At 38.4% G+C, this 230,686-nt stretch carries 217 protein-coding genes, 14 tRNA genes, 3 rRNA genes, 15 pseudogenes and 1 riboswitch (2 of these 250 cut by a window edge); of the genes and pseudogenes, 53 read left to right on the plus strand and 196 right to left on the minus strand.

Translation table 11 applies throughout. From position 1 onward, the window contains the following. From SCSC_RS07875 to SCSC_RS07890, 4 genes are all read left to right on the plus strand, one after another. On the plus strand, positions 1 to 141 hold the 3' portion of the coding sequence (locus tag SCSC_RS07875) for a metal ABC transporter ATP-binding protein (protein ID WP_003070701.1). It extends 579 nt beyond the left edge of the window; only the last 141 of its 720 coding nucleotides appear in the window; its start codon lies off the left edge, out of view; its stop codon occupies positions 139 to 141. A gap of 1 nt (position 142) precedes the next feature. Then, complete coding sequence (locus SCSC_RS07880) at positions 143 to 991, plus strand: metal ABC transporter permease (RefSeq protein WP_003037625.1); 849 nt, start codon at positions 143 to 145, stop codon at positions 989 to 991. A gap of 34 nt (positions 992 to 1,025) precedes the next feature. After that, entirely contained in the window at positions 1,026 to 1,958 is a 933-nt protein-coding gene (locus tag SCSC_RS07885) for a metal ABC transporter substrate-binding protein (RefSeq protein ID WP_006270044.1), read from the plus strand. A gap of 150 nt (positions 1,959 to 2,108) precedes the next feature. Beyond that, entirely contained in the window at positions 2,109 to 2,759 is a 651-nt protein-coding gene (locus SCSC_RS07890) for a metal-dependent transcriptional regulator (RefSeq protein ID WP_003070703.1), read from the plus strand. 135 nt (positions 2,760 to 2,894) lie between these two features. Here SCSC_RS07890 and dtd read toward each other — a convergent pair whose 3' ends face one another. The 8 genes from dtd to SCSC_RS07930 all read right to left on the minus strand — a co-directional run bounded on the left by dtd (position 2,895) and on the right by SCSC_RS07930 (position 9,359). Beyond that, complete coding sequence (dtd, locus tag SCSC_RS07895; RefSeq protein WP_006270035.1) at positions 2,895 to 3,338, minus strand: D-aminoacyl-tRNA deacylase; 444 nt, start codon at positions 3,336 to 3,338, stop codon at positions 2,895 to 2,897. A gap of 79 nt (positions 3,339 to 3,417) precedes the next feature. Next, positions 3,418 to 5,634 carry a RelA/SpoT family protein gene (locus tag SCSC_RS07900; protein ID WP_006270041.1) on the minus strand — a complete coding sequence of 739 codons (2,217 nt, stop codon included), beginning with the start codon at positions 5,632 to 5,634 and terminating at the stop codon, positions 3,418 to 3,420. A 173-nt stretch (positions 5,635 to 5,807) separates the two neighbouring features. Further along, positions 5,808 to 5,954: a hypothetical protein gene (locus tag SCSC_RS07905; RefSeq protein ID WP_003070706.1), complete on the minus strand. Its 147-nt coding sequence runs from the start codon at positions 5,952 to 5,954 to the stop codon at positions 5,808 to 5,810. 164 nt (positions 5,955 to 6,118) lie between these two features. Continuing rightward, positions 6,119 to 6,862, minus strand: coding sequence for a 16S rRNA (uracil(1498)-N(3))-methyltransferase (locus SCSC_RS07910; protein ID WP_006270023.1), 744 nt, complete (start codon positions 6,860 to 6,862; stop codon positions 6,119 to 6,121). Further along, the gene (gene prmA / locus SCSC_RS07915; RefSeq protein WP_022524663.1) at positions 6,863 to 7,816 is read right to left on the minus strand and encodes a 50S ribosomal protein L11 methyltransferase; all 954 of its coding nucleotides are present in this window, start codon (positions 7,814 to 7,816) and stop codon (positions 6,863 to 6,865) included. Between the two features lie 143 nt (positions 7,817 to 7,959). Continuing rightward, positions 7,960 to 8,430: a GNAT family N-acetyltransferase gene (locus tag SCSC_RS07920; protein ID WP_006270018.1), complete on the minus strand. Its 471-nt coding sequence runs from the start codon at positions 8,428 to 8,430 to the stop codon at positions 7,960 to 7,962. Next, positions 8,427 to 8,879 carry an NUDIX hydrolase gene (locus SCSC_RS07925; protein WP_006270022.1) on the minus strand — a complete coding sequence of 151 codons (453 nt, stop codon included), beginning with the start codon at positions 8,877 to 8,879 and terminating at the stop codon, positions 8,427 to 8,429. Before SCSC_RS07925 ends, SCSC_RS07920 begins: the two co-directional genes overlap by 4 nt. Before the next feature lie 9 nt (positions 8,880 to 8,888). Beyond that, positions 8,889 to 9,359, minus strand: a complete 471-nt coding sequence (locus SCSC_RS07930) for a DUF3013 family protein (protein ID WP_006270040.1) — start codon at positions 9,357 to 9,359, stop codon at positions 8,889 to 8,891. A gap of 101 nt (positions 9,360 to 9,460) precedes the next feature. Between SCSC_RS07930 and SCSC_RS07935 the strand changes: the two genes are divergently transcribed. Both SCSC_RS07935 and SCSC_RS07940 read left to right on the plus strand, forming a co-directional pair. Then, positions 9,461 to 10,732 carry a replication-associated recombination protein A gene (locus SCSC_RS07935; protein WP_006270043.1) on the plus strand — a complete coding sequence of 424 codons (1,272 nt, stop codon included), beginning with the start codon at positions 9,461 to 9,463 and terminating at the stop codon, positions 10,730 to 10,732. 272 nt (positions 10,733 to 11,004) lie between these two features. After that, a tRNA-Lys gene (locus SCSC_RS07940) sits at positions 11,005 to 11,077 on the plus strand. Between the two features lie 86 nt (positions 11,078 to 11,163). On the opposite strand, the gene SCSC_RS07945 is transcribed toward SCSC_RS07940, so the two are convergent. From SCSC_RS07945 to SCSC_RS07960, 3 genes and pseudogenes are all read right to left on the minus strand, one after another. Next, positions 11,164 to 12,303 (minus strand): site-specific integrase, encoded by a 1,140-nt coding sequence (locus tag SCSC_RS07945; protein WP_006270031.1) that lies wholly within the window; start codon positions 12,301 to 12,303, stop codon positions 11,164 to 11,166. 1 nt (position 12,304) lies between these two features. Next, on the minus strand, positions 12,305 to 12,679 hold the full coding sequence (locus SCSC_RS07955) for a DUF3173 family protein (RefSeq protein WP_006270034.1): 375 nt from the start codon (positions 12,677 to 12,679) through the stop codon (positions 12,305 to 12,307). 29 nt (positions 12,680 to 12,708) lie between these two features. Then, a pseudogene (locus SCSC_RS07960) lies at positions 12,709 to 12,890 on the minus strand (hypothetical protein). A gap of 209 nt (positions 12,891 to 13,099) precedes the next feature. Here SCSC_RS07960 and SCSC_RS07965 point away from each other — a divergent pair. Both SCSC_RS07965 and SCSC_RS07970 read left to right on the plus strand, forming a co-directional pair. Then, complete coding sequence (locus SCSC_RS07965; RefSeq protein ID WP_006270039.1) at positions 13,100 to 13,609, plus strand: helix-turn-helix domain-containing protein; 510 nt, start codon at positions 13,100 to 13,102, stop codon at positions 13,607 to 13,609. 115 nt (positions 13,610 to 13,724) lie between these two features. Next, the gene (locus SCSC_RS07970; protein ID WP_006270025.1) at positions 13,725 to 14,870 is read left to right on the plus strand and encodes a low temperature requirement protein A; all 1,146 of its coding nucleotides are present in this window, start codon (positions 13,725 to 13,727) and stop codon (positions 14,868 to 14,870) included. A gap of 79 nt (positions 14,871 to 14,949) precedes the next feature. Here the strand turns inward: SCSC_RS07970 and SCSC_RS07975 are convergent. After that, positions 14,950 to 16,205, minus strand: a pseudogene (locus tag SCSC_RS07975) (ISL3 family transposase). Positions 16,206 to 16,542: 337 nt separating this feature from the next. Between SCSC_RS07975 and licT the strand changes: the two are divergent. Genes licT through SCSC_RS07990 form a run of 3 tightly spaced genes read left to right on the plus strand, consistent with a single transcriptional unit; the run spans position 16,543 to position 20,665 of the window. Further along, positions 16,543 to 17,382: a BglG family transcription antiterminator LicT gene (gene licT / locus SCSC_RS07980; protein ID WP_006270038.1), complete on the plus strand. Its 840-nt coding sequence runs from the start codon at positions 16,543 to 16,545 to the stop codon at positions 17,380 to 17,382. A gap of 17 nt (positions 17,383 to 17,399) precedes the next feature. Continuing rightward, positions 17,400 to 19,238: a beta-glucoside-specific PTS transporter subunit IIABC gene (locus SCSC_RS07985; protein ID WP_006270020.1), complete on the plus strand. Its 1,839-nt coding sequence runs from the start codon at positions 17,400 to 17,402 to the stop codon at positions 19,236 to 19,238. Between the two features lie 11 nt (positions 19,239 to 19,249). Continuing rightward, a complete protein-coding gene (locus tag SCSC_RS07990; protein ID WP_006270042.1) occupies positions 19,250 to 20,665 on the plus strand; it encodes a glycoside hydrolase family 1 protein in 1,416 nt (471 codons plus the stop codon). A 122-nt stretch (positions 20,666 to 20,787) separates the two neighbouring features. Here the strand turns inward: SCSC_RS07990 and SCSC_RS07995 are convergent. After that, a pseudogene (locus SCSC_RS07995) lies at positions 20,788 to 20,982 on the minus strand (transposase); the annotation flags it as partial. 193 nt (positions 20,983 to 21,175) lie between these two features. Here SCSC_RS07995 and SCSC_RS08000 point away from each other — a divergent pair. Then, positions 21,176 to 21,878: pseudogene (locus SCSC_RS08000) on the plus strand (carboxymuconolactone decarboxylase family protein). Between the two features lie 51 nt (positions 21,879 to 21,929). Here the strand turns inward: SCSC_RS08000 and SCSC_RS09445 are convergent. The 3 genes and pseudogenes from SCSC_RS09445 to SCSC_RS09485 all read right to left on the minus strand — a co-directional run bounded on the left by SCSC_RS09445 (position 21,930) and on the right by SCSC_RS09485 (position 22,763). Further along, on the minus strand, positions 21,930 to 22,175 hold the full coding sequence (locus SCSC_RS09445; RefSeq protein ID WP_006270036.1) for a transposase: 246 nt from the start codon (positions 22,173 to 22,175) through the stop codon (positions 21,930 to 21,932). Between the two features lie 126 nt (positions 22,176 to 22,301). Then, positions 22,302 to 22,469: pseudogene (locus SCSC_RS08010) on the minus strand (immunity protein YezG family protein); the annotation flags it as partial. Between the two features lie 91 nt (positions 22,470 to 22,560). Further along, positions 22,561 to 22,763, minus strand: a pseudogene (locus SCSC_RS09485) (hypothetical protein). On the opposite strand from SCSC_RS09485, the gene SCSC_RS08015 reads away from it, so the two are divergent. Together SCSC_RS08015 and SCSC_RS08020 are read left to right on the plus strand one after the other, a co-directional pair. Then, complete coding sequence (locus SCSC_RS08015; RefSeq protein WP_115342922.1) at positions 22,724 to 24,250, plus strand: IS1182 family transposase; 1,527 nt, start codon at positions 22,724 to 22,726, stop codon at positions 24,248 to 24,250. The pseudogene SCSC_RS09485 and the gene SCSC_RS08015 overlap by 40 nt on opposite strands. 254 nt (positions 24,251 to 24,504) lie before the next feature. Continuing rightward, positions 24,505 to 25,018 (plus strand): annotated as a pseudogene (locus SCSC_RS08020) (DUF308 domain-containing protein). Between the two features lie 70 nt (positions 25,019 to 25,088). Here SCSC_RS08020 and SCSC_RS08025 read toward each other — a convergent pair. The 3 genes from SCSC_RS08025 to SCSC_RS08035 form a co-directional block, all read right to left on the minus strand. Beyond that, positions 25,089 to 25,748 carry an HD domain-containing protein gene (locus SCSC_RS08025; protein WP_006269773.1) on the minus strand — a complete coding sequence of 220 codons (660 nt, stop codon included), beginning with the start codon at positions 25,746 to 25,748 and terminating at the stop codon, positions 25,089 to 25,091. 65 nt (positions 25,749 to 25,813) lie between these two features. Next, the gene (locus SCSC_RS08030; RefSeq protein WP_006269772.1) at positions 25,814 to 26,452 is read right to left on the minus strand and encodes a deoxynucleoside kinase; all 639 of its coding nucleotides are present in this window, start codon (positions 26,450 to 26,452) and stop codon (positions 25,814 to 25,816) included. A gap of 184 nt (positions 26,453 to 26,636) precedes the next feature. Beyond that, a complete protein-coding gene (locus SCSC_RS08035) occupies positions 26,637 to 27,404 on the minus strand; it encodes an epoxyqueuosine reductase QueH (RefSeq protein WP_006269771.1) in 768 nt (255 codons plus the stop codon). Between the two features lie 303 nt (positions 27,405 to 27,707). On the opposite strand from SCSC_RS08035, the gene SCSC_RS08040 reads away from it, so the two are divergent. Beyond that, positions 27,708 to 29,234, plus strand: a complete 1,527-nt coding sequence (locus SCSC_RS08040) for an IS1182 family transposase (RefSeq protein ID WP_115342900.1) — start codon at positions 27,708 to 27,710, stop codon at positions 29,232 to 29,234. A gap of 240 nt (positions 29,235 to 29,474) precedes the next feature. Here the strand turns inward: SCSC_RS08040 and groL are convergent, their stop codons facing one another. The 15 genes from groL to SCSC_RS08115 all read right to left on the minus strand — a co-directional run bounded on the left by groL (position 29,475) and on the right by SCSC_RS08115 (position 41,047). Continuing rightward, on the minus strand, positions 29,475 to 31,097 hold the full coding sequence (gene groL / locus SCSC_RS08045) for a chaperonin GroEL (protein ID WP_006269990.1): 1,623 nt from the start codon (positions 31,095 to 31,097) through the stop codon (positions 29,475 to 29,477). 32 nt (positions 31,098 to 31,129) lie between these two features. Next, entirely contained in the window at positions 31,130 to 31,411 is a 282-nt protein-coding gene (groES, locus tag SCSC_RS08050) for a co-chaperone GroES (RefSeq protein ID WP_003070727.1), read from the minus strand. 143 nt (positions 31,412 to 31,554) lie between these two features. Continuing rightward, positions 31,555 to 31,845 (minus strand): hypothetical protein, encoded by a 291-nt coding sequence (locus SCSC_RS08055; RefSeq protein ID WP_006269983.1) that lies wholly within the window; start codon positions 31,843 to 31,845, stop codon positions 31,555 to 31,557. 13 nt (positions 31,846 to 31,858) lie between these two features. Next, a complete protein-coding gene (locus SCSC_RS08060; RefSeq protein ID WP_003070729.1) occupies positions 31,859 to 32,689 on the minus strand; it encodes a PTS system mannose/fructose/sorbose family transporter subunit IID in 831 nt (276 codons plus the stop codon). 1 nt (position 32,690) lies between these two features. Beyond that, a complete protein-coding gene (locus SCSC_RS08065) occupies positions 32,691 to 33,539 on the minus strand; it encodes a PTS mannose/fructose/sorbose/N-acetylgalactosamine transporter subunit IIC (protein WP_003028530.1) in 849 nt (282 codons plus the stop codon). A 32-nt stretch (positions 33,540 to 33,571) separates the two neighbouring features. Further along, the gene (locus SCSC_RS08070) at positions 33,572 to 34,066 is read right to left on the minus strand and encodes a PTS sugar transporter subunit IIB (protein WP_003028529.1); all 495 of its coding nucleotides are present in this window, start codon (positions 34,064 to 34,066) and stop codon (positions 33,572 to 33,574) included. A gap of 23 nt (positions 34,067 to 34,089) precedes the next feature. After that, complete coding sequence (locus SCSC_RS08075; RefSeq protein ID WP_003070731.1) at positions 34,090 to 34,524, minus strand: PTS sugar transporter subunit IIA; 435 nt, start codon at positions 34,522 to 34,524, stop codon at positions 34,090 to 34,092. A gap of 247 nt (positions 34,525 to 34,771) precedes the next feature. Beyond that, positions 34,772 to 36,058, minus strand: a complete 1,287-nt coding sequence (locus SCSC_RS08080) for an ABC transporter substrate-binding protein (RefSeq protein WP_037565851.1) — start codon at positions 36,056 to 36,058, stop codon at positions 34,772 to 34,774. Next, the gene (locus SCSC_RS08085) at positions 36,055 to 36,738 is read right to left on the minus strand and encodes a response regulator transcription factor (RefSeq protein ID WP_003070735.1); all 684 of its coding nucleotides are present in this window, start codon (positions 36,736 to 36,738) and stop codon (positions 36,055 to 36,057) included. The genes SCSC_RS08080 and SCSC_RS08085 overlap by 4 nt, the downstream gene beginning before the upstream one ends. After that, on the minus strand, positions 36,731 to 38,044 hold the full coding sequence (locus SCSC_RS08090) for a sensor histidine kinase (protein WP_003070736.1): 1,314 nt from the start codon (positions 38,042 to 38,044) through the stop codon (positions 36,731 to 36,733). The genes SCSC_RS08085 and SCSC_RS08090 overlap by 8 nt, the downstream gene beginning before the upstream one ends. After that, the gene (locus SCSC_RS08095; RefSeq protein ID WP_006269997.1) at positions 38,044 to 39,030 is read right to left on the minus strand and encodes a sugar ABC transporter substrate-binding protein; all 987 of its coding nucleotides are present in this window, start codon (positions 39,028 to 39,030) and stop codon (positions 38,044 to 38,046) included. Before SCSC_RS08095 ends, SCSC_RS08090 begins: the two co-directional genes overlap by 1 nt. A gap of 300 nt (positions 39,031 to 39,330) precedes the next feature. Beyond that, positions 39,331 to 39,726 (minus strand): single-stranded DNA-binding protein, encoded by a 396-nt coding sequence (locus SCSC_RS08100; RefSeq protein WP_003070740.1) that lies wholly within the window; start codon positions 39,724 to 39,726, stop codon positions 39,331 to 39,333. A gap of 71 nt (positions 39,727 to 39,797) precedes the next feature. Further along, positions 39,798 to 40,424 (minus strand): YtpR family tRNA-binding protein, encoded by a 627-nt coding sequence (ytpR, locus tag SCSC_RS08105; protein ID WP_003070743.1) that lies wholly within the window; start codon positions 40,422 to 40,424, stop codon positions 39,798 to 39,800. Positions 40,425 to 40,445: 21 nt separating this feature from the next. Further along, positions 40,446 to 40,763: a thioredoxin family protein gene (locus SCSC_RS08110; RefSeq protein ID WP_006270004.1), complete on the minus strand. Its 318-nt coding sequence runs from the start codon at positions 40,761 to 40,763 to the stop codon at positions 40,446 to 40,448. Beyond that, positions 40,760 to 41,047, minus strand: coding sequence for a DUF4651 domain-containing protein (locus SCSC_RS08115; RefSeq protein WP_006269980.1), 288 nt, complete (start codon positions 41,045 to 41,047; stop codon positions 40,760 to 40,762). The genes SCSC_RS08110 and SCSC_RS08115 overlap by 4 nt, the downstream gene beginning before the upstream one ends. A 119-nt stretch (positions 41,048 to 41,166) precedes the next feature. Between SCSC_RS08115 and pepA the strand changes: the two genes are divergently transcribed. After that, positions 41,167 to 42,231: a glutamyl aminopeptidase gene (gene pepA, locus SCSC_RS08120; protein ID WP_022524629.1), complete on the plus strand. Its 1,065-nt coding sequence runs from the start codon at positions 41,167 to 41,169 to the stop codon at positions 42,229 to 42,231. Positions 42,232 to 42,354: 123 nt separating this feature from the next. Continuing rightward, positions 42,355 to 42,993 (plus strand): hypothetical protein, encoded by a 639-nt coding sequence (locus SCSC_RS08125; RefSeq protein ID WP_006270005.1) that lies wholly within the window; start codon positions 42,355 to 42,357, stop codon positions 42,991 to 42,993. A 378-nt stretch (positions 42,994 to 43,371) separates the two neighbouring features. Here SCSC_RS08125 and SCSC_RS08130 read toward each other — a convergent pair whose 3' ends face one another. From SCSC_RS08130 to SCSC_RS08305, 36 genes are all read right to left on the minus strand, one after another. Beyond that, positions 43,372 to 43,932 carry a folate family ECF transporter S component gene (locus SCSC_RS08130; protein ID WP_006269984.1) on the minus strand — a complete coding sequence of 187 codons (561 nt, stop codon included), beginning with the start codon at positions 43,930 to 43,932 and terminating at the stop codon, positions 43,372 to 43,374. A gap of 35 nt (positions 43,933 to 43,967) precedes the next feature. Next, a riboswitch (THF riboswitch) is annotated at positions 43,968 to 44,057 on the minus strand. A gap of 54 nt (positions 44,058 to 44,111) precedes the next feature. After that, positions 44,112 to 45,422: a bifunctional folylpolyglutamate synthase/dihydrofolate synthase gene (locus SCSC_RS08135; RefSeq protein WP_006269974.1), complete on the minus strand. Its 1,311-nt coding sequence runs from the start codon at positions 45,420 to 45,422 to the stop codon at positions 44,112 to 44,114. A 62-nt stretch (positions 45,423 to 45,484) separates the two neighbouring features. Then, on the minus strand, positions 45,485 to 46,123 hold the full coding sequence (locus SCSC_RS08140; protein ID WP_006270006.1) for a CPBP family intramembrane glutamic endopeptidase: 639 nt from the start codon (positions 46,121 to 46,123) through the stop codon (positions 45,485 to 45,487). A 282-nt stretch (positions 46,124 to 46,405) separates the two neighbouring features. Further along, the gene (locus SCSC_RS08145; protein WP_006269987.1) at positions 46,406 to 48,265 is read right to left on the minus strand and encodes a proline--tRNA ligase; all 1,860 of its coding nucleotides are present in this window, start codon (positions 48,263 to 48,265) and stop codon (positions 46,406 to 46,408) included. A 37-nt stretch (positions 48,266 to 48,302) separates the two neighbouring features. Further along, positions 48,303 to 49,574 carry a M50 family metallopeptidase gene (locus SCSC_RS08150; RefSeq protein WP_006269996.1) on the minus strand — a complete coding sequence of 424 codons (1,272 nt, stop codon included), beginning with the start codon at positions 49,572 to 49,574 and terminating at the stop codon, positions 48,303 to 48,305. A 152-nt stretch (positions 49,575 to 49,726) separates the two neighbouring features. Then, positions 49,727 to 50,530, minus strand: coding sequence for a phosphatidate cytidylyltransferase (locus SCSC_RS08155; protein ID WP_003070759.1), 804 nt, complete (start codon positions 50,528 to 50,530; stop codon positions 49,727 to 49,729). Positions 50,531 to 50,538: 8 nt separating this feature from the next. After that, on the minus strand, positions 50,539 to 51,288 hold the full coding sequence (gene uppS / locus SCSC_RS08160; protein ID WP_006269972.1) for an undecaprenyl pyrophosphate synthase: 750 nt from the start codon (positions 51,286 to 51,288) through the stop codon (positions 50,539 to 50,541). Between the two features lie 138 nt (positions 51,289 to 51,426). Continuing rightward, positions 51,427 to 51,762 (minus strand): preprotein translocase subunit YajC, encoded by a 336-nt coding sequence (gene yajC / locus SCSC_RS08165; RefSeq protein ID WP_006269993.1) that lies wholly within the window; start codon positions 51,760 to 51,762, stop codon positions 51,427 to 51,429. A 103-nt stretch (positions 51,763 to 51,865) separates the two neighbouring features. Beyond that, a complete protein-coding gene (locus SCSC_RS08170) occupies positions 51,866 to 52,354 on the minus strand; it encodes a prolyl-tRNA synthetase associated domain-containing protein (RefSeq protein WP_003070763.1) in 489 nt (162 codons plus the stop codon). Between the two features lie 92 nt (positions 52,355 to 52,446). Then, on the minus strand, positions 52,447 to 54,423 hold the full coding sequence (gene tkt, locus SCSC_RS08175) for a transketolase (protein ID WP_006269971.1): 1,977 nt from the start codon (positions 54,421 to 54,423) through the stop codon (positions 52,447 to 52,449). A gap of 141 nt (positions 54,424 to 54,564) precedes the next feature. After that, entirely contained in the window at positions 54,565 to 55,656 is a 1,092-nt protein-coding gene (gene ulaG, locus SCSC_RS08180; RefSeq protein WP_003070767.1) for an L-ascorbate 6-phosphate lactonase, read from the minus strand. 161 nt (positions 55,657 to 55,817) lie between these two features. Continuing rightward, on the minus strand, positions 55,818 to 57,488 hold the full coding sequence (locus tag SCSC_RS08185; RefSeq protein ID WP_006269999.1) for a BglG family transcription antiterminator: 1,671 nt from the start codon (positions 57,486 to 57,488) through the stop codon (positions 55,818 to 55,820). Positions 57,489 to 57,695: 207 nt separating this feature from the next. Further along, positions 57,696 to 58,397: an L-ribulose-5-phosphate 4-epimerase gene (locus tag SCSC_RS08190; protein WP_006269976.1), complete on the minus strand. Its 702-nt coding sequence runs from the start codon at positions 58,395 to 58,397 to the stop codon at positions 57,696 to 57,698. Between the two features lie 2 nt (positions 58,398 to 58,399). Beyond that, complete coding sequence (locus SCSC_RS08195) at positions 58,400 to 59,260, minus strand: L-ribulose-5-phosphate 3-epimerase (RefSeq protein ID WP_006270002.1); 861 nt, start codon at positions 59,258 to 59,260, stop codon at positions 58,400 to 58,402. Between the two features lie 3 nt (positions 59,261 to 59,263). Then, positions 59,264 to 59,929 carry a 3-keto-L-gulonate-6-phosphate decarboxylase UlaD gene (locus tag SCSC_RS08200; protein WP_003032302.1) on the minus strand — a complete coding sequence of 222 codons (666 nt, stop codon included), beginning with the start codon at positions 59,927 to 59,929 and terminating at the stop codon, positions 59,264 to 59,266. 47 nt (positions 59,930 to 59,976) lie between these two features. Then, on the minus strand, positions 59,977 to 60,462 hold the full coding sequence (locus SCSC_RS08205) for a PTS sugar transporter subunit IIA (RefSeq protein WP_006269994.1): 486 nt from the start codon (positions 60,460 to 60,462) through the stop codon (positions 59,977 to 59,979). 186 nt (positions 60,463 to 60,648) lie between these two features. Beyond that, complete coding sequence (locus SCSC_RS08210) at positions 60,649 to 60,930, minus strand: PTS sugar transporter subunit IIB (protein WP_003032305.1); 282 nt, start codon at positions 60,928 to 60,930, stop codon at positions 60,649 to 60,651. Positions 60,931 to 60,960: 30 nt separating this feature from the next. Next, a complete protein-coding gene (ulaA, locus tag SCSC_RS08215; protein WP_003070775.1) occupies positions 60,961 to 62,418 on the minus strand; it encodes a PTS ascorbate transporter subunit IIC in 1,458 nt (485 codons plus the stop codon). Positions 62,419 to 62,585: 167 nt separating this feature from the next. After that, entirely contained in the window at positions 62,586 to 64,715 is a 2,130-nt protein-coding gene (locus tag SCSC_RS08220; protein ID WP_006269986.1) for an ATP-dependent Clp protease ATP-binding subunit, read from the minus strand. Between the two features lie 418 nt (positions 64,716 to 65,133). Next, a complete protein-coding gene (glmS, locus tag SCSC_RS08225) occupies positions 65,134 to 66,948 on the minus strand; it encodes a glutamine--fructose-6-phosphate transaminase (isomerizing) (protein WP_006269970.1) in 1,815 nt (604 codons plus the stop codon). Positions 66,949 to 67,336: 388 nt separating this feature from the next. Beyond that, on the minus strand, positions 67,337 to 68,536 hold the full coding sequence (locus SCSC_RS08230) for an acetate kinase (RefSeq protein WP_006269979.1): 1,200 nt from the start codon (positions 68,534 to 68,536) through the stop codon (positions 67,337 to 67,339). A 46-nt stretch (positions 68,537 to 68,582) separates the two neighbouring features. After that, positions 68,583 to 69,536 (minus strand): class I SAM-dependent methyltransferase, encoded by a 954-nt coding sequence (locus SCSC_RS08235; protein ID WP_006269998.1) that lies wholly within the window; start codon positions 69,534 to 69,536, stop codon positions 68,583 to 68,585. 84 nt (positions 69,537 to 69,620) lie between these two features. Continuing rightward, entirely contained in the window at positions 69,621 to 69,947 is a 327-nt protein-coding gene (comGG, locus tag SCSC_RS08240) for a competence type IV pilus minor pilin ComGG (RefSeq protein ID WP_003070783.1), read from the minus strand. Continuing rightward, complete coding sequence (comGF, locus tag SCSC_RS08245; RefSeq protein WP_006270001.1) at positions 69,928 to 70,365, minus strand: competence type IV pilus minor pilin ComGF; 438 nt, start codon at positions 70,363 to 70,365, stop codon at positions 69,928 to 69,930. Before comGF ends, comGG begins: the two co-directional genes overlap by 20 nt. Further along, a complete protein-coding gene (comGE, locus tag SCSC_RS08250; RefSeq protein WP_006269989.1) occupies positions 70,349 to 70,642 on the minus strand; it encodes a competence type IV pilus minor pilin ComGE in 294 nt (97 codons plus the stop codon). The genes comGF and comGE overlap by 17 nt, the downstream gene beginning before the upstream one ends. After that, complete coding sequence (gene comGD, locus SCSC_RS08255; RefSeq protein ID WP_006269995.1) at positions 70,614 to 71,012, minus strand: competence type IV pilus minor pilin ComGD; 399 nt, start codon at positions 71,010 to 71,012, stop codon at positions 70,614 to 70,616. The genes comGE and comGD overlap by 29 nt, the downstream gene beginning before the upstream one ends. Continuing rightward, positions 71,002 to 71,319: a competence type IV pilus major pilin ComGC gene (gene comGC, locus SCSC_RS08260; protein ID WP_006269985.1), complete on the minus strand. Its 318-nt coding sequence runs from the start codon at positions 71,317 to 71,319 to the stop codon at positions 71,002 to 71,004. The genes comGD and comGC overlap by 11 nt, the downstream gene beginning before the upstream one ends. After that, positions 71,316 to 72,338, minus strand: a complete 1,023-nt coding sequence (comGB, locus tag SCSC_RS08265) for a competence type IV pilus assembly protein ComGB (RefSeq protein WP_037565861.1) — start codon at positions 72,336 to 72,338, stop codon at positions 71,316 to 71,318. The genes comGC and comGB overlap by 4 nt, the downstream gene beginning before the upstream one ends. Further along, positions 72,280 to 73,221 carry a competence type IV pilus ATPase ComGA gene (gene comGA / locus SCSC_RS08270; RefSeq protein ID WP_006269992.1) on the minus strand — a complete coding sequence of 314 codons (942 nt, stop codon included), beginning with the start codon at positions 73,219 to 73,221 and terminating at the stop codon, positions 72,280 to 72,282. The genes comGB and comGA overlap by 59 nt, the downstream gene beginning before the upstream one ends. 69 nt (positions 73,222 to 73,290) lie before the next feature. After that, positions 73,291 to 73,656 (minus strand): DUF1033 family protein, encoded by a 366-nt coding sequence (locus SCSC_RS08275; protein ID WP_006269973.1) that lies wholly within the window; start codon positions 73,654 to 73,656, stop codon positions 73,291 to 73,293. A gap of 187 nt (positions 73,657 to 73,843) precedes the next feature. Continuing rightward, on the minus strand, positions 73,844 to 75,190 hold the full coding sequence (gene glnA / locus SCSC_RS08280; RefSeq protein WP_006269977.1) for a type I glutamate--ammonia ligase: 1,347 nt from the start codon (positions 75,188 to 75,190) through the stop codon (positions 73,844 to 73,846). Positions 75,191 to 75,228: 38 nt separating this feature from the next. Further along, positions 75,229 to 75,588, minus strand: coding sequence for a MerR family transcriptional regulator (locus SCSC_RS08285; RefSeq protein WP_003070793.1), 360 nt, complete (start codon positions 75,586 to 75,588; stop codon positions 75,229 to 75,231). Positions 75,589 to 75,664: 76 nt separating this feature from the next. Further along, entirely contained in the window at positions 75,665 to 76,195 is a 531-nt protein-coding gene (locus SCSC_RS08290) for an FUSC family protein (RefSeq protein WP_006269975.1), read from the minus strand. Between the two features lie 139 nt (positions 76,196 to 76,334). Further along, entirely contained in the window at positions 76,335 to 76,619 is a 285-nt protein-coding gene (locus SCSC_RS08295; protein ID WP_006269982.1) for a 2'-5' RNA ligase family protein, read from the minus strand. Positions 76,620 to 76,621: 2 nt separating this feature from the next. Next, entirely contained in the window at positions 76,622 to 76,828 is a 207-nt protein-coding gene (locus SCSC_RS08300; protein ID WP_006269988.1) for a hypothetical protein, read from the minus strand. Positions 76,829 to 77,082: 254 nt separating this feature from the next. Next, positions 77,083 to 78,279: a phosphoglycerate kinase gene (locus SCSC_RS08305; protein WP_003070796.1), complete on the minus strand. Its 1,197-nt coding sequence runs from the start codon at positions 78,277 to 78,279 to the stop codon at positions 77,083 to 77,085. Between the two features lie 142 nt (positions 78,280 to 78,421). Here SCSC_RS08305 and SCSC_RS08310 point away from each other — a divergent pair, with 142 nt between their 5' ends. Beyond that, complete coding sequence (locus SCSC_RS08310) at positions 78,422 to 79,126, plus strand: hypothetical protein (RefSeq protein ID WP_003070797.1); 705 nt, start codon at positions 78,422 to 78,424, stop codon at positions 79,124 to 79,126. 164 nt (positions 79,127 to 79,290) lie between these two features. Here the strand turns inward: SCSC_RS08310 and rpoC are convergent, their stop codons facing one another. The 3 genes from rpoC to pbp1b form a co-directional block, all read right to left on the minus strand. Next, positions 79,291 to 82,929: a DNA-directed RNA polymerase subunit beta' gene (rpoC, locus tag SCSC_RS08315; RefSeq protein ID WP_006270000.1), complete on the minus strand. Its 3,639-nt coding sequence runs from the start codon at positions 82,927 to 82,929 to the stop codon at positions 79,291 to 79,293. 38 nt (positions 82,930 to 82,967) lie between these two features. Then, positions 82,968 to 86,534, minus strand: coding sequence for a DNA-directed RNA polymerase subunit beta (rpoB, locus tag SCSC_RS08320; RefSeq protein ID WP_006268060.1), 3,567 nt, complete (start codon positions 86,532 to 86,534; stop codon positions 82,968 to 82,970). A gap of 288 nt (positions 86,535 to 86,822) precedes the next feature. Next, positions 86,823 to 89,162 (minus strand): penicillin-binding protein PBP1B, encoded by a 2,340-nt coding sequence (gene pbp1b, locus SCSC_RS08325; protein ID WP_006270008.1) that lies wholly within the window; start codon positions 89,160 to 89,162, stop codon positions 86,823 to 86,825. Positions 89,163 to 89,343: 181 nt separating this feature from the next. Between pbp1b and tyrS the strand changes: the two genes are divergently transcribed. From tyrS to SCSC_RS08340, 3 genes are all read left to right on the plus strand, one after another. Then, on the plus strand, positions 89,344 to 90,600 hold the full coding sequence (tyrS, locus tag SCSC_RS08330) for a tyrosine--tRNA ligase (protein WP_006270007.1): 1,257 nt from the start codon (positions 89,344 to 89,346) through the stop codon (positions 90,598 to 90,600). Positions 90,601 to 90,733: 133 nt separating this feature from the next. Continuing rightward, positions 90,734 to 92,260: an IS1182 family transposase gene (locus SCSC_RS08335; RefSeq protein ID WP_115342923.1), complete on the plus strand. Its 1,527-nt coding sequence runs from the start codon at positions 90,734 to 90,736 to the stop codon at positions 92,258 to 92,260. A gap of 243 nt (positions 92,261 to 92,503) precedes the next feature. Continuing rightward, on the plus strand, positions 92,504 to 93,355 hold the full coding sequence (locus SCSC_RS08340; RefSeq protein WP_006270601.1) for a putative RNA methyltransferase: 852 nt from the start codon (positions 92,504 to 92,506) through the stop codon (positions 93,353 to 93,355). A gap of 42 nt (positions 93,356 to 93,397) precedes the next feature. On the opposite strand, the gene SCSC_RS08345 is transcribed toward SCSC_RS08340, so the two are convergent. From SCSC_RS08345 to SCSC_RS08375, 7 genes and pseudogenes are all read right to left on the minus strand, one after another. Continuing rightward, a complete protein-coding gene (locus SCSC_RS08345) occupies positions 93,398 to 94,078 on the minus strand; it encodes a rhomboid family intramembrane serine protease (RefSeq protein ID WP_006268016.1) in 681 nt (226 codons plus the stop codon). Next, positions 94,071 to 94,598, minus strand: a complete 528-nt coding sequence (locus tag SCSC_RS08350) for a 5-formyltetrahydrofolate cyclo-ligase (protein ID WP_006270600.1) — start codon at positions 94,596 to 94,598, stop codon at positions 94,071 to 94,073. The genes SCSC_RS08345 and SCSC_RS08350 overlap by 8 nt, the downstream gene beginning before the upstream one ends. Before the next feature lie 455 nt (positions 94,599 to 95,053). Beyond that, positions 95,054 to 96,511: a glutamate--tRNA ligase gene (gene gltX, locus SCSC_RS08355; RefSeq protein ID WP_006270599.1), complete on the minus strand. Its 1,458-nt coding sequence runs from the start codon at positions 96,509 to 96,511 to the stop codon at positions 95,054 to 95,056. 237 nt (positions 96,512 to 96,748) lie between these two features. Further along, positions 96,749 to 98,167, minus strand: a complete 1,419-nt coding sequence (gene radA / locus SCSC_RS08360) for a DNA repair protein RadA (protein WP_100207697.1) — start codon at positions 98,165 to 98,167, stop codon at positions 96,749 to 96,751. Continuing rightward, entirely contained in the window at positions 98,127 to 98,570 is a 444-nt protein-coding gene (locus SCSC_RS08365; protein ID WP_006270612.1) for a dUTP diphosphatase, read from the minus strand. Before SCSC_RS08365 ends, radA begins: the two co-directional genes overlap by 41 nt. 93 nt (positions 98,571 to 98,663) lie before the next feature. After that, complete coding sequence (locus SCSC_RS08370) at positions 98,664 to 99,698, minus strand: S66 family peptidase (protein ID WP_006270610.1); 1,035 nt, start codon at positions 99,696 to 99,698, stop codon at positions 98,664 to 98,666. A gap of 218 nt (positions 99,699 to 99,916) precedes the next feature. Then, positions 99,917 to 100,096 (minus strand): annotated as a pseudogene (locus SCSC_RS08375) (gamma-glutamyl-gamma-aminobutyrate hydrolase family protein); the annotation flags it as partial. A gap of 84 nt (positions 100,097 to 100,180) precedes the next feature. Between SCSC_RS08375 and SCSC_RS08380 the strand changes: the two are divergent. Further along, positions 100,181 to 101,197 carry an NAD(P)H-dependent glycerol-3-phosphate dehydrogenase gene (locus SCSC_RS08380; RefSeq protein ID WP_006270605.1) on the plus strand — a complete coding sequence of 339 codons (1,017 nt, stop codon included), beginning with the start codon at positions 100,181 to 100,183 and terminating at the stop codon, positions 101,195 to 101,197. A 27-nt stretch (positions 101,198 to 101,224) separates the two neighbouring features. Continuing rightward, on the plus strand, positions 101,225 to 102,124 hold the full coding sequence (gene galU, locus SCSC_RS08385; protein ID WP_006270607.1) for a UTP--glucose-1-phosphate uridylyltransferase GalU: 900 nt from the start codon (positions 101,225 to 101,227) through the stop codon (positions 102,122 to 102,124). 379 nt (positions 102,125 to 102,503) lie between these two features. Here the strand turns inward: galU and SCSC_RS08390 are convergent. Continuing rightward, positions 102,504 to 103,455, minus strand: a pseudogene (locus tag SCSC_RS08390) (DDE-type integrase/transposase/recombinase). A gap of 161 nt (positions 103,456 to 103,616) precedes the next feature. Between SCSC_RS08390 and SCSC_RS08395 the strand changes: the two are divergent. Both SCSC_RS08395 and SCSC_RS08400 read left to right on the plus strand, forming a co-directional pair. Beyond that, a pseudogene (locus tag SCSC_RS08395) lies at positions 103,617 to 103,985 on the plus strand (type II toxin-antitoxin system RelE/ParE family toxin). Beyond that, positions 103,972 to 104,247 (plus strand): helix-turn-helix domain-containing protein, encoded by a 276-nt coding sequence (locus tag SCSC_RS08400; protein ID WP_006270606.1) that lies wholly within the window; start codon positions 103,972 to 103,974, stop codon positions 104,245 to 104,247. The pseudogene SCSC_RS08395 and the gene SCSC_RS08400 overlap by 14 nt, the downstream one beginning before the upstream one ends. 153 nt (positions 104,248 to 104,400) lie before the next feature. Here the strand turns inward: SCSC_RS08400 and SCSC_RS08405 are convergent. The 49 genes and pseudogenes from SCSC_RS08405 to tgt form a co-directional block, all read right to left on the minus strand. Beyond that, positions 104,401 to 104,484, minus strand: a tRNA-Leu gene (locus SCSC_RS08405). 8 nt (positions 104,485 to 104,492) lie between these two features. Beyond that, a tRNA-Gln gene (locus SCSC_RS08410) sits at positions 104,493 to 104,564 on the minus strand. A gap of 13 nt (positions 104,565 to 104,577) precedes the next feature. Then, a tRNA-His gene (locus SCSC_RS08415) sits at positions 104,578 to 104,650 on the minus strand. 12 nt (positions 104,651 to 104,662) lie between these two features. Further along, positions 104,663 to 104,733: transfer RNA gene (locus tag SCSC_RS08420), tRNA-Trp, on the minus strand. 6 nt (positions 104,734 to 104,739) lie between these two features. Further along, positions 104,740 to 104,820, minus strand: a tRNA-Tyr gene (locus tag SCSC_RS08425). A gap of 14 nt (positions 104,821 to 104,834) precedes the next feature. After that, positions 104,835 to 104,907, minus strand: a tRNA-Phe gene (locus SCSC_RS08430). Between the two features lie 6 nt (positions 104,908 to 104,913). After that, positions 104,914 to 104,987: transfer RNA gene (locus SCSC_RS08435), tRNA-Met, on the minus strand. Between the two features lie 12 nt (positions 104,988 to 104,999). Further along, positions 105,000 to 105,089: transfer RNA gene (locus SCSC_RS08440), tRNA-Ser, on the minus strand. Positions 105,090 to 105,097: 8 nt separating this feature from the next. Then, a tRNA-Glu gene (locus SCSC_RS08445) sits at positions 105,098 to 105,169 on the minus strand. A gap of 15 nt (positions 105,170 to 105,184) precedes the next feature. Then, positions 105,185 to 105,258 (minus strand) — tRNA-Ile (locus tag SCSC_RS08450). A gap of 35 nt (positions 105,259 to 105,293) precedes the next feature. Beyond that, positions 105,294 to 105,364 (minus strand) — tRNA-Gly (locus SCSC_RS08455). A gap of 8 nt (positions 105,365 to 105,372) precedes the next feature. Continuing rightward, positions 105,373 to 105,445 (minus strand) — tRNA-Val (locus SCSC_RS08460). Between the two features lie 105 nt (positions 105,446 to 105,550). Next, positions 105,551 to 105,666 (minus strand): 5S ribosomal RNA (gene rrf, locus SCSC_RS08465). Between the two features lie 251 nt (positions 105,667 to 105,917). Next, positions 105,918 to 108,820: ribosomal RNA gene (locus tag SCSC_RS08470) — 23S ribosomal RNA — on the minus strand. Positions 108,821 to 109,010: 190 nt separating this feature from the next. After that, a tRNA-Ala gene (locus SCSC_RS08475) sits at positions 109,011 to 109,083 on the minus strand. A 56-nt stretch (positions 109,084 to 109,139) separates the two neighbouring features. Then, positions 109,140 to 110,695: ribosomal RNA gene (locus SCSC_RS08480) — 16S ribosomal RNA — on the minus strand. The 16S, 23S and 5S rRNA genes sit together here with 13 tRNA genes alongside, the layout of an rRNA operon. 200 nt (positions 110,696 to 110,895) lie before the next feature. Beyond that, positions 110,896 to 111,378, minus strand: coding sequence for a sigma-70 RNA polymerase sigma factor region 4 domain-containing protein (locus SCSC_RS08485; protein ID WP_037598771.1), 483 nt, complete (start codon positions 111,376 to 111,378; stop codon positions 110,896 to 110,898). A 431-nt stretch (positions 111,379 to 111,809) separates the two neighbouring features. After that, positions 111,810 to 112,196 (minus strand): 50S ribosomal protein L17, encoded by a 387-nt coding sequence (rplQ, locus tag SCSC_RS08490; protein WP_003071313.1) that lies wholly within the window; start codon positions 112,194 to 112,196, stop codon positions 111,810 to 111,812. Between the two features lie 11 nt (positions 112,197 to 112,207). Beyond that, positions 112,208 to 113,146 (minus strand): DNA-directed RNA polymerase subunit alpha, encoded by a 939-nt coding sequence (locus tag SCSC_RS08495; RefSeq protein ID WP_003071316.1) that lies wholly within the window; start codon positions 113,144 to 113,146, stop codon positions 112,208 to 112,210. Positions 113,147 to 113,190: 44 nt separating this feature from the next. Then, positions 113,191 to 113,574: a 30S ribosomal protein S11 gene (gene rpsK, locus SCSC_RS08500; RefSeq protein WP_001118385.1), complete on the minus strand. Its 384-nt coding sequence runs from the start codon at positions 113,572 to 113,574 to the stop codon at positions 113,191 to 113,193. 19 nt (positions 113,575 to 113,593) lie between these two features. Continuing rightward, positions 113,594 to 113,959, minus strand: a complete 366-nt coding sequence (gene rpsM / locus SCSC_RS08505; RefSeq protein WP_002262317.1) for a 30S ribosomal protein S13 — start codon at positions 113,957 to 113,959, stop codon at positions 113,594 to 113,596. A gap of 15 nt (positions 113,960 to 113,974) precedes the next feature. Further along, positions 113,975 to 114,091 carry a 50S ribosomal protein L36 gene (rpmJ, locus tag SCSC_RS08510; protein ID WP_001808836.1) on the minus strand — a complete coding sequence of 39 codons (117 nt, stop codon included), beginning with the start codon at positions 114,089 to 114,091 and terminating at the stop codon, positions 113,975 to 113,977. A 24-nt stretch (positions 114,092 to 114,115) separates the two neighbouring features. Beyond that, positions 114,116 to 114,334, minus strand: coding sequence for a translation initiation factor IF-1 (gene infA / locus SCSC_RS08515; RefSeq protein WP_001029883.1), 219 nt, complete (start codon positions 114,332 to 114,334; stop codon positions 114,116 to 114,118). 116 nt (positions 114,335 to 114,450) lie between these two features. Continuing rightward, positions 114,451 to 115,089 carry an adenylate kinase gene (locus tag SCSC_RS08520; protein WP_006270468.1) on the minus strand — a complete coding sequence of 213 codons (639 nt, stop codon included), beginning with the start codon at positions 115,087 to 115,089 and terminating at the stop codon, positions 114,451 to 114,453. A 243-nt stretch (positions 115,090 to 115,332) separates the two neighbouring features. Continuing rightward, the gene (secY, locus tag SCSC_RS08525) at positions 115,333 to 116,640 is read right to left on the minus strand and encodes a preprotein translocase subunit SecY (protein ID WP_006270498.1); all 1,308 of its coding nucleotides are present in this window, start codon (positions 116,638 to 116,640) and stop codon (positions 115,333 to 115,335) included. Between the two features lie 12 nt (positions 116,641 to 116,652). Then, complete coding sequence (gene rplO / locus SCSC_RS08530; RefSeq protein WP_006270493.1) at positions 116,653 to 117,093, minus strand: 50S ribosomal protein L15; 441 nt, start codon at positions 117,091 to 117,093, stop codon at positions 116,653 to 116,655. Positions 117,094 to 117,253: 160 nt separating this feature from the next. Further along, a complete protein-coding gene (gene rpmD, locus SCSC_RS08535) occupies positions 117,254 to 117,436 on the minus strand; it encodes a 50S ribosomal protein L30 (RefSeq protein ID WP_006270516.1) in 183 nt (60 codons plus the stop codon). A gap of 13 nt (positions 117,437 to 117,449) precedes the next feature. Continuing rightward, positions 117,450 to 117,944 (minus strand): 30S ribosomal protein S5, encoded by a 495-nt coding sequence (rpsE, locus tag SCSC_RS08540; protein ID WP_006269137.1) that lies wholly within the window; start codon positions 117,942 to 117,944, stop codon positions 117,450 to 117,452. A gap of 18 nt (positions 117,945 to 117,962) precedes the next feature. Beyond that, positions 117,963 to 118,319 (minus strand): 50S ribosomal protein L18, encoded by a 357-nt coding sequence (gene rplR / locus SCSC_RS08545; RefSeq protein ID WP_003040651.1) that lies wholly within the window; start codon positions 118,317 to 118,319, stop codon positions 117,963 to 117,965. Between the two features lie 81 nt (positions 118,320 to 118,400). Then, positions 118,401 to 118,937, minus strand: coding sequence for a 50S ribosomal protein L6 (gene rplF, locus SCSC_RS08550; protein WP_003071322.1), 537 nt, complete (start codon positions 118,935 to 118,937; stop codon positions 118,401 to 118,403). A gap of 194 nt (positions 118,938 to 119,131) precedes the next feature. Next, positions 119,132 to 119,530: a 30S ribosomal protein S8 gene (rpsH, locus tag SCSC_RS08555; RefSeq protein ID WP_003071323.1), complete on the minus strand. Its 399-nt coding sequence runs from the start codon at positions 119,528 to 119,530 to the stop codon at positions 119,132 to 119,134. Positions 119,531 to 119,698: 168 nt separating this feature from the next. Then, a complete protein-coding gene (locus SCSC_RS08560; protein WP_006270514.1) occupies positions 119,699 to 119,884 on the minus strand; it encodes a type Z 30S ribosomal protein S14 in 186 nt (61 codons plus the stop codon). 17 nt (positions 119,885 to 119,901) lie between these two features. After that, on the minus strand, positions 119,902 to 120,444 hold the full coding sequence (rplE, locus tag SCSC_RS08565) for a 50S ribosomal protein L5 (RefSeq protein ID WP_003071324.1): 543 nt from the start codon (positions 120,442 to 120,444) through the stop codon (positions 119,902 to 119,904). Positions 120,445 to 120,467: 23 nt separating this feature from the next. After that, a complete protein-coding gene (gene rplX / locus SCSC_RS08570; RefSeq protein WP_003071325.1) occupies positions 120,468 to 120,773 on the minus strand; it encodes a 50S ribosomal protein L24 in 306 nt (101 codons plus the stop codon). Positions 120,774 to 120,849: 76 nt separating this feature from the next. Then, a complete protein-coding gene (gene rplN, locus SCSC_RS08575; protein WP_003071326.1) occupies positions 120,850 to 121,218 on the minus strand; it encodes a 50S ribosomal protein L14 in 369 nt (122 codons plus the stop codon). A 25-nt stretch (positions 121,219 to 121,243) separates the two neighbouring features. Further along, a complete protein-coding gene (rpsQ, locus tag SCSC_RS08580; protein ID WP_003026542.1) occupies positions 121,244 to 121,504 on the minus strand; it encodes a 30S ribosomal protein S17 in 261 nt (86 codons plus the stop codon). A gap of 27 nt (positions 121,505 to 121,531) precedes the next feature. Then, positions 121,532 to 121,738 carry a 50S ribosomal protein L29 gene (rpmC, locus tag SCSC_RS08585; RefSeq protein WP_003071328.1) on the minus strand — a complete coding sequence of 69 codons (207 nt, stop codon included), beginning with the start codon at positions 121,736 to 121,738 and terminating at the stop codon, positions 121,532 to 121,534. Between the two features lie 9 nt (positions 121,739 to 121,747). Beyond that, positions 121,748 to 122,161, minus strand: a complete 414-nt coding sequence (gene rplP / locus SCSC_RS08590; protein WP_003062852.1) for a 50S ribosomal protein L16 — start codon at positions 122,159 to 122,161, stop codon at positions 121,748 to 121,750. Positions 122,162 to 122,164: 3 nt separating this feature from the next. Further along, positions 122,165 to 122,818, minus strand: coding sequence for a 30S ribosomal protein S3 (rpsC, locus tag SCSC_RS08595; protein WP_003071330.1), 654 nt, complete (start codon positions 122,816 to 122,818; stop codon positions 122,165 to 122,167). Between the two features lie 12 nt (positions 122,819 to 122,830). Further along, positions 122,831 to 123,175, minus strand: a complete 345-nt coding sequence (rplV, locus tag SCSC_RS08600) for a 50S ribosomal protein L22 (protein ID WP_006270470.1) — start codon at positions 123,173 to 123,175, stop codon at positions 122,831 to 122,833. Positions 123,176 to 123,189: 14 nt separating this feature from the next. Next, positions 123,190 to 123,468 (minus strand): 30S ribosomal protein S19, encoded by a 279-nt coding sequence (gene rpsS, locus SCSC_RS08605; RefSeq protein WP_000533765.1) that lies wholly within the window; start codon positions 123,466 to 123,468, stop codon positions 123,190 to 123,192. 86 nt (positions 123,469 to 123,554) lie between these two features. Beyond that, positions 123,555 to 124,388, minus strand: coding sequence for a 50S ribosomal protein L2 (gene rplB / locus SCSC_RS08610; RefSeq protein ID WP_003071334.1), 834 nt, complete (start codon positions 124,386 to 124,388; stop codon positions 123,555 to 123,557). Between the two features lie 17 nt (positions 124,389 to 124,405). Then, a complete protein-coding gene (locus SCSC_RS08615) occupies positions 124,406 to 124,702 on the minus strand; it encodes a 50S ribosomal protein L23 (protein WP_006270464.1) in 297 nt (98 codons plus the stop codon). Continuing rightward, entirely contained in the window at positions 124,702 to 125,325 is a 624-nt protein-coding gene (gene rplD, locus SCSC_RS08620) for a 50S ribosomal protein L4 (protein WP_003029483.1), read from the minus strand. The genes SCSC_RS08615 and rplD overlap by 1 nt, the downstream gene beginning before the upstream one ends. A 24-nt stretch (positions 125,326 to 125,349) precedes the next feature. Beyond that, complete coding sequence (gene rplC / locus SCSC_RS08625; RefSeq protein WP_003029484.1) at positions 125,350 to 125,976, minus strand: 50S ribosomal protein L3; 627 nt, start codon at positions 125,974 to 125,976, stop codon at positions 125,350 to 125,352. A 203-nt stretch (positions 125,977 to 126,179) separates the two neighbouring features. Next, positions 126,180 to 126,488, minus strand: a complete 309-nt coding sequence (gene rpsJ / locus SCSC_RS08630; RefSeq protein WP_002894478.1) for a 30S ribosomal protein S10 — start codon at positions 126,486 to 126,488, stop codon at positions 126,180 to 126,182. A gap of 515 nt (positions 126,489 to 127,003) precedes the next feature. Next, a complete protein-coding gene (locus tag SCSC_RS08635) occupies positions 127,004 to 128,821 on the minus strand; it encodes an acyltransferase family protein (protein ID WP_006270509.1) in 1,818 nt (605 codons plus the stop codon). Positions 128,822 to 129,000: 179 nt separating this feature from the next. Next, a pseudogene (locus tag SCSC_RS08640) lies at positions 129,001 to 129,646 on the minus strand (uridine kinase family protein). Positions 129,647 to 129,671: 25 nt separating this feature from the next. Beyond that, positions 129,672 to 130,814: a tRNA guanosine(34) transglycosylase Tgt gene (gene tgt / locus SCSC_RS08645; protein WP_006270505.1), complete on the minus strand. Its 1,143-nt coding sequence runs from the start codon at positions 130,812 to 130,814 to the stop codon at positions 129,672 to 129,674. 200 nt (positions 130,815 to 131,014) lie between these two features. On the opposite strand from tgt, the gene SCSC_RS08650 reads away from it, so the two are divergent. After that, on the plus strand, positions 131,015 to 131,860 hold the full coding sequence (locus SCSC_RS08650) for a DUF975 family protein (protein WP_006270502.1): 846 nt from the start codon (positions 131,015 to 131,017) through the stop codon (positions 131,858 to 131,860). 257 nt (positions 131,861 to 132,117) lie between these two features. On the opposite strand, the gene SCSC_RS08655 is transcribed toward SCSC_RS08650, so the two are convergent. From SCSC_RS08655 to SCSC_RS08680, 6 genes are all read right to left on the minus strand, one after another. Further along, positions 132,118 to 132,612 carry a kinase gene (locus SCSC_RS08655; RefSeq protein ID WP_006270492.1) on the minus strand — a complete coding sequence of 165 codons (495 nt, stop codon included), beginning with the start codon at positions 132,610 to 132,612 and terminating at the stop codon, positions 132,118 to 132,120. Beyond that, on the minus strand, positions 132,613 to 133,050 hold the full coding sequence (locus SCSC_RS08660; protein WP_006270495.1) for a CoA-binding protein: 438 nt from the start codon (positions 133,048 to 133,050) through the stop codon (positions 132,613 to 132,615). Between the two features lie 166 nt (positions 133,051 to 133,216). Continuing rightward, positions 133,217 to 135,862, minus strand: a complete 2,646-nt coding sequence (gene polA, locus SCSC_RS08665; RefSeq protein ID WP_022524582.1) for a DNA polymerase I — start codon at positions 135,860 to 135,862, stop codon at positions 133,217 to 133,219. A 61-nt stretch (positions 135,863 to 135,923) separates the two neighbouring features. Further along, positions 135,924 to 139,505, minus strand: coding sequence for an nSTAND3 domain-containing NTPase (locus SCSC_RS08670; RefSeq protein ID WP_006270490.1), 3,582 nt, complete (start codon positions 139,503 to 139,505; stop codon positions 135,924 to 135,926). 234 nt (positions 139,506 to 139,739) lie between these two features. After that, the gene (locus SCSC_RS08675; protein WP_006270479.1) at positions 139,740 to 140,507 is read right to left on the minus strand and encodes a Cof-type HAD-IIB family hydrolase; all 768 of its coding nucleotides are present in this window, start codon (positions 140,505 to 140,507) and stop codon (positions 139,740 to 139,742) included. Between the two features lie 2 nt (positions 140,508 to 140,509). After that, positions 140,510 to 142,204, minus strand: a complete 1,695-nt coding sequence (locus SCSC_RS08680; RefSeq protein ID WP_006270482.1) for a PTS transporter subunit EIIC — start codon at positions 142,202 to 142,204, stop codon at positions 140,510 to 140,512. A gap of 163 nt (positions 142,205 to 142,367) precedes the next feature. Between SCSC_RS08680 and SCSC_RS08685 the strand changes: the two genes are divergently transcribed. Then, on the plus strand, positions 142,368 to 143,123 hold the full coding sequence (locus SCSC_RS08685; RefSeq protein WP_003034801.1) for a MurR/RpiR family transcriptional regulator: 756 nt from the start codon (positions 142,368 to 142,370) through the stop codon (positions 143,121 to 143,123). Positions 143,124 to 143,184: 61 nt separating this feature from the next. Here SCSC_RS08685 and SCSC_RS08690 read toward each other — a convergent pair whose 3' ends face one another. The 3 genes from SCSC_RS08690 to SCSC_RS08700 form a co-directional block, all read right to left on the minus strand. Then, positions 143,185 to 144,216 (minus strand): sensor histidine kinase, encoded by a 1,032-nt coding sequence (locus SCSC_RS08690; protein ID WP_006270476.1) that lies wholly within the window; start codon positions 144,214 to 144,216, stop codon positions 143,185 to 143,187. Position 144,217: 1 nt separating this feature from the next. Beyond that, positions 144,218 to 144,904: a response regulator transcription factor gene (locus SCSC_RS08695; RefSeq protein ID WP_006270478.1), complete on the minus strand. Its 687-nt coding sequence runs from the start codon at positions 144,902 to 144,904 to the stop codon at positions 144,218 to 144,220. A gap of 98 nt (positions 144,905 to 145,002) precedes the next feature. Further along, on the minus strand, positions 145,003 to 147,546 hold the full coding sequence (locus SCSC_RS08700) for an SSURE domain-containing protein (protein ID WP_006270487.1): 2,544 nt from the start codon (positions 147,544 to 147,546) through the stop codon (positions 145,003 to 145,005). A gap of 168 nt (positions 147,547 to 147,714) precedes the next feature. On the opposite strand from SCSC_RS08700, the gene SCSC_RS08705 reads away from it, so the two are divergent. From SCSC_RS08705 to SCSC_RS08720, 4 genes are all read left to right on the plus strand, one after another. Then, positions 147,715 to 148,251 carry a histidine phosphatase family protein gene (locus SCSC_RS08705; RefSeq protein ID WP_037566115.1) on the plus strand — a complete coding sequence of 179 codons (537 nt, stop codon included), beginning with the start codon at positions 147,715 to 147,717 and terminating at the stop codon, positions 148,249 to 148,251. A gap of 214 nt (positions 148,252 to 148,465) precedes the next feature. Then, on the plus strand, positions 148,466 to 150,340 hold the full coding sequence (locus SCSC_RS08710) for an NTP transferase domain-containing protein (protein WP_006270515.1): 1,875 nt from the start codon (positions 148,466 to 148,468) through the stop codon (positions 150,338 to 150,340). Then, the gene (locus tag SCSC_RS08715; RefSeq protein ID WP_006270512.1) at positions 150,324 to 151,247 is read left to right on the plus strand and encodes a DMT family transporter; all 924 of its coding nucleotides are present in this window, start codon (positions 150,324 to 150,326) and stop codon (positions 151,245 to 151,247) included. Before SCSC_RS08710 ends, SCSC_RS08715 begins: the two co-directional genes overlap by 17 nt. Positions 151,248 to 151,282: 35 nt before the next feature. After that, positions 151,283 to 151,987, plus strand: coding sequence for a sugar phosphate nucleotidyltransferase (locus SCSC_RS08720; RefSeq protein ID WP_006270486.1), 705 nt, complete (start codon positions 151,283 to 151,285; stop codon positions 151,985 to 151,987). A gap of 57 nt (positions 151,988 to 152,044) precedes the next feature. Here the strand turns inward: SCSC_RS08720 and SCSC_RS08725 are convergent. Continuing rightward, positions 152,045 to 152,119, minus strand: a pseudogene (locus SCSC_RS08725) (IS3 family transposase); the annotation flags it as partial. 179 nt (positions 152,120 to 152,298) lie between these two features. Here SCSC_RS08725 and SCSC_RS08730 point away from each other — a divergent pair. Continuing rightward, positions 152,299 to 153,579: a hypothetical protein gene (locus SCSC_RS08730; protein ID WP_006270465.1), complete on the plus strand. Its 1,281-nt coding sequence runs from the start codon at positions 152,299 to 152,301 to the stop codon at positions 153,577 to 153,579. 81 nt (positions 153,580 to 153,660) lie between these two features. On the opposite strand, the pseudogene SCSC_RS08735 reads toward SCSC_RS08730, so the two are convergent. Further along, a pseudogene (locus SCSC_RS08735) lies at positions 153,661 to 154,245 on the minus strand (transposase); the annotation flags it as partial. A gap of 457 nt (positions 154,246 to 154,702) precedes the next feature. Between SCSC_RS08735 and SCSC_RS08740 the strand changes: the two are divergent. Beyond that, the gene (locus SCSC_RS08740; RefSeq protein ID WP_006270466.1) at positions 154,703 to 155,905 is read left to right on the plus strand and encodes an IS110 family RNA-guided transposase; all 1,203 of its coding nucleotides are present in this window, start codon (positions 154,703 to 154,705) and stop codon (positions 155,903 to 155,905) included. A gap of 233 nt (positions 155,906 to 156,138) precedes the next feature. Here the strand turns inward: SCSC_RS08740 and SCSC_RS08745 are convergent, their stop codons facing one another. The 36 genes from SCSC_RS08745 to SCSC_RS08915 all read right to left on the minus strand — a co-directional run bounded on the left by SCSC_RS08745 (position 156,139) and on the right by SCSC_RS08915 (position 190,365). Next, on the minus strand, positions 156,139 to 156,537 hold the full coding sequence (locus SCSC_RS08745) for a serine O-acetyltransferase (protein ID WP_006270471.1): 399 nt from the start codon (positions 156,535 to 156,537) through the stop codon (positions 156,139 to 156,141). A gap of 55 nt (positions 156,538 to 156,592) precedes the next feature. Further along, complete coding sequence (locus tag SCSC_RS08750; RefSeq protein WP_006270497.1) at positions 156,593 to 157,414, minus strand: LicD family protein; 822 nt, start codon at positions 157,412 to 157,414, stop codon at positions 156,593 to 156,595. Positions 157,415 to 157,489: 75 nt separating this feature from the next. Next, positions 157,490 to 158,446, minus strand: coding sequence for a capsular polysaccharide synthesis protein (locus SCSC_RS08755; protein WP_236587525.1), 957 nt, complete (start codon positions 158,444 to 158,446; stop codon positions 157,490 to 157,492). Positions 158,447 to 158,708: 262 nt separating this feature from the next. After that, on the minus strand, positions 158,709 to 160,199 hold the full coding sequence (gene murJ / locus SCSC_RS08760) for a murein biosynthesis integral membrane protein MurJ (RefSeq protein ID WP_006270481.1): 1,491 nt from the start codon (positions 160,197 to 160,199) through the stop codon (positions 158,709 to 158,711). Positions 160,200 to 160,203: 4 nt separating this feature from the next. Beyond that, the gene (locus SCSC_RS08765) at positions 160,204 to 161,286 is read right to left on the minus strand and encodes a polysaccharide pyruvyl transferase family protein (RefSeq protein WP_006270484.1); all 1,083 of its coding nucleotides are present in this window, start codon (positions 161,284 to 161,286) and stop codon (positions 160,204 to 160,206) included. 16 nt (positions 161,287 to 161,302) lie between these two features. After that, positions 161,303 to 162,427, minus strand: a complete 1,125-nt coding sequence (locus tag SCSC_RS08770; RefSeq protein ID WP_006270501.1) for an EpsG family protein — start codon at positions 162,425 to 162,427, stop codon at positions 161,303 to 161,305. Positions 162,428 to 162,436: 9 nt separating this feature from the next. Beyond that, on the minus strand, positions 162,437 to 163,465 hold the full coding sequence (locus tag SCSC_RS08775; protein WP_006270507.1) for a glycosyltransferase family 2 protein: 1,029 nt from the start codon (positions 163,463 to 163,465) through the stop codon (positions 162,437 to 162,439). Between the two features lie 210 nt (positions 163,466 to 163,675). Next, entirely contained in the window at positions 163,676 to 164,845 is a 1,170-nt protein-coding gene (cps2T, locus tag SCSC_RS08780; RefSeq protein WP_006270504.1) for a beta 1-4 rhamnosyltransferase Cps2T, read from the minus strand. 36 nt (positions 164,846 to 164,881) lie between these two features. Then, positions 164,882 to 166,255 (minus strand): sugar transferase, encoded by a 1,374-nt coding sequence (locus SCSC_RS08785; protein WP_006270500.1) that lies wholly within the window; start codon positions 166,253 to 166,255, stop codon positions 164,882 to 164,884. Further along, positions 166,248 to 166,961, minus strand: a complete 714-nt coding sequence (locus tag SCSC_RS08790) for a tyrosine-protein kinase (RefSeq protein WP_006270473.1) — start codon at positions 166,959 to 166,961, stop codon at positions 166,248 to 166,250. The genes SCSC_RS08785 and SCSC_RS08790 overlap by 8 nt, the downstream gene beginning before the upstream one ends. A gap of 9 nt (positions 166,962 to 166,970) precedes the next feature. Beyond that, the gene (locus SCSC_RS08795; RefSeq protein WP_006270511.1) at positions 166,971 to 167,669 is read right to left on the minus strand and encodes a Wzz/FepE/Etk N-terminal domain-containing protein; all 699 of its coding nucleotides are present in this window, start codon (positions 167,667 to 167,669) and stop codon (positions 166,971 to 166,973) included. Positions 167,670 to 167,677: 8 nt separating this feature from the next. Further along, positions 167,678 to 168,412, minus strand: coding sequence for a capsular polysaccharide biosynthesis protein Cps4B (gene cps4B, locus SCSC_RS08800; protein ID WP_006270494.1), 735 nt, complete (start codon positions 168,410 to 168,412; stop codon positions 167,678 to 167,680). A gap of 2 nt (positions 168,413 to 168,414) precedes the next feature. Next, positions 168,415 to 169,866 carry an LCP family glycopolymer transferase CpsA gene (cpsA, locus tag SCSC_RS08805; RefSeq protein ID WP_006270510.1) on the minus strand — a complete coding sequence of 484 codons (1,452 nt, stop codon included), beginning with the start codon at positions 169,864 to 169,866 and terminating at the stop codon, positions 168,415 to 168,417. 184 nt (positions 169,867 to 170,050) lie between these two features. Further along, a complete protein-coding gene (gene nrdG, locus SCSC_RS08810) occupies positions 170,051 to 170,656 on the minus strand; it encodes an anaerobic ribonucleoside-triphosphate reductase activating protein (RefSeq protein ID WP_003038320.1) in 606 nt (201 codons plus the stop codon). 4 nt (positions 170,657 to 170,660) lie between these two features. Then, positions 170,661 to 171,158: a GNAT family N-acetyltransferase gene (locus SCSC_RS08815; protein ID WP_006270469.1), complete on the minus strand. Its 498-nt coding sequence runs from the start codon at positions 171,156 to 171,158 to the stop codon at positions 170,661 to 170,663. Between the two features lie 59 nt (positions 171,159 to 171,217). Then, the gene (locus SCSC_RS08820; protein WP_006270489.1) at positions 171,218 to 171,358 is read right to left on the minus strand and encodes a hypothetical protein; all 141 of its coding nucleotides are present in this window, start codon (positions 171,356 to 171,358) and stop codon (positions 171,218 to 171,220) included. An 8-nt stretch (positions 171,359 to 171,366) separates the two neighbouring features. Further along, positions 171,367 to 173,577 carry an anaerobic ribonucleoside-triphosphate reductase gene (nrdD, locus tag SCSC_RS08825; RefSeq protein WP_006270475.1) on the minus strand — a complete coding sequence of 737 codons (2,211 nt, stop codon included), beginning with the start codon at positions 173,575 to 173,577 and terminating at the stop codon, positions 171,367 to 171,369. Positions 173,578 to 173,684: 107 nt separating this feature from the next. Next, positions 173,685 to 175,217: a hypothetical protein gene (locus tag SCSC_RS08830; protein ID WP_003071446.1), complete on the minus strand. Its 1,533-nt coding sequence runs from the start codon at positions 175,215 to 175,217 to the stop codon at positions 173,685 to 173,687. 54 nt (positions 175,218 to 175,271) lie between these two features. After that, positions 175,272 to 175,403, minus strand: coding sequence for a hypothetical protein (locus SCSC_RS09450; RefSeq protein WP_003071451.1), 132 nt, complete (start codon positions 175,401 to 175,403; stop codon positions 175,272 to 175,274). A gap of 67 nt (positions 175,404 to 175,470) precedes the next feature. Further along, positions 175,471 to 177,003, minus strand: coding sequence for a cardiolipin synthase (gene cls / locus SCSC_RS08835; protein ID WP_003071454.1), 1,533 nt, complete (start codon positions 177,001 to 177,003; stop codon positions 175,471 to 175,473). A 141-nt stretch (positions 177,004 to 177,144) separates the two neighbouring features. Next, positions 177,145 to 177,603 (minus strand): Spy0128 family protein, encoded by a 459-nt coding sequence (locus SCSC_RS08840; protein WP_006270508.1) that lies wholly within the window; start codon positions 177,601 to 177,603, stop codon positions 177,145 to 177,147. Positions 177,604 to 177,701: 98 nt separating this feature from the next. Then, on the minus strand, positions 177,702 to 178,448 hold the full coding sequence (locus SCSC_RS08845; protein ID WP_006270480.1) for an MSCRAMM family protein: 747 nt from the start codon (positions 178,446 to 178,448) through the stop codon (positions 177,702 to 177,704). Positions 178,449 to 178,745: 297 nt separating this feature from the next. Beyond that, entirely contained in the window at positions 178,746 to 179,183 is a 438-nt protein-coding gene (locus tag SCSC_RS08850; RefSeq protein WP_006270513.1) for an SP_0198 family lipoprotein, read from the minus strand. 48 nt (positions 179,184 to 179,231) lie between these two features. Beyond that, complete coding sequence (locus tag SCSC_RS08855) at positions 179,232 to 180,476, minus strand: bifunctional folylpolyglutamate synthase/dihydrofolate synthase (RefSeq protein ID WP_006270503.1); 1,245 nt, start codon at positions 180,474 to 180,476, stop codon at positions 179,232 to 179,234. A gap of 200 nt (positions 180,477 to 180,676) precedes the next feature. Then, entirely contained in the window at positions 180,677 to 180,988 is a 312-nt protein-coding gene (locus tag SCSC_RS08860; protein WP_003027765.1) for a DUF1292 domain-containing protein, read from the minus strand. Between the two features lie 16 nt (positions 180,989 to 181,004). Continuing rightward, positions 181,005 to 181,424, minus strand: a complete 420-nt coding sequence (gene ruvX / locus SCSC_RS08865; RefSeq protein ID WP_006270506.1) for a Holliday junction resolvase RuvX — start codon at positions 181,422 to 181,424, stop codon at positions 181,005 to 181,007. After that, positions 181,424 to 181,690 carry an IreB family regulatory phosphoprotein gene (locus SCSC_RS08870; RefSeq protein ID WP_009569646.1) on the minus strand — a complete coding sequence of 89 codons (267 nt, stop codon included), beginning with the start codon at positions 181,688 to 181,690 and terminating at the stop codon, positions 181,424 to 181,426. The genes ruvX and SCSC_RS08870 overlap by 1 nt, the downstream gene beginning before the upstream one ends. A 123-nt stretch (positions 181,691 to 181,813) precedes the next feature. Next, entirely contained in the window at positions 181,814 to 182,371 is a 558-nt protein-coding gene (locus SCSC_RS08875) for an SP0191 family lipoprotein (protein WP_003071476.1), read from the minus strand. 104 nt (positions 182,372 to 182,475) lie between these two features. Then, complete coding sequence (locus tag SCSC_RS08880) at positions 182,476 to 183,018, minus strand: SP0191 family lipoprotein (protein WP_037566125.1); 543 nt, start codon at positions 183,016 to 183,018, stop codon at positions 182,476 to 182,478. A 31-nt stretch (positions 183,019 to 183,049) separates the two neighbouring features. Next, positions 183,050 to 183,985, minus strand: a complete 936-nt coding sequence (locus SCSC_RS08885) for an IS30 family transposase (RefSeq protein ID WP_006269888.1) — start codon at positions 183,983 to 183,985, stop codon at positions 183,050 to 183,052. Positions 183,986 to 184,190: 205 nt separating this feature from the next. Further along, positions 184,191 to 184,589 (minus strand): transcriptional regulator Spx, encoded by a 399-nt coding sequence (gene spx / locus SCSC_RS08890; RefSeq protein ID WP_003026638.1) that lies wholly within the window; start codon positions 184,587 to 184,589, stop codon positions 184,191 to 184,193. Positions 184,590 to 184,675: 86 nt separating this feature from the next. Then, a complete protein-coding gene (recA, locus tag SCSC_RS08895; protein WP_006269775.1) occupies positions 184,676 to 185,821 on the minus strand; it encodes a recombinase RecA in 1,146 nt (381 codons plus the stop codon). A 48-nt stretch (positions 185,822 to 185,869) separates the two neighbouring features. Next, positions 185,870 to 187,138 (minus strand): competence/damage-inducible protein A, encoded by a 1,269-nt coding sequence (locus SCSC_RS08900; protein WP_006269781.1) that lies wholly within the window; start codon positions 187,136 to 187,138, stop codon positions 185,870 to 185,872. Between the two features lie 155 nt (positions 187,139 to 187,293). Continuing rightward, complete coding sequence (locus tag SCSC_RS08905; RefSeq protein ID WP_006269784.1) at positions 187,294 to 187,923, minus strand: ABC transporter ATP-binding protein; 630 nt, start codon at positions 187,921 to 187,923, stop codon at positions 187,294 to 187,296. Further along, on the minus strand, positions 187,920 to 189,929 hold the full coding sequence (locus SCSC_RS08910; RefSeq protein WP_006269786.1) for a hypothetical protein: 2,010 nt from the start codon (positions 189,927 to 189,929) through the stop codon (positions 187,920 to 187,922). Before SCSC_RS08910 ends, SCSC_RS08905 begins: the two co-directional genes overlap by 4 nt. 97 nt (positions 189,930 to 190,026) lie before the next feature. Further along, positions 190,027 to 190,365 carry a hypothetical protein gene (locus SCSC_RS08915; RefSeq protein ID WP_006269785.1) on the minus strand — a complete coding sequence of 113 codons (339 nt, stop codon included), beginning with the start codon at positions 190,363 to 190,365 and terminating at the stop codon, positions 190,027 to 190,029. Positions 190,366 to 190,678: 313 nt separating this feature from the next. Here SCSC_RS08915 and SCSC_RS08920 point away from each other — a divergent pair, with 313 nt between their 5' ends. Together SCSC_RS08920 and SCSC_RS08925 are read left to right on the plus strand one after the other, a co-directional pair. Then, positions 190,679 to 191,533 carry an Rgg/GadR/MutR family transcriptional regulator gene (locus SCSC_RS08920; RefSeq protein WP_006269782.1) on the plus strand — a complete coding sequence of 285 codons (855 nt, stop codon included), beginning with the start codon at positions 190,679 to 190,681 and terminating at the stop codon, positions 191,531 to 191,533. 160 nt (positions 191,534 to 191,693) lie between these two features. Continuing rightward, the gene (locus SCSC_RS08925) at positions 191,694 to 192,107 is read left to right on the plus strand and encodes an EamA family transporter (protein ID WP_006269778.1); all 414 of its coding nucleotides are present in this window, start codon (positions 191,694 to 191,696) and stop codon (positions 192,105 to 192,107) included. Positions 192,108 to 192,246: 139 nt separating this feature from the next. Here the strand turns inward: SCSC_RS08925 and SCSC_RS08930 are convergent, their stop codons facing one another. From SCSC_RS08930 to mutL, 3 genes are all read right to left on the minus strand, one after another. Further along, the gene (locus SCSC_RS08930) at positions 192,247 to 192,810 is read right to left on the minus strand and encodes a DNA-3-methyladenine glycosylase I (RefSeq protein WP_006269774.1); all 564 of its coding nucleotides are present in this window, start codon (positions 192,808 to 192,810) and stop codon (positions 192,247 to 192,249) included. 11 nt (positions 192,811 to 192,821) lie between these two features. Continuing rightward, positions 192,822 to 193,412, minus strand: coding sequence for a Holliday junction branch migration protein RuvA (gene ruvA / locus SCSC_RS08935; RefSeq protein ID WP_006269776.1), 591 nt, complete (start codon positions 193,410 to 193,412; stop codon positions 192,822 to 192,824). A gap of 385 nt (positions 193,413 to 193,797) precedes the next feature. Beyond that, positions 193,798 to 195,744 carry a DNA mismatch repair endonuclease MutL gene (mutL, locus tag SCSC_RS08940; protein ID WP_006269779.1) on the minus strand — a complete coding sequence of 649 codons (1,947 nt, stop codon included), beginning with the start codon at positions 195,742 to 195,744 and terminating at the stop codon, positions 193,798 to 193,800. Positions 195,745 to 195,990: 246 nt separating this feature from the next. Here mutL and SCSC_RS08945 point away from each other — a divergent pair, with 246 nt between their 5' ends. Together SCSC_RS08945 and SCSC_RS08950 are read left to right on the plus strand one after the other, a co-directional pair. Further along, positions 195,991 to 196,431 (plus strand): LytTR family DNA-binding domain-containing protein, encoded by a 441-nt coding sequence (locus SCSC_RS08945; RefSeq protein WP_006269783.1) that lies wholly within the window; start codon positions 195,991 to 195,993, stop codon positions 196,429 to 196,431. Further along, positions 196,428 to 196,886 (plus strand): DUF3021 domain-containing protein, encoded by a 459-nt coding sequence (locus SCSC_RS08950; protein WP_003071509.1) that lies wholly within the window; start codon positions 196,428 to 196,430, stop codon positions 196,884 to 196,886. The genes SCSC_RS08945 and SCSC_RS08950 overlap by 4 nt, the downstream gene beginning before the upstream one ends. A gap of 140 nt (positions 196,887 to 197,026) precedes the next feature. Here SCSC_RS08950 and mutS read toward each other — a convergent pair whose 3' ends face one another. Next, positions 197,027 to 199,585, minus strand: a complete 2,559-nt coding sequence (mutS, locus tag SCSC_RS08955; RefSeq protein WP_006269780.1) for a DNA mismatch repair protein MutS — start codon at positions 199,583 to 199,585, stop codon at positions 197,027 to 197,029. Between the two features lie 162 nt (positions 199,586 to 199,747). Beyond that, positions 199,748 to 200,188, minus strand: coding sequence for an arginine repressor (argR, locus tag SCSC_RS08960; protein ID WP_003071513.1), 441 nt, complete (start codon positions 200,186 to 200,188; stop codon positions 199,748 to 199,750). Between the two features lie 103 nt (positions 200,189 to 200,291). On the opposite strand from argR, the gene argS reads away from it, so the two are divergent. Next, positions 200,292 to 201,980, plus strand: a complete 1,689-nt coding sequence (gene argS, locus SCSC_RS08965; protein ID WP_006269777.1) for an arginine--tRNA ligase — start codon at positions 200,292 to 200,294, stop codon at positions 201,978 to 201,980. Positions 201,981 to 202,124: 144 nt separating this feature from the next. Then, on the plus strand, positions 202,125 to 203,651 hold the full coding sequence (locus SCSC_RS08970; protein WP_115342911.1) for an IS1182 family transposase: 1,527 nt from the start codon (positions 202,125 to 202,127) through the stop codon (positions 203,649 to 203,651). Between the two features lie 75 nt (positions 203,652 to 203,726). Here the strand turns inward: SCSC_RS08970 and nrdI are convergent, their stop codons facing one another. From nrdI to malQ, 4 genes are all read right to left on the minus strand, one after another. Further along, positions 203,727 to 204,182, minus strand: coding sequence for a class Ib ribonucleoside-diphosphate reductase assembly flavoprotein NrdI (gene nrdI / locus SCSC_RS08975; protein WP_006269343.1), 456 nt, complete (start codon positions 204,180 to 204,182; stop codon positions 203,727 to 203,729). A gap of 75 nt (positions 204,183 to 204,257) precedes the next feature. Then, positions 204,258 to 204,767 (minus strand): ABC transporter permease, encoded by a 510-nt coding sequence (locus tag SCSC_RS08980; RefSeq protein ID WP_006269338.1) that lies wholly within the window; start codon positions 204,765 to 204,767, stop codon positions 204,258 to 204,260. A gap of 147 nt (positions 204,768 to 204,914) precedes the next feature. Then, on the minus strand, positions 204,915 to 207,173 hold the full coding sequence (gene glgP, locus SCSC_RS08985; protein WP_006269339.1) for a glycogen/starch/alpha-glucan family phosphorylase: 2,259 nt from the start codon (positions 207,171 to 207,173) through the stop codon (positions 204,915 to 204,917). A 27-nt stretch (positions 207,174 to 207,200) separates the two neighbouring features. Continuing rightward, positions 207,201 to 208,724: a 4-alpha-glucanotransferase gene (gene malQ, locus SCSC_RS08990; RefSeq protein ID WP_003071522.1), complete on the minus strand. Its 1,524-nt coding sequence runs from the start codon at positions 208,722 to 208,724 to the stop codon at positions 207,201 to 207,203. Positions 208,725 to 209,051: 327 nt separating this feature from the next. Between malQ and SCSC_RS08995 the strand changes: the two genes are divergently transcribed. From SCSC_RS08995 to pulA, 6 genes are all read left to right on the plus strand, one after another. Next, the gene (locus SCSC_RS08995; RefSeq protein ID WP_006269337.1) at positions 209,052 to 210,314 is read left to right on the plus strand and encodes an extracellular solute-binding protein; all 1,263 of its coding nucleotides are present in this window, start codon (positions 209,052 to 209,054) and stop codon (positions 210,312 to 210,314) included. Between the two features lie 73 nt (positions 210,315 to 210,387). Next, positions 210,388 to 211,683 carry a sugar ABC transporter permease gene (locus tag SCSC_RS09000; protein ID WP_003026675.1) on the plus strand — a complete coding sequence of 432 codons (1,296 nt, stop codon included), beginning with the start codon at positions 210,388 to 210,390 and terminating at the stop codon, positions 211,681 to 211,683. 1 nt (position 211,684) lies between these two features. Next, positions 211,685 to 212,527 (plus strand): sugar ABC transporter permease, encoded by an 843-nt coding sequence (locus SCSC_RS09005; RefSeq protein WP_003026676.1) that lies wholly within the window; start codon positions 211,685 to 211,687, stop codon positions 212,525 to 212,527. A 97-nt stretch (positions 212,528 to 212,624) separates the two neighbouring features. Beyond that, entirely contained in the window at positions 212,625 to 213,437 is an 813-nt protein-coding gene (locus tag SCSC_RS09010) for a maltodextrose utilization protein MalA (protein WP_006269342.1), read from the plus strand. A gap of 10 nt (positions 213,438 to 213,447) precedes the next feature. Continuing rightward, a complete protein-coding gene (locus tag SCSC_RS09015; protein WP_003071525.1) occupies positions 213,448 to 214,434 on the plus strand; it encodes a LacI family DNA-binding transcriptional regulator in 987 nt (328 codons plus the stop codon). 13 nt (positions 214,435 to 214,447) lie between these two features. Continuing rightward, positions 214,448 to 216,523 (plus strand): type I pullulanase, encoded by a 2,076-nt coding sequence (pulA, locus tag SCSC_RS09020; protein WP_006269340.1) that lies wholly within the window; start codon positions 214,448 to 214,450, stop codon positions 216,521 to 216,523. Between the two features lie 249 nt (positions 216,524 to 216,772). Here pulA and SCSC_RS09025 read toward each other — a convergent pair whose 3' ends face one another. Further along, positions 216,773 to 218,299 carry an IS1182 family transposase gene (locus tag SCSC_RS09025; protein ID WP_115342911.1) on the minus strand — a complete coding sequence of 509 codons (1,527 nt, stop codon included), beginning with the start codon at positions 218,297 to 218,299 and terminating at the stop codon, positions 216,773 to 216,775. Here SCSC_RS09025 and SCSC_RS09030 point away from each other — a divergent pair. Beyond that, positions 218,260 to 218,453: pseudogene (locus tag SCSC_RS09030) on the plus strand (hypothetical protein). The gene SCSC_RS09025 and the pseudogene SCSC_RS09030 sit on opposite strands and share 40 nt — an antisense overlap. Here SCSC_RS09030 and SCSC_RS09035 read toward each other — a convergent pair. From SCSC_RS09035 to hisS, 4 genes are all read right to left on the minus strand, one after another. Then, positions 218,423 to 219,358 (minus strand): YitT family protein, encoded by a 936-nt coding sequence (locus SCSC_RS09035; RefSeq protein WP_003071527.1) that lies wholly within the window; start codon positions 219,356 to 219,358, stop codon positions 218,423 to 218,425. The pseudogene SCSC_RS09030 and the gene SCSC_RS09035 sit on opposite strands and share 31 nt — an antisense overlap. Further along, positions 219,345 to 221,099, minus strand: a complete 1,755-nt coding sequence (gene aspS / locus SCSC_RS09040; RefSeq protein WP_037565463.1) for an aspartate--tRNA ligase — start codon at positions 221,097 to 221,099, stop codon at positions 219,345 to 219,347. The genes SCSC_RS09035 and aspS overlap by 14 nt, the downstream gene beginning before the upstream one ends. A gap of 118 nt (positions 221,100 to 221,217) precedes the next feature. Next, complete coding sequence (locus SCSC_RS09045) at positions 221,218 to 221,424, minus strand: hypothetical protein (protein ID WP_003075368.1); 207 nt, start codon at positions 221,422 to 221,424, stop codon at positions 221,218 to 221,220. Positions 221,425 to 221,496: 72 nt separating this feature from the next. Continuing rightward, positions 221,497 to 222,777: a histidine--tRNA ligase gene (hisS, locus tag SCSC_RS09050; RefSeq protein WP_006269335.1), complete on the minus strand. Its 1,281-nt coding sequence runs from the start codon at positions 222,775 to 222,777 to the stop codon at positions 221,497 to 221,499. 227 nt (positions 222,778 to 223,004) lie between these two features. On the opposite strand from hisS, the gene rpmF reads away from it, so the two are divergent. The 3 genes from rpmF to SCSC_RS09065 all read left to right on the plus strand — a co-directional run bounded on the left by rpmF (position 223,005) and on the right by SCSC_RS09065 (position 223,989). Beyond that, positions 223,005 to 223,187 carry a 50S ribosomal protein L32 gene (gene rpmF, locus SCSC_RS09055; protein WP_003071531.1) on the plus strand — a complete coding sequence of 61 codons (183 nt, stop codon included), beginning with the start codon at positions 223,005 to 223,007 and terminating at the stop codon, positions 223,185 to 223,187. Positions 223,188 to 223,202: 15 nt separating this feature from the next. Then, positions 223,203 to 223,352 (plus strand): 50S ribosomal protein L33, encoded by a 150-nt coding sequence (gene rpmG, locus SCSC_RS09060; RefSeq protein ID WP_003026692.1) that lies wholly within the window; start codon positions 223,203 to 223,205, stop codon positions 223,350 to 223,352. A gap of 169 nt (positions 223,353 to 223,521) precedes the next feature. Further along, the gene (locus SCSC_RS09065; protein ID WP_006269327.1) at positions 223,522 to 223,989 is read left to right on the plus strand and encodes a DUF1643 domain-containing protein; all 468 of its coding nucleotides are present in this window, start codon (positions 223,522 to 223,524) and stop codon (positions 223,987 to 223,989) included. Between the two features lie 429 nt (positions 223,990 to 224,418). Here SCSC_RS09065 and SCSC_RS09070 read toward each other — a convergent pair. The 3 genes and pseudogenes from SCSC_RS09070 to SCSC_RS09080 form a co-directional block, all read right to left on the minus strand. Next, positions 224,419 to 224,532 (minus strand): annotated as a pseudogene (locus tag SCSC_RS09070) (GNAT family N-acetyltransferase); the annotation flags it as partial. 7 nt (positions 224,533 to 224,539) lie between these two features. Then, on the minus strand, positions 224,540 to 224,680 hold the full coding sequence (locus SCSC_RS09075) for a hypothetical protein (RefSeq protein ID WP_006269025.1): 141 nt from the start codon (positions 224,678 to 224,680) through the stop codon (positions 224,540 to 224,542). A 10-nt stretch (positions 224,681 to 224,690) separates the two neighbouring features. Beyond that, entirely contained in the window at positions 224,691 to 225,560 is an 870-nt protein-coding gene (locus SCSC_RS09080) for a cation diffusion facilitator family transporter (protein ID WP_006269331.1), read from the minus strand. 170 nt (positions 225,561 to 225,730) lie between these two features. On the opposite strand from SCSC_RS09080, the gene SCSC_RS09085 reads away from it, so the two are divergent. Both SCSC_RS09085 and SCSC_RS09090 read left to right on the plus strand, forming a co-directional pair. Further along, positions 225,731 to 226,252 carry a TetR/AcrR family transcriptional regulator gene (locus SCSC_RS09085; protein ID WP_006269333.1) on the plus strand — a complete coding sequence of 174 codons (522 nt, stop codon included), beginning with the start codon at positions 225,731 to 225,733 and terminating at the stop codon, positions 226,250 to 226,252. A 63-nt stretch (positions 226,253 to 226,315) separates the two neighbouring features. Further along, positions 226,316 to 227,485 carry a CynX/NimT family MFS transporter gene (locus tag SCSC_RS09090; RefSeq protein ID WP_006269334.1) on the plus strand — a complete coding sequence of 390 codons (1,170 nt, stop codon included), beginning with the start codon at positions 226,316 to 226,318 and terminating at the stop codon, positions 227,483 to 227,485. A gap of 70 nt (positions 227,486 to 227,555) precedes the next feature. Here SCSC_RS09090 and SCSC_RS09095 read toward each other — a convergent pair whose 3' ends face one another. Beyond that, positions 227,556 to 228,800, minus strand: a complete 1,245-nt coding sequence (locus SCSC_RS09095) for a S41 family peptidase (protein ID WP_006269329.1) — start codon at positions 228,798 to 228,800, stop codon at positions 227,556 to 227,558. Next, positions 228,787 to 229,383, minus strand: a complete 597-nt coding sequence (locus SCSC_RS09100; protein ID WP_003071561.1) for a DNA-3-methyladenine glycosylase — start codon at positions 229,381 to 229,383, stop codon at positions 228,787 to 228,789. The genes SCSC_RS09095 and SCSC_RS09100 overlap by 14 nt, the downstream gene beginning before the upstream one ends. A gap of 259 nt (positions 229,384 to 229,642) precedes the next feature. Here SCSC_RS09100 and SCSC_RS09105 point away from each other — a divergent pair, with 259 nt between their 5' ends. Beyond that, entirely contained in the window at positions 229,643 to 230,389 is a 747-nt protein-coding gene (locus SCSC_RS09105; RefSeq protein WP_006269336.1) for a DeoR/GlpR family DNA-binding transcription regulator, read from the plus strand. 19 nt (positions 230,390 to 230,408) lie between these two features. After that, on the plus strand, positions 230,409 to 230,686 hold the 5' portion of the coding sequence (locus SCSC_RS09110) for a Cof-type HAD-IIB family hydrolase (protein WP_006269330.1). Its footprint extends 559 nt past the window's final position; only the first 278 of its 837 coding nucleotides appear in the window; it begins with the start codon at positions 230,409 to 230,411; the stop codon falls past the right edge of the window.

Consider the following 230,686-nt stretch of genomic DNA (forward strand, 5'->3'; position numbering starts at 1 on the left):
GGAAAAGTCCCACATTACTTTGATCAAGTTTTAATTTTGAATAAAGAACTCATTGCCATTGGAGAAACTTCATCAACTTTCACAGAAGAAAACTTGAAAAAAGCCTATGGCTCTCAGCTTTTTGTGAATGGAGGTCTCTAATATGTTTTCAGAATTTATTGATGGACTACAAAATTTCCATTTTCTACAAAATGCACTGATTACGGCCATTGTCATCGGGATTGTTGCTGGAGCAGTTGGTTGCTTCATTATCCTAAGAGGCATGTCCTTGATGGGCGATGCCATTTCACACGCAGTCTTGCCAGGAGTTGCACTCTCCTTTATTTTAGGAATCAACTTCTTTATCGGAGCCATTGTTTTTGGACTTTTAGCTTCGGTCATTATTACTTATATTAAAGGAAATTCAATTATCAAAAGTGATACTGCCATTGGAATAACTTTTAGTTCCTTTTTAGCTCTTGGAGTCATTTTGATTGGAGTTGCTAATAGTTCAACCGACCTTTTCCATATTCTTTTTGGAAATATCTTAGCTGTGCAAGACATTGATATGTGGATTACAATTGGTGTAGGAATCGCTGTTCTAATTATTATTGGACTATTCTTCAAAGAATTATTGATTACATCTTTCGATCCACTTCTGGCAAAAGCGATGGGGATGCCAGTCAACTTTTATCATTATCTCTTAATGATTCTCTTGACGCTGGTTGCAGTTACAGCTATGCAAAGCGTGGGAACAATTTTGATTGTTGCTATGCTGATTACACCTGCTGCTACTGCTTATCTTTACGCTAACAGTCTTAAAACGATGATTATCTTGTCTTCTAGCTTGGGGGCAATTGCATCTGTCTTAGGACTTTTCATTGGCTATACCTTTAATGTTGCGGCTGGCTCAAGCATTGTACTGACATCCGCCATTATCTTTGCCATTAGTTTCTTTATCGCTCCAAAACAACGATTTAACAAACTAAAAAATAAACCCAAGCTAAAATAAAATTAGTATTTCATTTATTAAAGGAGAACCTTATATGAAAAAATTAGGTTTTATCGCCGTTCTGTTTTTAGCCATCGTCGGGCTTGCTGCCTGCGCTGGTCAAAAAGGAACTTCTACCAACAAATCTTCAAAATTGAATGTTGTTGCTACCAACTCGATCATCGCTGATATTACCAAAAATATCGCTGGTGATAAAATCAATCTGCACAGTATCGTTCCTGTCGGAAAAGATCCACATGAATACGAACCATTACCAGAAGATGTGAAAAAAACATCAAAAGCTGATTTGATTTTCTACAATGGTATCAATTTGGAAACCGGCGGAAATGCTTGGTTTACAAAATTGGTCAAAAATGCGAAAAAGACTGAGAACAAAGATTACTATGCTGTAAGTAACGGAGTGGATGTTATCTATCTGGAAGGTCAAAATGAAAAAGGAAAAGAAGATCCTCATGCTTGGCTCAATCTTGAAAACGGAATTATTTATGCTAAAAACATTGCAAAACGTTTGATTGAAAAAGATCCTAAAAATAAAGAAACTTATGAAAAGAATCTGAAAGCTTATACTGCAAAACTTGAAACATTGGACAAGGAAGCCAAAGCAAAATTCAATAATATTCCTGCTGAAAAGAAAATGATTGTTACCAGCGAAGGTTGCTTCAAGTACTTCTCTAAAGCTTATGGTGTCCCATCTGCTTATATTTGGGAAATCAACACTGAAGAAGAAGGAACTCCAGATCAAATCAAAACATTGGTTGAAAAACTCCGTAAAACAAAAGTGCCATCACTCTTTGTTGAAAGTAGTGTTGATGACCGTCCAATGAAGACTGTTTCAAAAGATACAAACATTCCAATTTATGCCAAGATTTTCACTGATTCAATCGCTGAAAAAGGTGAAAAAGGTGATAGTTACTACGACATGATGAAATGGAATTTGGATAAAATTGCTGAAGGTCTTAGCAAATAAGAAATGGAAAAAGGAGCCGGAATTGATTGCCAGTTCCTTTTTACTTGAATTTTCCCTAAATAGCCAATACTTCATTCTACTAAGCAAATGGCTAACGGCTGTATTCTTCAGGTATTTTTGGTATACTTAATACGATAAGGAGTAAACAACATGACCCCAAACAAAGAAGATTACCTCAAATGTATTTACGAGATTGGTACGCATAGTCAAAAAATTACAAATAAAGAAATTGCTGCTCAAATGCAAGTATCCCCTCCAGCTGTCACAGAAATGATTAAAAAGATGATTGCTGAAAAATTAATTATCAAAGACAAGATTAAGGGCTATTTATTAACCAATCTTGGTCTTCACCTTGTCTCTGAACTATATCGCAAACATCGTTTAATTGAATACTTTCTAGTGCATAATTTACAATACACTACAACAGATCAAATCCATGAAGAAGCAGAAGTCTTAGAACACACTGTTTCAGAATTATTTGTCGAGCGATTGGAAAAAATGTTGGATTACCCAGAAACTTGTCCTCATGGCGGAACCATTCCCCAAAAAGGTGAATTACTGGTTGAAAAATACCAGTTAACGTTAAACCAAGTCCAAAATGCTGGAGTCTATCGCTTAGCAAGAGTTCATGATGAGTTTGAATTATTAAAATATTTGGAAAAACACGATTTACATCTGGGAGATACGCTGATTCTGGAGCAATACGATCCTTATGCTCAACTATATTTGCTCAAAGTAAATGAAAAAGAGCTGCAAATCAATTCAACGATTGCCCAACAACTTTATGTGGAAACGCTCTAAAAGGAAGAGGGACTGTCAAAGCTTCTAACATCAGTGCATTAGAGGTCACTCAACTACTTCGTATTGAGTTTTATTCTAGAAAGTAACCGAGTCTGGAACAAAAGTGTTCTAGACTCGGTTTTATTTATCATTTTCTCAACGATTCTTCGTATCTAACACAATCGTCACCGGTCCGTCATTGATTAACTCAACCTGCATATCAGCCGCGAAAACACCTGTTTTGACAGGTATTTCTCGACCTAGCAATTCGTTAAAATCATCATACAATTGACTAGCCAAGTCTGGTTGAGCAGCGCCTGTAAAAGCTGGACGATTCCCTTTTTTTGTATCTGCGTAAAGGGTAAATTGAGAAATAGAGAGAATTTCTCCTTTCACATCTTCGACAGATAAATTCATTTTATCTTCTTTATCTGAAAAAATCCGCATATTGGCAATTTTTCTTGCTGCATATTCTACATCTTCTTGAGCATCATCTGGTGCTACACCGACTAGTAACAGCAGTCCTTGCTGAATCTGATTGTAAAGTTCGCTATCAATTGATACCGAAGCTCGCTTCACACGCTGAATCACTATTTTCATTTTGAACTTCCTATTTTTATATTGAGAAAAAATCACAAGAGATTGCTTGAGTAGAATCTTTCTGCTCTGCTGTTCTCACTTAGCCATTTGTCCGTTTAACCGAATAGACTTCCGGCACACTCTTAATCTTATCAACTACTGTTGTCAGCATAGATAGATTAGCAATTCCGAAAGAAACATGGATATTGGCAAATTTCATATCTTTGGTTGGCTGTGCATTGACGGTGGAAATATTTTTGGTTGTGTTGGACAAGACTTGCAAGACATCATTTAAAAGGCCAGTGCGATTGAGACCATATATATCAATGTGAGCAGTGTATTCCTTAACAGAACTATTGTCTTCCCATTCGACATCAATCAAGCGCTGCTCATAATTTTCCTGCGCTCGCAGATTCATACAGTCCTTACGATGAATGGCAACCCCGCGCCCCTTTGTAATGTACCCGACAATCTCATCACCAGGAACTGGATTACAACATTTGGCAATCCGTATCAAAAGCCCTGACGCACCTTGGATAATGACGCCGCCCTCATGTTTGACCTTGAGGGTGTCCTTGTTTTCAACCTTGACTTCACCGCCCTTAACAAGCTCTTCTGCTTCAGCTCTTGCTTTAGCACGCTCTTCTTCACGGCGTTCTCTTTCTGTCAAACGATTAAAAATCGAAACAGCACTAACTTCACCAAAACCAATCGCCGCAAAAAGAGTTTCCTCTGTTTTGTAGCTCGTTTTTTGCAGGACTTCTTCCATGTGTCTTTTGTCCATGTATTTGTTAGGCACATAGCCATTTTCTTGAAATTGTGCTTGCAGAAGTTCTCGACCTTTAGAAATGGATAATTCCTTGTCTTGATTTTTGAAAAATTGACGAATTTTATTGCGTGCCTTGCTAGTCTTAACAAGGTTAATCCAGTCACGACTCGGTCCAAAGGAATTGGAACTGGTAATAATCTCAACTTGGTCCCCAGTTTTTAACTTCGTAGTCAAGGGCACCATGCGACCATTTACCTTTGCACCAACCGCTTTTTCACCCACTTTTGTATGGATTTCATAGGCAAAATCAATCGGTCCTGAGTCTTTTGGCAGCGAACGAACAGCACCATCCGGCGTGAAGACATAGATTTCTTCAGCAAGGTAATTTTCCTTGACGGAATCCACAAAATCCTGTGCATCATTGGACTGGTCTTGGAGTTCCATCATCTCCTTAATCCAATTCATCCCAATCGCCGATTCTTTGCTATCAACCTGCCCTTTAATACCTTTTTTATAGGCCCAGTGTGCAGCAACCCCGTATTCTGCCACTTCGTGCATTTCTTTGGTCCGAATTTGAAACTCAATCGGTCCCTTAGGCCCATAGACGGTCGTATGGATTGACTGGTAACCATTTGCCTTGCGATTAGCAATATAATCTTTAAAACGTCCGGGCATTGGTCGCCAAAGTTCATGAATGTAGCCCAACATAGCATACACATCACTTTGCGTATCTAAAATGCAACGAATAGCGATCAAGTCATAAATCTCATCAAAACGCTTTTTCTTGTCCTGCATTTTCCGATAAATGGAGTAAATATGTTTAGGACGACCATAGATTTGCCCATGAAGATTGCGCTCAGAAGCATAGGTTTCAATCTTATGAACCACTTCGTCAACTAAATCCTCACGTTCCCGACGTTTTTCCTTCATCAGGTGGGAAATCTTATAAAACTCTGTCGGATTCAAATATCGAAAAGCCAAATCTTCTAGTTCCCATTTGACGCTCGAAATCCCCAAACGATGAGCTAATGGAGCATAAATTTCCATGGTTTCGCGTGAGATGCGTTCCTGTTTGTCTTTGCGCAGGTGCTTAAGTGTTCTCATATTGTGCAAACGGTCTGCTAGTTTTACCAAAATGACACGGATATCCTTGGACATCGCCATTAGCATTTTGCGGTGGTTTTCAGCCAACTGTTCCTCGTGAGACATATACTTGACTTTACCAAGTTTGGTCACACCATCGACAATCACGCGCACATCATGTCCAAATTCGCCTTCCAAATCGTCCAAAGTTGCAGCTGTGTCTTCTACAACATCATGTAAAAAACCGCAAGCGACACTGACCGCATCCAACTTTAGCTTAGCTAAAATCCCTGCCACTTGAATCGGATGGATGATATATGGCTCACCTGATTGGCGAAATTGCCCCCGATGCCGATCTACCGCATAAAAAAGAGCTTTTTGAATCAAGGTGACGTCTTCTGATGATAAATATTTTCTAGTAAAAGCGACCACTTGATCGCCCGTCAAATTCACTTCTTTTGGCATTTTCTCTCTCCAGTTCTTCCTACCATTTTATCATTTTTAGACCGATATGAAAACAAGGAAATACAGAAGAAAGCAATAGAATCATAAGAAATACCTAAAAGCTGCAGATTCAATACCATTTCCCCAATACTAGGAAAAAGAACATGGCACCATTTCAGGTAAAAAGCCCGCCTTTAAATAGGCGGGTTGTGATGGAAGAAGTGATGTTTTTCAGTATGCAACATATCTCCGATAAATTCAACATAAGCATAAATGAGATAGCAAGCTGATACAACGCCTAGCATAGCAATCAACAACTCAAATAAGGTAGATAAAGACATGATTGAACCTCCTCTCCTTATCAAGCAAAAGCATTTTTCGTCATCTAGCTAGCAAATTTGTTCCTGTGCTTCCATCCTTTCTAGCTAAGCTAGATATTTCACTTATATTATACCAAAGTCAGGAATTAAGGACAATAGAAATTAGCTTTCCCAATGATTTTTCCCTATTGCAGTAGCTCTGTCAGTACACTGACTGCACTGAGTGCGTAAAGCGGAGCTGTTTCTGTCCGCAGGATACGTGGGCCTAGCCCTATAAGTATAGCTCCTACCTCTTCCAATGTAGCAATTTCTGCTGGAGACAGGCCACCTTCTGGACCAAAAATAAATAAAATCCGACTTCCTTTTTTGAGTTCTGTCACAGCCTTGACCAAAGCAGCAGACTCTCCCTCTTTAGCAGATTCCTCATAAGCTACAATAACACGGTCAAACTGGCTCAAACAATCTAAAAAATCAATTTTCTTCTCGAAAAGTCGAACTTCTGGTACCCAATTGCGTTTGCTCTGCTCTGCCGCTCCCAAAACAATCGTCTCTAGTTTGTCTGCTTTTTTAGCAAGTTTCTTACCGTCCCACTTGGCAACAGACCAGTCGGCCGGAAAGGCCCAGATAGCAGCTGCCCCCAGTTCCGTCGTTTTCTGAGCTACCCATTCCAGCTTGTCTCCTTTGGGAAAGCCAGAAGCAATCGTCACATGAATCGGCAGCTCCGCGTTGTCTGGTAAATCTTCTACCAGATTCAGCACATGGCGCTCTCTATCTGCAACTCTTGCTAGGCGTTTAATACCATCCTCAAAAACCAGTACTACCTCATCATCTTCTACCAAACGCATAACAGAAAACATATGCTTCACTGTATCCTTGTCCCTCACAGTCAGTGGGGATTGGACGACTCCCTTGATAAAATACTGCTGCATTTAGCCTCCTATCACGCCGGAAATATCCTGTGTTTTCTTAAATACACAAGCATTCCATTCGCCCTGAATCATATGTGTTTCCATGAAAAATCCTGCCGCTTCCGCTGACTCGCGCACCATTTCCCACTTCTCAGAAATAATCCCACTCATAATCAGATAGCCTTCATTCTTGAGCAAGCGGTATGCATCATCAGTTAGATTTACCAGAATATCCGCTAAAATATTGGCTACAATGACATTCGCTTTAATATCCACACCCCGCAAGAGATCGCCAGTAGCTACCTGAATATTCTCCATATTTGCATTCAGTTCAATATTCTCCTGCGCCACACGTACAGCTATTTCGTCTAAATCATACGCATAAATCTTTTTTGCACCCAAGAGTGAGCTTGCTATAGAAAGGACTCCACTACCTGTCCCTACATCCAGCACCGTCTCACCACCTCGTAGTACTTGTTCTAAGGCAAAGAGACTCATCTTGGTCGTCGGGTGAGTGCCTGTACCGAAGGCCATGCCGGGGTCCAGCTTGATGATCTTCTCACCAGCTGTCGCCTCATAATCCGTCCAAGACGGCACAATGGTCAAGTCATGGGTAATTCGAGCTGGTTCAAAATATTTTTTCCAATTGTCCGCCCAGTCTTCCTCAGCCAGTTCCTGCCGAGTCAGCTGAATATCTCCCGTCTCTAATCCGAAGTCATCTAGCTCAGCCAGTCGCTCATTGGCCTTGGCTGCAACAGCCTCTATATCCACCGAATCTGGGTAGTAGCCAGTAATCTTGACCCGCTCGCTCTGCTCAACTTCTGGAAAAAGCTCACCATACTGGTCGACCTGCCCCAGATAATCTGCGCTGTCATCAATAGCCACGCCCTGACTGCCCAGCTCAATCAGAATATTAGAGGCTGCTTCTTCCGCCTCCCGCTTCACTTCAATCGTTAATTCCTGCCAAGTGTCCATCATTAAGATACCATGCCCGTAAAACACAAATCCAAAACAGGAAATTCTCTGACGACGTTTGCGTCTAAGAGAACTTTATCTTTTTGCCACAGTGTTTAGGGCGGGTTCAGTTTAGAAATTTAACTGAACAATCCTTTCTTTGTTTATTTCATTGTCTTCGTCATATAGACCATATCCATGCCCTCTTTTTCGGGCTCCGTATGGGTCTGATGATAGCCGTTTTTCTCATAAAAAGCCACCATGCCTTTATCCTGGAAAACCGTACACAAATCCCATTTCATAATGGTAGAGAACGTCTCCTCTATCAGACCAAGCCCCTCAGAGCCATATCCTTTATTCTGGTGCTCTGGCAAAATCGCCACTGTCCCAATCCAGCCTGCTGTCTGTTCATCATTTGTATTCAAGCGAATAAAGCCCAGAATCTTCTCATCGTCTTTGACAAAATAATAAAAACTATTGGGCCGCTCGACCAGCTTCCAGCGAATCCGCTCTCGCTCCTCCAGATAGGGGTCGTATTGATCCTGATATTTCTCATAAACCGCCTTAAAACTAGCTCGCTGAATGGCAATAATAGTCTCTAAATCCTCAGCTCCTGCCCGCTCAATATGAATCATGCTCGTACCTCCAAATAATCTCTCAACCTGTCCTGCAGCTGCGGAATAACCTTTTTATCTGATAAGAACCGGCTCACATCCATCATCTGATAAGCCTGTCCCTCATCGCCAAAGACGATGCTGGCACATTCTTCCTGAGTGATGGTTCCCACCATAAAAATAGAGGTTTTGTCAGGATCAAGCATTCCTTGATATTCCTTAACCCAGAGAATATCCGCTTCTTCAAGCTTCAAACCAAGCTCTTCTAAAACTTCTCTTTGGACACATTCAAAAGGAGTCTCCTCACCCTCGCGGCCACCGCCCGGCAACTCCCACATATTGGGCCAAGGAATGGTTGGAATATCGTCTCGCAAGATAGTCAGCAGCTTATCATCACATATCAAGGCAATCTTGCAGCCAGAAAATTCCATCTGTTTTTGCAGTAAATCTAGTCCTTCTGCATTTTCCATAAGCACCTCCTAGTACCTCGGATATGAATAAAATTCTGTCTCAGTCAAATCTGCTCTGGCTTTTTCAAAAGCTTTATTATTCCAGACAATTTCAAATTCCTCTGCCGCTGGATTTGCCAGAAAATCCATGAGAGCATCTAATCCCTCTTCGGCTGTCTGCTTCAAAAAATCCACAAAGTAGGTCAAGAATTCACGAGACAAACCTTTTTTTGGCTCGTAAGGAACAACTGTTAGATAATCCTCTGTTTCAAAGTGAGACTTAGCAGGATTATAAAAGAGAACGCTTTCTTCAAAGAAAATATCTTCTGTGCTACTTTCTCCATCCACATCTAACAGTTCGATGCCATTTGCATTTTGTACTTCTAAGAGAAAGGACACTTCTACGGCATGATTCTTCTTATCCCAGTTTATCTCATAGTCAAATGGAAAGCATTGCCTCATTTCTTCATTTAATATATCCAAAAATCCATATTTAACCATAGCCAGCCTCTCTCCAATCCTTTAAAATGTGTTAAAATAGATACAACTATAGTAACATAAATCAGAACAGTTGAAAAGAATACCAGTAAGGAGGAAAATGTATGCCAGAAAATTTAGCTATCCGCATGCGACCTAAAAATATTGATCAGGTCATCGGTCAGAAACATCTGGTCGGCGAAGGAAAAATTATTCGTCGCATGGTGGAAGCCAATCGTCTGTCTTCTATGATTCTCTACGGACCGCCCGGCATCGGTAAGACTTCCATTGCTTCTGCCATCGCTGGTACTACAAAATTTGCTTTTCGGACCTTTAATGCTACCGTTGATAGTAAGAAGCGTCTGCAAGAGATTGCAGAAGAAGCCAAGTTCTCTGGTGGTTTGGTGCTACTTTTAGATGAGATTCACCGCTTGGATAAGACAAAGCAGGACTTCCTCCTCCCTCTGTTAGAAAACGGTCTAATCATCATGATTGGTGCCACAACAGAAAATCCTTTTTTCTCCGTCACTCCCGCTATTCGCAGCCGGGTACAGATTTTCGAGCTGGAGCCTCTGACAAATGACGATATTAAACAAGCTATTCAAACAGCCTTGGCAGACACCGAACGAGGCTTTGCTTTTCCTGTCCAATTAGATGATGACGCACTGGACTTCATTGCCACTTCCACGAATGGAGATCTACGCTCAGCCTTTAATTCTCTAGATTTAGCAGTCCTCTCTACCTCAGCGGATAATTCAGGCGTTCGCCATATCACTCTGGATATTATGGAAAACAGCCTACAAAAGAGCTACATCACTATGGACAAGGACGGGGATGGTCACTATGACGTCCTGTCCGCCTTACAGAAGTCTATTCGGGGGTCTGATGTCAATGCCAGTCTCCATTATGCAGCTCGCTTGATTGAAGCTGGAGACCTTCCCAGCCTCGCACGACGCCTGACGGTCATTGCTTATGAAGACATTGGTTTGGCAAATCCCGATGCTCAGATTCATACAGTGACCGCACTTGAAGCCGCTCAAAAAATTGGGTTCCCAGAAGCTCGCATCCTCATTGCCAACATTGTCATTGACCTAGCACTTTCTCCTAAGTCCAACTCGGCCTACGTAGCCATAGACAAAGCACTCTCTGACTTGCGCCAGAACGGAAATCTCGCTATCCCTCGCCATCTACGAGATGGTCACTACGCTGGCAGTAAGGAGCTGGGAAATGCGCAGGATTACAAATATCCACATAACTATCCTGGTAATTGGGTACAGCAAAACTACCTTCCTGAAAAAATAAAAAATGCCGATTATTTCACTCCAAATGAAAATGGAAAGTACGAACGAGCCCTTGGCATGACTAAAAATAAGATTGATCAATTAAAAAATAACTAAAAAATCATGGTATCGTTTGCAAAAAATCAATTTTTTCTCTTGAATTTTTCAAAAATTGTGGTATTATAATTATAGAAACGCTGTGGTGTACGACTTCACACTTAAGTGTTGACCGACTATTTTTTGTATTATTAGGGAAACAAAAGACTTCTAACAGCTTGCAGGCCGTTTCACGCGGAAGCAGCTTCAGTTAGAGCGAGTTGCCCACCTGCTTAATTGCGCGGGTTCAATACAAATCGTGAAGGTCCGGCACCAATACAGCTTTTTCTGTTGCCTCCTTAGCTCAGTTGGTAGAGCAGTGGACTCTTAATCCATGGGTCACAGGTTCGAGCCCTGTAGGGGGCATCTAAATCAACAGGAAAAAGCCTTGAGTTACAAGGCTTTTTTGCTTGTCTATAACTGATTTGCCCCATCATTTGCCCCACATTTTTTTATGAGCAATCTTTCCAGACATCTCTAATTTGATTAAATTCCTCAAAAATTTTCTCTTCTAAGGTATGTCCATACACTTCTACTAACATTGAAATATCTCTATGCCCTAGAATTTTTGCAATAACTCCAAGGTCAAATCCTTTGTGCCAGAGGTAGCTTCCATAGGTATGACGTGCTCCTTTTGTCGTGATAATTGGATAAATATCTAATTCATTTAAAAGAACACTCAAAGCTTTATTGACACTTGCAATGTCTGGTACCAAGTGAATATATCCATAATGCTGAAAAATCATTTTATACCTATTCTTGATTCCTAGCTCTTTATTAGCCTTCTCCTGTTCAATTTTTAGGACTTGTAATATCTTAATACATTCTTCGTCTATCGGTACCATCCGAATAGACGTTTTGTTTTTTGGAGGGACAAATTTATGAGAAAGGGTATTAAACCTCCTATATGTTTTTAACAGTCCTCTGTCAAAGTCAACTTCATTCCAAGTTAACGCTATTAACTCTCCAAACCTCATGCCTGTTTTTAATAGAAAATAGATGATATACGGAACAATTGAACGTTGGTAATCAAATTTTCTCTTTACTGCTAAAAGTAAATCCAGATAGTCCTTTTCTGTATGTAAATATTTCTCTTCTGTCATCTGTTGTTCTTTGGATGAAAATAACTCGACATGTTGTGTAAAATCATCTATTAGAACTTTGTCAGCAATTGCCATTTGGATGCTCTGATGAATCCCAGTATTCAATCTACCAAGAAAATTTCTACCAACTGTTTGTCCATACTTATTCATAATTCTTTGGTATTCACTCGCACGAATTTGAGTGACTTTTTTATTTCCAAATAATCTTTCAATTGTGTTTTTACGGAGAAGATATTTTTTCTTTGTCTCTTCCGACCTACTACTCGGTAGAATTTTTAGTTCAAGCCATTCTTGATACAGATCTACAAGAGAAATATCTCTAGAAATTCTTTTCCCTAAACGAAGTTCTTGCAGAATCGGTTCAGCTTCTGACTCTGCAAGCTTTTTTGTTTTAAAACCGCTATTATGAGCAACAGTTTTTCCTTCGCTACGAATTTCATAGGTCCATAAATTACTATCTCCTCGCTTTCGATAACGAACACTTGCCATATTACGCCACCTCTGTTCCTAGAATCTCATTTACAATACTTTTTGGAACAACCATCAAACGTTTGCGATTATAAAATGTATAGCCTCGTGATACAAGTAATTCTCTTGCCTGATGAATGATATCATTGATCGAATCATACTCATTAAAATCTTTAGCTAAAGTAAAGACATCATCTCGTACGTTATCATGTATTTCAAATGAATCAACTCTTGTACTTATTGCCTGTTTCAGATTTTTGAAAATTCGTCTTAGGGAACCAGTGTCTGTATCCCAGATAACCGTTAATCTATCAATACTGACATCTAACCGCTGTACTAATTCTCCTACATCACATCGTTCTTGAATGCTTCTTAAATCTTGTATAGAAACCAACAAAATTGTCCCCCCTTCTTTTAGAAACACCGTCAAATCAACGTTTGCTCGTTCCGTCGTTCTTTGGGCGTTGCCCTAAGTGTACCTTTTTGCTGGCTGTTAGAATAGCCAGCTTTTGCTTGGCTAGAAATTGTCTGGACGGCAGTCTTCGGGACTTCGCCTGACTTCCCGTCAGGCTCGCCCTTGACCTTGTCCACACAATTTCTAGCACCAAGGCTTCGAATAGTCATAAGTCATAGTCTCGTCCTCAACTTCTTCCTCACTCATCAATCCTAAACTTACGAGCTATTTTTGTATTATTTATAACTTATTTGTAAGTTATAAATATATTTTATAAAAAATATTTTAAATAGTCAACTAAGAACTTGATTTGTAAGTTTATAGATGATAGAATAAGTTTAAAATACAACATAGGAGTTTCTCATGACCTTTATTATTCAAAATTTTGGACCCAATTTGGCACGACTACGCATAGAAAAAGGAGTAAGTCAAACTCAACTTGCGGAAGATTTAGGAATCGGTAAACAGTCCATCTCTGATTATGAAAAACAAAAAAGCTATCCTACCTTTGCAAATTTAGATAAGATAGCAGAATATTTTAATGCAACTCCAACCCAACTATTTGGAACTAGTAAAGAGATTGAGTTAGAAAAGAGTGTTCTTGAATCTAATGAATACTCTGATAAAGTAAGTGAGATCTTAAAAGCTGTCAAATACATCGAGCATTTCCTACATACTGATGGACAGCACTTAGAGGATTTACTTTACCTAACAAGAGGCAACCAACTATACACAGAAGATGGAGAAGAGTTGTATATTGATCCAACTTCTCAGAAAAGAACATTTCATAACCAATATGAACCTGGTTTTATTGTAGCAAGGGAAAAATCTCCACTAGAACTCTTAATTGAAAATAAGGAGCTATTAGATTAAATAAAAAAAGCGAGGATTACCTCGCTTTTCTATTGAAACACTATGAGTTTTTTTGTTGCACTATATTTTACAATTTATCTTATAAATTGTACTTCTAAAATAGAAAGGTCTTAAGATGACAACTCTTATTAAACATAAACGTGTAAATTTTTCAGAACTTTTTTATGACCTAGTTTTTGTTTTTGCAATTTCAAAAGAAACTGCTTTAATTCACCACCTTCATAACGGTATTTTGACTTGGAATTCTTTACTTGATTTTTTCATGTCTATCTTGGTTCTCATCGATTCCTGGATGATTCAAACCGGTTATACCAATCGCTATGGAAAGAACTCTTTATTTAACATGGTAATCATGTTTATCAATATGGGACTTTTACTCTTTATATCCAATATAATTGGATATGATTGGCAACAATATTTTCATTATTTCTGTTGGGCTGTTGGTACATTAATCCTTACCTTATTTTTTCAATATTTGGTTGAGTTTTTTAGAAAATCAACCGATAATGTTAATCGGGAAAGTATCAAAGGTTTTCTATGGATAACAGGTCTACGAAGTTTAGGAGTCTATCTAGCAGCTCTTCTTCCTATTTACGTTGGAGTCTATATCTTTATTGCTAGTATTCTGCTAACATTTATTATGCCAATTATCTTGTTTAGTAAAGATGAGCATTTCCAGGTAAATCTCCCCCATTTAATCGAGCGCATCTCCCTTCTTGTCATTATTACGTTTGGAGAGATGATTATGAAGCTAGCTAACTTCTTTACAATCGAGAATTTCTCGATTCATTCGGTTCTTTATTTCATTATTATGCTTTCTCTGTTCTTGCTTTATTTTGGTCAATTCGACCATGCTATTGATGAAGAATCTAATCAAAAGGGAATATTTCTAATTTACAGTCACTATCTTATTTTCATTGGACTTATTATGATGACTGTTTCGATGAGTTTTCTTCTGAATCCTGAAGCTAATCTTCTCTTTGTAACCAGCTTCTCTTATATCGGAATTGGCCTCTTCCAAGCTGCTGTCCTAGCAAATGGGCCCTATAACAAACACTATCTTCGCTATTCGAAAAGTTTCTACTGTGTCCAAGCGACACTCTATCTGGCTGCCTTGATTCTCGCTTTAATCTTTGCTTCTAATCCTATAATAGTATTGAGTATTGCAACCATTTTAGCTCTAGCTATAGATATTCATTTTAATTATTTTTATATTACACATACTAAAAAACATTCCACACCTGACTGGGAGTTGTTTTAATGGGTTTATAACATTAAAAAAGCTTTGGGAACCAAGGCTTTTTTGGGCTCTTTGTCAACTGTAGTGGGTTGAAAAAAAGTTAACATCTGGAGAGGACGATCGTCGTTCTCTCCATTTTTATATTCAGAGCGATGAAAATTCGTTTTTTAAAGTTGTCAAAGTTCCGAAAACCAAAGGCATTGCGCTTGATGAGTTTAATAAGATTATTCGTTGCTTCCAATTTGGCGTTGGAATAGTGTAACTGAAGGGCGTTGACGATTTTCTCTTTGTCCTTTAGAAAGGTTTTAAAGACAGTCTGGAAGAGAGGATGAACCTGTTTTAGATTGTCCTCAATGAGTCCGAAAAATTTGTCAGACTCCTTATTCTGAAAGTGAAAAATCAAGAGCTGATAGAGATTATAGTGGTGTTTCAAATCTTCTGAATAGCTCAAAAGCTTGTCTAGAATCTCTTTATTCGTCAAGTGCATACGAAAAGTAGGGCGATAAAATCGCTTATCACTGAGTTTACGACTATCCTGTTGAATGAGCCTCCAGTAGCGCTTGATAGCCTTGTATTCAGGAGATTTTCGATCAAACTGGTTCATGATTTGAACACGCACACGACTCATAGCACGGCTCAAGTGTTGGACAATATGGAAACGATCTAGAACAATTTTAGCACACGGAAAAAAGCTGTCTAGCCAAGTCATAGTAGGGACTAAACATATCCATAGTAATGATTTTCACCTGACAGCGAACAGCTCAATCGTAGCGCAGAAAGTGATTTCAGATGATAGCTTGTGTTCTTCCCTCAAGAACAGTGATGATATTGAGTTTGTCAAAATCTTGCGCAATGAAGCTCATCCTTCCCTTTGTAAAGGCGTACTCGTCCCAGGACATGATTTCAGGCAGATTGGTAAAATCATGCTTAAAGTGAAAATCATTGAGTTTTCGTATGACAGTTGAAGTTGAAATGGAAAGTTGATGGGCAATATCGGTCATAGAAGTCTTTTCAATCAACTTTTGCGCATTTTTTTGGTTGATAATACGAGGGATTTGGTGGTTCTTCTTGACGATAGAAGTCTCAGCGACTGCCATTTTCGAGCAATGATAGCACTTGAATCGACGCTTTTTCATAAGGATTCTAGTAGGCATACGTCGTTTCAAGGTAAGGAATCTTAGACGTTTTTTGAAAGTCATATTTCTTCATTAGACTTCCACAATCAGGACAAGATGGAGCCTCGCAATCCAGTTTAGCGATGATTTCCTTGTGCGAATCCCTATTAACAACATCCATAATTTGGATATTAGAGTCTTTAATATCGAGTAGTTTTGTGATAAAATGTAATTGTTCCATATGAATCTTTCTAATGATGGTTTGGTTGCTTTTCATTATAGATCTTATGGGACTTTTTTTCTACAACAAAATAGGCTCCATAATATCCATAGGGGATTTACCCACTACAAATATTATAGAGCCAAAAAATTCGACAAGTACTTGACAAATAGATTAAAATATCTTAAAATGAAAGTGGTTACAGAGTTATTAATTATTTAAGCTTCATGTCACCATTAAAAATTGAAATAAAAGGATGTTATCACTAATACAAGTGAGCAGGAACCTATTTAATCACATCGGAAGAAGTTTCTTGATGTTTTTAAGTAGGTTCCTTTTATTTTAAAAGGGAAATTTTATGATCATAAAACGAATACTAAACCATAATGCTGTAATTGCGCAAAGTAAAAAAGACATCGATGTTCTTCTTTTTGGAAGGGGAATAGCTTTTGGAAGAAAAATTGGAGATAAAGTAAATCCAATTGATATTGAGAAAAGTTTTTTTCTCAAAAATAGAGATAATATGACCCGTTTTACAGAGATGTTTATTAATGTTCCTTTGGAGTTGGTGTACATCACCGAAAAAATAATTAATCTAGGTAAAATAACATTGGGGAATAATTTTGATGAGATTATCTATATTAATTTAACGGATCATATTTCTTCGAGCATAGAACGTTATAAAGAAGGAGTTATTATTTCGAATCCCCTACGCTGGGAAATTTCGAAATATTATAAAGAAGAGTTTGAACTTGGGAAAAGGGCTTTACAAATAATAAAAAAAGAGTTAGGTATTGAACTTCCAATTGACGAAGCTGCATTCATAGCGCTACATTTTGTTAATGCAAATTTAGAAAATAATTTTCAAGAGTCGTATAAAATTACTGAAATAATTATGGGAATTGAGAAAATAATTCAAGATTTCTATTGTACTGAGTTTAACCAAGATTCTATTGATTATTATAGATTCATAACTCATATAAAATTATTTGCCCATCGTTTGGTTGAAAACGCAACCTATTGTGACGATGATGATGAAGATTTGTTGGAGTTAATGAAAAATAAATATCCTAAAGAATACAAATGTGGTGAAAAAGTGGCATTGTTTATTCAGGTTGAATACAATTATTTGCTGAGTTCTAGTGAATTAGTTTATTTGATAGCTCACATTCGTCGTTTGACAAAAAATTTAGATTAATAGAATAGGAGAATACGATGAGTTATAAAGATACCGCACAAAAAATCCTCAATGCAATTGGAGGTAAAGAAAATGTCAATAGAGTTACCCATTGTGTAACACGATTACGATTAGAATTAAAAGATGAAAATTTAGTAAATGATAATGACGTGAAGAAGATACCGGGTGTAATTGGTATTATGAAAAAGAATGGGCAATATCAAATTATACTTGGTAATGATGTAGCTAATTATTATAAAGAATTCATCAAACTTGGTAATTTTGAATTAGATGCAGTTGAACAAGTACCTAAAGGAAATATTTTAGAAAGAATCATTGAGTACATTGCAGGTTCTATGACCCCAATCATTCCAGCAATGCTGGGAGGAGGGATGCTGAAAGTCTTGGTAATCATTTTACCAATGCTTGGCATATTGAAATCAGATTCTCAAACTATTGCTTTTCTGACATTTTTTGGAGATGCTCCATATTATTTCTTACCTCTGTTATTAGCGTATTCTGCTTCACAAAAATTAAAAGTAACATCTACATTAGCTATGTCTGTAGCAGGTGTACTTCTCCATCCAAATTTTGTTCAAATGGTGCAGTCAAGGAATCCTCTTAGTTTATTTGGTGCACCTGTGACACCAGCTAGTTATGGTTCGTCAGTTATTCCAATTCTTATTATGGTTTGGTTGATGAAGTATATTGAGAAGTTTATTGGTAAATTAACACCAGCTGTTACTAAAAGTTTTTTACAGCCTACGCTGGTATTATTAGTATCAAGCTTTATTGCCTTAGTTGTAGTCGGGCCTATTGGAGTAATTGTTGGTGAAGGATTATCAAATCTAGTTGGGCAAATGTATGGTGTAGCTGGATGGCTTACATTAGCTATTCTTGGTGCTATTATGCCATTTATTGTTATGACTGGAATGCATTGGGCGTTTGCACCTATATTTTTGGCGGCATCTATTGCTACTCCAGACGTATTAATTCTTCCAGCAATGTTGGGGTCAAACTTAGCTCAAGGGGCTGCTTCGATGGCTGTTGCATTAAAGAGTAAAAATAATAATACAAAACAAATTGCTTTTGCAGCAGGTTTCTCAGCGTTACTTGCAGGAATTACAGAACCTGCATTATATGGTGTAACTTTAAAATATAAAAAACCACTTTATGCAGCTATGATTGGTGGTGGATTAGCGGGCTTATTTGCTGGTCTTACAAGTGTTAAAGCATATCTCTTTGCTGTCCCATCCCTGATAGCATTGCCTCAATTTATTTATTCTGGCGTACCATCAAATATTGTTAACGCTCTAATTGTAGCGATTATTTCTGTTGTTATTACCTTTGTCTTAGCTTATATATTTGGAATCGATGAAGAAGAGAGTTCTAGCTCTGTAGAAGTTGAGGCTGGAGTTTCAAATAAAAAAGTAGTATTTTCTCCTATATCAGGAGAAATCATTCCGTTAAGAGATGTCCAGGATAAAACATTTTCAGATAAACTAATTGGAGACGGAGTAGCGATTATCCCAAGTGAGGGTAAGGTTTATGCACCATTCGATGGGGAAATTACAAATATTTTTCCGACTAAGCACGCAATTGGGTTGAAGAGTGATGAGGGCGTTGAGTTATTAATTCATATTGGATTAGATACTGTTGAACTAAAAGGTCAAGGTTTTATTAGTTATGTAGAAGAAGGAGACAGAATTTTCAAAAATCAATTGATTTTTGAAATGGACTTAAATTTGATTAAGGACAAAGGCTATGAAACAGTGACACCAGTGATTGTAACGAATACCAATGATTTCTTAGATGTTTTAGTATTACCTAATAATCAGACAATCGAGCATTCCAAGGAATTATTGGTAATATTATAATGGAGGAAAGTATGACCATTTTTCCAGATGATTTTCTTTGGGGTGGAGCTGTTGCAGCTAATCAAGTAGAGGGAGCATATAATGAAGATGGTAAGGGCTTATCAGTTCAGGATGTGTTACCTAAAGGTGGATTAGGAGAAGCGACAGAAAATCCTACAGAAGATAACTTAAAATTGCTAGGCATTGATTTTTATCATAAATATAAGGAAGATATATCCTTATTTTCTGAAATGGGCTTTAATGTTTTTCGTACTTCTATTGCATGGAGTAGAATTTTTCCAAAAGGAGATGAAGAAGAACCTAATGAGGCTGGTTTGAAATATTATGATGAATTGTTTGATGAACTACATGCTCATGGGATAGAACCACTTGTAACTCTTTCACACTATGAGACTCCATTATATTTAGCAAGAAAATATCATGGATGGATTGATAGGAGAATGATTCATTTTTATGAAAAATTTGCTCGAACAGTTTTAGAAAGGTATAAAGATAAAGTTAAATATTGGCTTACGTTTAACGAAGTGAATTCTGTTTTGGAATTACCATTTACTAGTGGAGGAATAGATATACCTAAGGAGAATCTTTCGAAACAAGAATTATATCAAGCTATACATCATGAATTAGTCGCCTCGAGTTTGGTTACAAAAATTGCTCGTGAGATTAATTCAGAGTTTAAGGTGGGATGTATGGTATTAGCTATGCCAGCTTATCCAATGACTCCAGATCCAAAAGATGTATGGGCGACTCATGAGTATGAGAATCTAAATTATCTATTTTCAGATGTGCATGTTAGAGGTTATTATCCGAATTATGCAAAAAGATACTTTAAGGAACATAACATTAACATAGAGTTTGAAGATGGAGATGCAGAGTTATTAAAAAATTATACTGTAGATTTTTTATCGTTTAGCTATTACATGAGTGTGACTCAATCTGCTCTTCCAACACAGTATAATTCAGGAGAAGGGAATATTATTGGTGGTCTAGTAAATCCTTATTTAGAGTCTTCCGAGTGGGGATGGCAAATTGATCCAATTGGACTACGTATAATTTTAAATAGATATTATGACCGTTATCAAATTCCATTATTTATAGTGGAAAACGGATTAGGTGCTAAAGATCACCTAATAAAAGATGAATTTAATAACTTAACAGTCCAAGATGATTATAGAATTCAGTATATGAAACAACATTTATTGCAAGTAGCTGAAGCTCTACAAGATGGTGTTGAAATTATGGGCTATACGTCTTGGGGATGTATTGACTGCGTTTCTATGTCTACTGCACAACTTTCTAAGAGGTACGGTCTCATTTATGTTGATCGAAACGATGATGGAAGTGGCACATTCAATCGATATAAGAAAATGTCCTTTACTTGGTATAAAGGAGTGATTGAATCAAATGGAGAATCCTTATTCAAATAGTTTTTTTATTAATGATTAGATATTATCACGGTTAAGGCAACATTTCATTAAATATGAAATAAAGAGGTTTGGAAGACATCAAATTCTAGGCTCTTTGTCAACTGTAGTGGGTTGAAAAAAAGTTAACGTCTGGAGAGGACGATCGTCGTCCTCTCCATTCTTATATTCAGAGCGATAAAAATTCGTTTTTTAAAGTTGTCAAAGTTCCGAAAACCAAAGGCATTACGCTTGATAAGTTTAATAAGATTATTCGTTACTTCCAATTTGGCGTTGGAATAAGGTAATTGAAGTGCATTGACAATTTTTTCTTTGTCCTTAAATTGATTGAAATCCTGTTTCGTGTTACAATAAAATACGAATTAGGATTTTAAGAGGAGGATATATGAATTCAAAGCAATTTTTTTAGCATAGAAGCCAAAGTTTATGACACGCTTGATGCTAACGAAAAACAGGTTGCTTCTATGCTAAAAAAATAGCTGAATCTTTAAAGGAAAGTAAAGGAGGAAAAAAATGTCAGAAAAAATAGTACAAACAGCAGGAAGAGATCAACTTGGAGAATTTGCACCTGAATTTGCTCATTTTAATGATGATGTTTTGTTTGGAGAGAATTGGAATAATGAAGATATTAATTTAAAGACTAGAAGTATAATTACTATTGTAGCATTAATGTCGTCTGGTATTACAGATTCATCTTTAATTTATCACTTACAGAATGCAAAAAAAAATGGTGTTACAAAAAAAGAGATAGTGGCAATTATTACACATGTAGCATTTTATGTTGGCTGGCCAAAAGGATGGGCAGCGTTTAGTCTTGCTAAAGATGTATGGAAAGAAACTGCGGATAAAAATGATGCAAAGGCACAACATCAAGCGTCTATGATATTTCCAATGGGAAAGCCTAATGATGCATTTGCAAAATACTTTGTTGGTCAAAGCTATCTTGCACCTATTTCTACGAAGCAGGTTGGAGTTTTTAATGTAACATTTGAGCCTGGTTGCAGGAAGAGGATATTACCAAGAATGGGGTAAGGATATTATAGAAATGAATCCTGGAGACTGTATCAATATTCCTGCTGGTGTTAAGCACTGGCATGGTGCAGCGCCGGATAGCTGGTTTTCTCATCTTGCAATTGAAGTTCCGGGAGAAAATGCATCCAATGAATGGTTAGAACCAGTATCTGATGAACAATATGGTGTGCTGAACTTAAAATAAATGGAGGATTAAATATAGGTTCTTTGTCAACTGTAGTGGGTTGAATAAAAGCTAACACCTGGAGAGGGCTATCGTCGTCCTATCCATTCTTATATTCAGAGCGATGAAAATCCGTTTTTTGAAGTTTTCAAAGTTCCGAAAACCTAAGGCATTACGCTTGATAAGTTTAATAAGATTATTCGTTGCTTCCAATTTAGCGATGATTTCCTTGTGTGTATCCATATTGATGATATCTACAATCTTGATGTTTGGATCTTTGATATCAAGTAGTTTTGTGATAAAATGTAATTGTTCCATACGATTCTTTCTAATGAGTTGTTTTGTCGCTTTTCATTATAGGTCTTATGGGACTTTTTTTCTACAACAAAATAGGCTCCATAATATCCATAGGGGGTTTACCCACTACAAATATTATAGAGCCGAAATATATAAATTGTAATGGTACTCACCTTTGTATTTAAAATAAAAGTATGCACTTCCACTACATGTCTTATCCATTTCTATTACAATATACAAATCATCCCACTCTACTGGAATCATATCGTTGGCTTGATGCACGATTTCGTTATTTTTTCCCCACTTTTGCCCCATTTTGAAATATTTACATTGAAAATACCTAAAACCACCTTCCGAAATTCATTTAAATTTCAGCATTTTTGATTACTTTCGATATAAAAATTTCTTACAAATTCATGTAGGGGGCATAATAATTTCCATACAGAAGAGTCTGGGACAATAGTCCCTTTGCTACAAAAAAAGCAACGGATTTGCCGTTGCTTTTTGCATGGTTGCGATAGTCTTGGTAAAATAGAATTGCCCAATAAACCATTTAGAAAGGCTATCCCATGCATATTCACTATAACACAAATCAAACAACTTTACCACTAGAAATCAGTTCTTTCTTGCCACAAGACCATCTCGTCTTTACTATTGAAAAAGTGGTGAATGCCTTGGAGGATCGTCACTTCCACACGTTCTATCATAACTTTGGTCGCCCGTCTTATCACCCTAAAATGCTTTTAGCCGCTCTACTATTTGCCTACTCGCAAGGGATTTTCTCTGGACGAAAAATCGAAAAAATGATGATTGAAAATCTGGCTATGCAATACCTAACAGGACAGTTGGTTGTCAGCTATCGCACCATCAATCGTTTTCGAGTCGCTGAAGGAATGGAAGAGCTCATTCGTGATCTTTTCATCGACCTCAATCTTCGTTTAAAAATGGAAGAGTTAGTGACCTTAGATTGTCTGTTTATTGACGGGACTAAGATTGAAGCCAACGCTAACAAGTATAGTTTCGTGTGGAAAAAGGCCACAGACAAGTTTTCCGTCAAACTTCAAGAACAGATACAGGTCTATTTTCAAGAAGAAATCACTCCCCTTATCCATCAGGCCATTAGGCTGGACGAAGAAGAACCGATTGCTTCAGAGCAGTTGATTGAATTCGCTCAAGTCCTCGAAGAAGAATTGGAAAAACTGAACCAAGACATTGAGGAGACACCCGTTAAAGGAAAGGATAAACGTAAAACTCAACGTCGGAAACTCAAGAAAGTCCTGCGTAAAGTCAAGGATGATTTTTCAGTACGTGCTGAAAAATATGAAGGCTACCAAGAGACATTTGAAGGGCGTAACAGCTTTTCCAAAACAGATACAGATGCCACTTTTATGCGGATGAAAGAAGACCACATGAAGAATGGTCAGCTCAAAGCTGGTTATAATCTTCAAATCGCTACTGAAAATCAATTTGTTCTTCATTATGATGTCTTCTCAAATCCGACAGATACCAAGACTCTCCTGCCATTCCTTGAAACCTATCCGCATGACTTGAAGACCGTTGTCGCAGATGCTGGATATGAAAGTGAAGAGAACCTCCTTCGTTTAGATGAAAAGGAGGTGAACCACCTGATTAAATATGCCATGTTTGATCAGGAACAGAAGAAAGGGTATAAACAGTCGGCTAGAAACTTAGCGAATTGGTACTATGATGACAAGGAGGATAGCTACACTCATCCTGATGGCTGGTGCTATCGTTTTCATCATATCAAACATCAGAAAACACAGACGGACTTTCAACAGGAAATCAAGGTTTACTACGCTGATGAACCTAAATCAGCCCCTCAAAAGGGACTATATATCAACGAACGTTATCAACACTTAAAAGCTAAAGAATGCCAAGCGCTTTTCTCTCCCGAAGGTAGACAGATTTTCAATCAACGTAAGATTGATGTGGAACCTGTCTTTGGGCAGATAAAGGCTTATTTGGGTTACAAGAGATGTAACCTAAGAGGCAAGCGTCAGGTGAAAATTGACATGGGTTTAGTGCTCATGGCCAATAATCTCCTTAAATACAATAAGAGAACGACTCAAACTTAAAAAGCTAGAGTTCCATAATTGGGAATCTCTAGCTTTTTTGTGACTGAGAACTATTTTGTCTCAGACTCTTTTTGTTATTCTCACTTATAATCTTTTAACCTTGTTATAGTTACAAAAAATAATAAAACAGCCTTTTTTGTTTCACAAAAAGCCATACTAAAATTCTCAAACTATCTATTTCCTTTCTTGACATCTCCCATCATAAGAGTTAAAATGCTTTCATTCTCAAACTATACTATATAGGGGGTATTGAAATGAAATTTTCTAATCGTTTATTGCTATTTCTTGCAGGAACTGTTCTTGTTTTATTAGCACTTTTTCTATTTACAAACCCAGCAGCTAATCTTGTTGCTTACAGCTGGTGGATTGCATTTGGTTTACTGGTTACTTCTATAGCAGCTATTTTAAGCTATTTCTCTGTACCAAAAGAGCTTCGCTCACCTGTTTATCTTTTCCAAGGATTATCAACCTGCTCTTAGCTCTTTACCTCGTTGCCTATGGATTGTGACCTTACCTGTCATCATTCCAACCATTTTAGGAATTTGGTTAATTGTAGAAGCCATTATTCCTTTCTTTAAAGGTAATTGTCTAAGACTGATTTTCTCTGCTATTGGCAATCACATCATGTGGGTGGCGCTACTTGTATTTCTGCTTAGATTAGTCATTTTGTTCAATCCAATAGCTACAAGCGTCTTTGTCATTTATGCCGTTGCTTTTGCATTTTTAATTGCTGGTTTTACCTATATCGTTGATGCCTTTCGTAAATAATCTAGCTGCCATTTTGGGCATATTAAAATAGCTGGGAAGTTACATTCTCAGCTTTTTCATATCTTATTTGTCACTTTTTCGCATTCCATTCAGCATAGAATTGATCTAAGTATTCTTCCAAAAAGTGATGTCTACTTTCTGCCATTTTTTGAGCAGCAGCGGTATTCATCATGTCTTTTAATTTGAGTAATTTCTCATAGAAATGCATGATAGCTGAACTCTTCCCAGTACGATATTCTTCCAATGTCATGTTTTCTCTCGGCTGCAAATCTGGATCGTGAATCGGTCTCCCTATATGACCTGAATAAGCCATAGCTCGCGCTATTCCAATCGCTCCAATCGCATCCAATCGGTCGGCATCTTGAACAATTTTGCACTCCAAAGTGCTGATATTCTTCTGTTGATGATCACCTTTAAATGACATTGTTGAAACAATCTCTAACACATGAGCTATTTCCGCCTCTGAAGCCTGATGATTCTGTAGCCATTGCTCAACCTTTTGCAAGCCCACTTCTTCACTCTCATTTAACTTCCCGTCAGCTATATCATGTAGTAAGGCAACTAGCTCACAAATAAAAACATCTGCTCGTTCTTGTTTGGCAATTTCTACAGCAATATTTGTGACACGTACAATATGCCACCAATCATGTCCGCTTGTTTCGTCTTTCAGTTCAGCATAAGCAAAATCTCTGGCTTCTTGAAGAATTTTCGTTTGTCGATCAGTTATCATCTGTCTCTCTTTTTTATTGATGTATACAAAAATCTCGAAACGATTTCGAGATTTTTTGATTGAACTCACTTTTCAAGCCCAATCGTTTTCATTTTTTGTTGAATTTGTTGGTAGACGTGATTCCAATCACTTGGATTTGCAATATCTAAATCATCCGTTGCAATTCTCATTTTAGGACTGTAGTTGTAATCCTCATACCAATTTTGATAATGCTTGTAAAGCAGCTGATAGTAGTCAGCGAGCCCATTTTCTTCATTTGGTTGCTCATAATCGCGACCACGTTTTTTGATATTGTTCATAATATGATCGAAACTTCCGTCTAAATAAATCAACAAATCTGGCGCCTTCTTAGGCAAACCTTGGATTTCTTCCATCATATTGTCCAAAAGTTCCAAGTAGATATTGTACTCTTGCTCACTAATGCTGCCTTTGAGGGTATTGATGTAAGTAAACAGAGCATCTTCATAAATAGAACGATCTAGAATGTTATTGTCATCATGATAGGCCGCTTTAATCATTTTAAAGCGTTTGTTTAGAAAGTAAATCTGCAAAGCAAAACCATATTTATCAGGGTCTTCATAATACTTATCCAGAATAGGGTTTTCTTCTACAGGTTCAAAAAAAGGCTGCGTTCCTAATTCCTCGGCTAGTCGATAAGTGTAGGTCGTCTTGCCTACCCCAATCATGCCCGCTAAAATAATCACTATCTTCCTGCACCTCCCAAATCTATCCAATATCAGGTCATCAGTCTCAGTTGAACTACCATATATTGTGCCAAAGAAAATGATAACACAATATATTGATGACGTCAAGATATAAAACTTCTAAATGTACAAACAAAAATAACCTTATAAGAAGATGCGCGACAGACTCCTATACAAAGTTATTTTAAGACTCTCTGTTGGTAACGGTAAATTTAATATGCGAATAATCTTTTTCTAAATCTTTCCCTTTCAAAAAGGCTACTGCATCTTTTTTAGTCTGAACTAAATCAATTCCTTGTACCTGTGCCGCAAATACACAACCACAATAACATTGCCGATAAATATCGTACTCCTCGCACATTTCCACCGAGCGTTTATAACCTTGATTCTTCTTGAAATCACTCGGAAGATACTGCGTTGCGTAAACTTTCTGTACTTCAATTCCAACGCTATTGATTGTCTGCGAATTTTTATGAGGACTGATTGTCAAGGCGCTTCCAAAATAGTCAAATCCCAAATCAACAGCCACTTGCGCTGTCTTATCCAAGCGATAATCATAGCAAACTTTACAACGATCGCCACCTTCTGGCTCTTCTTCTAAGCCGTGTACTGTCCGGAAAAATTCCTGTGGCTCATAGGTAGCTTCTAAGTATTGAACATGATTACCAGTATTTTCATTGAAATCGTGAACAAATTTTTGTACAACATAGGCACGGCGCTGATATTCTGCCTTAGGGTGAATATTTGAATTAGCAAAATAAACGGTCACATCCGCATACTGGGTCAAATACTCCAGAGTATAGGTCGAACATGGTGCACAACAGGTATGCATCAAAATCGTAGGACGCTTCTGATTTGCTTCCCAAACTTTGACCATTTTTTGCATCACACGATCGTAATTGATCTTTTGATTGGGATTCATTTTACTCAGAATTTCTTCAACATCAATCATCGTTTTCTCCTTAGAAATGTATCACTATTTTACCACAGAAAAGAAGTGAAGACAAATAGACGAAAGAGAATAACTTTTTCAAACAGCACTAATTTATCAATCAAGAAAAATAAAGTTCTGATTCTTTTGGCTCTCTTTGTATCGATCGTACATGTACCCCAGCTAAAAACTTTAAAAAAGTGAGTCTGGGACAATAGTCCCTTTGCTACAAAAAAAGCAACGGATTTGCCGTTGCTTTTTGCATGGTTGCGATAGTCTTGGTAAAATAGAATTGCCCAATAAACCATTTAGAAAGGCTATCCCATGCATATTCACTATAACACAAATCAAACAACTTTACCACTAGAAATCAGTTCTTTCTTGCCACAAGACCATCTCGTCTTTACTATTGAAAAAGTGGTGAATGCCTTGGAGGATCGTCACTTCCACACGTTCTATCATAACTTTGGTCGCCCGTCTTATCACCCTAAAATGCTTTTAGCCGCTCTACTATTTGCCTACTCGCAAGGGATTTTCTCTGGACGAAAAATCGAAAAAATGATGATTGAAAATCTGGCTATGCAGTACCTAACAGGACAGTTGGTTGTCAGCTATCGCACCATCAATCGTTTTCGAGTCGCTGAAGGAATGGAAGAGCTCATTCGTGATCTTTTCATCGACCTCAATCTTCGTTTAAAAATGGAAGAGTTAGTGACCTTAGATTGTCTGTTTATTGACGGGACTAAGATTGAAGCCAACGCTAACAAGTATAGTTTCGTGTGGAAAAAGGCCACAGACAAGTTTTCCGTCAAACTTCAAGAACAGATACAGGTCTATTTTCAAGAAGAAATCACTCCCCTTATCCATCAGGCCATTAGGCTGGACGAAGAAGAACCGATTGCTTCAGAGCAGTTGATTGAATTCGCTCAAGTCCTCGAAGAAGAATTGGAAAAACTGAACCAAGACATTGAGGAGACACCCGTTAAAGGAAAGGATAAACGTAAAACTCAACGTCGGAAACTCAAGAAAGTCCTGCGTAAAGTCAAGGATGATTTTTCAGTACGTGCTGAAAAATATGAAGGCTACCAAGAGACATTTGAAGGGCGTAACAGCTTTTCCAAAACAGATACAGATGCCACTTTTATGCGGATGAAAAAAGACCACATGAAGAATGGTCAGCTCAAAGCTGGTTATAATCTTCAAATCGCTACTGAAAATCAATTTGTTCTTCATTATGATGTCTTCTCAAATCCGACAGATACCAAGACTCTCCTGCCATTCCTTGAAACCTATCCGCATGACTTGAAGACCGTTGTCGCAGATGCTGGATATGAAAGTGAAGAGAACCTCCTTCGTTTAGATGAAAAGGAGGTGAACCACCTGATTAAATATGCCATGTTTGATCAGGAACAGAAGAAAGGGTATAAACAGTCGGCTAGAAACTTAGCGAATTGGTACTATGATGACAAGGAGGATAGCTACACTCATCCTGATGGCTGGTGCTATCGTTTTCATCATATCAAACATCAGAAAACACAGACGGACTTTCAACAGGAAATCAAGGTTTACTACGCTGATGAACCTAAATCAGCCCCTCAAAAGGGACTATATATCAACGAACGTTATCAACACTTAAAAGCTAAAGAATGCCAAGCGCTTTTCTCTCCCGAAGGTAGACAGATTTTCAATCAACGTAAGATTGATGTGGAACCTGTCTTTGGGCAGATAAAGGCTTATTTGGGTTACAAGAGATGTAACCTAAGAGGCAAGCGTCAGGTGAAAATTGACATGGGTTTAGTGCTCATGGCCAATAATCTCCTTAAATACAATAAGAGAACGACTCAAACTTAAAAAGCTAGAGTTCCATAATTGGGAATCTCTAGCTTTTTTGTGACTGAGAACTATTTTGTCTCAGACTCACTTCGCTTTTTATATCCTTCAAAAGCACGTTTGCGCTTCAACATAAAAGCAATCTCGTGCAACATTAAACATCGTTAAGAGCTGTATGAGAAAAACAAATCTTCTCTTATTCATCAAATAATTCGTTGATTTTCTAGCTTGTTTTACTCTTTAAACTCTCTATATCTTAAATTACATCATGCCACCCATCATGCTTGGATCCATTGCTGGAGCTGGGCTAGCTGGTTCTGGTTGGCTAGCAACAACTGCTTCTGTTGTTAAAATGAGGCTAGCTACTGACGCAGCATTTTGAAGGGCAGAACGAGTAACCTTGACTGGGTCAATGATCCCTGCTTCAATCATGTCGACCCATTCACCAGTTGCAGCATTAAAGCCTGTACCAACTTCAGAGTTTTTCAAACGGTCAATGACGATCGAGCCTTCAAATCCTGCATTGATAGCGATTTGTCGAATAGGTTCTTCCAAAGCACGAAGCACAATATTGCGCCCTGTTGCTTCATCACCTGATAAGTCTAAGGCTTCAACAGTATTTAAAACATTCACAAAGGCTGTTCCACCACCTGAGACAATTCCTTCTTCAACAGCGGCGCGAGTTGCATTGAGGGCATCTTCAATGCGGAGTTTCATTTCTTTGAGTTCTGTTTCTGTTGCAGCACCCACTTTGATGACTGCCACACCACCTGACAATTTTGCTAAACGTTCTTGTAGTTTTTCTTTGTCAAATTCAGATGTAGCACTTTCAATTTGCGATTTAATGACAGCCACGCGGTTAGCAATCGCTTCAGCAGCTCCTGAACCTTCCACAATCACTGTGCTATCTTTGTCGACAGTCACTTTTGAGGCTTGTCCAAGTGCTTCAATGGTTGCATCTTTCAATTCTAGACCAAGATCTTCTGTAATCACTGTACCGCCAGTCAGAATCGCAATATCTTCTAACATAGCCTTACGACGGTCACCGAAGCCTGGCGCTTTCACAGCGACTACATTGAAAGTACCGCGGATTTTATTTAACACAAGAGTTGGAAGAGCTTCACCGTCTACATCATCTGCGATAATCAATAATGGACGACTTGTTTTTAAAATATTTTCCAACAAAGGAAGAATTTCTTGGATATTAGAAATCTTCTTATCTGTAATCAAGATATATGGATTATCTAAATCAGCAACCATTTTTTCATTATCTGTTACCATGTATTGAGAAAGATAGCCACGGTCAAACTGCATACCTTCCACAACATCAAGCTCTGTTTCCATTCCTTTTGATTCTTCAATAGTGATGACACCGTCGTTGCCAACTTTTTCCATAGCTTCAGAAATGTATTCTCCGACTTTTTCAGAACGTGATGAGACAGCTGCAACTTGCGCAATCGCTTCTTTATTAGAAACCGGAACAGAATTTGCTTTTAAGGCTTCAACAGCTGTTGCAACAGCTGTTTCAATACCACGACGAATGCCAATTGGGTTTGCACCAGCCGTTACATTTTTGATTCCTTCACGGACAATGGCTTGGGTCAAGACAGTCGCAGTAGTTGTTCCGTCACCAGCGATATCATTAGTTTTTGAAGCAACTTCTGACACCAACTTAGCGCCCATATTTTCAAAATGATCTTCGAGTTCAATTTCTTTTGCAATAGTCACACCGTCATTTGTGATGAGTGGTGAGCCAAATGATTTTTCAAGAACAACATTGCGTCCTTTAGGTCCTAAGGTTACTTTAACGGTATCTGCTAAAATATCGACACCACGTACCATAGCACTTCTTGCATCTGCTGAAAATTTAATATCTTTTGCCATTTTTACAATTCCTCTTTCTATAAATGTTTAATTTATTCAACAATCGCTAGAATATTTGTCTCATTGACAACGAGGTACTTTTCTTCGCCGTCTTTGACTTCAATTCCTGCATGGCTTTCAACGAGAACAGTATCATCGGCCTTCACGCTTGGAGCAACGAGTTCACCGTTGAGCGTACGAATTCCTTCCCCGACAGCTATAACTTTTGCCGTCTTCGTTGCATCTTGTCCTGCGCCTGCAATGACAAAGCCACCAACTTTTTGTTCTCTTTCTTCTACTTTTAGGACCACACGGTCGCCTAATGGTTTAAGCATTTGTTTACCTCCAATATCTTGTTTTAGCACTCTATGTACACGAGTGCTAATATTTACATTTTCTATTGTATCACTTGGTCAGAAATAGTCAAGAAAAAAACTCTGTCAAACGACAAAGTTTTTAGGGGAAAGCAAATAAATTTTTATCGAGCCAATCTTAATTTTTCTTCAAAATCATCAATAACTCTTTGAAGATTCAGTCGTCCTTTGTAAATACCATAACCAAAGACAAGCATGGCTAATATTCCCAACACTGCTAGGATTATTCCAAGAACAAAGGCAATAAAATTGGTCTGACGGAAGAAATAAACCAGAACAAGACCGATACTAGCAATAGTAAAGAAGAGACTAAACCAACGCCCTAGATTTTCAATCATGTGTTTTTGGTATTGAATTTCCGTTTCATATCCTTGAATCAATTCTTGTTCTGTCATATTTTTCTCCTATTTAGTATTTCAATCCTGGGTTGAAGAAGCCAACCAATACACCAAGGAAAGCAATTACTACAAGAAGCAACATTACTTTGATAGGTGAGAGATTTTTCTTAGCCATTAACCACCAGCAAAAGACGATAAACAAAGCTGTCAATAAACCTGGATAAACACCGTCTAATTGGCTTTGTAAAACCAAGAAGGCTTTCCCTGAAGAATCTTTCAATTTGAAAGCTGTCTTAACAGGTACCCATGTCGCTGCAACCGCACCGATGACCATACCACCAATGATAGACACCGACTTACGGATAGCTTGTCCTTGAGGGCCTACAAGAAATTCAACTGCTTTATCTCCTAGTTCGTACCCTTTAAAGTAGGCGAATTTCATACCAAAGTAGGCGAGCAAGTTCCAAACCACGATATAGAAAATCGCACCAAGTGGTGAGCCACCATTTGACAAACCGAGAGCAATACCTAGTATAATCGGAATCAAGGTACCAACAATCAGTGAATCACCAATTCCTGCAACAGGTCCCATGAGACCAGCACGAAGACCGTTGATTGTTTCATCATCTACTCCATCAGCCCCATTCGCACGCGCTTCTTCTAAACCTGCTGTAATCCCTACAATCAATGCACCTAATTGCGGCTCCGTGTTAAAGAATGCGGTGTAGGTGTGCATTGCTTTTGCTTGATCTTCTTTTTTAGAATATAATTCTTCCACAATTGGTAGCATTGAAGCCAGATATCCAAAGGTTTGCATGTGTTCTTGTGAGAAGCAAGTTAAGTTCCCATAATACCAATGATGAAAAGATTTTCCTAATGTTTTTTTCGTTAATTTAACCATTTTAAATATCCTCCTCATCGTCATCATCAAAACTTGCACTAGCAGCCGCTTGTGCTCTTACATTTTTCGCCATTTGAATTTCATAGAATAATACTGCAAAGATTAATGAAATGACTGCACAAGATACAAGGTTAAGTCCTAATGAAGCTGCTAAAGTAAATCCAACAAAGAATGGAATGAAATCAACAGCTTTTTCAACGATTTGTTTTAAGAGGATGGCAATTCCGACACATGGAAGGAGAGAGCCGACCGTAAAGAGGGTTTTCATTGGAATACCATCCAATGGAAGAGCTGTTTTTAAAGCAGTAACCGCATCGGCACCTAATTTACACATAATAAGCGTTGGCAAGAATGAGAATACTAAATGGGAAATCCATGGGAAGCCCCAGTCTACCACATATAAGCGTTTAAATTCACCTTTTTCAACAGCTTTCCAGCCAATATGTTGCCAAAGTAGATTCATAGTAGCTGTACCATAGAAAAGAACTGTACCGACTGTACCAACGAGTGTTCCCATTGATTTAGCCAAGTTAGCAGCATCTGCAGAGTCAAGTGACAGTCCTTGTGATTGAATAGCAACCATTGCCAGAGGGATCCCAATATAAGAAACCGCACGAACGTCAGCTGAAACAGTACCGCCAGGTGTTACCAAAGCGATGTAAACAAGTTGCATCGCAACCCCACAGATGATACCTAATTTCACATCTCCTAGGATCAGTCCTGAAACAAGACCACCTACAAGTGGGCGTCCAAGAGTATAGTTACCAATGGATGTACCACCTAGGCCAGGCATGGATGATAGACAGGCAAATAACCCTAATAAAGCGGCTTGAAACCACGAAATTGTCATAATAAAGCCTCCTTAATGCTTATTATATTTTATTAAAAACCGAATTTAGACTTGAAATCGTCCCAATAGCCAATAGACACATCTGGTAAGAGTTGGAATTTTACTTTATAGCCAGCTTTTTGAATTGCTTCAAGTGCTTCTGCTTCTTCCTGTGTAATGGATTGATTGTTTCCCAATTTAGTAGCACCCGGACGATCATTAGCTGGACCAACGATGATTTCTTTGATATCACCAGGCACAAAACCTTGATCAACTAGTATTTCTTTCATATCAATTGGATTTTTAGTAATCAAGAAATAGCGACTATCGGAATCCAATACCTTTTGTGATTTTTCTTTCCATGCTTCTTTTGTCCAAACAAATGTTTTTTTATCAGAAGCTGCTTTATAGGCTTGCTTTAAAACTGCATTTCCTGCTGCAGCATTATTGACCGCAACTAAACCGTCACAAGGATATTCCTTTGCCCAGCGAGTTACTGTTTGACCATGAATCATACGGTCATCAATACGCACAAATGAAATTGTCATGATACATCTCCTTTTTACACTCTTTAAATATCGTCTTCATCCTCTTCGTCACTAGAAGTCACATCAAATTCTTGTAATGCTGCGGAAGCTTCTGAGAGAATAGCTTGTGTCAATTCTTTTCCTTCTAGCATATCTTTCATCACTAAACCTGTGAGTCCCATTGTTAAATTGAGACCACCAAGTACGACTGCAGTATTTAACTTGTCAAGTTCCGCTAAAACGTTGCAAGCTGTTGTCAAAGGGCTTCCTCCGACAATATCTGCTAATACCAAAACCGTATCTTCTACACTAAGACCGGATAATGCTTGACGAAAATCAAGAGCAAAATCATCAACAGACTTGCCTTCTTTTAATCCTACTGCAATGACTTGATCTGTCTTATCACCAGCAAACATCTTAAGCGAGCTTTGTACTCCTTCTGCTAGTCCACCATGACTGACTAGTACCAGATATTTCATGTTCTTTCCTCCTTCATTTCCTGTCTTTATTTTACTAAATATGGAACCGGTTTCATATTGTCAAATGTCACTTTGTAAAGATGACAATTGTTAATTAAAATGTGACATTTGTCATCTAGATTTTCAAAAATAAAAAATAGCCAACTTTGAGCTGAACTGCGCCTCCAAAAGTTAGACTCAAAAATCTAACTTTTGGGGCGCAGCTCAATACTCACTTAGCTATTTTCTTTTTAATACTGTTAAACTTCTATTTGCCTGTTTCTTCCATTTCTCTTTGAATACTTGGCAAGCGACTGTCGATTTCATTGTTCTTAAGAGCATTTTCAAGTAAGTGATCAATGCGTTCCAGAGAGTGATAATCCACATCTCGACTAATATCTAAGACAGAATGTTTCATCATATGATCCAATCTTTGAGAAGTCAATGAATTCAGACCAAAATCATCTGCTTGTAAAATCTTTTTCGTCTGACTGCTTTTAACAACTGATAACAAGACTGATGTCCCCTGCGACTTTTCAAATAATTCCTGCTGATTTTTTTGATTTTGACCCAATAACTTCATAAATTCCCAAGCTAATTTATCCTGTTTCGTCTTTGAAGACATGGCCAAAAGAGACGTCTTCACTTGTGTTGCAGGAATACCTGCTTTAGCAGCTGGCATGGGAATACAAGTCCAAGAAAATCTAGAATACTTCGCTACATGATAAGGATAAGGTTTATAAGTCCGATATTGCGCCAAACTCATAGGATAAAAAGCCACCTTGCTTTCATCAAAATCATTTGATGTTACCTTATACCGTTGATTTAATGAAGTTAATTTGCTGATAAAGGACAACGCTTGATGCATTTCTGCGCTATCAACATTGACACCACTTTGATTTCTCAGATGACCATTATAAGCTACTAAGGCCTGCTTCCAGGTATAATCCGTAATACCATACTGGTCAATCAGACCGTCCCCGTTTGTGTCCTTTGTGACTTTTTGACAAATCGCATACAAGTCTTCTAAAGTCCAATTAGAATCGGGAATCGAAACTCCTTCCTTTTTCAGTAAATCCTTATTGACACACATCATGACAGGATTGCTTTCAATCGGCAAAGCATAGCTGTGCCCCTGATATTGTCCGGCTTGATAAGCAACTGGATAGTAAGCGGCAACTTCATCTTTGCTAAGTAAAGAGTCTAAGGATTTGAAAGCCCCGGAAGCCGCTAACATCGAAAAATCATTTTCAGGCACCATAAACACATCTGGCTGTTCCCCTTTTAAAATTTTTTCAGCTAGCCAGCCGTCGTAATCTTTCTTAGGAATACCACTCTCATAGACCACTCTAACTTGTGGATGTGACTTTTCAAATTGTCGAATAATATTGTCTAATATTCTATTTTCACGGCTATTTGGGACATCCCAGCTACTACCAGCATAAACTCCGATTCGCAAAATTTTCTTCTGAGTAGATGTCCATAAAACAAAGCCCAGAGCCACTAGAAGAAGGCTTGAGATTAAAATTACCATATATCGAAATTGCCACTTCATTTGTCATTGTCCTTATTAAAATCACGCTGGGTAACACCTGTCTGTACAGCCCATATAGCTAATTGCGTGCGGTCACGTAAGTTTAGCTTTGATAAGATGCCAGATAAATAATTCCGTATAGTCCCTTCAGACAAGAACAACTTCGCTGCAATTTCCTTGTTTGAAACTCCAAAACCAATTTGTTGGATAATCTTCCACTCAGTCTGACTCATATCTTCTACATTTTCTTCCGCAACAGAAATGGCAAAATTCGACTGCGCCATTTGTGAAAAGATTTTAAACACTTTGCTAGCAATGTTCGGATTAATCATAGCTCCGCCTTTGTAAACCGTTTGAATAGCTTGATACAATTCTTCAGTAGAGACTCCTTTTAAGATATAACCAGAAGCACCATATTTTAAAGCAGAAAAAATGAAATCATCGTCATCAAAAGTTGTTAGAATAATAATTTTGATATCTGGATAGTGTTCTTTAACTGCCTTTGTACAGAGAACACCGTCCATAACAGGCATTCGAATGTCCATCAAAATCACATCAGGGTGTACATGATGCAGTTTGTCAAGCACTTCTTTGCCATCTCCGACTATTCCCACTACTTCAATATCTGGATGTGCCGATAAAACAATCTGTAAAGACTCACGAATCAAGGCCTGATCATCTGCAATTAAAACTTTAATCATTCTTTCCTCCTATTTTCGGAATTTTAATATAGGTATAAAAGCCATTACGATTTTCAAAATGGACACTACCGCCAATAATCGCTAGGCGTTCCTGCATTTGCTTTAGACCATAACCATAGTGAAGCTCGTCAAAACCAACTCCATCATCTTGTATAGTCATGATATAATTCTCTTCTTCTAATAACTCAATCCAAACCGTTTTGGCATGCCCATGCCGTACCGAATTGGTAATGGACTCTTGAATCACCCGAAAGACAATATCTTCTTTTGCAATATCCAAATCAATTGTGGCCCATTCATAGCGAAAATGAATTTCCAAATTAGAAATGGCTTCATATTCTCGAATAATTTTGAACAACGCTTCCTTTAAGCTATTATTTTCTAAAGCACCAGGTCGCATTTTATTGAGTGAACCTCGCACATCACGGATACCATCCCGTACAACCACAGAAACATTTTCTAACTGTTCCTTAGCACGATTTTTGTCAATATCCACCAATACTTTAACTGCATCAATCCCCGCAGAAATCCCTGTCAAAGCATGCCCTAGCGTATCATGAATTTCTCTAGCGATTCGCTTTCTTTCACGGTCTTCTGCGATTTTTTCAGATAAGGCTAAATAACTATTCAACTCGCGATTGGCTTGTGCGGCCATGCGTAGCTCTTCTTCAATATGATGTTTTTCGGTCATCGCAGATAAAATATAGAATAGTAGAGAAATCATAAAGACAACTAGATTCAGTGAAAAGAGAAAATTCTTTCCAAAAAGGAGAGCCATGCGAATCGATTCTGGACAAAAGCGAATATAAGTATCTAACGAAGGCAATTTGACAAAAAGCGACATTAAATCATAGTTGGATAAGAGCAACATGGTAAAACTCAAAATGATAAAGGAAAACCAGTATTTCCGATCTTTTGAGGTGTTAAATTCTTTGGAACCATAAAAAATATCTGCAAAAACTAAGAGAATCAGACCATTATAAGAAGAATGCAAGACAGAAAAGATAACTAACATCAGCAAAATCTCAATAATAGTTACTTTATCATAAACGGATAGCTGATTTGGATGCTTCTCACGGTAATAAAAAACCAACAATAAGCAAGCATAAAAAGCAATAGACATCCAAAAGCTAAAACTCGGCGATCCTGGTATAGCATCTAAACGTCCTAACAGTGAATGAGCATATCCTTTTGCCACTACATAATTCGTTGCAAAAAGATAAATAGAGGCATTATAAACAATGGCAATAAAATTGATGACCATCAAAGCAATTTTGCTATAAAAGATACTTCTATTTTGTCTCATTATTGCCACCCTGTAATTGTATATTGAGCGATATTCTCTTTATTTACTAAATGAACAGGAATGAGATATTCCTCTTTGTAAGCTTGATGTTTCATCATGCGCTCAATCACTTCTGTCACCTTTCTGCCCATTTGAATTGGAGACTGAGCAACCGTCCCTTGAATATCATTGGTATTTGCCAAGAAATTCTTAATATCAGGTGAGCCATCTACGCCATAGATTGCAATCTTGTCTGTCACACCTTGATCTTTTATAGCCGCAAGAGCTCCGATAGCTGCACGATCATTTAAAGACATGACCACATTAAATTGCATCCCTTCATTCAGGGCTTTTTTTACTTGAGGCATACTTTCTTCTGTTTGCCCCAATGTCTCTCGCTCAGAGACCACCTGATAAGCAGGATGTCCTTTAATCGTGTCTAAAAATCCTTGAATTCGGTCCATCGCAGACACTGCATTACGATGTTCCAACAGTAAAATCTTCGCACTTGATAATCGTTTCATCATATCATTTGCGATTAACACGCCTGCTTGATAATTATCAGATACAATAGTTGTATCAACCTTGGCTTCCTTACTAATCGGTGCATCTACAACAATAATTTTAATACCTGCTTTTTTAGCTTTCCTCAAAGATGCAATAATTTTTGAACTATCGCTTTTAACGGGGTTAATGACAATGACATTCACTTTTTCTTGAACAAAATAATCAATCTGCTGGCTTTGCTTGTCTTCGTCTAGTTCTGGGTCTCGCACATAAAGCCGATTGCCCTGTTGATTCGTTTTTTTCTCAATCTCCGCATTTAAAGTTTTATAAAAATCATTATTCATCGTCATATAGGTTGCTCCTATCTTGACCTGTTTACTATCTGATGACATTCCCTTTACAGAGAGAAAAACTAAGCCCGTCAAAACAAAAACTAATAGAGAAAATAATAGATATTTACGACAATTGCGATATTGCTTTTTTCCTTTACCTGCTCTCATTTTTTCTCCTTATCAACAGCAATCTTAAACAGAAAACTCTGTTTTAGCTAGGTTTATTATATTATATTTATACAAAAAAACAAAACTTCGACAAGAAAAAGAAGTGTGAAAAACTTGAAAAATCCCTCTCACTTTCTTGTTTTTAGACTCAAGTTGAAACTAAATGCAACATCTTTTCAGATTGTTGGTTTCTATATTGTGCATATTTTTCGTACGTTGTTGAAAGCACAAAATGTTAACAGTTTTTACTCTAACTAGAAATAAGTAGACTGGATGTTGTCCAGCCTACCTTATTTTTATTTAAAACGGCAATTCCTCTTCTTCTAGAACCAAATCTGCCAAGTCTGCACCTGTATTATTCTCACGAAGAGCTCGTTGGGCACGACTTTCTAATAACTGGAAGCCGTTGCAAAGTACTTCTGTTACATAATGTGTCACACCGTCTTTCTCATAACGGCGAGTACGAAGTTCTCCATCAAGAGAAATTAAGCTTCCTTTTGTTGCATAACTTGCTAAGGTTTCGGCTAATTTGCCCCAAACAATGACGTTTACAAAATCCGCTTCTCGCTCGCCATTTTGTCCTTTATATCGGCGATTAACAGCAAGCGTTGCACGCGCCACAGATTTATCATTAGCTGTTTTATTTAACTCTGGTGTATTAACCAAGCGACCAATTAAAATTACTTTATTATACATTTTCTTTTCCTCCTAACTATTTATTCGTAAGAAAAAAGAAAAAATCGTGAAAATCCACGATTAATTTGTACTTATTCTTGCCAATGTTTGATTGGATCAAAAGCTGTTCCTACTACTTCTGAGCTTGCTAATTCAATAATTCCGCGCTTTTGTGGGGCATTTGGCAGTTGCAACTCACGAGGACTGCACATCATACCAAAACTCGCTACTCCACGCAGTTCACCAGGAAAAATCAAGTTTCCTTTTGGCATCATAGCACCAGGTAATGCCACAATCGTCTTCAGACCCACTTTAGCATTAGGCGCTCCTGCTACGATTTGAATTACTTTTTCTGCTGCGACTCTTACTTGACAAATATTGAGATGGTCACTATCCGGATGTGCTTCCATTTCAACAATTTCACCCACTACAAATTTTGGAGTAAGGTCATTGACTAATTCTGGCTCAAAACCTGCTTGACTCAATTCTTGGTTAAGAATTGAAATTTCTTCATCGGTCAGGAAAACTTGTCCGCGATCAGTGATATTAAAAAGATTGGAAACCCCAAAAATATTCCAAGCAACCGTTTCTCCAGTATCTTGGCGATAGACACGCGCCACATCACCTTTGCGTTCAGCAGATAACTTAGCATCTTGACTGTCTGCAACAATCACCATCAACACATCGCCAACATGCTCTTTATTATATGTAAAAATCATTGTTCCTCCACTATATACAATTCATACTAACTGTGCTAAAAATTCATTGATTTGCATCTTCGTTTTTCGCTCTCGATTAACAAAACGACCAATTTCTTGCCCATTTTCTAAGACTACCAGGCTAGGAATGCCATAGATATTCCATTTTTTGGCAACTTCCATATAGTCATCACGATTAACCTCAACAAAGGTAAAATCGGGATTTTCTGCTTCGATTTCAGGCAGCAATGGTTTTAGAAAACGACAATCTCCGCACCAGTCAGCTGTGAAAAGGAAAACAGTTTTTCCTTCACGATTTACTAATGTTACTAATTCTTCGATAGTTGCTGGAATCATCATTGTTCTTCCTCATAGCTCAATTCGCCATTTTCATACACAAATGTAAAGTGCCGATCATCTTCGTACACCACACCACCAACCAATTGGTGTTCATCTGACTTGTATAATTGCACATACAGTGTAGCAATTGGACCTAATTGAGATAACCTTTTCCGAATGTCAGCAACTAATTGCTCACGCTGCTCAGCTTCTTTTCGTTCATCCAACGTTTTTTTAGTCGCATAAGCTGCAATCCCTACTCCCGCAAGTGCAGCCGTTGTTAATAGAATCCTTTTAGCTTTCATGACAATATTTTAACACAAAAGATAAATTGGGACAAATCGAAACACTATTGTTTTTTATCTTTGAACGCTACCCAACTATGATAGAAAATGATAAAATAAGAGCAGAAAGAAGGTTAATGATGTCAGAATTATTTTCAAAAATTAAAGAAGTGACAGAAATCTCTGCTATTTCAGGGCACGAAGCGCCTGTTCGTGATTATTTGCGTGAAAAAATCACCCCTCATGTGGACGAAGTCGTAACAGACGGCCTAGGAGGCATCTTCGGAGTGAAACATTCAGAAGCTATTGATGCACCACATATACTCGTTGCTGCACACATGGACGAAGTTGGCTTCATGGTGAGTGAAATCAGAGCAGACGGAACTTTCCGAGTCGTTCAAATCGGAGGTTGGAATCCACTGGTGGTCAGCAGCCAACGCTTTAAATTATTTACTCATACAGGAAACGAAATTCCTGTTATTTCAGGCTCCATTCCACCGCATTTGACACGTGGAACAGGTGGACCAAGTCTACCAAGGATTGAAGACATCGTTTTTGACGGTGGGTTTGCTGATAAAGCGGAAGCTGAAAGCTACGGGATTCGTCCCGGTGACACGATTGTGCCAGACAGTTCCGCTATCCTCACAGTCAACGGCAAAAATGTCATTTCTAAAGCTTGGGATAATCGTTACGGCGTCCTCATGGTAAGTGAACTGGTTCAGGCACTTTCTGGACAAAAACTTGACAACGAACTCTATGTTGGGGCAAACGTCCAAGAAGAAGTTGGCTTACGTGGTGCTCATGTTTCAACGACTAAATTTGACCCAGAAGTTTTCCTTGCGGTGGACTGTTCTCCAGCTGGTGACATTTATGGCGATCAAGGTGCCATCGGAGAAGGAACCTTAATTCGTTTCTTCGATCCAGGACATCTCATGCTACCAAATATGAAAGACTTCCTTTTGACAACCGCAGAAGAGGCAGGTATCAAATATCAATACTACTGTGGCAAAGGCGGTACTGATGCAGGTGCAGCACATCTGAAAAATGGCGGCGTACCTTCAACTACTATCGGTGTCTGTGCACGCTATATTCATTCTCATCAAACGCTCTATGCAATGGACGACTTCCTCCAAGCTCAAGCTTTCTTACAAGCTCTGGTTAAGAAGTTGGATCGCTCAACTGTTGATTTGATCCAAGGTTATTAATACTTTGTGAAAACCGCTTCACACTTTATTTGTTTTTTAACTTTTATTAGCGATAAGCTAGATAAAGTTGCAGACAGGCTAGAGGAGATTATAAAATTTCTTGAAAAATGAAAGGGAGAACATATGTTATACTTAATTATTATCTTCAATATTATATGCTTCGGAGTTTCTTTAGTATTTTTTGTATTAAGCTTTTCTAAAAGGTTCAATAATTTTAGATGGCTGAGTGCTTTAGGTATGTTGATTGCCTCCGTTCTATTTTTTGTATTAATGGCAAATTATATCAATGAAGTTAGAACAAGTTCACAAACGAGCGAAACTTCATCAACTACTACGGAGTCTACAACTTTATCTTTAGATGAGTCTTCTTCTGATGAAGCGCCTACTTCCAAGGCTAGTTATAGTAGTTCGTCTAACACAAGAGCCTTTGACCCCAATGATTATGAAACTCCTGATTTTGGAGTATGGAATCATGATCAGTTAGAAAAAGATAAAAAAGTAAAGATAATTGGGAAAATACTACAGAACACAAAAGACGAGGATATGCGCTATCTTCGTGTAGCAATGGATGATGATTATGATAAAGTTGTAATGGTTGGAGTCCACGACTATGTTTACAATGCTGTTATCGCGGAAAATGATAATGTAACGTTTTATGGTATGGCAAAAGGTTTAACGTCATACAAAAGCACACTGGGAAAAGAAATCACTTTACCGTTTATGTACGGTCATCATTACACCGTAAATAGTTACGGTAAATAAAAAATCCCCACGCTCAACTTTGGCCGCTGCGAGCGTAGAGCGTACCTATAGAAGTCCTTAGCCAATCTTTAGGGCACACAAAGATATATATATATATAACATAAGCATTCAAATTCATAACGATCTTTCCCCCCAGTTTCAGACGCTTTTATTGCGCATATAGCCCCGAATTTCCCTCTACCAAACTTCATATTCTGTAATTGTTTGCCGATTTTAAGATATAAAAAAGAATGCCTCTAAACCTAATATATTTAGATTTCTAACAATACAATCATATCATATTATATTTTATTGAATATAAAACAAGCTAGGTTATAAATTTACATTTGAAAAGGCTGCGGACAGTGATGTCCCAGCCTTTTTCTGCTTTCATCATTTTTACTTATTGTTTAAGCCCATCAACTTACGAAACTCAGGAATCCGTTGCAGCTGCGGAACAATGAGCATCGTCACAAATACTCGTAAAGGAATTTCAAAAACTGACCAAGCCCGAGCTGCATATAGAGCAAAAAATGGTACCTTATATTGCAAATGTAGAACTAGTGGTATCAATGTAAATGTTCCCACTCCCATAATAGCTAATGTGGCTAATGTAACCCACAACCAGTCTTTCTTGCGCTCTACTTTCAATTCTTTTCCATAAAAGAAATAACCATAGAGCATACCTTGCAGCGCTTCAATCAATGTAAACCAGATAATAAATGGATGTCCTTGATTTACAAAAAAGAAAGAGGCTACATCGTAAATAGCAGAAACCAGACCAGACAATAATGGACCAGCAATCGTTCCCATAAGGGTATAGCTAATAAAGGCAGGGCTTAGCTTCCATAAATTAGGAATAACAAAGACTGAGAACTTCTCCAACACAAAGCAGAGAGCCACAATCATAGCAAGGGCAACCAAAAGTTGCACCGACAACTTAGGCGAATTCTTTTTCATAGTTCGCTCCTTTTCTATTCGGGAGCCGTCTGATCGACAGCGGATGCAATGGCCTACCGCACAAAAGTTTCGTTGTATGGCAACATCCCATCCATACACACTTAACGCAGACCACTTACTCTGTGCAAATGAATTGCTCTTTTATTCTATCATATTTTAATTAGTTAGAAAATTATTTTTTATCTATCATTCAGTAGATATTTTCTGACTTCTGCAAGGAAGTAAAGAGAGCCTGTGATAAGCAACAGCTCTTTCTCTTCGTGTTCATCTCTTTGATACTGTGTTAAATAATGCTCCCAATTAACAAAGGCAAGCTTTTCATTCTTTGCCAAACCTTGCATCTCTTCTTTTGAAAAACTTCGTGCATCAGCAAATGAAGTTAGTAATAATTGTACTTGTGGAACCTTTTTTAACAAAGCAATCATTTCTTGTACATCTTTTGTTTGAATACAAGAAAATAAAACCTTTTTTTGATAATCTGGAAAATGGCTTTCTATAGAAGCAATCAGTGCTTTCATTGCATGAGGATTGTGTGCACCATCTAGAAAAATCAAAGGTGCAGTTGAAATTTTTTCCAAACGAGCAGGCCAATACGTTTGTTTCAATGCCCGTCTTATCTCATCTTGCCTTAACAACGGCAAACCTTTCAAGTAGCAATAGTGATCGCACAATTCAAGTGCCAATCCCGCATTCTCAACTTGATGAACACCAAAAAGAGCACTTTGATAGCCTTCTTTCAGCCTACATGCGTTTGAAAACAAGAATTCTTCTACCTCTGCCGAACTTTGCACAAGCTCCACCTGATAGTCTTGCCCATAACAAACATGAGGAGACTGAAGTTGTTGAGCCTTATTGTGAATAACTGCTAGTGGTTCGGAAGCAATCTTTCCTGTCACCAACGGCACACCCTCTTTGATAATACCGGCTTTCTGCTCTGCAATGTCTGCTAAGCTTGTTCCTAAAATTGCCGTGTGATCAAGTCCAATTGTCGTAATAGCTGTTAAATCCGGTTGACATACATTGGTGCTGTCCAATAAACCACCTAGCCCTACTTCCATGATAACCACATCTACCTGTTGCTGAAGGAAATACTCATAAGCCAAAACTGTGATAATTTCAAACTCTGTTATTTCCTGTAAAATCGTATCATCTGCCTGTTTTTTTAATAAGCCCTGATAGGTTTGCAATAAAGAATGAAAATCTTGGTCAGAAATAGACACTCCATTGATGGCAATTTGTTCATTATAAGACATCAGATAAGGTGATGTAAACGTTCCAACACGTAGCTTCTTTGCTTGCAAAAGCTGACGTAAATGCGCAATTGTTGATCCTTTTCCATTGGTACCGGCAACATGAATGACCGATACTTGCAAATGCGGATTCCCCCGCAATGCTAAAAGCCGCCTCACTCTTTCTAAGCCCAAATGTGGTTCTGTTGTTTGATGCTGCTGCAACCATTCTAAGTGTTGTTCTTCTTTTTCTTTCATCATCTTTCTTATCCAATCTATAATGCTCTCATTTTATCATAGAAGTGAGATTTCTACAAAATGATTTACCAAAAAATCAGCAAGAAAAGAAGAGAAACACTATTACGCACTAAATGACTAAAAATAGAGAATTCTAAACGAAGACTTGACTTTGGAATAACAAAAGAAAGTAATAACCCCAAACCTGTATAAATGATAAAGCATACCAAATCAGCTGGATTTCGTAAAACGATAAATATCAAACTTCCTATAATAAAACTCGCTCGTGCTTGACCTTTTAAAAATAGAAAGCGAACAACATAGGATCGCACTTCAGGAACGAGCGCAACTACATCAACACCTAGTAAAAAAAGAGAGGAGTGAATGAAAAGGCTCATAAACAATTTCTGACTTTCTGAGACTTCTGCCAAACCTTCTACAATCATCAGATAAGCTCCTATCGCATTGATAAATACCATCATAAGATAGGAAAAACGTAGTAAGGGCCAGTAACGAGCAACCAATATCTCTGATTTAAAATCAGTTAATTCTCTGGAAAAATAACGAAAATAAAGTAGTCCACAAAAAAACAAAATGAACAAAAATACAAAACTGGACTGCTGAAAGGTTAACGATTTGGATAAAGGTGTCGTCAACAATACCAAGGTAATCTGTGTTAGAACGATCAGCAAGCTCATTTGAAGAATATTTTTTATGTTTTTCATTTTAACTCCTTTTTCTACCTTTTTAGTATAAAAAATTTCAACGATTTTACCAGGAAATGCCCTAAAAGGTTATCTTTTATACCTAAAATAGGAGAAAATGAAATAAAGTAAAATAAGAATTTTCTTAACAGTCCATCTTTATCCCACAACAGTTTTTTTAATAAATTGAAACAAAGTGTTCATTCAAAAAATAAAAATAGAAACAATCTCTTTAGGACTATAAGTCAAATTAAGATTGTGCCTATTTTTTGAATTATAATTTAGTTCTTGTTTCGGACCTATTTAATCATTTTTCTTCACTAAAATTTCAAGAGTTTCAAGAAGATTTTCTCCATTGACTTCAATCGTATCGCCAGTTGCTTTGATTTTAACTTCAACGATTCCATCTGCAGCTTTTTTCCCGATAGTCACACGGATTGGTAGCCCAATCAAGTCACTATCGCTGAATTTCACACCAGCACGCTCATTGCGGTCATCTGTTAAGACTTCATAACCAGCCTTGACTAGTTCTGCCTCTAGTTGTTCTGTCAAAGCAAGAGCTTCTTCATCTTTGACATTTACAGGGATTAGATGCACATCAAACGGTGCTAATTCTTTCGGGAAATTGATTCCCCAAGCATAGCGATAGTCTCCTTTTGGTGTTTTATTGACGAAGAGACGTGCGTGTTGCTCCATAACAGCTGATAAGAGACGGCTGACACCAATACCATAGCAGCCCATTACAACAGGAACTGCACGACCATTTTCATCTAAAACAGCCGCATTCATACTTTCTGAATAACGAGTTCCTAATTTAAAAATATGTCCAATTTCAATGCCACGTGCAAATTTCAAGATACCCTGTCCATCTGGTGAAATTTCTCCTTCACGCACCTCGCGAATATCCACATATTCTGCTGTGAAATCGCGGCCCGGATTGACACCGGTCAAATGATAACCATCTTCATTGGCACCAATTACTGCATTGCGCATATCTTGAACTTTGCGATCAGCGATAATTTGAACATCTTCTGGAAGATGAACAGGTCCAAGAGAACCAAAGTTGGCTCCAAATAATTCACGAACTTCTTCTTCACTTGCTGGTTCAAAAAAATCAGCACCTAGATAATTTTTCAGCTTGACTTCATTCAGTTGATCATTCCCAACAAGAAGCGCTACAATCGGTTTTTCATCAGCAATATAAACCAACGTTTTAATTGTTTGGCTTTCATCAACATGAAGAAAAGCAGCGACTTCATCAATTGACTTGCAATCTGGGGTCTCTATACGAGTCAATTCCTCTTCTGCCACGACACGATTGCTTGGTTTGTATTCATTTGTTGCCATTTCCAAATTTGCAGCATAGCTTGACTCGCTTGAATACACAACAGTATCTTCACCAGACACCAACCAACTTGTCAATTCAGCTTTAATGGCTTCTTGCACATCAGCTGGAATTTCATCAAAGCTAGCGACTGACTTGTCCAAGACAACCCAACGGCTGAGGTCTGTCCGTTCAGGTGTAATGGCCATAAATTCTTGACTATCCTTTCCACCCATGGCACCACCGTCACCGATAATACCTTTAAATTCAATCTCACTACGAGTAAAAATATTTTCATAAGCCGTCTTGTATTCATCATAAGTCACGTCTAGGCTATCGTAATTGGCATGGAAGCTATAACCATCTTTCATGATAAATTCACGTGTCCGCAAAAGACCATTCCTAGGACGTTTTTCATCACGATATTTAGCTTGGATTTGATATAGATTGAGCGGGAGCTGTTTATAAGACTTGACAGAATCCCGTACAATTGCGGTGAATGTTTCTTCGTGAGTTGGCCCCAAAATAAAATCTGAACCTTCACGATTTTTTAATTTATAGAGATCTTCACCGTAAGTTTCATAACGACCAGATTCACGCCAAAGATCGGCACTAAGAAGTGCTGGAGCCAGCATTTCGACTGCACCAATTTTCTCAAATTCTTCCCGCATGATTTTTTTTGCTTTTTCAATCACACGATTTGCTAAGGGCAAATAAGAATAAACACCTGCTGATATTTGACGGACATAACCAGCCCGCAACATCAAGGCATGACTAATGACTTGCGCATCACTAGGCATTTCCCGCAGTGTTGGGATTAACATTTTACTTTGTTTCATAAATTCTTCCTTTTATTTATTATTTAGAATTCACCTTTTAAAAGAAGGTTCTCATAATATCATTCCAGGTCACCGCAATCATTAGGAGTACCATAACAGCGACACCTGCCAACGTGACATAGGTTTCTGTTTCCTGCTTTAATGGTTTACGACGAATGGCTTCAAGCAGATTGAGCACAATTTTTCCACCGTCAAGCGCCGGGATAGGAATGAGATTAAAAATGCCGATATTCAGAGAGAGCATAGCTAATAAAGCGATAACACTTTCAATTCCACCTTTAGCTGCTTCACTGCTAGCTTTGTAAATCGCCACAGGACCGCCCAGTTTATTGATGTCTGGATGGAAAATTAAATTTTTTAAAGCATCAAAGATACGGAAACTAGCGTTCCAAGCCATGCTAAATCCGCCCGCAATCATAGACGGAAAATCCGATTTCAAGCCCGGCATCACCCCTAATAAATATCTACCTTGCTCTTTTTTAGGCTTAACTGTCAGCTCTTGAACTTTATTTCCGCTTTTAACAGTCACATTTAGTTCTGACTGCCCTTTACTGTTTTTCGTCTCAGACTGAACAGCTTGGGTCAAATCCGACCAATTCTTGATTTCTGCTTGACCAACTTTTAAAATTTGGTCATTGTTTTTTACACCAGCCTGAGCTAAGGCACCGCCCTGTAAGACACGAACATGATTTGTATGCTGGTCTGCAACGCCCCCCTGCATAAAAATCAACAGCAAAAAAGCTACAATCCCCAAAATGAAGTTGTTCATTGGTCCTGCAAAATTGGTAATGAGGCGACCGCCAAGGCTGGCATTTTGATATTGGACATCAAGTGGTGCAATCCTCACTTCTGTACCGTCTTCTTCTACGATTGTTGCGTCATGGTCAACCGCATACGTTTTTTGCTCATCTAGTACCAAACCAGTGATTTCAAGCTTATCTTCCAAATCAAAGCCGGTCACATTCATGGGCAAAGCCGTCTGGTCGATTTTCTTGCCCGAAATATTGATTCGGATAACCTTGCCTGCTTCATTCAAAGTCAAACTAGCAGGTGTTCCCGTCTTAATCTCTGTTGCGTCATCACCCCAGCCTGCCATACGAACATAGCCACCTAGCGGTAACATCCGAATAGTATATGCTGTTCCATCTTTGCCAATATGAGCAAAAATTTTTGGACCCATTCCAATGGAAAACTCGCGTACCAAAATGCCTGATTTTTTCGCAAAATAGAAATGTCCAAATTCATGAACGACAACAATAATTCCAAAAATAATGATAAAGGCGATAATTCCTATAATACCTGACTGCATTACACCAACCTTTCTACGTTCTCATAGTAATGATTTTCCTTAATTTTATTTTATAGCAAAACAAGGATACTCCATTTTGCTTAAGTTTTGCTTACATTATACATCTCGCAAAAGAAAATTTCCATTTCTGGAAATTCTTTTCGGCTTTCTCATTAGAATAATCCAAAGAAATGCATCAAGGGAAAGACAAACAACATACTGTCAAAACGATCCAAAACACCACCATGACCTGGGATAAATTTACCTGAATCTTTGACTCCAAAATGGCGTTTAATCGCACTTTCTACCAAATCTCCAAATTGACCAGCAATACTAAAGAATACAGCAAAAAGAAGCATGATGGGAAGGTGATGAGGTGCAGCAACATTTTTATCAAACAACATAAAAATGAATGTCACTAGGACTGCTGAAACAATCCCACCCAGACTACCTTCTACGGTTTTATTTGGAGAAACATGAGGAGCTAAACGACGCACACCATATCTTCGCCCAACCAAATAAGCTCCGCTATCAGTTGCCCAGACAATAAACAGAGCCAGTAGTACTTTATCAAAACCAGCTATACGCGCATCTAGCAAGGCGTTGAAACCAATCCCTACATAAAAACTAGCAGCAATCGGATAAGCGGCATCTTCAAAACTGTAATGTTTCCCTAAAACAGTTGAGCCCAACAATATAAAAACAACTAAACTATAAGCCACCACGTTTCCATCTACCGGCAAAAATTTCAAATAATTTTCGAGTGGAATAGTCAGCACAAAAGCAGCCAACATGGCTAAAATACCCTCTAAAGTGGTTGTCCTAAGTCCTTTCATTTGTAGCAATTCATGAACACCTAGCATAGCTAAAAGTCCCATACCAATTTGCAGAAGAGGCCCTCCCATCATCAAAATCGGAATGAAGATAGCAAGTGCTATGCCTCCAAAAATCACACGTCTTTGTAAATCTTTATCCATAAATTCTCCTACACACCGCCAAATCGACGATTTCGTTTACTATATTCCTCAATAGCTGCTTTCAATGCTTTTTCATTAAAATCTGGCCATAAAATATCTGTAAAATACAGCTCGCTATATGCACTTTGCCAAGGCAAAAAATTACTTAAACGCACTTCACCACTTGTCCGAATAATCAAATCCGGATCACGCAACAAGCGAGGTAGATTGCTGGTTTGTAGATAATTAGCAATCATCTCTTCATTAATCTCGCCCGGACTGAATTTAGCATCTAACACATCTTGAGCAATCATTTTAACAGCCTGAACAATTTCAGCACGACCACCATAATTCAAAGCAAAATTAAGGATTAAACCTGTATTGAGCCGCGTCAATTCTTCCGCCTTGCAAAGTGCCTCATAAGTTACCTTAGGCAAACGTTCTGTATCTCCAATCATTTGAATTTTGACATTATTTCGATGCAACTCAGGCACATAACGATCATAAAATTCAACAGGCAAATTCATGATAAAACTGACTTCTTTTTGAGGACGAGACCAATTTTCTGTAGAAAACGCATAAACTGTTAACACCTGAACACCCAATTCTTTGGCTGCAATCGTAACATTTTGCAATGTTTCCATACCGGACTTATGTCCAAAAACACGCGGCTGCATGCGCTTTTTAGCCCAACGACCATTCCCGTCCATAATGATACCGATATGTTTCGGTATTTGTAATGGAACTTCAATTTTTTCTTTTTTCTTAAAACTAAACATCTGCTTGTTTTCCTAATAAAGTTTTACATTTCATTATATCATAAATCCTATGGATATGCGCAATTGACCTCTATTTTTGTCCCTAAACGAACAAAACAGCCGAAAGGCTGTTCTGTCTGCATTATTGTAGTTGCTATTTTATTCTTCAATAGCTGAATCTTCTGACATCTCAACGCTTCCACCAGCTCCTGCAACTGCTGTGATTCCCTCTGTCAGCGGCAATACAGTTTTGATAGCAGTTAATTCAAACGTCAAGTAAACACCATCTACATCAAGGACAACTGTTTTCTTTTCAGTATCGACTTCATCAACCGTACCATACAAACCACCAATTGTAATAACTTCATATCCTTTTTGTAATTTATTCAAGCTTTCCATCCGTTTATCTGCTTGTTTCTTTTGAGAACGTTGCATGAAGAACATCAAGCCCATCATCACAACCAACATAATTAAAATTGAAAAACCGTTACCCATTTTAGTCTCCTTTAGATTTCATATATTATCTACTATAGCAGATTTTAAAGAGATTTACAAGACAGTTCCATTGATTGTACAAAACTCTATCTCAAGGCTGAGATTAGCAATTAACTCTCTTTACTTCATGACCTGTTTTTTCCAACAAACGAAGAAAATCGCTATAAGCAATGTTGAGCGTGGTACTATTTACAAATGGATGAAAACCAACGGTTAAACTAGGATCGACTTCCTCGTCCACAATAAGCTGAACTTTCTTTTCCTTATCAAAAAGCAGCCCAAAAGGTGTGACTGCACCTGGCTCTACTTGCAAAAGCTCCTCTAGTTCCTTGTCATTAGCAAAAGATAACCGTTTTTCATCTAAGACTTCTGCCAAATGTTTAATGTTGGCTCTTTTCTCGTCGCGCAAAATGACTAAATAAAATTGTCGTCCTTTTTTACTTTTCAACACGAGATTTTTCACCTGCTGTCCTGGCAAAACAATTCCTTTTTCAGCCGCTTCAATCACTGAAGAAATTGGTTCATGATCTAGACGCTCATAAGCAATATGCAAATCATCCAATACTTGATAAATCTTTTCTTCGTTTGTCATTTATCCACTCCTTATGTAAGAGGTTTCCTGCTTTTATTATACCACTTTCACAAACAAAAAATCGAGGCAATCTCACCTCGATTTTCGAGATTTTATTTCAAGTTTTTCACAACCTCAACGATATGTTCAACTGTGAAACCGTACTCTTTCATTACTTTAGCTGCTGGAGCAGAAGCACCGAATTTATCAATACCGATAACAGAACCGTCAAGTCCAACATATTTGTACCAAGATTGGGTTGCAGCCATTTCAATGGCAACACGGCGGCGGACTGCATTTGGTAGAATTTCTTCTTTGTAAGCAACGTCTTGTGCATCAAAGATGTCTGTTGATGGTACACTGACAACGCGAACTTTTTCCCCTTGTACTTCCAACTCTTTTGCAGCTGCAACAGCTAAGTTGACTTCAGAACCAGATGCAAGAAGAATTGTATCAAAACCACCTACTGTTTCATACACCACATAAGCGCCTTTTGCTACCTTGTTAAAGTCAGTTTCAGCTTCAACAGTCAAGTTTTGACGAGTAAGAACCAACGCCGTTGGAGTTGTTTTACTTTTCAGTGCCAAGTACCAAGCCGCCTGTGTTTCACGCGCATCCGCTGGACGGAAAACAGTGAGATTCGGAATAGCACGAAGTCCTGCTAAGTGCTCAATTGGTTCATGAGTTGGACCATCCTCACCAACTGCAATTGAATCATGGGTAAAGACATAGGTTACAGGCAAGCCTTGAAGAGCTGATAAACGAATAGCCGCTTTGACATAATCTGAGAACACAAAGAATGTACCACCGTAAACACGAAGCCCTCCGTGAAGTGCCATACCATTTAAAATAGTTCCCATAGCAAATTCACGTACACCGAATTGAATGTTGCGGTTAAGGCGATGGGCATCATCTTGCAAGCCATCTTCTTTGATATAAGTCATATTAGAATGAGCTAGGTCAGCAGAGCCGCCAAGGAAAGTTGGAAGAACTTTAGCTGCTGCATTCAAAGCATCTTGACTAGAATTACGAGTAGCTTGCGAGAAACCTGTTTCTACTACTGGGAAATCTTCTGGCTTGATCTCAACTGGATCTTGTCCCGCAATAACAGCAGCTACTTCATCAGCTAAGTCAGGATAGGCTTGTTTGTATGCTTCAACAAGTTTTACCCAAGCATCATAAGCAGCTTTCCCACGTTCGGCAACATTGACCCGATAATCTTCGTAGACTTCTTCAGGAATTTCAAACGGTTCGTAATCCCATGTAAGAGCTTTGCGAGTAGCGGCTACTTCTTCTGCACCAAGAGGAGCTCCATGAACGGCATTAGTCCCTTGTTTGTTTGGTGAACCATAACCAATCACTGTTTTCACTTCAATTAAGGAAGGTTTGCCAGAAACTTTTGCAGCTTCAATCGCTGCATTGATTGCTTCTAAGTCTGTCCCATCTTTAACCAAAGCAGTATGCCAACCATAAGCATCATAACGTGCCCGAACGCTTTCTGTAAAGGAATCCTTCGTTTCTCCATCCAGATTAATATCGTTGGAGTCATAGAGAACGATGAGTTTATCTAATTTTTGCAGACCAGCGTAAGAAGCTGCTTCGCTAGATACACCTTCCATCAAATCCCCATCACCACAGATAACATACGTATAGTGGTCAAAGATATTATAGCCTTCACGATTGTATTTTGCTGCTAAAAAACGTTCTGCTTGTGCAAAACCAGTTGCCATAGAAATTCCTTGACCAAGTGGACCAGTTGTCGCATCTACACCAGCAGTATGTCCAAATTCGGGATGCCCAGGCGTTTTAGAACCCCATTGACGGAAGTTCTTGATTTCTTCCATTGTGACATCTTTAAAACCTGATAAATGAAGCAAAGCATAGAGCAACATAGACCCATGCCCTGCTGACAAAACAAAACGATCGCGATTGATCCAATTTGGCACTTCTGGATTGATGCGCATTTGCTTGGTAAACAAGTCATAAGCCATCGGAGCTGCGCCCATGACAACACCTGGGTGACCAGATTTTGATTTTTCAATGGCATCAATTCCTAAAAAACGAATGGCATTGACAGATAAATTTGACATTGAACTCTCCTTTTTATATAAGCACTTATCTTTAACAAAGATACGCTATTAATCATTTGGAAAACGATAACATTCCATTCTCTATTATATGAAAATTATCCGCATATCGCAATGTATACGGATAATTCCCACTTAATTTTTTTATAGTAAAGCTTTAAATTGAATGTTTGAATCATGCTCAAAGCAATCATCAAAGCCACGTGGGTGATGATATTCAATCCTGTCTTTGTCTTGCGGATAGGTATATTTACCACCGACTTCCCAGATGAATGGATGGAATTGATATTGGAGGCGCTCTTTACGCATCTTCCACAAGGCTAAAATCTCGTCCGTTGAAGCCATGAAGTTAGACCAAATATCATAATGAACTGGAATAATAACTTTGGCACGAAGGTTTTCAGCCATACGAAGCAAATCAATCGAAGTCATCTTATCTTGAATACCGATTGGGTTATCACCATAGTTATTAATAGCCACATCAATCTTGAAATCTTTTCCGTGTTTGGCAAAATAATTTGAGAAGTGCGAATCTGCACCATGATAAATTGTACCACCTGGCGTTTCAAAAATATAATTGACTGCTTTACGCGCCATTTCTTCATCTGTTACAGGCAGACCTTTCAGTTCACCATCTTGGGCATCAGCACCATCAACTGGAAGTGTTACCAAGCAAGTCCGGTCGAAAGATTCCACAGCTGATACTTTAATATCTTTAAACTCAAAACTTTCGCCGGGTTTAATCACGATGATACGTTCTTCTGGGACACCCCATTTTTTCCAGATTTCGCCACATTCATAAGGTCCGACAAATTTAACATGATTCAATTTCGGATTGTTGACAATCGCTGCTGCAGTATTGATATCAATATGGTCACTGTGAAAATGCGATACCAGATAATAGTCCAACTCATTAATCATAAATGGATCAATCACCATTGGCTGCATGCGCAGATTTGGCTGCAATTTACGTACGCCTGCCATATTTGCCATTTGATGTCCCCGCACCATGTCTTTGACCTTTTTAGTTGATTTTCCGCGGTTAGACCAAAGATCCATGACCACATTAGCTCCGCCTGGTGTCTTAATCCAAACACCACAATTCCCTAACCACCACATAGCAAAGTTACCTTCAGGCACTACTTCTGCTTCAATTTCTTCGTTAAGCCAAGTGCCCCATTCTGGGAAAGTACTTAAAATCCAAGATTCCCGAGTAATTTCGTTTACGTTTGGCATGATCATTCCTCCTCAAGATAATATTATATTTCTATCTTTAGTATAAGCTGCTCTAAGAGAGAAAAAAAGACCAAATAAAGCACAAGGCTGTGTTCAAGATTGGACTATTTTTAGTACCTAAAAAAGCCGGGAATTCTATCCCTAGCTAGTCATCCATTCTTTCATTCTTCCGTTGAAGTTGATAATAATTCTTCGTTTACAAGTTTTTGAATTTTATTTTTCAGCTCTTGTGTGCGAGTTGAATCTTTGATGTAAGACGCTAAAAGGTGCTCTAACTCTTGACTAAATCGTACTCCTTTAGTCGAAAGAGCTTGATCTTTGACAAAAGAAGTAATATTCAATACGTCCTCGTAATCCAAAATGGGCTGAACCTGGATCGTTGGTAGAGTGGTTTCCAATCCGTCATTTGTCGTAATTAATAAATCCACATCTAAAATGTCTTCAACGCTTTTGAATTGTTCTGTCGTAAAAACAGCACTTAAATTTTCATTTGGTAAATGATACAAGCACTGTTTGAGTAGCAATTTCTGCACAGCTACTCCTTCATCACAGACTAAATAAATCCGTTTGGCATCTTGTTTTTCAGCACGATTATGTTTTAAGAATCCACCCATGTGCAAGGCAAGGTAAGCAACTTCATCATCGGTTAATGAAATAAGCCAAGCTTCCTCTAAAATCACAGAACAAGATTTAGTGACTGCAAACAAATCTGCATATTTTTCCTTGATCTGTCGTGTCAATGGATTTTTAGACAGAATGCCGTAGGTTTTACGAAATAGTAGAGCTTTGCAATGCGTCAATAAATTCCGCAACAAATCTTCTTTATTTTCAATTTCAAAGTGCGAACTAACTTCAAAACGCCAGATAAACTCATCAATCGCTTCTTTTAATTGGACAAAATCTTGACTGGTTGCATGAATATCCCGATCTTTCCGGTAAGAAAGCAAAAGAACAGTTAAGAGTGAAATCTCAATATCATTTAGTTTCAAGCCAAATGTCGCCCCTAAATTGTTATTCAAATGTTTAGCTGCTTGATATTCAATCCGCTTGCGAATCAAGGTAAACTCACGCTTCAAATCTTCCTGTTCTTCCTCACTTAAAGCCATATTTCGACAGCTCAACAGAAGATATGGTAAGACTTGCAACATAAATTTGATTTCATGGCGATTGATTTTCTTACCTAAGTCTTGCTCTACATCTTGTACCCTTTGGTTAAGAAAGTTTTGTAAATCATCCGACAGAAGAATCTCATCACCAACAAAATTCCTTATCTTCTTTGTTAAAATCGTAACAAAACTATGATTTCCCTCTGCAAAAATGTGATACAAGAGAGAATGTACATATTGGATTTTATTGAGTGGATGACATTTCAAAAGATATCCTTGCGCTTTTGTGGATGTAAGGTTGACTTGATACTGCTCTGAAGCTAACTGATTGCGGATTTCGTTCAAATCATTAAGAACGGTATTCCGAGACACCTCGGTCAATTCCATCAGTTTTTCAATGGTGACACGCTTGTTTGCAACACAAATATACAGAACAGTCAACTGCATGCGCTCGGTCATGCTCATGACATAACTATAAGAATCGACTCCTTCCAGCAAGGATTGGCATAACTCTTTTTGCTGTGCAGTTAAGACAATCCCTACCCTCGGACGACTGCTAATCATTTCACCAACCTCTGCCAAAGCGTCATTGATTTTTTCCAAATGATAATAAATCTTCCTCCGCGATTGATTGGTTGCCCGTGAAATCGTCATAATCGTTTCTGGCTCTTTCAGCTGAATGAGGTATCTTAGTAAGTCACAACTTGTCTGGTCCAATAGTATCATCATTTACTCCTTGAAAGGGACTGTAAATTATTATAACATCTTTTCACACATCTTCCTACGAGATTGAAACGAGTCCATCTGTTATTTTGGTTATCTTTGAGTTTGTTGCGGAAGCAGAATGAGAAAAGCAGGGTGTGGAACTGCCAACCATGACACTCTGAATCATAGTAATCGTTCCACCCCTTGATAGGTTTCTTATCGTCGTTCTTACTTTTTCTGTCCGTAGTAAGCATTCTTGCCATGTTTCCGCAGGTAATGCTTATCTTTGAGCTCTTGCGGTACTTCTGCAACAGTTGGATTGATAGCTTCCGTATAGCGTGCCATGCGAGCAGCTTCTTCAAGTACAACTGCATTATAAACAGCAGACTTTTCATCCTTCCCCCAAGCAAATGGTCCGTGGTTGCGGACGGTTACACCTGCTACTGCGAGTGGATCTAAGCTACGCTTGGCAAATTCTTCAACAATGACTTTACCAGTTTCTTTTTCATACTCGCCATTGATTTCTTCAGTTGTCAAAGCACGAGCGCAAGGAATAGCACCGTAGAAAGTGTCAGCATGCGTCGTGCCATAACAAGGAATATCACGTCCTGCTTGAGCCCAAGCCACACCTTCTGTCGAGTGCGTATGGACAATACCGCCAACCTCTAGGAATGCTTTATACAACTCAACATGCGTCGGCAAATCTGATGACGGATTGAGATTACCTTCGACAATATTGCCATCCAAATCTGTCACAACCATATTTTCTGGAGATAGATTTTCATACGCCACACCAGAAGGTTTGATGACAATCAAACCTTTCTCGCGGTCAATCGCCGAAACATTTCCCCAAGTAAACTTCACTAATCCGTGCTCTGGAAGCTCCATATTGGCTTTATAGACACGTTCTCGTAATTCTGGTACTAACATTCTCATAACCCTGCTTTCTCAATGAGTGGATAAAGGAAATCCTGCGCTTCTTTGATAGCTGCTTTGGTTTCTTCCACCGTTTCACAATTTTCAGACCACATTTCAATCAAAAACGGTCCTTGGTAGTTGGTTTTTTTCAAAACGGCAAACATTTCTTCCCAGTTGACACAACCTTTGCCAAAAGGTACATCTCGAAATTGCCCTTTAGAATGCTCCGTCACGGCATAGGTATCTTTTAAGTGCAGCGCAGCAATTGCCTGATGACCAAGGTAAAATTCACTCCAAAGGTCATTATGCCAAGCAGAAACATTACCTGTATCTGGATAGACAAAGAGATAAGGCGAATTGATTTCTTTCGCCACAGCCAGATATTTTTCAATGCTGTTGATAAATGGGTCATCCATAATTTCAATCGCCAGCATGACCTGCGCCTGCTCAGCCCAATCACATGCTCGTCGCAGATTTTTTAAGAAACGAACGCGTGTTTCAGACGATTTTTCTTCATAATAAACATCATAGCCGGCTAATTGAATGACCCGCACGCCTAAATCCTGTGCTAATTCGATACATTGTTTCATCGTTTCAAGCGATTTAGCTTCTAGTTCAGGATTGTTTGAGCCTAATGGATAACGCCGATGACCGCTAAAGCATATGCTGGGAATCCGCACACCGGTATCATAGATGGCTTTGACAAGCTCTAGACGTTCTTTTTTGGACCAAGTGAGACGTGCCAGCCGAGCATCTGACTCATCAACCGACATTTCCACAAAATCAAAGCCCATTTCTTTGGCAAATTCTAACCGTTCTTGCCAAGAAAAATGTTTCGGTGTCGCCTTTTCATAAATTCCAATTGGACGTGCCATGACTTACCCCCAGATTCGCTTGATTTCGTCTTTGAAAGCACGCGCTGCTGCTGCTGGATTTTCAGCTTCTGTTATACCGCGTCCAGCAATAAAGGTAAAAACATCCACTCCTTCAAAGAGTTTGAGTGTATCCACATTCAAACCACCTGTCACAGACACACGGAAGCCCATTTCAATCAATTTCTTAACTTTATTGAGATCTTTTTCACCCCAAGTTTCGCCAGCAAGAAGGGCATCGCGTGATTGGTGATAAATGGCTTGCGAGATACCAGCATCCAACCAAGTCTGAGCTTGCTCATAAGTCCAATCACCGTAGAGCTCAATCTGAATTTCACCGCGTTCACCGCGTTCTTCTTGTATAGCTTTCAGGGCTGCTTTCATGGTTGGAATCGTCGCACAACAAATGCAAGTCATCCAATCCGCACCGCGTACGGCATTATTTTTAGCAACTGTCCCACCAGCGTCAGCACATTTAGTATCAGCTACGATGATTTTATCAGGAAATAAACTACGCAGCACTTCTACCAACTCACTGCCGACTTGCAGGAGGCAAACTGTTCCTGCTTCAATAACATCTACTTCATGACCTACCGAGACAGCTGCTTTAATAGCTCCTTGCAAATCGGAATGATCCAGTGCAACTTGTAAATTTGGAATATGTTTTGACATCATTTTCTCACTTTCTATTTTCTAATATATTGAAACACAACCATTTACTAACTATCTAAATCCAATCCTTCTAAATAAGGACTATTTTTTGACTCATCAATCAAAGCTAGAACTTCTGCTTCTGTTTGACAAGCTAACAAACGATTAATAGAATTTTCCAATTCAAAAAGAGCAATGATTTGTGGAATTGCAACACTCGTATGAATTTTTGAACTCGTTGCTGCAAGAGCTAACAAAACACTCACGCCTTTTCCGTCCGAGAAAGTTACAGGCTCCTTCAACGTCACCAAAGAGAAAGCATCTCTTTGAACACCAGCTTCTGGTCGTGCATGCGGCATAGCCATACCGGGCATCAAAATATAGTAAGGACCATATCCTTCTGTGGATTCGATGATAGCATCATAATATTCAGGTTTAACAGCTCCACTTTCAATCAAAGGGTCAACAGCAAGTTTGACCGCTTCTTGCCAAGTTGAAGCAGAAAGACCTAAACGAATGGAGTTGTTTTCAATCAATGCTTGCTTTAGGTTCATCATGTTTCCTTTCATCAGTTATAAGAATAAGAAAAAGTCCTTTTCTAAAGAAACTACCGCTTCCTATCCGTTCTAACATTTTCGTCCAAGTTCTATTCTTGTTAAGTGAATGAGGCTAGAGCGTTTGCTCTAAGCCCCTCATCCTTTCCTATTGTATCAATCTTATGACAAGGTCAGTCGTCCTCATCACTCTAGTACCTGAGACAATTTTTCAGTAATTTCTTTGTCATCCATCAGATTATCCAGACCAATCAATTTACCATTTGTCCGTCCATCCAATTCATGAATCAAATGAAGAGAAGCAATGACAATATCATAACCAGAAGCAAGGCTTTTTGCTTCTCCAACACTGCAAGAATTGACGGTAAAATCTGTTTGTCCTAATTTTCGCAGAGCATTTTCTACTTTCATCTTAATCACCATAGATGAGCCCATGCCATTTCCGCACGCTGTTAATACCTTAACCATATTATTTTCCTCCAATATTTAAATCTATTTTTATTCTTCTGCTTGAACATCACCACGATAGTAGGCTTCCTTGTCTTTTGCTTTGGCAAATTGTAGTTGTGGAATAATCAGCAAGAATACACAAACAAGAATGTAACCTACAATGCCAAGATATTTGAAAAGATAACCAAAACCAAGCCAAGGGAATTCAAAGTCAATATTTCCATGGTAACCACCGTAAGAAGCCAGACCGAGAAGTGCCACACAGAGAGCACCAAGCGCTACTTGCAATACACCTGAAATAAAGGACAGGATAACCGCCGCTTTCCAGCCACCACGCTTATCCGCATAAACTGCAATCGCTGCATTATCAAAGAATACTGGAACGAAACCAGTGATAATAAGAATTGGATTCTTAAAGATAATTAAGAGCATAATGGTAATCAATTGACCAATTAAGCCAAAAGCAAATCCTGAAAGCACCGCATTTGGTGAACCAAAACCATAAGAAGCTGCAACGTCCACAGCTGGGAATGAACCAGGAAGCAATTTGTTAGAGATACCTTGGAAGGCATTCGTCAATTCTGCTACAAACATCCGCACCCCTTGCATCAAGACAAAGAGATAAACTGAGAAAGTAAAGGCTGTTTGAATGATATACATGTAAAAATCTTGCTTAGCAGGGTTGTAAACTGTACCTGATGTAATGACTTTTGCATTGGACATGATATCCGGACCCAAAATTAAGAGAATAGCTCCAAAGAAAACCAACATCAACGTCGCCGAAGCAACCACTGTATCATGGAAAATAGACAAGAATTTTGGCAACTTCAAATTGTCAAGATTTTCTTCTTTCTTGCCAAATTTGTCTGCAACTTTATCCACAAACCAAATCGCAAATTGTTGTTGGTGACCAATCGCAAAACCACCGCCACCAGTTAAACGTTGTGTTGCTTCTACTGTCATATTAGAGCTGACTGCCCAGTAAAGTCCACAGATGACACCGATTGCCAGCACGCCCCAGCTATTACGCAATTGAGGAACAAGGAGAAGAACCATCAATGAAACGGTCGCTGCTTGTTGAACCATGATATGACCTGTAATGAACAGCGTCCGTACTTTCGTAATTTTCCGAAGAGCAACGAGCAGGATGTTGACACCAAAACCAATCAAGAGTGCTGTTGTTGCTGCTCCGACAAAGTTTGGAAATTCTTCTGCAATCTTTGTATTTGCCGCTGTCAATCCAAAGTAAGGGTCAATTACCGCTGCACCAATCTTAAACTTAAAGTTCAGAGCCGCTAAAATCGGACGGAAAGTTGTTACCAAACCTCCAGCCCCAACGTTCAACAGCATATAACCAACTGTCGCTTTGATGAAACCAGCATAGACATCATGCGCTGGTTTTTTCAATAACGCATAGCCAATGAGAACCAAAAGACCTACAAAGAAGGCTGGATTCTGCAAAATATTTTGCGAGAACCAGTTCAGAATGTTTAAAATGATGTTCATTTTAACTCTCCTTTTTTCTATTTTATTTGTTCTTTCTAAGTCTATTATAAAAGATGTAAGCGGTAACAAAAAGACCAAGAATTACACAAGCAACTGTTCACTCTTGGACCTGAAAATTAAGCACACTTAAAAAACGCCGGAAATCCGCTCCGGCGTTACTCTTCTGTTTATTTTTTAGTTTGATGCTCTTTCGCTTCTTCGATAACTAATTCATCATCTTTCAAATCTGCAAGAAGATGTTTCGCATCTAAATGATCAAGATGATAGTCTGTTACCTTATCACGGATTTGTTGCTCAATCACACGACGAAGCGGACGAACACCCATAACTTCATCATATCCCTCTTCTGCTAGATAATGTTTGGCTGCATCTGTTACTGTTAACGTGATGTCTTTCTTGGCAAGTGTTTGGTTGACTTCATCCAACATCAAGTCGACGATTTCAGCTAAATCCTCTTTACCAAGATGAGAGAATTCAATGACTGCATTGAAGCGATTCAAGAATTCTGGGCGGAAGTATGGTTTTAAGCGATCCATAATCTTCCTATCCTTTTCCTCATCACCTGTAAAGCTTTCATAACCAAAGCCAGCGTTAGACGTAGCAATAATAACTGTATTCTTAAAGTTGACAGTATTTCCTTGCCCATCTGTCAAACGACCATCATCCAAAACTTGTAGTAACAATGTGATGACTTGCGGATCGGCCTTTTCAATTTCGTCTAGTAAAATGATTGAGTATGGATTCCGACGAACACGTTCTGTCAAGGTATTGCTGTTGTCATCATAGCCGACATAACCAGCTGTTGTACCAATCAACTTCGACACAGCCGTGCGGTCAGAGTATTCAGACATGTCCAAACGGATAATGGCTTCTTTAGTACCAAACATATCAAGCGCTAATTGCTTCGCTAGCTCTGTTTTTCCAACACCAGTTGGGCCGACAAAGAGGAAGCTACCAATCGGACGATTTCCTTCATCAAAACCTGCACGATTCCGACGAATAGCGCGCGCCACTGCTTCAACTGCTTCGTTTTGTCCAATGACTTTTGTCTTCAATCGCGCATTCATCTCTTTCAACCGTTCAATATCACTAGTCCCCATTTGGGAAACAGGAATACCCGTCATACGTTCTACAGATTCGGCTACATCATTGACAGTTGCAGTCACTTTCATGTCTTCCGTATGATTTTCAATCTTTTTTTCTAGCTCTTCAATACGCATCTTGGCATTCAAAGCAGTTTCAAAGTCTTCTTTTTCAACCGCAGCTTCTTGCTTTTTCTTTTGCTCTGCAATTTCACGTTCCACTGTATGCACATCTGTAACAGGATGTTGAGCTGCTAAATGAGCCGCTGTCACATCCACTAGGTCAATCGCTTTATCTGGCAAGCTGCGTTGTGGAATATATTGAATAGAGAAGTCCACGGCAGCTTTTAACACTTCATCTGGCAAGATGACATTGTGGTGTTTTTCGTATAAATCACGAATTCCTTGCAAAATCTTGTAAGTATCTTCTGCAGATGGAGCATTGACTTTTACTTCATTGAAGCGACGAGCTAGAGCTGCATTCTTCAAAATGGTATTTCGATATTCATCCTGAGTCGTCGCACCGATAACTGTCAGTTCACCACGAGATAAAGCCGGTTTCAAAATATCTGCTAGACCTTTTGATCCACTATCACCGCCTGTGCTTCCAGCGCCGAGAATTTGATGAATTTCATCAAAGAAGAGAATGATATTGCCAGCCTCTTTCACTTCAGATACTAAATTTTGAATATTTTCTTCAAAACTACCACGATACTGTGTACCTGCTTCTAAACCAGAAATATCAATAGAAACAATCTCTTTATTCTTAATGGCTGCAGGAACATCTCCATTAACAATCGCTTGCGCTAAACCTTCGACAACTGCAGTCTTACCAACTCCAGCATCTCCGACTAATACTGGATTGTTTTTCGTCCGCCGAGAAAGGATTTCAGCCGTTTCTTGAATTTCCTTATTGCGTCCAATAACAGGATCTAACATATCTTGACGCGCTTCTTCTGTCAAATTACGCCCTAACTTCGCTAAAATACCATCTTGTTTGAGTCCACCTGCTTGCCCCTGCATTTGTGATGTCTGACCTTCCGCTACTTGCTTCGGTAATTTACCTGTTGCACGATATTGTGCAAATTCTTCCGGTGTCACTTCACGTCCATTGATAAGATAACGCCGATTTTCACTGTTAAAACCGCCCATTCTTCCCATCAATTGATTGAAAAGATCATCCATGTTATCAAAGTTGTTATAGTTATTATTCATATCTGCACCTCGCTTGTGTTTTACATAATTTTTGAAACTGCTTAAAATATAAGACAAAGTGAGCAACTCTATCTTTTGGATTTATATTTATCAAAGGCAGTTTAATAGTTTACATAATTTTTATTATCTCCCAAAATAGAGATGAAATTCTTTTAGCAAAATACCTCTAGAAATTCATCTTGTTTTGGCGAGTGTAACGGATTTTGTCTCTTTCCGTTTACAATTGTAATTATACAGTGTTCCAAACAAAAAGTCAATAGATTTTTGTAAAAAATTACATAATTTTTGATATTTTGAACTATAATCTTAACAATAGTTTTTCTAATTTCATTTTCCTCAATTTCACCAAAATTAACTTTTTCACTTTATGTCAATGCTACAAAAAATCACCAAGTACTTTACTCGATGATTCTTCTTTTTATTCTACTGTAACAGATTTAGCAAGGTTTCGTGGTTTATCTACATCTAAACCGCGATGCAAAGTTGCAAAATAAGCAATCAACTGTGTCGGCACGACCATAGAAATTGGTGACAGATATGGATGAACAGACATTAAAACAATATCGTCCCCTTCTTTTGCTACATTTTCTTCTACAACGGTCAAAACATTTGCACCACGCGCCACAACTTCTGATACATTGCCGCGAGTATGACTGGCCAATTGTTCATCGGAAGAAATCAAGGTTATTACTGGCGTACCGTCTTCAATCAAAGAAATCGTTCCATGTTTTAACTCTCCAGCAGCAAATCCTTCACACTGGATATAGGAAATTTCTTTTAATTTTAGGCTGGCTTCCATAGCAACATAATAGTCTTGTCCTCGACCGATATAGAAAGCATTGCGTGTTGTTGCGAGTAACTCATGTACTTTTTCGTCAATACTGTCTTTTTCAGATAGCGTAGCCTCAATGGCTTGCGCCACAATGGATAATTCATGCACTAAATCAAACTGTTTTGCTTTTTCATTGGCATTGGCATCTCCAACTGCTTTTGCTAGAAAAGCCAAAGTCGCAATCTGTGCTGTATAAGCCTTGGTAGAAGCTACGGCAATCTCTGGTCCTGCATGAAGTAACATCGTGTGAGTCGCTTCACGAGACAAAGTGGAACCTGGAACATTGGTTACAGTCAAGCTCGGAATCCCCATTGCATTGGCTTTAACCAAAACCTGACGGCTATCGGCCGTCTCACCAGATTGGCTAATCAGGATAAACATTGGTTTCTTGCTCAGTAATGGCCATCTGTAGCCCCATTCTGAAGAAATCCCTAATTCCACAGGTGTATCTGTCAATTCTTCCAGCATCCGCTTGGTTGCAAATCCAGCATGATAAGAAGTTCCAGCCGCTAAAATATACAACCGATCAGCCTCTTGAACAGCGTTTATAATAGCTGGATCGACAACTACTTGATCATTATCGTCTGTATATGCTTGAATCAACTTACGCATCACTGTTGGCTGCTCATCAATTTCTTTGAGCATATAGTAAGGATAAGTGCCTTTGCCAATATCTGATAAATCAAGTTCCGCAGTATAACTATCGCGCTCAATTGGATTCCCGTCATAGTCCTGCACTTCTACGCTGTCAGCGGTCACAATTACCAGTTCTTTATCATGAATTTCCATGTATTCGCTGGTTTCACGAATCATCGCCATAGCATCCGAACAGACCATATTGTAGCCTTCTCCCAGACCAATTAAGAGCGGTGATTTATTTTTCGCCACATAGATCACGTCTGCATCCTCTGCATCCATTAAAGCAAAAGCATAGGAACCTTCAATGATGTGGAGCGCTTTTTTAAAAGCATCTAGTACTGAGAGTCCGTCCTCTTCAACAAATTTTCCAATCAAGTGAACCGCAATTTCTGTATCTGTCTGACCCTTCAAATCATGTTCAGCAAGATATGTATTCTTAATATCTAGGTAATTTTCGATAACACCATTATGCACTAAAACAAAGCGTCCAGTTTGAGACGTATGCGGATGCGCATTGCTTTCACTTGGTTTTCCGTGTGTTGCCCAACGTGTATGCCCAATACCAGCCGTTCCAGCTACATCAATCCCGATTTTTGAACGAAGGTCGGCAATACGACCAACCGATTTGACTAAGCTAGATGTTTTCCCATTTGTCACAAAAATTCCCGCTGAATCATATCCCCGGTATTCTAATTTTTCTAGACCCTGCATTAAAATATCTGTTGCATTCCGATTTCCAACAACTCCGACAATTCCACACATACTATTCTTTCTAGCAAACGACTTTCAGAAGTCTGCCATCTCCTTCTTTGATTTTTTAAATTGGTATAGTCTAATAATAGCTATACAAAACAAGCTAAGTCAGTATATAATTTTATTGTGAATTTGTCAACAATAAAATTGGTATAGTTCAAAAAAGAAGGGCGGTGCAACCAAGAGACTTCAAGCAAATTTAGTTGTCTTCTATAAACAAAAAAGTAATCTGCTCTAAACGTTTTCTTTACAACATCAAAGTATACTTTGGGCATAGTCTATTGAACATTCAATCTATGATCTAAATAATCCGCTACTTCATAACTAGAAACAAAAAGACTGGATAAAACCAGCCTTTTCTTCCATATGATTGCTCTAGGTTCAATCTTTTAACATTTCATTTTTGATTTTTAAATCGTTCAACATCACGAGCAATAACCAATTCTTCATCCGTTGGAATAACCAGCACTCGAACCTTGGAATCTGGCATTGAAATATCTCCATAATTACCAAAAACATTCTTTTCTGGGTCAAGTTCACAACCAAACCAAGAAATTCCCTCAATAACTAATCGACGAATCGTCACAGAATTCTCACCAATTCCAGCGGTAAAGATAATGGCGTCTGCTCCGTTTAAAACAGCCAGATACTGACCAATATATTTTTGAATACGATCAACAAAGATGTCATTCGCCAACTGTGCTTTGGCATCACCAGCGCGCATAGCGGCATGAATATCACGCATGTCGCTGGATTTCTCAGATACCCCTAAGAGACCTGACTCACGATTTAAAATACGATTAATATCTTCCGGCGTATTCAAATCTTCTGTATGCTCCATCAGATAAGGAATAATCGCTGGATCAATATCCCCTGTGCGAGTTCCCATCATCACGCCACCTAGCGGAGTAAAGCCCATTGAAGTGTCAACAGATTGACCACCTTTGACTGCTGTAATAGAAGCACCATTCCCAATATGGCAAGTAATTAGTTTCAGATCTTCAAGCGGTTTGCCAAGCACTTTAGCGGCTTCCTTGGCAACATACTGATGACTTGTTCCATGCGCACCATATTTACGCACTTTGTTTTCAGTATAATATTTAGTTGGCAATGGATAACGGTAAGCTTTTTCAGGCATTGTTGTATGAAATGACGTATCAAACACAACGACACTTGTAATGTCTGGCAACAATTCTTTAAATGCACGAATTCCTGCTGCATTTGCTTTGTTATGAAGTGGTGCAAGAAGCGCTAATTCTTCTACTTTTTGAATCACTTCTTCGCTATCCACAAGTGCAGATTCTTTAAAATATTCACCACCTGCAACGACACGATGACCGACACCTGTGATTTCATCATAGGCTTTAATAATACCAAAGCGCATTAGATCATCTAACAAAATTTTAACAGCTTGTGTGTGGTCATCAATATCTAAAATTTGTTTCTCCGCACGACCATCAAATTTGACCGTTGAAATGGAATCTTTGAGACCAATTCGCTCAATTAACCCCTTAGCGATGACCTTTTCAGCTGGCATTTCGTATAATTGCCATTTTAGACTAGAACTTCCGGCATTGATTGAAATTGTTTTTGACATAAATTACCTCTTTTAAGCGTTTTCATTTATTATATCAAAAACTTGTTTAAATTTCACTTTCTTGGCTCCAATTTTGAAACTTTTCGCTAAATGTCAATAAATCCGCTTGATTCTGCAAATCAGATAAAGCATAAACAAATGGTTGGACAGCTTGTTCATCTTGCTTTTTCAGTACAAAAATTGTTTTAGCGTATGCTGCATTTCCAAAAAGAGACTCTGGTAACGCAATCATTGCAACTATTTGTGCATGCTTCTGCAACCAATTTTTTAATAAATCACTTTGTGTGCTAGTCAGTAAATCATTTGGTGCAAGGAAAATAGCATAACCATCCGATTTGAGATACTTGAGCGATTGTTCCATTAACAAATGATGAGCATAAGTATGCTCCTGTCTACTAGCCACTTCATAGCGCGTCGCAATGTTATCATCAGGATAAAAGCCAACTGGTAAATCACTGATAATCACATCGCTTTCTTTCAATACTTGCGGGCGCACCGCATCACCTTGCACAAAACTAACTTTTGCATCCATCACATCTGCGATACTGGCTGATATATCAATTAGCAGATCGTCCAATTCCAGTCCTAGATAATCCACGTTTTTATTTGTATTATTAAGAATGGTTTCTGCCAAATTTCCCATTCCACTACCAATTTCCAACACATCAATATGTTCTTTATTACTCAATTGGTCAATGAGAAATGTTAGGATAAACCCGATAAAATCTGGAGTAAATTGGTGATTAGCTTGCAAAGGCTCTGTTTGAGCCGCTTTCATCAGCAAAAATTGGTATGCTCGTCGCCATTCTTCTTTATCTAATTTCAAAGATTTAAGTGTTTCATTATTTTTTTTGACAATAGCTAGCTCTGTATTTCCATCCAGATAAACCCCATTTTGCTCGACCAAAGCATCATAAAAATTCGTCAAAAGAGTATTTTGGAGCTCCTGGACATTCTCTAACAAAAGCGAATAAGCCTGTTCTATTTTTTCAAAATTCATAGTATCCTCCGCTCCCTATCATACCAAAATTTATCTCTTTTTGCGAGCGAGTCCTCAGTTGCTCACATCTAGTTCTATTCTCACTTATTCGTCTAAATTGTCATTGGTTTGATTGGAATGCATAAGTGGGAAGCGAAATTGATAACGGCGACCAGTGTTCATTGTTACTGTCAGGATGAACTCTTTCTCATCTTTCTGATCTTGCACATACCCCTGTTCAAAATTCCTTTGTTTAGGATTTTCATTTGCTACAGCTGCCATTGCATAAGCCTGTATTCGCTCTCGGTTTAGGGTGAAATTCCTGTGATTTGCAGTTTGCCGATGAAGGTAAAATTGCAAAAGTAAGCTAAAGACAGCTGTTATAAAAAGGGCATAGAGCATAATACCTGCTTTAACTCTTTGTTTCCACACGATAGACGAACTCCCTTTCCAATCCTCGCTTAAATGTCATTCTGATATGAATCAGCTCATTTTTCTGTGAGATTTCTGCTTTTTTCATATTATAAATCATAGGCTGATAGCCTTTCCCATTTGCATTGGTTTTTCTGAAATCTTGTCCACTTGACTTTCCAAATGCAATCGTCTTACCGTCCTGCTTCATGTATAAACGATTATTCTCCACTTTTTCAAATGAAGAACGAATCAATTCCGCTTCTAATTGATGGGCAAACAAAAGCCATTCTCGTTGTTCACTGTGTTGTCGAGCTCGGACCTCCGAAGCCAGAAGACGCGTCATCGATTGAAATAATAGCACACTCCCGCTGATTACAAAGAGGGCAACCAGAGCCTCTAAAAGTGTAAAAGCTTTCACTTTATTTGCCTTGAACACCGACAATCAGCTCCTTCCCATGATAAATCTGGATGCCTTGTTGACTTTTTTCAACACGAACTTCAATACCGTTTATTGTTAAATGGCTTTGCTTTGTTTGTAATGCCATATTAGCCACTCTTAGAACTTCTTCTTTTTTCAGTAAATCATTTTCTGTCTGTCGAGACTGATGGATCTGCCCCAATAACAAGGTCACAATAAACGCAAAAACAGCCAATGCCAATAAAGCTTCTAATAAAATCGTTCCTCTAACGCATTGTTTTCTTAAATTTTCCATTTCCTAGATATAATTGATACGTAATTGTTTGCTTATTTGTCTGAAAGATAACCTTTCCGAGCGATGAATTACCGCCTGCCTTGTCAAAATGAAGTGTCAGGTCTTCCGGAGCCTGAATCGAGCGAGGAACTGCCACATGGTTGTAACCATTGGAAATCCTCTCGCGAGAAAAATTCATGTCCAACTGACTTTGAGCTGCACTACTCAACTTCTGACTTTCCCGATAAAAATGCTCAAACTCTAGAAAGAAAATTTGCTGTTCTACTTGCTCAAACGATGAATGTACTGAACCTGACACAGCAAGCAATAAGAGACTCGTCATAAATAAGGTCAGCAAACTTTCCAAAAGCGTAAAACCTTTAATCTGCAACTGTGCGAGCTTCTTTTGTATGTTTTGCATAATAAGCCTTGTATGATGCTGCTTGCTTGTCTGTAATAGTTCCTTCACTGACTAATTTTGAAAGCGTCGCTTTTTCATTAGTGTGATTCACTTCAAAAAGCTCTGCCTGACTTTCGACAACCTTCACAACAGCTGCATTTCCTTTTTCCGTTACAGCTTCTTTTTGTTTGGTCAAATTCGGAACAAACAAAAGCATCAAAACACTGATGATTAGAAGCACCACTAACATTTCCACCAAAGTGAAAGCTTTTACCTTTATATTTTTAATTTTTTTCATAATTGAACCTCCATATTTTGATAAATTGGCAGCAACATGGCTGCATACAATAAAACAATAACCAGTGCCACAAAAACAAAGACAAGCGGCTGCACTAAGTTCATAGCTTGATTGATCCGACTAAAAAACTTCTCCCACGTTTTTTGAGCATAAACTTCTAATTCACACCCTAATTTGGATTTCACTTCACCGTATTCAATTATCAAACCCAATTCCTTTTTAAAAAACGGGTAGTGTTTAACCACTTGGGAAAATTCCTGACCATTTTGCAGTGCAACTTCTAAGTCTTTTCCAATTTCTTGAAACATAGCAGAGCGTTGCCCTTGCATCATCTGAAAAATCTGACTGAGTTCTAAACCTTGACCAATCATATTTCCCCATTCGCGCGCATAATAAGCTGTCAAATACGCTTGAATAAAAGTTCCACAAAAAGGAAGTCGAGCCAAGAAGCTAAACACTACTATTTTTGAGCTTTTTCTAAACCAATAAAAACCTATCGCTAACAAAACAAGGACTACTCCTAATGAACCCAGAAAAATTTGCGGCAACTGACTAATCAGCTGCGTTGCACTATTTTGGCGTTCTAACTGCGGAAGTAAATAATTTCGCAGCCCTAACATAATGAATACTAAAAAAATAAGTAAAATGAATGGATAAGTAGCTACTTCAATTAACTTTTTCTTGACTTTTGAGACATTTTCCAAGTATTCCTCAATCTTATTCAGGCTGAGTGAGAGATTCCCATGTAGCTCTGCCAGTGAAAGCTGGGTGACAACACTATCTGAAAATCCTAAACTAGCCATAATTTCTGAAAAAGGTTTTCCTGTTGCTAAACCCTCTTTCATCTTTTCCACATAGGTTTTTTCTAGCAGGGCACTCCGCTTCAAAAAATCAATCATTTCTGCTAAATGAAAGCCGCTAGAAAAAAGATTATTCAGCAACTCTACGACTTTTTTCTGCCTAACTATGGATAATTTTTTCCGTTTCTGCCTGCTCAAAAGTGATATGTCCTGCTGCATAAAGCTGATCAATCTGCTTATTCCAGTCACTTGGCTCATGCTCTTGATACCTTTCACTGACAAAATCCACTATTCCTCCTTTCGCAATTAACCGTTGGTAGCAAATTCCTTGCAAAACAATTTTCAGCTCTGCTTCTGTCACTCCCAACTCCAGCAACCGTTCATAGACACCTCGTACGCTTTTAGCATGAATAGTTGAAAAAACAGTCACTCCCGTTAAGCTAGCTCGAACAACTGCCCGTGCTGTCTCCGCATCACGAATCTCTCCGATAATCAATAAATCCGGTCGATGCCGAAGAGAAAGTTTTATCAAACTTTCATAAGTTAAACCAATCGCTTCGTTCAGCTGCAGCTGTAACATCCCTGCTTGTTTGATTTCAACCGGATCTTCAATTGACATGATTTGCTGATCGGCAAAACGCTCTTGAGCCAACTGGTGCATGAAAGTAGTTTTACCACTTCCTACCGGTCCTGAAAAAAGGTAAAGCCCTCGCTGTTTGAAACGTTCTTTCAACTCCGGAATTTGAGCAAACCAAAACTTCAGCTCTGCTTCTTCATCATGCAATAGACGAATCACTAGACTTTCATATCCGCGATAATCCCCCACTGTTGATAACCGTAGCGATGTTTTCTTGTCACTATATTGATAATCGCAAGAGCCCAGCTGACTGCGACGTTTTTCTCCCACATTCATCCCAGCAGTAAACTTGAAATGACTGATTACAGCAGCTAGCTCTTCAAATTCATAATTGCGTATAAAACGGCGTTCATCTCCAATTCGCATATACAACTCGTAAACATTTTCCTTCGGAACAAAATAAATGTCCTGTGCTCGTTCTTCCTTAGCCTGACAAATAATAGCCTGTGCAATGTTTTGAACCATATCTCCTCCTCACTTTATATTATTCGCAGAAGAAAATAAAAAAATGATGAAAAATCACCATTTTGTAAATTATTTAAACGTTAGAGAGCAAGCACGATGTTCCTCTTCACTATTTTGTTTATTATAGCCCGGTCTCCATTTCTCTTTAGGAATGACACCATCATTTTCCAATAAAGCGAGAGAATGGTATTGCTGGACAGAATCACTACATTCTTCACACCAGCGCAAATCTTCTGCATCCCAAAAAATGGACATTAAATCACTTCGACTTTTATAGAAAGGAAAAGCAACTACCAACTTCAGCCATTGGCGCTTATAATACTTTAAAGCAGTATAATAGTCATCAAAATGTTGTATAGATACGATATTAGCTTCCCAGTCATCAAAAAACCACCAAGGCTCATCTTTGCCATACATTTCAATCACACAATACACCTGCTTCACCTCCCTTTGTTCTGTTTATTATATCGGAAATGCTAAATTTTTTAAACAGATATGCTTCATTATACAAGTTTTTCGCCATTTGCTCAAAAATGTAGAAAAAGTGGCATTATTTTGATTAGTACTTTTTCATTCATCAAATAAGAAAACGAGACTCTTCTTAAGCCTCATTTCCAATTTATTAATACAAATCAAGGTAGTTATCTACTTCCCATTGGGAAACGAAAGTGGCATAGCTTGCCCATTCGATGCGTTTTGCTTCTACAAAACTTGTATAGATATGACTACCCAAGGCAGCTTTTACAACTTCATCTTCTGTTAGTGCTTTCACCGCATTGTGGAGAGTAGATGGAAGATCCGTAATCCCTGCCTCTTTACGCTCTTCTGCTGTCATAACATAGATATTTTCTTCAATTGGAGCAGGTGCTTCAATTTTATTTTCAATCCCATGAAGTCCAACTTCAAGAAGAACCGCCATAGCGATATAAGGGTTAGCCATTGGGTCAACAGAGCGCAATTCCAAACGAGTTCCCATACCGCGTGAAGCTGGCACACGAACAAGTGGAGAACGGTTACGTCCTGCCCAAGCAATATAAACCGGAGCTTCATAGCCTGGAACTAAGCGTTTGTAAGAATTTACAGTCGGGTTCATGATAGCTGTATAATTGTAAGCATGCTTAATTAAGCCACCAAGAAAATAGTACGCTGTTTCTGATAATTGCATACCATTTGGATCTTCTGGATCAAAAAATGCATTTTGACCATCCTGATTAAAGAGCGACATGTTACAGTGCATACCTGAACCGGCAATACCAAATTTTGGTTTCGCCATAAACGTTGCGTACAGACCATGCTTGCGAGCAATTGTTTTGACAACCAGTTTGAACAACTGAATCTTATCACAGGCACGAAGTACTTCATCATATTTAAAGTCAATTTCGTGCTGACCGATCGCTACTTCATGGTGACTGGCTTCTACTTCAAAGCCCATTGTCGTTAAAACATTGACAATTTCACGACGTGTGTTATCCGCAAGATCCGTCGGAGCAAGGTCAAAATAGCCCCCCTTATCATTTACCTCAAGAGTTGGATCGCCATTTTCATCCAATTTGAAAAGGAAAAATTCTGGCTCAGGACCAAGATTGAAAGATTTGAAACCAAGCTCTTCCATGTGTCTCAAAGCACGCTTCAAATTTCCACGCGGATCCCCTTTAAAGGGAGTTCCTTCTGTTGTATAAACATCGCAAATTAGTCCTGCGACACTGCCATTTTCATCTCCCCAAGGGAAAACAGTCCATGTATCCAAATCAGGATAAAGGTACATATCTGACTCATTGATACGCACGAAACCTTCGATAGAAGAACCATCGAACATCACTTTGTTGGACAAAACTTTATTCAGCTGTTCATCTGTCGCCGGAATTTCGACATTTTTCATCGTTCCCAAAACATCCGAAAACATCAAACGGATAAAGGTAACATTTTTTTCTTTCACTTCGCGACGAATGTCAGCTACTGTAATTGGCATGAGTATCTCCTTATGAAATTTTTAAAAATTGATGTTGGTCAATGCATACGACCAAATGGTGGAAGGGAAGAAGCAAAGCGCCCTTGTTGCAAAATATCGTTATGAAGGGCTCGACGAACGTCTTTCTCGCTCACTGGCTTTTTATATCTCGCTTCACGCTCAGCATATTTCCGTTTAATAGCAGCAATATTGTAACCTTCTGAAATGTAATCTTTAATCTCTAACAAGCGATCCATATCATTTAATGAATACATGCGGCGATTTCCTTCATTTCGATCAGGTTTAATCAATTCTTGATCTTCATAATAACGAATCTGACGTGCCGTCAAATCTGTTAATTTCATAACGCTACCAATGGGAAAAACAGCCATATTGCGACGAAATTCCTTTTCCTTCATTGCAAATTCCTTTCTCATGCTCTATTATAGTCCGAAAAATTTTTCCTGTCAAGAATGTATGTTAGGTTTCCTGACATCACTTCTTGTTTTTTAATATCAAAAATTTTCTCAATCGATTTATATCAGAATTGACTAACATGGCAATAAATACCCCCATAAAGGTTTCAAATACCCGTGCAAATACATACAAAATTGTCTCTCCTGTTGGAATTGATAGGGTAATAATCAGCATAGCAGAAACACCACCAATCACTCCTGCCTTATTGTTCATAGCAACATTTGTCATAATGGTTAACATGGTACAAATCGGAACGAGAAGCAAGGTTACCCAAAACTGATCATGAAAAAGCTGATTGATAAGAAAGAAGAACAAAGCATACAAACCGCCAATACTGTTTCCTAAGATACGAGATGTTCCAAAATGAACACTCTTATCAAAATCCTCTCGCAAACTAAAAACAGCTGTTAAAGCGCCAATCTGTAGCCCTTTCCAACCCAAAAATCCAAAAATTAAAAGGACAATAAAAACAGCGATTCCTGTTTTAAAAGTCCGCATTCCTAATTTAAATTTCGATTTATCAAATTTGTACTTTTTAAAATAACCCATTCATACATTTCCTTTTACCTTTATTCTAACATATTTTAGAGAAATTTTGAGGAAAAGAATGATGGTTTCCAAACAGGTCTGTCAAAGCTTTCCTATACATTTTTTTAGAGAAAGTTCACAGACATCTTCTACTTGACCATCACTTCCTATCTTTATCAGTTTTAATCCCGTCAGGATTCCTGAGACAGATGGATAATGAGCAAAACAGTGAAGGTAAAGCAGAGCCCATTTTTTCTTTTGGAACTCGGTTGGCTAATGTCACATGCGGAACCCAGTTTTCAAGAAGATAGGAGGAAGATTGGTCTACATAACTTGCAATCTTTTTATGTAACTCTGCATGAAATGCAGTTAATTCTGACGTTTTAACAGGATTGAGTGTAACAATGGAAGAACCTAGAAAGGACGAAATAGAGCTAAAATTCAAACTTACAGCTGACTAATCTTCGCCATCTCTTCCGAGATTAGCTGGATATCAGCCAAATCTACTTTTTCAAGAGACGAAAAAGTCAAATGTGGTTCCCGATCGACTACTTCATAAGTGTAGTTTGATAGACTATTGACACTCAAACTGCGCCAAATAGAGCGGACTCGTTCTTGGCTATACCTATCTAGAGCTCCTATAATAATGTACATATCGTTTCTCTGTAAAAGAAAAAGTGGTTGAACCACCTTTCCTCTATTATTTTTTTGTTCTAGCCTTATTTTTCAGTCAATGCTGCAAGACCTGGGAGTACCTTTCCTTCAAGAAGTTCCATAGATGCACCACCACCGCGTCACAAATACTTTCACTAACACAAAAAGGTGAACAAGCCACCTTTTTGTTATCATTTCAGTTTTGCTCCTTTTTCTCCAAAATCAGGATTTTGGAGAGACTAACGGGCTAAAACTTATTTTTCAGTAAGAGCTGCAAGTCCTGGAAGAACTTTACCTTCCAACAATTCCATAGACGCGCCTCCGCCCGTACTAATCCATGAGAATTTATCTGCACGACCAAGGTTGATAGCTGCAGCAGCTGAGTCACCACCACCGATAATTGATTTAACGCCTGGTTGTTTAACGATAGCGTCCATTACACCGATTGTACCAGCTTGGAAATCAGGATTTTCAAAGACGCCCATAGGTCCGTTCCAAACAACTGTTTTAGCACCAGTTAATTCTTGGTCAAATTTAGCGATTGATTTAGGACCGATATCCAAACCAAGGAAGCCAGGGTCTACTGCTTCACCTTCAGTATTTTTCACTTCAGTGTAGTCAGCAAATGCGTTTGCTTCTTTAGAGTCAACTGGCAAAATGAGTTTCCCATTTGATTTTTCAAGAAGAGCTCTAGCAATATCGAGTTTGTCTTCTTCAACAAGTGAATTACCGATTTCGATGCCTTGTGCTTTGTAGAATGTGTAAGTCATCCCACCACCGATAAGAACTTTATCAGCTTTTTCAAGAAGATTTTCGATAACACCGATCTTATCAGAGACCTTTGAACCACCAAGAATGGCTACGAATGGACGAACTGGATTTTCAACAGCTTCTTTGATATAAGCAATTTCGTTTTCAAGAAGGAAACCAGCAACAGCTTTTTCAACGTTTGCTGAGATACCAACGTTAGATGCATGTGCACGGTGAGCTGTACCGAATGCGTCGTTTACGAAGATACCATCTCCAAGTGATGCCCAGTATTTACCAAGTTCTGGATCATTTTTAGATTCTTTTTTACCGTCAACATCTTCAAAACGAGTGTTTTCAACAAGAAGAACTTCGCCGTCTTTAAGAGCATTAATAGCTGTTTCAAGTTTTTCACCACGGGTAACACCGGGGAAGATAACTTCTTGACCAAGTTTTGCAGACAAATCTGCTGCTACTGGAGCAAGTGATTTTCCTTCCTTATCAGCTTCTTCTTTCACACGCCCAAGGTGAGAGAAGAGAACAGCACGTCCACCATGTTCGATGATATATTTAATTGTTGGCAAAGCCGCAGTAATACGGTTGTCATTAGTGATAACGCCATCTTTCAAAGGTACGTTAAAGTCAACACGAACGAGAACTTTCTTTCCCTTCAAATCAACGTCTTTAACAGTCAATTTAGCCATTTAATCAGACTCCTTATTATTTTTTGTACATGATAATTATATCACAAAAGCGATTAAAAAGGTAGCAAAATCAGACACTTTTCCTGTCTTATTGACAAAGCTCTATCAGCACACTACAATAAAGATAAAAAGGGCAAATCATATGAAACAAACATTATCTATCGTCCAAAAGAAAGTTGACCAAGATTTAAACATCATTGCCATCTTGACTATGCTTCCGCTTATCGGATATTTATTTTTCCAACAAGAAATAACTGATTTCACCCATCAGTCATCGTTTCCCATTTGGCTTCGCCTTCTCTTTCTCGCAATGTGTCAGTTTGGTGCAGCTGGTCTAGGGACTAGCGTCGTTCTGATTCGTCGCAAAGAAAGCTGGAAAGAATATGGATTGGTTACTAAACATTTTCTCCCGTCCTGCGTCCAAACTGCAATCACCTGTCTTCCTTTGCTGCTTTTCCTCATCATTACAGGACAAGTTCACACCTACCTCCCATTTCAATCAATCTCCTTAACGAAAGAAATTCTTGCTAGTTCTTTTCCGACAAACATCTTAGGTTACTTGCTCATTTCTCTTATCTGGGGATTCTGGGAAGGTTTTAATTATGTTGTAATTTCTAGGAAAATCAATCTTCGCTATCCACGTCAAAATAAGAAAATTGACCTTGGTGCCCTCATTTGTGCTTTGATTTGCCTCCTTGTTCATGGAATGATTGGCTTGGATGCGACTTCTCTATTTGAAGCAATCGCCGTATTCATTCTCATTTATGGCATGCTGGTCATTCAGAAACGGACTGGGAATGCATGGAGTTGTATTCTCATCTTTTGCTTCTTTTGGAATGCATTTTAATACTAGCCAAAAATCTAATTTTGACGGCCCCTTTTTACACTTGAATCAAAATTAAAATGCGATATATTCGCTATGCAAAGTTAGCTAAATTTGAAAATTACCAGAGAATTTTTCATAAAATTCTAAACCTAACAAAAAGAGTCGAAGATTTCGACTCTTTTTTATTATTTTGCTGGTGTGGTTTCTTCCACAGTTTCTGTTGCCGTTGTATCTTCGATAATTTCAACTTCATTGACAGCTTGCGGCTCAAGATTACGGTAGCGTGCCATACCTGTACCAGCTGGAATGATTTTACCAATGATAACATTTTCCTTTAGACCAAGCAAGTGATCTTTCTTACCACGGATAGCCGCATCAGTCAGAACACGAGTGGTTTCTTGGAAAGAGGCAGCTGATAAGAAACTGTTGGTTTCCAGAGAAGCCTTGGTAATTCCCATAAGAACAGGACGAGCTGTTGCAGGAACACCGCCTGAGATAACTACATCTCGGTTAGCATCGGTAAAGTCTGTAATATCCATGAGTGTGCCCATAAGAAGATCAGTATCTCCCGGATCCATGATGCGCACCTTACGAATCATTTGGCGAACCATTACTTCAATATGCTTGTCACCGATTTCTACCCCTTGACTGCGGTAAACTTTTTGCACTTCAGCTAGCAGGTAAGTCTCAACAGACAAGACATCACGAACAGCCAATAAATGTTTCGGTTGGATAGAACCTTCTGTTAATGCTGCCCCGCGAGAAACTTGGTCACCTACAGCCACTTTCATACGAGCTGTAAATGGTACAACGTATTCTCCTTCACCGGTTGCACCCTTGACAAAGACTTTCTTAGTCCGAGTGGAAGCATCTTCTTCAATCGCAGTGACTTCACCTTTAACTTCTGTGATGACTGCTTCCCCTTTTGGATTACGGGCTTCAAAGATTTCTTGAACCCGAGGAAGCCCCTGAGTAATATCAGTATTAGAAGCAACACCACCCGTATGGAAAGTCCGCATAGTCAATTGTGTACCAGGTTCACCGATAGATTGGGCAGCAATGGTTCCAACTGCTTCCCCAACTTCAACAGCGTCGCCCGTTGCCAAGTTGATACCATAACAGCGACGGCAAACGCCATGACGCGTATTACATGTAAAGACAGAACGGATAGTAACTTCTTCGATACCAGCGTTGATAATTTCATGCGCTACATCTTCTGTAATCAATACATCTGGACCAACGATGACTTCACCTGTTTCAGGATGTTTAACCGATTTTTTCGTATAACGACCAATCAAGCGCTCTTCCAATGGTTCAATCATTTCTTTGCCGTCAGTAATAGAGCGAATCACAAGACCACGGTCAGTTCCACAATCGTCTTCACGAATGATAACATCTTGCGCCACATCAACCAAGCGACGAGTCAAATAACCTGAGTCGGCAGTCTTAAGGGCTGTATCAGTCATCCCTTTACGCGCTCCGTGAGTTGAGAAGAACATTTCCAGAACAGACAAACCTTCACGGAAGTTAGACAAGATTGGCAACTCCATGATACGGCCATTTGGCGCAGCCATCAGACCACGCATGCCGGCAAGTTGCGAGAAGTTGGAGATGTTACCACGGGCTCCAGAATCCATCATCATAACAATTGGGTTCTTAGGATCTTGATTGGCAACTAACCGTTTTTCCAATTTTTCACGAGCTGCACGCCATTCAGCTGTAACTGCATTATAACGTTCATCATCTGTAATCATCCCACGACGGAATTGTTTTGTAATTTGTTCCACACGCTTGTGAGATGCTTCGATGATTTCAGCCTTATCTTCAACGACTGGAATATCGGCAATCCCTACTGTCAAACCAGCAAGCGTTGAATGATGATAGCCGAGATCTTTCAGACGGTCTAGAAAAGCAGACGTTTCAGTTGTACGGAAACGTTTGAAGATCTCAGCAATGATATTCCCGAGATTTTTCTTCTTAAATGGTACGTTTAATTCAAGTTTACTGATGGCTTCTTTGACATCTTGACCAGGTTCTAAGAAGTATTTAGCTGGCACACCTTCTGCTATGTTTGAGGCAACTGGTTCTTGCAAATACGGCAATTCATCTGGCATGATGTCATTGAAAAGAATCTTACCAACTGTTGTCAAAAGAATCTTGTGTTTTTGATTTTCCGTCCATGGTTTGTTTAAACTATCCGTCGCAATCCCAACACGCGTATGCAAGTGCACATAACCATTCCGAAGAGCCATTACAGCTTCATCACGATCTTTAAAGACCATACCTTCACCTTCACGACCGGCTTCTTCCATCGTTAGGTAGTAGTTCCCTAAGACCATATCTTGTGAAGGTGTTACGACTGGCTTACCGTCTTTTGGATTGAGGATGTGCTCAGCAGCTAGCATAAGAATCCGTGCTTCTGCCTGAGCTTCTTCCGACAATGGTACGTGAATAGCCATTTGGTCTCCGTCAAAGTCAGCGTTGTAGGCTTCACAGACTAACGGGTGCAAACGAAGAGCTTTCCCGTCAATTAAGACTGGCTCAAATGCTTGAATTCCTAATCTGTGAAGTGTCGGTGCGCGGTTAAGGAGTACCGGGTGTTCTTTAATGACATCCTCTAAGATATCCCAAATACGTTCATCACTGCGTTCCACCAAGCGTTTAGCAGCTTTCACGTTTTGCACAATATCACGCGCTACAATTTCACGCATAACAAATGGTTTGAAAAGCTCAATTGCCATTTCGCGCGGCACACCACATTGGTACATTTTGAGGGTTGGACCTACCGCAATAACCGAACGTCCTGAGAAGTCAACCCGTTTTCCGAGCAAGTTTTGACGGAAACGACCTTGTTTTCCTTTAAGCATGTGGCTCAATGATTTGAGCGGGCGGCTACCTGGTCCAGTAATTGGACGACCACGACGACCGTTGTCAATCAACGCATCAACCGCTTCTTGCAACATCCGCTTTTCATTTTGCACGATGATTCCAGGAGCATTCAGCTCTAAAAGACGTGCCAAACGATTGTTCCGATTGATAACACGACGGTAAAGATCGTTCAAGTCAGAGGAAGCAAAGCGTCCACCGTCCAGCTGAAGCATTGGACGTAAGTCTGGCGGAATAACTGGCAAGATGTTTAAGACCATCCATTCTGGTTTGTTACCAGATTTTTGGAAAGCATCTAAAACATCTAAGCGGCGTATCGCTTTGACGCGCTTTTGCCCAGTTGCAGTTTTTAATTCTTCTTTGAGGGCTGCAATTTCTTTTTCCAAATCTACTTGTTTCAAGAGATCTTGGATAGCTTCAGCACCCATTTTTGCAACAAATGATCCTGAACCGTATTCCCGCAAGCGTTCACGATATTCCCGCTCCGTCATAATAGATTTGTGCTCAAGTGGCGTATCTTTTGGATCAATTACCACATAAGCTGCAAAATAAATGACTTCTTCAAGAGCACGAGGACTCATATCCAATGTCAAGCCCATGCGACTCGGAATCCCTTTAAAATACCAAATATGAGAAACAGGAGCCTTTAACTCAATATGTCCCATACGCTCACGACGCACTTTTGTACGAGTGACTTCAACACCACAACGGTCACAAATGATTCCTTTATAACGAATCCGTTTATACTTTCCACACGCACATTCCCAATCTTTCGTAGGACCAAAGATGACTTCATCAAAAAGTCCTTCACGTTCTGGCTTTAGTGTACGGTAGTTAATTGTTTCAGGTTTCTTCACTTCCCCATAAGACCAAGAGCGGACTTTACTAGGTGAAGCTAGGGTGATTTGCATACTTTGAAAACGATTTACATCAACCACTATTTCTTACCTTTCTTTATTATCTATTGAATCAGTTCTTATTCTTTTCCTTCAGCTTCAAAAGCTGCTCTCGCTTCTTGAGCTGCCTTTTCACGCGCTTTTTCAAGGTCATCTACGTGAATCACATCGTCATCCATGCCTTCATCCAAGTCACGAAGTTCTACTTCATTGTCATCTTCATCTAGGACGCGCATGTCAAGACCAAGTGACTGCAATTCTTTCACAAGAACACGGAAAGATTCTGGCACACCTGGTTTTGGAATTGGTTTACCTTTAGTAATAGCTTCATAAGCTCTCAAACGACCATTGATATCATCTGACTTGTAGGTCAAGATTTCTTGAAGGACGTTAGAAGCACCGTAAGCTTCCAAAGCCCAAACTTCCATTTCTCCAAAACGTTGTCCACCGAATTGAGCTTTACCACCAAGTGGTTGCTGTGTAACGGTTGAATAAGGACCAACTGAACGGGCATGAAGCTTATCATCGACCATGTGGTGCAATTTAATCATATACATGACACCGACAGATACACGGTTGTCAAACGGCTCGCCCGTACGACCATCATAAAGAATCGTCTTGGCATCGCTATCCATGCCTGCTTCACGAACAGTATCCCAAAGGTCATCTGAGCTTGCTCCGTCAAATACTGGCGTTGCTATGTGGATACCAAGGTTGCGAGCAGCCATACCAAGGTGAAGCTCCATAACCTGTCCGATATTCATACGTGATGGCACCCCAAGTGGGTTCAACATGATGTCTACTGGTGTTCCGTCTGGAAGATAAGGCATATCCTCAACTGGAACGATACGGGAAACAACCCCTTTATTTCCGTGGCGTCCGGCCATCTTATCCCCAACGCGGATCTTTCGTTTTTGAGCAATGTAAACACGCACCAACATGTTGACACCAGATTGCAATTCATCACCGTTCGCACGAGTAAAGATTTTCACATCACGGACAACCCCAGCACCACCATGTGGTACACGAAGAGATGTGTCACGTACTTCACGAGATTTATCACCGAAAATTGCATGAAGCAGGCGTTCTTCAGCGGATAAGTCTTTTTCACCTTTCGGCGTTACTTTACCGACAAGAATGTCGCCCTCTTTCACCTCAGCACCAATGCGGATAATTCCCATTTCGTCAAGGTCTCTTAGCGCATCTTCCCCAACGTTTGGAATTTCGCGCGTAATTTCTTCAGGACCAAGCTTTGTATCACGTGTTTCTGATTCAAATTCTTCCAAGTGAACAGAGGTATAAACGTCATCTTTTACTAGACGTTCACTCATGATAACGGCATCTTCAAAGTTGTAACCTTCCCATGTCATATAAGCAACGATTGGATTTTGTCCAAGCGCCATTTCACCTTTTTCCATAGAAGGTCCGTCTGCAATAAAGTCGCCTTTTTCAACCGTATCGCCAACTTTCACCAGCGTACGTTGGTTGTAAGAAGTACCAGAGTTTGAACGGCGGAATTTCGTAATATGATAGACATCAAGCGAACCGTCTTCACGACGAACTTCAACTTTGGCAGCATCAGAATATACAACTTTACCGTCGTGCTGTGCAATAATCGCTGCTCCAGAATCATGAGCTGCTTGGTACTCCATTCCTGTCCCAACATATGGTGCGTGTGGGTCAATCAACGGAACAGCTTGCCGCTGCATGTTAGCACCCATGAGGGCACGGTTTGAGTCATCATTTTCAAGGAAAGGAATACATGCTGTCGCAACGGCAACTACCTGTTTAGGCGACACATCCATGAAATCCACCTGATCTGAAGGAAATTCTTGGTTATTCCCTTGGTGACGTCCCATAACAATCGCTTCTGCAAAACGCCCGTCTTCTGTTAACTTAGAATTTGCTTGAGCAACGATGTATTCATCTTCTTCATCCGCTGTTAACCAGACGATTTCATTGGTGACCAGACCTGTTTCACGATCCACTTTACGGTAAGGCGTTTGGATAAAGCCATATTTATTCAAATGCCCATAAGAGGACAAGTTATTGATCAAACCAATATTTGGTCCTTCAGGTGTTTCAATCGGACACATACGACCATAGTGGGTATAGTGCACGTCACGCACTTCGTATCCTGCACGGTCACGTGTTAAACCACCAGGTCCTAAGGCAGATAAACGACGCTTGTGAGACAACTCAGACAGTGGATTGTGTTGATCCATAAATTGAGACAATTGAGAGGAACCAAAGAATTCTTTGATAGCTGCTGTAACTGGGCGTATGTTAATGATTTGTTGCGGAGTCAGTACTTCGTTATCTTGCACGCTCATGCGTTCACGCACATTGCGCTCCATGCGAGAAAGTCCAAGACGCACTTGGTTAGCAAGCAATTCACCTACCGCACGAATCCGACGATTTCCCAAGTGGTCAATATCATCCACACGGCCGATGCCTTCTGCTAAGTTGAGGAAGTAGCTCATCTCAGCCAAGATATCCGCTGGTGTAATCGTATGAACCCGATCACCTGGATTAGCGTTCCCAATAATAGTTACCACGCGATCTGGATCAGTTGGTGCCACGACTTTGAATTTTTGAAGAACGACTGGATCTGTCAATACAGCTGCATCATTTGGAATATAAGTGATTTTATTCAAATCTCCATCCAAATAGTCTGCAATACTATCAATGACACTACGCGTCATAACTGTTCCGGCTTCTACTAAGATTTCTCCTGTTTCTGGGTCAACCAAAGGTTCTGCAATCGTTTGATTTAACAAACGTGTTTTGATATTTAATTTTTTATTAATCTTGTAACGACCAACTGCCGCCAAGTCATAACGATGTGGATCAAAGAAACGAGCAACCAACAGACTACGTGAGCTATCCGCTGTCTTAGGCTCACCTGGACGAAGGCGTTCATAGATTTCTTTCAGCGCTTCATCTGTACGTGAATCCATCGGATTTTTGTGGATATCTTTTTCAATCGTATTGCGAACGAGATCGCTATCACCGAAAATATCAAAGATTTCATCATCACCAGAGAAACCAAGTGCACGAACAAGCGTTGTAAATGGAATTTTACGAGTGCGGTCAATCCGAGTGTAGGCAATATCTTTTGAGTCCGTTTCCAACTCTAACCAAGCTCCACGGTTTGGAATGACGGTTGAACCATACCCAACCTTCCCATTTTTGTCTACTTTATCATTGAAGTAAACACCTGGAGAACGAACGAGCTGTGATACGATAATCCGCTCACCACCGTTGATGATAAACGTTCCCATTTCTGTCATGATTGGAAAATCGCCAAAGAAGACTTCTTGCGTCTTGATTTCGCCGGTTTCTTTATTGATTAAACGGAACGTCACAAAAATAGGTGCAGAATAGCTAGCATCGTGAATCCGTGCTTCTTCTAAAGTGTATTTGGATTCTTTGATTTCATAACCAACAAACTCCAGATCCATAGTGTCTGTAAAGTTTGAAATAGGAAGTACATCTTCAAATACTTCTTTCAAACCATGGTCAAGAAAATCTTTGAACGAATCCGTCTGGATTTCAATCAAATTTGGTAAATCAAGAACTTCCTTGATTCTTGAAAAACTACGACGAGTACGGTGTTTCCCGTATTGAACTTCATGTCCTGCCAAGTTTTTTACTCCTTCTTCTTTCTACATTCTCTATTACATGATAGAGTAGCAATTTCATTTGTCCTTTCTGATAAATTTTCAGAATCTTTAAGTTTTGATAACAAACGATGAAAATCCCAAAAATAGGCACAAAAAGAGCAGCTAAATCTGACTCTAAAAGTATGATTTAACTGCTGTGAGCTTTATATGGACAATATTTCAAATAAAGCAGACGACAAATTATTAATAATATTATACCCTATTTTACTCTGCTTTTCAAGTTTCTTTACTTATGAAAGTGTTTTTATTTTAACGTCCACCTAAAAGTGCTGCCCAAGCTTTTTGATAATCACTATCTGTCCCACCGATTCCAAATTTATAGGTGGTCATCGGAGCGCCATTTTTCGCCCAGTAACTAGTAACCGTCTGACCAGTCAGGCTCATGCTACGACCGTTGACTGTGACTGTTCCAGCTCGTTCACCTGTTGCTTTGAGAACATTGGACTTAATCACGCTTGAATCCAAATTGAACTTATCACCAACTCCCCAAATATTTGGATCAGCTTGATGAATTGCATTCACCAAGTGAGCCATATACTGAGCATTGTTGTTGTAACCCGTCAAAGGTGCCATTGAAGCATTATTGTCATGACCGATCCAGCCACCCAACGTTAATTTTGGAGTGGATACCATAAGCCACATATCTCCATTGCTGTTGGTTGTACCCGTTTTTCCTATCCAATCAGCATTAGCCAAGCCACTATTAATCTGTGCTAAACGAGATTTGAAAGTCGTCGTAGCACCTGAACTCAACACTCCACGCATAAGGCTTTGCATAATCGTTGCTGTGGCCTTGGAATAAACTTGAACAGGTTTAGCTTTATGTTCATATACAACTTTCCCATTCTTTGCCGTAATCTTTTCAATCATATAGCGCTCTTGATAAGCCCCATTATTGGCTAAAGTTTGAAAACCATTGGTATGCTGAGCAACAGATACTTCAACCCCACCGCCCATTGGCAAACTTTCAATATCGTAATTTTCAATTTGATAGCCCATTTTTTCCATATAACCTCGAACATTGACCCCTTTGTCACGAAGCAATTTATAGGTCCAATAAGCTGGAATGTTCCAAGAAGTATTTAAAGCCTCCTGCAAATCCATCATAGCCGTACCACGGCTATCTACGTGCATAATGGGCTCGCCGCTAGAGAAATTTGCCGGATAATTAGACAGCATACTGGCACTGCCCATCAGGCCTTGGTCAATGGCTATGCCATAAGCTAAAATCGGTTTAATGGTTGAGCCTGGTGAGCGCTCCGTATCAAAAGCGTGGTTGTTTTGGTTGGAAGCATAATCACGTCCTCCTATAAAGCCCAAAACAGCACCCGTCCGATTGTCCATGAGAACATTTCCCGCTTCAACTGCACCTGTTCCATCATCTAACACACCACCAAAATTAGCAATCGCATTTTGCATAGCGTTGTGGATATTTTTGTTAATCGTTGTGGTAACAGTATAGCCACCCTCACTCAACTCTTTTGCAGCTAATCCTTTATAGGCTTTCACAGTTGCATCATTTTTCAATTCCTGTTGTGAAACATTGTCTCGCCTAATCAAGTATTCATACATTGCTTTTTGAGCTTCTTTCATCGCAACGTAATATAAATAATCATGCGAATTTTTTGAAGAGCGTTCGGCAGGCAGAAAATCCCGTTTCAAATCATAATCTTTATACAATTGGTACTCATCTTTATTAATCGCACCTGTTCGATACATATTGTAAATGACTTTTTTAGCACGGTTGAGTCCTAATGTCATGTCTTTAGCACTTTTCAGACTACCATCAGCTGCATAAGGAGAATAAACAATCGGGCTTTGTGGCAACCCCGCAATAAAAGCTGCTTGAGGTACTGTCAACTTGCTAGCAGGTACTCCAAAAATTCCTTGGGCTGCTTCTTCTACACCGGCAATATTTTGCCCTTTATTATTTCTTCCAAACGGGGCCACATTCAAATAAGTCGTTAAAATATCATCTTTGCTCATACAGCGTTCTAAAGCCAGTGCATCAATGATTTCTGTCGCTTTACGCTTGAAAGTTGGTGCATCACCAACAACTTGTTGTTTGATTAACTGCTGCGTTAAGGTAGAACCACCACTTGAGGAGCCAATCCCTGCAACAGAGCCTAGTGTTGCCCGCAAAACAGCTTTCGTAACAACCCCATGATGCTTGTGGAAATTTTCGTCTTCCGTAGCAATGACTGCTTTTTTTACATTAGCAGAAATAGATTTGCTAGCTACTGATATTCTTAGTAAATCACTATCAATTGCTGAAATTGAACTACCATCAGCATATTTTAATTCAGAAATAGCCGAGATGTCTTGGATTTTTTTGATGAGCTCTTCTTTTTTAGGAGTTTCAACCTTATCGAAGATTCTTGCACCATAACCCAATGCAATACCTCCACCAAACAAGCACCCTAAAAAAACAAGCACAAAAAAGACATTTGATAATAATTTCAGAGTACGAAGGATAGTTCCACCAATACTCAAAATTGTCCAGTTTTCCTTTTTATTTTTGCTAGGACGATCTGTTTGAAAAAGTTTCTCAAACAATTGTTGTATTTTTTCTAAAACTTGTTTAAACATTCTTTCTCCTTGGGCTTTCTGTGCCTATTATAGCAAATTTATGAAACTTCTGACAACAAGAAATGCAAGCCTTGGCTGAAATCATTGTTTTTTTCATTATTTTTGCGATTTTACTATATTCTAGTGCTTGTTTGTGATACAATGTTACAATAACTAGAAATTTTATAAAGGAGAGACAGATATGCACATTTTTGATGAGCTAAAAGAACGTGGTTTGGTTTTTCAAACAACTGACGAAGAAGCATTGCGCAAAGCCCTAGCAGAAGGAAATGTCAGCTTTTATTCTGGTTATGACCCAACTGCTGATAGCTTACATCTTGGTCACCTTGTACCAATCCTTGTCATGAAACATTTACAGTTGGCTGGTCACAAACCCTATGCTCTCGTTGGCGGTGCAACTGGCTTAATTGGCGATCCATCATTTAAAGATACAGAACGGAGCTTACAAACAAAAGACACAGTTGAAGGCTGGGTACAGAGCATTCAAGCGCAAGTATCGCGTTTTCTTGACTTTGAAAATGGCGACAACAAGGCTGAAATGGTCAACAACTATGACTGGTTCTCCGACATTAGCTTTATTGACTTTCTACGTGATGTTGGAAAATATTTCACTGTCAACTACATGATGAGTAAAGAATCCGTAAAAAAACGGATTGAAACAGGCATTTCGTATACCGAGTTTGCTTACCAGATTATGCAAGGCTATGACTTTTTTGAGTTAAATCGACAATACGATGTCACTTTGCAAATCGGTGGCTCAGATCAATGGGGCAATATGACAGCTGGTACAGAGTTACTTCGCCGCAAAGCAGATAAAACAGGTCATGTTATTACAGTGCCACTCATCACAGATGCCACTGGTAAGAAATTTGGTAAGTCAGAAGGTAATGCTGTATGGCTCAATGCCGATAAAACCAGCCCTTACGAAATGTATCAATTCTGGATGAATGTCATGGACGCTGATGCCGTGCGTTTCCTAAAAATCTTTACACTTCTTCCACTTGATGAAATCGAAGAAATCGGAAAACAATTTGAAGCAGCTCCCCACGAACGGTTGGCACAAAAAATCTTAGCACGAGAAGTGGTCACACTTGTACATGGCGAAGAAGCCTACAAAGAAGCGCTCAACATCACCGAACAACTTTTTGCTGGAAATATTAAAAATCTTTCTGTCAAAGAATTAAAACAAGGTCTTCGCGGAGTGCCAAATTATCAAGTGAAAACAGATGACAATCTCAATATTGTGGAAGTTTTGGTAGCAGCTGGCGTTGTCAATTCTAAACGCCAAGCTCGTGAAGATGTTCAAAATGGCGCTATTTATGTCAATGGCGAACGTATTCAAGACCTTAACTATACATTAACGGATGCTGACAAATTAGAAAACGAACTAACTGTCATTCGTCGCGGCAAGAAAAAATATTTTGTTTTGACTTACTAGTCAAAAATGAAGAGTCTGGGACAATAGTCCCTTTGCTACAAAAAAAGCAACGGATTTGCCGTTGCTTTTTGCATGGTTGCGATAGTCTTGGTAAAATAGAATTGCCCAATAAACCATTTAGAAAGGCTATCCCATGCATATTCACTATAACACAAATCAAACAACTTTACCACTAGAAATCAGTTCTTTCTTGCCACAAGACCATCTCGTCTTTACTATTGAAAAAGTGGTGAATGCCTTGGAGGATCGTCACTTCCACACGTTCTATCATAACTTTGGTCGCCCGTCTTATCACCCTAAAATGCTTTTAGCCGCTCTACTATTTGCCTACTCGCAAGGGATTTTCTCTGGACGAAAAATCGAAAAAATGATGATTGAAAATCTGGCTATGCAGTACCTAACAGGACAGTTGGTTGTCAGCTACCGCACTATCAATCGATTTCGAGTCGCTAAAGGGATGGAAGACCTCATTCGTGATCTTTTCATTGACCTCAATCTTCGTTTAAAAATGGAAGAGTTAGTGACCTTAGATTGTCTGTTTATTGACGGGACTAAGATTGAAGCCAACGCTAACAAGTATAGTTTCGTGTGGAAAAAGGCCACAGACAAGTTTTCCGTCAAACTTCAAGAACAGATACAGGTCTATTTTCAAGAAGAAATCACTCCCCTTATCCATCAGGCCATTAGGCTGGACGAAGAAGAACCGATTGCTTCAGAGCAGTTGATTGAATTCGCTCAAGTCCTCGAAGAAGAATTGGAAAAACTGAACCAAGACATTGAGGAGACACCCGTTAAAGGAAAGGATGAACGTAAAACTCAACGTCGGAAACTCAAGAAAGTCCTGCGTAAAGTCAAGGATGATTTTTCAGTACGTGCTGAAAAATATGAAGGCTACCAAGAGACATTTGAAGGGCGTAACAGCTTTTCCAAAACAGATACAGATGCCACTTTTATGCGGATGAAAGAAGACCACATGAAGAATGGTCAACTCAAGGCTGCTTACAATCTTCAAATCGCTACTGAAAATCAATTTGTTCTTCATTATGATGTCTTCTCAAATCCGACAGATACCAAGACTCTCCTGCCATTCCTTGAAACCTATCCGCATGACTTGAAGACCGTTGTCGCAGATGCTGGATATGAAAGTGAAGAGAACCTCCTTCGTTTAGATGAAAAGGAGGTGAACCACCTGATTAAATATGCCATGTTTGATCAGGAACAGAAGAAAGGGTATAAACAGTCGGCTAGAAACTTAGCGAATTGGTACTATGATGACAAGGAGGATAGCTACACTCATCCTGATGGCTGGTGCTATCGTTTTCATCATATCAAACATCAGAAAACACAGACGGACTTTCAACAGGAAATCAAGGTTTACTACGCTGATGAACCTAAATCAGCCCCTCAAAAGGGACTATATATCAACGAACGTTATCAACACTTAAAAGCTAAAGAATGCCAAGCGCTTTTATCTCCCGAAGGTAGACAGATTTTCAATCAACGTAAGATTGATGTGGAACCTGTCTTTGGGCAGATAAAGGCTTATTTGGGTTACAAGAGATGTAACCTAAGAGGCAAGCGTCAGGTGAAAATTGACATGGGTTTAGTGCTCATGGCCAATAATCTCCTTAAATACAATAAGAGAACGACTCAAACTTAAAAAGCTAGAGTTCCATAATTGGGAATCTCTAGCTTTTTTGTGACTGAGAACTATTTTGTCTCAGACTCTTCTTTATTTTAATTAGCATAATGCATTGACCTAGTTGTAGCTTGAAAAATAAAAAACACAAATCCCGTCTTAATAAAGAAGAACTCATTTTCAGTTTCCTTTCTTTATCATCGACTTGCCAAAGCATTTCTCACATGTTACACTAGTCAGAGAAATCTATGAAAGAGAAAACGCATGAAACCCAAACTCAAACGTTTTGAAACAGCTAATCTTTTTGCTTGCCCTTTTTGCCAGCAAGCCTTGTTTTTAGCAGAAAATAGTCTTAAATGTAACAATAAGCATTCCTTTGATCTAGCAAAATTCGGTTATGTCAATCTGGCACCACAGGTGAAGCAGTCAAAAGACTACGATAAAACCAACTTTCAAAATCGACAATTGATTCTCGAAGCAGGATTCTATCAGCCAATTTTAAACAAACTGTTAGATATTTTAACTTCTTTTCCACAGCATGCTAATCTGTTAGATATTGGCTGCGGAGAGGGGTACTATGCTCGAAACCTGCAAGCACAGATGACTGATCAACACATCTACGCGTTTGATTTATCAAAAGAATCGATTCAGCTAGCAGCCAAAAGCGACCACAGCATGGCAGTAAATTGGTTTGTTGGAGATCTGGCGCATCTTTCCATTCAAGATACCAGTATGGATGTGATTTTGGATATTTTCTCTCCTGCCAATTATCAAGAGTTTCAACGCGTATTGCGGAAAAACGGCTTGCTTATTAAGGTTATTCCTAATAACCAACATTTGCAAGAAATTCGTAGTATCGTTGCCGAGCAATTAACAAACACGAACTATTCCAATCAAAACATCCTTGATCACTTCAAGGAGTCCTTTACCATTATAGATTCCTATGACGTTGCTGGTACTTTTTCACTAAAGGAAAATGAAAAAATGGCTCTGCTGAAAATGACTCCGCTTCTTTTCAATATGGATATTGAAAAAATCGACTGGTCATCTTTACATGAAATCACCATTGCTGCAAAGATTTTGGTCGGTCAAGAAAAACAAACACAAAAGAGGTAGAAACAGACTGCCGCGAGATACAGCAGTCTATTCAACCCCTTTTTATATGCCTCGATTAAAAGCAAGAAAGACCATTCCCAAAACTAAAACTAAATAGATAACCAGCGCTAAAACACGTTGCCCCACTTGATAAGCTCTTTGCTCGCCATGGACTGGGAAAATAACAGCACACAGAGCGCCTCCGACTGCACCGCCTAAATGTCCTGCCAGACTGATTCCCGGTGTCAAGCTTAATACCAAGTTCATAACCAGTAGAATTAAGTAAGATTGACCAAGTTGCTGAATATAGGGATTGTGAACCGCATAGCGCAACGTAATAATAGCGCCAAAAATTCCAAACAAAGATGTAGAGGCACCTGCCGCCACAGCACTTGGAGTGAAAAAGAAGACAAAAGCATTTCCTAAAATCCCAGACATCAAATAAAGAAACAGAAAATTCCATGAACCAAAAATGTCCTCAGCTTGGCGTCCGATAAAATACAGCGTAATCATATTCATCACAAAATGCTCCAAGCCGATATGAACGAAAATCGCTGATACCAAGCGCCAAATCTGACTTGGAAAATATTGGATGCTTCGCCCATGCATGGCGCCAAACTCATAAATTGTTTGAGTACTGCTGTAAGCAAATCCACGCAATAAAAACATGGTTAGAAAAAGTCCTGTCGTTATAAGTAATAAAATACTTGTCACAGGATACTGTTTATTATAAATTTTATTCACAAATCAATACCTCCTGAATAGGAATATCGTAATTATCCGGTTGAAAATCCGCTAATTGACAAGGATAAATTGTACTTACTGTCATTCCCTTAAAATCAGCCAAGTAGCGGTCATAATAACCTCCACCATAGCCAATCCGGTAGTCACCTTTATTAAAAGCAACACCCGGTACGTGAATCAAATCAATATGAGTTTTCTCTACCACTTGTCCACTCCTTGGCTCCCAGATACCAAAAGCAGTCAATTCCAAGTCATTTGGATTATAATCCACAAAAATCATGCACCCATGAGGATAAGTCTTCGGAATCACAATTCGCTTGCCATCTGCTTGTGCTTGTCTGATGAAAAGCCCCGTGTCAAACTCGTGTGGCAAAGATAAATAAGTCGCAATTGTTTTAGCGTGTTGGTAAACAGAGGATTTCAGCAAGTACTGTGTGAGCAAAGCATCTCTCTGCTGTTTTGCTATCAATTCCTGTCCTTTCATTTCTCTTACTATCTTTTTACGTAAAGTCGTCTTCACTTATCTTCTCCTTGATAAGGTTGTCAGAATTTCCAATCCGTCATTTATTAAAGTAACAACAAAAACTTTCCAACTTTTTGATTAGCAAAATAGCAAAGATGCTTCAGTTGATATCAGTTTCAGATAATAAAAAACATGAAATGAATACTCTAATCTAAGCATAGCTCTTTTTTCTTTATTTAATGAATCAAATCCATCCCAGATGCCAAAATTTAATGACAGAATCTGGGTACTTCGTCTGCTAACTTTCCTTCAAATAGCACTTTTAAATTTGCGTTTTTATCCAGTTGTAACAAGTTGGATTAATTCCTGAGTAGTCATTTAAGTAGCTAATATAGGCCTTTTTTTACTTTAATTTAGTATTAAAAATTATTATATCATAAAATCAAGTATTTCATCATATAGAAAGCAAAAACACCACAAAGTTCAAATATTGTGATGTTTTTTTAGTTAACTTATTGAATATGTTTCAGCATCTTCTCAATATGCTCAATGGACTTTTCACGTCCAAGCAGATAAATGGTATCTGGTAATTCTGGTCCGTGCATTTCGCCCGAAACAGCGATTCGGATTGGCATAAAGAGATTTTTACCTTTGATACCCGTTTCTTTTTGCACTGCCTTGATTTGCGGGAAGATATTTTCTGATTTGAAGTCTTCATCACTCATAGCTTCCATTTTTTCTTTGAATGCTTTCAAAACAATCGGTACCGTTTCGCCTGACATAAACTCTTTTTCATTTTCTGTTAGCTCTGGGAAATCTTCAAAGAAGAGGTCTGTGAGCGGTACGATTTCATCAACAGATTTCATCTGTGGTTTGTAGAGTGCGACCAATTTCTCAGCCTTATCTGTTAAACGACCAGCTACATCCAAATAAGGTTTTGCCATCTCAAAAATGGTTTCAAAATCCGCATTTTTAATGTATTCATTGCTCATCCAATCTAATTTCTTTTGGTCAAAGGCAGCCGGAGACTTACTGAGACGATGTTCATCAAAGAGTTGGATCAATTCTTCGCGAGAGAAAATTTCATTTTCACCGCCAGGATTCCAACCAAGGAGAGCAATAAAGTTAAACACTGCTTCTGGTAGGTAGCCTTTTTTACGGTAATCTTCGATAAATTGAAGTGTATTCGTATCACGTTTTGACAATTTTTTGCCTGTCTCCGAATTGATAATCAAGGTCATGTGACCAAATTGCGGTGCTTCCCAACCAAGTGCTTCATAAACCATGAGCTGCTTAGGTGTGTTAGCAATATGGTCATCTCCACGGATAACGTGTGAAATTTCCATTAAGTGATCATCAATAACAACGGCAAAGTTGTATGTTGGATAACCATCTTTTTTCTGGATAACCCAATCACCACCGATGTTGCCACCTTCAAATTCAATCTCACCTTTAACAAGATCATTCCACTTGTAAATACCAGATTCATTGACTGCAAGACGGACTGTTGGAACGATTCCTTTAGCTTCACGCTCTGCGATATAAGCTACTTTTTCATCTTCAGACATTCCTAGATATTCATTGATGTAACGAGGCGTTTCTCCAGCAGCTTCCTGCCGTTCACGCTCTGTAGCTAATTCTTCTTCCGTTACGTATGATTTGTAAGCCAAGCCTTTTTCGAGCAACTCATTGATATAACCTTGATAAATATCCAAACGTTCAGATTGGCGGTATTTTTCATGCGTTTCTGGACTTTCATCCCATTCAATCCCTAACCAGCGAAGATTTTCCAGCTGCGAACGCTCCCCGTCTTTGACATGACGCTTGCGGTCTGTATCTTCGATCCGAATAATAAACGTACCACCGTAGTGACGAGCATAAAGATAATTAAAGAGCGCAGTCCGCGCATTTCCGATGTGTAACAGTCCCGTTGGACTTGGTGCGTAGCGCACACGAATTTTATTCGCCAATTTCATTTCTCCTAATGTTTATCTTAAATTTCTAACAGGAAAACCCTGTTTCTATTTTAAACGTTACTATTATACCACAAGTTGTCGAAAAGAAATAACAGAAGCGATGAAACTTTATTATTCTTCGAATCATTTACAGAAGATGAGCGAAAAACAAACTTTCTCTACAGAATTTCCTTAGCAATATAGAAACCGTCGCCTATCTCACCTATCAATTCAATGTTCAGTTACACTTACTTACCCAAACACCTTCTTCAATACTTCACCAATCGTTGTCACACCAATAACTTCAGTCTTTTCGGGAATATTCAATCCGTTCAAAGAGTTTTTAGGAACATAAATTTTTGTGAAGCCTAACTTAACAGCTTCGTTGATGCGCTGCTCAATGCGATTGACACGGCGGATTTCGCCTGTCAGACCAATTTCGCCAATATAACATTCTTGAGGGTTGGTTGGCTTTTCCTTATAACTGGAAGCAATGGCTACCGCTACTGCTAAATCAATAGCAGGCTCATCTAAGCGCACACCACCAGCTGATTTGAGATAAGCATCTTGATTTTGCAGAAGGAGCCCTGCTCGTTTTTCCAGAACAGCCATGATGAGGCTGGCTCGGTTAAAGTCTAGACCAGTCGTGGTTCGCTTGGCATTGCCGAACATGGTCGGTGTCACCAAAGCCTGTACCTCTGCTAAAATCGGCCGCGTTCCTTCCATGGTCACGACGATGGATGAGCCGGTCGCGCCGTCCAGCCGCTCTTCCAGAAAGACTTGGCTGGGGTTGATAACCTCAACTAGCCCGCCAGATTGCATTTCAAAAATGCCAATCTCATTGGTTGAGCCAAAGCGGTTCTTGACTGCTCTCAAGATACGGAAAGTGTGCTGACGTTCGCCCTCAAAATAAAGCACTGTGTCCACCATGTGCTCTAGCGTTCGGGGGCCAGCTAAGGTTCCTTCCTTGGTCATGTGACCAACGATAAAGGTCGCGATATTATTGGTCTTGGCCAGCTGCATGAGCTCAGCTGTCACCTCTCGCACTTGCGAAACCGACCCCTGCACACTGGAAATTTCTGGCGATAGAATCGTCTGAATGGAATCTACAATCAAAAAATCTGGTTTAATTTTTTCAATCTCAGCACGAATACTCTGCATATTGGTCTCAGCATAGAGATAAAACTCACTGTCAATATCCCCTAAACGTTCCGCGCGCAGCTTAATCTGCTCGGCAGACTCTTCCCCACTGACATACAATACCGTTCCCTTGTGAGAGAGTTGGGTCGAAACCTGCAATAAAAGGGTAGATTTCCCAATGCCTGGGTCTCCTCCGATTAGAACTAAACTTCCTGGCACCACGCCACCGCCCAAGACGCGGTTAAATTCATCCATATCTGTCTTGGTACGGTTGACATTGATAGAAGTCACCTCCGCTAACTTCATCGGTCGACTTTTTTCCCCTGTCAGAGAAACACGCGCATTCTTAATCTCTGTAACTTCAACCTCTTCGACAAAAGAAGACCAAGCCCCACAGTTAGGGCAGCGCCCTAGATACTTGGGGGAATGATATTCACAATTTTGACAAACAAATGTCGCTTTTTTCTTGGCTATGATAGATTCCTCTTTCTTAATGCCCAGTGCTTCCAAAACCACCTGTCCGCACACCATCTGCTTCATCATTATCAGCAAGCAAAAACGGCGCAAAGACAGCTTGAACGATACGGTCTTCCTCTTCTAAGACTACTTCTTGCTCTGTAATGTTCTGCATTTGCGCAAAGATGTGACCTTCATTTCCCGGATTGCCATAGTAATCCCCGTCAATAATGCCCACAGAGTTAATCAAAACTAATCCTTTTTTACGTGGATTAGATGAACGATCATAAAGATAAAGCACTTCACCAATCTGCATATAGGCTTTGACACCTGTTGGCACTAATTTAATCTCTTTTGGCGCAATAACTGTACGCTCTGCCACTTTTAAGTCATAACCTGCCGCATGAGCCGTCTCACGCTTTGGCAGTAAATTTTCATTTGTAAAGCTTGAAACAAGCTCAAAACCACGAATTCGCATCTTTTTCTCTTTTCTACTTTTACTTTCCCTATTATACTAAATTCGTAAAAAACACGCAAAATGCAGGTCATCTTTCAGCCTGCACTTTTTAATTTATTCTGGCTCATTCAAAAATCGAATCACTTGCTCGTTGGCATCCACCTCAGCTTTCACTCCAAAAGGAACAATTGCTCTTGGAGTAGCATGTCCAACATTTAAATTATATAAAATAGGAATATCTGTATCAATGACATCAAGCAGGATTTGTTTATATTCTCCATAATAAGTTTCATCCATTGGTTTTCCGACAAGAATCCCATTTAAAACCGTAAAAATTCCCGTTGCTTTTAAAGTCTCTAACATTTTTCGATATAAAGTTGGTTCTGGTTTTTCCTCACTGGTTTCCAACAAAAGAATTTTTCCTGCCCACTCTGAAAGACTAGGAAAGAGCTGATATTGCGCACACAATTCAATCGTATCCTCGTATCTTGTATTATCAAATATCTGATAGAGTGACTCCAAGCAACCACCTAAAATTTCTCCAGTAAAGATTGCTTTGCCTTTTAGCAATTCAAATCCTTGATTTTCATGACGAGTTCGTTTCGTTCCCAGGGCTTTTTCACTGAAATCCGTTCTCTCCTCGTACCAAACTTCGCTCGGGCGGATTTCTGAGATACTGCCTGTCGTAATCAATTCTTTGAAATAAGAAAATGTGTAAGGGAGCATATCTGTCTCTAGTTCACAAACATCAGCAAGAAAAGATTGCCCATAAAAAGTCTTGATTCCTAACTTGTGCAGCATAAGATGATTGATTGTAGTATCAGAAAAACCTAGGAATACTTTCTGATGTACAACTTTTTTTAGCTCATCATTCTCAAACAAATAAGGCAGCAACCGATAAGTATCATCTCCACCGATAGCACATAAAATCATATCAATTGAAGAATCCTTGAAAGCCTGAATCAAATCTTGCGCTCTGGACTCAGGATGATCTGCCAGATAGCCCATTCCTTTTTGTGCATGCTCTAAAAACTTCACTTCAAGCCCCAAGTCTCTCAAGCGCTTTACTCCCAAGTTCACTTCATGTTTAACAGCACTTTCTCCAATGATTCCACTTGATAAACTAACGATTCCAACGGTCTTTATCATCTTCTCTCTTCCTTAATCAATGATTTGAAATATTATAACATAAATCAGCCAAAAGCAACGACAAAAATATAAAACAAAAAGACCACCTTTTGGTGATCTTTATAGGGAGATTATTATGAAAAAGTTTAGGATTTCATCAAATAAAGTTAGGAGGTCTTCATTTGATAGTTTTATTATAGAATGATTTTCTTAAATGAAGCTTAAGACTCATTTTAAATTTATAATTCCCTCAAAAGGTACTGAAAAAATTCTAGATTTCCTTTTTCCTCATTGATTAAAAACTCTGGGTACCATTGAAGCCCAATGATACGACTACCATCTAGCGACTCAGTCGCTTCAATAATTTTAACTCCATGATAAAATACTGTTGCGTGAAAATTCGGTGCCAAATCCTTAACTTAACAATCTAAACTAATGTTAAACAAGAAATTTATCGCTTTCTATGGTAAAATAAGACTAGAAAACTCTACAAGGAGAAGAACATGGAAAAACAAACAGTTGCTGTTTTAGGCCCCGGTTCATGGGGTACTGCTTTGGCACAAGTATTAAACGACAATGGACATGAAGTCCGTATTTGGGGGAATCTTGCCGAGCAAATCACTGAAATCAACGAACACCATACCAATAAACGCTATTTCAAGGATATCGTTCTCGATGAAAAGATTACTGCCTATTATGACTTAAAAGAAACTCTTGACGGTGTTGATGCCATTCTTTTCGTTGTTCCAACAAAAGTCACACGTCTCGTAGCTAAACAAGTGGCTGAAGTATTAGACCATCCAGTCAAAATCATGCACGCTTCAAAAGGACTCGAACCCGATACTCACAAACGACTTTCCATAATTTTAGAAGAAGAATTATCTCCAAATTTACGAAGCGAAGTGGTTGTCGTCTCTGGACCAAGCCATGCTGAAGAAACTATCGTTCGTGATATTACTCTTATCACAGCAGCTTCAAAAGACTTAGAAGTAGCAAAATATGTTCAAGAACTTTTCAGCAATCACTACTTCCGTCTCTACACTAATACAGATGTCATCGGCGTAGAAACAGCCGGCGCACTAAAAAATATCATTGCTGTCGGAGCAGGTGCCCTTCATGGTCTCGGTTACGGTGACAATGCCAAAGCTGCCATTATCACACGCGGCTTAGCAGAAATTACTCGTCTTGGCGTCAAACTCGGTGCTAGTCCCTTAACATATAGTGGTTTATCCGGAGTAGGAGATTTAATTGTCACAGGAACCTCCGTTCACTCACGTAATTGGCGCGCTGGTGATGCTCTTGGTCGTGGCGAAAAGTTAGAAGATATTGAAGCCAATATGGGCATGGTTATCGAAGGCATTTCCACCACCAAAGCTGCTTACGAACTCGCACAAGAACTGGGTGTCTATATGCCAATTACTCAAGCGATCTATCACGTGATTTATGAAAGCCTTAACATAAAAGACGCCATTTATGATATAATGAATAATGAATTTAAAGCTGAAAACGAATGGTCGTAATTAGCTACTACAAAAAAGGAGGGTCATATGACTCAAGTAAGAAAAGCTGTTATCCCTGCTGCTGGACTTGGAACTCGTTTCTTGCCAGCAACCAAAGCGCTCGCCAAAGAAATGCTGCCTATCGTTGACAAACCGACTATTCAATTTATTGTCGAAGAAGCATTAAAGGCCGGTATCAAAGACATCTTGGTCGTAACCGGAAAATCTAAACGATCTATTGAAGACCACTTTGATTCAAACTTTGAATTGGAGTATAACCTCAAAGAAAAAGGGAAATCTGACCTTTTAAAACTCGTAGATGAAACAACTGGTATCGGTCTTCATTTCATTCGCCAAAGCCATCCACGCGGTCTTGGAGATGCCGTTTTACAAGCCAAAGCATTCGTTGGTAACGAACCCTTTGTCGTTATGCTAGGTGATGATCTGATGGACATTACAAACGACAAAGCAGTTCCGCTAACCAAACAGTTAATGAATGATTACGAAGAAACGCATGCGTCAACCATTGCTGTCATGAAAGTACCACACGATGACGTTTCGTCTTATGGTGTTATTGACCCACAAAGTGAAGGAGTAAATGGACTCTACAGCGTGGAGACCTTTGTTGAAAAACCAAAACCAGAAGACGCACCAAGTAACCTTGCGATTATTGGTCGCTACCTTTTGACACCAGAAATCTTCTCCATTTTGGAAACACAAGCTCCAGGTGCTGGAAATGAAATTCAACTGACAGACGCCATTGATACTCTCAATAAAACACAAAGAGTATTTGCCCGTGAATTCACAGGTGATCGTTATGACGTTGGTGACAAATTTGGCTTTATGAAAACATCTATTGATTACGCCCTCAAGCATCCCCAAATAAAAGATGACATGAAACAATACATCATTGAGTTGGGTAAGAAATTAGATAAAAAAGAGAACTAACAGATAGCAATTAGGATTGACAGTAACATCAAAAGTCTCTCCCATCATTACATTTTACTGTAAAAATAGAAATCATAACCATCCATCAATGCTCTGCGCCTCAAACATCTAATGATTTGGGTGTAGTTCACAAGCGGGTGGTTTCTTTATCTCGCATCTTTCAGAACGAGACGGACTAAAAGACATATCATGATATAAATTTAGAAAAATTATATTTCAACCTCTTTTTTATTTCTTTTCTCACTTTTTATAATTGTGATTCAAAACAAAAGAAAACATAGAAATAATGAGGATTTTCACTTGCAGAATATATGAATTGTACGTTTGTCAATGATGTGAGACCAAACGAAAGTTATCTAAAAACATGATATGGTATTCTCTACAAGGAGCTAGCTCCTTGTAGAGTTTTTCTTATTTCGATAGGTGACATCCAATTTAAAGTTTGCATAGGCAATCGATTGGATTTGTAGAGATAGCGCTCCATCTGTTTGATGAGATCGTCATAGGAATAGAACTGGAGATGTTTGTAGAATCGTTTATTGTCATTGCGATGGCTTCGTTCTACCTTGCCATTGTGTCGAGGTGTTCGAGGTTTGATACACTTATGCTCAATCCCCAACTCCTCACAAAGAAGGTCAAGCGGATGGACTTGCTTGGTCTCTCTAAAGTGTGTAAATTCAACACCATTATCTGTTTGCAGGATTTTGGGCTGATAACCAAAATGACGAATAGCCAATTTCAAAAATTGAACCGTAGAATGAGAGCTTTGCTCCTTAAAAGGATAGATAAATCGCTCTCTGGAAGCTTCGTCAATGACAGTATACTGATAGAATTTATCAGGGATAGAGCCGGTGTAACAGTGTTTTGGGACATATTTGACATCCATTTGCCATTTCACTCCGATTTCGTTCGGCGTATGGTAGGGCTTTGGTTTGTAGGCTTTTTTCTTTAGGAGCTTTGAAGAAGCCTAATTTTCTCAGGATACGAAAGAGGGAACAAGGATGTCTGTGGTAACCTTTGTTTGTTTTGAGTTTGTAGAAGATTTCAATCAGAGTAGCTTTAGGATTGCGGCGGATACACTGTTTGATCCAATTGATTTCTTCATTGGTGTGACTATTTGGATGAGGGGTCAGAGGGCGATGGGATTTGTCTCTTAGAGATTCTTTGCTTCCATCGAACCGTTTATTCCAACGCATAAGAGAGGCTTTTGAGACTTTGTATCTCCGGCAGATAAAGGCGACAGAGGTACCGTTGCGATAGGTTTTGACAGCGTGATAGCGTGTATCCAAAGTATGTGGCAGGTAGCGGATGTTTTGTGGTATACTATTCATGAGAAGATTCCTTTTTTTGATGGGTGTGTCAGAACTAATCATATCAAGGTTTCTTCTTTTTTGGTACTCAGGTCTCACATCTATTGTAACGCTACATTATTTTAATGGTTAAAGAAATATCATTTGTCTTTTTGAACAATATATGCTATCATGGAGGTGTGATGAAAAAGCTAATATTTGAGTTCTATACAAGGCCAAATGGTCATAATGAATTTGTAGAGTTTTATAAATCCTTACCACAAAAAGATAGAGAAAAACTACTGGCAACTATTACATGATACAAGAACATGGGCTATTAACTGCCCAGCGTATGGCATGGGTAAAGAAATTAAATAGTGATATTTTTGAAATTCGTTCCAAAGTATCATCTAATATTCAACGTACTCTCTACTTTCATGCTGTCGATAATAGATATATTATTACACATGGATTTACCAAAAAAATCTCAAAAAACACCCATTAATGAAATTAAAAAGGCACAAGTCATCAAAAAAGAATTTGAAGGGGAACAGAAAAATGAAAACAATTAAATTCAATGATTTCTTAAATGAACAACTTAATGATAATTCTTTTAATGAGGGCTACCAAGCTGAAAAAGCCATTTTAGAAAGTGCGCTAGCTGTTGCTAATGCTCGCTCAAAAGCAGGTCTAACACAACGCCAACTTTCAGAATTATCCCATGTTCCTCAATCAACTATCGCTCGTATTGAAAGAGGACATAACACTAGCATTGAAACTATGAGCAAATTAGCTGTAGCTCTTAAGCAAGAACTAAAAATTAGTATTGGGTAGTTAGTTTTAGAGAGAAGAAGGATAAAAACCTCTTCTCTTTTTCGTTACCTAAAATTACCATCCCCAAAAATAAACTAGAAATTTTTAGTAACTTTAAACTCAGATATTGAAAAAAAGAAAAGACAAGGTTTCTAAACCTTGTCTTTTCAACTATACCGGCGGCCGGGGTCGAACCGGCACGTCCTTGCGGACACTGGATTTTGAGTCCAGCGCGTCTGCCAATTCCGCCACGCCGGCAAGTTAAACTGGGGTAGCTGGATTCGAACCAACGCATGAGGGAGTCAAAGTCCCTTGCCTTACCGCTTGGCTATACCCCAATACTATAAAATAGGCGAGTGATGGGGATCGAACCCACGCATGCCAGAGCCACAATCTGGTGTGTTAACCACTTCACCACACCCGCCATAATTCTATACACGGGCAGTAGGAATTGAACCCACACTGAAGGTTTTGGAGACCTTAGTTCTACCTTTAAACTATGCCCGTACAAGATGGAAGGGGAGGGATTCGAACCCCCGAACCCGAAGGAGCGGATTTACAGTCCGCCGCGTTTAGCCTCTTCGCTACCCTTCCTAATATCAAACAAATGGCGCGAGACGGAATCGAACCGCCGACACATGGAGCTTCAATCCATTGCTCTACCAACTGAGCTACCGAGCCTACCTATTGCGGGAGCAGGATTTGAACCTACGACCTTCGGGTTATGAGCCCGACGAGCTACCTAGCTGCTCCATCCCGCGCTATTCCTACTAAGGAGGATGTGGGATTCGAACCCACGCACGCTTTTACACGCCTGACGGTTTTCAAGACCGTTCCCTTCAGCCAGACTTGGGTAATCCTCCGATAAATATAGTCCGTACGGGATTCGAACCCGTGTTACCGCCGTGAAAAGGCGGTGTCTTAACCCCTTGACCAACGGACCATGTTATTCTCAAAATGGGCACGAGTGGACTCGAACCACCGACCTCACGCTTATCAGGCGTGCGCTCTAACCACCTGAGCTACGCGCCCAAGTTCAAAAACTTGGTGTGAACATCTCCGTTCAAAGCGGGTGACGAGAATCGAACTCGCGACAACAGCTTGGAAGGCTGTAGTTTTACCACTAAACTACACCCGCTTAAGAAATGGGAGTTAACGGGATCGAACCGCTGACCCTCTGCTTGTAAGGCAGATGCTCTCCCAGCTGAGCTAAACTCCCTTGGAATGGAGTTTAGCTCAGCCAACGGTGAGAAACTTCGTTTCTCTTATCCACCGATTGAAATGTCGATTCCCTCTCCATTTCAACTAAGCTAAACTCCCCTTTGCTAAGCGACTACCTTATCTCACAGGGGGCAACCCCCAACTACTTCCGGCGTTCTAGGGCTTAACTGCTGTGTTCGGCATGGGTACAGGTGTATCTCCTAGGCTATCGTCACTTAACTATATGAATGGACTCGGTCAAAAGCTTCGCTTCCTCTATCTCCCAAGCCAAAACATCCACTGGATATTTCGTCCACTCAAAATTGAATAACGCTCTCAAATCGTTTCAAGCATAAACTAAACATTCTGTGTTCTCAATAAAATTGTACTCGGGTTAAATCCTTGGAAAAAAGATAAATGGTCTGGTGTTCATCGAACACTACTCCCATTCCCTATTTCTCAAGTGGATTTTACACCCTTAGTAACTAATCTAGGATAAGTCCTCGAGCTATTAGTATTAGTCCGCTCCATTGCTCACACAACTTCCACTCCTAACCTATCTACCTGATCTTCTCTCAGGGCTCTTACTGATATAAAATCATGGGAAATCTCATCTTGAGGTGGGTTTCACACTTAGATGCTTTCAGCGTTTATCCCTTCCCTACATAGCTACCCAGCGATGCTCTTGGCAGAACAACTGGTACACCAGCGGTAAGTCCACTCTGGTCCTCTCGTACTAGGAGCAGATCCTCTCAAATTTCCTTCGCCCGCGACGGATAGGGACCGAACTGTCTCACGACGTTCTGAACCCAGCTCGCGTGCCGCTTTAATGGGCGAACAGCCCAACCCTTGGGACCGACTACAGCCCCAGGATGCGACGAGCCGACATCGAGGTGCCAAACCTCCCCGTCGATGTGAACTCTTGGGGGAGATAAGCCTGTTATCCCCAGGGTAGCTTTTATCCGTTGAGCGATGGCCCTTCCATACGGTACCACCGGATCACTAAGCCCGACTTTCGTCCCTGCTCGAGTTGTAGCTCTCGCAGTCAAGCTCCCTTCTACCTTTACACTCTACGATTGATTTCCAACCAATCTGAGGGAACCTTTGGGCGCCTCCGTTACTCTTTAGGAGGCGACCGCCCCAGTCAAACTGCCCGTCAGACACTGTCTCCGTAGATGATCAACCTACCGGGTTAGAGTGGCCATAACACAAGGGTAGTATCCCAACATCGCCTCCATCGAAACTGGCGTCCCGATCTCATTGGCTCCTACCTATCCTGTACATGTGGTACAGACACTCAATATCAAACTGCAGTAAAGCTCCATGGGGTCTTTCCGTCCTGTCGCGGGTAACCTGCATCTTCACAGGTACTAAAATTTCACCGAGTCTCTCGTTGAGACAGTGCCCAAATCATTACGCCTTTCGTGCGGGTCGGAACTTACCCGACAAGGAATTTCGCTACCTTAGGACCGTTATAGTTACGGCCGCCGTTTACTGGGGCTTCAATTCATACCTTCGCGTTACCGCTAAGCACTCCTCTTAACCTTCCAGCACCGGGCAGGCGTCACCCCCTATACATCATCTTACGATTTAGCAGAGAGCTGTGTTTTTGATAAACAGTTGCTTGGGCCTATTCACTGCGGCTCAGTTAAACTGAGCACCCCTTCTCCCGAAGTTACGGGGTCATTTTGCCGAGTTCCTTAACGAGAGTTCTCTCGCTCACCTGAGGCTACTCGCCTCGACTACCTGTGTCGGTTTGCGGTACGGGTAGAATATAGATTAATGCTAGAAGCTTTTCTTGGCAGGGTGACATCACTCACTTCGCTACTAAACTTCGCTCCCCATCACAGCTCAACGTTACAGATATAAGCATTTGACTCATACCACGCCTCACTGCTTAGACGTGCTCTTCCATTCGCACGCTTGAGTTAGCCTTCTGCGTCCCTCCTTCACTCTATACTCTAGTACAGGAATCTCTACCTGTTGGCCATCGGATACACCTTTCGGTCTCTCCTTAGGTCCCGACTAACCCAGGGCGGACGAGCCTTCCCCTGGAAACCTTAGTCTTACGGTGGATGGGATTCTCACCCATCTTGCGCTACTCATACCGGCATTCTCACTTCTATGCGTTCCAGTGCTCCTCACGGTACACCTTCGCCACACATAGAACGCTCTCCTACCATACCTATAAAGGTATCCACAGCTTCGGTAAATTGTTTTAGCCCCGGTACATTTTCGGCGCAGGGTCACTCGACTAGTGAGCTATTACGCACTCTTTGAATGAATAGCTGCTTCTAAGCTAACATCCTAGTTGTCTGTGCAACCCCACATCCTTTTCCACTTAACAATTATTTGGGGACCTTAGCTGGTGGTCTGGGCTGTTTCCCTTTCGACTACGGATCTTAGCACTCGCAGTCTGACTGCCGACCATAATTCTTTGGCATTCGGAGTTTATCTGAGATTGGTAATCCGGGATGGACCCCTCACCCAAACAGTGCTCTACCTCCAAGAATCTTCATGTCGACGCTAGCCCTAAAGCTATTTCGGAGAGAACCAGCTATCTCCAAGTTCGTTTGGAATTTCTCCGCTACCCACAAGTCATCCAAGCACTTTTCAACGTGCCCTGGTTCGGTCCTCCAGTGCGTTTTACCGCACCTTCAACCTGCTCATGGGTAGGTCACATGGTTTCGGGTCTACATCATGATACTAAGTCGCCCTTTTCAGACTCGGTTTCCCTACGGCTCCGTCTCTTCAACTTAACCTCGCATCATAACGTAACTCGCCGGTTCATTCTACAAAAGGCACGCTCTCACCCATTAACGGGCTCGAACTTGTTGTAGGCACACGGTTTCAGGTTCTCTTTCACTCCCCTCCCGGGGTGCTTTTCACCTTTCCCTCACGGTACTGGTTCACTATCGGTCACTAGGGAGTATTTAGGGTTGGGAGATGGTCCTCCCAGATTCCGACGAGATTCCACGTGTCTCGCCGTACTCAGGATCCTGCTAGGTATAAAGACTATTTTAAATACGAGGCTCTTACTCTCTCTGGCAACCTTTCCCAAGGTCTTCTTCTATAATCTTTACGTCCACTTCGCAGTCCTACAACCCCGAAGAGTAAACTCTTCGGTTTGCCCTCCTGCCCTTTCGCTCGCCGCTACTTAGGCAATCGCTTTTGCTTTCTCTTCCTGCAGCTACTTAGATGTTTCAGTTCACTGCGTCTTCCTCCTCATATCCTTAACAGATATGGGTAACAGGTAGTACCTGTTGGGTTCCCCCATTCGGACATCCCTGGATCTACGCTTACTTACAGCTCCCCAAGGCATTTCGTCGTTTGTCACGTCCTTCTTCGGCTCCTAGTGCCAAGGCATCCACCGTGCGCCCTTACTAACTTAACCTTATTTTGACCTTTCAGTCATAAACTCATTAATATTCACAGCGTTTCGGTTTATTTTCTTGTTACTATTTGATATCGTTATTCAATTTTCAATGGGCTAATTAGGTTCGTGTTCAACTTCTTTACCCGTTGAACACCTATCCTATCTTATCTAGTTGAACAAGAATCTCATTTCTTTGCATCCTAGATAATGGAGCCTAGCGGGATCGAACCGCTGACCTCCTGCGTGCAAAGCAGGCGCTCTCCCAGCTGAGCTAAGGCCCCACAAGACCTCTCAAAACTAAACAAAACGAACTCAATGGCTTCCGATTTTTCCTTAGAAAGGAGGTGATCCAGCCGCACCTTCCGATACGGCTACCTTGTTACGACTTCACCCCAATCATCTATCCCACCTTAGGCGGCTGGCTCCTTACGGTTACCTCACCGACTTCGGGTGTTACAAACTCTCGTGGTGTGACGGGCGGTGTGTACAAGGCCCGGGAACGTATTCACCGCGGCGTGCTGATCCGCGATTACTAGCGATTCCGACTTCATGTAGGCGAGTTGCAGCCTACAATCCGAACTGAGACTGGCTTTCAGAGATTAGCTTGCCGTCACCGGCTTGCGACTCGTTGTACCAGCCATTGTAGCACGTGTGTAGCCCAGGTCATAAGGGGCATGATGATTTGACGTCATCCCCACCTTCCTCCGGTTTATTACCGGCAGTCTCGCTAGAGTGCCCAACTGAATGATGGCAACTAACAATAAGGGTTGCGCTCGTTGCGGGACTTAACCCAACATCTCACGACACGAGCTGACGACAACCATGCACCACCTGTCACCTCTGCCCCGAAGGGAAACTCTATCTCTAGAGTGGTCAGAGGGATGTCAAGACCTGGTAAGGTTCTTCGCGTTGCTTCGAATTAAACCACATGCTCCACCGCTTGTGCGGGCCCCCGTCAATTCCTTTGAGTTTCAACCTTGCGGTCGTACTCCCCAGGCGGAGTGCTTAATGCGTTAGCTGCGGCACTAAGTCCCGGAAAGGACCTAACACCTAGCACTCATCGTTTACGGCGTGGACTACCAGGGTATCTAATCCTGTTCGCTCCCCACGCTTTCGAGCCTCAGCGTCAGTTACAGACCAGAGAGCCGCTTTCGCCACCGGTGTTCCTCCATATATCTACGCATTTCACCGCTACACATGGAATTCCACTCTCCCCTTCTGCACTCAAGTTAAACAGTTTCCAAAGCCTACAATGGTTGAGCCACTGCCTTTCACTTCAGACTTATCTAACCGCCTGCGCTCGCTTTACGCCCAATAAATCCGGACAACGCTCGGGACCTACGTATTACCGCGGCTGCTGGCACGTAGTTAGCCGTCCCTTTCTGGTTAAGTACCGTCACTGTGTGAACTTTCCACTCTCACACACGTTCTTCCTTAACAACAGAGCTTTACGATCCGAAAACCTTCTTCACTCACGCGGCGTTGCTCGGTCAGGGTTCCCCCCATTGCCGAAGATTCCCTACTGCTGCCTCCCGTAGGAGTCTGGGCCGTGTCTCAGTCCCAGTGTGGCCGATCACCCTCTCAGGTCGGCTATGTATCGTTGCCTTGGTGAGCCGTTACCTCACCAACTAGCTAATACAACGCAGGTCCATCTGGTAGTGATGCTCTTGCACCTTTTAAACATCTACCATGCAGTAAATGTTCTTATGCGGTATTAGCTATCGTTTCCAATAGTTATCCCCCGCTACCAGGCAGGTTACCTACGCGTTACTCACCCGTTCGCAACTCACAGAATACGGTGTAGTAAACTACGGTGCATCCTGTGCGTTCTACTTGCATGTATTAGGCACGCCGCCAGCGTTCGTCCTGAGCCAGGATCAAACTCTCATATAAAGTTTGAGCTCTCACTCATTTCTGTCACTGACAGATTTATTTTTCTTTTGTTTGACGGACTGTCTCTCAACAGTCGCCTGCACATTGGTTCGTCTTGTTCAGTTTTCAAAGGTCTTTATCGCCCTCAAGCGACAACTATCTTAGTATATCACCTCCTCCTCTTCTTGTCAATACTTTTTTTCATCTTTTTTTATTTTCCTCTAGCTTTTTCTTTCATCGTAATCTTGTAAGTAGGCCCGTAACTCCCGAAGCATCGCTTGGCGTCCTTGAAACCGTTCATCTGCTAGTAAGCGCTCATACTGTTCTTGTTTCTCTGGACTTAGCTGCTTTTGATAGCTCTTTAGTTGGGCTCGGAGAATCACCAATTCATCCAAATAGAGTTCTTTCAGGCTGAGCTTGTGACCTATCTCGCTCACTTCCTCATAAGCTTGACGGTCTAGTTTGCGCTTTTGGCTTTCTTGTTTGCGCAGGATGTCCTTGATGTGATTACGGAACTTGGTCTTATAGTAAACATAGAGACGACTTTCTGACTCTACCAGTTGCGGATAGCGACTCACCAACTCATATAAGACCAGCATCCCTTCTTGGTCCCAATCACTTAACTCCCACAGGTGGACATAATATTCCCGGCGACACTTCAGTACGATCCCTCTCACTTTGTCATACAACTCCTTGAAGTCCATTTCATAACCCTCCTTTTTTCTTTAGTATAACAAGGAGAGGAACATTTGGCTTCCTTCTTTTCTCTTCCGACTTCTATTTGTGCCTTTCTGACAACCTTAGCTCAAGCAATTACACTTCTGGGATAAATTGTGAACGTTGAGAGAGAAGAGGTTATCTCTATATCGAAAAATTGTATTCATTCTCTCCATTTAAATTTATACAGTCCTCTATACGAATTTGTTTCTGCCGAAGAATCCTCACAGAGATTACGAAATTTAAATAACGCCTGCTTACGAAATTGCTTTTCCTATAAAAGCAATTTCGTAAACAAGCGTCTACGGTGATTATCATAAGATGAGTGTTCCCGCTAGGAAAATCCTAGCGGTAGACCAGAGCTAGACTAAGAGTAACTTGACTCCATCATCATAACACTCAACAAAATTGATAAAAATTATACTAATTCAATGATAGCCATTGGCGCTGCATCACCACGACGTGGTTCGGTTTTAAGGATACGAGTATATCCTCCTTTACGTTCTGCATAACGAGGTGCTAAATCAGAGAATAGTTTTTGAAGGGCAGTAGTTGAAGTATATTTTGCTGTTTCTTCATCATAGTTTTCTGATGCAATTTCATTACGTACATAAGCTGCTGCTTGACGGCGTGCATGCAAGTCTCCTCGTTTACCCAAGGTAATCATTTTTTCTACTGTTTTACGGATTTCTTTTGCACGAGCTTCTGTCGTCACGATTGATTCATTGATAATCAAGTCAGTGGTTAAATCGCGAAGCATTGCTTTACGTTGTGAGCTAGTGCGTCCTAGTTTACGGTAAGCCATGTTTTCCTCCTTTATTTATCGTTTTTTAATCCAAGACCGAGATCAGAAAGTTTTACTTTTACCTCTTCAAGACTCTTCCGTCCTAGATTTCTTACTTTCATCATTTCAGGTTCAGTTTTTTCTGTCAAATCAAATACAGTATTGATACCAGCTCGTTTCAAGCAGTTGTATGAACGAACTGATAAATCCAATTCCTCAATTGTACGATCTAACACACGATCATCTGAAACTTTTTCTGTTTCTTTCATTACATCGGTAGATTTTGCCACTTCAGTTAAATTAGTGAATAAATCCAAATGTTGCGTTAAAATACGCGCAGAAAGTCCCAAGGCATCTTCTGGAATAATCGTTCCGTCTGTCATGATTTCAAGAGTTAATTTATCAAAACCATCATTGCTACCAACGCGAGCTGGTTCAACTTGGTAATTAACCTTTTTCACCGGCGTATAGATTGAATCTACCGCAAGCGTTCCTACTGGTGCATCATCTTTTTTATTTTCATCAGCCGGCACATAACCACGCCCTGCATTTACAGTCATAATAGCTTTTAAGCTAGCGCCTTCACCGATTGTAAAAAGATAATGATCAGGATTTACAATTTCAATATCACTATCTGTCAAAATATCACCGGCAGTAATTTCTGCAGGACCTTCAACATCCAGTTCAATCGTCTTTTCGTCTTCGACGTAAGATTTTACAGCAATCCCTTTGACGTTCAGAATGATTTGCATCACATCTTCACGGACACCTGGAACTGTATCGAATTCGTGCAATACACCTTCAATATTGATAGATGTTACAGCAGCACCTGGTAGAGATGCAAGAAGTACACGACGAAGTGAGTTCCCAAGCGTTGTACCATAACCACGTTCTAGTGGTTCTACTACAAATATGCCGTAGTCTTTATTTTCATCAATTTTTGTTATATTTGGTTTTTCAAACTCAATCATTTAGTTACTCCCTCTTAAACGAAAAGCAGTGTAATGGTTTATGATTATACACGGCGACGTTTTGGAGGACGAGCACCATTGTGTGGCACAGGAGTCACATCACGAATAGCTGTTACTTCAAGACCAGCGGCAGCAAGAGCACGAATAGCTGACTCACGACCAGAACCTGGACCTTTAACAGTAACTTCAACTGATTTAAGACCGTGTTCTTGTGCAGATTTTGCAGCAGCTTCAGATGCCATTTGGGCAGCAAATGGTGTAGATTTACGAGAACCTTTAAATCCAAGAGCTCCAGCAGATGACCAAGCAATTGCGTTACCATGCACATCAGTAATCATAACAATAGTGTTGTTAAATGTAGCGTGAATATGAGCAATACCAGATTCGATATTTTTCTTCACACGACGTTTACGTGTTGGTTTAGCCAAGACTTTTTACCTCCTTATATTATTTTTTCTTACCAGCAATCGCAACAGCTTTCCCTTTACGAGTGCGAGCGTTGTTCTTAGTGTTTTGTCCACGTACAGGAAGTCCACGACGATGACGGATTCCACGATATGAACCAATTTCCATCAAACGCTTGATGTTTAAGTTTACTTCGCGGCGAAGGTCACCTTCAACTTTGATAGCATCAACTTCACGACGGATAGCATCTTCCTGATCAGATGTTAAATCTTTCACACGAATATCTTCTGAAACTCCAGCAGCAGCCAAAATTTTCTTAGAAGTTGGAAGACCGATACCGTATACATAAGTAAGTGAAACAACTACACGTTTGTCATTTGGAATATCAACTCCAGCAATACGAGCCATTTTTTCTCCTTTCTATTATCCTTGACGTTGTTTGTGTTTTGGGTTTGCTGGGCAAATTACCATAACACGACCATTACGACGAATAACTTTACAGTATTCGCAAATTGGTTTGACCGATGGTCTTACTTTCATTTTTTATCCCTCCAAGTATTTCGATTATTTAAAGCGGTAGGTGATCCGTCCACGTGTCAAATCATATGGACTCATCTCGACAGTAACACGGTCTCCCGCTAAAATACGAATATAATTTTTACGAATTTTACCAGAAACTGTTGCCAAAATCTGATGTCCATTTTCAAGTTCAACCGTAAACATTGCATTTGGCATGGTATCAACAACCTTGCCTTCAACTTCAATCACATCGTCTTTTGCCACGCAAAAGCACCTCCCTAAATTTCGATTCGTTCCTCTGGACACAGAGGTAACAATTATAAGTCAGACTAATTCATTGTATCACTACTTGTCAAATATTGCAAGCTTGAAAAACGCTTTTATTTCAAATTCATCAAGACTTTTTCGATGTCAGCAAAGACTGCATCAATTTCTTGGTTACCTTGAATATCGTGAACCAAACCTTGAGCGCGATAATGATCAATAATCGGCTGACCTTGTGCAATGTTGACATCCAAACGACGTTTCACTGTTTCAGGTTTGTCATCTTCACGTTGGTAATAATCTTCTTCATTATAATCTGCTGGTGGATTAAATACTTTATGGAAAGTTTCTCCCGTTTTTTTATGAATAATCCGTCCACTCAAGCGCTCTAGTAGACTATTCGGGTCTACTTCAATATTGACAACCCCATCCAAAACAAGACCAAGGGCAGTCAATATCTCATCCAACGCATGAGCTTGCTCAATGGTGCGTGGGTAACCGTCTAACAAAAAGCCTTTTTCTTTAATATCATCTTGTGATAGTCGTTCTTTGACAATTCCATTGGTCACTTCATCAGGTACTAATTCGCCTTTGTCAATGTATGATTTAGCAAGTACACCCATTTCAGTTTGGTTTGCCATAGCTGCACGAAACATATCTCCCGTTGAAATATGTACAACACCAAATTTCTCAACGATTTTGGCTGCTTGTGTTCCCTTGCCTGCGCCTGGCAAGCCTATAATCAAAAGATTCATAATCCTTCTCCTTTTTTGTTTTTAAACAAATCTATTAATTAACAGCATTTCATAAACTTATTTAAAAACAAAATAGAAAGAGTGGGACAGACTTCAGAAAATCTATGATTTTCGATTTGCTCTCCCACCCCGCAACATAGTTGATTCAAGATGAAAACAAAAGCTTATTTTCATCATCAACCATTGCGTTCGTTATTTAACGCAAATTGCTTTTCAAGTTAAAGTATCTTTCTTTACTTTATTCTATTCTGTTGTATTCATAAAGCCAGTATATTTTCTCTTTAGAAGATAACCTTCAAGTTGTTTCATTCCTTCAATACCAGTCGCAATAATAATCAACAAACTAGTACCACCCAAAGCAACAGCATCTGTCAATCCAAACAAATCCTTGGCCAAAATCGGTAAAATCGAAATAAAGCCTAAGAAAAGTGAACCAACTGTTGCCAAGCGACGAAGCAACTTGGACATGTATTCCTCTGTACCTTTACCAGGACGTACGCCATGGATATAAGCACCACTCTTTTGCAAATTTTCTGCTGTTTTCTCTGGATTGATTTGTACAAATGTATAGAAAAATGTAAACAAAATAATCAGGAGCGCATACATCGCAATTCCACTTGCCGTTGTGGTTGCAAACAAGGACTGTGCCACTCGAACCCACTGTGCGTTGTGGCCTGTAGCTGTCAAGAATTGGAAGATAGCTGCAGGTGCAGCTGTGATTGAACTTGCAAAGATAACCGGAATAACACCAGCCGGATTGACTTTTAAAGGAAGATACGAACTAGAAGGCGCCCCTTGAGCAATCTTTGTATACTGAATTGGAATTTTATATTCTGCCTGTTGAACGAATGTTGTAAAGTAAACAATAAGTAAAACGGCTATAAGCAGAATAGTAACAAAAATGATAGAGGAAGTAATACGGCTGCTCGGTATATTAACAAAGTAGTCTACATATATACTTTTAATCATTCCTGGGATTGCTGCTACGATACCTGCAAAGATAATCATAGAAACACCATTACCATACCCTTTATCTGTAATTTGCTCCCCTAACCAGGTCACAATCATAGAACCCGTTGTTAAAAGAAAGCCAATTAGCAAATACGTTTGCCAGTTAGGTGTTGCTACTAATTTTGCACTCGATAAGGTATGGAAACCTGCTGTAATACCAATAGATTGAACAAATGCCAAAACTAAGGAAATATAGCGCGTTGCTTGATTTAACTTTCTTCGTCCAACCTCGCCTTGTTTTCCCCATTCTACAAATTTAGGTAAAATATCCATTTGGAGTAGTTGTACAACAATGGATGCGGTAATGTAAGGACTAACTCCCAATGCAAAAACTGAGAAATTCCGCAATGCATTACCTGAGACAAGACTAAGCATGTTTAGAAAGGAAAGCCCATTAAGAGCTTGCAAGCTTTTGGCATTAACACCCGGAACAGTAATCGTCGTTCCAATTCTAAATACTAATACAATGAAAATTGTAAATAGAATTTTAGAACGGACTTGTTTAATTTTTAATGCATCTTTTAATAGTTTAAAAAACATAGGTCACCCCACTTAGATGACTTCCGCTGAACCACCTTTAGCAGTGATAGCTTCTTCGGCTGATTTAGAAAATTTAGCTGCTTTAACAGTCAATTTCTTCGTTAATTCACCATTACCAAGAATCTTAACACCAGATTTTTCAGCTTTTACAATTCCTGCTTCAACAAGAACAACTGGAGTTACTTCTGTTCCATCTTTAAAAACATTCAATTGATCAAGATTGACAATTGCATATTCTTTACGATTGATGTTTAAGAAACCACGTTTTGGCATACGACGGAACAATGGTGTTTGTCCACCTTCAAAGCCAAGACGAACTTTTCCACCACTACGAGCTTTTTGACCTTTTTGACCGCGGCCAGAAGTTTTACCATTACCTGATGAAGTACCACGACCAACACGATTGCGGACTTTACGAGAACCTGTAGCAGGTTGTAATTCATGAAGTTTCATTATTATTTTCTCCTCTTTTGTAAAATGCTAGCGCTCGCAGCAGGGAAAAGGTGTCCCTACTGCAAACTCGCCTATACACATATTTAGTTTTAGGGGCTGAGAAATTTCTCCCATCCCCTAATTTATTTTCAAGTTAAAGTTTTGCAGCAAAAATTTTTGCTTACTTTACTTCTTCAACAGTTATCAAATGAGAAACAGCTGTAATCATACCACGAACGGCAGCATTGTCTTCTTTGATAACTGAGCTGTTCAATTTGCCAAGTCCAAGTGCTACAACAGTTTTACGTTGTGACGGGATGCGTCCGATTGGAGACTTAGTCAAAGTAATTTTAATTTGAGCCATGTTATCTCCTTTCTTATGCCAAGTCAGAAACTGAAATACCACGAAGGGCAGCAACTTCTTCAGCGCGTTTTAATTGTTTCAAACCTTCAACAGTTGCACGAACAATGTTGATTGGAGTGTTAGAGCCAAGCGATTTAGATGTTACATCTGCCACACCTGCCAATTCGATAACGGCACGAACAGCGCCGCCAGCAGCAACTCCAGAACCTTCTACAGCTGGTTTCAACAATACTTTAGCTCCACCAAATTCTGAAAGAACTTCGTGAGGAATTGTTGTGCCAACCATTGGTACTTCAATCAAATTTTTCTTCGCATCTTCAACTGCCTTGCGAATAGCTTCTGGTACTTCTTGAGCTTTACCAGTACCGAAGCCTACACGACCATTACGGTCACCGACAACTACAAGAGCTGCAAAACGAAGACGACGTCCACCTTTAACAACTTTAGTAACACGGTTAATCGCAACTACGCGTTCTTCAAGTTCAACTGCATTGTCTTTAAATGCCATTTTCTAGTGTCCTCCCTATTAGAATTTCAATCCGTTTTCACGAGCTGCATCAGCCAAAGCTTTTACACGTCCGTGATAGAGATATCCACCGCGGTCAAACACCACTTCAGAAATACCTTTAGCAACTGCACGTTCAGCAACGAGTTTACCAACAACAACGGCTTGTTCAGTCTTAGTTCCTTTTGAAACTTCTTTGTCAAGAGTTGAAGCGCTTGCGAGCGTTACACCCGCTACGTCATCAATTACTTGAGCGTAGATGCCTGTATTAGAACGAAAAACGTTCAAACGTGGGCGATCAGCAGTTCCAGAGAGTTTTCCGCGAACGCGACGATGGCGTTTTTGGCGGACTTTGTTTTTATCTGGTTTCGAAATCACAATTTTCACCTCTTAATTTTATTGTGTGCCTAAGCACAAAGTTGGAAATAATTATTTCGGTTGAAGAACAACCGTTTAACATTATTTACCTGTTTTACCTTCTTTACGGCGAACAAATTCACCAACGTAGCGGATACCTTTACCTTTATATGGTTCTGGAGCACGCAGACTACGAATGTAAGCAGCAGTTTGCCCTACTACTTCTTTTGAAATTCCACTCACAACAATAGTCGTTGGATTTGGAAGTTCAAAAGTAATACCTTCAGGAGCTTCTACTTCATCTGGATGCGATTTACCAACTGAAAGCACAAGCTTTTTCCCTTGAAGTTGAGCACGGTAACCAACCCCGCGCATTTCAAGTTCTTTCTTGAAGCCTTCTGAGACACCATGAACCATGTTGTTCAAAAGGGCACGAGTTGTTCCGTGAATTGTTTTCATTTCTTTTGTATCGTTTGGACGGTGAAGTGTTAATTCTGTTCCTTCCACACGGATTTCAATATCTTTTGAGAACGTACGAGTGAGTTCTCCTTTAGGTCCTTTTACAGTTACTACGTTGTCCTTGTTGGTCAATTCAACACCAGCAGGCAATGGAATAACTTTATTACCAATACGTGACATGTTATTTTTCTCCTGTTAGATTATCAAGCCGCAAAGCGACTAGTTTTCACGGGGTTAAAGATACTTATTGTGTTCAATAGCTAAATTGAACACGCTCTAAGAACTGTGCAAAATAGATAAGTTGGCTGTTTTGTAAACAAACTGCTCCAACTTCCTAATTTTGCTTTGTTCTTTACGAGCTTTGTATCTTAATTTTACCAAACGTAGGCGATTACTTCCCCACCAACATTCTTTTGACGTGCTTCCTTATCGGTCAACAAGCCTTCAGATGTTGAAATGATTGCAATTCCAAGTCCATTTAAAACTTTTGGAAGATCTTCACGTTTTTTATAAACACGAAGCCCTGGAGTTGAAATACGTTTCAAACCAGTGATTACTTTTCCACCGTTTTGATCGTATTTCAAGAATACACGAATAACACCTTGTTTGTCATCTTCAATGTACTCAACGTTTTTCACAAAACCTTCGCGTTTAAGAATTTCAGCAATTCCTTTTTTAATGTTTGAAGCAGGTACTTCCAACACTTCGTGTTTTGCTTGGTTCGCATTACGAATACGTGTTAAAAAGTCTGCAATTGGGTCAGTCATAACCATTTTTATTTTCTCCTCTTACTAGTAGTTTGAAGCTTTCACTTGCTAGTTAATACATGATATAGAGAGCGTGACAGCTTTGGCAAAAAAGACCAATTTGCTTTGGAGCATCGCTCCTGCATCAAACTTCCTATTTTTACTGCGTTCTCTTAACGCTCTCACATCATAATATTACCAAGATGCTTTGGTAACGCCTGGAATTTGTCCTTTGTATGCCAATTCACGGAAGCAAACACGGCAAAGTTTAAATTTGCGGTAAACAGAATGTGGACGACCACAACGTTCGCAACGAGTGTAAGCTTGCGTAGAGAACTTCGCTGAGCGTTTGTTCTTAGCAATCATTGATTTTTTAGCCAATTTATTTACCTCCTAGATTATTTTGCAAAAGGCATTCCAAGGCCTGTAAGCAATTCACGTGATTCTTCATCGGTGTTAGCAGTTGTTACGATAACGATATCTAGACCGCGTGTCTTATCAACATCATCAAAGCTAATTTCTGGGAAAATCAACTGTTCTTTCACACCAAGTGTATAGTTTCCACGTCCATCAAATGATTTTGTTGGAACTCCGTGGAAGTCACGAACACGTGGAAGCGATACAGTAACCAATTTATCCAAAAACTCATACATACGTTCACCACGAAGAGTTACTTTAGCACCGATCGCTACACCTTCACGAAGACGGAAGCCGGCGATTGATTTTTTAGCTTTAGTAATAAGTGGTTTTTGACCTGAGATCAGAGCAAGCTCTTCAGCAGCTTTTTCAAGATTTTTAGCGTTTGAAACAGCGTCACCAACACCCATGTTCAAAACGATTTTATCCACTTTTGGCACAGCCATAACAGATGAGTAGTTGAACTTTTCAGTCAAAGCAGGAACTACTTCATTAAGATATTTTTCTTTTAAACGATTAGCCATTATACTTCTCCTTTCCTTCGTGATTAGTCAAGCACTTCGCCTGATTTTTTATTGTAACGAACTTTTTTGCCGTCTACAAACTTGTAGCCAACACGCCCTGCAACACCATTTTTGTCCAACACTTGAACGTTAGATACATGGATTGGTGCTTCTTTTTCTACGATAGCACCTTGAGGGTTTTCATTATTAGGTTTTTGGTGTTTCTTGATGATGTTTACACCTTCAACAACAACTTTATTTACCTTTGGAAGTGCGGCAATGACTTTGGCTTCAACACCTTTGTCCTTACCAGCAATCACGCGAACTTTGTCGCCAGTTTTTACAAACATTGGTTTCTCCTTTGATTTCTTACGCCTTGATAGGCACCCTATCTAATCAAAGATAGGGGACTTAGTTTGTTTGAGATTAAAGTACTTCTGGGGCAAGTGACACAATCTTCATGAATCCACCTTCACGCAATTCACGTGCAACTGGACCAAAGATACGAGTTCCGCGAGGAGTTTTATCATCACGGATAATCACTGCAGCGTTTTCGTCGAATTTGATGTATGAACCATCTTTACGACGAGCACCTGATTTAGTACGAACGATAACCGCTTTTACAACGTCACCTTTTTTAACCGTACCACCAGGAGTAGCTTGTTTTACAGATGCAACGATGACATCACCAATGCTAGCGAATTTGCGTTTTGAACCACCAAGAACTTTGATTGTCAAGATTTCGCGGGCACCGCTGTTGTCAGCAACTTTCAAACGAGTTTCTGTTTGAATCATTTAAGTTTTCTCCTTTCAGGTAAGATTAGATAATAACAGCTTCTTCTACAACTTCTACAAGACGGAAGCGTTTTGTAGCTGAAAGCGGACGAGTTTCCATGATACGAACGATGTCGCCTTCTTTAGCGATGTTATTTTCATCATGTGCTTTGTATTTTTTAGAGTAGTTAATACGCTTACCATAGACTGGGTGGTTACGTTTAGTTTCAACTACAACTGTGATTGTTTTATCCATCTTGTCAGAAACAACGCGTCCAACAAGAGTTTTACGTTGATTACGTTCCATTTTAGAATTTCTCCTTTCCCAAGTCTATTACTTAACTTCTGATTGAACAGTTTTGATACGAGCGATTTGTTTTTTCACTTCTTTCAAGCGTGCGGTTTGTTCTAATTGACCCGCTGCTGCTTGGAAACGAAGTTCAAACAATTCTTTCTTTAATTCATTTTCACGCTTCGCGAGTTCTTCTTGAGAAAGACCACGAAGTTCTTTAACAAATTCTTTTACTTCATTAAGTTTCATGCCTTCTCCTTATTCAGCTTCACGTTTTACGAATTTTGTTTTAACTGGTAATTTGTGGCTTGCAAGACGAAGGGCTTCACGAGCAACTTCTTCTGATACACCAGCGATTTCAAACATCACTTTGCCACGTTTAACGGGTGCAACCCAACCTTCTGGAGCACCTTTCCCAGATCCCATACGCACACCGATAGCTTTGGCAGTGTATGATTTATGTGGGAAGATTTTAATCCAAACTTTACCACCACGTTTCATGTAACGCGTCATAGCGATACGGGCAGCTTCGATTTGGCGGTTTGTGATCCAATGGCTAGTAGTTGCTTGAAGACCATATTCTCCAAATGCTACTTCTTTACCACCTTTAGCTTCACCGCGCATTTTACCACGAAATTCGCGACGGTGTTTAACACGTTTAGGTACTAACATTGGTTATTTACCTCCTTTAGTGTTTTTACGAGCCGGAAGAACTTCTCCGCGGTAAATCCAAACTTTAACACCAAGTTTACCGTAAGTAGTATCTGCTTCTTCCCAAGCGTAGTCAATATCTGCGCGAAGTGTGTGAAGTGGAACAGTTCCTTCAGAATATCCTTCTGCACGAGCGATATCTGCACCGTTCAAACGACCAGATACTTGAGTTTTAATCCCTTTAGCACCAGCACGCATAGTACGTTGGATAGCTTGTTTTTGAGCACGGCGGAAAGCAACACGTTGCTCTAACTGGCGAGCAATACCTTCACCAACAAGATGAGCATCTAAATCTGGTGATTTGATTTCAATGATGTTGATGTGGACTTGTTTTCTAGTCAATTTGTTAAGTTTTGCACGAAGTGCATCAACGTTTGCACCACCTTTACCGATAACCATACCTGGTTTGGCAGTGTGAAGGGAAACATTTACTTTGTTTACTGCGCGTTCGATTTCAATAGTTGAAACAGCTGCGTCAGCTAATTCTTTTTGAATGAATTTACGGATTGCAAGATCTTCATGAAGGTAATCCGCGTATTCTTTTTCAGCATACCATTTGGCATCCCAGTCACGGATGATACCGACACGCATACCTATTGGATGTACTTTTTGACCCACGATTTTACCTCCTTATTTTTCTGCAACAACCACTGTGATGTGGCCAGTGCGTTTGTTGATTGGTGAAGCTGAACCTTTCGCACGTGGACGGAAACGTTTCATGGTTGGTCCTTCGTTTGCGTAAGCTTCAGATACTACCAAGTTTGCTTTTTCCAAACCAAAGTTGTTTTCTGCGTTAGCGATTGCTGAATTGAGCACTTTTTCGATAATGCCAGCAGCTTTGTTTGGAGTGAATTTCAAGATTGCGATTGCGTCAGCGACATCTTTCCCACGGATATTGTCCAAAACCAGACGAGATTTGCGAGGGGAAACGCGCACTGTACGAGCCATTGCTTTAGCTGAAGTAATTTCTGCCATGTCCTTCTCCTCTCTTATCTACGTGTCTTCTTATCGTCAGCTGCGTGACCCTTGTAAGTACGAGTTGGCGCAAACTCACCAAGCTTGTGACCTACCATGTCTTCCTGAATATATACAGGTACATGCTTGCGGCCGTCATAGACTGCGATTGTATATCCGATGAAACTTGGGAAGATCGTTGAACGACGTGACCAAGTTTTGATGACTTTTTTCTTTTCGTCGTTGGCTTGAGCTTCAACTTTCTTCATCAAATGCTCATCGACGAAAGGTCCTTTTTTAAGACTGCGTCCCATTTTTATATTTTCTCCTTTAAAATAAGTACCACAGCGGCCTGCGCTGCTAAGCAGCGCTACCGAGCTGGCGGATAGATTGTTTTAGATTATTTCTCGTTGCGACGACGAACGATGAGTTTGTCAGATTTCGCTTTTTTATTACGAGTTTTAAGTCCAAGAGCAGGTTTGCCCCATGGAGTAGATGGCGCTTTACGACCAACTGGTGCTTTACCTTCACCACCACCGTGCGGGTGATCGTTAGGGTTCATTACAGAACCGCGAACTGTTGGGCGAATACCTTTCCAACGGCTACGTCCTGCTTTACCAAGATTAACCAAACCGTGTTGTTCATTTCCGACAACACCAACCGTGGCACGGCAAGTGCCAAGAATCATACGAACTTCACCAGATTGAAGACGAACAAGGACGTATTTCCCTTCTTGTCCCAACACTTGAGCAGAAGCTCCGGCAGCACGTACTAATTCACCGCCATGACCTGGTTTCAATTCAATATTATGAATCAATGTACCGACTGGGATATTAGCGAGTGGAAGAGCGTTTCCGACCTTGATATCTGCTTCTGGTCCAGAAACGATGCGTTGGCCAACTTCAAGACCCTTAGGAGCGATGATATAAGCTTTCACACCATCAGTGTAATGTACAAGAGCGATATTCGCTGAACGATTTGGATCGTATTCAATTGTTTTAACGACTGCTTCAACACCATCTTTATTGCGTTTGAAGTCAATCAAACGATAGTGGCGTTTGTGTCCGCCGCCTTGGTGACGAACAGTGATACGACCGTTGTTGTTACGACCGGCTTTGTTGTTCAAAGAAACAAGCAAAGTTTTTTCTGGAGTGCTCGTTGTGATTTCGGCAAAATCCAAAGAAGTCATATTACGGCGACCATTTGTAGTTGGTTTATAAACTCTGATTCCCACGATATTTCCTCCTTAGATTATTCTGCTTCAGCACCAAACAACTCGATTGCTTTAGAATCAGCTGTAAGAGTGATGATAGCTTTTTTAGTTTTATTTGTAAAACCAGTATAACGCCCTACACGTTTTGCTTTTGGTTTTACATTGATTGTGTTCACGTTTGCAACCTTTACTCCATCAAAAGCAGCTTCAACTGCTTGTTTGATAAGAAGCTTATGAGCATGAGTGTCCACCTCAAATACGTATTTACCTTCTTCAAGAAGAGCCATTGAGCTTTCTGTAATGATAGGCTTTTTGATTACGTCATACAAATTCATTATGCAAGAACCTCCTCAATTGTAGAGATAGCTTCTTTAGTAACAAGAAGTTTGTCGCTATTTACGATGTCAAGAACACTTGCAGTTGTTGCAGTTGCAACTTTCACATTTGGAAGGTTACGAGCTGAAAGTGCAGCAAATTCATTTCCTTCTTCAAGAATTACAAGTACTTTTGAATCAATGCTAAGCGCAGCAAGTACTTTCGCAAACTCAGCAGTTTTTGGAGCTGTAAATGAAAGGCTGTCTACAGCTACGAATTTGTTTTCAGCAACTTTTTCAGAATAAACTGATTTAAGTGCCAATCTACGAACTTTTTGTGGAAGTTTGTAGGCATATGAACGAGGAGTTGGACCAAATACGGTACCACCACCACGCCATTGTGGAGAGCGAATAGAACCTTGACGCGCACGTCCAGTTCCTTTTTGACGCCATGGTTTGCGTCCGCCACCTGATACTGCAGAGCGGTTTTTAACAGCGTGAGTTCCTTGACGAAGACTTGCACGTTGACTGATGACAACATCAAATACAACTGATTCATTTGGTTCGATACCAAACACTGCATCATTAAGAACTACTTCACCAGCTTCTTTACCAGTTTGGTCAAATAATTTTACGTTTGCCATTGTGACTGATTTCCCCTTTCCTTATTATTTACCAGCTTTAACTGCTGATTTGATCGTGATAAGAGATTTCTTAGCACCAGGTACGTTACCTTTGATAAGGATAACGTTTTTCTCTGGAACAACTTGTGCGATCTCAAGGTTTTGAATTGTTACACGATTTCCACCCATACGACCTGCCAAGTGTTTATTTTTGAAAACACGGTTAGGCGCAACTGGTCCCATTGAACCAGGACGACGGTGATAACGAGAACCGTGAGCCATTGGCCCACGAGATTGACCGTGGCGTTTGATAACACCTTGGAAACCTTTACCTTTTGAAGTTCCTGTTACATCAACAACATCGCCGGCTGCGAAAGTGTCAACTGTAATTTCTGCACCAACTTCTAAGCCTTCAATGTTTTTGAATTCACGAATGAAGCGCTTAGGAGCCGTGTTAGCTTTTGCTACATGTCCTTTAGCAGGTTTGTTGCTCAATACGTCACGAAGATCGTCAAAACCAACTTGAACTGCGTTGTAACCATCTGTTTCAACTGTTTTCACTTGAAGAACAACGTTTGGAGCTGCTTCAACAACAGTCACAGGGATTAATTCGCCAGCTTCAGTGAAGATTTGAGTCATTCCCACTTTTTTCCCTAAGATTCCTTTTGTCATGAGAAAATGTTTCCTTTTCTATAGTTTTTTCAAAAAGTTTTTAACGAGCGTTTTTCATGCTCAAGATTAAGATACCAAGGGCGTCAAGAGCGAAGCAAAAATAGAAAACTGACGCCGTGTTCGATGAACACTAGGAAGTTTATCTTTTTTGCACGGCTCTTAGCCTGTGTTCAATTTCACTTGAACGATTTCTTAATATTTGATTAAAGTTTAATCTCTACGTTCACACCACTTGGAAGATCCAATTTCATCAAAGCGTCAACTGTTTTTTGAGTTGGGTTAATGATGTCGATCAAACGTTTATGCGTACGCATTTCAAATTGTTCGCGAGAATCTTTATATTTATGAGTCGCACGAATGATTGTGTAGAGGCTGCGTTCAGTTGGAAGTGGGATTGGACCTGCAACTTCAGCGCCTGTACGAGTAGCAGTTTCTACGATTTTTGCAGCCGCTGTGTCAAGTGTACGATGTTCGTAAGCTTTCAAACGGATGCGGATTTTTTTGTTTGCCATCTTTTTCTCCTTTTTCGTCTATTTAAGATAATAGGCTAGCTCCACAAGAAAACCGACAGGCGATCACGTGGCAATGCAACCGAGCGTGTCGCAACCTCTTGCATCAAAGCTATAGACTGTTTTTCACAGCACCATAATATCTTAACACAAAGAACCAAGCATTGCAAGGGATTTGAGCAAGCTTTTTAGTTTTTTTATTTGAAAGCGTTCCCCTTTCTTATTGAGCTTTTACTATCTTCTGAAAAAGCAAGAGATTAAATATAGAAATCTTTATTAGTCGTAAGTACCAACACAAAAAAATCAAGTCTCATTTAAAATGAGGCTTGACATTTACAAATCATTTTTTCTTTAATCTGAATAAGTAGAATTGCTTGGATAAGAAGACAATCTGCCCCTTCCACGCTTAAAGTCAGTTTGTTTCCTACATGCTTAGTTGAAAGGCTTGCACAGATTTTTAACTACTAGGATAAATCGAATGATCAATACAAACTTGCACTTCCCCATGCACTAAGAATTTACTTGTGCTTTACAGGCCCATCCGCTGCTTTTGTGACAGCCTTTTGAATTTCCTGCGCATAGAGTCGACCACCTGCAGCAATTGTGTCGGCATCTTCTCCAAAGTGGATATGATCACTACCTACCCAGATTTCTGGGTGCTGCTTGGCAGTAGTGTTCCAATCGGCAATGGTGACGTAAGCATATTTCTTGGCTAACTCTCTGGCATATTGCGCATGTTTTTCGGCGACAGGATTGTCATATTTGTCTGAATTACCATCGTAAGGAGTTACCAGAATAAGCCGATGTCCCTTCGGTAAGGTCTTGACCAACTCATTCAGTTCTTCTTCGTAGTTAAAGACAATATTAACACCGGTTGCTACCACGACGGTCTTGAGCAAGCCGCCAGCTGCGGCATTATTGCTCATAATTTCGCGAGCCTGAGCTGTATTGCGACTGCCTTGAGCATCGACTTGTGCATCCGGCAGGACTTCCTTCAGCGGAGTACTAGCCCGTAAGGTAACGGAGTCACCAATAATCGTCACACCATCTGCAATATTGTAACTACTAGCTTCTCCTTTTTCTGCAAGACTTTTAGTCCGATTTAGCTTGGTGTCAGCCTGATGAAGACCATTGACTAGCATATCTGTCTCAAATGCCCCAATCTTCGGAGCAAGTCCGATAGCCAGCAGGCTGATAAGAAGCAAACCTACGGAACTCATTGCCAAGACCTTTTTCAACTGCGTAAAATGCAAGTCCCAACCGAGAAAAGCAGGGGATTTCCCAGCAATGATTGGCTCAATAACATAAAAGGACAGTCCAGCAAAAGCAAGAGAAAGAAGACTTGTTAACATCACCGCAGGCAGATTGCCCATCAGCTGTGAAAAAATCGTGTAGAAAGGCCAATGGAAAAGATAGACTCCATAACTCGTATCAGCAATCACTGTCAAAACTAGTGGTTCTTTTAGGTCAGGAGTCTTCTCATGCAAGATCCGTGTAGCCAATATCATAGCCGCCGCTGACAAACTAGCCAAAAGAAAACCAAGCAAATAGGTAAAAAGCGAATCAAACTTGACCCAAAGCATCATCACGCCTAAGAGACCCGCTCCCGCCGCAAAGACCAGACAAGCCTCTCGCAAAGACCAGGAGCGAATTATTTTCTTTAACAGGCCTGTCATCTGTTTGATACCGGTCAAGGTCGCTAGGATACTGCCGACAAAGAAAGGATAAATGTGAGTCCAGGTCGAGAAATAAAGCTCCGAAAAACTGAGTCCTAAAAGGCTGCCAATAAACATACTGAGAAAGCTGATAAGCAAACCAAACGAAGACAGCAAAAAGATACTGCCCCTCAGCTGACCGGCTGTTTTGCAATATTGAGCTAGGAACCAGATGGCCAGTCCCCAAAGTAGATAATAATGAACCTCTACAGCCAGACTCCAGTTATGGACAAATAAATGCGGAATAAACTGAGCCTCGTAGCTTCCGCCCGTCATCATTTCGTAAAAGTTAGTCACAAATCCCATGACTGCTGCAACCTGCGTTCCAATACCGGCTACAAAATCCCGCCGAATCAAAAAGGTAAAGGGCATGACCACCAATACCATGACGATGACAGGGGGAACAATCCGATAAAAACGCCGTCGAAAGAAGGCTAGAAGCTCTATTTTTTTACTCTGAGAAAACTCATCAATCAAGAGCGCTGTAATCAGAAAACCTGAAAAGGTAAAAAAGACATCAACACCGAGAAATCCCCCAGGAAATAATTTTTGAAAAAAGTGATACAAGAGAACCAGCAATAAGCCTGTCACTCGAACCATTGAAAACCATTTGATACGCATATTTCTCCTAAATCCTTTTCACTACTGCTACAGACCGACCAACTCCCGCAAGCCTACATCACTGCTGAGTCAAGCAAGCCAAAAATTCTGTTAATTGCTGCATTTAGCAACGTTGCTATAAAATCTATTTTATTCTATTTTACCAAAAAATAAGCCAAAAAAACAAAAGACCTGGAATTTTATTTTCCAAGTCCATTGCTTATTTTATCTATTCCAAAGCCCTCTTCAGTCTGGCTGATGAGAAAATCAGCCTCTTCCTGATACATTTTATAGTAGTGTTCATATTGCTGGCGGCGGCTGGTGTGCACTTGCCGAATCCAGTGCACATCGCGACCTCGAACGGCTGTATCTCGAGCCAAGCGGCGCTCCAGCTCTGTCCCCTCATCTGTGTGAAAGCAAATAGATAAATCAAACAGATTCTTTGGTAAAAAAGCTGCTGACATGCCTTCTACTATTAAAATCGGCTTTTGAGCTGACAAGCGGAGGCTGGATGCCCAAGCTGTACCTATCGTCAAGATATCCAGACCAGACTGCAAAGCACGAATATCTCGTTCTAGACTACTGAGCTCATGAACAGCCGGGAGATAGGCTGTTACTTTTTGATGAGGAAAATCCTTAGAACTGAGCAAATCTCGATACTCTCCAACAATTACGTAAGGATCTGTTGCCAGCAGATTGGCTCGTTCCTCACCCAGAATTAGTTGGAGTTTTCGAGCGAAAGTTGACTTGCCTGAAGCACCAATGACCGTAAATACGCAGGGTATGTTTTTGGTCGTCTGACAGATATGCTGTCAATCTTTCCAGCAATTTTTCTTCATCAGACATAGTTTATCCTTTCAAATAAAATTTCTTAAAAATTCCTCTTGGATCGATTGTAGCCGTAACGCTCGACAAAGTCTTCACGAAATTCTAGTAAATTATCATCTAAAATAGCTTGACGAACCTTTTTCATCAGATTAACCAAGAAATAAAGATTATGATAGCTAGTTAGACGCAAGCCAAATGTTTCATCAGCTTTTAGTAAATGACGAATATAGGCTCGTGTGTAATTTTTACACGTATAACAATCGCAATCATGGTCTAGTGGTGTAAAATCTTCTGCAAACTGAGCATTCTTAATCACCAAACGTCCTTCGCTGGTCATACAGGTACCGTTTCTGGCAATCCGAGTTGGCAGGACGCAATCAAACATATCAACGCCCCGAATCACACCGTCTATCAAACTATCCGGCGCTCCAACTCCCATGAGATAGCGAGGTTTGCTTTCGGGCAGCATAGGCGTTGTGAAGTCTAGCACTGCATTCATCTCTTCGTGAGACTCTCCGACAGCTAGCCCACCGATAGAATAACCTGGAAAATCCATGCTGACCAAATCATGCGCCGATTGACGACGCAGATCTTCAAAACCAGCTCCCTGCACAATCCCAAAGAGTCCTTGATCGTGAGAGCGACTGTGAGCTTTAAGCCCACGCTCTGCCCAGCGACTCGTCCGCTCAATGGATTTCTTGACATAATCATATGGTTGGTAGAACTGCGGGCATTCATCAAAAGACATCATGATGTCACTTCCCAGATTGTTCTGAATAGAAATCGCTTTTTCTGGCGACAAAAACATCTTAGAGCCGTTTAGGTGATTTTTAAAGGTCACACCCTCTTCTGTGATATTGCGGCTGTCTGCCAAGGAATAAACCTGAAAACCTCCGCTATCCGTTAGAATAGCTTGATCCCAGTTCATGAACTTGTGCAGCCCACCCGCACGAGCAATCAGCTCATTACCTGGTCGCAACCAGAGATGGTAAGTATTGGCCAAGATGATACCAGAGCCCATTTGCTTGAGCTCCTCAGGAGACTGAGTCTTGACCGTAGCCTGAGTGCCGACCGGCATAAACATAGGTGTTGGAAAGGTGCCATGAGGTGTGATAATCTCTCCCAAGCGAGCACCTGTGTGCTTTTCTTTTTTAATCAAACGATACTGAATCGGTGAATCTGACATTTTTACCTCCGATGCTGGGAAAAACAGTCCCAGATCTTCATTCTATAGTGTGTGAGTTTCACTTGCTCACAACATCCTGTATGATTTTATCAAAAAAAAGAGGAAAGATAAAGCAGTAATTTTTTCAAAAGGTTTTCTGCTAGCTATGATTAACTTGACTCCAAAATATGGTATAATATGTTTCAAATTAGGAGGCAAATATGAATTTAAGTGAATTGCGGGCAGAGGCTCGTCGTATCCAACGTCAAACCAAAGGTATCTATGCACTCTTTTTAGTACCAATTCTAACGGCGATTATTTCCGTTGTTTACAATTATTCTTCAGATACCTTTCCCAATAATATCTTACAATATGGCATTCAAAAGACGATTATCCACGGAATCAATCGTTCTCTTTTCCCAATCGCGATTAGTTTTATCGTATCTTTCTTTTTGACGGCTGCTTTTTGGACCTTACTGGAAGTCATTCGTGGAAAACGGCAAGAGGTGCATTTTACAGATTCAGTTCGGACTTTTGATAGTAAAGTAATTGGTCCTGTTTTCATGACACTTTTGCTCAAACGTGTATTACTATTTCTGTGGAATATTTTCGTCTGGATTGGAAGCGGCATGATGATTCTGGCTAGTTTTAGTGTCATAAAACTCCTCCCCAATTCTCAAGCTCTCTCACAAAATACTGCACTTCAAACAACTGTTGGGACATTGTTACTTTATATTCTAATCGGTTTTATTTTGATGGTAATCGGTATTATTATTGCACTTCCTCAATATTACGCTTATTCGCAAGTAGAATTTATTCTTTGTGACACATTAGAAAACCAGAGCTATGAGAGCGCCTTTAAAATCATCCGTGCAAGTCGCCAAATGATGAAAGGTTATAAAGGAAAGCGATTTGTTCTTGATTTAACCTTTATCGGTTGGTACTTACTAAGCGCTATTACTTTTGGCATTGCTTCCATTTACGTTTATCCTTACGTTTATACAGCTCAATCTCTTTTCTATGAAGCTGTGCTAAAAGAACAAGATCAGACTCCAATTTTTTATTAATTTCTTGTGTGAAACAATTGGCAATCCAACAAAAGACTTGAATAAACTGTTCAGGTCTTTTGAGTTGTATCCATTTTTCGTAAAGTGATTCCGCTAAAGTGTTCTATTGCAAACTTTACATGAAAAAAGCCACCAATGGGTGACTTTTATTAGGGAGATTATTATGAAAAAGTTTAGGATTTCTATCAAATAAAGTTAGGAGGTCTTCATTTGATAAACATAGTATAACCAAGTTAACTTAAATCAACCTTAATTTTTTATAACAAATTGATATTTTTTGAAATTTTTTGAAAAGCATCTTCCAGCGAAACCTGATCTGTAAATATCGCTTCCTCCCAACCCAAAAAATCACATTCTTTCCACCAACGTTTCATATCAGCTGGACTAAAGTCTGCTTTCTTGTTCCTCGTTTGGTGACGGCGAACTGTCTCTTCAAACGTTAAATCATAATAGTAAGACAGAACTTTTGAATAAAAGAGAGTATGCAATTTTTCTAGCATTTGCCCATAAATATCTGTTTCATAAAAACCTTCAACGATAACCAACAAATCTCGCTCATAGCCATAGCGGGCGATCGTTTCTGTCAAAGAGATTGATAGATTGCTCGGCTTGACCTTTTCTTTCAGCATATCACGATGAACGATATCTTGTGAGATGAGCAGCGTCTTTCGACCATAGTATTCTTGCAATTTCTTTGCCAAACTCGTTTTTCCTGAACCAGAATTACCTCTGATAATCACCAATGTTGCCATTTATTCTCCAAAAATTAGACGGGTGTGCTCCTGCTTGATACAGCGATCCATGACAATATCATCCCGACCAGCTGCCCGCAGAATCTGCTCCGCTTCTTCATTCTCCAGACCCAACTGCGCCCAGAAAATTGTAGCATCTGCTTCCAGAAAATCACGCGCCACATCTGGCAAAAATTCACTGCGACGATAAATATCTACAATGTCAATAGAAAAAGGAATGTCCTTTAGACTGGCATACACAGTCTCGCCTAGAATTTTCCTACCAGCTGCTCGTGGATTAATCGGAATAATCCGATAGCCTCTCTCTTGCATCTCTTTGGATACACGATGGCTAGTTGCCTCCTCACGATCCGACAAGCCAACAACCGCAATCACCTTGCTATTTTTTAAATACTGTTTGATAACCCCATCGCTGGGATTTTGGAAATGATAGGTCATAAAATTTTCTCCGTAATCTTTCATGTATCGTGAGCCATACCGTCCCTTTTTGAACCAGAAACACAAATATTTTATAAAGTTGATGTATTTGCCTTGAAAGTTTCTGATCTGAACTGAACACAGCTAAAAAATCAGAATGATATAGCTCTTTGGGGGACTTTTGATTCTACTTCGCTTCATACCAGGTTTTGCCAGCACTTTCGTCCGCTTTCAAGGGTACAACAAGTTCAATGGCAGATTCCATGATGTCTTTGACCAGCGTTTTGATAGCGGTCAGTTCGTTTTCAGGTACTTCCAGCACAATTTCGTCATGAACTTGCAGCAACATCCTAGTTTTAAAATTCCTATCTGTCAGAGCTTGATCCAGCCGAATCATAGCAATTTTGAGAATATCAGCTGCACTGCCCTGAATGGGCGAATTGATTGCTGTTCGTTCTGCAAATCCTCGGACATTGAAATTACGAGAATTAATATCTGGAATCTCCCGACGACGGTGGAAGAGAGTTTCTACATAGCCTTTATCTCGAGCCTCTCGTACCACATTTTCCATATAATTCTTAATTCCAGGATAGCGTTCAAAATAAGTATCAATATAAGATTTAGCTTCTTTACGGCTAATCCCCAGATTGTTGGCAAGTCCAAAATCAGAAATCCCGTAAACAACACCAAAGTTGACAGCTTTAGCATTACGGCGATCATTTGGTGTCACATCCTCTGGCTTTTCAATACCAAAAACCCGCATAGCTGTCGAAGTGTGAATATCAGCTCCATGTCTGAATGCTTCAATTAAATGTTCATCACCCGAAATATGCGCCAAAACGCGCAGCTCAATTTGTGAGTAGTCGGAACTGAGCAAGACACTATCCTTCCACTCCGGCACAAAAGCTTTCCGAATTAAGCGTCCTTGCTCCAAACGAATTGGAATATTTTGCAGATTGGGATCCACGCTAGATAGTCTTCCTGTCTGGGTCAAATCTTGAAGATAGCGAGTATGAATCCTTCCGTCTGCTAAAATCCAATCCTGTAGCCCCATGACATAGGTTGATTGAATCTTAGCAATTTGCCGATAGTCCAGAATTTTTTCCACAATTGGCGCGATTGGTGCCAAACGTTCTAAGACATCCACGGCTGTAGAATAGCCCGTTTTGGTTTTCTTCGTGAAAGATGTTGGCAGACCTAATTTTTCAAAGAGAATGCCCCCCAACTGTTTAGGCGAATTGATATTAAACTCTTCCCCTGCTAAGTCATAAATTTCCTGAGTTAGTCGAGCTAAAACTTCCTCATTTTCAGTCTGCATCGTTTGCAATGTTTCGCGCTCTACCTTGATACCAGCAATTTCCATCTTAGCAAGGACAAAAGCTAGCGGCTGCTCCATTTCGTACAGGAGATTAAGTTGATCGTGCTGACGTAGCAAGTCCGTCATAGGTTGTTCTGTTTCAACAAGAACTGTGACTTTTTTGGCTAGATGACTCAATAAAATAGCTTTTTCAGGCAATGCCCGCTTAGCTCCTTTTCCATAAACCACTTCATCTTCAACGAGTCTAGTCTTGCCATAAAGATTAGCAATCGTTGCAATTTCATTGTTATCAACGGTCGAAAGAAGGTACTTAGCTAAACGACTATCAAACGCTGGTTGCGAAAGCTCAATGCCTAAGCGACTGAGTAAGACTTTAGAGCGTTTAAAGTCATAAACCTTCAAGGCTGTATTCCCCAGAAATTCTTTGAAAACCGGCTGCTGCAAAAGACTGATGTCCTGACTGGCATAAATCTGCTGTGAATTTCCCCAAGCAAAGCCAACCATCTCGTCTATGTGGTAATTGTCCCCCAACATTTCAAAGTAGAAAAAACCGTCTGCACTGAGCATTTCTGGACAAACTTCCGTCACTTCTTCAAAAGTAATGTCAGTCGTTTCCTCTGGATCTATCTCTGCTTCTAGCGCTTGCTTAAATTGTTTAAAGCCCATCTCGTCATAGAACTTGCTCAGGGTCTCTATCTGCGGACCCTTATAAACCAAATCATCCAGCCCGATTTCAATCGGAGCCTGAGTGTTAATAGTCACCAAAGTCTTGGACAAGAAGGCTTGTTCCTTGTCATTGATCAGATTTTCCTTCATCTTGGAAGCCTTGAGCTGGTCGATATTTTCATAGAGATTTTCTAGGGAACCATACTCCAAGAGGAGCTTGAGGCCGGTTTTCTCGCCAATCTTGGTCACGCCGGGGATATTGTCCGACTGATCGCCCATCAGCGCCTTAAGGTCAATGAACTGCTCTGGCGTGATACCCATCTTTTCCATGAGGTAGGCTGGGGTAAATTCCTCAAACTCGGCCACGCCTTTCTTGGAAATTTCCACTACGGTATTATCATCCGTCAGCTGAATCAAGTCTTTATCGCCGCTGACAATGGTCACATCGTAAGGCACAGCTGTCTTTTCAGCCATCTTATCCAAGGTTCCGATGATGTCATCTGCCTCGTACTGAGCCAAGTCGTAGTAGCGGATGCCTAAGTAGTCCAGCATTTCTCGGATAAAGGGCAGCTGCTCCCGAAATTCATCCGGTGTCTTGGCCCTACCAGCCTTATAGTCGGCGTACATCTCGGTCCGGAAGGTCGTCTTGCCAGCATCAAAAGCTACCAAGATATGAGTCGGCTGCACGCGCTCCATCAAGTGATTGAGCATGAGATGGAAGCCATAAATGGCATTGGTGTGCAGACCCGATGGACTCTTGAAACGGTCGATTTGATTATAAAGCGCAAAAAAAGCGCGAAAAGCAACGGACGAACCGTCGATTAATAATAACTTGTTCTTTTTTTCCATAGGTTTATTATAACACGAAAGGCGGACAAAGACAGAAAAGGCGATGTGGAAAATAATTTACTTAAAACTCTTTTTCCAATTCTCTTTCAATAGCTTTACGCTTGCCATCTATTAGTTTATCCAAGTATATTAGCAAGTTAATGTAGTCTATATCAGCTTCAAATATTTCTTTGATCTTTTCTAAGAGTTCTTTTTCTAGTTCCAAGACCGGAACGTGACTACCAGTAAATAAATATGAATACGGACTAAAATGTATTTCTTGAAAAGACTTCTTACCAAATTCTTTCGATTTGAGCAGTTTAAATAATAGTAATCTTTGCTTACTATCTTCTATAACTTCTACACCTAGATTGACTAATCTAATTGCAAATTGCTCATTGTTTGTTTCCTCCAGCATTTCTAATATGATCTGACTGTCATTTTTTAGAATATCATCAAGCATATTGTTATAGTAGTAATATGGCCTATTTATTGCAAAGCGGATAAACTTTTTATAAATTTCTTTCTTATCTCTAAATCCATTTATAGTATGTAATACCATGTATCCTAAATTAGAGCTTCCCATTTTTAGCTCATCAATTTTCTTCAATACTTCTACCGCAAAATTAATATCATTTTCTCCTAATTTTTGAAAAAGCTTATAGGTGTGATCCTTACTGCTCCCTAAATTGATTAAATACTGAGACTTTAAATCGTTTTCTCCAATTAGATTTATTAATTTTGGCACCTCTTCTTCTCTTATAAAATCAAAAATAACAAAATTATTATTCACCGCTTTTTGTATTAACAACTCTTTTAAACTAGGATCTTTCAAAATCAATCTCTCAAAATTTAAGATTGTAAAATAACATGGTAAAGAATTAGCTTCTAGAATACTCTTTAATGTTTGTAAATCTTCATTTTTTACTTTTTCAAGTTGAGTTAAATAAGCAAGCTCCCATTCATATTTTTCTAATTCTGGAGAGGATGCAATAACATACCGCATTGAACTTTTCTCAATATTTTCTAAAAAACTAATAGGAGTCCTGTTTTCAAAATGATAGTTTGATTTAAACATAGAATTTAAAAATTTTATCTTATTATCATTTTTTAATAGCAAAAACATATTAAATAGCACCAGTTCAATATTTATATCATTCATAAACAAGCTATTTTTAAATTGATTTGCAAAATTGAAAATATTTTGCAAATTGCTTGAATAGCTATTTGCAATTTGTTGTAGTTTAATTTCAGCATCATCCTCATAAAACCAAGCATGGTTAGGATTTGTTAAATTATTATATATTTTTTGTCTGTCAGAAATTATATAATCATCAAAAACAATCGGTAAGTTTTCTTTCACTTCAGCTTTATGCAAAGCATAGACTATTTTTTCTCCAATCATAGATAAGTTTTTAATGTCATTAAAAAATAATTTCCTAATATTTCTCAAATCTCCAAGGATAATATTACAATGACTTTCTGAATAGGTCAAAATTTTTCTTCTGTAATCATATAGCATTTTCTCAATATAAAATCGAGTTTCATAACTCCCTATATTATACAAATTCGCTAAAAGTTTTAGTATACTTCTATGATACTGTTTTAATTTTTCACTATCTGGGACTTTATAGCGCCCAAATGTAAATGTCTCTTCATGAGCTTCTGTTCTTTCGATTTCAATTTTAAGATACTGCTTCAAAATTGTCACGATTAATTCTTGGTTATAACTTTTTGTCAAATCAAGATTAGCAAGTTCAGAAATGGTATTTTCAGCTAAGGTATAATCAATATATTCTCTTTCTGTAACCAAACCGTAGTTTGCTTCAAGAATACTATAAACCTCAGAAATCTTATTAGGATTTTTATCAAAGTACTTTAACAATAATTGGAGAATTTGACTACAATATTTTGTCCGTGTAGTTACAAATATAATATTTAAAACTGAATCCTCAATAGATTCCTTTTTATCCTTCTGATTAATAAAATTAGTCTTTGTATAAGCCTGAGACTCTATATTATCAATTTTATTTTTAACGTGTGAAATTGCTTCTAAAGGAAGTAATACTCCAAATTGTATTAAAAACTTTTCTTTAAGTTCATCACTTTCAAAATTACTTTCATTGTAATAATATGATTTAACTGCATCAGAAACGCCTTCTAAATCACTCTCTTTCCTAATAAAATTGGAACATTGATTTAGTATTTGAACAACTCTTTGACCGTTTACTGGATATAACTCATGTAAAATTTCTAAAATTGATATTTTCTTATTAATTAAAAACTTGATAACTATATAATCATCTAATGATTGATCTGCTATCTTTACAATTTTGTCGTTATAAATATTACACAACTCTCGCTCATGAAGCTTCTCCACTGCACTCTTAAAGTCAGTATTTGTTATATCAGTTATTTTTAGTAATTTATTGAATTCCTGGTTCTCTTCTAAACTTTCCAGTCTAATCTTTTTTAAGTAAGATAAAATAAATAAAGTCTTTTGTTCTGCATAAATAATGTTGTTTTTATTTAAAATTTCTTCATAGTAATCTTTTAAAATATCAATCTCGTCATTAAAATTAGTCAAATCCCGAGAGCTAGATAACTTCGCTGCAATGACTGCAATACGTGGATTGCTTTTAGATATCGTTTTTATATGTTCTATTTCTTTATTGGTAAAATCGTTTCGAGAGAATTGATTGAGTAATTCCTTAAAATTATCATCTTTTATAAGTTCTGGCTCAATATTATTGTACCCATAAACTTTAATATTATTGATTACATCTTTTTTAGCATAATCACGTACCGTAAGAATAAACTGAATATTACTAGTCGTGTTCAGTAGCCCAAGTGTAGAAATATAATTTTGTGTAGTATTAACATCATCAATAAAAACAATATTTTCTTTGTGTAAATTTAGATTGCGTTTTACATCTTGATAAATGTCTTGATTGTTGCTCTTAACACAAATAATGTTATATTTATTTCGGTCGAGCAAAGAGCAAATTTCAATTGCTAATCTAGTTTTCCCTGTTCCAGGCTTAGCAGATATTAAGAAGATTCGTTTCTCACTTGATTTAATGGTATTTATAATTTCACTTACATCTCCAATATAGTCATTTGATATAGGAGCATTAGTTTTACTCTCATCATGAATTCTTATGAAGTCATTGATAGACCAAACTTGCTCTGTAGATTCACTGATTGATAGATACTCTTTTGCTAAATATTGAAAATCTATCTTTGTAAGATCATTAGCAATTTCATTAATTCCAATCAATTCTAGCTGATAAGGCTCAGCCATTTTTTCTAGATCTTCTTTTTGTTTAATTGTTATATTTGAAGAAGTATGACAACAAATAAGTCTCCCAACTTTATCTTCAGCAATATTTTCCTCTAAAATTTTTTCCTTAACTGACTGAATGTCTCCTTCTAATTTAGATATTACAGACTTATGGGTGCCATACATAATATAAATATATTTACCATCTTCCTCAGCGTAAGAATCTGGAGTCCCTTTAGTTGTTTTATCTGTTCCTTCTTGTGAACCTAATGAAACAATTTTAAAATCGTATTTTCTTCTTAGGTACGCATCACCTAGTTTTTGAAATCTTCCTCCTTCTAACTCTTTTATAGCATTTTCAAATTTATTAACTAAGGTCATGGTCTTCCCTCTTTTAAATTTTTATAATTAATTAGATTATATCATCTATTTGATTAACAAGTATATGTTTTATACAAGACTTGCCGCCTACATTTTGTTTACTAAAATCTCCAACTATCCTATCTTTAGATAAAAACTAAAGAATCTCTCGCCTTCTCCAAAAGAAAAAAGCAGGCAAGACTGACAATAGATCAGTTCTAGTCTGCTTTTGTTTTTTTATTCTAAATTTGAAGCTTATAAACTCAGCAATTGTTCCAAATGCTTGACTGCGTCTGCAAAGCTATCAACGACATAGGTGGCAGCCGCTTGGACATTGGCTGAGGCATGTGTCATACAATAGGAAATATCGGATTTTTCAAACATCGAGATGTCATTTCCAGAGTCGCCAAATGCCACAACTAGTTGATAATGCTTTTTCAAAAGCTGTAAACCACTACCTTTTGAAACATCTTTCGCAGTCACTTCTATGCGAGTGCTCCCTGATTGATAGACTTCTAAGTGGGGGAAATGTTCTTTTAATTCTTTTACATAGACAGACGTTTTCGCTGCTTCTGGACGAATGTTAAACTTGTAAATCTGACGTTGCCGAACCAGATCATAAGGATTTTCCAAGCAAAGAATGGGCATATTCCACAAACGCCGATTGTCCTCATGGTCAAAGTTGCCAATTCTCTCTTCGCCATCAAGTGCATCAAAAACGAGTTTTTCTTTTTTGAGGTAGTCTAACAAGGCCTGTACATCTGCTGATGCCAACTTTTGAGAAAATAATATATTCCCATTTTCAGCAATCATGGCGCCGTTAAATCCGATTGCATAGCTTAAATGAAGCTGATTACGTTGCGTAATGTAGTTGATTTCCTTGACAGAACGACCCGTAGCAATAGCGAAGTCACTGTAACGTGTCAACTTTTGATAAGCTTGCCAGTCTACTGAATTAACATCAACAGAATTTTTCACAAAAGTTCCGTCTAAATCTGTTACACATAAAATCTTATGTGCCATGGCTATTCCTCTAAACCTAGAATGTCTTGGATTTCCATTTTGAGAACATTGGCATAAGCGCCATAGATAGATTGCATTTGCATGCCATTTTCAGCAAAACCAAGTGCTTCATATTGGTTGACAATCGTATCCTTATCCACTAATGATTTATCCTTGACATCAATCCGCAAACGAGTGATACAAGCATTGACATCAACAATATTTTCTGGACCACCGTGGGCTGCAATCAAACCGAGAGCCTGTTGGTGCGTTTTTTCTTGCTTGCTAAGTTCTTTCCCTTCAGATTTTTCTGGAATAGGTGCTGTATCCTGCGGAGCTGCTTGACCGACATTTTGAATCTTCAAGCCATATTTACCACGCGCTTCTTGCTTACTTGCCAACTTGACTTCATCCGTATCTTCTCGACCTGGAGTCTTAAAGTTGAATTTCAAAATCATAAATTTAAAAACATAATAATAAAGGAAGAAATAAGGGATACCTACTAAGAAGACGAGCCACCAGTGCGTTTTAGGTCCTTGCAACACACCGTAGATTACAAGGTTAATGAAACCATGTCCAGTAGGAGTTGCTACACCAGCACCCAGCATGTGCATAACAAACAAAGCAGAACCTGCCAAAACAGCGTGCACAGCGTAAAGCATTGGTGCCACAAAAAGGAAAGTAAATTCGATTGGCTCTGTAATACCAGTCAAGAATGAAGTTCCGGCTGCTGCAAAGAGAAGCGAACCTGCTACTTTACGTTTTTCTGGAGAAGCTGTCTTGTACATAGCATAAGCAGCACCAGAAAGACCGAACATGAAGTAAACAAACTTACCACCATTGAAACGCGTAATAGATGGGTCAATAGACTTGATTGAAGAATCCGCTAAAGAAGCAAGGTAGGCATTGACCGTACCAACGACATGGTTACCACCAATTGTCCATGAGCCACCAAGCTCTGTCGTACGGACCGGCCAGTTGAGACCATGGTGCAAACCAAACGGCAAGAGAGCCCGCTCAATCAATCCATATAAGAAAGTGCCAATCGGGCCTGACTTCAAAACGAGGATAGACACTGCGCTAATGCCTGCTTGAATAGTCGGCCAAATAAAGAAGATTGCAACGGCTACAAAGGACATCGCCACCATAGTGACAATTGGTACGAAACGAGGTCCACTGAAGAAACCAATCATGGTTGGCAATTCTTGTTTCACAGCCCATTTGTGAATGAAGTAAACAGAAACCCCAACGATAATCCCTCCAAACACACTGAGGTCCATGGTTTGAATTCCTAGAACCTTTGTCTGCATGGCATTTGATAAAGCTAGCTTAGCTGCACCGCTTGATAAGTTAGCAGTATTGACTAGCCTTCCACTGATTTTCAATAAGAAATTCAAAACATTGTGCAAAACAAGAAAACCTAACAAACCAGATAAAGCTGCCGACCCTTTTTCCCGTTTTGCAAGACCAACTGAAACTCCGACTGCAAAAATAACAGGCAAGTTGCTAAAAGCTGTACCACCAAGCGCAATGAAAAATTTCATGACAAATTGAAAAACTGCATTGTTCAAAAATGGGAACATCTTGAGTGTGTTTTCATTGGTAAAAGCTGTACCAATACCTTGAATAATCCCTGCACCGGGCAGTACCGAAACAGGGAGTAAGAATGAGCGTCCAAATTGCTCAAAGGCAGAGATAAATTTATTCTTCTCTTTCATTTTTTTTGCTCCTTGTATTTTTCTGTTTTCATTTTAACAAAAATAAACGTGAAAACGTTTTTTTAGAAAGAAGTTTCTATCTTGCATAATTTTGACTATTTCGGTAAAATTTTACTAAGTAGAAAACGTTTTTCTAAAAACAAGGTTTTAGAAAAGAGGCTTTATGTTTCTAAAAAATTTAAAACAACACTATGATCGATTGTCTGTAAATGAGCAGGAAGTCATTGACTACCTCATGCGTCAGAAAGAAGTAGAGACAATCACATTAAAGACCATTGCAAACGAACTTTTTATTTCCTCTTCCACTGTCATTCGTGCTTGTAAAAAATTAGGCTATCAAACTTATAATGAATTACGCTATGATTTACGCTTATCAAAAGAACTAAAAAAAGAGCAAGCCAAGTCTGAACGAACTTCTTTTGAGCAATTAAAAGAACAGGTACAAGTCGAATTTGAACACACCGTATCCATCTTGTCTGAACAAGATTTTCAGATTTTTGCGGCTAAAATTCTTTCAGCTAGAAGGATCTTCTGCATCGGAGTAGGATCTAGTTACATGCCTATGAGTGATTTTAACCGAAAACTCAAACTTATCAATATTTGGTCCAATGATTACTTTGAGCAATACAGCATTGACCGGATTAAAGACATTGCTACACCAAAAGATGTGATTATCGTCTTTTCACTCGGTGGCAGCAATAAAGACGTCAACCACAGTATCTTACAGGCAAAAGAACAAGGGGCAACTGTTCTTACAATCACCACTTTAGGAAACCATCTTCTCGCTAAAATCAGCGATCACATGATTTTTGTCTATGATGCACCAAAAAAACGCGAAAAATTGCGTTCGCGTTTAATGTTCAATTTAGTTGGAAATCTTCTCTTTGAAGTCATTCTAGCTGAGCAACAAACAAACTAATAAAAACAAAGAGTGAGATAAACCGGAAATGTTCATTTTTCTAGTCTATCTCATTTTCATTTTATAAATCTAATACAAGCGAAAAACTACTACCTTGTCCATACTCACTTTGCACGAAAATATCACCACCCAATTGGCGTGCCAATTCACGTGCGATATAAAGCCCTAGACCGTGCCCGCCTGTTTTCATATTGCGCGAGCTTTCCACTCGATAAAGGCGCCTGAAAATCTTGTCTAAATCTTCTGGTTTGATGCCCTGTCCTTCATCCGTAACACTGACAGTCAAACGCTGACTTTCGACAACTGCATCAATACTTAACTTTGTTCCTGCCTCTGAATACTTAAAGGCATTGCTGACAAGATTGAGAATAATTCGTGATAACTTGTCATAGTTGCTAATGATCTTTGCCGATGCTGGCTGCACAGAAATTTGAATATCTCTCTCCTCTTTATCAATAGCCAGCTGAAATTCTGACATAATATCAATCAGTAGCTTATCCAGAAAAATCTCTTCTTTTTCAAGCGGCGCATTTGGCTGATTCATTGTATTCAGGGTAATGAAACTCAATTCTTCCACTAGTTTATTCAAGCGATCAGTCTGGCGACTGATAGTTTTTAGATAATGTCGCTGCTCATCTGCTGCAATCACACCGTCTAGCATTCCTTCCACGCTTGCCTGAATGGAAGTTAAAGGAGTCTTGATATCATGCGATAGTTGTGCAATCATCAAACCCTTTTCCTTCTCACTTTCTTCCAACGAAGTAAAGGTACTTTGCAAGTGTCTTGACATATTATTAAAGGCATCTGCCAGCTCTTTAAATTCAGTTGGATTTTTTATATCATTTACTGTTGCAAACTTCTTGTCAGAAATTCCTTTTATGAGCTGTTTTAATTTATCCAAAGAGAGAAAGACACGGCTCAACAGCAAAAGGCTAACCAATGCCCCTGTAATACTAGCCAGAATGCTAATACCAATAATAAAATAAATATCACTTTTTGAAATCAGCATGGTGTTGACAGACCAGATGATTGCAACAACCGTGATCGTTGTGGAAATGAGGTATCCCACAATAATAAAGTGTTTTAATTTCATTTTAAACCTCTATCTTATACCCTAAACCCCAGACGGTCTTAATCGTGGGCGTTTTTTCAGTACTGAACTTAGCTAAATCCTGCCGCAGAGCATGAATGTGTACGTTTAGCGTATTGGTGTCATCCACAAAATCTTCTCGCCAAACTTTTTCGTATAATTCTGTCTTTGAAAATACACGCTGAGGATTACTAGCAAGAATCCATAGTAGTTCAAACGATTTAAGGGTCATTATCAATAGTTGTCCGTGAACTGTCACTTTGCGTGTTTCATAATTTATCTCTAAATCTCCTAGTTGGAGTTTTTCATCTGCTCCCGCACTACGGTGAATGCGACGTAGGATATTATTGACTCGTAAAACCAATTCCCGCGGACTAAAAGGCTTGGTAATAAAATCATCCGCGCCCATACTGAGAGAATAAATCTTATCTGGCTCAGATGTTTTAGCCGTGATAAAAAGGAAAGGCTGGTCTGGAGCAAGATATTGTATTTCCCCAATCAGATCATAGCCATCCATATTAGGCATCATAATATCTGTAATTATCAAATCAATTGAATATTTCTGAAACAACTCTAAAGCTTCTTGTCCATCATGCGCCACATTGACTTCATAACCTGCCTGTGTTAAATAACGCTTGTTAATCTCGGTAATCTCTACTTCATCATCTACTAACAAAATTCTCTTTGTCATATCCTTACCTCTACTGTGAAAAATAGTGTTATACCATGAAAAAGTATAACACTATTCCTATACTTGATTCAAGCATTATCGCTCACAAAGTGCGAGGCTTATTTCTTTTCTCTGCGTTTTATTCCGACAAGTGCTAGAATAGCTGCTGAGCTTAATCCAAGAAGCCCTAGAACTGTCAAACCAAGAGAAGATTTTTGACCTGTATTAGGAAGCGATTTTTTACTTGCCTTAGCTTGTCCACCTTTTGAAGATGTCGCAGAAGGTGTTCCGCCTTTATTTGAATGCTCGTTTCCATCATGTTCTGCTTTTTTGCCCTGGTCTTGTGTTTGACCATTTTGACCTGGTTGTGATTTTTCTGGCTTAGCTTCTGCTTTCTTTTCACCTTTTAGGTTAATTGTGACAGATTTGGTTGCAATGACATTGCTTAAGTCAGCCTTGCCATCTTTTGCACCATAGACTGTAACAGTTGCTTTATACGAATGTGTTCCATTGGCTTTTAACTGTTCTAACAGAGCTTTGTCTTGTTTACCTGCAGCATTACCGTCCAATGAAACTTGGTAGAAATATTGGCCTTTGCCTAAGCCCGCTAGTGGCAATAGACCTGGATGCTTTGCCTTACCGTTATCAGACCATGGTGCTCCATTTGAGGATTTGAGTAAAAGACGTGTTAACATCCCATCTCCACCAAAGAGTTCATACGGAATCACTTGGTTGACACCGGCTGTAAATGGTCCAGGAAAGACTGCATTTTTCAAGTAGCTTGCTGGAACATCAATCTTATCTTTGATATTTTCTGAAACAGATTTCTTGATTTGATCTGCTGTTGTTGTGCCATTTAAGTTCAATTTTACTTGACGAGTCGCAATTACATTGTTCAAATCAGCCTTGCCATCTTTTGCACCGTAAACTTTAACAGTTGCAGTATAAGTATGAGTTCCGTTGGCTTTTAGTTGATCTAAAAGTGCTTTGCCTTGTTTGCCTGCAGCATTACCGTCCAATGAAACTTGGTAGAAATATTGGCCTTTGCCTAAGCCTGCTAGTGGCAATAGACCTGGATGATTCGCTGAGCCATTATCTGACCATGGTGCTCCGTTTGATGATTTGAGCAGAAGACGAGTCAACATGCCATCACCACCAAAGAGTTCATACGGAATCACTTCATTCACACCAGCTGTAAATGGTCCAGGATGGTTCGCATTCTGTAAGAAGGACGCTGGAACATCTGTACTTTCTTTAATGTTTTCTAAGACGGATTTCTTAATTTGGTCCGCTGTTGTTGTGCCATTTAAGTTCAATTTTACTTGACGAGTCGCAATCACATTGTTCAAATCAGCCTTGCCATCTTTGGTTGCACCGTAAACCTTAACAGTCGCAGTGTAAGTATGAGTGCCGTTGGCTTTTAGTTGATCTAAAAGTGCCTTACCTTGTTTGCCTGCTGCATTGCCATCCAATGAAACTTGGTAGAAATATTTGCCCTTTGGAATGCCTGCAAACGGAGGCAAGCCTGCATGATTTGCTGTGCCATTATCTGACCATGGCGCTCCATTTGAGGATTTGAGTAGAAGACGCGTCAACATGCCATCACCACCAAAGAGTTCATACGGAATCACTTCATTCACACCAGCTGTAAATGGACCAGGATGGTTCGCATTTTGTAAGAAGGACGCTGGGACATCCGTACTTTCTTTAATATTTTCTGAAATAGATTTCTTCGCTTGTTCTAATGAAGGATCTGCTTTAGATTTCAAACTATTAAGGTTAATCGTCACTTGACGAGTCGCAATCACATTGCTCAAGTCAACTTTACCATCTTTTGAACCATAAACTGTTACGGTAGCGGTGTAACTTTGTGTACCGTTCGCTTTCAATTGATCCAACAATTCTTTATTTTGCTTGCCTGCTGCATTTCCTCCAAGTGATACCTGATAAAAATACTTACCCTTCGGAATGTTAGCAAAAGGAGGCAAGCTTGCATGATTTGCTGTGCCATTATCTGACCATGGTGCTCCATTTGAGGATTTGAGTAGAAGACGTGTTAACATCCCATCTCCACCAAAAAGTTCATACGGAATTACTTGGTTCACACCTGCTGTAAAAGGTCCTGGATAAGTAGCATTATCAAGGTAAGAGGCAGGAACATTGATATTACTTTTAATATTATCTAAAACTGATTTTTTCGCTTGATCCAATGAAGAATCCTTCTCTTCCTTTGAAGTAGCTTCTTTTACTACTTTTTCAGTTGCTTTTTGAATTTCCTTAGCAGCCTCTGCAATCGTTTTGCCAACTTTGTTTTCTTTTGTAACTTCTTGCTTTTCTTGAACTTTCTTATCTGGTGCTTGATTTGTTTTTCCAGCTAATTCTTGTGAAGGCTTCGTTGTATCTGGCGTTGCTTGCTTTCCAGCCGTTGCTTTTTCAGTTTGCTTTGTATTAGCATCTACTATCGGCTTTTGCAAATCTGTCGAACTATTTGAAGGGGTTGTTGTCACCACCTTGTTTTGCGAACCAACTTGTGCATTTACAGGATTACTAATGAGAATAAAGAATCCGCTTGTCACAACAACCGAAGCTACACCCACACTCAGGCGGCGAATAGACCATTTGGTATATCTTTCATGATTTGGACGATGATTTTTGGCAACCATATTATTACTCCTTTAATTTATTTTTAATGGTTGACTAAAGTATACCAAGCCCCTATTAACCATCCGTAAGGAAAAGTTAAAATTTTTCTTAAATAGGAGTTATTATTTCATTATGTTAAAAAAATAATGAACTATCAACAACATTTCTTTTTTGATACAATATTATTTATGAAAAACACATATTACTTAATCCGCCATGCACATTCTATTTATAGCCCCGACGAATGGAGTCGTCCTTTATCACAAAAAGGACAAGCTTCTCTTTCGCAATTAAACATGTTAGAAAGCAAACCTATTTCTGCTATTTATTCCAGCCCCTACAAGCGGGCAATTGAAACCGTTGAGCCTTTGGCTCAAACATTGGGACTTTCTATTCAGCTGGACAAACGCCTGATTGAACGAAAATTAAGCAGTCAAAGTATTTCCGACCAAGCATTTGAAGCTACTCTGAAACAACTTTGGAAAAATCCTGCTATTTCTCTACCAGGCGGTGAATCCAATCTCACAGCTCAAAAACGAGTCCTGTCTTTTCTACAAGACTTAGAAAAACTGCATCAAAACGAACACATTATCATTAGCTCACACGGAAATCTGGTTTGTATCCTACTCAACTATTTTGATGATACCATCAATTATAACTTTTGGAAACAACTGCCTATGCCGGCTGTTTTAGTATTGAAGGATGATAAAATTTACTTGCAATGAAATTTAAGCCTATTTTATTTTCTATAAATAATTACATGTTTTTACTAGTGAAATTCTTAAATCAGATAAAAAGGATTTAAGAATTTTTATTTTACAAATATATTCTTTCACCACTGCTTTCTGGTATATTTTTTCCAAATTAATAAAAGTATTGACAAAAGTTTAAAATAAGATTACAATATAATTGTTCAAAAAATGAACAAAGGAGTGCGCCATGAATGACTTGTTTACTGTTTTATACGAACTCAATCAAAATAGATACTTGTCTCAACGAGAAATATCAGATAAAACTAATATTTCTCTGGGAAAAATTAACAATATCCTTAAATTATTAGAAGAAGAAAACTACTTGTTAATCGAAAAGAGAAAAAAGAATATTTATCATTTGACTGAAGCTGGCTTACAGCTATTGGAACGTTTCTTAAGAGAAGAACAGCAAAAAAAAATTTCATTGAGCAATGATAAAAAAGTTATCACGAATGCTGTCATCCTATTAGCTGGACAAGCACAAGAAATTAATATTCCTGTTGGATTACTACCTCTAGATAATGAAACCATTTTAGATAGAAGTATTCAATTATTGATTTCATCAGGTATTACCAATATCGTATTAGTTGTAGGTTTTGCCAAAGAAATGCTAATTCCGATTGAAAAAAAATATCCTCAGATACACATAGTTGTTAATCAACAATTTAAAACGACCGGAACAATGGCCTCTTTAGCAAAAGCAAAATCCTTTATAAATGATGATTTTTTACTGATTGAAGGAGATCTAGTATTTGAAGAACGTGGCTTGACACGACTTCTTCATTCTAACGATACTAGCAGTGTTTTAATTACTAGTGTCCGAGAAAATTATGATGAAGCTATGGTTGAAATTCAAGGAGAACAAATTTCTAAGATAAGCAAAGATATCCATCAATTTAATCATATTGATGGAGAGATGATTGGAATGTCTAAATTCTCTTTTCCTTTTTTTGAAAAAATGTTAACTATTTTTTCAAAAAATGAAAATCCTCTTGTTAATTATGAGTATATCATGATGGATGTTGCTAGAGATTATCGTTTAGGATATGTCCGCGTAGATGATTTTATCTGGGGAGAAATTGATGATCAATCACAGATAAAATCTGTCACACAAATCATTTACCCACGCATTCTTCAAAAAGAAAAACGATTAGAAATTGACACTGTTCGCACGTTCATAAAAGATAAACTAGATGTTACAGATAAAGATATTGATTTATTAGAAAGTGCCGGTGGCATGACCAATAAAAATTATAAGGTCATTCTAAATGGACAATCCTTTATCGTCCGAATTGCTGGAAATGGGACCGATCGCTTTATTGATCGTACAGCTGAAAAAGAAAACAGCATCATTGCTCAAATTTTGGGACTTGATGTCGAGACAACTTATTTTGATGCTGAAACAGGAACTAAAATTAGTCAATTTATCACAGGTGCAGAAACACTGAATCCAGTAACAGCGGCTTATCCTAAAAATATGGAATTAACAACTAATTTACTGAGAAAACTACATCATTCTGGTTTAGAGTTCAGTAATGAATTTAATGTATTTAGAGAAATTGAAAAATATGAGCATTTAGCAGATGAAATGGCTGCCACTTATTATGAAGGATACCAGGTCTTACGACCTCTCGTTTTATCCTTGGAAAAAGATTTATTAAAAATGGGAATTGAAAAAAAACCATGCCATATTGATACTGTACCAGAAAATTTTGTTAAAGATAATCAAGGAAAAACTTTTTTAATTGACTGGGAATACTCTGGAATGAATGACCCTGTATGGGACTTAGCGAACCATAGTATTGAATGTAATTTTACAAATGCTCAGGAGCAACAGTTACTAGAAACTTACTATCAAACCAAAGAACTTCCTCCACTGATTGAATTAAAAGTTCTTGCTTATAAAATTTGTTCTGATTTTGTCTGGTCAGCTTGGACAATTTTTAAAGAAAGTAGAGGCGATAACTTTGGTAGTTATGGAAAAGACCGTCTGGAGCGCGCTTGGAAAAATATGACCTTGTATCAAGAAAAAAGAGAGGATTATCATGAACTCTTATCGTAAAGGAATTTTCAGTGGTTTATTATCGGGACTACTATGGGGAGCAGATACAGCCTTTAATGGATGGGTGTTACTCGCCGTTCCATTTTCATTGGTTGACAAACGTTTAGTGGCTGCATCGTTACTTCTAGCTTTTTTCCATGATCTATTTTCTGCTTTATATTTAACACTTTTGCAGGGTATAAAAGGTGAACTACGAACGACTATTTCAAAATTCAAACTCAAAAGTGCTTTATTTGTAATGTTTGCTGCTTTATTTGGCGGTCCTATTGGCATGCGTGCTTATTTATATGCCATTGATACAATTGGAGCTGGATATACTGCAAGTATCTCCGCTCTATATCCAGTTGTAGCTGCCGTTTTAGGAGCTCTATTTTTAAAGGATTATTTAACCAAAAAAGGGTGGATAGGACTGCTTCTATCTGTACTAGCTATCAGTATATTAGGATATTCTCAGCTTAACTCTTTAAATGAACAAGCAGTTTGGGGTTTCATCGCGGCCTGTATTTGTGCTGGCGGTTGGGCATCAGAAAGCGTTATTTGCGCCTATGGTATGAAAGATGATATTACTCCAAAAGAAGCACTGTTCATACGGCAATGGGTATCCAGTATCGTTTACTTTTTCTTTATCGTTTTTGAAGGACATGCTTTGTTTAATTTTTACAGCGTATTAAGTCGTCCTATTACTTTTGCTATCATCGCTTTAGCGCTTATCGGTACTACATCCTACCTTTTCTACTATCAAGCTATTGATACAATCGGACCCGTCAAAGCAACAGGAATGAATGTCACCTACTCCATCTGGGCTATTATTTTTAGTATCTTACTAATTGGTGGACATTTTGACATAAAGTTGATTTTATGTAGTATCATGATTATCATCGGTACTCTTTTCATCTCAAAAGAGTGAACCATAACATTGTATAAATCAGAAAGTAGGTTATTATGAGAGCTATTATTTTAGCTGCTGGCATGGGAACTCGTCTCCGACCAATTACTCTAACGACTCCCAAATCTTTAATCAAGATAGGAAACGAAACCTTGATTGAACGACAAATCCATTTCTTACGAGAAAAAGGCATAGATGAAATTATTATTGTTACAGGTCACTTAGCCGAAAAATTTGAATTTTTAAAAGATAAATATCAAGTAACTTTAGTACATAATGACAAATATGCTATTTATAACAATTTTTATACAATGTATTTAGTCAAACAGTATCTATCAAATACTTATGTTATTGATGCCGATAATTATTTAGTTGATAATTTTTTGTCAAACAATCTAGAAACTTCTACTTATTTTTCTGCTTATAAAACAAATTTTAAGCAAGAATGGGTTCTTCACACCAATAGTGATTCTTTTGTGACAGATATCACTATTGAAGATGGAGAAGGACCTATTATATGCGGAGTTTCCTATTGGAATTCTACAGATGGTGCTTTATTACAAGAAGCAATTGAAAAAAAATTTGAGTTAGGAAATTATGCAGATATTTATTGGGATAATATCGTTCTAGAGCAGCTCCCTAACTTAAACGTTAAAATCCAATCTATTTCCCATAACAGTATTTTTGAAATTGATAGTCTAGAAGATTTGCAACATCTACATAATGTATTAGGATACTCCCAATATCAAAGTGATAAATAACGAATTCTTACAGAAAAAGAAGCAGAAAACTGTGTGCTGACTCCAAAATAATTGTTGAAAGGATTTGGTTTTGTATTGAACAGGACTCAATCCTTTTAATTTTGTTTTGATTCGCTTGTGATTGTAAGAATCAGCCTTAAAATAATAGTCATCATCTAAACGCATTCTCTTTACCAAACAACTATAAATTTGATTAAAAATTCTCTTCTTAGTTAAATATAATTTTTACATATAACTTACAAGAAATACAAAAAACAAATTGAAACACATGATATAATAAATTATATTATAAATTTAAAGGAAATATTACTATGTCTAAAATGAAAAAAGCTACACTTATTATTGGTGGAGTCAGTTTGGCATTTTTAATGTCAGCGACTCCTGCATCAGCAATCACATCTCCAAATACTGCAGAGTTGGTACAACATAAACAGAACAATATAAATAAAGATATCACTATCAAAGTTTGGAAAACAGAAGATGAAGTTAAGTCTGGAAAGCCTTTATTTACTTATAGAACAACATTCAAAGGACAATTAGGGCAAAATTATATCTCTGAAATTTTAAAAAATATGAAAGATGATATCCTATCCAAAAAATTGTTACGCTCTTATGGATATAGTGCAGAAACTAAAGATTTTCACTTTTTTCTTACTGATCTAGGTGGTTTAAACGTCGGAGATAGTGAGCGTACCCCTTATAAAATCGAAATAAAAACAAATAAGGACGGTACAAAATATCAAGAAGTGAGTTACACTCCCCCTACAACAACTCCTCACTATTATTATACTGATAAAACGGGGAAAGAAGTAAGTGGCAAAACCGTAGTCTCTCCAGACGATGCCGTCTATGATACCTATCTTAATAAAAAATCTACTCTATTAATCAAGGATGGTAATTTTGCAGGACCTACTTCAATTTTAAAAGAAAATCAACAAAAAGTTTTCAATATTAAGCATGGGAAAGACTTCTCAGTCTATTTAGGGTATGGAAAAGATGTTCAAATAGACTGGGATCAGGTTCGAAAACAGCTACCAGACGGTTTAACGGTTACGAAAACTGATAGCCCACAAATAATTAAAATAACCGGCTCTCCTAAAAAAGTAGGAAACTACACTATTCCAATTACACTAAGATTACCGAAAAAAAATAAAGTTACCGAAAATACTACTGTCAAACTCGTTTTCAATATTCAAGGAAAAAAGAATAGTTGGGGACAGGATGCTAAAGGTGATTGGTTCTACTACAAAGCTGATGGCACTCTAGCGAAAAATCAATGGATTGACAATACCTATTGGGTCGGGCAAGATGGAAAAATGGCGAGAAATTCTTGGGTTGACAATGGTAAATACTATGTAGGAGCTGACGGTAAATGGGTGAAAGACGCTCATAAACCTGGCTGGCATAAAGATGCCAAAGGTGATTGGTTCTACTACAAAGCAGACGGCACCCCAGCGAAAAACCAATGGATTGACAATACCTATTGGGTCGGGCAAGATGGAAAAATGGCGAGAAATTCTTGGGTTGACAACGGAAAATACTATGTAGGAGCTGACGGTAAATGGGTTCCTAATTATTCTAAAAAGTCTTAATTGAATCATAAATTCGCTTTAAATCATAACCCCAAATCGTTAGCTTTAGGCTCTTTATCAACTGTGGTGGGTGAGGAAAAGCTAACATCGAGAAAGGACCATATTGGTCTTTTCTTTTTTAATGTTTAGCATGATGAAAACAGGCTTCTTAAAGTTTAAAAAATTTCTAAAGCCGAACCCCTAACACTTGATATCTTTAATAAGCTTGTTTGTAACTTCAAGTTTGGAGTTCAAATAATCTGATTCTAGTGCGCTTGTGATGTATTGTTTATGCTTAAGAAAAGTTTTAAAAACAATCTGAAAACAAGAATTGATGACAGCTAAGTTGTTATGGATTAGCTCAAAAAACTCAGCCACCCTCTTCTCTTAAAAGTGAAAAAGCAAAAATTGATAGAGATTATAGTAATTGGTGATCTCGTTTGAGAATCCTAGTGTTTTCTTAATAAATTCGTATGGCGACAAGGTTTGACGGGAAGTCCCTGAATAGAAGGTATTGTGTGATAGTTTTCGACTGTCCTTTTGAAAGAGTCGCTAGTAATTCTTTAGGGATCGATAAGACAATGATTTTTTGTCATACTGATTCATGATGGCAATGCATGTCTTCAAGAATGTCCGACCTAGATGCTGGATAATCCAGTTTTTCTTGAATCTCAATGTGAGTATTTTTTTCAAAAACGAATGAAATAGTCATATTAGAGTCTTTAATTCCGATTAATTCTGTGGTATTCTTAATAAGTTTCACGAGCAGCTTTCTAGTGTATTATGTGGTGCTTTCATTATAATTCTTATGAGACTTTTTATGTGCACTCAAAAAGCTCTATAATTTCTGTAGTGGGTAACTCCACCGCAGGGATTATGGAGCTTATTCTGTTGTAGAAAACATACTAAGATTAGTAGTGAAGAAATCTCCGACGGGAGAGAGTACTCACTACTTTTTCTTTATGTTAAAGTAGTGGTGTCTTGTAAAGTCGTAGGGCTCTATGGCGCTAGACGTCGCTTGACAAACTGGCAAGACACCTTGTTTTAGGTGGAGTTTGATCAAAGTATGTGGGACGCTAAACGTCGCGTATTGAAAATAAAATCACTAAAACATGGAATTATTCAAGACAAAAGAGGTAATGTCATGCGTGCAGTATTTGGAATTGATGTAAGTAAAACAAGTTCTGAGGTGGCAATTTTAGTCAACGGTGAGAAGGTTCATGGCTACTCCATACTCAATGATGCCATTGGATTCAATCGCCTGTTGGGGGACTTGAAAACTGTTCATAACCCTGAGATTATATTTGAGGCCACAGGCGTCTATTCTCGACGTCTTCAGGCTTTTCTTGAGGAATGTGGTTACGCTTATACACGGCTAAATCCACTGGAAGCTAAGAAGCAATTGGACAGTCTGCGAGTTCGTAAAACAGATAAAATTGACGCTGAAAAGTTGGCTAAATCTCAGCTTGTGCACAATCGTAAACCAACTTACGTGCAGGAAGAAGTTTATCAACACCTGCGTGATTTAAGCCGTTTCTATCAAAATATGACTGAAGATCTTGTTCGAGCTAAAAACCGTCTGCACAAGGTTCTACAAGTTACCTTTCCTGAATTGGAAAATCTCTTATCCACACCAACTGGAGAGCAATATTGGAACTTAGTGATGGCTTTTCCATGTAAAGAGTTTGTATTAAGCCTATCTCAAAGTGACTTGTATGAGATTATCCGTCAATCTACCTCCAAACGCATCTCTGAAAAGCGTATTGCTTACCTGACTGATAAACTTATAAAACTCGCTAAACAATCTTTTTGTGCGGTCAAGAAAACCTCTCCAATGCTTGAAGAGGTTCGTTACTATGCTCAAGAATTGCTTCGTCTTTCTGAACGCAGACAAGTTGTCTTAAACGACATGATAGCTCTAGCTCAGCCTTTACCAGAGTATGACATCTTACGGTCAATTCCTGGCATCTCAGAAACCACAGCGACATCTATCATTGGCGAATTGGGAGATATTCGTCGATTTCACTCTGCCAATCAAATCAACGCTTTTATTGGCATTGACCTGAGACACTACAAATCTGGAAACTTTCTGGCTCAAGAACACATCACTAAACGAGGTAATCCCCATGCCAGAAAAATCTTGTTCAAGTGCATTCACAACATCGCTTCAGCTAGTCATACCAATCCCTGCCATATCGCTGACTTTTATGAGAAACGAAAAAGACAATCAACAATAGCTTCAACTAAGCCACATACGATTGCCTCTATACATCGTCTCATTCGAACAATGTATTACCTCATTACGCATAACAAACTTTACGATTATTCTTTGACCCAAAATCGATAAGGCTGTCTATGCCGTATTATTGTAACACCTTGTTTCAAAAAATACCAGATGAGGTGTTTTTTAGCATGCCCTTTTATGGATCAAAAAGTGTTAAAAATAAGACAGTAACCTCAGAATAGCTACTGTCTTATCTCTTTTTTTACTTAAAGCCTTGATAGACTTGACAAATGGTAGAAAAGAGCCATATTCTATTGAGGCACTTACTTTACTATCACTAAGAACCTATTTTAAATTTACTCTACTACTGAATGCTTGATAACGCTTGCTTTTGAAGCTAGTACTTTTAGTTCCACAGGATTAACTACCGTACTTCCTGCTGGAACATCATGTAAAACCATAGTTCCTGCTCCAATCTTAGAATTAGCACCAATTTTTACATTTCCTAAAATAAATGCATAAGCTCCTATAAAACAGTTCTCACCTATGATAATTCTATCATCATCATTTTTAATCCCTAATGTTACATGGTGTTGTATGGTCACATTGTCTTCAATGATAGCATTGCTACTTATAACTGTTCCTAGCCCACGATGTTCAAAATTAACATTTTCCCCTATTTTAGCTTTACGTGGACACTCAAAACCATACAAAACTCTAAGCAGAAAAACTCCGCCTTTAACTTTCTGCTCCAATTATATATAAAATAGAATAATCTCATAATTTCCTCTTTCTTTGTATAGTAAGCTATCATTTTTTATAAGCTTTAAAATAGTGATGTCCTACTCTATCCTTTTCGGGAGGTAAGATCATATAATCTCCATATTCATGTCGCAGAATTTTGTCAAACTCTTTAGGAATTCTAAATTCATATTTCTCAAAAGGAACTAAAATAGTCTCATCAAACCACTCACGCGGAAAGATGTCTTTTTCTCCCCATGATAACCAAATCACACAACCAACAAAGTTACTGTTGTCATAATCTTTGACTCTCGCTAACTTATCTAATTGACTTTGAAAGTAATTTTTTCCAATCACTTTAGAAAACAGATAAACCGGGTATTTAATTAACTTCCTAAAAGCTGATGTTGTCGTTTCAATCGCAAAATGTTCTCTAGTTGCCTGATAACAAAACGATGATAAACGATCCCCCTTCATACCGAAGGCAACCGCTTCTTCTTTCGTATCTCCCAAACCATCATAGGGATAGATATCAATGAAAACTCCCAAACCAAAAGGTTTCTCATTTTCCATCTCAATTCGGTATCTCTGATCACTAATTCGAGTAATCATGTAAGGATATTCTGGACACTCTTCTCGATTAAATACTTTTAAATGTGAATAATCGACGATATTTTCCTTCAAATACTCCAATAGGCGATCATAATCAGGTCGGGGCATCATAATGTCAACGTCATCATCCCAAGGAATATACCCTTTATGCCTAACCGCACCAATTAAAGTCCCGTAAATCAAAGCATAGCGAAAATGTTGCTTTTCACAAATACTAGCAATCGTGTGTAAAATCTCCAACGATACTTCTTGCATCTCTCGAGTAGTTAGTTCTTTCATATCATCCCTCCCGATAATATCTCAATAGCATTCTATACCTAACAACAGTCTCTCAATCAACTACTATCATTTTTATCAAAATAAGTGTTTATAGTAAGTATTCGGTATTCTCGACTTTTCTTCTTCAAATTTATATGTTAGCTTATGGAATGGTGTCTGTTCAAGAATATAATGATACATTGTTTCATCGTACTTTTCAAACAAGCGCAACTGTAGAATATGAGGAGTTGAATTATTGAAAGGAACGACTTTACTCCAGTATTCAGGAAATTCTTCAATTGATAACTGAAAGAAATGATGAATCAGAAAATAATCAACCATAGTATTATTCTGTTCCCAATAAAAATAAAGCAAATCCTTTGTTAATTCTAAAAGCGGATGGTGAGACTTGCTCGCTGTCATAAACCAAGTTGAAATAGCTAATGCCTGCCCATCAAGACCAGGTTTTAAATTTTGAAATAGAAATAAATTCGAATCTAACATATACGAGGGAATATCTGAACTCGAACAAAATACCGTCCCATCAATCCATGTACCACCATACTTGGTCAGTAATTCCAAACGCAATAAATCTGACAAGTGGGTCTTGGAAATAATTCCCTGAGCAATTTTTGTTTTAATGTGATCTGGGAAAGTCACATAGTGATGGTAATTAGCATCTGTTAAAACAACCACTTCTCTGTCTGATAGGTGTTTTTTAACCGAAGCGATACACTCCTGAACCACATGAGGGGCAGCCTCTAAACCTTGAAACCAACAAATCCATATCTTTTTGGAAAAGTTTCTTTGTTGTTGATCATACACAAGTGAATATTGATTGTCTTTCCTAAATTTTGTAATAGTCGATCTGTACTTCCTTCTCAATCTTGAAAGAACTACATTACTATTATTTAGACGGACTATTTCTAATGATTTTTTTGAAAAACCAACCAATGGTAAAATAGCTATCGTTCTAAAAAGGACTCTTGACCTAACTAAATCTCTGAAGATTTCTGTGCCTTTTGTTTTTATCAATTTTGCAAAAATATTCACTAAAAAATTCCTTTCTTTACTTACCATTAAAAAGCATTCTAAAGATGGAACAGTTCATTGAAAAACTGTTTTTTAAGTTCGAATAATTGTTTATAAAATACCTTTTCCAGTCCCTAGTTTTTCAAAGTTCATTGGGATAATGCTCTAAATATAAACACATTTGCTTATTAGTTAGCGTTGAAGCTTAGGGTTAATAACAAAGCCAAGAATATTTTGAAGTAAGATACATTCTTTCCTCTATATAATCCGTCACTCTGCCTGATTATAATTTTATGTGTCTCATTTTTGTTTTTAATAGTAAAATTAGTATCAAATATACTAGGACAGTGCCTAGACCATATACAACAATAGATAAGATTAAATTATTTATAGTAAAGACTGCCTTTAACCAATGTATAAAGACTACCGTCCCCAACATTGCCAAAATATTTTTAGTCATTTCGATTAATATATAGCTAATCTTTATACCTAAACCAAAATTCTTATTGAAGCGAATTGAAATCATGCATAATGAAATTACATTAGATAACACAGTCCCCAGAACAATACCATAAACCCCCAAAAAAGGAACTAGTGACAAGCTAAGTATAATATTTGAGATACTGACTATGACACTATTCTTAAATGTTTCTTTTGTATTAGAATTTGCGTAGAAGTATCTATAAATCAAGTCACGAACGACATTAAACTGTTGTCCGCTGATATAAACACAGGCACAAATATAGAGAACATTTACATTTTCTAGTGTAAATTTCCCACCAAAAAATAGCAAAGCTAATCCCTCAAAACCAACATTTATAAAACCTGCAATAATGATTGCTAGAACACCGTGAAAAAGAATACAGTAATCCCAAAAATATTTAAATATGTTTTTACTCTTTAAATTTGCCACAATTTTAGGATACACATAGACCGTTAAATTCCCAACAATAACAGTATTTACCATTGTTATAATTTGTGAAGCATAACTTAAAATTGTAGCCTGACCTTCTGCTAAATTGGTTGCAATAGTAGTATCTACCATTGTATGCAGTTTATAGACCCCTGAACTTAACAAAGTAGGTAAAAATACAAACATCATATGTTTAAATTCTGGATTTTTAATATCAAAGCAGAATTTATACCTAAAGCCTATTCTAACAGCCACAATAACATCTAAAATTAAATTAATAATTGATCCTGCAATCAAAATCAGAAAATACAAATAGATATTATTAATAACCCCAAGCAATAAAATAATTAATACTATCATATTGACAATAAGTACTATTATCTTTGGAATGTTGTACCTATCCTCACATTGATAATACGCTGTAGTTACAGCTAATACAGATGTAATTCCTTGAATAATAAAAGAGACTATTAAAAAATCTGAAGCAATAGTTATAAAGTCAGTCCCTCTACCAGTTAAGACGGATAATAAAGGTACTCGAAAAATAATAAGCCCTAAACTTAATAATAAAATACAACCATAGGTTAGTGTAATAAAAGTATTCACTGCTTTAGAAGAATTTTTCTTTACATACGCTGGAATAATTACAGTAGTTACCCCACCTGTAACAAATGAAAAAACAAATGTTGCAATTTCCAAAGAAAAATTATAGGCATCCATATAATCGGTTGCACCAAAGTTAACAGCTGTAAATCGAGATTTATATAAAGCCACAATTTGAGATAGGCACGTTAATATAATCATCAAGATTAATTGAATAGCTGTTTTTTTATTTTGATTACTTTTTTTTGTAGTACTCATTATTTCAAAGTGTGCCTCTCATTAATAGTTCATCTAGTTTCATAAAATGCTCATTAGCTTGTTCTGTTATATTAGTACTGCCGTCAAATAATAAATAATTCAAATCTTCAGGCCCTTGACGATCTATATCTGAAACTGAAATACAATAATGCGATAAGTCAAAATTAGCAAGAAACTGTTCAAATTTTTTATTATAAGCAATAGGGAGAATTAACACACCAAAGACCATACCGAGAATCATACTATGGAATCTTGAGGCAATGATTTTTTCTGATTGTTGGATAGAAGCAACTACCTCTCTCCAATTCTCTCCATTATAATTCAAAATAGATATTTCAGATTGTTTATCTGATGGTAGCTTCTCTAGAATTCTATCAATTACCTCTTCATCACCTTCCATTTTACAAAAAGAAGAGAGGATAATTTCATAACCTTGCTCATTATAATAATTTATGCAACGAAGGATAAATTCTTCATAATTAGTTGCATATTTTTTTATATTTTCCCCTTTTTTAAAACAGTCTACAACGGAAACAAAAATTCTTTTCTTTTTCTCATCCATTTTTGGAATGATGTTCTGTATTCCCAAAACAATATCCGGTGCAAAACGGACCTTCGTTAATTCTGGAAACTTTTGCTTGGACCATTCATCACGGAAACAGACATCTTCTGCTTTAGTAAGATAATCTTTAACAAGCAAGCGATACTCTTCCGTTACATAGGGACCGAAATTTGCTCCTAAAATATAAGTAGGATTTAATTGAGGCATTCTAGCTAAACGTTCACGGGCAAGCACATCATCTACATTTTCCTGAAAAATAGATCCCCCGATCACAACATTGAGTTGGCACTTTTTCTCTATTTCTACATAGTAATCTTTATTACAGTTAATTAAAAAACGATCTAATCCTCTTCTTATTTTTTTATATGGATGGACAATGATATTTTTTTCATTACGAAATACCTTTGTATATTCTTCATTAAGAATCACATGAAAATTATGATCTGGATATCGTTTTGCAAGAATATACAAAAATAGATCATCACCTAAATTAACATGGAAAAAACCTCTGACAAATATTTCCATTATATATACTTCCTCCTCATATCATCACATATGGAATAGTCGCATCTATTCCTTGTATTCCATAGTAAAACCACCAATAAAAGAGAAGATAGGCAAGTAAGGCACTAATCATGAAAAAGCGATACCCTTTTTGCGGTCTGCAGTAACACAAGGAAGGATAGACCAAAACATTAACAGAAGAGAAAAAGTAGGCAATTCTTCCCGAGTATACATTTACACTAGTTAGTTGCAAACACAAGACCTCTAGAATAAACATCGCTATGAAAAATCTAGCATAACTTTCCCCTTCATTCCACTTATACCAGCTGATAAGCATAAGAAGCATAATTGGAAACCGACTCAATAATTGACTCTGTACAAAATGAAATGTTCCGCCAATATAATTTACGTAGCTTCCTAAACCTATAATTTTTAAAATGCTAGACACTACTCCTAAGGAAAACAGGGAGGCTATACCTAAAACCAATATGAGAGCAACTTTTTGAAGCTCAACTCTCCTTGAGAATAGCGTGTCAAGTTGCTGATTTGGTTTTATAAAGTAAAACATCGCTGCAATCATTAACAAAACAAGCCCAGAAATATGGAAGGAACAGCCCACCAATAAACAAGTAACAAAGCCCTTCTTATTTCTCTCAATAAAGTATAAAATACCCAATAAAGTGAATGCGACTGCTATTGATTGTCTCATCATATTCAAGGTTGAATTATAGGTAGTAAGATAAAACACCATCATCCCTAGCCATGCTGGGTATTTCCCATATTTTTTTATAGCTAGATAGGTTGGAGCTATCATAAGCAGTTCCAAAATAAACTTTGTCCAGAAAGCGCCTAATAATTTTGTAGTTATATAGACTACAAGTGTGAAACCTCGTTCAAAATCTTTTACGGATAAAAAACGCCAAATTCTATACCAACTAGTATTCAAATATTCTGAAAAAGAATGAGAGGTGGTGGCCGCATTAATCGTCGGCATTAAGTAAACCTCTGTATCAGTTCCAATATGGTCTGCTCTAAATCCTGCAAGCATGCATGGGAGAGCTAAAGCTAATATAACAAAAAGAAGTCTTTGATTTTTCTTTATTTTCTCTGACAATGCTATCAAAGAACTAGAGGCAAAAAAGACACCAATATAAGGTAACATCCCTACTCCTTATAAGCTATTTTTAATTTTCAAGTATAGAATCCTCATTCTACTAGCTACTGCTAACAGCAACCACCACTTGTTGAGTAATACTGTTAATTGAAAATTTGATTTAGACAGTTTTTGTTCCTGAATCAAATCTACTGTCTGCTTATCCAACTCTAACAACAACTGTACTGTGTAGTCTTTTAACTCTTGCGACAACAAGCCCATTTCTAGCAAATCTGCAAGAGAATTGAATAATTGCTTTATATATATCTCTGTTGCCCTTTTTTCAAATGTGTGTTTATGTTGATTGCTGGAAAATTGATTAATCAACTGAATCATATTTTTATAGGCAACAACATTATTTTGTATAAAAACTTTCGAGCAATTTTTCAAGCGGCTGTTAGACGTATTTGTGTCTAATTTATAGATATAGGTACATTGAGAAATATAATACATTTTAGGTTTTTGTAATAAGATATGGATAAAAAAAACCAAATCTTCTCCCGTTATCATCGTTTTGTCGAACTCTATATGGTGTTGGTCTAACAAATTTTTTCTTATAATCTTGCAAACAGGACCATTTAAGGTCCCATCGCTGACAATCCTACTAATTACTGTCTCAAAATCGATCTCCCGTGAGTCACCTTCAAACGCCTTCCACATATGCTTTTGTTGGATATCAGTCGCTAAATCGCTAAAAATAAGGTCATACTTGCCATCCAAAAGATACTGTTCCAACTCATTAAAGGAAACAAGAATATCATCTGAATCAACGAATATAATGTATTGTCCTTTAGAAAGGCTAATCCCCATATTTCTCGCTACGCTAACACCTTCGTTAACTTTTTTATAAAATCTAAAACCAGCCTTTGTCTCTGAAAACTCTCGACACCAGTCAGATACCTTACCCTTTGAACCGTCATCAATGATAACACATTCCATATTTAAGGAACTATTCTTATCCATAAAAGTTTTGATAGACTGAAAGCATTGTTCTAATTTATCTATAGCTGTATTGTAAACAGGAACAATTATGCTCAAATGTATCATATCTATCCTCTTTTTCTTCATAAAAATATTAGCTTATCTCTTTCAAGGGTTCGTATTTGTCCACTAAAATCATCACATCATTATTAAATCACATTCGTTTACTAAACATTCGAAATTTCAATAACATAATGAAGAAGAGTCTGTAAACAAAGCAGGCACGATAGAGAAAAATTAATAGAAGATAAGCTAACAATCTGTTAGTATGCTTTATTAATTAAAAATTGTCTCATATCTAGCCACAATCTTCTCCCACGTAAATGCATCCTCAATTCGTTGACTAGACTTTTCGTCTAATTCCGAAATAGCACCTTCATCAAATCGTTCCACTTCTTCGATTACATGCGCTAGCTCATCTTTTTTCCAATAAATCGCTCCATCTTCACCCACTTCACGATTAAAGCCAACATCTAGTAATAAATTCAGCTTAGTTGATGCTAAAGCTTCAAGAAGCGACGGATTAGTTCCGCCCACTTCATGACCGTGGAAATAGGCAAAAGCGTTCTCGCGGATATACCTGAGTAACTCTTGGTCATAAACAGTTCCGACAAATTTGACTCTAGAATCTTTGTCAAAACCTGTGTCCTTAAGTAACTGATCGTAAAACTTATTTTGTTCCACATTTGTAATGAGAACAAAATCTTTTTTAGAATTAGACTTCATAAATTCACGAATCATGGCTTCATAGTTGTTCTCAGGCACAAACCGTCCCACCACTAAATAATATCCATTTTCAGTTATGTTTTTTTCCTGATACCAGCTACGAACCTTTTCGTCTCTAGATTGCAACTTAGAGCTACTTGTGCCTGTTCCATAGGCGATATAAGTCGTTTTAGGTTGATACTTTTTATAGTCAGCTTGAATATATTTCTCAATATTCTTACTATCGCATATTAACAAATCCGCATGCTTGACCATGAGTTGCTCTGAATATTTCCAATATTTACGAACAGGCAAGCTCCACTTAGCTCGTAGCCATTCGTGCCCGTCCGGATTAACCATCAGAGTTCCTCCAAGAGCTTTGATTTTTCTTTTTATACTTGAAATAAACGGACCAATTCGGCAGGCTAAAATATAAAATATCGGTGCTTCGTCCCTGTTTGTTTTTGCTATTTCAATCGCCTTATTTAGAGCAGCAATATCATAGGAAATGGCGCGAGCTGGACCAATGTTTGGAACATCAATATTGAAACAAATTGCTCCATTATGCTCAAAAAAATCTTCTGTAATGCCAGATTTTGCTGAATTTTCCCTCATGCAAGCAACATAATATTGAATATTTTTACTGTTTTGAAATTCTGTTAATTTCTCTACAAAGGTTTCAAATCCACCATATTTAGCTGGAATTCCTTTAGAACCAATAATATAAACTGTTTTTATCATTTTTCTTTCATCAAAAATAGAGAAGAGGAAGCAAGACTACTTTGCTCCGTCTTTCATTAGCACAACTTTAATTGTTTTGAGTAAGATTTTGATGTCTGACCAAATGGTCCAACCGTCAATATAAGCGACGTCTAATTTGACAACTTCGTCAAAATCAGTAATACTGCTGCGACCACTAATTTGCCACAGACCAGTGATACCTGGCTTGAAACTCAAACGCCGTTTTTGTTCAGGAGTATAGTGCTCATATTCATCTTTGGTTGGTGGGCGCGTTCCCACAAGACTCATATCTCCTTTAAGAACATTATAAAATTGTGGTAATTCATCCAAGCTTGTTTTCCGAATGAATTTCCCAATTGGAGTAATCCGAGGATCATCATCCATTTTAAACATCCCACCACTCATGGTATTATGTACCATCAGTTCTTTCTTACGTTCTTCGGCATCTATGTACATAGAGCGGAATTTGTAAAATTTAAAGATCCGACCATTTTTCCCAACACGTTCCTGAACAAAAATAGCTGGCCCACCATCTTTACGAATCATTGGCACTAAGAAAATCGCTGCAATACCACAAAGCAAAAGTCCAAAGAAAGAGCCAATAATATCTAAAATTCGTTTGGCAACAATATGACTATAATTGTAGAAATTTGTTGAGAAAGTGACTACGCTAAAACCAGCAATCTCTTGAAGCCTCTTCTCACCAATTTGAAAATCTAAGGCGTTAATATTCACATTAACTGTGATTCCCATATTCTCAAACTGAATAACCAAATCCTCAATGGAATAGTAATCGCTTGGCAAACTAATAAAGACTTCATCAACAACGGAACGAGTCGCAAATTCAATGAGACATTCTCTCGGAACAACATCGAAGTTGGGATGCTGATAATAGGAATTATCAAATACAGAGACAGCAGCGATGCAATCATTAAATGAGCAAGTTTGCGTTAGCTGCTGCAAAATTCTATCCAAGCGGCTTGAAACAGTAATGACTAGTACTTTCTTACTACTTTTTAGTCTGGGATGCACTCGCAGATAATATTGTTTAATCAACAAATTGATACAATAAATACAAACAGCATTTAAAAGAATAAAAAGAATAAGATCTTTCCGAGTTAGTAAAAAGCTACCTTTTGACATAAATGAAAAGAAAGTAATCATAACAGTATATAAGGCACTGTATTTTATCGTTTCTGTAAACTCAACCAAATAACCGCGTTTGAAAAAGTGGTAACCATAATTACTGATATAAAAAGCAACGATATGCAGCAATACTAGTATGATGATGTCATTACTTGTTAGTTTTGAATTCAAGACTAAATTCATAATTGTAGAAATAGTGACAACAGAAAGTAGTTGTGTCAATACAATCTCTATTTTTTGAAATTCTTTTCTATTTTCAAGCATCCCTACTCCTAAATTTTTTCTTGCCATAGTTCCCATAGTCTCCATAATTACCATAAGAACCGTACTTTTCTAGCTGTGTATCATACTTATTTAAAATAACTCCCAAGAATGGAGTGCCTGTTTGCTCTAGTTGCTCCTTAGCTTTTTGTAAAGCTTTACGTTTTACATTTCCTGATTCAACCACTAACGCACTAGCATCACATTTTTGAGCAATGATGGCTGCATCAATCACAATTCCAATAGGAGGAGTATCGATGATAATATAATCATAATGATTTCGTAAAATAGCAACCATCATCCCAAAGCTCTTACTTTGAAGAAGTGCAGTTGGGTTGGGCGAAATCTGTCCTGCTTCAATCACAAATAAATTTTCAACATTTGTATCACATAAACCGTTTGATAAATCAGCTGCACCAGCTAAATAATCTGTCAAACCTGTAATTTTGTCACGTGTTTTAAAAACTCCCGACATGACTGAATTACGAAGATCTGCATCAATCAGCAAAGTGTTATAGCCTGATCGTGCAAAAGCAATAGCTAGATTAGTAGAAGTTGTTGACTTCCCTTCACCGGACTGTGCAGAAGTAACAGCAATAACTTTAATATTTTCTCCACTAAGCTGAATGTTGGTTCTTAAAGCGTTGTAATATTCTTCTGACTTTTTGAGAGCTTTCTCTTTATTTTTAGCTAATTCTAATCTTGGCATCATTTCCTCCTATTTTAGTTTATCCATATTCGGCACAACTCCAAGAAGAGTAATTCCTAACGCTTCTTCCACATCTTCTGGCTTTTTCACTCGATCATCCAACACTTCAACGATAATAATAACCATTGAAATCAAGGCTCCTCCAGTTAAGAAACCAATTAAGGTATTGCGTTTGATATTCGGTGAAGAAGGAGAGTTTGGTACTTCTGCTTCTTCTAATGTCGTCACGTCTGCTACTTTTGTAACAGCTATAATCTTTTCAGCTGCTACTTGGCGAAGGCTATTAGCAACACGCGCAGCTTCCTTTGCATCACCATCTGAAACGGCTATTGAGACAATACGTGTATCGGTCGGAACAGTGACTGTAATCTTCTTAGCTAGTGCACTTGGCTGCATATTTAATTTTAAGTCAGAGATTACTTTGGCTAATACATCCTGCGATAAAATGATTTCCTTATAGTCTTTAACCAAGTACGATCCAGCCTGCAAATCTTGGTTTGTCAATGTGGAATTATCACTAGGCTGTCGATTTACTACATAGATCCTTGTAGAACTTGTATAATTAGGCTTTATAATAAAGGTATTATATCCTAAAGTAATGATAGCCATCACAAAAGCTGTCACAACGATGAGAAATTTTCGTCTCCATAGACTTTTAACTAATGATAGAACATCAATTTCCATCGTCTGATTATCTTGATTTTTCATTTCTTCTCCTAAATTAATTCATCTTTTAATAATATTTCTTGATTTTCACGGAATAGCATATCAGCGTATGCTTTGCCATATTTTTTAGAAATGATTTGATAGGCCTCCTGCATATAAGGGGGGCGCGGACCTAAATTATGCATATCACTCGCTACAAAATGGACTAAATCCTGCTCCATAAAGAACTGCGCCCGTTTCTTCATGAATTTATACTTATCGCCACTAAATAACTTCGGCTTTAGGACACTGGAGCTATTGATTTGCATATAACATCCCATGTTGATCAAGTCTTGCACTTTTTTCACATCGTTTTCCAAGTAATGATAACGCTCAATATGGGCTACAACTGGTGTAATTCCTAAACGCAGAACATTATTTAAAGCACTGTGGATTTCTCTGTATGGAGTTGTCATACTAAACTCAATCAGAGCATAACTCGTTCCACCCAAAGTTGGAATAATTTTTTTATCCAATTTTTCTAAAATATCGCTAGTATAGTAAATTTCGGCACCATAAAGAATGGTGAGGTCGTCCGCCACTTCTTTAGCGATTTGCTGAACCTCATGAAAATTTGCCGCGATTTTTTCTTCAGGAGTTTCAAACATTCCCTTTCTACGATGAGAAGTTGAAATAATCGTTCGAACTCCTTGGCGATAACTTTCCGTCAAAAGCTCTCGCGTATCCTGACGTGTCTTGGGACCGTCATCTACATCAAACACAATATGCGAATGAATATCAATCAATCTTATTTACCTTCCATCACTTTCTGAATTGCCGCTTTGGCTGCATTCAAGCTATCTTGATTTAATTCCATCATGTAAAGATTCGCATCTGGCATAGCATAAGACGGAAGATCTGTCCGTCCCTCACCTGTAACAGCTTGAGAAGTCACAGTATAACTACCGCCAGATTCTAGTTGTGTATTAATGAGATTCATCATCGTTTCAAGACTCATATTGGTTTGAACTGAATTTTGTAAACCTGAAATAATCTCATTGTAATTCTTCAAAGCATGTGTTGAAGTCAACTTTTTAATAATTGCCGCAATTACTTTTTCTTGATTTTTACCACGGTCGTTATCTCCGCCGCTCAATGAATATCGTTCTCGCACAAAGCCTAGAGCCTGCTCAGAATTTAGATGAACATCTCCTACACCAAAATGATAATTCCCGTGCAAACTTGTAAATTCTTGGTCATTATAAACGTCAATACCACCTAACAAGTCCACTAATTTGAGGAAAGAAGTGAAATTGAGTCGGATGTAATAGTTGGTTTTAATGCCATAGAGATTTTCCAATGTATGAATGGACGCTTCCACACCATAAATGCCAGCATGCGTCAATTTATCATTTTGATTGTTGCCACCATCAGCAATCGGTACGTAAGCATCACGCGGTGTTGTTGTTAATAACACTTTTTTTGTTTTGCGATTCACTGTCATGATGATATTCACATCCGAACGAGATACAGACGAAACGGGACCATAAGTGTCAATACCACTAACATAAATGTTAAAGACATCGTTGTTGGTAGCTGGTGATTGCGCATTTTCTATTTTCTTACTAATCTTATAAGTATAGATTTTCTTAATTTTTGAAGCATAATCTGGATGTTCGTTTTCGATAACACTTTCAAAAACACTATTTAGCACCATAGCCTTCGCTTCACCATTCCTCAAAGAGTTATAAGCTGCCAGATAAGAAGAAGATTGATCAACCGTTAGATTGACTTTTTTAGTTTTTGCTAAGTTGTTTGTTAATGCCTTGATATTTTTTTCATCATTTGCTGTCGGAGCAAGAACATTTTTCACTTGGCTAATATCTTTAATGTCGCTATTTGCCAGTACCACCACACTCATTTCATATTCAGAATAGTTGGATGTTGCATTTAGACCATTAGACAAATCCAGCACTTCTTTAATGGCATACATCGCACCTGAACTAACTAAAATAGCCAAAATGAGAATAATAGTCGTTGTGACACGCGCTTTATTTTTAAAAATTAAAAAGCCAGTCACTAGTGCTACGGCTACTAGGAAGATTGATAGTAAAACATTCAAGTACCGAAATGCTAGAATGTTATACCGAAACATTGAAAAAACCAATAATGCTGTTAGCAATGCAAAAACGATTAGCAATGCAATATTTAAGATTCGATAACCTCTCTTCTTAGAAGAGCGCAATCTTTTTTGGACCATTTTAAACCCCTACGTAGAATTATCCATTTCATTACTCCATTATAGCATAAAATAACTGAAAGTTAAACATTCTTTAAAAATTACAAAAACTTTAAATTATAAATGCGTTTTCAATGCAATCTTTCGCCATTACATTTTAAACAACAAAAAAGCAGGAACAATCAAGTCCTACCTTGGTTTAAATTTATTCTGTTTTATCTCGATTAACCTGCTCAAAACTTTCTGTGCCATCATTCAATCTATCCCAAATAATCACTTTTCCAGCTTTGAGAGACTTTTGTACATCAATAATACGCTGATTAGAGGAACCTCGAAATTGTAACATGAGATTTCGTTTTGCCTTATCAAAACGACCATCTACCAGAATATCAATGAGACTAAGAAGTTCAAGTTTATCTGGTGTTTCCAGCATCATTTCTTCCCATGTATAGCCCGTCCAAGACCAAATATCTTTGTCAGGCAACTCTCGTCGAATACGCTTGACTAAAGGCAAGAGAATCCCAGTATTCAGAAAAGGCTCTCCTCCTAGCAAGGTCAGGCCTTGAACATAGGGCTCAGCCAAATCTTTCATGATTTGCTCTTCCAGCTCTTGCGTATAAGGAATCCCGGCATTGAACGACCAGGTCGCTACATTGTAGCAGCCCTCACAATGAAACATGCAGCCGCTGACATAGAGGGAATTACGCACCCCTTCACCATCCACAAAATTAAAGGCTTTATAGTCAATAATACGCCCCTTGCTTAACTCTTCACTTTTCCACTCACCTGGCTTCGGTGTATTCCATGTCATTTTTCTACTCCAAATCTATCCAATAGCGCTCTTTCCCAGCTCGTACATCTTCCAATATTCCGCCATTTTTTAAAATTACTGCTCGACTAGCTGGATTATCTACCGCACAAGTCACCAGCACTTGGTGAATATTCTTTGAAGCAGCAACAAGAAGTCCTTCTTTCAGCATCGAAGTAGCACGGCCTCTCCCTTGCATAGATGGACGAACACTATAGCCTATATGACCACCGTGTTCGAGTAAATATTCATTTAAGCTCAGGCGCAAATTTAAAAAACCAACTGCTTGTCCTTCATCAAACCCGACAAGTTGTATAGCTGGCACCCAGGTATCAGGAATATTGAGACTCATTTCTGCATCTCGGTTCCCAGCAATCCAATCTTCATAATCAAAATCCTCCTCGTTCCAAAAACCACCATCATGTGCGGCATTCAAACTTTCAAATTCCATTATGAGAGCCATGACTGCGTCCTTATCTTCCAATCTTGGTCGTCTTAATTTCATATTTCACACCTTGATAGAAAGAGAGTGAGACTAGCTTCATGCAGACCTCACTCTTTCCCTTATTTTTTCTTTGCTTTTTGCAAAAATTGTTCTCGCAAACTTGTAACACGAGCTTTCTTGTTGATTCCACCTTTCGAGTGTTTTTCATGATAGCGTGTGACTTGTGCTTTCCCTTTGTCGTCTAATTGATATTTTCCCATGAAAGTTCCTACTTTTCTACATGATGTCCTTCAAACTTGATTGTTGAACCATTCATGTGTTTAACACGAGCCGAAATCTCCTTGTGACGTCCATTTACCATCGGACGAGCTTGAGGATTTCCAAGATAACCACAAGTTCGCTTCACAACATCAACTGTCTTAGGATCGCTATTGCCGCAGTTTGGACAAGTAAATCCACGTTCGGTTGGCGTAAAGTCCCCTTCAAAATCGCACTTGTAACAATGGTCAATCGGAGTATTGGTTCCAAGATAGCCCACACGATCGTAAGCATAGTCCCAGACTGATTCGAGTGCTTTCGGATTTTGTTGTAGAACAGGATATTCACAGTAGTGAATAAAGCCTCCTGAAGCCCCAGCTGCTGGATAATCTTTTTCAAAATCTAATTTTTCAAATGGTGTCGGATTTTTACGGACATCATAGTGGAAACTATTCGTATAGTATTCCTTATCTGTAATATCTTTTACAAGACCAAATTTTTCTGTATCCAGACGACAAAAGCGGTCTGTCAGACTTTCAGACGGTGTAGAATAAACAGAGAAGTGGTAGTCATATTGGTCAGACCATTCTTCTACACGGCGCTTCATTTCACGAACGATATCGACTGTGAATTTCTTGGCTTTTGGATTGTGCTCCCATTCACCACCATAAAAGACTGTAGCCACTTCATACAGACCAATATAGCCAAGAGAAACCGTGGCTCTACGATGCTTAAAGAGTTGATCCACCTTATCATATTTACCTAGACGTTTTCCAAAAGCACCATATTGATAAAGAATAGGAGCATTAGCTGGAGTCGCTTCTTTGGTGCGTTCGACACGGTAGACGAGCGCATCTTCAGCAATATTCATCCGCTCATTAAAAATTTCCCAGAATTTCTCCATGTTGCCTTCAGATTCAAGGGCAATTCGTGGAAGGTTGACCGTCACAACGCCAAGATTCATCCGACCAGAATTGACTTCTTGACCGTTTTCATCTTTCCAGCCTTGTAAGAAAGAACGGCAGCCCATTGGAACTTTAAAAGAACCTGTTAATTCCACAATTTTGTCGTAAGACAAGACATCTGGGTACATCCGTTTCGTAGCGCATTCCAAAGCCAGCTGTTTAATATCATAGTTTGGGCTATCCGGTTCTAAGTTCAATCCGCGCTTCAACGTGAAAATCAATTTAGGAAAAATAGCTGTCCGATGTTCAGACCCCAGACCTTTAATGCGAATTTGAAGAATCGCTTTTTGAATTTCACGCTCAAAACGATTGGTGCCAAGACCAAAACCAAGCGATGTAAATGGGGTTTGTCCATTTGACGTAAACAAGGTATTGATTTCATATTCCAAAGACTGCATGGCATCGTAAATGTCTTTTTTCGTCTTTTCCCAAGCAAACTCTTCCTGTTTTTCAGGAACGACCCATTCACGCGCATCCTTCAAATGCTTTTCGTAATTCTTTTCAGCATAAGGCGCTAAAACTTCATCAATTCGATCAGCTGAACAACCACCATACTGACTAGAGGCGACATTGGCAATGATTTGAGAAATTTGCGCAGTCGCGGTTTGAATCGACTTTGGACTTTCCACCTCTGCATTTCCAATCTTGAAACCATTTTTCAACATCCCTTTGAAATCAATCAAGCAGCAGTTTGTCATCGGCGTATATGGGCTATAGTCCAAATCATGATAATGAATATCCCCTTTTTGATGGGCGTTTGCTACATGCGGCGGCAGCATTTGCAAACCAATTGATTTCCCAACAATCCCCGCTGTCAAATCACGTTGAGTATTGAAAACATCACTGTCCTTGTTGGCATTTTCATTGACAACCGCTTGATCTTTATTCAGCAATTTGCCGATTGTGAAGTTGATATCTGTTGCTTTTGAACGCGCAAAATCGCGTTGGGTACGGTAAGTAATATAACTTTCCGCAATAGCATATTCATTGGCTTGCAACAATTCATGCTCAACGATATTTTGAATTTCATAAATTTTAACACCAGCAGGGAAGCGTTCAATCACCTCTGCTACAATTTTATTGGTAATCCCTTCAAGTTTTGCTTCTAACAACGGCGTCATCGTCGTTACTTCTTGACTAGCTTTGACAAGCGCTTTATAAATCTTATCTGCGTCAAAAGCCACACGACGACCGTCACGTTTTTCAACATAAATATCAGCAAAACCTTGTACTGTTTCTTCTTTTAATGCTATCATGAGCTCCTCCATTCATATAAATCATATTATATCACTCTCATAAAAAAAATCAATATCTTGTGGTAAAAAACTTAAAATTTTATTTTAAACACAAGATATTGATTAAATCATTTTAATTTATAAAGCTTGAAATGATGAAGTTCCAGGTCAGTTTTCTCATAATTTTTCTGAATTTGTTTTTGCACATCTTGAAGAACAGGCACTTGATTATTCACTAAAATATAGGTTGGTGCATTTTCTTTCAGACTCCTAGCTAGCGCCATTTTATTTTCATCGGTTCCTTGGTACAAGCTAGGTGTTAAAATTGGTACTGCAGATAAGTGTCTACTCGCCTGATAAAGCGCTGCTGTTTTATCCCAAGCATAGATTTTATCAGTCTTCTTCGCTTTATCTTTGATATAATTTGCCGCAGAAACACGTTCACTTGCTTCACCTGAAGATAAAATATAGTGATTAACAAGCGGAGAACCAATTAAGTAAGTAACTGCTAAAAGCGGCAAGAAAGCATTTTTTGCAACATACGTTCCTAAAATAGATGTAGATTTTTGTACACGGCTATGACGTCCACCTCTTTTAAGTTTACTTTTTCCTAACCACATACTGAGCAAAATCAGGAAGAATGGCAAAACAGGCAACAGCTGATAAGCGCCTTGATCTGGCAAAAAGAAAACAAATAAAACTAAAATTAAGGACGCGAAAAAACTAAATAGCTGCAGGAAACGTTCCAAAGAATTTGCTGGCAATGAAAAACTTCTCACCCAAGAAAACACTAAACCAATTCCAATGATTAACCCACCATAAAGTAAACCATTATACAACAAGTGCTGCCCTGCAAAGCGTAAGCTTTCCAACGGATAAAGAATCTGACTAATCGCAAGACCAAAGCTACCATTTAAAACCGTATAATAGCCTAAAGGATAAAATAGAAACGAAAAGCCTACAAGTGCTGCTAAAAATTGATAAAGGCCATGTACTTTTTTCTTTACACTAATATTATAAGCTGACAAAACAAGGAAAGCCACTAAATAAAACACGAGACTTGTCATCGGATCTGTCATAAACATCAATGTACCGAGCGCACCAAAACCAATAAAACCTCTGTCACTAGCTTCTCCTGCAACATAGCGCATCAGAAAGTACAGTGCACCAAATACAAAAGGAAAAGCAAAAATACTAGAATATAAACCGCCCCAGCCCAAAGCTAAGGTTAATCCATAAAATAAAGAAAGAATCTTTACAGAGGTATTCCTTACAGTTGTTAATTGGTAAACAATTTTAAAAAGAAAAATTCCTGCAACAAATAGGGCAAAGCACTGCACTACTGCAAATAAAATATTGCCCATGAAAAGACTACCCACCCAATTAGTTAGATAATAAAGCAAACCACTCGTTCCATAAATATTTCCATAAATAACCTGCCCCTGCGCCATTGCCCATCCAGCATATAAATTTTGAGATTGCAGATTAGTAGCAAAGTTGGTCAAAAATGGATTGGCAACACTTAAAACACTCAATAATAAGCTCCACAAAAATAAAACGACAAACGGCGTCGGTGTAGGTTCTACAAAAAATTTTTTCTGTTCACTTTCTTCGTGAATACTCTCTACCATTGGCCCTTGTTCAAGCATTGTGTCGTGCATAAAGATTCTCCTTGATATCAGTCTTATTTAGTATACCAAAATCTCCTCTATCTGTCAGCTTGATTCTGACACAATCTTCATCTTTTGCAAAAGCAAGGCATAATATTCCAAATCTCGAAAACGGTGATGACTTCTGTTTGTATACTTTTGCAAAAATTCTTGTTCTTCTTGTGTTAGATGTATCATTATTTCGCCTTCTTTTTACTAAATTATTCGTAAAAAAGAAAAAATTCCTCTCATACAAGAGAAATTTTTATAGCATCGGCGCAAACAATTCGACAATCTCTTTGATTAAACGTTGATACCAAGTATTTTTAATAGTATCCTCATGAATTTCTTGAGAATTCTCAAAAAGGTTTTCAAAATCTTGTTTTAAGTCAAACATAGAAGGCGTTTTATACATCAAAATAGCATTTTCATAGTGGTGAACCAGACTTCGATAATCAAAGTTGATTGTTCCAACCACACCAAAATCATCATCTGCCACCACATGCTTACTGTGAATAAAACCTGGGGTATATTCGTAAATCTGCACCCCAGCTGCTATCAAGTCTGGATAAGCGCCTCGCGTAATGAGTTGAATCAGCTTTTTATCTGGAATGGAAGGGGTCACAATCCGCACATCTACCCCACGCATAGCTGCATTTTTAATGTCTTCTGTCAAGTCATAATCAATAATTAAGTACGGTGTAGCAATATACACATAATCTGTCGCTTGACTGATAATATTTTGGTAGACATTTTTACCCACTTGAGCTTTGTACATAGGCTTAGGTCCGCTTCCATACGGAATATAAAGTCCTGATGCATCTATTGCTTTATTGTCCAAATGATATTGATCAAAATCGCTAATGGTTCCACGGTTGATATACCAGTTCATAAGAAAAAGACGTGTCAAGGCCTTTACTGCACGACCATTTAAACGAATCCCACCGTCTTTCCAGTGACCAAAACGCTCAATGTGATTAATGTACTCATCTGCTAAATTGACCCCTCCAGTATAGCCAATCTGCCCATCAATAACAAGAATTTTACGATGATCTCGATTATTATAAGCTACTGTCATTCGCGGAATCACTTTGTTAAATTTATGGGCATCAATCCCTATAGCTTGTAATCGACTGGTGTAGTCGCCAGGAAGAGTCGCCATACAGCCAATATCATCATAGAGCATCTTCACTTCGACACCTTGAGTTACTTTCTCACGCAGAATATCCAAAATACTATTCCACATGAGACCTTCTTCCACAATATAATATTCCAAAAAGATAAATTTTTCTGCCTTACGCAAATCTTCCAGCATTTTTTGAAACATTTCTTCGCCTAAAGGGAAAAATTGTGATTCCGTACCGTCATATACATCCGCATTATGATCCATGCTAAGAAGTGATTTGATAATCCCATAAGCTGACTTATCTGTATTTTTCAACTCTAAACGCAACTCATAACTATTATCCTCACGAAATTTCATTTGATCCATATTTTTCAACTGTTTCAATTCACTTCTAGACAAACGACGCTCACCAAACATCAGATAAAGCAACGGTCCAAAGACTGGAATAAAAGCCACTAAAAGCCAGGTTACTTTGCTTTCTGGCGTCATTGAACGATTGACAATCGCCAAAATCGTTGCCACACTGAACAAAATCACAAAGGCAATCCATAAAGTAGGCGTCCATCGACCGAGCCAAAAGAAAAACCAAAAAACAAGCACCAGTTCTAACACCATAGTAATGATGCTAAAACCATATTTTGACATCAATAGCTGAAATTTCCTAAAACTCATATTCTCTCCCTATCAGTATTTAGTACTAGTATAACGGGGATTACCTAATAAATCAAGCCAAAGTCAAGTCTTGCTTGATTTTCAAATCATTTTTAAAACTTTCAATAAAAAAGGGAACCTAATTCGGCTCTCCATTTCTCATTAGGCTTCCACCTCTAGACTTATTTTTTTCTTGATGAAGTAAACTGCACCCACTAACAATATCATATCCATAAAGATTGCTAAGTAATGAACAGCTATTCCTGTTTTAGGCAAACCTTTCTTCGGCGGTGTTGCTGGTAGGGTATAGCTATTTTTAAAAGCTTTAACATCCTGATCATATCGACCTTTAGTTTCTAGTATACGCGAACTATTGTCTGTAACAGTCACTGTTACTTTGATCACTTTTTTATCATAGATTACACCTTGAAGTTTCGTATCTTTTTCAGTAATCATATAATGATATGTTCCCACTTTCGTGTACTCAATAGTATCGAAAATCACATCACCATTAACAGCATTTTTCTTGACTTGGTGGACATTATCCTCTGTGCCTTTGAGTTCAAACTCAAATTCACCTGCCTTTAAATCACGTCCAATTAATAATTTCTTAACTTTCAATTGACCTCAACCAATCCTCGTTTATTGAGAACTTCCAAATCATAAGTCTTCTCATTATTAAACTTATCCGGAGTAATCTTAAACTTTCGTTTAAATGGCTAATATCCAGCCGGAGCTTTTATTTCTTTAATTTTATAAGTATCTTTTAATAGATTCAGACTTGTTACTTCCCCTGCACTATCTGTGATAAATTCCCCAACTGTAGTACCGTTGCGATCTCGTATAACCCTAAAGATAGCTACCGTTAAAGGCATGCCAGAAACTTCATCCTTTTTATGCAGCGTGATTGAGTAAACATAATCTTCTGCATTTCCGCTTGCTTCTCTGTAAGTAGTCTTCACTATGGAATTTATGATTTTTATTTTACTTGACCAAAGTGAAGCAATATTTTCAACAATTTCTCCATTCTGTAAATTATAGTTTGCTTTAGCTTTATAGTTAATACGATAACCTTCTCCTGCTTTGATATGACCTAAATCAACCGAAAATTGTGAGTCAGATATGAAATTGATTGTAAATTGTTCCGTGACATTTATTTTATTCTTCAATACCCAACGATTATTTACAATCACCCACTTACCTTTTTCAATTTTGAAACTGTTCTTAATATAAGAAATTTTAGGAGTACTCAGAATGTCTGTTACTTTGGCATCAGAAATCTCTTTACCAGACTGATTAATAGAAATGTGATAACTGATAATCTTATCTGTTTTATAGCTACCTGATTTTGTAAGATCTGTCTTTTTAACTTGTCTTCCCCCTTCAAAATCCACCTTTCCTACTGGTACTGTATTTCGATTTACCGTAAGTTGAAAAAATTCTCTCTCGCTGTTCGTTTTTATCACCTATTACACTTCAAAAAGTTAGCCAAATTCTCTTCCCTCATCTTCCTATTTCTAAATTTTTTCTGAAATACTAAACTTTTTTCATTCTCACATAACTCCAGTATAGAGAATCACTAGCGAGCGCAGATAAAATCCACGAAGCGAACAATTTATAAACCATTTGGAGCGGTGGGTAAAACAAACACAATTTAAAGCAGTGGTTATAAAAACTGATGAAATATCTGAACTCAACCTCCTACATTTGCAAGCTACTATTTAGTTTTTCTATTAAGAGTCATTGCTCCAATATCAAATAAGTTATTGCTTCGTTAAAACAACCGTATCATTTTCGCCGTTTTCTTGCTCAATATCCTCAATTGTCAACTGATTGCCATTAATCATATAACGCTCAATGTCGTTACCAATCGTCATTCGCTGATTTGTTGGATCAATGCTCACTTGTTTTACTTCTTTCTTACCATTTGGCTCTTCTTCTGTCCACGTGCCACTGTTTCCCTTGATAACCAAAGTGATCTCATCTTCTTCGTCCATACCTTTATAAGTACCGTCTAATTTTTCTACCGAATTTTCTGCAATAGTTGACGAAGTGCTGCTCTCACTTGAGACTGTAGTTGATTGACTGCTTGAGATAGATTGAGATGATGATGAAGTTTGATTAGACTTGGCACACGATGTCAAAATGATAAGCCCTATTAGAAACAATGTGGCATAGCCAAGTTTCTTTAATTGTACCATTTGATTCCCTCCTTTTTTGATTGCATTTCTATTCTACTATTTCTCGTTTCAAGCAGTCAATTCTTTCTCCAAAAGAAAAGCACGAACTTCTGCAATGAAATAAAGAGAACCTGTCACAAAAAGAAGCTGATTATCAGTAGATTTTTTAATGAATTGTTCAATAAACTCCCGATAAGAGGAAACATAGGTTTCAGTTGTCAGATTCCGCTTGTCTATTGCACCGTCATCCTCAAATGTCGTTATCGTCAACCGCACATGAGGCAATTCTTGTTTTAGATAAGACAGCATTCCCTGATAATTTTTACGTTTCAAAGCACCGAATAAGAGAAAAATTTCTTTTTGTTCTTGCTGACGAATAAATTCCACCAAACGTGACAAAGCGGGTAAATTGTGAGCCCCATCCAAATAAATTCCTCTCTCAAAATATTCCAGTCTCCCTGCCCAATGGGTCTCTTGCAAAGCCTTGCGTATCCATTTTACTTGTGGTTGCCAATTTTGCTGTTTCATGAATAAAAGAAAACTTTGCAAAGCAACAGCTACATTTTCTTCCTGATAAGTACCTTTGAGACCCAGCTGTAAACCAACTATCATTTTATCTTGATTAGAAAATTGTCCTTTTGAAAATGAAAAATCCCTACCGTATTCATACAAAACAACTCCCAACTCATCTGCGCGCAATTCGCAGACCCTTCTGGCTTCTTCAGCCAGCGGCCCGATAACAGCTCGTTCCTTTTTCTTGAAAATCCCTGCTTTCTGCTCCGCAATTGCTACTATGGAGTCTCCTAATGTTTCTTGATGATCCAATCCTACAGACGTTACAACCGCAACATCTCCTATCACTACATTTGTTGCATCTAAAAGTCCACCAATTCCCACCTCAATTAAAGCCACATCTACCTGCTCTTCTTCGAAATACAATAAAGCTATGAGTGTTAAAATTTCAAAATAAGATAATGGATCTTGTGTCCGCAAAAGTTGCCTTTCCATTGCTTGAATACGGCGCCCAATTCTAACAAAATCCTTGTCAGAGATTGGTTTATGATTGACACAAATCCGATCATAAATGCTCACCATATGAGGTGACGTAAAGGTTCCCACCTTCTTTTTATGCTCTACAAATAATTGACTCATAAAAGCAATGCTTGAGCCTTTTCCGTTCGTTCCTGTCACATGAATAATGGGATAATTTTCTTCCGGATGATCCAAAAGACTTATAGCCTGTCTCATTCGCTCTAAACCAGAGCGAAAATTTAAACCAATGCGACTCTCTAGCCACGTTTCAATTTCATTCATATTCTTCTCCCAGCAAAAAGGGAGTGAAACAGAACCAGACTTTGGTTCATGTCACACCCCACAATTCACTTGAATGGCTGGAACTCTTGCTCCACATGGGAATTAACCAACCACTCATTCGTATACCATAAAAATAACTATTCACACAGCCTTTCAATCTCTTCATTGTTTGTAATACGAAAAGCTAGTGTACGCAATTTTTATTCTTCCATAAAGCTATTGAAAACTTCTTCAATCATATCCCATTCAGCATCTGAATCTTCTGGAATTGGTTGGAGGTCACCCTCTGTTCCGTCTTCATTTTCAGTAAACGAGTAGGCTTGAATTTCTACCTCGCCATTTTCATCTTCTTCTGCGCTAGCTGGAATCAATAGAACGTAGTTTTTCCCAAATTCTTCTTTTCCATCAATGGTCAAGAGAATTTCAAACAAAGTTTCGTTTCCTTGCTCATCCACTAAAGTAATTAGTTCACGTTCTTCGTGTTCATGGTCATGGTTATGATCGTGTGCCATGTTTTCTCCTTTATTATTAAAAATTTCGATCTAAATAATTTTGTAATATAAGCTGCGCTGCGAGCTTATCAATCACTTTTTTTCGCTTCTTTCTGCTCACATCCGCTTGCTCAATCAACATTCTCTCCGCAGCTACTGTTGTTAGGCGCTCATCTTGGTATTCAACTGGCAAATGAAATAGCTGCTCAATCTTAGTCCCATAAGCCTGACTTGCTTCTACACGTGGTCCGCTTGTATTATTCATATTCTTAGGAAGACCTACAACAAACTTGTCCACCTTATATTCTTGGATAAGTTCAGTCAAACGCTCAAAACCAAATTCTTCTTGTTCTTCATTGATGGGAATAATTTCAAGCCCTTGAGCTGTAAAACCAAGTGGGTCACTAATTGCAACACCAACTGTTTTTGAACCAACATCTAACCCCATAATTCTCATTAGAGATCAATGCCTTGTCCTTTCAAATAATAACGAACTAATTCTTCTACAATCTCATCACGTTCATATTTACGAATTTGATTTCGTGCATTATTATAGCGAGGTACATACGCAGGATCACCACTAAGCACGTATCCTACGATTTGGTTGATTGGGTTATAGCCCTTTTCATTCAGCGACACATAGACATCTTTCAATGTTTCACTAATCTCTTTTTTGTTTGAATCATCAAGATTAAAACGTACTGTCTCATCTGTAAATCCCACAATTACACCTTCTTTCACTAGAATACCCATATTATAGCACATTTCAAGACTTTTCACAAATGAAAGGGGTTGAAAAAAGCTGAATAAATTTCAGCTTTTTTTGTTTCATATACACCTATAAAATCATGGATTTGCAACTTCTTTAGCACCAGCTGCTTTGACAGATTCAATATATTGTTTGGGTGTTAAATTTTTGATAGTTGAAAACATAGAGCCATATGTATCCAGTTTTGATGCTTCATCAAGGTTGATTTTGCTCATATCAATATTGATTGCAACTTTAATAATATAGTCTTTTGTAATGTCTGTTTTAACATCAACACCGCCCAAAGACTTAAATTTATCCAATCCTGCAGCCTTTTCAAAAGCAGAAATCAAGTGCGGCTTAGTGCTTTCTAAATCTTGACCCGCTAATGCACTCTTCATATTTTCAGGAAGTATTTGTTCAAGATTTATCACAAACTTCTTAAAGGTTTTTCCTTCATAAGAAATAGTTTGCGTAAGTGTTTGTTCAATCCCTTGGACAGTCTGTTTTTGTTGAAAAGACTTGGTCACAACAGAATCCTTTTTCACAACACTCGAACCAGTCTTACTATCCCCTGACTGATTCTGACCGGATTTTTGACCACAAGCTGTGAGCAGCAACAAACTTGCTCCTAACAAAACAACCGATTTTCTCATAAAAATATCCTCCTTGTATTTTAGAGCTTTATAAGAATAGTATACCATCTTTTGTAAGCGTTGTCAAAAAGAGCCATCTAAAAAATCAATTCATGTTTAACAAGTTATTGATTGACTTCCGTTGCACCACTGGCAATCTGATCTTCAACATATTCTTTTGGTTTCATTTTTAAAAATTCTTTTAATTTCATATTCTTTAAATACTCAGTATTTGCGGCTTTATTAACATCCAAAACTTGAAAATCAAACGTATGAGTTCGCTTCAATTCTTGCTCATTTATAATTTCCAAAGAGGTTGAAAAGCCTTGCAAATTTTTTGCTTGTGTAAATTTTTCATCTTCAGCCAAAGATTTTTCCAATAATTTTTGCGCCTCAGCAACTCCAACCTCAGCAACCACCTTTTTTAATTCTTCTTTCATCGGCAAAATTTGTTCAATCGTTAAACCTAAAAATTGGTTCCCTTTGTAAGTAATTGTTTGCGTTTGCTGAACTCCCTCAGCTGTTTTTGGAAACGATAATTTTTTCGTCACAACCGTTTCTTTTTCAGTATTTGCAATAACTGGCAACGTACTATCAATAGATTGTTTGCTTGCTTTTGATTTTGTTTCTTTCTTTTGACCACAGCCTACTAAGACTGTAAGAATAATGGTTGATAAATTGCAAGAATAAGTGCAACATTTACTCTAACTCATCCACTAGAGCTTCATAAGCCGTTCTGTAAGCTAAACATTTTCGTGGTCGGTGATTGATATCATATAAGGCCTTGTTCAAAGCCTCATCAGAGATAGCAGCTAAATCTGTTTTCTTTGGGAAATATTCTCTTAGTAAGCCATTTGCGTTTTCATTACTTCCTCTCTGCCAAGATGAATAGGCGTCCGCAAAGAAAAAGGAAATTCCTAAATTCTCTACTAGAGGATAGCAGGCGAACTCTTTTCCCCTGTCTGAAGTGAAGGTTTTAAGAGTCTCTTTTGGAAATAGCCTACAAAGTTGTTCGATGGCTGAAAACATGGCTTTGGCTGTTCTATCTGGTATCTTGAAAGCTAAGTAAAAACGAGTTTTTCGCTCTAGAAAAGTCGCTAAACACCCCTTGCTTTTGCCTCTGGAAGACACTACAGTATCAAGCTCCCAGTGGCCAAAAGTTTCACGATTCCGAACCTCTTTAGGACGTTTGGCAATCGGCGTGCCAATCCTAAATGTCCCACGTGTTTCTTTGGGTTGTCGAGTTCTTCCTTTACGACGGAGGACGCTTAAATCCAGATCAATCAAACCAGCATAGAGCCAGTTATAGATGGTTTTAAAAGCTACCATTGGCTTTTGTTCAAGCTGATAGCGCCCACAAATCTGTTCAGGCGACCAGGAGGATTTTAAACCGTTCTCAATTTCCTTTTTCAACTTTGGTGTTAAACAAGACTTCCGACCTTTTTGCTTAGCCCTGTGGTCGTACTGTTCCTGTGCTAAGACTGCGGAATAACCATTTTGACATCGTCTTAACTCTCTTGAAATGGTAGACTTATGGACGCCAAGTTTACTTGCAATTTGGCAAGGTTTTAAACCTAATTCCAAGTAGGTTTCTATCTTTATTCGGTCGGTTATGGTAAGATGGGAGTAGCTCATAGTTTTTCCTCGGGTTCTGTTTGTGTGGTTACTTACAGTTTACACCAATGAAACGCTATGAGTTTTTTGGTTGAACTATATTTTACAATTTATCGGTTAATAAAATTAGGCTTCTTTTCATAGATTAACTCCTCCTCATTCTTTATTTTATCATATTTTTAATATCAATAAACATTGAAATAAAAAAGAGTGGAAATCCCACTCTTTACAAGGCCGCGCGTAAACGCGCTTCTGTATTTTCAACATTACGAACCGAGCGAGGTAGGAATGCACGAATATCATCTTCTTTGTATCCTACTTGAAGACGTTTATCATCTACTAAAATAGGACTTTTCAAAATACGTGGCGTTTCCATAATCAAATCAATCACTTCACTCACACTCAATTCTTCGATATCTACGCCTAAACCTTTTGCATAACGATTTTTTGAAGACACAATACTTGCAACCCCATTTTCAGTTTTTGTTAGAATATCTAACAATTCTTCTTTTGTAATCCCTTCTTTACCAAGATTTTGTTCTTTATAAGTTAACTGGTGAGCATTGAGCCATGTTTTTGCTTTTTTACAACTAGTGCAACTTGAGACAGTATAAATTGTAATCATGTAAGTACTCCTTTCGCCACACGGTACTATTATCATACTATATTATACCATAAAATCCCTCCGTCTTACGACCTATTTTTAAAAAATTATTCCTCAATCTCAATCGCATCGTCTAAGTCTAGAGTCACTTCCTCTACTTTGTTTGCTGATTTAATTGCTTCTGCATTTTTTTCATCTTCAGTATCATTCTCAATCAAACCATAGTGAACTCGAACCTTGTGATCAATTTCATCAAAAATTTCTGGATGATCTGCTAAGTATTTCTTAGCATTTTCAGACCCTTGCCCAATCTTTTCATCATTGTAAGAATACCACGCGCCCGCTTTTTTGATAATATCTAGATCTGTTGCAATCTTGATGAGCTCACCTGTTTTGGAAATTCCTTCACCATACATGATTTCCACAAAGGCTTCTTTAAATGGCGGAGCCACCTTGTTTTTCACAACCTTAATTTTGGTTTCCTTACCGACATTAGTGTCCTTTTCATCACCAGTTCCCTTGATTTGAGTATTGCCACGGACATCCAGACGGACAGAAGCATAAAATTTAAGAGCTCGACCGCCCGGTGTTGTTTCTGGATTTCCAAACATAATACCAACTTTTTCGCGTAGTTGGTTGATGAAAATCGCAATTGTCTTCGTTTTATTAATAGAAGCAGATAGTTTACGCATAGCTTGACTCATCATACGCGCTTGCAAACCAACATGGCTATCTCCGATATCACCATCAATTTCAGCACGCGGTACAAGAGCTGCCACAGAGTCGATGACCACCAAATCTACTGCACCAGAATCAATCAATTTCCCAGCAATTTCTAGTCCTTGCTCACCAGAATCGGGTTGAGAAAGGAGTAATTCATCAATATTAACCCCAAGAGCTTGCGCATACGCCGGATCCAGAGCGTGCTCAGCATCAATAAAGGCCGCAATTCCACCTTCTTTCTGAGCCTGAGCAACAGCATGGAGGGCCACTGTCGTCTTACCAGATGATTCTGGTCCATAGATTTCAATAATTCGACCTTTTGGATACCCTCCTGCACCAAGTGCAATATCTAACGCCAAGCTACCTGAGCTCATAACTTGAACTTTTTGTTCAGCGCGCTCACCCAAACGCATAATCGCCCCTTTACCAAAATCTTTTTCGATATTTTTAAGTGCATTATCTAACGCTTTTTGACGTTCCTCACCAAATTTCTTTGAAATTTCTTCTAATTTTTTTTGTTTTTTCGCCATTTATTTCTCCTGTATAGTGATAAATTAATTTTCTCGACTATCTAATTATTATAGCATATTTTCGTTTTTTAATAAAGTTTTTCGTAACTGATTGAAAGCATGCAGAACGGCTATTTTTCGTACATCAGTCCGACTACGACCGGCAATATTAACCTTAAAAGATTGTACATTCTCTGTAGTTGCTAAGCCAATATAAACTGTCCCTGCCGGATATCCTTCTAAGCTGTCTGGACCTGCCACACCCGTCAAACTCACTGCATAGTCACTGGCAGTCAATTTTCTGGCCTGCTCAGCCATTTTCTTTGCTGTAAAAGCAGAAACAACTCCATATTTTTCCAAGTCTGCCAAAGGAATGTCCAGCATGCGGCTCTTTTCCTCCATACTGTAAGTAACAAAGCCACCACTAAAGACTTTGGAAGCTCCAGAAAAGTTTGCCAAAGTTGCTTGAAAAAGGCCAGCAGTCAAACTTTCGGCTGCTGTAACAGTCTTGCCTGCTCTCCTCAACAATTCAAAAGTTGTCTGCGCTAGAGAATTATCATCTCCATAAGCATAGAAAAGGTCCACTAAACGTTGTTTCTCAAAAGTCTGTACAGCTAAAATTTTCTTTTCCAAATAAGCAAACTTAGTATCTGCTTCTTTTTGACTGCTAGCCTTTGTGGACAATCGCAATGTCACCTCTCCCGTCTTAGCATAAGGAGCAATGGTCGGATCGATCTGAGCATCAATTAAATCTCCTAAAAGAGTTACTAATTGACTTTCACCAATGCCAAAGAAGCGCAAAACTCTTGAATACAATTTTTGATCCGTTGCTAAAATCGGAATCAGCTCATTGTTCACCATAGGTTTTAATTCACTAGGTGGACCAGGCAGAACAACATAAGTTACACCACTTACTTCAATCACGCCCCCCACCGCAAGTCCGGTTTCGTTTTGTAGAGAAGTCGAATCTTCCACTATTTGAGCTTGCCGCTCATTATTTGGTGTTCGAACATAGTCCAGTCGACTCGCGAAGAAACGATCTAATTTTTCCATAGCTACTTGGTCAAAGACCAACCTGCGATTTAAAAATTTTGCCAACACCTGTTTGGTCAAGTCATCTTCTGTTGGACCCAAGCCACCACAAAGAATGACAAGATCGCTCCGTTTCTTTGCAATTTCCAAAATAGATAAAAGACGATTTTCATTGTCACCGACAGCAGTCTGGAAATAAACATCAATCCCTAAACTAGCTAATTTTTCCGATAAAAATTGAGCATTCGTATTGACAATTTGCCCGGTCAGAATCTCGGTGCCCACAGCAATAATTTCTGCTTTCATAGAACCTCCTATCTTACTATTCGCAATTTGGTCTTATTTTATCATAAAAAAGATTAAAATTTGTTAATAAAACAATTTTCAAGTTGCTCAGCATATCATCTATAGTATCTTGACAAACAAAAAGAGGCTATGCCTCTTTTTGTTTGTCAATCAATCTAATATGACTGTTCTAATGAGCCACTAATCTGTGTGATATCAACGACCTGATCAACTCGTTCAAAAACATTTGGATCATGCGTCGCAAAAATAACCACAGTGTCTGATGCAACCAAACTAAGCAACAAATCAATAATTGATTTTCCTGTTTGCTGGTCAAGAGCACCTGTCGGCTCATCTGCCAAAATGACTTTCGCTTTTTTTAATAATAATCGCGCAATTGAAACCCGTTGGGCTTGACCACCGGAAAGCTCATAAATTTTGGACTTCATGACAGACTCATTTAGTCCAACCTGTTTTAAAGCTATCAGAATTTCTGATTTACCCGCCAATAGTTTCAAGTTGTCGAAAACTGTTTCTTCTTCCACCAAAGCATAATTTTGAAAGACATAGCCCAGATAATGTTTAAAATAATCTTTTTCCTTCATTTTCCAAATATCTTGCTTATTGAGCAAAATTCTGCCTTGATCTGGTTTTTCTAAACGAGCAATTGCATTTAACAATGTTGTCTTTCCAGAACCCGAAAGCCCAACTAAAGCATAGGATTGATTCCTTTCAAAATGTAGATTGACATGGCTGTAGACGGTTTTTCGTCCATATTTTTTCGCTAAATTTTCTATCTCAATCATAGTATTTCAAAATCTCCTTTTATAATCTGAACACGATTTTTTCTGACGTTCATTAAAGCAAAGTAAGACATAGCAGTTATCTCAAACGCATAAAGAACTCCTACTAAACCAACTACTAGGAAACTACCTTTCATCACTAAAATTGTCAATGCACTGACGAATAAAATGCCTGCTATCAATGGCAGTAAAGACTGAAAAATTTCTAGATAGCTACTTGCTCCTAACAAACTTTGTAAAGAAATCTTTTTCGCTTTTTGTTTCATGCGAGTGGTAATATATTCATAAATAATAAAGAACTGCGCCAAGACTAACATCAGTAGAGCAGTAATCGTCCCTGTCAGTTGGCTAACAATGTTTTCACGAGCTAATAATAGTTGCTCTGAAATATTTGTCATACTAGAAAAATGAGTCAAACCAGCTTGGCTAATCTTTTCTTTTATCCATTTCTGTTTAAAAGCTCCTTTTGTTGCAAGAACTGTATAATAGTTATCAAAAGCTGCATCTGCTGGTAGATTGTGAAAATTGATTTGCACTAAAATCTTGTTCACTACTTCTTGTTTAGCCAATAATTCATCTGGACCGTCTTTATGGTTAAAAAGAAAAGTCTTCTGTCCATCAGGAATTTCTACGATTTGAAAATCCTCAGCTTTTAAAGCTGAATATCGGAAGTGCTCATAGTTAATTATCTTACGAATATTGTCTATGTGAGCCATCTGACTTTTTGGAATATAGATAACACCTAAGCTTTCTTTCGGTGCTTGCCCATACTTATTTTGAGGATACAATTTTTTATTTTTATTCATCAATCCTGTATTGACATAGAACAATGTTTCTGCAATTTTACTATCGACACCATTTCTTACCAGCTCCTGCTTAAATTCTTCCGGAGCGTGCTTAGTTCGATCTGGGCTAAGGCTAGATTGCTCTGAATAAAGCCAGCCATCTGTCCCAAAAGATTGAATCAATTGTCTATGCTTCGCAGCATTTTCTTTTATAAATGTTGAATCAATTTGATGATTTTCATCAGTATGAGTAGCGGTATTTTCAAACCAAGTGATCGCAGCATAATCTTGAGCTATTTTCCAATTTCCCAAAACAGCTATTTCTTGGGCAGATTTGGAAATGGTTTTAACACTTTCCGATGCAGTCACGCCAAAGATAAAGCAAGATAGCAAAATTCCAAAAAGCCAGATATAAAGTACTAACGGATTTGATTTTTTATTCTTCAAGACAGTTACAGCTCCCATAAGGCGAACATTTAAAGCAAAAAGTAGATTGACAAGTAAGCTAATAACCATCAAAATAAAGAGATTGAGAAATAGTAATAAGCTAAACGTCTTAACATAAACATTTACCATACTACCTTGCCATAAAACAAAAAGTAGCCACACAAGGATTCCTGTGCTAATCAAAATAGTAGAATCCAACCAAAGTGAACGCCGAAATTCTCTATCAAAAAGCCCCAGACTGCGCTGAATCATAGCTTTTTTAACATAAAGCATTTTGACTGCAAAAAGAAGCACAGCAAAAACAAAAAATAAAGTCCAAACTGCCAGAGAGCGTAAATTCATAAATAGAAAGTTGATTGGCACTAAGTACCACGGAAGGTCTGCTCCTGTGTAAGTCAAGCCAAATCGCTGCAATTCTGTTTTTAATTCTGTCGGTAGCGCCTTACTAGAATAATACATACCAGTCGCGGTACTTGCTGCCAAGACTCCTCGATCCGTGATATAAGATTGATTTTTGCGCTGTATCTTTCCAAAAACAAATGTAGCTTGCTGACCACTTTTATCTAAAAAAGGACGATAAATAGTTAATTGCTTTTTATCTGCAATTTCCTGTATTTTATCAAAAATTTGGTTTTTATCAACCTCACTAGAGCCCGTCAATGAAAAAGCTGCCTGCGCAGGATAAGGAATGTCGTTCCCAAACTCTTTAACAGCACCTAAAGATAAAAATGATATTAGTAAGACAAATAAAGAAAGAACGGTTAGCCGCCACTTCATACAAGACTCCTTTACAACAAAAAACAAGGAGGGAAAAACTGAAATTCTACTATGCAGGCATTTCCCTCCACGATAAGTTTATTAAATCGTATGACTATTAGAATTCATACCAAGAATAAAATGACTTTGCTTGAATCCATGACCAATGTTTTGTAGCTCCTGAATTTGCCCAGCCATAATTTGATTTGGCATAGTCTTTTACATTTCCCCATATATCGGTCACAGATGAGCCGCTTCCAAGACGGATTGGTGCTTCTAAATAATAATGCGAGTAGGCCCATCCATTTGATGTTACGCCATAATTCCAAGTATCCTTATAAGTAGGATGAGGATGCTGGGTATCTGCCGAGACCCCACCTCCAGCCAAAGGACTAAGAGTAAGGGCAAGAGCACCAATAAGTGCTAATTTCGTAAATTTATTTGAACTATTTGACATGGTTTCCTCCTTTATATATATGATATATCAAATATTGTCTTAACTAGTATAGACTTCCATTTGATGAAAATATCATAACGTGTTATTTCCTAATTTGAATGAAATGTAAACATAATTCACACCTTACTTATTAAAATGGCCAGATACTTGGATACAATAATAAAAGTATCATCAATTGTAAACAAGCTGTTCTCATATTCTCCCTCCGTTTCTTTATAAATTTTCACTTCTATGTTATAATATTTAAAATCACTTTTTTGAAAACGCCAACTTTTTTCGCACTATATTATTCTGAGAGGTTTGTAGGTTTGTTATGAGGTATGATTTCGGAGCTGTTTATAAAGAAATTCGCAAATCAAAAGGTTTATCGCAAGCAGATGTATGCGGAGAGGTTCTATCCCGAACAACTCTGGCTAAATTTGAAAGCGGGAAGGCTACTCCCAAATACGAAAATATGGAATTTTTGCTACGTCAAATCAATATGAGTTTTGAAGAGTTTGAGTATATCTGTCACGTCTATAACCCTAGCCCCAGAAGTATCATATTTAACAAAGCTTTAAATATAAGCTCTATTAGTGGCACACAAGATTTAGAAGAGCTACAAGAACTCTGTGAAAGATATCTTCGTAAGGAATACGATTTACCAATTAAGCATATTCATAATTTATTAAAACTTTTCATTTCTATTAGAAAAAACGGAGTTAAAACATTAACAGATGAAACAATCTCTATCACCAAGCAGTTTTGGAATTATTTAGAAAAAGAAGATACTTGGTATAAAAATGATTTTAGGATTCTAGTATCTATTTTACATCATTTTTCGATGGATACCCTACATTTGATTACTGATAAAATTTTGGAAAATTTAGAGAAATATAAAGACTATAAAAATTTTCAAAACGATCGCTTAACTCTTCTCTCAAATTTAGCAGGAATCTATTTGCACCATAATGAATTTCACCAATGTGAAAAAATTGTCACACTAGCTTTAGAGACTGCACAAAAGTTAAAGAGGTATGATGCTTTAGCTTTATGTAATATTCGATTAGGAATTTGTCAAAATAATAATAAATTAATCAAAAAAGGATTGGTCTTATTAGAAATCACAGATGAACTGGATTTATTACAAGATACGAAACACGAAATCAACCATTTCCACAGGTCTTAGCTTGTGGTTTTTTATCAACTATGTTCAAATTCTTTCCATATTTTAATTTATACAAAGAAAAACCAGACAGTTCTTGCTGCCTGAGTTTTCTTGGTTTACTTGTGTTAGATAGAATCAAATGTGATAAAATAAAAGAATAAAACTTTAAGGGGCTTCCATTATGTGGGCAATTTTTGCATTTTTTTCTGCTTTGTTTGCAGCACTGACATCTATCTTAGCTAAAATTGGGATTGCTGGGGTTAATTCTAATCTAGCAACAGCTATTCGGACAGTAGTCGTCGTTTTGATGGCTTGGGGTATAGTTTTTTTAACTAAAGGACAAATTGGTTTAGCTAACATCAGTAAGAAAAACTGGATTTTTCTGATTTTATCAGGCCTAGCAACAGGCGCTTCTTGGCTTTGTTACTACCGAGCATTGCAAGAAGGAGAAGCCTCCAAGGTCGCTCCTATTGATAAGCTTAGTGTTGTTCTCACGCTCATCCTTGCTTTTATCTTTCTCCACGAAGATTTTACTATGAAATCCTTAATTGGCACCATCTTGATTACCATTGGAACCTTAATCATGGTTTTGTAGCGTTCGGCATATTAAAGAGACAGTTTTTTCTCTAAACTGTCTTTTACGTTATTCGACTGTCATCTTTTGATTCCATTTTATTGTATGTTTAGTGAGAATATAGTACAAATTTAGCAATATTGGTAAATGCTTTTATGCCTTATTTTTTAGGATTCCATTCACAACTTGTTTCATGATCATTGACCAATCCTGCTGCCTGCATGAAAGAATAGACACAAACAGGACCGACAAACTTGAAGCCTCGTTGCTTCATATCTTTAGCTATTTTTTCGGACAGGGAAGTTTTAGACGGAGCAAGTCTGTAATCCTTGACAGAATTGTCAATCGGTGTAAATCCAACAAAAGACCAGAGATAATGATCAAAACTACCGTATTGTTCTTGAACAGCCAAAAAAGCTTGGGCATTGGCTCTGGTCGCATAGAGCTTCATCTTATTACGGATAATATCCGGATTGTCCAAAAGACCATCCAAGTCTGCATCTGTCATCTGAGCAATTTTCTGCGCGTCATAGAAATGAAAGGCCTCCCGAAAAGCCTGACGTTTATTCAAAATGGTCTCCCACGAAAGTCCCGCCTGATAGGTCTCCATGCAAAACAGTTCAAATAACTTCCAATCATCATGAAGGGGTCGACCCCACTCTTCATCGTGGTAAGCTACATACAAGGGGTTGTTCATTTTTACCCAGCCACAGCGTTTGGTCATGCTTCTACCTCCTATTTCACCAACATCTTGAGAGCTGACTTGATATAATTTTCAGCCGTATCTGTTGTGCCTTCAAAGAATTTCTTGATTTTCTTGAGTTCAGCAGCCTTGTAGCCCAGAGCCAGCATGGCTTCCATGGCTTCTTCCAACTCTTGGTTGTCCGATGTCACTGCTTGGGTCTGAGGCGCAGCCACTTGCCCAGCCGCCACGACCTTGTCTTCCAAGTCCAACACCATCTGCTGGGCTGTCTTTTTGCCTATCTTGGGAAACTTGGTCAGATAGGTGATGTTTTTCCGCTCAATGGCTTGCACTAATCCAGCATTATCATCAGCTGCGATTATCGCAAGAGCAGAAACGGGGCCAATACCAGAAACCGAAATCAAATTGAGAAAAAGCTGTTTTTCGTCTTCTGTGCGAAAACCGTAGAGGAGCTGCGCATCTTCTCTGACCACTTGATGAACAAAAACCTGAATTTCTTGATTGAGCTGACCTGAATAGGCATAAGGGTTAGCCACATGAAGGATATAGCCAATTTGTCCTACTTCCACCACAATATACTTGGCTGTAATTTTACTTAAAATTCCTTTGAAATATTCGTACATCATGTCTCCTTTTCAACCCTTTTAGTATATCATATTTTGGAGTTAGAAAATAAAAGAAATCATTCTATCCTTTTGAAAATCACTTTACAAAATTCTTGGGTAGTTAGCTATTTATCCATGGATATCTATCTTGCTCTTCTCTTAACTATAAATTTGTATAGCCTAGTATTGAGGTATTCATAATATCTATCAAGAGAGACAGTCTGTCAATCCTTTTGTCAAGCTCGGCAGAAAGTCTCTTCTCTTGTCTTTTTAGCTATAGGACTTTTCATAAGGACAAAAGCAGCCATTCAGTAGATCTACTAGCTGAAAGTCTTGCAGATGATTTTAAAAACAGCTTCAGTCATTGTTAGCTGAAGCTGTTTTAGAGTTTCTATAAATAGTTTCAATACTTGCCCAATTCTCGCAAGCTGGTGTGGTTTTCCTGAATGCGACGGAACATTTTTTCCATATCAGATTTGGTAAAGTTTACCAAAACTGGACGACCGTGAGGGCAATTGTAGGGATTGTCACATTGCGATAACTGGAAGATCAAATCACGTGCCGAATCATTATCTAAGCTATGATTGGCCTTAATAGAGCGTTTGCAACTCATCATAATCGCTAGTTCAGCTCGGTATTTCTTGATAGAAACTTCCTTGGTAAGGAGCAGCATATCACACATCTCATAGATACCCGACTCGATTTCCTCTTCCTTCATCCAGATAGGGTATTCCCTCAGAATAAACTGATTGCTGCCGTATTCGTCCAAGAAAACTCCCACTTCTTCCAGCAGATTCATCCGCTGCTTGAGCCGCAGCATATCGTCTGCTGGAAATTCAAAGATATAGGGAACCAAAAGTTGCTGCTGACTGTCATCCACATCACCGATTTTTTCCCGATAATACTCATACTTGACTCGCTCCTGCGCTGCATGCTGGTCGATAATATAGAGACCACCATTTCCTTGTGCAAAGAGGTACGTGCCATGCATTTGCCCGAAATATTCCAGTTCTGGAAAAGTTGAAGTTTCTTCTCCATCTAACTTATCTAAAGCTCTTTCTAAGCTTGATTGATCCAGTTCTGGATGATCTAGCTGATCGTAAGAAGGAGTTTGCCTTGCTGCAAATTTGACAGAAACTGCTCTGGAAGCAAGCATATCTGTATCAGTATGCTGCTGATCAAATGTAGCATTTTCCTCAAAAGGAAGATTGCTTTCTGATACTTGAGGTCTAACAAAAAAGTCATTTCTCTCTTTGTCATAATAGAGTCGGTTTTCTTTGAGCGGAAGACTCGTCTGCTCCGACTTATTTGCTCTGTTAATAGTTGATTTTGCTAAATTCTCCAAAGCATCCGGAATCAAATCCTGTTCTTTTAAACTCGCAGCAATAGCTTGCGAAATCAAGACCATCAGTTCTCGCTCCTTGGAAATCCGCACTTCTTGCTTGGTCGGATGAACATTAACATCTGCAAGGTAAGGATCAATCTGGATAGCAATCACAGCAATCGGGAATCGCCCAACCATGAGCTTACTACCGTAACCATCAAGAATAGCTCGATTGAGCAGGAAATTCTTGATGTAACGACCATTGATGAGAATGGTGATGTAGTTACGATTGGCACGCGTCAACTCTGGTAGACTAATATAGCCTGATACTTCAAAATCCAGATTAGAAGCTGAAATTTCAATCATTTTTTTTGCTGTTGTTAATCCATAGATACCAGCAATTGCTTGACGCAAATTTCCTGTTCCTGCTGTCCGAGTCAACTCTTTACCATCATTGAGCAAGATAAAAGCGACCTCTGGATGAGCTAAGCTCAAACGGTTAATCATATCTACAATGTGAGATAGTTCTGCTTGCTGACTTTTCATATATTTCAAGCGAGCAGGTGTGTTGAAAAAAAGGTCTTCCACTTTGATTTTGGTACCCTTAGGGCAACTACTTGGTTCCACAGTTTCAATTTCTCCCCCCTGAGCAATTAAACGCGTCCCATGTGTTCCACCATTTGTCGCAGTTTCAATTGTCAAGCGTGAAACAGAAGCAATAGACGGAAGCGCTTCACCACGAAAGCCCAAAGTCCGAATCCGAAAAAGGTCGGCTTGCTTCTTAATTTTACTTGTTGCGTGCCGCCGCAAAGCCAAGGAAACCTCCTCATGCTCAATTCCTTCACCATTATCGATGACTTGAATACTCTTGAGCCCTGCTTCTTCAATCTCAACTATAATTTGAGTGGCACCAGCATCAATGGAATTCTCTATCAACTCCTTGACCACGCTGCTAGGTCGCTCGATGACCTCACCAGCCGCAATCTGATTAGCAAGATTTTCTGGTAATTCTATAATTTTTGACATAGTTTTCTCCGTAATTATTCTAGCTACTATTATAACATAAAGCCGTTTTTCAATCAGAACTCTAGTACGAAAAGAATTGTAATTACTCCTTCGCAAAACAACCAAATAGACAGGCAAAGCAACCACTTAGGCAAAAGCTCTTGTTTTCCTAGCTAAAATAATGTTTAATAGACTTAGGAAAAACGAATCCTCCTTGCAACGAAAGTCAGCAGCAGGCAAGATACAATCTAGAAAGAAGGGATGTTTATGAAAGTTCAATTGCATATTGATGAAAAATTTTCAGAAGAAAAGGTTGTCATTGAAGCACCAGCTTTATCGGATACTATTCAACAGTTGCTGGTTTTCACTCAACATCTCGGTGGCACTAAAACCATTCGAGCCAAAAAAGAGGAGGAGATTTACCTATTAGATACTGCTGAAATTCAGAGAATTTACACTGAAAACCGCCAAGTTTGGGTTGAAACAGCGACAGACACTTATCTTTTAGGGCTTCCACTTTATCAAGTTTTGGAATTGCTTCCCACTGATTTTCTACAGATTTCCCAATCTGAAATCATTAACATCGAACATATCGATCATCTGAAATTGACTGGTAGTGGTCTGATTCAGATTGCAATGAAAAACGGTCAGATAACTTATTCATCTCGTCGTTATCTCAAAGTCATAAAGGAGAAATTACAGCTATGAAAAAAACATTATTCAGAGATGCTCTAGGAGGTACTGTAATCGGGCTACTCCTATCCACCATCTATTCTTACTTTTTTGCTCCTGTCTATCATCCACTTAATCCTTATTCAGCAGTTGGTCTTTGGATGGAACAGCACCATATTCATGAAGCTTTAGTTGTGCTCTATTGCGCAGTGATCTGGAGCTTTATTGGCTTGCTCTTTAGCCTAGGAAAAGAGCTTTTCAAAAAAGATTGGAGCATCCTCAAAGCAACTATCTGCCATTATGGACTTATGATTTTAGGATTTATTCCTCTAGCTCTTCTAGCCGGCTGGTTTCCAAGCAAACCCATTTTTATCTTACAGTTGATTTTGGAATTTACTATTGTTTATCTCATCCTGTGGGCAATCTTGTTTTATCTAACCAAAAAGAAAATTGAACAAATCAACAATGGATTGAAGAAACAGAATCAATAGTAAAGAAATAACCACCAAGTGAATTCTTGGTGGTTATTTTAGCTTATTCTGCTATATATCAATACAAAACCCTACCTACTTTAATAGTAACTGAACAGAAAAACAGGAATTTATTTTAGGCATTTTCATAGTTGTATCTATCAGAGATGTTTTTTCATATCTGATACAGCCAGCATCACTTCCATTGGAGTCATGTTATAGATGTCCAACTGACGTAATTTTTCTAAAATAGGGGATTCAGTTGTTTCTGTGAATAAAGATATCTGCTCAGATACTTGATTTTCCTTACTATCATTAGCTCCTTTATTAGAAGGATTGAGAGACGGTTTCTCATTTGCTTGTTCTTCTAATCGTGTTAAGATCTGGTCTGCTCTCATCAGCAAATCATTCGGTAAACCTGCAATTTTTGCCACATGAATCCCATAAGATTTATCCGCAGGACCAGCTTCAATCTTATGAAGGAAGGTCACTTGCCCATCTTTTTCTAAAGTTGCTACATGAACATTTTCTAACTGTGTCAAGCTAGTTGACAAGTCTGTCAACTCATGATAGTGTGTGGCAAAAAGGGTCTTTGCCCCTGTTCGATTGTGGATATATTCAATAATCGCCTGAGCAAGAGCCATCCCATCATATGTCGCTGTCCCTCTTCCCAACTCATCAAAAAGAATAAGAGAGTGCTCTGTTGCTTGAGAAATAGCATGATTTGCTTCCATCATTTCTACCATAAAGGTTGATTGTCCAGATACCAAGTCATCTGCCGCACCAATTCGAGTGAAGATGGCATCAAAAATTGGTAATTGAGCACTCTCAGCTGAAACATAGGAACCCATTTGAGCCATAATAACAATAATCGCTAATTGACGCATATAGGTTGACTTCCCACTCATATTTGGACCTGTAATTAGCTGAACGTTGACATTTTCATCCATTGAAATGCTGTTAGGAATATAGGTTTGTGCACCCATGACCTTTTCTACAACCGCATGCCGTCCCTTATCAATTTCAATGGAAGGACGTTCAATAAATTCTGGGCGTACAAAGCGTTGCTTTTCAGCAACTGCTGCAAAACTTTGTAATACATCAATCGTTGCCAGAGTTTGTGCCAAGGATTGCAGACGCTTGATATATTTGCCAGCTTCTTCACGAATACGCATAAAAATCTCATATTCTAAATTAGCAGATTTTTCACGCGCTTCCAACATTTCGCCTTCAATACGAGCCAATTCCTCTGTACCAAATCGTTCTGAATTTTTCAACGTTGCTTTTCGGAAAAAGTGGCTAGGTACGTGCTCCAACTGTGAATTAGTAACATGGAAATAATAACCATCTTTTTTATTGTAATCAATTTTTAGATTATTAATCCCACTAGCCGCCCTTTCTTTCGCTTCGATATCAGCAATCCAGCTCGTACCATCTCGCATAACCACTCGATATTTATCTAAGATTTCATCAAAACCAGTTTGAATGATATTCCCTTCAGTAATAACATTTGGAGCATCGGGAGAAATTGCCGACTGAATCAAGTTTGCCAATTCTGGAATGTCATCCAAGTTTTCAATCAACTGTCCCAAAACAGGATGATCAATTCCTTGTAAAATTCCCTTAATCTGAGGGACATTGCTCAATGTTGCCGCCAACTGCAATAAATCTTTCGGATTGGTCTTTCCAAACGAAACACGACTGGCTAAACGCTCAATGTCATACACACCTTTGAGACTATCTGCTAAATCACTGCGCTCAAAAAAATAATCTAGAAATACCTGCACGACATCCTGCCGCTTAAGGATTCGCTCTTTGTCAATCAAGGGCTGCTGAATCCATCTTCTTAAAAGTCGCGTCCCCATAGCTGTCTTGGTCTCATCCATCAGCCAATACAGACTACCGTGCTTCTTTCCTGTACGTGCATTCTCTGTTAAATCCAGACTTGCCATGGTTGCATAATCCATCTGTAAGAAATCCTTGATTTCATAATGATGAACTCGCTTTAAGTGACTAAGCTCACGCAGCTGCGTCTGATGAACATATTCTAACAGTTTTCCAGCTACTTGATGTTCTAAGCGAGACAATTCATCCCCTAATAGCTGAACATCTTCAAAAGCAGTTCCCACCTGTGATAATAACAAATTCATTTGATTTGCCAACACTTGGTGCTCTGATTCAGGTAATTCATATCCTAAGACCACTTCACGCGCTCGCAAGTTCCGAATTTCTCCACAGACCATGTTAAAGTCACTAAGACTTGTGACCTGAAATTCACCTGTAACCAAGTCCATGTAAGCCAGCCCATATAAATTTTCTAGTTTATCTAAAGCTACCAAGAAATTATTTTGACTATCTGGTTTTGAAGAATCAACGACTGTCCCCGGTGTGATGACTTGTACCACCTCACGTTTGACTACACCAACTGCTTTTTTAGGATCTTCCACCTGCTCTGCAATCGCTACTTTATAGCCCGATTCAATTAAAACATCAATATACTGTTGCACCGAATGGTAGGGAACTCCTGCCATCGGGATTGGATTTTCCGAATTTTTATTACGGCTAGTCAGAGCAATTTCTAAAATCTGTGCTGCATTGATCGCATCTTCATAGAATAATTCATAAAAATCTCCCATGCGAAATAGCAAAAAAGCATCCGGATAATCTTTTTTTATATCTAAATACTGTTGCATTCCCGGAGATAGTTTTTCTTTTGTCATTCTCAACCTTTCCGTTTATTAAATAGCAATGAGAGTCGGACAGAAATTAAATATTTCGGAGACACTTAATTTCGTCATCCCACTCACACTACATCTTGTCATTAGAACTATATAAATAAAGGAAGCTGAGCGCTTCTATCTCAGCTTCATCATCTTCTCCTCTTAATCCATTTTCTCAAGGAGCTGCTCTTCCATTTGTTTAGCAGCTGCTGTATCACGACAGATCACTAAGAGCGTGTTGGCTCCTGCTACCGTTCCTAAAATCAACTCTCCTTTATTAGCATCCACGAAGTTAGCTAAAATAGAAGCATCTCCTAAGCGTGTATGAAGAACCAAGGAAAATTCAGCCCGAGAAACTCCCTGCAAATGATAAGATAAGAATTCAACCAGATCAATCTTGTTTGTTTCATCCGCTAAAACATAATAAACTTCATGGTTTTTCTTGGCTTTCGTCAAGCCAATTTCTCGTAAATCTCGAGAGAGGGTTGTTTGTGTGACAATAACTCCTTGTACTTTCAAACGATCCTGAATATCTTTCTGTGTGCTTAGTTTCTCTTCCTTAATTATTTTCTTGATCAGTTTATGACGCTCAGTTTTTTTCATTTTATCCTCAACAATGTATATTTATACTCTAAATTATATCAAAAAAATTGAAGATTCGTCAAAAAATATGTTAAAATACTAGTAAAAGACCAAAGGAGAAACCATGAATAATAAACAATTGATTGCAAGCGAATTGGCTAAGGTCATTGACAGCTTAGACCAAGATGCTATTTTTAATTTACTAGAACAACCAAAAAGCTCAGAGTTAGGCGATATTGCCTTTCCTGCCTTCTCTTTAGCAAAAGTAGAACGTAAAGCTCCTCAAATCATTGCTACAGATATTGCAGAAAAGATTGATACGACAAACTTTGAAAAAGTGGTAGCAACAGGTCCTTATGTAAACTTCTTTCTTGATAAATCAAAAATTTCAGCTCAAGTTATTAAAGAAATTGTAAAAGAAGGAAATAACTACGGGCAACAAGATGAGGGGCATGGGGAAAACATCACAATTGACCTCTCCAGTCCTAACATTGCAAAACCCTTTTCAGTTGGTCATTTGCGCTCCACCGTTATCGGAGATGCTCTCTCTAATATTTTCCGTAAACTAGGCTACAACACCATTAAAATCAACCACTTGGGTGACTGGGGTAAACAATTTGGGCTTCTGATGGTCGCTTATAAAAAATGGGGCAGCAAAGAAGCTGTTGAAGCCAGTCCAATTGACGAGTTATTAAAACTCTATGTCCGAATCAATGCGGAAATTGAAACCGATCCTGAACTTGATGACGAAGGACGTCTTTGGTTCAAAAAATTAGAAGACGGTGACCCTGAAGCTACAGAATTATGGCAATGGTTCCGTGATGAAAGTCTGAAAGAATTTAACCGCATCTATAAATTGCTTGGTGTTGAATTTGACAGCCTAGCCGGCGAAGCCTTCTATAATGACAAGATGGACGAAGGAATTAAGCTCCTTGAAGAAAAAGGATTGCTAGAAGAATCTAAAGGAGCAAGCATCGTCAATCTTGATGATGTCAACCTTCCGCCAGCTATGATTAAAAAATCTGATGGTGCGACTCTCTACATTACTCGTGATATTGCTACAGCTATGTACCGCGCCCGTACTTATAACTTCGTCAAAAATGTTTATGCTGTGGGTCAAGAACAAGCGAACCACTTTAGACAATTGAAAGCTGTTTTAAAGAAAATGGGATTCGGCTGGAGCGACGATATGATTCATGTAGACTTTGGTTTGGTGACAAAGAACCGTCAAAAATTGTCTACACGTAAAGGTAATATCATTCTGCTTGAACCAACCCTTCAAGAAGCTATCAGTCGTGCGAAGAACCAAATTGAAGCTAAAAATCCTGATCTTGAAAACAAAGATACTGTTGCTCGTGCTGTCGGTGTGGGAGCTGTCAAATTCTACGATTTAAAAACAGACCGCCGCAACGGTTACGACTTTGATTTGGAAGCAATGGTGTCCTTTGAAGGAGAAACAGGTCCATATATCCAATACGCTTATGCGCGTATCCAATCCATCCTTCGCAAAGCTGATTTTAAGCCAAGTGTTGAAGCAACATATAGCCTTAAAGATGCTGAAAGCTGGGAAATCATTAAACTGCTGCAAGATTTCGCCCGTGTTGTTAAACGTGCAGCTGACAATTATGATCCATCACTCATTGCAAAATATGCTATCAGCCTTGCACAAGCATTCAACAAGTTCTACGCTCATACGCGTATTTTGGACGAAAGTCCTGAACGTGACAGCCGCTTAGCTCTCAGCTATGCAACAGCTGTTGTTCTAAAAGAAGCTCTTCGTCTTCTCGGTGTTGACGCTCCAGAAAAAATGTAATTATTTTAATGGTATCATAAAAGAGTCTGGGACAATAGTCCCTTTGCTACAAAAAAAGCAACGGATTTGCCGTTGCTTTTTGCATGGTTGCGATAGTCTTGGTAAAATAGAATTGCCCAATAAACCATTTAGAAAGGCTATCCCATGCATATTCACTATAACACAAATCAAACAACTTTACCACTAGAAATCAGTTCTTTCTTGCCACAAGACCATCTCGTCTTTACTATTGAAAAAGTGGTGAATGCCTTGGAGGATCGTCACTTCCACACGTTCTATCATAACTTTGGTCGCCCGTCTTATCACCCTAAAATGCTTTTAGCCGCTCTACTATTTGCCTACTCGCAAGGGATTTTCTCTGGACGAAAAATCGAAAAAATGATGATTGAAAATCTGGCTATGCAGTACCTAACAGGACAGTTGGTTGTCAGCTACCGCACTATCAATCGATTTCGAGTCGCTAAAGGGATGGAAGACCTCATTCGTGATCTTTTCATTGACCTCAATCTTCGTTTAAAAATGGAAGAGTTAGTGACCTTAGATTGTCTGTTTATTGACGGGACTAAGATTGAAGCCAACGCTAACAAGTATAGTTTCGTGTGGAAAAAGGCCACAGACAAGTTTTCCGTCAAACTTCAAGAACAGATACAGGTCTATTTTCAAGAAGAAATCACTCCCCTTATCCATCAGGCCATTAGGCTGGACGAAGAAGAACCGATTGCTTCAGAGCAGTTGATTGAATTCGCTCAAGTCCTCGAAGAAGAATTGGAAAAACTGAACCAAGACATTGAGGAGACACCCGTTAAAGGAAAGGATGAACGTAAAACTCAACGTCGGAAACTCAAGAAAGTCCTGCGTAAAGTCAAGGATGATTTTTCAGTACGTGCTGAAAAATATGAAGGCTACCAAGAGACATTTGAAGGGCGTAACAGCTTTTCCAAAACAGATACAGATGCCACTTTTATGCGGATGAAAGAAGACCACATGAAGAATGGTCAACTCAAGGCTGCTTACAATCTTCAAATCGCTACTGAAAATCAATTTGTTCTTCATTATGATGTCTTCTCAAATCCGACAGATACCAAGACTCTCCTGCCATTCCTTGAAACTTATCCACATGACTTGAAGACCGTTGTCGCAGATGCCGGCTATGGAAGTGAAGAGAACCTCCTTCGTTTAGATGAAAATGAGGTGAACCATCTGATTAAATATGCCATGTTTGATCAGGAACAGAAGAAAGGGTATAAACAGTCGGCTAGAAACTTAGCGAATTGGTACTATGATGACAAGGAGGATAGCTACACTCATCCTGATGGCTGGTGCTATCGTTTTCATCATATCAAACATCAGAAAACACAGACGGACTTTCAACAGGAAATCAAGGTTTACTACGCTGATGAACCTAAATCAGCCCCTCAAAAGGGACTATATATCAACGAACGTTATCAACACTTAAAAGCTAAAGAATGCCAAGCGCTTTTATCTCCCGAAGGTAGACAGATTTTCAATCAACGTAAGATTGATGTGGAACCTGTCTTTGGGCAGATAAAGGCTTATTTGGGTTACAAGAGATGTAACCTAAGAGGCAAGCGTCAGGTGAAAATTGACATGGGTTTAGTGCTCATGGCCAATAATCTCCTTAAATACAATAAGAGAACGACTCAAACTTAAAAAGCTAGAGTTCCATAATTGGGAATCTCTAGCTTTTTTGTGACTGAGAACTATTTTGTCTCAGACTCTTTTGTCTTATAGCCCGTATAATTCTTCGATTTTTAGACCAATTCGTTTAATATCTTCATTCAAGCCACGAAGCTCAAATGTATCTAAGACTGGAAAGCCAAATCGTTCTGAATATTGTTTAGCTGTTAAACAATATTGGTTGTTAAAATTACGATTACCACTACCAACAATTCCAAAACAGCGCTTGTAATTCTCTTCAAAAGCGATAAAGTCACCTAAATCATTGGTAAGAATCTCTACATCTCCATTATCCAAACCATTTCCACCTTCTAAGTAGGTTGGTAAAAAGGCTACAAAGGGCTGAGACATGGCGTAAAATGGTCGCTCCTCTTTCACCATATCTTTTATATCCACCTGCTCAATCTCAACATTTTCATGTCGCTCTTGCAAAAAAGTGGACAAACGTTTGATAAAACTCGCTGTGTTCCCACTTAAGCTAATATAAACCAAGGAAATCTTCATATTTTCTCACTTTCTAAAAATAAAACACATCTATCATTCTCTTAAAATTCTAAGCTGATAGATATGTTTTGTCAACTATTGTAATTCTTCTTTTGCTAAGTCTTGTTGCTGCCGTTTCATCTTGAAAAAGACAATAACAAGGAAAAGAATATTAAATGCAAAATAAATAATGGTCAAAACTCTTGTCGATGAGATTGCTGTGGCACGCATCGTTTGATCTTTATAAAGATTGTTGAGTGGCATACCACCGATATAATTGTAAATTGTCCCAATAATTCCTAATAGCACATAAGCAATATAGGCAAAATTAGCGTACAAAATGTTTTTCTTAACAATGAAAACAACAGCAGCTATCAACAACAGAATAGAAAGGATAGTTAATAATTTATGGGGACCATTATGAAGAAAGACAAGACTCTTTTCAGTCACTTTCACTATTTGTTTTACAACTGTTTCAGATAAACCTTTGTAGGAACTTGTATTCGTTATTTTTTCACTGCCAAAAAAAGTTCCTATAAATGTAAACGATGATAAAATGGCTGATAACGTCAGCAATACATATAAATAAATTGGTCGTTTTTTCACAATAAGCCTCCTGCTTAAAAGAGTTTTCAGTTTTATTTATTATAACGTAAGCAGTCAAAAATGGCAACAAAAGTTTCACTAGTGTCAATTATTTTTTTCAAACAAAAGCCCCTCAACTATCAATCAAGGGGCCCATTCGCTATTGAACTAGTTCAAATGCCAAATTTCATCGTTATATTGAGCAATCGTACGGTCAGCAGAGAAGAAGCCTGCTTTTGCAATATTGACAAGAACTTTTTCAAGCCAGACGTCACGGTCTTCATAATCCGCAAACATGCGTTCTTTTGTTTCGATATAATCTTCCAAGTCAAGAAGCGTCATGAACCAGTCTTTATTGATCAATTCATTGTAAAGTCGTTCCAAGCGCTCTTTCTTACCAACTGCAAGAACAGCATCACTGACAATGAAATCAACCAGCGGTTTGATTGCTTTACGAGCATAGAATTCACTTGACTTATAAGCTTCTTTGGCATACAAATCAATAACTGTTTCAGAATCTTCACCGAAGATATAAACGTTGTCATCGCCGACTAATTCATGAATTTCAACATTTGCTCCGTCTGAAGTACCAAGCGTTAAAGCACCATTTAGCATGAATTTCATGTTACCAGTACCTGAAGCTTCTTTAGAAGCAAGGGAGATTTGCTCAGAAATGTCACCGGCTGCAATTAAGAAGCTAGCTGCTGTTACATTATAGTTTTCAACCATAACGACTTGCAAGTATGGAGAAACTTCTGGGTCGTTAGCAATTACTTCTGACAAGCAAAGGATTAAATGAATAATATCTTGCGCAATCGTGTATGCTGGAGCAGCTTTCCCACCAAAGAAGACTGTAATTGGACGCGCAGGAATGTTTCCAGCCTTGATGTCCAAGTATTTGTGAATGACATAAAGAGCATTCATTTGTTGGCGTTTGTACTCGTGAAGGCGTTTGATTTGGATATCAAAGATTGATTCAGGATTGATTTCAACACCTTGGTGTTCTTTCAAGTGACGAGCTAATTTCCGTTTGTTGTGAGCTTTGATTTTTTCAAGTTCGGCTTTCACATCAGCCTTACCAGAAAATTCAAGTAAGTCTTCTAATTTTGAAGCATCATGGTGCCAATCGCGGCCAATCAAGCTATCAATGTAATTTGACAAGCGTGGATTTGCGTGCATGAGCCAGCGACGGAAGGTGATTCCGTTTGTTTTATTGTTGAATTTTTCTGGATAAATGTCGTAAAAGGGCTTGAGTTCTGAGTTTTTCAAGATTTCTGTATGAAGAGCAGCAACCCCATTGACACTATATCCATAGTGAATGTCCATGTGAGCCATGTGTACACGATCATGTTCATCAATAATTTGAACAGCTGGATCTGCGTATTCAGCCTTCACGCGCTTATCCAATTCTTTGATAATTGGAACCAAGTGTGGAACAACTTCTTCCAAGAATTCAAGCGGCCATTTTTCAAGCGCTTCAGCAAGAATGGTATGGTTTGTATAAGCCGTCATATTCTTAACGATATTGATTGCTTCATCAAGAGAAATACCACGTTCTGTCAAAAGACGAATCATCTCTGGAATGACCATAGATGGGTGTGTATCGTTGATTTGGATAACAGCATAGTCAGCCAAGTCATGAAGATTGCTACCTTTTTCAATCGCTTCATCAATAATCAATTGTGCACCATTTGACACCATAAAGTATTGTTGGAAGATACGGAGCAATTCACCTTGCTTATTACTATCATCTGGATAAAGGAATAGAGTCAAATTACGAGCAATATCTGTCTTATCAAAGTCAATCCCATCTTCAATGATACTTGCATCTACTGAGTCAAGGTCGAACAGACGAAGGCGGTTTTTAGTAGCCGTCTTGTAACCAGGCACATCAATATCATAAAGAGTTGATGTTAATGTAAAATTAGCAAATGGTACTTGATAGCTACGGCTTGATTTTACCAACCAATTTTGTTCAGTTAGCCAGAAGTTTGGAACTGTTGTTTGCTCATTATTTTTCAAGACTTGTTGGAACAAACCAAAGTGATAATTTAGTCCAACACCATCTCCATTCAAACCAAGAGTCGCAATTGAATCAAGGAAACAAGCAGCCAGACGTCCCAAACCGCCATTTCCAAGTGAAGGTTCTAATTCTACTTCTTCAACTTCAATTAGATCTTTACCAGCGTCTGCTAACTCTTTTTTAACATTGTCATAAAGGCCAAGGTTAATTAGGTTGTTTGACAAAAGTTTCCCAATCAAAAACTCGGCAGAAATATAGTAAAGCTTCTTTTTACCAGTATTAACTGACTTTTGTGCACTAGCTAATTTTGTATAGTTTAAAAGGGCAATATACAATTCTTCATTGCTACATTCAGCAATTCCTTTTTGATAATTTTTCTTAATATATTCTTGTAAGTTTGACATTTTTTCTCCTAGACTAGAAAACAAACACTAGAGTTCATTTTCATGATTTAATAATTTTTTATTTACACGACGATATGTTTTCGTCAAGCTATATAACTCTGCTTCAACCACAGGATTCAATTCATCTGCTGTCATACGCCAGGACCAATTTCCACCAATAGTTGATGGATAGTTCATGCGAGCTGAACCGTCTAATTCAAGTAAATCTTGCATGGTTGCAATTGCCATAAAGCTGACAGAAGCAAAGATAGTCCGTAACATTGCATGAGGTACTGTTTCATATTCCTTACGATTGGTGTATTGAGCCATATATTCACGTGTAGCATCATCAATTTCATCGCGATACCAACCAAGAACAGTATTATTATCGTGCGTACCTGTATACATGACAGAATTGTTAGGTGCTAAGTGTGGACTATCAATGCTTTCGCTGTCTGGATTAAAAGCAAATTGAGTCACTTTCATACCAGGGAAGCCTGTCTTTTCACGTAAAGCAATCACTTCATCGGTCATAAAGCCCAAGTCTTCAGCAATAATATTCAGATCACCTAACTCTTCTTTCACTGCTTTAAACAAAGCATAGTCAGGTCCCTTAACCCATTTACCAGGAGCTGCTGTATCGGAACTAGCAGGGATTTCCCAGTAAGATTCAAATCCACGGAAATGATCAATACGCACTACATCATAAATCTTGAAGCTTTCACGTAGGCGTTTAATCCACCAACTATAACCATCTTTATCCATTGCTTTCCAGTCATAAATTGGGTTCCCCCAGAGTTGGCCAGTTGCAGAGAATTCATCTGGTGGGCATCCCGCTACGCATGTAGGCTGCCCTAGCTCATCTGTTTTAAAGAAGTGTGGTTGTGCCCAAACATCACAGCTATCAGCTGCTACATAGATTGGCATATCGCCGACAATTTCAATGTAATGTTCATTGGCATACGCTTTTAATTCTAACCATTGTTTAAAGAAAAGATACTGCGTTACACGATGATAAGTCAATCTGTCAGCTAATTTTTCACGATAATGAGCTAAACTAGCTGCTTCACGACGCCGAAGAGCCGCATCTGGCCATTCAGTCCAAGCTTTCAAGTCAAAATATTCTTTAATCGCCATGTATTCAACAAATACTTCAAGCCATGATGAATTGTCAGCCACAAATTTTTCATAGGCTGCCAAATCTCCACATTCTAAGAAACGTTTCACAGCTTTTTCCAAAACAGGTCTGCGATTGTTAAACACTTTCGCATAATCTACTTTTCTTGGATCCTGACCAAAGTCTAACCCTTCAAGATCACTTTGCACAAGCAATCCTTCTTCAATCAATCGATCAAAATCAATAAAATGTGTATTTCCCGCAAATGCAGAGAAAGATTGATATGGAGAATCTCCATAACTAGTTGTTCCTAGTGGCAATATTTGCCAGTAACGTTGCTTAGTTCTCACCAGAAAATCGACAAAATCGTAAGCACTTTTCCCAAATGAACCAATTCCATATTTTCCTGGCAGAGAAGAAATATGCATGAGAACACCACTTTGACGCTCTTTCATCTTTTTCACCTCAATAAATTTTTCTGTTAAATTTTGCATTCATTTAACGAAAACGTTTGCGTTGATTTGATTATAACTTAATTCCAAAATGGACGCAACCATTTTTCTGCTTTTTTTATTATTTTTTAAAATATTTTGGACAATCCTCTCCTTTTCTTCTATATTTTGTCAACATTTTTGAGTGAGAAATAAAAAATTTTTAAGATTTTTAAAAAAAGTGTTGCAACCGTTTTCTATTTATGGTATACTAATCTCAGTTTAAGAAAACGTTTGCGTAAACTAATTAAATTATTATCTTATTATTTTATTCTTTAGGAGGAATAAATCATGAAACATAAAGTGTTGAAAAGTGTTGCAGTTCTTGGAACTGTAGGATTAGCTAGTTTGTTACTAGTAGCTTGCGGTAGCAAAAATAATAAATCAGCTTCTTCTGGTGATGGTAAAAACCTCACTATTTACGTAGAAAAACAATACGAAAAATATGTAAAGAAAGCAGCTGAAGCTTTTGAAAAAGAAAGTGGAACAAAAGTTACTATTAAAACTGGCGACCAACTTAAAGGTCTTGAAAATCTTTCACTTGACAACCAATCTGGCAAGGCTCCAGACGTTATGATGTCTCCATATGACCGCGTAGGTAGTCTCGGTTCGGACGGCCAACTTTCAGAAGTGAAACTTGACAAAGGTTCAATGACTGATGACACAACAAAAGCACTCGTAACTACAAAAGGTAAGACTTATGGCGCACCTGCTGTTATCGAAACATTAGTAATGTACTACAATAAAGACCTTGTTTCTAAAGCTCCAACTACATTTGCTGAATTAGAAGAACTTGCAAAAGACAGCAAATATGCTTTTGCCAGCGAAAATGGCAAAACAACTGGGTTCCTTGCTGACTGGACAAACTTCTACTACACTTATGGTCTGTTAGCTGGTAATGGTGGATATGTCTTTGGTAAGAACGGTACCGATCCTAAAGACATTGGACTTGCAAATGACGGTTCTATCAAAGGTGTTGAATACGCTAAAACTTGGTATGCAAAATGGCCAAAAGGAATGCAAGATACTAAAGGTGCCGCAAACTTAATTCAAACTCAATTCCAATCAGGTAAAACAGCTGCTATCATTGAAGGCCCTTGGAAAGCCGCATCATTCAAAGAAGCTAAAGTGAACTATGGTGTTGCCACTATTCCTACACTTCCAAATGGTAAAAACTATCAAACCTTTGGTGGTGGTAAAGCTTGGGTCATCCCTGCAGGATCTAAAAATGCCAAAACAGCTCAAAAGTTTGTTAACTTTTTGACTTCGACTGAACAACAAAAAGCTTTCTATGATGCTACAAACGAAGTACCTGCAAACACAGAGGCTCGTAAATACGCTGAAGGAAAGAATGATGAATTGACTTCAGCTGTTATTAAACAATTCCAATCTGCTCAACCTATGCCAAATATCTCTGAAATGAGTACTGTATGGGATCCAGCAGCAAGTATGCTCTTTGATGCTGTAAGTGGTAAAAAAGATACTAAAACCGCTGTAAATGATGCCGTTAAATTGATTAAAGATACTATCAATCAAAAATTTGGTAAAAAATAAAACAGATTGAGGTAGGATAGAACTCGATTGGCAGCACCAGTCGAGTTCTATATTTTAGACAAAGGAGGCTCTGATGACTACACAACAACAGCCACGTAAAGCATTGCTGCTCTCCCTCATCCCAGGACTTGGGCAAATTTATAATAAACAAAAAGCAAAAGGGGCTATCTTTTTAGGAGTTACCATTTTATTTTTGATTTACTTTTTCGCCATTGCTGCTCCTGAGTTAGGAAACTTAATTACTCTCGGTGAGGTGCCTGGACGCGATAACTCTCTTTTCATGCTGATTCGTGGTGCATTCCACTTTATTCTTGTCATTGTTTATTTCATCTTTTATGCTCTCAATCTAAAAGATGCTTATACTATTGCGAAACGTTGGAATAATGATTATCCAGTTCCTACGACTTTCAAAGATATGTTAAAAGGAATTTACGCTAATGGTTTTCCTTACCTATTGATTATTCCTTCATATATTGCAATGACTTTTGCTATCATTTTCCCTGTATTGGTTACTCTTTTAATCGCCTTTACAAACTATGATTTCCAACATTTGCCTCCAACCAAGCTCTTGGATTGGGTTGGCGTGACAAACTTCACTAATATTTGGCGACTTAGCACTTTCCGTTCTGCTTTTGGAGCCGTTCTTGGTTGGACTATTATCTGGGCACTGGCTGCCTCAACTGTCCAAATCGTTATTGGTATTTTTACCGCTATTATTGCAAACCAACCATTTATTAAAGGAAAACGCATTTTCGGCGTTATCTTCCTACTGCCTTGGGCTGTCCCAGCATTCATCACTATCTTAACTTTCAGTAACATGTTCAACGATAGTATCGGTGCAATCAATACCCAAGTCATTCCGCTTCTTGGTAAAGTATTGCCATTCTTAAATGGACATCTGATTCCTTGGAAAACAGATCCGACCTGGACTAAAATTGCTCTAATTATGATGCAAGGTTGGCTTGGTTTCCCTTACATTTATGTATTGACACTTGGTATCTTGCAATCCATTCCAAACGATCTTTACGAAGCAGCTTACATTGATGGTGCAAATGCATGGCAAAAATTCCGCAATATCACTTTCCCAATGATTTTAGCAGTTGCTGCTCCTACACTCATCAGTCAGTATACTTTCAACTTCAACAACTTCTCTATCATGTACCTCTTTAATGATGGCGGTCCTGGTACAGTTGGTGGTGGTGCAGGTTCGACTGACATCCTCATTTCATGGATTTATCGTTTAACGACAGGTGCAGCTCCTCAATACTCAATGGCTGCTGCGGTAACACTTATCATTTCTCTTATTGTGATTTCAATCTCCATGATTGCGTTCAAGAAACTACATGCATTTGATATGGAGGATGTGTAAGATGAATAATTCTATTAAATTTAAACGCCGTTTAAACCACTTTTTAACTTATTTCTATCTAGTGGCTTTATCTATTATCATTATCTATCCTCTCTTGATTACGATTATGTCTGCTTTCAAGACAGGGAATGTCCTTGCGTTTAAGCTAGATACAGATATTAATTTTAGCCTAGAAAACTTTAGCAAGCTTTTTACTGAAACTCTTTATGGGACTTGGTACTTTAACACTTTAATCATTGCTATCTTGACAATGATTATCCAAACAAGTATAGTTGTACTAGCTGGTTACGCTTATAGTCGTTATAATTTCCTAGCTAGAAAACAAAGTCTGGTCTTCTTCTTAATCATTCAAATGGTGCCAACAATGGCTGCCCTGACCGCCTTCTTCGTTATGGCTTTGATGTTAAATGCGCTCAACCACAGTTGGTTCCTCATCTTCCTTTATGTCGGCGGTGGTATCCCAATGAACGCTTGGCTCATGAAAGGATATTTTGATACTGTGCCTATCTCGCTTGATGAGTCCGCTAAATTGGACGGTGCTGGTCACTTCAGACGCTTCTGGCAAATTGTACTGCCACTCGTTCGTCCAATGATTGCTGTACAAGCTCTCTGGGCTTTCATGGGACCATTCGGAGACTACATCTTATCTAGTTTCTTACTTCGTGAAAAAGAATTCTATACAGTTGCTGTTGGTTTACAAACCTTTGTTAGTGATGTGAAGAATTTGAAGATTGCTTACTTCTCAGCAGGCGCTATCCTGATTGCTTTGCCAATCTGTATCTTATTCTTCTTCCTACAAAAGAACTTTGTATCTGGTTTAACAAGTGGTGGCGACAAGGGATAATCTTGTCCCACCCTCTTTTATTTATAGTTGTATGATAGCTAATAAACTTTGCTTTATTAGCCATTACCTGATTATAAATTTTTAGAAAGAGTATCTTATGCTACCTTATCCATTTAATTATTTTTCTAGTATTTACGGTTTTAAAAAGCCTTTTGCCAACCGAAAATTACTGACCTGGTTTCAATTGATTTTTACAAGCATCTTTTTAATTTCCTTATCCATGATACCAGTTGCTGTGCAAAACGCGTCTCTCAAGACTTATCCACTCACTACTTTTGTAGATGGTGTTTTTGACCCTGTTACAAAGGAAGTAATGGACGATATCACAGAGAATGCTAAAATAGAAAATCATCAATTCAGCTATACTGGTCAGCAATCAACTCACAATAGCAAAGCAGGAACTGTCCTTCTAGGGAAAGAACAGTCTACCTTAGGAGAAAAACTAACACTTGCTTTTGGATCCAAACAACTGATTATCAGCAAAAAAGGAAAAAAACTGGCAAACATTCAATATCAGCATATCAATCAAGCTGCTCTAAAAAATAAAAAGTCGCTCAGTGCCGCCATTTCACAAGATTGGTTTCAACAAAATCGTGTGACAGTCGGTCTATTTCTCGTTCTCCTTTCTGGCGGTCTTTTGACACTGAATTTCTTCATCATCATCTTAGGAGCTACCTTTTTCCTTTATTTAACGAAAAAATCACGTCTTTTTTCTTTTAAAACCGTCAAAGAATGCTATCATTTTGCTTTGAATTGTTTAGGTTTGCCAACTTTGATTGCTGTTGCAGCAGGGTTATTGTTCGGTCAAGCCATGACCACTATGATTACCATTCAAAACATTCTTTTTGTTCTTTATCTCGTCATTATTTTCTATCGGACACATTTCCGTGATGAAAAAATGAAAAAGTAGGAGGTTTTTTATGCGAGTTACTATTAAAGAAGTTGCTAAATTGGCAGGAGTTTCGCCTTCTACCGTTACCCGTGTTGTCCAAAATAAATCCAGCATCAGCGATGAGACCAAAAAAAGAGTCCGTAAAGCTATGAAGGAATTGAATTATCATCCTAATCTCAATGCACGTAGTCTTGTTAGCAGTTACACACAAGTCATTGGTGTTGTTTTACCTGATGATTCCGATGCTTTTTATCAAAATCCATTTTTCCCTTCAGTATTTCGTGGGATTGCTCAGGTAGCTTCTGAATTTCACTACGCTATTCAAATTGCGACCGGGAAAAATGAAAAAGAGCGCATGGAAGCTATTTCCCAAATGGTTCTAGGGAAACGTGTGGACGGGCTCATTTTTCTCTATTCTCAGGAAAATGATCCATTAGTGAAAATGGTTAGTGAGGAACAATTTCCTTTCTTAATTTTAGGAAAATCTCTTTCTCCGTTTATTCCTTTGGTGGATAATGACAATATCCAAGCTGGATATGATGCAACAGAATATTTTATCAAAAAAGGCTGCCGCAATATTGCTTTTATCGGTGGTAGTAAAAGACTATTTGTAACGCAAGATCGTTATAAAGGGTATCAAAAAGCGCTGGAAGATTACCACTTAGAGCTTGATCCTCAAAACACAGCATTTGCAAATGAATTTTTGGAAGAAAAAGGATATCAATTCACAAAACATCTTCTAAATCATGATTCAAAAATTGATGCGATTATCACAACAGATAGCATGCTAGCAGAAGGGGTCTGCAACTATTTAAATCAAAATCAATTATCTATTCCTACTCTAGCTTTTGACTCTATTAAACCCAAACTTGACTTGGCAGCTTATGTTGATATTAATACGCTAGAACTGGGGCGGATTTCTTTTAAAACTATCCTGCAAATTATCAATGATACCAAAGAAAATCGACAAATTTGTTATCGCCAAGTAATTCCACATCGCATTATCGAACAATAAAGAAAGGAAGTTTATGGCTTTCCGATCATTCCAAGCCTACTTAGATGACCAAAGTCTCATCACTATCGAGTTAGAAAAACAATTTTATACTGAACAATTACAATTTACAATCGAAACGGTCGATAGCACACAAATTTTACAGATAAGATCTCTGGAAGAACAAGACGACTTTGTGCAATACAGTCTTGCTCCTCTAAAACCGCTAGATTTAACTGAACATTATTGGATTTACGACCAAGATCGTAATAAAACGTTCTTACAATTTCGCCATATTGTGAGAAAGCCAATTTTTGACCAGACTTTTGCTTACAACGAAAACGATTTAGGAGCTCATTATACCCCGGAAGCAACAACTTTTAAGCTCTGGGCACCAATTTCTGAACAAGTATTACTTCATTTACAAAATACTGTTTACCCAATGACTCTCGGAGAAAAGGGAGTGTGGCAAACAGAAGTATTCGGAAATTTTGATGGAGCTGCTTATTACTATCTACACAAAGTAAATGGTCACTGGGTAGAAGTTCACGACCCTTATGCTCTATCGTCCGAAAGTAATTCTGGAGCTAGTTACATAATTAACTTAGAGAAAATTTCTCATCCTATCCATCGAGCACAGACACAAATGTCAATGACAGAGGCCATTATTTACGAGATGAGTGTGCGAGATTTTTCCATGCAAAAAGAAGCTAAGTTTACTTATCCTGGTAAATTCAAATCTCTGACAGAGTCTCCGCAGTTGCAAAAACATACTTTAGGGATGGAGTACATCAAACAATTAGGTGTAACTCACATTCAGCTCATGCCTTTGTATGATTTTGGCAGCGTTGATGAAAATCATCCAGGGCTCGTATACAACTGGGGATACGACCCTATGCAATACAACCTTCCCGACGGCAGTTTTACAACTAATCCACATGATCCATATGCAAGAATCGTTGAATTGCAAGAAGCCATCACTACTTACCACAAAGCTGATATTAGCGTTATCATGGACGTTGTTTATAATCATGTCTACGATCCTAAAGCCTATGCTTTTGAAAAAATCGTTCCAGGTTATTTTTTCCGCTACGATCACAACGGTAATTTAACAAATGGTACATTTTGTGGAAATGATGTAGCAAGTGAACGAGCAATGGTTCGTAGCTATATTAAGCATTCCCTCAAACAATGGTTAACGATTTACGGATTCGATGGATTCCGCTTTGACCTCATGGGGATTTTAGATATAGAAACCATGAAACAGATTGCAGAGGAGTTGCAATCTCTCTATCCGAACGTCTATCTTTACGGAGAAGGCTGGCGTATGAATACGGGGCTAGATAACAATAGACTGGCTCACCAGTTCAATGCTGACAAATTACCAAGTTATGGTTTTTTCAATGATCATTTTCGCAATACAATAAAAGCAACCATCGCAAAAGGCGAACAAATACAAAAAACAAATTCCATAAATTCTATAGAGAATGTTTTAACTGCCAATATTGGTTTTATAGGTACTGAACACTTTATCGCACCGCAACAAGCAATCAACTATGTAGAATGCCATGACGATGCAACTGCTTTTGACTATTTTGCGATACAAAATCCCAAGATTGATTTAAAAGAGCGACTTGACAATGCTCGACTTGCTCTGCATCTCTCTTTGTTGACACAAGGAGTACCATTCATTCATAGTGGTCAAGAATTTTTCCGTAGCAAAAATCTCATTGAGAATACTTATAATACTCCAGATACTATTAACCGTCTAGATTGGCTACGCTCAATTGAATATGAGAAAGATGTGGCATTTATCTGTCAGCTCATTCAATTCAGAAAAAAACATCCACTCTTACGTTTGAAAACACGTACAGAAATCAAAAATTGTTGCTCTGCTCAATGGCTGAATGAATCTATAGTCGAATACAAAATCAAAGAAAAAGAAAATCAAATCACTATCCTCATTAACTTTGGGAACAATTCATTTATCTATCCAAATCAGGATAAACAAGCTGTGTTTATCAACTATCCTAAAATCAGCCTTGATACTCCTCTCGACGCTAACAAAGATTACTATATTGTCCCTGGAAAACAAGTTCTCGCACTTAAATAATTATGGAAAGAAGACTTGCTTTATCAGTCCTGCCCACTTTTCAAAGCTGTGCTTTTTGAACCCAGCTATTGTATCTTTGATTTATTTCATTCTATACTTTAACACAAAAACTTTTTAGCTCACTTCCTATTGATTTTGATCTTAAAAAAAGGAAGACAGTCTTAAAGGTGTCTAACAAAAAGAGTCTGAGACAAAATAGTTCTCAGTCACAAAAAAGCTAGAGATTCCCAATTATGGAACTCTAGCTTTTTAAGTTTGAGTCGTTCTCTTATTGTATTTAAGGAGATTATTGGCCATGAGCACTAAACCCATGTCAATTTTCACCTGACGCTTGCCTCTTAGGTTACATCTCTTGTAACCCAAATAAGCCTTTATCTGCCCAAAGACAGGTTCCACATCAATCTTACGTTGATTGAAAATCTGTCTACCTTCGGGAGATAAAAGCGCTTGGCATTCTTTAGCTTTTAAGTGTTGATAACGTTCGTTGATATATAGTCCCTTTTGAGGGGCTGATTTAGGTTCATCAGCGTAGTAAACCTTGATTTCCTGTTGAAAGTCCGTCTGTGTTTTCTGATGTTTGATATGATGAAAACGATAGCACCAGCCATCAGGATGAGTGTAGCTATCCTCCTTGTCATCATAGTACCAATTCGCTAAGTTTCTAGCCGACTGTTTATACCCTTTCTTCTGTTCCTGATCAAACATGGCATATTTAATCAGATGGTTCACCTCATTTTCATCTAAACGAAGGAGGTTCTCTTCACTTCCATAGCCGGCATCTGCGACAACGGTCTTCAAGTCATGTGGATAAGTTTCAAGGAATGGCAGGAGAGTCTTGGTATCTGTCGGATTTGAGAAGACATCATAATGAAGAACAAATTGATTTTCAGTAGCGATTTGAAGATTGTAAGCAGCCTTGAGTTGACCATTCTTCATGTGGTCTTCTTTCATCCGCATAAAAGTGGCATCTGTATCTGTTTTGGAAAAGCTGTTACGCCCTTCAAATGTCTCTTGGTAGCCTTCATATTTTTCAGCACGTACTGAAAAATCATCCTTGACTTTACGCAGGACTTTCTTGAGTTTCCGACGTTGAGTTTTACGTTCATCCTTTCCTTTAACGGGTGTCTCCTCAATGTCTTGGTTCAGTTTTTCCAATTCTTCTTCGAGGACTTGAGCGAATTCAATCAACTGCTCTGAAGCAATCGGTTCTTCTTCGTCCAGCCTAATGGCCTGATGGATAAGGGGAGTGATTTCTTCTTGAAAATAGACCTGTATCTGTTCTTGAAGTTTGACGGAAAACTTGTCTGTGGCCTTTTTCCACACGAAACTATACTTGTTAGCGTTGGCTTCAATCTTAGTCCCGTCAATAAACAGACAATCTAAGGTCACTAACTCTTCCATTTTTAAACGAAGATTGAGGTCAATGAAAAGATCACGAATGAGGTCTTCCATCCCTTTAGCGACTCGAAATCGATTGATAGTGCGGTAGCTGACAACCAACTGTCCTGTTAGGTACTGCATAGCCAGATTTTCAATCATCATTTTTTCGATTTTTCGTCCAGAGAAAATCCCTTGCGAGTAGGCAAATAGTAGAGCGGCTAAAAGCATTTTAGGGTGATAAGACGGGCGACCAAAGTTATGATAGAACGTGTGGAAGTGACGATCCTCCAAGGCATTCACCACTTTTTCAATAGTAAAGACGAGATGGTCTTGTGGCAAGAAAGAACTGATTTCTAGTGGTAAAGTTGTTTGATTTGTGTTATAGTGAATATGCATGGGATAGCCTTTCTAAATGGTTTATTGGGCAATTCTATTTTAGCAAGACTATCGTAACCATGCAAAAAGCAACGGCAAATCCGTTGCTTTTTTTGTAGCAAAGGGACTATTGTCCCAGACTCTTTATTCTTCCACGAAACGTCCAAGAATGTGAACATTATCCGCTACCGATACAAAAGCATGCGGGTCTACTTTTCGCATGATATGCTTGAATTCATTAAATTCAGCACGCGTAATAACTGTAATCAAAACTGCTTTTTTCTCATGATTGTAGGTACCTTCTGCACCATTAATAATCGTTGCACCACGATGCAACTTATTGTGGATTTTTTCAATAACGGCTTCAGGATAACTGGTAATAATCATAGCTTGCATCCTCTTTTGCTTGGTAAAGACGGCATCTGTCACCCGACTCGAAACAAAAATCGTAATCATCGAATAAAGCGCATATTTCCACCCAAAGGTCACACCCGCAATAATCATAATCATACCATTGACAATAAAAGAAATATTTCCGACATTTCTGCCCGTTTTCTTCCGAACTGTCAAACTGACAATGTCTGTCCCACCACTAGAAATATTGGAACGCAAAGCAAAACCAATCCCCATTCCCATAATGACCCCACCAAACAATGCATTGATAATTGGGTCATTTGTTAAACTCACTTCAGGAACAAACTGGATAAACAGTGAGCTCATGGAAACCGTAATAAAAGTAAACACCGTAAACTTGTGCCCAATTTGATACCAAGCCAAGATCATTAGTGGGATATTGATGAGATAAAAAGTTACAGAAACAGGAATGGCAAATCCCAAAAAACGTGTACTTAAAGCGGCTAAAATCTGTGCCAATCCCGTCGCCCCACTTGAGTACACATGCCCTGGTTGAAAGAAGAGATTAACTGCAACAGCAGATAAAAAACCATAGATTAGTGAAGCAGATATTTTTTCATCATACTTCTTACGGGAGATACTTTTAAGCACTTGTATCAATTTAAAATTATAAGCCAAACGGCGCAAATAATAACGAAATCGTTTATAAATCTTAGTTTTCTTCATGAGTTTCTACTTGTAAACTTAATTCCTCAAGCTGCTTAGTGTCAACTAGACTTGGCGCCTGTGTCATAGGATCACTTGCTTTATTATTTTTAGGAAAAGCAATCACTTCGCGGATATTTTCCTCACCAGCTAGCAACATGACAAAGCGATCTAGTCCGATAGCTAACCCACCATGTGGTGGAAAGCCGTAATCCATAGCTTCTAGCAAGAAACCAAACTGATTAGTAGCTGCTTCTTTAGAAAAACCAAGGGCTTTAAACATTCGTTCTTGCAAATCTTTATGGTTAATACGAAGACTTCCACCACCCAATTCATAACCATTCAAGACAATATCATAAGCAATAGCACGAACTTTACTCAAATCACCTTCTAACTCATGAGCTGTGTCTGCTTGTGGAAGGGTGAATGGGTGATGTGCACTCATATAACGTCCTTCCTCTTCTGACCATTCAAACATTGGCCAATCCACTACCCAAAGATAATTAAATTTCGACTCATCAATCAAGCCTAGTTCTTTTGCCAAACGGACACGAAGTGCACCCAAAGTTGCATTAGCAACTTGTACAGTATCAGCTACAAAGAGAACCAAATCATTTTCTTCAAGCTGTAAAGCATCCGTCAACTCACTTGTCAAATCTTTCAAAAATTTAGCAATTGGACCATTTAATTCATCTGAGGCCACTTTGACCCAAGCAAGTCCTTTTGCACCATATTGTTTTGCCTGCTCTGTCAACTTATCAATATCTTTACGAGAATATTTATCAGCAGCATTTTTCACAACAATAGCTTTAACTACTGGTGCTTCTGAAAAAACTTTAAAGTCAATCTCCTTGACAATATCTGTCAAGTCTTGCAAAAGCATTTCAAAACGAGTATCTGGTTTATCACTTCCATATAAAGTCATTGCATCATCATATGTCATTCGTGGGAATGGTAGTGTAACCTCAATCCCCTTTGTTTCTTTCATCACTCGAGCAATCAAGCCTTCTGTAATATCTTGGATTTCTTGATCAGAAAGAAATGAAGTTTCCAAGTCAACCTGTGTAAACTCTGGTTGACGATCTCCACGCAAATCCTCATCACGGAAACACTTCACAACTTGATAATAACGATCAAAACCAGCATTCATCAACAATTGTTTTGTAATCTGAGGACTTTGTGGCAATGCATAGAAATGCCCTTGGTTCACTCGACTTGGCACCAAATAATCACGCGCACCTTCTGGAGTTGATTTCGTAAGAAACGGAGTTTCTACATCAATAAACTCAAGCTCATCTAAGTAATTACGAATTGAATGTGTTACTTTAGCTCGTAATTTCAAATTTGCTAACATTTCAGGACGTCGAAGATCTAAATACCGATAACGAAGGCGCGTATCATCATTCGCTTCAATACCATCTTTAATTTCAAATGGAGTTGTTTTGGCTGTATTGAGAATTGTCAAAGTCTCCACATACAGTTCAACAGTTCCTGTTGCAAGTTTATCATTTGCCTGTGTACGTGCTTCTACTTTTCCAGTCACTTCAATAACATATTCGCTTCGCAACTTTTCGGCAGTTCCCATGACTTCTTTAGTCACATTCTCGGGATTGATAACCAGCTGCATAATGCCTTCGCGGTCACGTAAATCAATGAAAATCAAGCCTCCTAAGTCACGACGACGAGATACCCAGCCTTTTAAAGTGATTTCTTGACCGACATGTTCACTACGAACACGTCCAGCATACATTGAACGTCTCATTTTTATTCTCCAAACTTTTAATTCTTTTACTATTTTACCACAAAAGAGATGAAAAAGAAGTCCGCTTTTCAAAAACTTCTTATCTTAACCTAATCTCTCATAAAAAGGAGATTAAGTTTCATTTCTTAATCTCTCTTTCATATAATTCAGGATGCAAAATCTTAACAACATAACTTGAGGCTAAGCGCAACAGTCCTGCCGCTAAGCCAAAAATCGGTGCTAAAAATCGAAAGAAAAAGTCTCCTCTCACAAAATAAGCAATACCACCTATTACTAAAAAAACTATTATAAATTGAAGTATAGATGGAATGACAATTTTTTTCATCAGTTATTCAACCTCTGTTCACCTTACACAAATAATAGCAGAAAGCTAGTACCTAGTTTTTGCACTTCTCAACTAAAATCCTACTTGCTTAAAAATTGCTTGAAAATCTTCTTGGATCTGATTTAAATCGACAATTAATTCTTCACGCGTTTGGTTGTTTTTGACAGTGACTTGCTTGCTTTCAATTTCACTTTCGCCAAGAGTTATTAACACTTTAGCACCAAAGGTATCTGCTGACTTGAATTGCGCTTTTAACTTACGATTTAAATAATCACGCTCAACTGTAAACCCTTGCCTGCGAAGTGCTTGCACAATTTCCAATGCTGTATTATTAGCACCTTCTCCCAAAACTGCAATATAAACATCTAAGCTATTCTCTAGCGGCAATTCCACACCTTGCTTTTTAAGAACGAGGAGGAGGCGCTCCACACCCATTCCAAAGCCAAACCCAGCTGTCTCTGGCCCACCAAAATAAGCAACAAGGCTATCATAACGACCCCCTGCACAAATTGTCAGTTCATTATCTGCTACATCTGCGGTAAATTCAAAAATCGTATGATTATAATAATCTAATCCACGAACCATATTGGTATTGATGGTATAAGGAATTTCCAGCGCCTCCAACAGCGACCGCACAGCTTGAAAATGAGTTTGGCTTTCTTCATCTAGATAATCCAAAATAGATGGTGCATTTCCAACAGCAAGTTTATCTTCTTTTTCCTTACTGTCTAATACACGAAGAGGATTCTCTTCCAAACGCCGTTGGCTATCTTTAGACAGATTGTCTTTTAATGGCATCAAATAATCAATCAAGGCCTGACGGTAAGTGGCACGACTTTCCGCATTCCCCAGACTGTTCAATTGCAATGTCACATTGCGAATACCAATTTCATTAAAAAATTGGGCTGCCATAGCAATCGTCTCTACATCGGTCGCAGGATTGTTTGAGCCAAAACACTCTACACCAATCTGATGAAATTCCCGCAAACGACCAGCTTGTGGACGCTCATATCGAAACATTGAACCCATATAGTAAAGTTTTACCGGTTTTTGGATTTCTGGTGCAAATAGCTTATTTTCCACATAAGAACGTACGACAGGTGCTGTCCCTTCAGGACGCAAGGTAATATGGCGATCGCCTTTATCGTAAAAATCATACATTTCTTTCGTCACAATATCGGTCGTATCCCCAACAGAGCGACTGATCACTTCATAGTGCTCAAACAGTGGTGTGCGAATTTCAGCATAGTTGTATTTTTTAAAAGTATTACGAGCAAATTCTTCCACATACTGCCATTTCCCAGAATCCTTTGGAAGAATATCTTGTGTGCCCTTTGGTTTTTGTAATTTCATAGTCTTTCCTCGAATTTATATAATATAATTATTGTACCACAAGTCCGTTATTTTGCGAGACATTTGAAAATATTTCCCATAGAAAACTTCCCTTTGCTGAAAAAAACTGGCTAGTTTGTCAAAAAAATTGTCAAGTAACTTTACTTTACAAAAAAAATTTGATATACTACTAAAGTTGATGAAATTCATCATTGAATAGATTTTAAAAACTAAAAGGAGAATTTAAAATGGCAGTACCTGCACGTCGCACTTCAAAAGCGAAAAAAAACAAACGTCGCACTCACTACAAAATTACAGCTCCATCTGTAACTTTTGATGAAACTACTGGAGATTACTCACGTTCTCACCGTGTATCCCTCAAAGGATACTACAAAGGACGTAAAATCGCTAAAGCTGCTGCAGCTGAATAATAGAAGGGAGCTATCATGCGCGTAAATATTACACTTGAACACAAAGCATCTGGTGAACGCTTGTACCTTACTTCTAAAAACAAACGTAACACTCCAGACCGTCTTCAATTGAAAAAATACTCACCAAAACTTCGCAAGCACGTTGTGTTTACAGAAGTGAAATAAGAGTTAAATACAAATCAATACAAAAGAAAAATGCTGATTTCAAGCGTTTTTTCTTTTTGTCAATTGCGATATATTGCACTGTATTTCAATTTAATCTCTACCTTTTTTAACACCTAGTTTGACTATGTTTTTAATCAATAGTATATAATATAAAAAAGGAGAATCAATCGTGGAAAAGAAAGCTATTATATCTAAAGATAAGATTTATCGTTACAAACTATCTCGTACGTGGGACTCCACAAAACCTACAATTCTATTTATTGGATTAAACCCATCAATCACTGATGAAAATATTGATGATCCTACAATCACTAGATGCATAAATTTCGCAAAAGATTGGGGATATGGAACTTTACTTATGGCTAATTTATTTGCTTTTAGAAGTACTTATCCGAAAGATATATATTTAATTGATGATCCTATCGGAAAAGATAATGATTATTATCTTTTAGAATGTGTAACACAGTCTGATTTAATAGTTGCTTGTTGGGGAAACAATGGTACTTACATGAACAGGGAAAAAGTCATTACGGAACTAGTACCAAATCTATATTGTCTTCAGAAAAACAAAAATGGAACTCCACATCATCCCCTCAGGCCGCCTAGAAATATTCATCCAGTACCATTCAACTTCTAATATCATTTTTCAAAAAATAGATATTTTCTCGAAAGAACTTGATTCTTCATTATAATAGACATTCATTTTTGTCTGTTTCAATAGACTTTTGCATTATTTCCCTAATGCTAAGTTGATAAACTAAGGAAGTGCTACTATTATGAAGAAACTACTCCCCCATTTCTATTGATGGTATCAGCTATCCTTCTTGTCGCTTTGTTCAACCAAGGGAAATCAATTATTATATGGTGAGTATTACTGGTATTGACCATGAATATTATAAAAAAGTAGAGAATCATACGACAATAAATAATAATGACTATACTTTTGGAGGGCAGTACAATAATGCTAGTGTGATTTTTATATTGTTTAAATAGTCTGCAGATTATTACTCCTAAAATACTATAAATTATTTATCTAATTCATATATAGAAGAGGATAGGGATTCCCTTATTCATCACGTACTATTCCTTTATACATTTCAAATCCCATATGTTCGTAGAAACCTTTGGCAAGAGATTTCTGTTCGTTAACAGCTAAATCACGAATCAAATATCTGCTTATTCACATTTTAGCAGTTTCCTATCTCTATGACAAGCTGAGCTACTTTTGCAACATCTAGGAAACAAATACCCCAACTGTCTTCTTTTGAAAATTTGTTGATAACAGATTTAACACTTTTCAACAACTCCTTAACAGCGGAATGCTCCATTTTTTTCTCCTCATTCCTCATTCTCTCCACCAATACAGCATTCTTCATGCTCATCTAAACTTTCATCTGCTTGAATGGTGACTTTTTTAATTCCATATATTTTAAGATGTTGGCGAATAAGCTGTTGAGTTTCTGCTTGTTGTTCGGGATGTTTCATGCAAATATGAATCATCGCAAATTTTTCTAGTCCATCGGTTGTCCAAACATTTAACTGAGTTATTGCTTGGATATTCTCAATTGTTTGAATTTCTGCATAAAGATCGTTCAAATTCACATCACTCGGTACGTGATCAAGAAAGATTTGAACATTTTCCCAAAACTTTGGTAGTGCTTTACTTAAGATAAAGGTCGAAATGATGAGCGAAAGCAACGGATCAAGAAAATACCAGTTTGTAAAACGAAGAATAAAGGATACGAAAATAACAGCCAACCAACCTAAAATATCTTCTAGGAAATGCAGACTAAGAATAGATTCATTGTGTGTACGTCCATGACTAACCACCCTGCTAGCTGCAAAGTTGATCACAATTGCAAAAATGCCTAAGACAAGCATACCGTCGTAGTTCACCCGTTCAGGTGCAAATAATTTAGGAACATTTTCAACCAGAATAAGAATAGAACCCACTATTAAAATGGTAGAGGTCAACATGGCTCCCAGTAAACTATACCGTTTATAGCCTAATGTATAGTTTCTATCACCTCGTCTATTGGAAATTCTTTCAAAAAATGCTGATAAGCCAATTGCTAAAGCATCACCCGTATCATGCACCGCATCTGCTAGCACAGCACTAGAATTAAAAAGAACACCAAAGGTAAATTCAATAATTGCAAAAGAAAAATTTAACAAAAATGCAATCCAGACATTTTTACTTGATTTCATGATCTTCTCCTTCTAATTGCACATTGAGATTTCATTTTATTTGTTGTATAATGTATTCAAAACAAAACACTTTGTTCACTTATATTATCTACTATTTTAATGGAGGAAACAAGAAACAAATCTAATGCTTCGTTTGATAGCGTACATTTAGGGAGATTTGTTCGGAAACGATGGATAGACGAGTTAAAAAATCACGCACAGCCATTTATCAGGCTTTTCTCACTCTTTTGAATGAAAAAAGTTATGAGTCCCTCACAGTTCAAGAAATCATTGACCTTGCAGATGTCGGTCGGTCGACTTTCTATGCTCATTTTGAGACAAAAGAGGCACTACTTGAAGAAATGTGCCAAGATTTGTTCCAGCATACGTTTATTGAGCGCTACCAAGCAAGTGAGCTTTTTGATGCAACAGCTCATATTTTTTACCATTTCAGGAAAAATCAAGATAAAATAGCCACTTTATTATTATCTAAAAATATCTATTTTATTAATCGTTTAAAATTAGAGCTAGAACACTATCTCTTTCCTCTCATTCGCGAAAAGCTATTGACACAAAAATCTAATTTACCAGAACCATTTTTAAAAAACTATGTCACAACAACTTTTATCGAAACAGTTACTTGGTGGCTAGGACAACGAAATAAAATTGAAGAAGCCACTATTACATCCTACTATCTGGAGCTCATGCACTAATATAGAGCTATAATTTCAGCTATTTCTATGGTATAATTTTCTAAGAACCCCTTAGGAGTATTTATGAAAAAACAACATTCTATCTTTTTATTACCAGGAATTATCATGGTGGGTGTCGCTTTGCGGACGCCTTTTACAACGCTTCCAACTGTTTTAACGAACATTGCTAGTGGGCTTCATGTTTCGGTGAGCTCACTTGGTCTTTTGACCAGTCTGCCTTTGATCATGTTCGCTCTCTGTTCTTCATTTTCAGCGCGTTTAGCGAGTAAAATTGGGCTAGAAAAACTGTTTGCTCTTGTCCTCGCTCTTCTTACAATCGGCTCTTTAATTCGGATTTTTAATCTACCACTCCTTTATATGGGAACCATTCTTATTGGAGCTTCCATTGCAGTGCTTAACGTATTACTTCCAAGCGTCATCCAAGCCAACCAACCGCATCGGATCGGGCTATTGACAACGATGTATATCACTTCTATGGGATTATCAACAGCTATCGCTTCCTCTATTGCTGTGCCCATAACAGAAGCCAGTTCATGGAAAGGGTTGGTGCTTTGTCTGACAGCCATCTGTCTTTTAGCATTTTTAGTTTGGTTGCCAAATACTTCCTACAATCACTACTTAGTCAGCAAAGACAAATCAAGTCAAGGCAACACTATTTGGAAAAATAAAAAAGTCTGGGCTATTATTATTTTTGGTGGTCTGCAATCATTGCTTTTTTATACTTGTCTAACCTGGCTACCAACTATGGCAACGCAAGCTGGCATTTCAAATGCTTCTGCTGGATTTTTAGCTTCTGTTTTTAATCTGATTAGTCTGCCATTTTCAATGACCATTCCCAGCTTGACAACTCGACTCTCTCCTCGTTATCGCCTCATCATGCTCGGTCTAATATCATCATCCGCTCTTATCGGCATTAGCATGTTACTGATACAGACAAATAATTTTATGTATTGGCTCATTATCAACATTCTAATTGGTACAGCCGTAAGTGCACTCTTCCCTTATCTTATGGTTACTTTTTCAATGAAAACAAGCAGCCCTGATCAGACTGCACAGCTATCTGGATTAGCACAAACAGGCGGGTATGTCCTTGCTGCTTTTGGTCCAGCTCTCTTTGGTTACAGTGCAGATTTTTTCCGCTCTTGGATACCAGCTATCGTCATTTTGCTTGTTCTTACAATCATCATGATTATTGCGCTCTTTTATGTAGAAAAATCTGATAAAATTTTATAAAAAAAACGAGAATGAAATTCGAAACTAGATTTCTATGAAATCACACGTTCGGCTTCATTCTCTTTTTTCTTTAACAAAGTTTGAGACATTCTTCTAAATCAATATCTCGCTCTAAATGCTCTGGTGTCCAAGGGATGAAAATATCTGGTATCACTCCTTTATCATTCATTCCTTGTCCTTTATCAACGGCAAGGCTCCGTGAAGTCGGAAATACAAATTCATAATCCCCAAAATCCACTGTGCAGCAATTAGAATAATCTAAAATTCCTAGAGTTGGTCTACCTATCACGGTAACTTTGTCAAATGCTTTCATCATCGAAACGAAATTATCCCCTGATGAACCACAGTAGACATCCGACAAAATAAACAATTTTTCTGGTTTTGCTTGTCCAGTCACATCTGGTAAAATCGCTTCATCTGATTGATCATAAAGTACATACCCCTTGTCTTTATTGACAGCCAATTCAGTTATAAACTGCTCCAGCATATTTCGAGTTTCAGGCGAAATATCTTCTTGCCTTAGCATTGCTTGAAAATCTTGTAAACGCAGTTCTACATTACGCTTAGTATATAAAATTTCCATACTATCATCAGAAAAAGTCACGTCCTTAAAACTTTTGCCATCAGAAAGTGCATATTGCAATAAAGGAAAATACAACGAATCCGATCCACCATGATTAACACGCACATCAACAATAACATTCTTTGCTGTGCTAATAGCCGAGCTACTTTCTTGGTATAAGTTTGCAATGGCTTCTTCATCAAAGAAATTTTCCATTTTCAAATATAGAGTTTCTTCTGATAATTGTTTATATTCAAAAGCAGGAGTGTGTGTAGTCAATTTTGTTTCCTGTACTGAAATTGTCTGCTCTTGCCCATTTCGCAGCAAGGTCACCGTATCAGATTTAGCCACAAAGTAGGCCCACTCCATATATTGGCGCTCTTCTGTCTCACTGACAAAATAATCACGATACACTTGATAAAATGCTGGAATTGTTTGATTATCTATCAAAATTATCTGGTCTGCAACGCGTAAGTCCGTATCAGGATTTGCATTCAGTATATATAGTCGATTCTCAAATTTTCTCAGCCGAAACCCTAGTGCCTGCCGATGTTTGGGATGAAAACTAACGTGACTAATGATTCCAAAACTTGCCAGATAACACCGCATTTGATAAAGAAAATCCTCATCCTTCATCTCGTTTGTGATTTGCCTGCGATACATGTCTGGATCTGCTCCTTTTAGATCCTTTTTGGTTGACGAATCCTGTTTCATCATCGCCACAACCTGTTCAAAAATTTCAATTTTCGTCATCAAGTGTTCTCCTCCATGTTTCTTCATCTGGTAATAACCCTATTTTTGCAATTTTTGACACATGACGATTGCCAGCTACATAAAAGCAAAGTGGCTCTTCTCGCCAATGATCTGTACAGGTGACGCCGATTCGTGGACGTGAACTAATTTGCAAAGGAAGTGCATCGGCTGCCAGTTGCAAACGTGATTCTTGTACATTCTGACCATCAAAAGCTTTACTAATCCCTACAAATTTAGTTAATTTCCCCGGACCATTAGCAAGTAATGTACCATCTGGTAATTCCAAGGCCCGAATCAAGACGGCTTCTGCTATATTTTCAGCCCTCGTCACTAAATTCAGCATCTGATGACCGTAAATCTGATAGACATACCAATGCCCTGCTGATAAATACATAGATTCATTTTTCGGACTGCGTTTACCATGCGCACTATGGCAAGCACTATCTTTTGCACCCAGATAAGCTTCCGTTTCAACAATTCTTCCTACGGGTTTTCCATCCAAACAAAGTTGCATGCCAAGCAAGGCTTTTGCTGTGGCAATTGTATCTACTCGCATCAGCTCTTGAAATTCTTTTGAAATCATGGTCTTATTATAACATGAATTTCACACAAAAAAGCAATCGTATTTGTCCAACTTTTGAAGGCAGTACAATTCGATTGCTTTTTTCTTTAGGAGATTAGTATGAGAAAAGTTTTTTAGGATTATCTATAGTATAAGAAAGTTAACTTAAATTTGCCTTAAGGCTTTACAGTTGAACCACACTACAAAAAACTTATAAATCATTAGAAAAACTTGAAAACGCTTATATTCTATGCTAAAATGAAATCATAGGAGGAATAGTATGTATCAAGAACAACGATTAAATAAAATATTAGAATTACTTGCAGAGAAAAGACAGCTTTCTGCAAAGGAAATGGTTGACTATTTTCACGTTTCTAAAGATACCATTCGCAGGGATTTTGCTATTTTAAATGAGCGTAAGCTCGTACAACGGACTCATGGCGGAATCCTTCCTTTAGAAAACAAACAACAAATCCTATCCTTCAATGATCGTAGCAAAAAATTTACCAAGGAAAAAAGAAAAATTGCTCAAAAAGCGTACGAATTGATTGAGGAAGAACAACTGCTTTATTTTGACGTCTCAACAATTATCTTGCAATTAGCTCAAGTGATGAATCAAAAAAACACTATTTATTCGCATTCTTTAGACAATGCTATCATGCTTAGTGGCCAGAAACAGATTGATTTTCATCTACTTGGAGGTAAATTCTATCCCAAAAACCGCTTCTATTATTCCTTAAATGAAGCTGAATTATTAGAACATCTTCAATTCGACATTGCTTTCTTTGGAGCAGCAAGTTTGAAAAATGGACAAGTTAGCTATGAGGATGCTGAAGATGCCTATATTAAAAAACTAGTCATGCAACATAGCCAAACGAAAGTATTGCTAGCCGAGCAGGAGAAATGGCAAAAAAATTTCAATTATATTTTAAGCGATATCAGTTCATTCGACTATTGGATTACAGACCAAAAGCCAACTACAGAAATCAAGACACTCCTACCTGACACTTTAAAAATCATCTACTAAATTTACGGAGGATACAATTATGAATAACCAAAGTATTCGTTTGATTGTCAGTGATATTGATGGAACCATCTTAAATGACCAACATCAGGTTGACAAAAATCTGAAAGAGCAAATTCCGCTTTTAAAGAAGAAAAACATTCCCTTTGTCTTGGCATCTGCTCGCTCTCCACTTGGTATGAAGCCAATCGCGCACGAACTAGGGCTTGGTGATAATCCCTTAGCTTGCTACAATGGTGCTCTCGTTATTAAAGGTAATCCGCAACATTATGAAACTATCATTGAACACCCTTTGAATAA

Source organism: Streptococcus constellatus subsp. constellatus, from assembly GCF_023167545.1.
GTDB classification, from domain to species: domain Bacteria; phylum Bacillota; class Bacilli; order Lactobacillales; family Streptococcaceae; genus Streptococcus; species Streptococcus constellatus.

Coding starts and splice junctions, on each gene's coding strand:
- SCSC_RS07880 (WP_003037625.1), top strand. CDS start 143: ATGTTTTCAGAATTTATTGATGGACTACAAAATTTCCATTTTCTACAA.
- SCSC_RS07885 (WP_006270044.1), top strand. CDS start 1,026: ATGAAAAAATTAGGTTTTATCGCCGTTCTGTTTTTAGCCATCGTCGGG.
- SCSC_RS07890 (WP_003070703.1), top strand. CDS start 2,109: ATGACCCCAAACAAAGAAGATTACCTCAAATGTATTTACGAGATTGGT.
- dtd (WP_006270035.1), bottom strand. CDS start 3,338: ATGAAAATAGTGATTCAGCGTGTGAAGCGAGCTTCGGTATCAATTGAT.
- SCSC_RS07900 (WP_006270041.1), bottom strand. CDS start 5,634: ATGCCAAAAGAAGTGAATTTGACGGGCGATCAAGTGGTCGCTTTTACT.
- SCSC_RS07905 (WP_003070706.1), bottom strand. CDS start 5,954: ATGTCTTTATCTACCTTATTTGAGTTGTTGATTGCTATGCTAGGCGTT.
- SCSC_RS07910 (WP_006270023.1), bottom strand. CDS start 6,862: ATGCAGCAGTATTTTATCAAGGGAGTCGTCCAATCCCCACTGACTGTG.
- prmA (WP_022524663.1), bottom strand. CDS start 7,816: ATGGACACTTGGCAGGAATTAACGATTGAAGTGAAGCGGGAGGCGGAA.
- SCSC_RS07920 (WP_006270018.1), bottom strand. CDS start 8,430: ATGATTCATATTGAGCGGGCAGGAGCTGAGGATTTAGAGACTATTATT.
- SCSC_RS07925 (WP_006270022.1), bottom strand. CDS start 8,879: ATGGAAAATGCAGAAGGACTAGATTTACTGCAAAAACAGATGGAATTT.
- SCSC_RS07930 (WP_006270040.1), bottom strand. CDS start 9,359: ATGGTTAAATATGGATTTTTGGATATATTAAATGAAGAAATGAGGCAA.
- SCSC_RS07935 (WP_006270043.1), top strand. CDS start 9,461: ATGCCAGAAAATTTAGCTATCCGCATGCGACCTAAAAATATTGATCAG.
- SCSC_RS07945 (WP_006270031.1), bottom strand. CDS start 12,303: ATGGCAAGTGTTCGTTATCGAAAGCGAGGAGATAGTAATTTATGGACC.
- SCSC_RS07965 (WP_006270039.1), top strand. CDS start 13,100: ATGACCTTTATTATTCAAAATTTTGGACCCAATTTGGCACGACTACGC.
- SCSC_RS07970 (WP_006270025.1), top strand. CDS start 13,725: ATGACAACTCTTATTAAACATAAACGTGTAAATTTTTCAGAACTTTTT.
- licT (WP_006270038.1), top strand. CDS start 16,543: ATGATCATAAAACGAATACTAAACCATAATGCTGTAATTGCGCAAAGT.
- SCSC_RS07985 (WP_006270020.1), top strand. CDS start 17,400: ATGAGTTATAAAGATACCGCACAAAAAATCCTCAATGCAATTGGAGGT.
- SCSC_RS07990 (WP_006270042.1), top strand. CDS start 19,250: ATGACCATTTTTCCAGATGATTTTCTTTGGGGTGGAGCTGTTGCAGCT.
- SCSC_RS09445 (WP_006270036.1), bottom strand. CDS start 22,175: ATGGAACAATTACATTTTATCACAAAACTACTTGATATCAAAGATCCA.
- SCSC_RS08015 (WP_115342922.1), top strand. CDS start 22,724: ATGCATATTCACTATAACACAAATCAAACAACTTTACCACTAGAAATC.
- SCSC_RS08025 (WP_006269773.1), bottom strand. CDS start 25,748: ATGATAACTGATCGACAAACGAAAATTCTTCAAGAAGCCAGAGATTTT.
- SCSC_RS08035 (WP_006269771.1), bottom strand. CDS start 27,404: ATGATTGATGTTGAAGAAATTCTGAGTAAAATGAATCCCAATCAAAAG.
- SCSC_RS08040 (WP_115342900.1), top strand. CDS start 27,708: ATGCATATTCACTATAACACAAATCAAACAACTTTACCACTAGAAATC.
- groL (WP_006269990.1), bottom strand. CDS start 31,097: ATGGCAAAAGATATTAAATTTTCAGCAGATGCAAGAAGTGCTATGGTA.
- groES (WP_003070727.1), bottom strand. CDS start 31,411: ATGCTTAAACCATTAGGCGACCGTGTGGTCCTAAAAGTAGAAGAAAGA.
- SCSC_RS08055 (WP_006269983.1), bottom strand. CDS start 31,845: ATGACAGAACAAGAATTGATTCAAGGATATGAAACGGAAATTCAATAC.
- SCSC_RS08060 (WP_003070729.1), bottom strand. CDS start 32,689: ATGGTTAAATTAACGAAAAAAACATTAGGAAAATCTTTTCATCATTGG.
- SCSC_RS08065 (WP_003028530.1), bottom strand. CDS start 33,539: ATGACAATTTCGTGGTTTCAAGCCGCTTTATTAGGGTTATTTGCCTGT.
- SCSC_RS08070 (WP_003028529.1), bottom strand. CDS start 34,066: ATGACAATTTCATTTGTGCGTATTGATGACCGTATGATTCATGGTCAA.
- SCSC_RS08075 (WP_003070731.1), bottom strand. CDS start 34,524: ATGAAATATCTGGTACTAGTCAGTCATGGTGGACTAGCAGAAGGAGTA.
- SCSC_RS08080 (WP_037565851.1), bottom strand. CDS start 36,058: ATGAAGTGGCAATTTCGATATATGGTAATTTTAATCTCAAGCCTTCTT.
- SCSC_RS08085 (WP_003070735.1), bottom strand. CDS start 36,738: ATGATTAAAGTTTTAATTGCAGATGATCAGGCCTTGATTCGTGAGTCT.
- SCSC_RS08090 (WP_003070736.1), bottom strand. CDS start 38,044: ATGAGACAAAATAGAAGTATCTTTTATAGCAAAATTGCTTTGATGGTC.
- SCSC_RS08095 (WP_006269997.1), bottom strand. CDS start 39,030: ATGAGAGCAGGTAAAGGAAAAAAGCAATATCGCAATTGTCGTAAATAT.
- SCSC_RS08100 (WP_003070740.1), bottom strand. CDS start 39,726: ATGTATAATAAAGTAATTTTAATTGGTCGCTTGGTTAATACACCAGAG.
- ytpR (WP_003070743.1), bottom strand. CDS start 40,424: ATGATTTTTACATATAATAAAGAGCATGTTGGCGATGTGTTGATGGTG.
- SCSC_RS08110 (WP_006270004.1), bottom strand. CDS start 40,763: ATGATGATTCCAGCAACTATCGAAGAATTAGTAACATTAGTAAATCGT.
- SCSC_RS08115 (WP_006269980.1), bottom strand. CDS start 41,047: ATGAAAGCTAAAAGGATTCTATTAACAACGGCTGCACTTGCGGGAGTA.
- pepA (WP_022524629.1), top strand. CDS start 41,167: ATGTCAGAATTATTTTCAAAAATTAAAGAAGTGACAGAAATCTCTGCT.
- SCSC_RS08125 (WP_006270005.1), top strand. CDS start 42,355: ATGTTATACTTAATTATTATCTTCAATATTATATGCTTCGGAGTTTCT.
- SCSC_RS08130 (WP_006269984.1), bottom strand. CDS start 43,932: ATGAAAAAGAATTCGCCTAAGTTGTCGGTGCAACTTTTGGTTGCCCTT.
- SCSC_RS08135 (WP_006269974.1), bottom strand. CDS start 45,422: ATGATGAAAGAAAAAGAAGAACAACACTTAGAATGGTTGCAGCAGCAT.
- SCSC_RS08140 (WP_006270006.1), bottom strand. CDS start 46,123: ATGAAAAACATAAAAAATATTCTTCAAATGAGCTTGCTGATCGTTCTA.
- SCSC_RS08145 (WP_006269987.1), bottom strand. CDS start 48,265: ATGAAACAAAGTAAAATGTTAATCCCAACACTGCGGGAAATGCCTAGT.
- SCSC_RS08150 (WP_006269996.1), bottom strand. CDS start 49,574: ATGCAGTCAGGTATTATAGGAATTATCGCCTTTATCATTATTTTTGGA.
- SCSC_RS08155 (WP_003070759.1), bottom strand. CDS start 50,530: ATGGATAAAGATTTACAAAGACGTGTGATTTTTGGAGGCATAGCACTT.
- uppS (WP_006269972.1), bottom strand. CDS start 51,288: ATGTTTAGTTTTAAGAAAAAAGAAAAAATTGAAGTTCCATTACAAATA.
- yajC (WP_006269993.1), bottom strand. CDS start 51,762: ATGGGTAACGGTTTTTCAATTTTAATTATGTTGGTTGTGATGATGGGC.
- SCSC_RS08170 (WP_003070763.1), bottom strand. CDS start 52,354: ATGACAAACGAAGAAAAGATTTATCAAGTATTGGATGATTTGCATATT.
- tkt (WP_006269971.1), bottom strand. CDS start 54,423: ATGTCAAATTTATCTGTCAATGCCATTCGTTTTTTAGGAATTGATGCC.
- ulaG (WP_003070767.1), bottom strand. CDS start 55,656: ATGCCAAACGTAAACGAAATTACTCGGGAATCTTGGATTTTAAGTACT.
- SCSC_RS08185 (WP_006269999.1), bottom strand. CDS start 57,488: ATGATACTATTGGACCAGACAAGTTGTGACTTACTAAGATACCTCATT.
- SCSC_RS08190 (WP_006269976.1), bottom strand. CDS start 58,397: ATGTTAGTACCAGAATTACGAGAACGTGTCTATAAAGCCAATATGGAG.
- SCSC_RS08195 (WP_006270002.1), bottom strand. CDS start 59,260: ATGGCACGTCCAATTGGAATTTATGAAAAGGCGACACCGAAACATTTT.
- SCSC_RS08200 (WP_003032302.1), bottom strand. CDS start 59,929: ATGTCAAAACATATTCCAAATTTACAAGTTGCACTGGATCATTCCGAT.
- SCSC_RS08205 (WP_006269994.1), bottom strand. CDS start 60,462: ATGAACCTAAAGCAAGCATTGATTGAAAACAACTCCATTCGTTTAGGT.
- SCSC_RS08210 (WP_003032305.1), bottom strand. CDS start 60,930: ATGGTTAAGGTATTAACAGCGTGCGGAAATGGCATGGGCTCATCTATG.
- ulaA (WP_003070775.1), bottom strand. CDS start 62,418: ATGAACATCATTTTAAACATTCTGAACTGGTTCTCGCAAAATATTTTG.
- SCSC_RS08220 (WP_006269986.1), bottom strand. CDS start 64,715: ATGAATAATAACTATAACAACTTTGATAACATGGATGATCTTTTCAAT.
- glmS (WP_006269970.1), bottom strand. CDS start 66,948: ATGTGTGGAATTGTCGGAGTTGTTGGAAATCGGAATGCAACAGATATT.
- SCSC_RS08230 (WP_006269979.1), bottom strand. CDS start 68,536: ATGTCAAAAACAATTTCAATCAATGCCGGAAGTTCTAGTCTAAAATGG.
- SCSC_RS08235 (WP_006269998.1), bottom strand. CDS start 69,536: ATGAATTTTGAAAAAATAGAACAGGCTTATTCGCTTTTGTTAGAGAAT.
- comGE (WP_006269989.1), bottom strand. CDS start 70,642: ATGGAAAATTTAAGAAAACAATGCGTTAGAGGAACGATTTTATTAGAA.
- comGC (WP_006269985.1), bottom strand. CDS start 71,319: ATGAAAAAAATTAAAAATATAAAGGTAAAAGCTTTCACTTTGGTGGAA.
- comGB (WP_037565861.1), bottom strand. CDS start 72,338: ATGCAGCAGGACATATCACTTTTGAGCAGGCAGAAACGGAAAAAATTA.
- comGA (WP_006269992.1), bottom strand. CDS start 73,221: ATGGTTCAAAACATTGCACAGGCTATTATTTGTCAGGCTAAGGAAGAA.
- glnA (WP_006269977.1), bottom strand. CDS start 75,190: ATGCCAATTACAGTAGCTGACATTCGTCGCGAAGTGAAAGAAAAAAAT.
- SCSC_RS08285 (WP_003070793.1), bottom strand. CDS start 75,588: ATGAAGGAAAAGGAATTTCGTCGCAATATGGCTGTTTTTCCCATTGGT.
- SCSC_RS08290 (WP_006269975.1), bottom strand. CDS start 76,195: ATGGGTTATTTTAAAAAGTACAAATTTGATAAATCGAAATTTAAATTA.
- SCSC_RS08300 (WP_006269988.1), bottom strand. CDS start 76,828: ATGTACATTATTATAGGAGCTCTAGATAGGTATAGCCAAGAACGAGTC.
- SCSC_RS08305 (WP_003070796.1), bottom strand. CDS start 78,279: ATGGCTAAATTGACTGTTAAAGACGTTGATTTGAAGGGAAAGAAAGTT.
- SCSC_RS08310 (WP_003070797.1), top strand. CDS start 78,422: ATGAAACAAACATTATCTATCGTCCAAAAGAAAGTTGACCAAGATTTA.
- pbp1b (WP_006270008.1), bottom strand. CDS start 89,162: ATGTTTAAACAAGTTTTAGAAAAAATACAACAATTGTTTGAGAAACTT.
- tyrS (WP_006270007.1), top strand. CDS start 89,344: ATGCACATTTTTGATGAGCTAAAAGAACGTGGTTTGGTTTTTCAAACA.
- SCSC_RS08335 (WP_115342923.1), top strand. CDS start 90,734: ATGCATATTCACTATAACACAAATCAAACAACTTTACCACTAGAAATC.
- SCSC_RS08340 (WP_006270601.1), top strand. CDS start 92,504: ATGAAACCCAAACTCAAACGTTTTGAAACAGCTAATCTTTTTGCTTGC.
- radA (WP_100207697.1), bottom strand. CDS start 98,167: ATGGTGTGCGGACAGGTGGTTTTGGAAGCACTGGGCATTAAGAAAGAG.
- SCSC_RS08365 (WP_006270612.1), bottom strand. CDS start 98,570: ATGCGAATTCGTGGTTTTGAGCTTGTTTCAAGCTTTACAAATGAAAAT.
- SCSC_RS08370 (WP_006270610.1), bottom strand. CDS start 99,698: ATGATAAAGACCGTTGGAATCGTTAGTTTATCAAGTGGAATCATTGGA.
- SCSC_RS08380 (WP_006270605.1), top strand. CDS start 100,181: ATGGAAAAACAAACAGTTGCTGTTTTAGGCCCCGGTTCATGGGGTACT.
- galU (WP_006270607.1), top strand. CDS start 101,225: ATGACTCAAGTAAGAAAAGCTGTTATCCCTGCTGCTGGACTTGGAACT.
- SCSC_RS08400 (WP_006270606.1), top strand. CDS start 103,972: ATGAAAACAATTAAATTCAATGATTTCTTAAATGAACAACTTAATGAT.
- SCSC_RS08485 (WP_037598771.1), bottom strand. CDS start 111,378: ATGGACTTCAAGGAGTTGTATGACAAAGTGAGAGGGATCGTACTGAAG.
- rplQ (WP_003071313.1), bottom strand. CDS start 112,196: ATGGCTTACCGTAAACTAGGACGCACTAGCTCACAACGTAAAGCAATG.
- SCSC_RS08495 (WP_003071316.1), bottom strand. CDS start 113,146: ATGATTGAGTTTGAAAAACCAAATATAACAAAAATTGATGAAAATAAA.
- rpsM (WP_002262317.1), bottom strand. CDS start 113,959: ATGGCTCGTATTGCTGGAGTTGATATTCCAAATGACAAACGTGTAGTT.
- rpmJ (WP_001808836.1), bottom strand. CDS start 114,091: ATGAAAGTAAGACCATCGGTCAAACCAATTTGCGAATACTGTAAAGTT.
- SCSC_RS08520 (WP_006270468.1), bottom strand. CDS start 115,089: ATGAATCTTTTGATTATAGGCTTGCCAGGCGCAGGCAAGGGAACACAA.
- secY (WP_006270498.1), bottom strand. CDS start 116,640: ATGTTTTTTAAACTATTAAAAGATGCATTAAAAATTAAACAAGTCCGT.
- rplO (WP_006270493.1), bottom strand. CDS start 117,093: ATGAAACTTCATGAATTACAACCTGCTACAGGTTCTCGTAAAGTCCGC.
- rpmD (WP_006270516.1), bottom strand. CDS start 117,436: ATGGCTCAAATTAAAATTACTTTGACTAAGTCTCCAATCGGACGCATC.
- rpsE (WP_006269137.1), bottom strand. CDS start 117,944: ATGGCATTTAAAGACAATGCAGTTGAACTTGAAGAACGCGTAGTTGCG.
- rplF (WP_003071322.1), bottom strand. CDS start 118,937: ATGTCACGTATTGGTAATAAAGTTATTCCATTGCCTGCTGGTGTTGAA.
- rpsH (WP_003071323.1), bottom strand. CDS start 119,530: ATGGTTATGACTGACCCAATTGCAGACTTTTTAACACGTATTCGTAAT.
- rplE (WP_003071324.1), bottom strand. CDS start 120,444: ATGGCTAATCGTTTAAAAGAAAAATATCTTAATGAAGTAGTTCCTGCT.
- rplX (WP_003071325.1), bottom strand. CDS start 120,773: ATGTTTGTAAAAACTGGCGACAAAGTTCGCGTGATTGCTGGTAAGGAC.
- rplN (WP_003071326.1), bottom strand. CDS start 121,218: ATGATTCAAACAGAAACTCGTTTGAAAGTTGCTGACAACAGCGGTGCC.
- rpsQ (WP_003026542.1), bottom strand. CDS start 121,504: ATGGAACGTAATCAACGTAAAACTCTTGTTGGACGCGTTGTTTCTGAC.
- rpmC (WP_003071328.1), bottom strand. CDS start 121,738: ATGAAACTTAATGAAGTAAAAGAATTTGTTAAAGAACTTCGTGGTCTT.
- rplP (WP_003062852.1), bottom strand. CDS start 122,161: ATGTTAGTACCTAAACGTGTTAAACACCGTCGCGAATTTCGTGGTAAA.
- rplV (WP_006270470.1), bottom strand. CDS start 123,175: ATGGCAGAAATTACTTCAGCTAAAGCAATGGCTCGTACAGTGCGCGTT.
- rpsS (WP_000533765.1), bottom strand. CDS start 123,468: ATGGGACGCAGTCTTAAAAAAGGACCTTTCGTCGATGAGCATTTGATG.
- SCSC_RS08615 (WP_006270464.1), bottom strand. CDS start 124,702: ATGAATTTGTATGACGTAATCAAAAAGCCTATCATTACAGAAAGCTCA.
- rplD (WP_003029483.1), bottom strand. CDS start 125,325: ATGGCAAACGTAAAATTATTTGACCAAACTGGTAAAGAAGCTGGTGAA.
- rplC (WP_003029484.1), bottom strand. CDS start 125,976: ATGACAAAAGGAATCTTAGGGAAAAAAGTGGGAATGACTCAAATCTTC.
- rpsJ (WP_002894478.1), bottom strand. CDS start 126,488: ATGGCAAACAAAAAAATCCGCATCCGTTTGAAAGCTTACGAACATCGT.
- SCSC_RS08635 (WP_006270509.1), bottom strand. CDS start 128,821: ATGCGTATCAAATGGTTTTCAATGGTTCGAGTGACAGGCTTATTGCTG.
- tgt (WP_006270505.1), bottom strand. CDS start 130,814: ATGTCAGATTCACCGATTCAGTATCGTTTGATTAAAAAAGAAAAGCAC.
- SCSC_RS08650 (WP_006270502.1), top strand. CDS start 131,015: ATGAATTTAAGTGAATTGCGGGCAGAGGCTCGTCGTATCCAACGTCAA.
- SCSC_RS08655 (WP_006270492.1), bottom strand. CDS start 132,612: ATGGCAACATTGGTGATTATCAGAGGTAATTCTGGTTCAGGAAAAACG.
- SCSC_RS08660 (WP_006270495.1), bottom strand. CDS start 133,050: ATGACCTATCATTTCCAAAATCCCAGCGATGGGGTTATCAAACAGTAT.
- polA (WP_022524582.1), bottom strand. CDS start 135,862: ATGGAAAAAAAGAACAAGTTATTATTAATCGACGGTTCGTCCGTTGCT.
- SCSC_RS08670 (WP_006270490.1), bottom strand. CDS start 139,505: ATGACCTTAGTTAATAAATTTGAAAATGCTATAAAAGAGTTAGAAGGA.
- SCSC_RS08675 (WP_006270479.1), bottom strand. CDS start 140,507: ATGGCACATAAGATTTTATGTGTAACAGATTTAGACGGAACTTTTGTG.
- SCSC_RS08680 (WP_006270482.1), bottom strand. CDS start 142,204: ATGAAAGAGAAGAATAAATTTATCTCTGCCTTTGAGCAATTTGGACGC.
- SCSC_RS08685 (WP_003034801.1), top strand. CDS start 142,368: ATGTTTCTAAAAAATTTAAAACAACACTATGATCGATTGTCTGTAAAT.
- SCSC_RS08690 (WP_006270476.1), bottom strand. CDS start 144,216: ATGAAATTAAAACACTTTATTATTGTGGGATACCTCATTTCCACAACG.
- SCSC_RS08695 (WP_006270478.1), bottom strand. CDS start 144,904: ATGACAAAGAGAATTTTGTTAGTAGATGATGAAGTAGAGATTACCGAG.
- SCSC_RS08700 (WP_006270487.1), bottom strand. CDS start 147,546: ATGGTTGCCAAAAATCATCGTCCAAATCATGAAAGATATACCAAATGG.
- SCSC_RS08705 (WP_037566115.1), top strand. CDS start 147,715: ATGAAAAACACATATTACTTAATCCGCCATGCACATTCTATTTATAGC.
- SCSC_RS08710 (WP_006270515.1), top strand. CDS start 148,466: ATGAATGACTTGTTTACTGTTTTATACGAACTCAATCAAAATAGATAC.
- SCSC_RS08715 (WP_006270512.1), top strand. CDS start 150,324: ATGAACTCTTATCGTAAAGGAATTTTCAGTGGTTTATTATCGGGACTA.
- SCSC_RS08720 (WP_006270486.1), top strand. CDS start 151,283: ATGAGAGCTATTATTTTAGCTGCTGGCATGGGAACTCGTCTCCGACCA.
- SCSC_RS08730 (WP_006270465.1), top strand. CDS start 152,299: ATGTCTAAAATGAAAAAAGCTACACTTATTATTGGTGGAGTCAGTTTG.
- SCSC_RS08740 (WP_006270466.1), top strand. CDS start 154,703: ATGCGTGCAGTATTTGGAATTGATGTAAGTAAAACAAGTTCTGAGGTG.
- SCSC_RS08750 (WP_006270497.1), bottom strand. CDS start 157,414: ATGAAAGAACTAACTACTCGAGAGATGCAAGAAGTATCGTTGGAGATT.
- murJ (WP_006270481.1), bottom strand. CDS start 160,199: ATGAGTACTACAAAAAAAAGTAATCAAAATAAAAAAACAGCTATTCAA.
- SCSC_RS08765 (WP_006270484.1), bottom strand. CDS start 161,286: ATGGAAATATTTGTCAGAGGTTTTTTCCATGTTAATTTAGGTGATGAT.
- SCSC_RS08770 (WP_006270501.1), bottom strand. CDS start 162,427: ATGTTACCTTATATTGGTGTCTTTTTTGCCTCTAGTTCTTTGATAGCA.
- SCSC_RS08775 (WP_006270507.1), bottom strand. CDS start 163,465: ATGATACATTTGAGCATAATTGTTCCTGTTTACAATACAGCTATAGAT.
- cps2T (WP_006270504.1), bottom strand. CDS start 164,845: ATGATAAAAACAGTTTATATTATTGGTTCTAAAGGAATTCCAGCTAAA.
- SCSC_RS08785 (WP_006270500.1), bottom strand. CDS start 166,255: ATGCTTGAAAATAGAAAAGAATTTCAAAAAATAGAGATTGTATTGACA.
- SCSC_RS08790 (WP_006270473.1), bottom strand. CDS start 166,961: ATGCCAAGATTAGAATTAGCTAAAAATAAAGAGAAAGCTCTCAAAAAG.
- SCSC_RS08795 (WP_006270511.1), bottom strand. CDS start 167,669: ATGAAAAATCAAGATAATCAGACGATGGAAATTGATGTTCTATCATTA.
- cpsA (WP_006270510.1), bottom strand. CDS start 169,866: ATGGTCCAAAAAAGATTGCGCTCTTCTAAGAAGAGAGGTTATCGAATC.
- nrdG (WP_003038320.1), bottom strand. CDS start 170,656: ATGACATGGAATACACCGAAGCCAGGTGAGTGGAAAAGTGAAGAGTTA.
- SCSC_RS08815 (WP_006270469.1), bottom strand. CDS start 171,158: ATGAAATTAAGACGACCAAGATTGGAAGATAAGGACGCAGTCATGGCT.
- SCSC_RS08820 (WP_006270489.1), bottom strand. CDS start 171,358: ATGGGAAAATATCAATTAGACGACAAAGGGAAAGCACAAGTCACACGC.
- nrdD (WP_006270475.1), bottom strand. CDS start 173,577: ATGATAGCATTAAAAGAAGAAACAGTACAAGGTTTTGCTGATATTTAT.
- SCSC_RS08830 (WP_003071446.1), bottom strand. CDS start 175,217: ATGCACGACACAATGCTTGAACAAGGGCCAATGGTAGAGAGTATTCAC.
- SCSC_RS09450 (WP_003071451.1), bottom strand. CDS start 175,403: ATGATACATCTAACACAAGAAGAACAAGAATTTTTGCAAAAGTATACA.
- cls (WP_003071454.1), bottom strand. CDS start 177,003: ATGAGTTTTAGGAAATTTCAGCTATTGATGTCAAAATATGGTTTTAGC.
- SCSC_RS08850 (WP_006270513.1), bottom strand. CDS start 179,183: ATGGTACAATTAAAGAAACTTGGCTATGCCACATTGTTTCTAATAGGG.
- SCSC_RS08855 (WP_006270503.1), bottom strand. CDS start 180,476: ATGAATGAAATTGAAACGTGGCTAGAGAGTCGCATTGGTTTAAATTTT.
- SCSC_RS08860 (WP_003027765.1), bottom strand. CDS start 180,988: ATGGCACACGATCATAACCATGACCATGAACACGAAGAACGTGAACTA.
- ruvX (WP_006270506.1), bottom strand. CDS start 181,424: ATGAGAATTATGGGGTTAGATGTTGGTTCAAAAACAGTTGGTGTTGCA.
- SCSC_RS08875 (WP_003071476.1), bottom strand. CDS start 182,371: ATGAGAAAATCGGTTGTTTTGTTAGGAGCAAGTTTGTTGCTGCTCACA.
- SCSC_RS08885 (WP_006269888.1), bottom strand. CDS start 183,985: ATGAGCTACTCCCATCTTACCATAACCGACCGAATAAAGATAGAAACC.
- spx (WP_003026638.1), bottom strand. CDS start 184,589: ATGATTACAATTTATACTGTCTCAAGTTGCACTAGTTGTAAAAAAGCA.
- recA (WP_006269775.1), bottom strand. CDS start 185,821: ATGGCGAAAAAACAAAAAAAATTAGAAGAAATTTCAAAGAAATTTGGT.
- SCSC_RS08900 (WP_006269781.1), bottom strand. CDS start 187,138: ATGAAAGCAGAAATTATTGCTGTGGGCACCGAGATTCTGACCGGGCAA.
- SCSC_RS08905 (WP_006269784.1), bottom strand. CDS start 187,923: ATGATTGAGATAGAAAATTTAGCGAAAAAATATGGACGAAAAACCGTC.
- SCSC_RS08910 (WP_006269786.1), bottom strand. CDS start 189,929: ATGAAGTGGCGGCTAACCGTTCTTTCTTTATTTGTCTTACTAATATCA.
- SCSC_RS08915 (WP_006269785.1), bottom strand. CDS start 190,365: ATGTCAAATAGTTCAAATAAATTTACGAAATTAGCACTTATTGGTGCT.
- SCSC_RS08920 (WP_006269782.1), top strand. CDS start 190,679: ATGAGGTATGATTTCGGAGCTGTTTATAAAGAAATTCGCAAATCAAAA.
- SCSC_RS08925 (WP_006269778.1), top strand. CDS start 191,694: ATGTGGGCAATTTTTGCATTTTTTTCTGCTTTGTTTGCAGCACTGACA.
- SCSC_RS08930 (WP_006269774.1), bottom strand. CDS start 192,810: ATGACCAAACGCTGTGGCTGGGTAAAAATGAACAACCCCTTGTATGTA.
- ruvA (WP_006269776.1), bottom strand. CDS start 193,412: ATGTACGAATATTTCAAAGGAATTTTAAGTAAAATTACAGCCAAGTAT.
- mutL (WP_006269779.1), bottom strand. CDS start 195,744: ATGTCAAAAATTATAGAATTACCAGAAAATCTTGCTAATCAGATTGCG.
- SCSC_RS08945 (WP_006269783.1), top strand. CDS start 195,991: ATGAAAGTTCAATTGCATATTGATGAAAAATTTTCAGAAGAAAAGGTT.
- SCSC_RS08950 (WP_003071509.1), top strand. CDS start 196,428: ATGAAAAAAACATTATTCAGAGATGCTCTAGGAGGTACTGTAATCGGG.
- mutS (WP_006269780.1), bottom strand. CDS start 199,585: ATGACAAAAGAAAAACTATCTCCGGGAATGCAACAGTATTTAGATATA.
- argR (WP_003071513.1), bottom strand. CDS start 200,188: ATGAAAAAAACTGAGCGTCATAAACTGATCAAGAAAATAATTAAGGAA.
- argS (WP_006269777.1), top strand. CDS start 200,292: ATGAATAATAAACAATTGATTGCAAGCGAATTGGCTAAGGTCATTGAC.
- SCSC_RS08970 (WP_115342911.1), top strand. CDS start 202,125: ATGCATATTCACTATAACACAAATCAAACAACTTTACCACTAGAAATC.
- nrdI (WP_006269343.1), bottom strand. CDS start 204,182: ATGAAGATTTCCTTGGTTTATATTAGCTTAAGTGGGAACACAGCGAGT.
- glgP (WP_006269339.1), bottom strand. CDS start 207,173: ATGTCAAACTTACAAGAATATATTAAGAAAAATTATCAAAAAGGAATT.
- malQ (WP_003071522.1), bottom strand. CDS start 208,724: ATGAAAGAGCGTCAAAGTGGTGTTCTCATGCATATTTCTTCTCTGCCA.
- SCSC_RS08995 (WP_006269337.1), top strand. CDS start 209,052: ATGAAACATAAAGTGTTGAAAAGTGTTGCAGTTCTTGGAACTGTAGGA.
- SCSC_RS09000 (WP_003026675.1), top strand. CDS start 210,388: ATGACTACACAACAACAGCCACGTAAAGCATTGCTGCTCTCCCTCATC.
- SCSC_RS09005 (WP_003026676.1), top strand. CDS start 211,685: ATGAATAATTCTATTAAATTTAAACGCCGTTTAAACCACTTTTTAACT.
- SCSC_RS09010 (WP_006269342.1), top strand. CDS start 212,625: ATGCTACCTTATCCATTTAATTATTTTTCTAGTATTTACGGTTTTAAA.
- SCSC_RS09015 (WP_003071525.1), top strand. CDS start 213,448: ATGCGAGTTACTATTAAAGAAGTTGCTAAATTGGCAGGAGTTTCGCCT.
- pulA (WP_006269340.1), top strand. CDS start 214,448: ATGGCTTTCCGATCATTCCAAGCCTACTTAGATGACCAAAGTCTCATC.
- SCSC_RS09025 (WP_115342911.1), bottom strand. CDS start 218,299: ATGCATATTCACTATAACACAAATCAAACAACTTTACCACTAGAAATC.
- SCSC_RS09035 (WP_003071527.1), bottom strand. CDS start 219,358: ATGAAGAAAACTAAGATTTATAAACGATTTCGTTATTATTTGCGCCGT.
- aspS (WP_037565463.1), bottom strand. CDS start 221,099: ATGAGACGTTCAATGTATGCTGGACGTGTTCGTAGTGAACATGTCGGT.
- SCSC_RS09045 (WP_003075368.1), bottom strand. CDS start 221,424: ATGAAAAAAATTGTCATTCCATCTATACTTCAATTTATAATAGTTTTT.
- hisS (WP_006269335.1), bottom strand. CDS start 222,777: ATGAAATTACAAAAACCAAAGGGCACACAAGATATTCTTCCAAAGGAT.
- rpmF (WP_003071531.1), top strand. CDS start 223,005: ATGGCAGTACCTGCACGTCGCACTTCAAAAGCGAAAAAAAACAAACGT.
- rpmG (WP_003026692.1), top strand. CDS start 223,203: ATGCGCGTAAATATTACACTTGAACACAAAGCATCTGGTGAACGCTTG.
- SCSC_RS09075 (WP_006269025.1), bottom strand. CDS start 224,680: ATGGAGCATTCCGCTGTTAAGGAGTTGTTGAAAAGTGTTAAATCTGTT.
- SCSC_RS09080 (WP_006269331.1), bottom strand. CDS start 225,560: ATGAAATCAAGTAAAAATGTCTGGATTGCATTTTTGTTAAATTTTTCT.
- SCSC_RS09085 (WP_006269333.1), top strand. CDS start 225,731: ATGGATAGACGAGTTAAAAAATCACGCACAGCCATTTATCAGGCTTTT.
- SCSC_RS09090 (WP_006269334.1), top strand. CDS start 226,316: ATGAAAAAACAACATTCTATCTTTTTATTACCAGGAATTATCATGGTG.
- SCSC_RS09095 (WP_006269329.1), bottom strand. CDS start 228,800: ATGACGAAAATTGAAATTTTTGAACAGGTTGTGGCGATGATGAAACAG.
- SCSC_RS09100 (WP_003071561.1), bottom strand. CDS start 229,383: ATGATTTCAAAAGAATTTCAAGAGCTGATGCGAGTAGATACAATTGCC.
- SCSC_RS09105 (WP_006269336.1), top strand. CDS start 229,643: ATGTATCAAGAACAACGATTAAATAAAATATTAGAATTACTTGCAGAG.